Source organism: Bradyrhizobium sp. NC92 (genome assembly GCF_025200865.1).
GTDB lineage: Bacteria > Pseudomonadota > Alphaproteobacteria > Rhizobiales > Xanthobacteraceae > Bradyrhizobium.
Window position 1 is genome coordinate 679,528 of the sequence record NZ_CP104171.1, and the last position, 226,129, is coordinate 905,656.

At 65.1% G+C, this 226,129-nt stretch carries 212 protein-coding genes, 2 tRNA genes, 1 other RNA gene and 1 pseudogene (2 of these 216 running past the window's edge); 103 read left to right on the top strand and 113 right to left on the bottom strand.

Annotated features, from left to right (window positions below; all coding sequences use genetic code 11):
* Positions 1–18, bottom strand: partial view of a DedA family protein gene (locus N2602_RS03170; RefSeq protein WP_260381733.1) — the beginning only. 639 nt of this gene lie to the left of the window's left edge; the window shows 18 of its 657 coding nt (coding positions 1–18); its start codon is at positions 16–18; its stop codon lies beyond the left edge, outside the window.
* Positions 19–312: 294 nt separating this feature from the next.
* Between N2602_RS03170 and cobS the strand changes: the two genes are divergently transcribed.
* The 9 genes from cobS (at position 313) to N2602_RS03215 (ending at position 12,786) form a co-directional block, all read left to right on the top strand.
* The gene (cobS, locus tag N2602_RS03175; RefSeq protein ID WP_172786549.1) at positions 313–1,311 is read left to right on the top strand and encodes a cobaltochelatase subunit CobS; all 999 of its coding nucleotides are present in this window, start codon (positions 313–315) and stop codon (positions 1,309–1,311) included.
* A 4-nt stretch (positions 1,312–1,315) separates the two neighbouring features.
* The gene (locus N2602_RS03180) at positions 1,316–1,726 is read left to right on the top strand and encodes a GNAT family N-acetyltransferase (protein WP_260381734.1); all 411 of its coding nucleotides are present in this window, start codon (positions 1,316–1,318) and stop codon (positions 1,724–1,726) included.
* Complete coding sequence (cobT, locus tag N2602_RS03185) at positions 1,723–3,630, top strand: cobaltochelatase subunit CobT (protein WP_172786551.1); 1,908 nt, start codon at positions 1,723–1,725, stop codon at positions 3,628–3,630. The genes N2602_RS03180 and cobT overlap by 4 nt, the downstream gene beginning before the upstream one ends.
* The gene (locus N2602_RS03190) at positions 3,627–4,712 is read left to right on the top strand and encodes an esterase-like activity of phytase family protein (RefSeq protein WP_260381735.1); all 1,086 of its coding nucleotides are present in this window, start codon (positions 3,627–3,629) and stop codon (positions 4,710–4,712) included. Before cobT ends, N2602_RS03190 begins: the two co-directional genes overlap by 4 nt.
* Before the next feature lie 233 nt (positions 4,713–4,945).
* Positions 4,946–6,058 (top strand): NADH:flavin oxidoreductase/NADH oxidase, encoded by a 1,113-nt coding sequence (locus tag N2602_RS03195; RefSeq protein WP_260381736.1) that lies wholly within the window; start codon positions 4,946–4,948, stop codon positions 6,056–6,058.
* 201 nt (positions 6,059–6,259) lie between these two features.
* The gene (locus N2602_RS03200) at positions 6,260–6,667 is read left to right on the top strand and encodes a hypothetical protein (RefSeq protein WP_260381737.1); all 408 of its coding nucleotides are present in this window, start codon (positions 6,260–6,262) and stop codon (positions 6,665–6,667) included.
* Between the two features lie 284 nt (positions 6,668–6,951).
* Positions 6,952–8,151, top strand: coding sequence for an efflux RND transporter periplasmic adaptor subunit (locus N2602_RS03205; RefSeq protein WP_172786555.1), 1,200 nt, complete (start codon positions 6,952–6,954; stop codon positions 8,149–8,151).
* Positions 8,148–11,315 carry an efflux RND transporter permease subunit gene (locus N2602_RS03210; RefSeq protein ID WP_260381738.1) on the top strand — a complete coding sequence of 1,056 codons (3,168 nt, stop codon included), beginning with the start codon at positions 8,148–8,150 and terminating at the stop codon, positions 11,313–11,315. The genes N2602_RS03205 and N2602_RS03210 overlap by 4 nt, the downstream gene beginning before the upstream one ends.
* 280 nt (positions 11,316–11,595) lie before the next feature.
* The gene (locus tag N2602_RS03215; RefSeq protein WP_172786557.1) at positions 11,596–12,786 is read left to right on the top strand and encodes an ABC transporter substrate-binding protein; all 1,191 of its coding nucleotides are present in this window, start codon (positions 11,596–11,598) and stop codon (positions 12,784–12,786) included.
* A gap of 63 nt (positions 12,787–12,849) precedes the next feature.
* Here N2602_RS03215 and N2602_RS03220 read toward each other — a convergent pair whose 3' ends face one another.
* The 4 genes from N2602_RS03220 to N2602_RS03235 are packed head-to-tail and all read right to left on the bottom strand — an operon-like array spanning position 12,850 to position 17,441.
* The gene (locus N2602_RS03220) at positions 12,850–13,239 is read right to left on the bottom strand and encodes an MAPEG family protein (protein WP_212258902.1); all 390 of its coding nucleotides are present in this window, start codon (positions 13,237–13,239) and stop codon (positions 12,850–12,852) included.
* Positions 13,240–13,268: 29 nt separating this feature from the next.
* On the bottom strand, positions 13,269–14,351 hold the full coding sequence (locus N2602_RS03225; RefSeq protein WP_260381739.1) for a lipocalin-like domain-containing protein: 1,083 nt from the start codon (positions 14,349–14,351) through the stop codon (positions 13,269–13,271).
* Positions 14,341–16,791, bottom strand: a complete 2,451-nt coding sequence (locus tag N2602_RS03230; protein WP_260381740.1) for an FtsX-like permease family protein — start codon at positions 16,789–16,791, stop codon at positions 14,341–14,343. The genes N2602_RS03225 and N2602_RS03230 overlap by 11 nt, the downstream gene beginning before the upstream one ends.
* Positions 16,788–17,441, bottom strand: coding sequence for an ABC transporter ATP-binding protein (locus tag N2602_RS03235; RefSeq protein ID WP_260381741.1), 654 nt, complete (start codon positions 17,439–17,441; stop codon positions 16,788–16,790). The genes N2602_RS03230 and N2602_RS03235 overlap by 4 nt, the downstream gene beginning before the upstream one ends.
* Positions 17,442–17,701: 260 nt before the next feature.
* Between N2602_RS03235 and N2602_RS03240 the strand changes: the two genes are divergently transcribed.
* Positions 17,702–19,027, top strand: a complete 1,326-nt coding sequence (locus N2602_RS03240; protein WP_212258895.1) for an MFS transporter — start codon at positions 17,702–17,704, stop codon at positions 19,025–19,027.
* 192 nt (positions 19,028–19,219) lie between these two features.
* Here N2602_RS03240 and N2602_RS03245 read toward each other — a convergent pair whose 3' ends face one another.
* From N2602_RS03245 to soxX, 10 genes are all read right to left on the bottom strand, one after another.
* Positions 19,220–20,938 carry an amidohydrolase family protein gene (locus N2602_RS03245; RefSeq protein WP_212258893.1) on the bottom strand — a complete coding sequence of 573 codons (1,719 nt, stop codon included), beginning with the start codon at positions 20,936–20,938 and terminating at the stop codon, positions 19,220–19,222.
* A gap of 103 nt (positions 20,939–21,041) precedes the next feature.
* Complete coding sequence (locus tag N2602_RS03250) at positions 21,042–22,247, bottom strand: MFS transporter (RefSeq protein WP_260381742.1); 1,206 nt, start codon at positions 22,245–22,247, stop codon at positions 21,042–21,044.
* 136 nt (positions 22,248–22,383) lie between these two features.
* On the bottom strand, positions 22,384–22,557 hold the full coding sequence (locus tag N2602_RS03255; protein WP_260381743.1) for a hypothetical protein: 174 nt from the start codon (positions 22,555–22,557) through the stop codon (positions 22,384–22,386).
* A gap of 85 nt (positions 22,558–22,642) precedes the next feature.
* Complete coding sequence (locus N2602_RS03260; protein ID WP_172786566.1) at positions 22,643–23,680, bottom strand: MBL fold metallo-hydrolase; 1,038 nt, start codon at positions 23,678–23,680, stop codon at positions 22,643–22,645.
* A gap of 127 nt (positions 23,681–23,807) precedes the next feature.
* Positions 23,808–25,559 (bottom strand): thiosulfohydrolase SoxB, encoded by a 1,752-nt coding sequence (soxB, locus tag N2602_RS03265; RefSeq protein WP_260381744.1) that lies wholly within the window; start codon positions 25,557–25,559, stop codon positions 23,808–23,810.
* 50 nt (positions 25,560–25,609) lie between these two features.
* The gene (locus tag N2602_RS03270; protein WP_212258888.1) at positions 25,610–25,915 is read right to left on the bottom strand and encodes a hypothetical protein; all 306 of its coding nucleotides are present in this window, start codon (positions 25,913–25,915) and stop codon (positions 25,610–25,612) included.
* Complete coding sequence (gene soxA / locus N2602_RS03275; RefSeq protein WP_172786569.1) at positions 25,912–26,775, bottom strand: sulfur oxidation c-type cytochrome SoxA; 864 nt, start codon at positions 26,773–26,775, stop codon at positions 25,912–25,914. The genes N2602_RS03270 and soxA overlap by 4 nt, the downstream gene beginning before the upstream one ends.
* Positions 26,775–27,086, bottom strand: coding sequence for a thiosulfate oxidation carrier complex protein SoxZ (soxZ, locus tag N2602_RS03280; RefSeq protein WP_172786570.1), 312 nt, complete (start codon positions 27,084–27,086; stop codon positions 26,775–26,777). Before soxZ ends, soxA begins: the two co-directional genes overlap by 1 nt.
* A gap of 15 nt (positions 27,087–27,101) precedes the next feature.
* Positions 27,102–27,587 carry a thiosulfate oxidation carrier protein SoxY gene (gene soxY / locus N2602_RS03285; RefSeq protein WP_260381745.1) on the bottom strand — a complete coding sequence of 162 codons (486 nt, stop codon included), beginning with the start codon at positions 27,585–27,587 and terminating at the stop codon, positions 27,102–27,104.
* 25 nt (positions 27,588–27,612) lie between these two features.
* Positions 27,613–27,969 (bottom strand): sulfur oxidation c-type cytochrome SoxX, encoded by a 357-nt coding sequence (gene soxX / locus N2602_RS03290; protein WP_172786752.1) that lies wholly within the window; start codon positions 27,967–27,969, stop codon positions 27,613–27,615.
* Between the two features lie 230 nt (positions 27,970–28,199).
* Here soxX and N2602_RS03295 point away from each other — a divergent pair, with 230 nt between their 5' ends.
* On the top strand, positions 28,200–28,871 hold the full coding sequence (locus N2602_RS03295) for a class I SAM-dependent methyltransferase (RefSeq protein ID WP_260381746.1): 672 nt from the start codon (positions 28,200–28,202) through the stop codon (positions 28,869–28,871).
* A 181-nt stretch (positions 28,872–29,052) separates the two neighbouring features.
* Here the strand turns inward: N2602_RS03295 and N2602_RS03300 are convergent, their stop codons facing one another.
* Positions 29,053–31,122: a prolyl oligopeptidase family protein gene (locus N2602_RS03300; RefSeq protein WP_260381747.1), complete on the bottom strand. Its 2,070-nt coding sequence runs from the start codon at positions 31,120–31,122 to the stop codon at positions 29,053–29,055.
* 186 nt (positions 31,123–31,308) lie between these two features.
* Between N2602_RS03300 and N2602_RS03305 the strand changes: the two genes are divergently transcribed.
* Both N2602_RS03305 and N2602_RS03310 read left to right on the top strand, forming a co-directional pair.
* The gene (locus tag N2602_RS03305) at positions 31,309–32,556 is read left to right on the top strand and encodes an MFS transporter (protein WP_260381748.1); all 1,248 of its coding nucleotides are present in this window, start codon (positions 31,309–31,311) and stop codon (positions 32,554–32,556) included.
* Between the two features lie 214 nt (positions 32,557–32,770).
* Positions 32,771–34,018, top strand: coding sequence for an MFS transporter (locus N2602_RS03310; protein WP_260381749.1), 1,248 nt, complete (start codon positions 32,771–32,773; stop codon positions 34,016–34,018).
* A gap of 7 nt (positions 34,019–34,025) precedes the next feature.
* On the opposite strand, the gene N2602_RS03315 is transcribed toward N2602_RS03310, so the two are convergent.
* Both N2602_RS03315 and N2602_RS03320 read right to left on the bottom strand, forming a co-directional pair.
* The gene (locus tag N2602_RS03315) at positions 34,026–35,417 is read right to left on the bottom strand and encodes a M48 family metalloprotease (RefSeq protein ID WP_246571735.1); all 1,392 of its coding nucleotides are present in this window, start codon (positions 35,415–35,417) and stop codon (positions 34,026–34,028) included.
* Between the two features lie 132 nt (positions 35,418–35,549).
* Entirely contained in the window at positions 35,550–36,401 is an 852-nt protein-coding gene (locus N2602_RS03320) for a thermonuclease family protein (RefSeq protein ID WP_260381750.1), read from the bottom strand.
* 271 nt (positions 36,402–36,672) lie between these two features.
* Here N2602_RS03320 and N2602_RS03325 point away from each other — a divergent pair, with 271 nt between their 5' ends.
* From N2602_RS03325 to N2602_RS03335, 3 genes are all read left to right on the top strand, one after another.
* Positions 36,673–37,878 carry an ABC transporter substrate-binding protein gene (locus N2602_RS03325; RefSeq protein ID WP_172786578.1) on the top strand — a complete coding sequence of 402 codons (1,206 nt, stop codon included), beginning with the start codon at positions 36,673–36,675 and terminating at the stop codon, positions 37,876–37,878.
* A gap of 150 nt (positions 37,879–38,028) precedes the next feature.
* Positions 38,029–38,817 carry an enoyl-CoA hydratase gene (locus N2602_RS03330; RefSeq protein WP_212258868.1) on the top strand — a complete coding sequence of 263 codons (789 nt, stop codon included), beginning with the start codon at positions 38,029–38,031 and terminating at the stop codon, positions 38,815–38,817.
* A gap of 2 nt (positions 38,818–38,819) precedes the next feature.
* Positions 38,820–39,566, top strand: a complete 747-nt coding sequence (locus tag N2602_RS03335; RefSeq protein ID WP_260381751.1) for a hypothetical protein — start codon at positions 38,820–38,822, stop codon at positions 39,564–39,566.
* Positions 39,567–39,678: 112 nt separating this feature from the next.
* Here N2602_RS03335 and N2602_RS03340 read toward each other — a convergent pair whose 3' ends face one another.
* Genes N2602_RS03340 through N2602_RS03350 form a run of 3 tightly spaced genes read right to left on the bottom strand, consistent with a single transcriptional unit; the run spans position 39,679 to position 42,749 of the window.
* A complete protein-coding gene (locus N2602_RS03340) occupies positions 39,679–40,491 on the bottom strand; it encodes an enoyl-CoA hydratase/isomerase family protein (protein WP_212258864.1) in 813 nt (270 codons plus the stop codon).
* A gap of 17 nt (positions 40,492–40,508) precedes the next feature.
* Positions 40,509–41,669, bottom strand: a complete 1,161-nt coding sequence (locus tag N2602_RS03345; RefSeq protein ID WP_260381752.1) for an acyl-CoA dehydrogenase family protein — start codon at positions 41,667–41,669, stop codon at positions 40,509–40,511.
* A gap of 15 nt (positions 41,670–41,684) precedes the next feature.
* Positions 41,685–42,749, bottom strand: coding sequence for an acyl-CoA dehydrogenase family protein (locus N2602_RS03350; RefSeq protein ID WP_212258860.1), 1,065 nt, complete (start codon positions 42,747–42,749; stop codon positions 41,685–41,687).
* Positions 42,750–42,995: 246 nt separating this feature from the next.
* Between N2602_RS03350 and N2602_RS03355 the strand changes: the two genes are divergently transcribed.
* Positions 42,996–43,781, top strand: coding sequence for an SDR family NAD(P)-dependent oxidoreductase (locus N2602_RS03355; RefSeq protein WP_260381753.1), 786 nt, complete (start codon positions 42,996–42,998; stop codon positions 43,779–43,781).
* Positions 43,782–43,909: 128 nt separating this feature from the next.
* On the opposite strand, the gene N2602_RS03360 is transcribed toward N2602_RS03355, so the two are convergent.
* The gene (locus N2602_RS03360; RefSeq protein ID WP_172786583.1) at positions 43,910–44,182 is read right to left on the bottom strand and encodes a GlsB/YeaQ/YmgE family stress response membrane protein; all 273 of its coding nucleotides are present in this window, start codon (positions 44,180–44,182) and stop codon (positions 43,910–43,912) included.
* 42 nt (positions 44,183–44,224) lie between these two features.
* On the bottom strand, positions 44,225–44,794 hold the full coding sequence (locus N2602_RS03365) for a YidB family protein (RefSeq protein WP_172786584.1): 570 nt from the start codon (positions 44,792–44,794) through the stop codon (positions 44,225–44,227).
* Between the two features lie 161 nt (positions 44,795–44,955).
* On the opposite strand from N2602_RS03365, the gene N2602_RS03370 reads away from it, so the two are divergent.
* A complete protein-coding gene (locus N2602_RS03370) occupies positions 44,956–45,963 on the top strand; it encodes a 2-dehydropantoate 2-reductase (protein WP_260381754.1) in 1,008 nt (335 codons plus the stop codon).
* A 16-nt stretch (positions 45,964–45,979) separates the two neighbouring features.
* Entirely contained in the window at positions 45,980–46,183 is a 204-nt protein-coding gene (locus N2602_RS03375) for a hypothetical protein (protein WP_260381755.1), read from the top strand.
* Between the two features lie 244 nt (positions 46,184–46,427).
* On the opposite strand, the gene N2602_RS03380 is transcribed toward N2602_RS03375, so the two are convergent.
* On the bottom strand, positions 46,428–47,051 hold the full coding sequence (locus N2602_RS03380; RefSeq protein WP_172786587.1) for a hypothetical protein: 624 nt from the start codon (positions 47,049–47,051) through the stop codon (positions 46,428–46,430).
* Between the two features lie 294 nt (positions 47,052–47,345).
* Between N2602_RS03380 and N2602_RS03385 the strand changes: the two genes are divergently transcribed.
* The 3 genes from N2602_RS03385 to N2602_RS03395 all read left to right on the top strand — a co-directional run bounded on the left by N2602_RS03385 (position 47,346) and on the right by N2602_RS03395 (position 49,464).
* On the top strand, positions 47,346–47,984 hold the full coding sequence (locus N2602_RS03385) for an RraA family protein (RefSeq protein ID WP_260381756.1): 639 nt from the start codon (positions 47,346–47,348) through the stop codon (positions 47,982–47,984).
* A gap of 28 nt (positions 47,985–48,012) precedes the next feature.
* Complete coding sequence (locus tag N2602_RS03390) at positions 48,013–48,384, top strand: cupin domain-containing protein (protein ID WP_260381757.1); 372 nt, start codon at positions 48,013–48,015, stop codon at positions 48,382–48,384.
* Between the two features lie 123 nt (positions 48,385–48,507).
* Entirely contained in the window at positions 48,508–49,464 is a 957-nt protein-coding gene (locus N2602_RS03395) for a tripartite tricarboxylate transporter substrate-binding protein (RefSeq protein ID WP_212258845.1), read from the top strand.
* Positions 49,465–49,522: 58 nt separating this feature from the next.
* Here the strand turns inward: N2602_RS03395 and N2602_RS03400 are convergent, their stop codons facing one another.
* A complete protein-coding gene (locus N2602_RS03400; RefSeq protein WP_172786591.1) occupies positions 49,523–49,816 on the bottom strand; it encodes a GYD domain-containing protein in 294 nt (97 codons plus the stop codon).
* Between the two features lie 106 nt (positions 49,817–49,922).
* Complete coding sequence (locus tag N2602_RS03405) at positions 49,923–50,276, bottom strand: glyoxalase/bleomycin resistance/extradiol dioxygenase family protein (protein ID WP_260381758.1); 354 nt, start codon at positions 50,274–50,276, stop codon at positions 49,923–49,925.
* Positions 50,277–50,418: 142 nt separating this feature from the next.
* On the opposite strand from N2602_RS03405, the gene N2602_RS03410 reads away from it, so the two are divergent.
* From N2602_RS03410 to N2602_RS03420, 3 genes are all read left to right on the top strand, one after another.
* Positions 50,419–50,495 (top strand) — tRNA-Arg (locus N2602_RS03410).
* Between the two features lie 208 nt (positions 50,496–50,703).
* Complete coding sequence (locus N2602_RS03415; RefSeq protein ID WP_260381759.1) at positions 50,704–51,786, top strand: DUF2252 domain-containing protein; 1,083 nt, start codon at positions 50,704–50,706, stop codon at positions 51,784–51,786.
* A 165-nt stretch (positions 51,787–51,951) separates the two neighbouring features.
* Positions 51,952–53,091 (top strand): amidohydrolase/deacetylase family metallohydrolase, encoded by a 1,140-nt coding sequence (locus tag N2602_RS03420; protein WP_260381760.1) that lies wholly within the window; start codon positions 51,952–51,954, stop codon positions 53,089–53,091.
* A gap of 6 nt (positions 53,092–53,097) precedes the next feature.
* Here the strand turns inward: N2602_RS03420 and N2602_RS03425 are convergent, their stop codons facing one another.
* Genes N2602_RS03425 through N2602_RS03435 form a run of 3 tightly spaced genes read right to left on the bottom strand, consistent with a single transcriptional unit; the run spans position 53,098 to position 54,585 of the window.
* Positions 53,098–53,691, bottom strand: coding sequence for a thioredoxin family protein (locus N2602_RS03425; protein ID WP_260381761.1), 594 nt, complete (start codon positions 53,689–53,691; stop codon positions 53,098–53,100).
* Positions 53,684–54,139, bottom strand: coding sequence for a hypothetical protein (locus tag N2602_RS03430; protein WP_260381762.1), 456 nt, complete (start codon positions 54,137–54,139; stop codon positions 53,684–53,686). Before N2602_RS03430 ends, N2602_RS03425 begins: the two co-directional genes overlap by 8 nt.
* A gap of 14 nt (positions 54,140–54,153) precedes the next feature.
* Positions 54,154–54,585, bottom strand: coding sequence for a DoxX family protein (locus N2602_RS03435; RefSeq protein WP_260381763.1), 432 nt, complete (start codon positions 54,583–54,585; stop codon positions 54,154–54,156).
* Positions 54,586–54,687: 102 nt separating this feature from the next.
* On the opposite strand from N2602_RS03435, the gene N2602_RS03440 reads away from it, so the two are divergent.
* Entirely contained in the window at positions 54,688–55,572 is an 885-nt protein-coding gene (locus N2602_RS03440; protein WP_260381764.1) for a LysR family transcriptional regulator, read from the top strand.
* A 20-nt stretch (positions 55,573–55,592) separates the two neighbouring features.
* Here the strand turns inward: N2602_RS03440 and N2602_RS03445 are convergent, their stop codons facing one another.
* A complete protein-coding gene (locus tag N2602_RS03445; protein ID WP_260381765.1) occupies positions 55,593–56,318 on the bottom strand; it encodes an alpha/beta fold hydrolase in 726 nt (241 codons plus the stop codon).
* A 157-nt stretch (positions 56,319–56,475) separates the two neighbouring features.
* Between N2602_RS03445 and N2602_RS03450 the strand changes: the two genes are divergently transcribed.
* Entirely contained in the window at positions 56,476–57,456 is a 981-nt protein-coding gene (locus N2602_RS03450; protein WP_260381766.1) for a helix-turn-helix domain-containing protein, read from the top strand.
* Between the two features lie 16 nt (positions 57,457–57,472).
* On the opposite strand, the gene N2602_RS03455 is transcribed toward N2602_RS03450, so the two are convergent.
* On the bottom strand, positions 57,473–58,618 hold the full coding sequence (locus N2602_RS03455) for an acyl-CoA dehydrogenase family protein (RefSeq protein WP_260381767.1): 1,146 nt from the start codon (positions 58,616–58,618) through the stop codon (positions 57,473–57,475).
* Positions 58,619–58,744: 126 nt separating this feature from the next.
* Here N2602_RS03455 and N2602_RS03460 point away from each other — a divergent pair, with 126 nt between their 5' ends.
* Positions 58,745–59,422 carry an alpha/beta family hydrolase gene (locus N2602_RS03460; RefSeq protein ID WP_260381768.1) on the top strand — a complete coding sequence of 226 codons (678 nt, stop codon included), beginning with the start codon at positions 58,745–58,747 and terminating at the stop codon, positions 59,420–59,422.
* 140 nt (positions 59,423–59,562) lie between these two features.
* Positions 59,563–60,288, top strand: a complete 726-nt coding sequence (locus N2602_RS03465) for a hypothetical protein (protein WP_260381769.1) — start codon at positions 59,563–59,565, stop codon at positions 60,286–60,288.
* Positions 60,289–60,291: 3 nt separating this feature from the next.
* On the opposite strand, the gene N2602_RS03470 is transcribed toward N2602_RS03465, so the two are convergent.
* Entirely contained in the window at positions 60,292–61,266 is a 975-nt protein-coding gene (locus tag N2602_RS03470; RefSeq protein WP_260381770.1) for a ketopantoate reductase family protein, read from the bottom strand.
* Positions 61,267–61,417: 151 nt separating this feature from the next.
* On the opposite strand from N2602_RS03470, the gene N2602_RS03475 reads away from it, so the two are divergent.
* Positions 61,418–62,221: an enoyl-CoA hydratase-related protein gene (locus tag N2602_RS03475; RefSeq protein WP_172786609.1), complete on the top strand. Its 804-nt coding sequence runs from the start codon at positions 61,418–61,420 to the stop codon at positions 62,219–62,221.
* 3 nt (positions 62,222–62,224) lie between these two features.
* On the opposite strand, the gene N2602_RS03480 is transcribed toward N2602_RS03475, so the two are convergent.
* On the bottom strand, positions 62,225–62,533 hold the full coding sequence (locus N2602_RS03480) for a hypothetical protein (RefSeq protein ID WP_260381771.1): 309 nt from the start codon (positions 62,531–62,533) through the stop codon (positions 62,225–62,227).
* A 76-nt stretch (positions 62,534–62,609) separates the two neighbouring features.
* Here N2602_RS03480 and N2602_RS03485 point away from each other — a divergent pair, with 76 nt between their 5' ends.
* The 4 genes from N2602_RS03485 to N2602_RS03500 all read left to right on the top strand — a co-directional run bounded on the left by N2602_RS03485 (position 62,610) and on the right by N2602_RS03500 (position 66,889).
* On the top strand, positions 62,610–63,977 hold the full coding sequence (locus tag N2602_RS03485; RefSeq protein ID WP_260381772.1) for an FAD-dependent oxidoreductase: 1,368 nt from the start codon (positions 62,610–62,612) through the stop codon (positions 63,975–63,977).
* A gap of 30 nt (positions 63,978–64,007) precedes the next feature.
* Positions 64,008–65,012 (top strand): ABC transporter substrate-binding protein, encoded by a 1,005-nt coding sequence (locus N2602_RS03490; RefSeq protein ID WP_260381773.1) that lies wholly within the window; start codon positions 64,008–64,010, stop codon positions 65,010–65,012.
* A 286-nt stretch (positions 65,013–65,298) separates the two neighbouring features.
* Positions 65,299–66,072 (top strand): ABC transporter ATP-binding protein, encoded by a 774-nt coding sequence (locus N2602_RS03495; RefSeq protein ID WP_260381774.1) that lies wholly within the window; start codon positions 65,299–65,301, stop codon positions 66,070–66,072.
* Positions 66,065–66,889: an ABC transporter permease gene (locus N2602_RS03500; protein ID WP_260381775.1), complete on the top strand. Its 825-nt coding sequence runs from the start codon at positions 66,065–66,067 to the stop codon at positions 66,887–66,889. The genes N2602_RS03495 and N2602_RS03500 overlap by 8 nt, the downstream gene beginning before the upstream one ends.
* A gap of 240 nt (positions 66,890–67,129) precedes the next feature.
* On the opposite strand, the gene gtdA is transcribed toward N2602_RS03500, so the two are convergent.
* Positions 67,130–68,170 carry a gentisate 1,2-dioxygenase gene (gtdA, locus tag N2602_RS03505; protein WP_260381776.1) on the bottom strand — a complete coding sequence of 347 codons (1,041 nt, stop codon included), beginning with the start codon at positions 68,168–68,170 and terminating at the stop codon, positions 67,130–67,132.
* Between the two features lie 206 nt (positions 68,171–68,376).
* On the opposite strand from gtdA, the gene maiA reads away from it, so the two are divergent.
* Together maiA and N2602_RS03515 are read left to right on the top strand one after the other, a co-directional pair.
* Entirely contained in the window at positions 68,377–69,009 is a 633-nt protein-coding gene (gene maiA / locus N2602_RS03510) for a maleylacetoacetate isomerase (protein WP_260381777.1), read from the top strand.
* Positions 68,999–69,511 (top strand): MarR family winged helix-turn-helix transcriptional regulator, encoded by a 513-nt coding sequence (locus N2602_RS03515; RefSeq protein WP_260381778.1) that lies wholly within the window; start codon positions 68,999–69,001, stop codon positions 69,509–69,511. The genes maiA and N2602_RS03515 overlap by 11 nt, the downstream gene beginning before the upstream one ends.
* Positions 69,512–69,663: 152 nt before the next feature.
* Here N2602_RS03515 and N2602_RS03520 read toward each other — a convergent pair whose 3' ends face one another.
* The 5 genes from N2602_RS03520 to N2602_RS03540 form a co-directional block, all read right to left on the bottom strand.
* Positions 69,664–71,277 carry a benzoate-CoA ligase family protein gene (locus N2602_RS03520; RefSeq protein ID WP_260381779.1) on the bottom strand — a complete coding sequence of 538 codons (1,614 nt, stop codon included), beginning with the start codon at positions 71,275–71,277 and terminating at the stop codon, positions 69,664–69,666.
* Positions 71,274–72,437: an FAD-dependent monooxygenase gene (locus tag N2602_RS03525; RefSeq protein ID WP_172786618.1), complete on the bottom strand. Its 1,164-nt coding sequence runs from the start codon at positions 72,435–72,437 to the stop codon at positions 71,274–71,276. The genes N2602_RS03520 and N2602_RS03525 overlap by 4 nt, the downstream gene beginning before the upstream one ends.
* Positions 72,438–72,627: 190 nt before the next feature.
* Positions 72,628–72,843, bottom strand: a complete 216-nt coding sequence (locus N2602_RS03530; protein WP_172786619.1) for a hypothetical protein — start codon at positions 72,841–72,843, stop codon at positions 72,628–72,630.
* Positions 72,844–72,956: 113 nt separating this feature from the next.
* Positions 72,957–73,754 carry a cysteine rich repeat-containing protein gene (locus tag N2602_RS03535; protein WP_260381780.1) on the bottom strand — a complete coding sequence of 266 codons (798 nt, stop codon included), beginning with the start codon at positions 73,752–73,754 and terminating at the stop codon, positions 72,957–72,959.
* Positions 73,755–73,902: 148 nt separating this feature from the next.
* A complete protein-coding gene (locus N2602_RS03540) occupies positions 73,903–74,910 on the bottom strand; it encodes an NADP-dependent oxidoreductase (protein ID WP_260381781.1) in 1,008 nt (335 codons plus the stop codon).
* Positions 74,911–75,121: 211 nt separating this feature from the next.
* Between N2602_RS03540 and N2602_RS03545 the strand changes: the two genes are divergently transcribed.
* Both N2602_RS03545 and N2602_RS03550 read left to right on the top strand, forming a co-directional pair.
* Positions 75,122–76,420, top strand: a complete 1,299-nt coding sequence (locus N2602_RS03545) for a dicarboxylate/amino acid:cation symporter (RefSeq protein ID WP_172786622.1) — start codon at positions 75,122–75,124, stop codon at positions 76,418–76,420.
* 9 nt (positions 76,421–76,429) lie between these two features.
* Positions 76,430–77,371 carry an amino acid ABC transporter substrate-binding protein gene (locus tag N2602_RS03550; RefSeq protein WP_260381782.1) on the top strand — a complete coding sequence of 314 codons (942 nt, stop codon included), beginning with the start codon at positions 76,430–76,432 and terminating at the stop codon, positions 77,369–77,371.
* 176 nt (positions 77,372–77,547) lie between these two features.
* On the opposite strand, the gene N2602_RS03555 is transcribed toward N2602_RS03550, so the two are convergent.
* A complete protein-coding gene (locus N2602_RS03555) occupies positions 77,548–78,348 on the bottom strand; it encodes a RimK family alpha-L-glutamate ligase (RefSeq protein WP_260381783.1) in 801 nt (266 codons plus the stop codon).
* Positions 78,349–78,721: 373 nt separating this feature from the next.
* Between N2602_RS03555 and N2602_RS03560 the strand changes: the two genes are divergently transcribed.
* The 3 genes from N2602_RS03560 (at position 78,722) to N2602_RS03570 (ending at position 81,834) form a co-directional block, all read left to right on the top strand.
* A complete protein-coding gene (locus N2602_RS03560) occupies positions 78,722–79,495 on the top strand; it encodes a ferredoxin--NADP reductase (protein WP_260381784.1) in 774 nt (257 codons plus the stop codon).
* Positions 79,496–79,871: 376 nt separating this feature from the next.
* Complete coding sequence (locus N2602_RS03565) at positions 79,872–81,497, top strand: FMN-binding glutamate synthase family protein (RefSeq protein ID WP_246571920.1); 1,626 nt, start codon at positions 79,872–79,874, stop codon at positions 81,495–81,497.
* A 97-nt stretch (positions 81,498–81,594) separates the two neighbouring features.
* Positions 81,595–81,834 carry a PilZ domain-containing protein gene (locus N2602_RS03570; RefSeq protein ID WP_172786626.1) on the top strand — a complete coding sequence of 80 codons (240 nt, stop codon included), beginning with the start codon at positions 81,595–81,597 and terminating at the stop codon, positions 81,832–81,834.
* Positions 81,835–81,841: 7 nt separating this feature from the next.
* Here N2602_RS03570 and N2602_RS03575 read toward each other — a convergent pair whose 3' ends face one another.
* Entirely contained in the window at positions 81,842–83,137 is a 1,296-nt protein-coding gene (locus tag N2602_RS03575; RefSeq protein WP_260381785.1) for a hemolysin family protein, read from the bottom strand.
* A 243-nt stretch (positions 83,138–83,380) separates the two neighbouring features.
* Here N2602_RS03575 and N2602_RS03580 point away from each other — a divergent pair, with 243 nt between their 5' ends.
* From N2602_RS03580 to N2602_RS03590, 3 genes are all read left to right on the top strand, one after another.
* Positions 83,381–85,456 carry a methyl-accepting chemotaxis protein gene (locus N2602_RS03580; RefSeq protein ID WP_260381786.1) on the top strand — a complete coding sequence of 692 codons (2,076 nt, stop codon included), beginning with the start codon at positions 83,381–83,383 and terminating at the stop codon, positions 85,454–85,456.
* A gap of 116 nt (positions 85,457–85,572) precedes the next feature.
* On the top strand, positions 85,573–85,971 hold the full coding sequence (locus tag N2602_RS03585; protein WP_260381787.1) for a sulfite exporter TauE/SafE family protein: 399 nt from the start codon (positions 85,573–85,575) through the stop codon (positions 85,969–85,971).
* Entirely contained in the window at positions 85,950–86,303 is a 354-nt protein-coding gene (locus N2602_RS03590; protein WP_260381788.1) for a TSUP family transporter, read from the top strand. Before N2602_RS03585 ends, N2602_RS03590 begins: the two co-directional genes overlap by 22 nt.
* An 8-nt stretch (positions 86,304–86,311) precedes the next feature.
* Here N2602_RS03590 and N2602_RS03595 read toward each other — a convergent pair whose 3' ends face one another.
* The 3 genes from N2602_RS03595 to N2602_RS03605 all read right to left on the bottom strand — a co-directional run bounded on the left by N2602_RS03595 (position 86,312) and on the right by N2602_RS03605 (position 89,891).
* Positions 86,312–88,282, bottom strand: a complete 1,971-nt coding sequence (locus N2602_RS03595) for a carbohydrate porin (RefSeq protein ID WP_172786630.1) — start codon at positions 88,280–88,282, stop codon at positions 86,312–86,314.
* Positions 88,283–88,681: 399 nt separating this feature from the next.
* Positions 88,682–88,945 carry a hypothetical protein gene (locus N2602_RS03600; RefSeq protein WP_036045494.1) on the bottom strand — a complete coding sequence of 88 codons (264 nt, stop codon included), beginning with the start codon at positions 88,943–88,945 and terminating at the stop codon, positions 88,682–88,684.
* A gap of 139 nt (positions 88,946–89,084) precedes the next feature.
* The gene (locus tag N2602_RS03605) at positions 89,085–89,891 is read right to left on the bottom strand and encodes a creatininase family protein (RefSeq protein WP_260381789.1); all 807 of its coding nucleotides are present in this window, start codon (positions 89,889–89,891) and stop codon (positions 89,085–89,087) included.
* Positions 89,892–90,044: 153 nt separating this feature from the next.
* Here N2602_RS03605 and N2602_RS03610 point away from each other — a divergent pair, with 153 nt between their 5' ends.
* The 5 genes from N2602_RS03610 to N2602_RS03630 all read left to right on the top strand — a co-directional run bounded on the left by N2602_RS03610 (position 90,045) and on the right by N2602_RS03630 (position 94,585).
* Positions 90,045–91,067, top strand: coding sequence for an ABC transporter substrate-binding protein (locus N2602_RS03610; RefSeq protein ID WP_172786632.1), 1,023 nt, complete (start codon positions 90,045–90,047; stop codon positions 91,065–91,067).
* A 206-nt stretch (positions 91,068–91,273) separates the two neighbouring features.
* Positions 91,274–92,089, top strand: coding sequence for an ABC transporter ATP-binding protein (locus tag N2602_RS03615; protein WP_260381790.1), 816 nt, complete (start codon positions 91,274–91,276; stop codon positions 92,087–92,089).
* Positions 92,086–92,904, top strand: coding sequence for an ABC transporter permease (locus N2602_RS03620; protein WP_212259415.1), 819 nt, complete (start codon positions 92,086–92,088; stop codon positions 92,902–92,904). The genes N2602_RS03615 and N2602_RS03620 overlap by 4 nt, the downstream gene beginning before the upstream one ends.
* Positions 92,904–93,893, top strand: a complete 990-nt coding sequence (locus N2602_RS03625) for a 2-hydroxyacid dehydrogenase (protein WP_260381791.1) — start codon at positions 92,904–92,906, stop codon at positions 93,891–93,893. Before N2602_RS03620 ends, N2602_RS03625 begins: the two co-directional genes overlap by 1 nt.
* Positions 93,893–94,585 (top strand): protease inhibitor Inh/omp19 family protein, encoded by a 693-nt coding sequence (locus N2602_RS03630; RefSeq protein WP_260381792.1) that lies wholly within the window; start codon positions 93,893–93,895, stop codon positions 94,583–94,585. The genes N2602_RS03625 and N2602_RS03630 overlap by 1 nt, the downstream gene beginning before the upstream one ends.
* 222 nt (positions 94,586–94,807) lie before the next feature.
* On the opposite strand, the gene N2602_RS03635 is transcribed toward N2602_RS03630, so the two are convergent.
* Positions 94,808–96,202 carry a peptidoglycan-binding protein gene (locus tag N2602_RS03635; protein WP_260381793.1) on the bottom strand — a complete coding sequence of 465 codons (1,395 nt, stop codon included), beginning with the start codon at positions 96,200–96,202 and terminating at the stop codon, positions 94,808–94,810.
* A gap of 252 nt (positions 96,203–96,454) precedes the next feature.
* On the opposite strand from N2602_RS03635, the gene N2602_RS03640 reads away from it, so the two are divergent.
* Positions 96,455–96,829 carry a hypothetical protein gene (locus N2602_RS03640; protein WP_260381794.1) on the top strand — a complete coding sequence of 125 codons (375 nt, stop codon included), beginning with the start codon at positions 96,455–96,457 and terminating at the stop codon, positions 96,827–96,829.
* A gap of 97 nt (positions 96,830–96,926) precedes the next feature.
* Positions 96,927–97,631 carry a tetratricopeptide repeat protein gene (locus N2602_RS03645; protein WP_260381795.1) on the top strand — a complete coding sequence of 235 codons (705 nt, stop codon included), beginning with the start codon at positions 96,927–96,929 and terminating at the stop codon, positions 97,629–97,631.
* A gap of 205 nt (positions 97,632–97,836) precedes the next feature.
* On the opposite strand, the gene N2602_RS03650 is transcribed toward N2602_RS03645, so the two are convergent.
* The 4 genes from N2602_RS03650 to N2602_RS03665 all read right to left on the bottom strand — a co-directional run bounded on the left by N2602_RS03650 (position 97,837) and on the right by N2602_RS03665 (position 101,709).
* A complete protein-coding gene (locus tag N2602_RS03650; RefSeq protein WP_260381796.1) occupies positions 97,837–98,625 on the bottom strand; it encodes a DUF4239 domain-containing protein in 789 nt (262 codons plus the stop codon).
* A 28-nt stretch (positions 98,626–98,653) separates the two neighbouring features.
* Positions 98,654–99,367, bottom strand: coding sequence for a RadC family protein (gene radC / locus N2602_RS03655; protein WP_260381797.1), 714 nt, complete (start codon positions 99,365–99,367; stop codon positions 98,654–98,656).
* An 86-nt stretch (positions 99,368–99,453) separates the two neighbouring features.
* A complete protein-coding gene (map, locus tag N2602_RS03660) occupies positions 99,454–100,272 on the bottom strand; it encodes a type I methionyl aminopeptidase (protein ID WP_260381798.1) in 819 nt (272 codons plus the stop codon).
* Positions 100,273–100,392: 120 nt separating this feature from the next.
* Entirely contained in the window at positions 100,393–101,709 is a 1,317-nt protein-coding gene (locus N2602_RS03665) for a mechanosensitive ion channel family protein (RefSeq protein ID WP_260381799.1), read from the bottom strand.
* Between the two features lie 190 nt (positions 101,710–101,899).
* Here N2602_RS03665 and N2602_RS03670 point away from each other — a divergent pair, with 190 nt between their 5' ends.
* Positions 101,900–103,693 carry a potassium/proton antiporter gene (locus N2602_RS03670; protein ID WP_212259422.1) on the top strand — a complete coding sequence of 598 codons (1,794 nt, stop codon included), beginning with the start codon at positions 101,900–101,902 and terminating at the stop codon, positions 103,691–103,693.
* A 236-nt stretch (positions 103,694–103,929) separates the two neighbouring features.
* Here N2602_RS03670 and modC read toward each other — a convergent pair whose 3' ends face one another.
* The 4 genes from modC to mepA all read right to left on the bottom strand — a co-directional run bounded on the left by modC (position 103,930) and on the right by mepA (position 107,302).
* On the bottom strand, positions 103,930–104,592 hold the full coding sequence (gene modC / locus N2602_RS03675; RefSeq protein WP_260381800.1) for a molybdenum ABC transporter ATP-binding protein: 663 nt from the start codon (positions 104,590–104,592) through the stop codon (positions 103,930–103,932).
* A 2-nt stretch (positions 104,593–104,594) separates the two neighbouring features.
* Positions 104,595–105,290, bottom strand: coding sequence for a molybdate ABC transporter permease subunit (gene modB, locus N2602_RS03680; protein ID WP_172786648.1), 696 nt, complete (start codon positions 105,288–105,290; stop codon positions 104,595–104,597).
* Between the two features lie 41 nt (positions 105,291–105,331).
* Positions 105,332–106,117 (bottom strand): molybdate ABC transporter substrate-binding protein, encoded by a 786-nt coding sequence (gene modA / locus N2602_RS03685; protein ID WP_260381801.1) that lies wholly within the window; start codon positions 106,115–106,117, stop codon positions 105,332–105,334.
* Positions 106,118–106,357: 240 nt separating this feature from the next.
* Positions 106,358–107,302 (bottom strand): penicillin-insensitive murein endopeptidase, encoded by a 945-nt coding sequence (gene mepA / locus N2602_RS03690; protein WP_260381802.1) that lies wholly within the window; start codon positions 107,300–107,302, stop codon positions 106,358–106,360.
* A gap of 465 nt (positions 107,303–107,767) precedes the next feature.
* Here mepA and N2602_RS03695 point away from each other — a divergent pair, with 465 nt between their 5' ends.
* Positions 107,768–109,933: an EAL domain-containing protein gene (locus tag N2602_RS03695; RefSeq protein WP_172786651.1), complete on the top strand. Its 2,166-nt coding sequence runs from the start codon at positions 107,768–107,770 to the stop codon at positions 109,931–109,933.
* 200 nt (positions 109,934–110,133) lie between these two features.
* On the opposite strand, the pseudogene N2602_RS03700 reads toward N2602_RS03695, so the two are convergent.
* From N2602_RS03700 to N2602_RS03710, 3 genes and pseudogenes are all read right to left on the bottom strand, one after another.
* Positions 110,134–110,481, bottom strand: a pseudogene (locus tag N2602_RS03700) (GNAT family N-acetyltransferase); the annotation flags it as partial.
* Positions 110,482–110,599: 118 nt separating this feature from the next.
* Positions 110,600–111,058 carry a GNAT family N-acetyltransferase gene (locus tag N2602_RS03705; protein WP_260381803.1) on the bottom strand — a complete coding sequence of 153 codons (459 nt, stop codon included), beginning with the start codon at positions 111,056–111,058 and terminating at the stop codon, positions 110,600–110,602.
* A gap of 47 nt (positions 111,059–111,105) precedes the next feature.
* Positions 111,106–112,323, bottom strand: a complete 1,218-nt coding sequence (locus N2602_RS03710; RefSeq protein WP_260381804.1) for an MFS transporter — start codon at positions 112,321–112,323, stop codon at positions 111,106–111,108.
* Positions 112,324–112,566: 243 nt separating this feature from the next.
* Between N2602_RS03710 and N2602_RS03715 the strand changes: the two genes are divergently transcribed.
* Positions 112,567–113,820, top strand: coding sequence for a serine hydrolase (locus N2602_RS03715; protein ID WP_260381805.1), 1,254 nt, complete (start codon positions 112,567–112,569; stop codon positions 113,818–113,820).
* Positions 113,821–113,901: 81 nt separating this feature from the next.
* Here N2602_RS03715 and N2602_RS03720 read toward each other — a convergent pair whose 3' ends face one another.
* Positions 113,902–114,870, bottom strand: a complete 969-nt coding sequence (locus N2602_RS03720) for an ABC transporter substrate-binding protein (RefSeq protein ID WP_260381806.1) — start codon at positions 114,868–114,870, stop codon at positions 113,902–113,904.
* 263 nt (positions 114,871–115,133) lie between these two features.
* Here N2602_RS03720 and N2602_RS03725 point away from each other — a divergent pair, with 263 nt between their 5' ends.
* The 3 genes from N2602_RS03725 to N2602_RS03735 all read left to right on the top strand — a co-directional run bounded on the left by N2602_RS03725 (position 115,134) and on the right by N2602_RS03735 (position 117,723).
* Entirely contained in the window at positions 115,134–116,087 is a 954-nt protein-coding gene (locus tag N2602_RS03725; protein WP_172786655.1) for a tetratricopeptide repeat protein, read from the top strand.
* Positions 116,088–116,120: 33 nt separating this feature from the next.
* Positions 116,121–117,083: a tetratricopeptide repeat protein gene (locus N2602_RS03730; RefSeq protein ID WP_260381807.1), complete on the top strand. Its 963-nt coding sequence runs from the start codon at positions 116,121–116,123 to the stop codon at positions 117,081–117,083.
* 223 nt (positions 117,084–117,306) lie between these two features.
* On the top strand, positions 117,307–117,723 hold the full coding sequence (locus N2602_RS03735; protein WP_260381808.1) for an SRPBCC family protein: 417 nt from the start codon (positions 117,307–117,309) through the stop codon (positions 117,721–117,723).
* Between the two features lie 229 nt (positions 117,724–117,952).
* Here the strand turns inward: N2602_RS03735 and N2602_RS03740 are convergent, their stop codons facing one another.
* Positions 117,953–119,011: an ABC transporter substrate-binding protein gene (locus N2602_RS03740; protein ID WP_260381809.1), complete on the bottom strand. Its 1,059-nt coding sequence runs from the start codon at positions 119,009–119,011 to the stop codon at positions 117,953–117,955.
* A 187-nt stretch (positions 119,012–119,198) separates the two neighbouring features.
* On the bottom strand, positions 119,199–121,010 hold the full coding sequence (gene lepA, locus N2602_RS03745) for a translation elongation factor 4 (protein ID WP_212259436.1): 1,812 nt from the start codon (positions 121,008–121,010) through the stop codon (positions 119,199–119,201).
* A gap of 113 nt (positions 121,011–121,123) precedes the next feature.
* Between lepA and N2602_RS03750 the strand changes: the two genes are divergently transcribed.
* Entirely contained in the window at positions 121,124–122,749 is a 1,626-nt protein-coding gene (locus tag N2602_RS03750) for a glycosyltransferase family 39 protein (RefSeq protein ID WP_260381810.1), read from the top strand.
* 114 nt (positions 122,750–122,863) lie between these two features.
* Here the strand turns inward: N2602_RS03750 and N2602_RS03755 are convergent, their stop codons facing one another.
* The 5 genes from N2602_RS03755 to N2602_RS03775 form a co-directional block, all read right to left on the bottom strand.
* Positions 122,864–123,181: an HPr family phosphocarrier protein gene (locus N2602_RS03755; protein WP_025032552.1), complete on the bottom strand. Its 318-nt coding sequence runs from the start codon at positions 123,179–123,181 to the stop codon at positions 122,864–122,866.
* Positions 123,178–123,579 carry a PTS sugar transporter subunit IIA gene (locus N2602_RS03760; RefSeq protein WP_007597752.1) on the bottom strand — a complete coding sequence of 134 codons (402 nt, stop codon included), beginning with the start codon at positions 123,577–123,579 and terminating at the stop codon, positions 123,178–123,180. The genes N2602_RS03755 and N2602_RS03760 overlap by 4 nt, the downstream gene beginning before the upstream one ends.
* A gap of 133 nt (positions 123,580–123,712) precedes the next feature.
* Positions 123,713–124,237, bottom strand: a complete 525-nt coding sequence (locus tag N2602_RS03765) for an HPr kinase/phosphorylase (RefSeq protein WP_172786661.1) — start codon at positions 124,235–124,237, stop codon at positions 123,713–123,715.
* The gene (locus N2602_RS03770; protein WP_172786662.1) at positions 124,234–126,030 is read right to left on the bottom strand and encodes a sensor histidine kinase; all 1,797 of its coding nucleotides are present in this window, start codon (positions 126,028–126,030) and stop codon (positions 124,234–124,236) included. The genes N2602_RS03765 and N2602_RS03770 overlap by 4 nt, the downstream gene beginning before the upstream one ends.
* A 112-nt stretch (positions 126,031–126,142) precedes the next feature.
* Positions 126,143–126,844, bottom strand: coding sequence for a response regulator transcription factor (locus N2602_RS03775; protein WP_008542552.1), 702 nt, complete (start codon positions 126,842–126,844; stop codon positions 126,143–126,145).
* Positions 126,845–127,086: 242 nt separating this feature from the next.
* On the opposite strand from N2602_RS03775, the gene N2602_RS03780 reads away from it, so the two are divergent.
* The 3 genes from N2602_RS03780 to N2602_RS03790 all read left to right on the top strand — a co-directional run bounded on the left by N2602_RS03780 (position 127,087) and on the right by N2602_RS03790 (position 132,397).
* Positions 127,087–127,836 carry a HugZ family protein gene (locus tag N2602_RS03780; RefSeq protein WP_260381811.1) on the top strand — a complete coding sequence of 250 codons (750 nt, stop codon included), beginning with the start codon at positions 127,087–127,089 and terminating at the stop codon, positions 127,834–127,836.
* 64 nt (positions 127,837–127,900) lie between these two features.
* A complete protein-coding gene (locus tag N2602_RS03785) occupies positions 127,901–130,495 on the top strand; it encodes a CHAT domain-containing tetratricopeptide repeat protein (RefSeq protein WP_260381812.1) in 2,595 nt (864 codons plus the stop codon).
* 285 nt (positions 130,496–130,780) lie between these two features.
* Positions 130,781–132,397, top strand: coding sequence for a phosphoenolpyruvate carboxykinase (locus N2602_RS03790; RefSeq protein ID WP_212259440.1), 1,617 nt, complete (start codon positions 130,781–130,783; stop codon positions 132,395–132,397).
* Between the two features lie 199 nt (positions 132,398–132,596).
* Here N2602_RS03790 and N2602_RS03795 read toward each other — a convergent pair whose 3' ends face one another.
* Positions 132,597–133,412: an acyl-CoA thioesterase II gene (locus tag N2602_RS03795; RefSeq protein ID WP_212259441.1), complete on the bottom strand. Its 816-nt coding sequence runs from the start codon at positions 133,410–133,412 to the stop codon at positions 132,597–132,599.
* 197 nt (positions 133,413–133,609) lie between these two features.
* Positions 133,610–136,126: a glycogen/starch/alpha-glucan phosphorylase gene (locus tag N2602_RS03800; protein ID WP_172786667.1), complete on the bottom strand. Its 2,517-nt coding sequence runs from the start codon at positions 136,124–136,126 to the stop codon at positions 133,610–133,612.
* A gap of 204 nt (positions 136,127–136,330) precedes the next feature.
* On the opposite strand from N2602_RS03800, the gene N2602_RS03805 reads away from it, so the two are divergent.
* Positions 136,331–136,564, top strand: a complete 234-nt coding sequence (locus tag N2602_RS03805; RefSeq protein ID WP_172786668.1) for a hypothetical protein — start codon at positions 136,331–136,333, stop codon at positions 136,562–136,564.
* 17 nt (positions 136,565–136,581) lie between these two features.
* Here N2602_RS03805 and N2602_RS03810 read toward each other — a convergent pair whose 3' ends face one another.
* A complete protein-coding gene (locus N2602_RS03810; protein WP_260381813.1) occupies positions 136,582–137,445 on the bottom strand; it encodes a LysR family transcriptional regulator in 864 nt (287 codons plus the stop codon).
* 109 nt (positions 137,446–137,554) lie between these two features.
* On the opposite strand from N2602_RS03810, the gene N2602_RS03815 reads away from it, so the two are divergent.
* Positions 137,555–138,466, top strand: coding sequence for a DMT family transporter (locus N2602_RS03815; RefSeq protein ID WP_172786670.1), 912 nt, complete (start codon positions 137,555–137,557; stop codon positions 138,464–138,466).
* Between the two features lie 153 nt (positions 138,467–138,619).
* Here the strand turns inward: N2602_RS03815 and N2602_RS03820 are convergent, their stop codons facing one another.
* From N2602_RS03820 to N2602_RS03850, 7 genes are all read right to left on the bottom strand, one after another.
* On the bottom strand, positions 138,620–139,180 hold the full coding sequence (locus N2602_RS03820; protein ID WP_260381814.1) for a group 1 truncated hemoglobin: 561 nt from the start codon (positions 139,178–139,180) through the stop codon (positions 138,620–138,622).
* A 287-nt stretch (positions 139,181–139,467) separates the two neighbouring features.
* Positions 139,468–140,238, bottom strand: a complete 771-nt coding sequence (locus tag N2602_RS03825; RefSeq protein ID WP_212259447.1) for a TIGR02186 family protein — start codon at positions 140,236–140,238, stop codon at positions 139,468–139,470.
* Positions 140,235–141,152 carry a sulfite exporter TauE/SafE family protein gene (locus tag N2602_RS03830; RefSeq protein WP_172786673.1) on the bottom strand — a complete coding sequence of 306 codons (918 nt, stop codon included), beginning with the start codon at positions 141,150–141,152 and terminating at the stop codon, positions 140,235–140,237. The genes N2602_RS03825 and N2602_RS03830 overlap by 4 nt, the downstream gene beginning before the upstream one ends.
* Before the next feature lie 199 nt (positions 141,153–141,351).
* Positions 141,352–142,299: a transporter substrate-binding domain-containing protein gene (locus tag N2602_RS03835; RefSeq protein ID WP_260381815.1), complete on the bottom strand. Its 948-nt coding sequence runs from the start codon at positions 142,297–142,299 to the stop codon at positions 141,352–141,354.
* Between the two features lie 89 nt (positions 142,300–142,388).
* Positions 142,389–142,979 (bottom strand): SCO family protein, encoded by a 591-nt coding sequence (locus tag N2602_RS03840; protein ID WP_260381816.1) that lies wholly within the window; start codon positions 142,977–142,979, stop codon positions 142,389–142,391.
* A 24-nt stretch (positions 142,980–143,003) separates the two neighbouring features.
* On the bottom strand, positions 143,004–143,198 hold the full coding sequence (locus N2602_RS03845; RefSeq protein WP_172786676.1) for a hypothetical protein: 195 nt from the start codon (positions 143,196–143,198) through the stop codon (positions 143,004–143,006).
* A 164-nt stretch (positions 143,199–143,362) separates the two neighbouring features.
* On the bottom strand, positions 143,363–143,884 hold the full coding sequence (locus tag N2602_RS03850) for a hypothetical protein (protein ID WP_172786677.1): 522 nt from the start codon (positions 143,882–143,884) through the stop codon (positions 143,363–143,365).
* Positions 143,885–144,151: 267 nt separating this feature from the next.
* On the opposite strand from N2602_RS03850, the gene N2602_RS03855 reads away from it, so the two are divergent.
* From N2602_RS03855 to N2602_RS03885, 7 genes are all read left to right on the top strand, one after another.
* Positions 144,152–145,810, top strand: a complete 1,659-nt coding sequence (locus N2602_RS03855) for an FAD-binding dehydrogenase (RefSeq protein ID WP_260381817.1) — start codon at positions 144,152–144,154, stop codon at positions 145,808–145,810.
* 15 nt (positions 145,811–145,825) lie between these two features.
* A complete protein-coding gene (locus N2602_RS03860) occupies positions 145,826–146,731 on the top strand; it encodes a PHB depolymerase family esterase (protein WP_260381818.1) in 906 nt (301 codons plus the stop codon).
* 135 nt (positions 146,732–146,866) lie between these two features.
* Positions 146,867–147,217 (top strand): RidA family protein, encoded by a 351-nt coding sequence (locus tag N2602_RS03865; RefSeq protein WP_130363611.1) that lies wholly within the window; start codon positions 146,867–146,869, stop codon positions 147,215–147,217.
* 113 nt (positions 147,218–147,330) lie between these two features.
* Complete coding sequence (locus N2602_RS03870) at positions 147,331–147,696, top strand: nuclear transport factor 2 family protein (protein ID WP_260381819.1); 366 nt, start codon at positions 147,331–147,333, stop codon at positions 147,694–147,696.
* A gap of 77 nt (positions 147,697–147,773) precedes the next feature.
* Positions 147,774–150,359, top strand: a complete 2,586-nt coding sequence (locus N2602_RS03875; RefSeq protein ID WP_260381820.1) for a ligase-associated DNA damage response DEXH box helicase — start codon at positions 147,774–147,776, stop codon at positions 150,357–150,359.
* A 42-nt stretch (positions 150,360–150,401) separates the two neighbouring features.
* The gene (gene pdeM / locus N2602_RS03880) at positions 150,402–151,073 is read left to right on the top strand and encodes a ligase-associated DNA damage response endonuclease PdeM (protein WP_172786682.1); all 672 of its coding nucleotides are present in this window, start codon (positions 150,402–150,404) and stop codon (positions 151,071–151,073) included.
* Between the two features lie 267 nt (positions 151,074–151,340).
* The gene (locus tag N2602_RS03885; RefSeq protein WP_036041807.1) at positions 151,341–151,772 is read left to right on the top strand and encodes a hypothetical protein; all 432 of its coding nucleotides are present in this window, start codon (positions 151,341–151,343) and stop codon (positions 151,770–151,772) included.
* Between the two features lie 116 nt (positions 151,773–151,888).
* Here N2602_RS03885 and N2602_RS03890 read toward each other — a convergent pair whose 3' ends face one another.
* Entirely contained in the window at positions 151,889–152,665 is a 777-nt protein-coding gene (locus N2602_RS03890) for a DUF2865 domain-containing protein (protein WP_260381821.1), read from the bottom strand.
* Between the two features lie 247 nt (positions 152,666–152,912).
* Complete coding sequence (gene pyrE, locus N2602_RS03895) at positions 152,913–153,476, bottom strand: orotate phosphoribosyltransferase (protein WP_036014130.1); 564 nt, start codon at positions 153,474–153,476, stop codon at positions 152,913–152,915.
* A 171-nt stretch (positions 153,477–153,647) separates the two neighbouring features.
* Here pyrE and N2602_RS03900 point away from each other — a divergent pair, with 171 nt between their 5' ends.
* On the top strand, positions 153,648–154,274 hold the full coding sequence (locus N2602_RS03900) for a glutathione S-transferase family protein (RefSeq protein WP_260381822.1): 627 nt from the start codon (positions 153,648–153,650) through the stop codon (positions 154,272–154,274).
* A gap of 49 nt (positions 154,275–154,323) precedes the next feature.
* Here the strand turns inward: N2602_RS03900 and N2602_RS03905 are convergent, their stop codons facing one another.
* From N2602_RS03905 to N2602_RS03915, 3 genes are all read right to left on the bottom strand, one after another.
* Positions 154,324–154,959 carry a LysE family translocator gene (locus tag N2602_RS03905; RefSeq protein ID WP_260381823.1) on the bottom strand — a complete coding sequence of 212 codons (636 nt, stop codon included), beginning with the start codon at positions 154,957–154,959 and terminating at the stop codon, positions 154,324–154,326.
* 252 nt (positions 154,960–155,211) lie between these two features.
* Positions 155,212–158,304 (bottom strand): DNA polymerase I, encoded by a 3,093-nt coding sequence (polA, locus tag N2602_RS03910; RefSeq protein ID WP_260381824.1) that lies wholly within the window; start codon positions 158,302–158,304, stop codon positions 155,212–155,214.
* A 261-nt stretch (positions 158,305–158,565) separates the two neighbouring features.
* Complete coding sequence (locus tag N2602_RS03915; RefSeq protein WP_260381825.1) at positions 158,566–159,633, bottom strand: acyltransferase family protein; 1,068 nt, start codon at positions 159,631–159,633, stop codon at positions 158,566–158,568.
* 193 nt (positions 159,634–159,826) lie between these two features.
* Here N2602_RS03915 and N2602_RS03920 point away from each other — a divergent pair, with 193 nt between their 5' ends.
* From N2602_RS03920 to N2602_RS03945, 6 genes are all read left to right on the top strand, one after another.
* Complete coding sequence (locus N2602_RS03920) at positions 159,827–161,143, top strand: UDP-glucose/GDP-mannose dehydrogenase family protein (RefSeq protein ID WP_172786688.1); 1,317 nt, start codon at positions 159,827–159,829, stop codon at positions 161,141–161,143.
* 129 nt (positions 161,144–161,272) lie between these two features.
* Complete coding sequence (gene hrpB / locus N2602_RS03925; protein WP_260381826.1) at positions 161,273–163,747, top strand: ATP-dependent helicase HrpB; 2,475 nt, start codon at positions 161,273–161,275, stop codon at positions 163,745–163,747.
* Between the two features lie 127 nt (positions 163,748–163,874).
* On the top strand, positions 163,875–164,387 hold the full coding sequence (locus N2602_RS03930) for a TIGR02281 family clan AA aspartic protease (RefSeq protein WP_260381827.1): 513 nt from the start codon (positions 163,875–163,877) through the stop codon (positions 164,385–164,387).
* Between the two features lie 62 nt (positions 164,388–164,449).
* On the top strand, positions 164,450–164,800 hold the full coding sequence (locus N2602_RS03935) for a nucleotidyltransferase family protein (protein ID WP_260381828.1): 351 nt from the start codon (positions 164,450–164,452) through the stop codon (positions 164,798–164,800).
* A gap of 38 nt (positions 164,801–164,838) precedes the next feature.
* Positions 164,839–165,060: a DUF86 domain-containing protein gene (locus tag N2602_RS03940; protein ID WP_260381829.1), complete on the top strand. Its 222-nt coding sequence runs from the start codon at positions 164,839–164,841 to the stop codon at positions 165,058–165,060.
* 174 nt (positions 165,061–165,234) lie between these two features.
* Entirely contained in the window at positions 165,235–166,734 is a 1,500-nt protein-coding gene (locus N2602_RS03945) for a phosphomannomutase/phosphoglucomutase (protein ID WP_260381830.1), read from the top strand.
* 163 nt (positions 166,735–166,897) lie between these two features.
* On the opposite strand, the gene N2602_RS03950 is transcribed toward N2602_RS03945, so the two are convergent.
* The 9 genes from N2602_RS03950 to N2602_RS03990 all read right to left on the bottom strand — a co-directional run bounded on the left by N2602_RS03950 (position 166,898) and on the right by N2602_RS03990 (position 174,427).
* Complete coding sequence (locus N2602_RS03950) at positions 166,898–167,407, bottom strand: Lrp/AsnC family transcriptional regulator (RefSeq protein ID WP_025032510.1); 510 nt, start codon at positions 167,405–167,407, stop codon at positions 166,898–166,900.
* A gap of 97 nt (positions 167,408–167,504) precedes the next feature.
* Entirely contained in the window at positions 167,505–168,422 is a 918-nt protein-coding gene (locus N2602_RS03955) for a sugar kinase (protein WP_260381831.1), read from the bottom strand.
* Positions 168,423–168,433: 11 nt separating this feature from the next.
* Positions 168,434–169,375 (bottom strand): NAD(+) diphosphatase, encoded by a 942-nt coding sequence (gene nudC, locus N2602_RS03960; protein ID WP_260381832.1) that lies wholly within the window; start codon positions 169,373–169,375, stop codon positions 168,434–168,436.
* Between the two features lie 10 nt (positions 169,376–169,385).
* On the bottom strand, positions 169,386–169,805 hold the full coding sequence (locus N2602_RS03965) for an HIT domain-containing protein (RefSeq protein WP_260381833.1): 420 nt from the start codon (positions 169,803–169,805) through the stop codon (positions 169,386–169,388).
* 256 nt (positions 169,806–170,061) lie between these two features.
* On the bottom strand, positions 170,062–171,189 hold the full coding sequence (locus N2602_RS03970) for a muconate cycloisomerase family protein (protein ID WP_260381834.1): 1,128 nt from the start codon (positions 171,187–171,189) through the stop codon (positions 170,062–170,064).
* Positions 171,186–171,941, bottom strand: coding sequence for an SDR family NAD(P)-dependent oxidoreductase (locus N2602_RS03975; protein ID WP_260381835.1), 756 nt, complete (start codon positions 171,939–171,941; stop codon positions 171,186–171,188). The genes N2602_RS03970 and N2602_RS03975 overlap by 4 nt, the downstream gene beginning before the upstream one ends.
* Positions 171,941–172,735, bottom strand: a complete 795-nt coding sequence (locus tag N2602_RS03980) for an amino acid ABC transporter ATP-binding protein (protein ID WP_260381836.1) — start codon at positions 172,733–172,735, stop codon at positions 171,941–171,943. The genes N2602_RS03975 and N2602_RS03980 overlap by 1 nt, the downstream gene beginning before the upstream one ends.
* On the bottom strand, positions 172,732–173,394 hold the full coding sequence (locus N2602_RS03985; RefSeq protein ID WP_172786700.1) for an amino acid ABC transporter permease: 663 nt from the start codon (positions 173,392–173,394) through the stop codon (positions 172,732–172,734). Before N2602_RS03985 ends, N2602_RS03980 begins: the two co-directional genes overlap by 4 nt.
* Before the next feature lie 187 nt (positions 173,395–173,581).
* A complete protein-coding gene (locus N2602_RS03990; protein WP_212259598.1) occupies positions 173,582–174,427 on the bottom strand; it encodes a transporter substrate-binding domain-containing protein in 846 nt (281 codons plus the stop codon).
* 183 nt (positions 174,428–174,610) lie between these two features.
* Between N2602_RS03990 and ffs the strand changes: the two genes are divergently transcribed.
* From ffs to N2602_RS04015, 5 genes are all read left to right on the top strand, one after another.
* An RNA gene (gene ffs / locus N2602_RS03995) (signal recognition particle sRNA small type) lies at positions 174,611–174,707 on the top strand.
* A gap of 96 nt (positions 174,708–174,803) precedes the next feature.
* Entirely contained in the window at positions 174,804–176,642 is a 1,839-nt protein-coding gene (locus tag N2602_RS04000; protein ID WP_260381837.1) for a DNA polymerase III subunit gamma/tau, read from the top strand.
* A 32-nt stretch (positions 176,643–176,674) separates the two neighbouring features.
* Positions 176,675–176,995, top strand: coding sequence for a YbaB/EbfC family nucleoid-associated protein (locus tag N2602_RS04005; RefSeq protein WP_172786703.1), 321 nt, complete (start codon positions 176,675–176,677; stop codon positions 176,993–176,995).
* A 1-nt stretch (position 176,996) separates the two neighbouring features.
* Positions 176,997–177,599 (top strand): recombination mediator RecR, encoded by a 603-nt coding sequence (gene recR, locus N2602_RS04010; RefSeq protein WP_025032504.1) that lies wholly within the window; start codon positions 176,997–176,999, stop codon positions 177,597–177,599.
* 29 nt (positions 177,600–177,628) lie between these two features.
* Positions 177,629–178,063, top strand: coding sequence for a hypothetical protein (locus N2602_RS04015; protein WP_172786704.1), 435 nt, complete (start codon positions 177,629–177,631; stop codon positions 178,061–178,063).
* Between the two features lie 118 nt (positions 178,064–178,181).
* Here the strand turns inward: N2602_RS04015 and N2602_RS04020 are convergent, their stop codons facing one another.
* The 3 genes from N2602_RS04020 to N2602_RS04030 all read right to left on the bottom strand — a co-directional run bounded on the left by N2602_RS04020 (position 178,182) and on the right by N2602_RS04030 (position 181,381).
* Positions 178,182–179,546 (bottom strand): AmpG family muropeptide MFS transporter, encoded by a 1,365-nt coding sequence (locus N2602_RS04020; RefSeq protein ID WP_172786705.1) that lies wholly within the window; start codon positions 179,544–179,546, stop codon positions 178,182–178,184.
* Positions 179,547–179,728: 182 nt separating this feature from the next.
* Positions 179,729–180,031 carry a GIY-YIG nuclease family protein gene (locus N2602_RS04025; RefSeq protein WP_260381838.1) on the bottom strand — a complete coding sequence of 101 codons (303 nt, stop codon included), beginning with the start codon at positions 180,029–180,031 and terminating at the stop codon, positions 179,729–179,731.
* 150 nt (positions 180,032–180,181) lie between these two features.
* On the bottom strand, positions 180,182–181,381 hold the full coding sequence (locus tag N2602_RS04030; protein ID WP_260381839.1) for a DNA recombination protein RmuC: 1,200 nt from the start codon (positions 181,379–181,381) through the stop codon (positions 180,182–180,184).
* A 169-nt stretch (positions 181,382–181,550) separates the two neighbouring features.
* Here N2602_RS04030 and def point away from each other — a divergent pair, with 169 nt between their 5' ends.
* The 3 genes from def (at position 181,551) to truA (ending at position 183,871) form a co-directional block, all read left to right on the top strand.
* Positions 181,551–182,078, top strand: a complete 528-nt coding sequence (gene def / locus N2602_RS04035; RefSeq protein ID WP_036041776.1) for a peptide deformylase — start codon at positions 181,551–181,553, stop codon at positions 182,076–182,078.
* Positions 182,079–182,090: 12 nt separating this feature from the next.
* The gene (gene fmt / locus N2602_RS04040) at positions 182,091–183,014 is read left to right on the top strand and encodes a methionyl-tRNA formyltransferase (protein ID WP_260381840.1); all 924 of its coding nucleotides are present in this window, start codon (positions 182,091–182,093) and stop codon (positions 183,012–183,014) included.
* A gap of 119 nt (positions 183,015–183,133) precedes the next feature.
* On the top strand, positions 183,134–183,871 hold the full coding sequence (gene truA / locus N2602_RS04045) for a tRNA pseudouridine(38-40) synthase TruA (RefSeq protein WP_260383606.1): 738 nt from the start codon (positions 183,134–183,136) through the stop codon (positions 183,869–183,871).
* 173 nt (positions 183,872–184,044) lie between these two features.
* Here the strand turns inward: truA and dapE are convergent, their stop codons facing one another.
* The 11 genes from dapE to rpmH form a co-directional block, all read right to left on the bottom strand.
* Positions 184,045–185,211: a succinyl-diaminopimelate desuccinylase gene (dapE, locus tag N2602_RS04050; protein WP_260381841.1), complete on the bottom strand. Its 1,167-nt coding sequence runs from the start codon at positions 185,209–185,211 to the stop codon at positions 184,045–184,047.
* Complete coding sequence (locus N2602_RS04055) at positions 185,208–185,834, bottom strand: DUF805 domain-containing protein (protein WP_260381842.1); 627 nt, start codon at positions 185,832–185,834, stop codon at positions 185,208–185,210. Before N2602_RS04055 ends, dapE begins: the two co-directional genes overlap by 4 nt.
* A 146-nt stretch (positions 185,835–185,980) precedes the next feature.
* The gene (dapD, locus tag N2602_RS04060) at positions 185,981–186,826 is read right to left on the bottom strand and encodes a 2,3,4,5-tetrahydropyridine-2,6-dicarboxylate N-succinyltransferase (protein WP_025032495.1); all 846 of its coding nucleotides are present in this window, start codon (positions 186,824–186,826) and stop codon (positions 185,981–185,983) included.
* 234 nt (positions 186,827–187,060) lie between these two features.
* Positions 187,061–187,753 carry a pyrimidine 5'-nucleotidase gene (locus tag N2602_RS04065; protein ID WP_172786713.1) on the bottom strand — a complete coding sequence of 231 codons (693 nt, stop codon included), beginning with the start codon at positions 187,751–187,753 and terminating at the stop codon, positions 187,061–187,063.
* A 14-nt stretch (positions 187,754–187,767) separates the two neighbouring features.
* Positions 187,768–188,754, bottom strand: a complete 987-nt coding sequence (locus N2602_RS04070; protein ID WP_172786714.1) for a DUF1036 domain-containing protein — start codon at positions 188,752–188,754, stop codon at positions 187,768–187,770.
* Positions 188,755–188,939: 185 nt separating this feature from the next.
* On the bottom strand, positions 188,940–189,827 hold the full coding sequence (gene argB, locus N2602_RS04075; RefSeq protein ID WP_130363552.1) for an acetylglutamate kinase: 888 nt from the start codon (positions 189,825–189,827) through the stop codon (positions 188,940–188,942).
* A 241-nt stretch (positions 189,828–190,068) separates the two neighbouring features.
* Entirely contained in the window at positions 190,069–190,434 is a 366-nt protein-coding gene (locus tag N2602_RS04080) for a DUF423 domain-containing protein (RefSeq protein WP_260383607.1), read from the bottom strand.
* The gene (gene yihA, locus N2602_RS04085; protein WP_260381843.1) at positions 190,434–191,087 is read right to left on the bottom strand and encodes a ribosome biogenesis GTP-binding protein YihA/YsxC; all 654 of its coding nucleotides are present in this window, start codon (positions 191,085–191,087) and stop codon (positions 190,434–190,436) included. The genes N2602_RS04080 and yihA overlap by 1 nt, the downstream gene beginning before the upstream one ends.
* 140 nt (positions 191,088–191,227) lie before the next feature.
* Positions 191,228–193,099: a membrane protein insertase YidC gene (gene yidC / locus N2602_RS04090; protein ID WP_260381844.1), complete on the bottom strand. Its 1,872-nt coding sequence runs from the start codon at positions 193,097–193,099 to the stop codon at positions 191,228–191,230.
* A gap of 16 nt (positions 193,100–193,115) precedes the next feature.
* Entirely contained in the window at positions 193,116–193,502 is a 387-nt protein-coding gene (rnpA, locus tag N2602_RS04095) for a ribonuclease P protein component (RefSeq protein ID WP_260381845.1), read from the bottom strand.
* Between the two features lie 27 nt (positions 193,503–193,529).
* Entirely contained in the window at positions 193,530–193,664 is a 135-nt protein-coding gene (gene rpmH / locus N2602_RS04100) for a 50S ribosomal protein L34 (RefSeq protein WP_008542748.1), read from the bottom strand.
* A gap of 349 nt (positions 193,665–194,013) precedes the next feature.
* Here rpmH and N2602_RS04105 point away from each other — a divergent pair, with 349 nt between their 5' ends.
* From N2602_RS04105 to queD, 3 genes are all read left to right on the top strand, one after another.
* Positions 194,014–195,513, top strand: a complete 1,500-nt coding sequence (locus N2602_RS04105) for a HAMP domain-containing sensor histidine kinase (protein WP_172786718.1) — start codon at positions 194,014–194,016, stop codon at positions 195,511–195,513.
* 268 nt (positions 195,514–195,781) lie between these two features.
* Positions 195,782–195,858 (top strand) — tRNA-Arg (locus tag N2602_RS04110).
* An 82-nt stretch (positions 195,859–195,940) separates the two neighbouring features.
* Positions 195,941–196,297: a 6-carboxytetrahydropterin synthase QueD gene (gene queD / locus N2602_RS04115; RefSeq protein WP_260381846.1), complete on the top strand. Its 357-nt coding sequence runs from the start codon at positions 195,941–195,943 to the stop codon at positions 196,295–196,297.
* A 36-nt stretch (positions 196,298–196,333) separates the two neighbouring features.
* Here the strand turns inward: queD and N2602_RS04120 are convergent, their stop codons facing one another.
* The 4 genes from N2602_RS04120 to N2602_RS04135 all read right to left on the bottom strand — a co-directional run bounded on the left by N2602_RS04120 (position 196,334) and on the right by N2602_RS04135 (position 202,134).
* Positions 196,334–196,678 (bottom strand): hypothetical protein, encoded by a 345-nt coding sequence (locus tag N2602_RS04120; RefSeq protein ID WP_260381847.1) that lies wholly within the window; start codon positions 196,676–196,678, stop codon positions 196,334–196,336.
* Positions 196,679–196,952: 274 nt separating this feature from the next.
* Positions 196,953–197,105 carry a hypothetical protein gene (locus N2602_RS04125; protein WP_260381848.1) on the bottom strand — a complete coding sequence of 51 codons (153 nt, stop codon included), beginning with the start codon at positions 197,103–197,105 and terminating at the stop codon, positions 196,953–196,955.
* A gap of 12 nt (positions 197,106–197,117) precedes the next feature.
* Positions 197,118–197,273, bottom strand: coding sequence for a hypothetical protein (locus N2602_RS04130; protein WP_260381849.1), 156 nt, complete (start codon positions 197,271–197,273; stop codon positions 197,118–197,120).
* A 37-nt stretch (positions 197,274–197,310) separates the two neighbouring features.
* Positions 197,311–202,134 (bottom strand): NAD-glutamate dehydrogenase, encoded by a 4,824-nt coding sequence (locus tag N2602_RS04135; RefSeq protein WP_260383608.1) that lies wholly within the window; start codon positions 202,132–202,134, stop codon positions 197,311–197,313.
* Positions 202,135–202,434: 300 nt separating this feature from the next.
* Between N2602_RS04135 and N2602_RS04140 the strand changes: the two genes are divergently transcribed.
* Entirely contained in the window at positions 202,435–203,334 is a 900-nt protein-coding gene (locus N2602_RS04140) for a hypothetical protein (protein ID WP_260381850.1), read from the top strand.
* Between the two features lie 33 nt (positions 203,335–203,367).
* Here the strand turns inward: N2602_RS04140 and N2602_RS04145 are convergent, their stop codons facing one another.
* Positions 203,368–203,694 (bottom strand): hypothetical protein, encoded by a 327-nt coding sequence (locus tag N2602_RS04145; RefSeq protein ID WP_260381851.1) that lies wholly within the window; start codon positions 203,692–203,694, stop codon positions 203,368–203,370.
* A gap of 276 nt (positions 203,695–203,970) precedes the next feature.
* Here N2602_RS04145 and N2602_RS04150 point away from each other — a divergent pair, with 276 nt between their 5' ends.
* Together N2602_RS04150 and N2602_RS04155 are read left to right on the top strand one after the other, a co-directional pair.
* The gene (locus N2602_RS04150; RefSeq protein WP_260381852.1) at positions 203,971–204,636 is read left to right on the top strand and encodes a class I SAM-dependent methyltransferase; all 666 of its coding nucleotides are present in this window, start codon (positions 203,971–203,973) and stop codon (positions 204,634–204,636) included.
* 15 nt (positions 204,637–204,651) lie between these two features.
* The gene (locus N2602_RS04155; RefSeq protein WP_260381853.1) at positions 204,652–205,695 is read left to right on the top strand and encodes a zinc-binding dehydrogenase; all 1,044 of its coding nucleotides are present in this window, start codon (positions 204,652–204,654) and stop codon (positions 205,693–205,695) included.
* 29 nt (positions 205,696–205,724) lie between these two features.
* On the opposite strand, the gene N2602_RS04160 is transcribed toward N2602_RS04155, so the two are convergent.
* The gene (locus tag N2602_RS04160) at positions 205,725–206,588 is read right to left on the bottom strand and encodes a LysR family transcriptional regulator (RefSeq protein ID WP_260383609.1); all 864 of its coding nucleotides are present in this window, start codon (positions 206,586–206,588) and stop codon (positions 205,725–205,727) included.
* Between the two features lie 98 nt (positions 206,589–206,686).
* Between N2602_RS04160 and N2602_RS04165 the strand changes: the two genes are divergently transcribed.
* From N2602_RS04165 to N2602_RS04195, 7 genes are all read left to right on the top strand, one after another.
* Entirely contained in the window at positions 206,687–207,997 is a 1,311-nt protein-coding gene (locus N2602_RS04165; protein ID WP_260381854.1) for an aspartate aminotransferase family protein, read from the top strand.
* 20 nt (positions 207,998–208,017) lie between these two features.
* Positions 208,018–209,628 (top strand): gamma-glutamyltransferase family protein, encoded by a 1,611-nt coding sequence (locus tag N2602_RS04170; RefSeq protein WP_260381855.1) that lies wholly within the window; start codon positions 208,018–208,020, stop codon positions 209,626–209,628.
* A gap of 166 nt (positions 209,629–209,794) precedes the next feature.
* Positions 209,795–211,939 carry a GumC family protein gene (locus N2602_RS04175; protein WP_260381856.1) on the top strand — a complete coding sequence of 715 codons (2,145 nt, stop codon included), beginning with the start codon at positions 209,795–209,797 and terminating at the stop codon, positions 211,937–211,939.
* Between the two features lie 2 nt (positions 211,940–211,941).
* Complete coding sequence (locus N2602_RS04180) at positions 211,942–213,105, top strand: glycoside hydrolase family 5 protein (protein ID WP_260381857.1); 1,164 nt, start codon at positions 211,942–211,944, stop codon at positions 213,103–213,105.
* 57 nt (positions 213,106–213,162) lie between these two features.
* The gene (locus N2602_RS04185; RefSeq protein ID WP_260381858.1) at positions 213,163–214,722 is read left to right on the top strand and encodes a hypothetical protein; all 1,560 of its coding nucleotides are present in this window, start codon (positions 213,163–213,165) and stop codon (positions 214,720–214,722) included.
* A gap of 113 nt (positions 214,723–214,835) precedes the next feature.
* A complete protein-coding gene (locus N2602_RS04190) occupies positions 214,836–215,054 on the top strand; it encodes a hypothetical protein (protein ID WP_025032458.1) in 219 nt (72 codons plus the stop codon).
* A gap of 10 nt (positions 215,055–215,064) precedes the next feature.
* Complete coding sequence (locus N2602_RS04195) at positions 215,065–215,523, top strand: hypothetical protein (RefSeq protein ID WP_172786733.1); 459 nt, start codon at positions 215,065–215,067, stop codon at positions 215,521–215,523.
* Between the two features lie 96 nt (positions 215,524–215,619).
* On the opposite strand, the gene N2602_RS04200 is transcribed toward N2602_RS04195, so the two are convergent.
* On the bottom strand, positions 215,620–216,048 hold the full coding sequence (locus tag N2602_RS04200; RefSeq protein WP_212259576.1) for a hypothetical protein: 429 nt from the start codon (positions 216,046–216,048) through the stop codon (positions 215,620–215,622).
* 26 nt (positions 216,049–216,074) lie between these two features.
* Here N2602_RS04200 and N2602_RS04205 point away from each other — a divergent pair, with 26 nt between their 5' ends.
* Positions 216,075–216,452, top strand: coding sequence for a hypothetical protein (locus N2602_RS04205; protein WP_172786735.1), 378 nt, complete (start codon positions 216,075–216,077; stop codon positions 216,450–216,452).
* 37 nt (positions 216,453–216,489) lie between these two features.
* Here N2602_RS04205 and N2602_RS04210 read toward each other — a convergent pair whose 3' ends face one another.
* Positions 216,490–216,993, bottom strand: coding sequence for a hypothetical protein (locus tag N2602_RS04210; protein WP_260381859.1), 504 nt, complete (start codon positions 216,991–216,993; stop codon positions 216,490–216,492).
* Between the two features lie 358 nt (positions 216,994–217,351).
* Here N2602_RS04210 and N2602_RS04215 point away from each other — a divergent pair, with 358 nt between their 5' ends.
* The 4 genes from N2602_RS04215 to N2602_RS04230 all read left to right on the top strand — a co-directional run bounded on the left by N2602_RS04215 (position 217,352) and on the right by N2602_RS04230 (position 221,779).
* Positions 217,352–218,605, top strand: coding sequence for a diguanylate cyclase (locus tag N2602_RS04215; RefSeq protein ID WP_260381860.1), 1,254 nt, complete (start codon positions 217,352–217,354; stop codon positions 218,603–218,605).
* 195 nt (positions 218,606–218,800) lie between these two features.
* On the top strand, positions 218,801–219,448 hold the full coding sequence (locus N2602_RS04220) for an aminotransferase class V-fold PLP-dependent enzyme (RefSeq protein ID WP_260381861.1): 648 nt from the start codon (positions 218,801–218,803) through the stop codon (positions 219,446–219,448).
* A gap of 50 nt (positions 219,449–219,498) precedes the next feature.
* Complete coding sequence (locus tag N2602_RS04225) at positions 219,499–220,944, top strand: IS1182 family transposase (protein ID WP_260379597.1); 1,446 nt, start codon at positions 219,499–219,501, stop codon at positions 220,942–220,944.
* A 118-nt stretch (positions 220,945–221,062) separates the two neighbouring features.
* A complete protein-coding gene (locus N2602_RS04230; RefSeq protein ID WP_260381862.1) occupies positions 221,063–221,779 on the top strand; it encodes an aminotransferase class V-fold PLP-dependent enzyme in 717 nt (238 codons plus the stop codon).
* Positions 221,780–222,002: 223 nt separating this feature from the next.
* Here N2602_RS04230 and N2602_RS04235 read toward each other — a convergent pair whose 3' ends face one another.
* The 3 genes from N2602_RS04235 to N2602_RS04245 form a co-directional block, all read right to left on the bottom strand.
* Positions 222,003–223,025 carry an LLM class flavin-dependent oxidoreductase gene (locus N2602_RS04235; protein WP_172786739.1) on the bottom strand — a complete coding sequence of 341 codons (1,023 nt, stop codon included), beginning with the start codon at positions 223,023–223,025 and terminating at the stop codon, positions 222,003–222,005.
* Between the two features lie 110 nt (positions 223,026–223,135).
* Positions 223,136–223,999 carry a L,D-transpeptidase gene (locus N2602_RS04240; protein ID WP_260381863.1) on the bottom strand — a complete coding sequence of 288 codons (864 nt, stop codon included), beginning with the start codon at positions 223,997–223,999 and terminating at the stop codon, positions 223,136–223,138.
* A gap of 746 nt (positions 224,000–224,745) precedes the next feature.
* Positions 224,746–226,129 carry the 3' portion of a LuxR C-terminal-related transcriptional regulator gene (locus N2602_RS04245; protein ID WP_260381864.1) on the bottom strand. The gene runs 566 nt beyond the window's last position, so 1,384 of the gene's 1,950 nt are visible here — the last part of the coding sequence; the start codon falls outside the window, past its right edge — the gene reads right to left on this strand; it ends in the stop codon at positions 224,746–224,748.

Sequence of the window (226,129 nt, forward strand, 5' to 3'; positions counted from 1 at the left end):
ATCGAGAAAGGACGTCACGTCGTCTCTTGAAGGGCTGGAGCATGGGAGCTTCGGACCCTACATAAGTAACCGCATACGGCCAAAGTAACCATTCGCACGGAACGGCGCGACCCGCCCGAATTTGGGCGTGATTCGCAAGGCAGCCCTCCAAAAACCGCGCTCCTTGCCTATCTAAATGAAAAGACAACGGAACTTTGATTGGTGGGCGGGCTTCTGCCGGCTCGTTGTCTCTGATAGGTTGATTTTCAGCACCCAGCCGCAGCCAACGTGCGAATAACCGGTTTCGGGACGGCCCGGGACCTCGGAGGATTGATGACGACCGCCGCCCTGTCCAAAGTTGAGGAAGTTTCCGGTCAGCCCGACATGAAGGTGTCGGTGCGCCAGGTGTTCGGGATCGACAGCGATCTCGAAGTGCCGGCCTATTCCGAAGTCGATCCTCACGTGCCCGAAGTCGATTCCGATTATCGCTTCGACCGCGCCACCACGCTCGCCATTCTCGCCGGCTTCGCCCGCAACCGCCGCGTGATGGTGACCGGCTATCACGGCACCGGCAAATCCACCCATATCGAGCAGGTCGCGGCACGCCTGAACTGGCCCTGCGTGCGCGTCAATCTCGACAGCCACATCAGCCGTATCGACCTCGTCGGCAAGGACTCCATCGTGGTCCGCGACGGCAAGCAGGTCACCGAATTCCGCGACGGCATCCTGCCCTGGGCGCTGCAGAACAACGTCGCGCTGGTGTTCGACGAATACGACGCCGGCCGCCCGGACGTGATGTTCGTGATCCAGCGCGTGCTGGAAGTCTCGGGACGCCTGACGCTCCTGGACCAGAACAAGGTGATCAAGCCGCACCCGGCGTTCCGCCTGTTCGCGACCGCCAACACGGTCGGCCTCGGCGACACCTCGGGCCTCTATCACGGCACCCAGCAGATCAACCAGGGCCAGATGGACCGCTGGTCGATCGTCACCACGCTGAACTATCTCAGTCACGACGAGGAAGTCGAGATCGTGCTGGCCAAGGCCAAGCATTATCGCACCCAGGAAGGCCGCGACATCGTCAACAAGATGGTGCGCCTTGCCGATCTCACCCGTAACGCCTTCGCCAATGGCGATCTGTCGACGGTGATGAGCCCGCGCACGGTGATCACTTGGGCGGAAAATTCCGACATCTTCGGCGATATCGGCTTCGCCTTCCGCGTCACCTTCCTCAACAAGTGCGACGAGCTCGAGCGTCCCCTGGTCGCCGAGTTCTATCAGCGCTGCTTCAATGCGGAGCTGCCGGAATCGGCGGTCAACGTGGCGCTCAGCTGACCCCATGCAAACCATCACCGTCGAGCGCACCATTGGTACCACCAAGAAGGCTGTGCTCGCCGGTCTCGGCGCTTACAACGACGAGAAGTTTGGGAAGCAGAAGGTCAAGAGCATCGCGGTTTCGCTGAAGGACGGCCGCAAGATCGTCGGCGGCATCGTCGGGCAACTCTGGTCCACGGTTCTGTTCATCCAGTATTTCTGGATCGACCAGAAGCAGCGCGGCAAGGGTCACGGCACGAAGCTGATCGCGGCGATCGAGGACGAGGCAAGACGGCTCGGCGCGATCCGGGCCCATGTCGATACGATGAGTTTCCAGGCGCCGGGCTTCTATCGTTCTTGCGGGTATCAGGAATTCGGCACCATCGACGGCTATCCCGGCGGCGTGACGCGCCATTCGTTTACGAAGTCGCTATGAGCACATCATCATCCAACTCCAAATTCCGCAACAACAAGGAAGCGCCGACCGAGCCGTTCAAGCGCTCGGTCGCTTCCTGTCTCAAGGCGATCGCGAAATCGCCCGAGCTCGATGTCTCCTTCGCCGCCGAGCGGCCGGGCCTGGCGCCCGGCAAGGCGCGGCTTCCGGAGCCGGCGCGCAAGATGACCAAGCGTGACGCCGCCATCGTGCGCGGCCACGCCGATTCCATCGCGCTCAAGATCGCCTGTCACGATCCCAAGGTTCATCGCAAGCTGATGCCCGGCAATCCGCAGGCGCGCGGCGTGTTCGAGGCGGTGGAACAGGCCCGCGTCGAGGCGATCGGCGCGCGCCGCATGGCGGGCGTTGCCAAGAACCTCACCGCGATGCTCGACGACCATTTCCACCGCGGCAAGTTCGACGAGATCACCGACCGCGCCGACGCGCCGCTGGCGGACGCGCTGGCGATGCTGGTGCGCGAGCGCCTCACCGGCATGGCGCCGCCGACGGCGGCCAAGAAGATGGTCGACCTCTGGCGGCCGATCCTCGAAGACAAGATCGGCAGGCGGCTCGACCGGCTCGACGGCGTGCTCGAGGATCAGACCAAGTTCGGCGATGCCGTGCATGATCTGTTGTCCGCGCTCGAGCTCGGCGACGAGCGCAACGCCGACAGCGAGGACAACGACGAGAACGAGGAGAACCAGGACGGCGACAATGACCAGTCCGGCGCCGAGGGCTCGCCCGATTCCGATGCCGCGCAGGAGATGAGCGCCGACCAGGCGCAGGCAACATCCGAGGAGATGAGCGAGAGCGCGATGGAAAGCGCGCAGGCCTCGACCTCCGACACCTTCGACGACGGCGAGCTCGGCGACGACGAGACGCCGGGCGAGGCGACGCGCCCGAACCAGCACGGCAGGAACGAGCCGCGCGGGCCGGAATATCACGCCTTCGCGCCGAAATTCGACGAGGTCATCGCCGCCGAAGATCTCTGCGACCATGACGAGCTGGAGCGGCTGCGCGCCTATCTCGACAAGCAGCTCGCACATCTGCAAGGCATCGTCGCCCGTCTCGCCAACCGGCTGCAGCGCCGCCTGATGGCGCAGCAGAACCGCGCCTGGGAGTTCGACCTCGAAGAGGGCATCCTCGACCCTGCGCGCCTGTCGCGCGTCGTCACCGATCCCTATCATCCGCTGTCCTTCATGCACGAGAAGGAGGCGACCTTCCGCGACACCGTGGTGACGCTGCTGCTCGACAATTCCGGCTCGATGCGCGGCCGCCCGATCACGGTCGCGGCGACCTGCGCCGACATCCTCGCGCGCACGCTGGAGCGTTGCGGCGTCAAGGTCGAGATTTTGGGCTTCACCACGCGGGCCTGGAAGGGCGGGCAATCGCGCGAGGCGTGGCTTGCCGCCGGCAAGCCGGCCAATCCCGGCCGCCTCAACGATCTCCGTCACATCATCTACAAGTCGGCCGATGCTCCCTGGCGTCGTGCGCGCAAAAACCTTGGCTTGATGATGCGCGAGGGGCTGCTGAAGGAGAACATCGACGGCGAGGCGCTGGACTGGGCGCACAAGCGCCTGCTCGGCCGGCCCGAGCAGCGCAAGATCCTGATGATGATCTCGGACGGCGCGCCGGTCGACGATTCCACGCTGTCGGTCAATCCCGGCAACTACCTCGAGCGGCATCTGCGCCATATCATCGAGGAGATCGAGACCCGCTCGCCGGTCGAGCTGATCGCGATCGGCATCGGCCATGACGTGACGCGCTATTATCGCCGCGCCGTGACGATCGTGGACGCCGAGGAGCTCGGCGGCGCGATCACCGAAAAGCTCGCCGAGCTCTTCAGCGAGACCAACACGGCGCCCACGCAAGCGGCCGGTCGCCCGCGACGCAAATTGCATTCGTGAGCACGATTGCATCCCGCCGCAGCTTTCTCAGGCACGCCGCGGCGGGATTCTCCACATTCGCAGTCTCCAGGTTCGCGCAGGCGCAAGCCGCGACCGAGCCGCCACCGCGCCCGCTTCAGGTCGAGCACGCCGTCGCGGCGCCCGTCAGCGTCGAGGTCAACGCGCGCAGCATTCCCAATTTCGAGCCGCGCGACCGCACGCGCACGCGCTTCGGCTCGCTGGACTATCGCAGCGGCCTGGTGCTGACCTCGCCCTATCGCGGCTTCGGCGGCCTGTCAGGCCTCCGCTTCCTCGACGGCAAGGGCGAGCGTTTCCTCGCGATCTCCGACCAGGGCGGCTGGTTCACCGGCAGCATCCGCTATTCCGGCCGCGACATGGTCGGCCTTGCCGACGTCGAGGCCGCGCCGCTGCTCGGCGCCGAAGGGTGGCCGATCACGGAAAAGCACCTCTGGTGGGATTCGGAATCGATCGCGCGCGACGGCAGCCTCGTCTATGTCGGGCTCGAGCGCGTCAACCAGATCCTGCGCTACGATTTTGCCAAGGGCGGCACCCGCGCCCGCGGCGAGATGATCGCCGTCCCACCGGCCTTGCGCAAGCTGCCCTCCAACAAGGGGCTGGAGGCGATGGTCGTCGTGCCCAAGGGCAAAGACCAGAACTTGCCGCTCGCCGGCACCCTGATCGCCTTCTCCGAGCGCGGGCTCGATGCCGATGGCAACCTCATCGCCTTCCTGATCGGCGGTCCCACGCCCGGCCAGTTCAGCGTGCGGCGCACCGAGAAATACGACATCAGCGATGCCGTGCTGCTGCCCTCCGGCGAACTGCTCATCCTCGAACGCAAATTCTCCTGGTTCACCGGCGTCAACATCCGCATCCGCGCGATCCCGCTGAAAGCAATCGCGCCCGGTGCGCTGGTCGATGGCCCCGCGCTGTTCGCCGCCGATCTCGGCCACGAGATCGACAACATGGAAGGCATCGACGCCCACGTCACGGCCGAGGGGGAGACGGTGCTGACCCTGATCTCCGACGACAATTTCTCGATGCTGCAGCGAACCCTGCTGCTGCAATTCACGCTGGCGGAGTAGGGTAGTCTCTCTCCCGTCATTGCGAGCGCAGCGAAGCAATCCAGAATCTTTCCGGGGCGGCAGACTGGATTGCTTCGCTGCGCTCGCAATGACGATGGGAAGTCCGGCTCGCGTCAAACCGGCATTGCGGAAATGCACGCTGTGGGTACCCGCCATTCCCGCCGCGCAACTAGCAATCCGCGCGTCCCTCACTACACTCCCATCATCATCCTCCATCCTCCGGAACTCCCCGCATGAGCGCCCTGTTTTCCCCGATCAAGCTGCGCGGCCTGACCTTGAAGAACCGCCTCGTGGTGTCGCCGATGTGCCAATATTCGGCCGAGGACGGCGTCGCCACGGACTGGCACTTCACCCACATCAACAATCTCAGCCTGTCGGGCGCGGCGATGTTCTGCATCGAGGCGACGCATGTCGAGGCGATCGGCCGCATCACACCGGGGTGCCTCGGGCTCTACAGCGATGCCTGCGAGGCCGCGCTGCATCAGATCCTCAATTCGGTGCGCAAGCATTCCTCCACCGCGATCGCGATGCAGCTCGCCCATGCCGGCCGCAAGGCTTCGAGCGCGCGCCCCTGGGACGGCGGCCAATTGATTCCGGAAGGGCAGGGCGGCTGGCGGACGGTGGCGCCGTCGGCGGTGCCGCACAAGGAGGGCGAGGCCGCCCCGCTGGCACTGGATGCGGTGGGCCTGAAGCGCATCCGCGAGGCCTTCGTCGATTCGACCAAGCGCGCCGCGCGGCTCGGCATCGACGCTATCGAGGTCCATGGCGCGCATGGCTATCTGATTCATCAATTCCTTTCGCCGATCTCCAACAAGCGCACCGATGAATATGGCGGCAGCCTCGAGAACCGCATGCGCTTTCCGCTGGAGGTGTTCGACGCGGTGCGCGCCGCGTTCCCCGCTGACAAGCCGGTCGGTATACGGGTGTCCTCGACCGACTGGGTCGAGGGCGGCTGGGATCTGGCGCAAACCATCGAATTCGCGAACGCGCTGAAGGCGCGCGGCGTCGACTGGATCGATGCGTCCTCCGGCGGCGTCTCGCCGCTGCAGAAAATCCCGCTCGGTCCCGGTTATCAGGTGCAGTTTGCAGAGGCGATCAAGCGCGAGACCGGCCTGCCCACCATCGCCGTCGGCCTCATCACCGAGCCGAAGCACGCGGAGGAGATCGTCGCATCGGGCAAGGCCGACATGGTCGCGATTGCCCGCGGCCTGCTCTACGATCCGCGCTGGGGCTGGCACGCCGCCGCCGAGCTCGGCGGAATGGTCGAGGCGCCGCCGCAATATTGGCGCTCGCAGCCCTCGACGCAGAAGGCGCTGTTCGGCAAGACCACGTTCGGGGCGCGGTGAGGGCGAGTGTGGTGCGATGACGGCGCTATAAGCTCCGCTGTCGTCCCGGATCTGCGCTCCGCTCCGCGCGCTTGTCCGGGACGATTGCTGAGTGTGTTGCGCTCGCTCTCACCCCCGTCACGCATCCGTAAAACTCCTCGCCTTCCACCCACCGCAAAACTGGCCTAACCTCTCACACTCAACGCCTCGCGGAGGCTGGCCATGCATTTTCGTGTTCGTAAAACCGCCCATGTGTTCGAGCGCGTCGGTCTTGCCATGGCGGGGGCCGCGTGCGGATTGTTCGTCGGCGCCTATGTCGGCTCGGCGATCCCCACTCTCACCACGCAGGGCTTCCTGCTGCTGATGATGCTGCTCGGCGGCATCGGCTTCTATCTCGGCATCGACACGCCGCAGATGCCTTTCGACGATGCGCACAGCCAGATCGATGCCGCCGAGCTCATGAGCGCAGCCGGCACGCTCTGCGCCACGCTCACCGCCTTTGCCTCGGTCGCCGTGATCGTGCTCCGGCTCGATCCGCACTTGGCCTGGACCTGGCTCGTCTTGGTCGGCTGGATTGCCGGCGTCGCCATGCAGATCGTCGCCGGCGCCAAGGCCAGGCTGCGGAAGTAGCTCTCTCTCATGACGCGCCCGCCTGAAGCGGGCATCTCGATGGATGGCCGCGGGAAAAGCTCGCAAGTCCGAGAGCCCGGTCCTTCACGGCAGGGTCTGGCCAGCCTCGACGGCCTTGCACGGCATCGTCTCTCTCCCTGTCAACCCGTCATCCGGTCAGGGCATCGTTCGAAGCATTGCACGCGCATCGGTCTTGAAGAGTTCATCTTTGCTGCCCATCTTGTGACGCCCGCAGGTAGAGGCGTACCCTGCATTTCCTGCGGCTTGGATGCGAGGACCTGGGGATGAGCGGACCGGACGGAAGCAGGCAGTTGATCAAAAAGCACGATTTCGTTCAGGTCAGCGCAATCGCCGGGCTTCTCGCCGCGGCATTCGCCCTGTCCGGCTGCGACAAGCCGGCATCGCAGGCTGCGGCCCCGCCACCGCCGCCGGTGACGGTCGCCCAGCCGGTCAAGCGCACGGTCACCGATTGGGACGAGTTCACCGGCCGCTTTGAGGCGGTGGAGGAGGTCCAGGTGCGACCGCGGGTCGGCGGTTTCGTCAACTCGGTCGAGTTTCAGGACGGCGCCATCGTGCGCCAGGGTGATCTGCTCTACGTGATCGATCCGCGCCCGTTCGAGGCGGTGGCCACTCAGGCGGAGGGCCAGCTGTCCGACGCACGGGCAAGAGTGGAGCTTGCCAAGCGCGAGCTCGATCGTGGTCTCAATCTGGTGCAGACCAGCGCCGTGTCCGAGCAGGTCGTCGACCAGCGCCGCCAGGCCCTGCAGGCCGCGCACGCCGCCGAGATGCAGGCCGAAGGCGCGCTGAAGGCTGCCAAGCTCAACATCGAGTTCACGCATGTGGCTGCGCCGCTGACCGGCCGCGTCAGCCGCCATCTCGTCAGCCCCGGCAATCTCGTGCAGGGCAGCGACACCGGCACCTCGACGCTGCTCACGTCGATCGTCGCGCTCGATCCGATCTACATCTATTTCGACATGGATGAGGCCACGTTCATCAAATACAGCAAGCTGTGGTTCGAGGGGCGGCGGCCAAGCTCGCGCGATACGGCGAACCCGGTGCAAGTGACTCTCGCCGGCGAGACCAAGCCGTCGCACGAGGGCACCGTCAATTTCCTCGACAATCGGCTGGACGTCTCGACCGGCACGCTGCGCAGCCGCGCGGTGGTCAAGAACACCGATCTGTCGATCCTGCCCGGCCAGTTCGGCCGCGTCCGCCTGATCGGCAGCGCGCCCTACGAGGCGCTGCTGATTCCGGACGTTGCGATCGCGACCGACCAGTCCCGCAAGATCATCTTCGTGGTCAAGCCTGACGACACGGTCGAGGCACGCCCCGTGGTGCTCGGACCACTCGACGACGGCCTGCGTGTGATCCGTGACGGGCTGAAGGCCGACGACCGCGTCATCGTCAACGGCATCCAGCGCGCCCGCGTCGGCGCCAAGGTCGCTCCCCAGACCGCGCAAGCCCCAGCCGGTGGCAAGCCATGAATCTCGGCCGTCTCTCCATCAACCAGCCCATCCTCGCGATGGTGCTGTCGATCGTGCTCCTGATCGTCGGCGCGCTCGCCTACACGACGCTGCCGGTCTCCGAATATCCGCAAGTGGTGCCGCCGACCGTCGTCGTCACCACGCAATATCCCGGCGCCTCGGCGCAGACCGTGTCCGACACGGTCGCAGCTCCCATCGAGCAGGAGATCAACGGCGTCGAGGACATGCTGTACCTCTACAGCCAGGCCACCTCGAACGGCCAGCTCACCATCACCGTCACCTTCAAGCTGGGCACCGATCTCGATAAGGCGCAAGTGCTGGTGCAGAACCGCGTCGCCATCGCGCAGCCGCGGCTCCCTGAAGAAGTCCAGCGCAACGGCGTCACCACGCGCAAGAACTCGCCCGACATCCTGATGGTCGTGTTCATGCTGTCGCCCGACGACACGTTCGACCAGCTCTACATCTCGAACTACGCCCTGCTGCAGGTCCGCGACCAGCTCTTGCGCATCGACGGCGTCGGCGACATCCAGATTTTCGGCGCGCGCGACTATTCGATGCGGCTGTGGCTCGACCCTGACCGGATCGCCAATCTCGGCCTGACGTCGGCCGAGGTGCTGGCGGCGATCCGCGCCCAGAACGTGCAGATCGCCGGTGGCCAGATTGCCGAGCCGCCGATCGTCGACCGCGCCTTCCAGCCCAACCTCACCTTCACCGGGCGGTTGAAGGACCAGAAGCAGTTCGAGGACATCCTGATCAAGGCAGGCTCCGACGGCCGCGTCGTTCGCTTGCGCGACGTCGCCCGCATCGAGCTCGGGGCGCTGGCCTATTCCACCAACAGCTTCCTGCTGCGCAAGTCGGCGGTGGCCATGCTGGTGACGCAGCGGCCGGGCTCGAACGCGCTCGCGACCGCAAAAAACATCTCAGACACCATGACGAGGCTCAAGGAGAGCTTTCCCAAGGGCCTCGACTACAATATCGGCTACAATCCGACCGAGTTCATCGCCCAGTCGGTCCACGAGCTGATCAAGACCATCTACGAGGCCATGCTGCTCGTGGTCGTGGTCGTGCTGGTGTTCCTGCAGGGCTGGCGGCCCGCGATCATTCCGATCATCGCGATCCCGGTGTCGCTGGTCGGCACCTTCGCGGTGATGGCGGCGCTCGGCTTCTCCATCAACAATCTCACGCTGTTCGGCCTCGTCCTCGCCGTCGGCATCGTGGTCGATGACGCCATCGTCGTGGTCGAGAATGTCGAGCGCCATCTCGAGCACGGCCTCAGTCGTCGCGATGCCGCGCTGAAGACGATGGAGGAGGTCGGCGGCGCGCTGGTCTCGATTGCGCTGGTGCTATGCGCGGTGTTCGTGCCGACCGCGTTCCTCGGCGGCATTTCCGGGCAATTCTTCCAGCAGTTCGCCGTCACCATCGCGGTCGCGACCGCGATCTCCTGCTTCTGCTCGCTGACGCTCTCGCCCGCGCTGGCCTCGCAGATCCTCACGCCGCATGAGGAGAAGCGGCCGCCGGCGAGCTGGAATGTCATTGCGCGCGGCTGGAATGCGTTCACAGGCGTGTTCAACCGTCTGTTCGACCGGCTCTCGCATGGCTATGCCGGCCTCGCCAATTTCGTGATCCGGCATTCGGTGGTGATGCTGCTGTTCTACGTCGTGCTGATCGGCAGCGCCGGCTGGCTGATCGCGACCACGCCGCAGGGCTTCATCCCGACGCAGGATCGCGGCTACGTCATCATATCGGTGCAATTGCCGGGCGCGGCGTCGCTGGCGCGCACCACCGAGGTCGTGCGCGAGATCGAGCGGATCTCGCTGGATACGCCGGGCATCGTTCGCGTCGCTGCCTTTGCCGGTTTCTCCGGCGCCACCCGCACGCAGGCCGGCAATGCGGCGGCGCTATTCCCTGTGTTCGACGAGCCGGAGGTGCGGCTGAAGAAGGGCCTGTCCGCCACCGCCATTACGGCCGAGCTGCGCAAGCGGCTGTCCGCGATCCAGGGCGCCTTCATCATCGTGATTCCGCCGCCGGCCGTGCCCGGCATCGGCACCGGCGGCGGCTTTGCCATCCGCATCCAGGACCGCCAGGGCCGCGGGCCTGAAATGCTCGCTGCGGCCACCGACGAGCTTGTCGCCGCCGCGCGCAAATCGCCCTTGCTGCTCGGCCCCGCAGTGTTCTCGCCGTTCACGGCCAACACGCCGCAGCTCTTCGTCGATATCGACCGCACCAAGGCGCAGAAGCTGGGCGTGCCGATCTCCAACATCAACGAGACGATTCAGACCTATTTCGGATCGACCTATGTCAACGACTTCAACCTGTTCGGCCGCACCTATCACGTCACCGCGCAGGCCGACTTCCCGTACCGAAAAGAGCCGAGCGACCTTGCGCGCCTGCGCACGCGCAATGCGTCCGGCGACATGGTGATGCTCGGCAGCGTCGTCGAGTTCAAGGACGTCTCGGGACCCGACCGCGTCGCGCGCTACAATCTCTACGCAGCCTCCGAGCTCCAGGGTGAGCCGGCGCCGGGCACCAGCTCGACCACCGCGCTCAACGCCATCAAGCAGCTCGCGAACGACACCTTGCCGAGCGGCTTCACCTTCGAATGGACCGACCTGTCCTATCAGCAGATTACCGGCGGCAATGCCGGTCTCTACGTGTTCCCGATTTGCGTGCTGTTCGTCTATCTCGTGCTCGCCGCGCAATATGGCAGCTGGACGCTGCCGTTCGCGGTGATTCTGATCGTGCCGATGTGCCTGCTAGCCGCCACCATCGGGGTGCGCATCATGGGCCAGGACGTCAACATCCTCACCCAGATCGGCTTCGTGGTGCTGGTGGGACTGGCGGCGAAGAACGCGATCCTGATCGTCGAGTTCGCGCGCGACATCGAGAACGAAGGCAAGCCGCGGCTGGAGGCCGTCATCGACGCCTGCCGCTTGCGCTTGCGGCCGATCCTGATGACCTCCTTCGCCTTCATCCTCGGCGTGCTGCCGCTGGTGATCTCGACCGGCTCCGGCTCGGAGATGCGCCAGGCCGTCGGCGTCGCCGTGTTCTTCGGCATGATCGGCGTCACCCTGTTCGGCCTTCTGTTCACGCCGATCTTCTACGTCGTGGTGCGGAACCTGGCGGAAGGACGGCGCGATAAGAAGCCGGAGGTGGTGGCCCCTTAAGTGCAAGTGGTGGCCAAAGGCTTATCCTCACTCTCCGCCGTCGTCCCCGCGAAGGCGGGGACCCATAACCCCAGGGAGAAAGCGTTGGGCGAAGCGGTAACTCCGAGTCTTCGTCCAACTCGATCCTGTGGTTATGGGTCCCGGGCTCGCGCTACGCGCGCCCCGGGACGACGGAGCGTGCAGAATCCCATACTAACGACCAATATGAAATGGATGGGCGCACGCGGGGTTCTTCACTATCATCCGCGCGATTTCACAGAAGAATGCTGGAGATAAACATATGAAATCAGCACTTTGGGCCGCAGCGGCCTCGGCCCTCTTGATTGCGGTTCCCGCATCCGCGCAAGGCGTCAAGATCGGCATCCTCAACGACCAGTCCGGCGTCTATGCCGATTACGGCGGCAAATGGTCGGTCGAAGCGGCCAAGATGGCGATCGAGGATTTCGGCGGCGAGGTGCTCGGCCAGAAGATCGAGCTCGTCACTGCCGACCACCAGAACAAGCCGGATCTGGCCAGCTCGATCGCGCGGCGCTGGTACGACGTCGAGAATGTCGACATGATCACGGAGCTGACGACCTCCTCGGTCGCGCTCGCGATCCATGAACTCTCCAAGGAAAAGAAGAAGATCGACATCGTCGTCGGCGCCGCGACCTCGCGGCTGACGGGCGATGCCTGCCAGCCCTATGGCTTTCACTGGGCCTACGACACCCGCGCGCTCGGCGTCGGCACCGGCGGTGCGCTGACCAAGGCCGGTGGCGACACCTGGTTCTTCCTCACCGCGGACTACGCCTTCGGCTACGCGCTGGAGAAGGACACCAGCGAGATCGTCACCGCCAATGGCGGCAAGGTGGTCGGCTCGGTGCGCGTGCCGCTCAACTCCTCGGACTTCTCCTCGTTTCTTCTGCAGGCGCAGAGCTCGAAGGCGAAGATCGTCGGCCTCGCCAATGCCGGCCTCGACACCACCAACTCGATCAAGCAGGCGTCCGAATTCGGCATCGTCGCCAGTGGCCAGAAGCTCGCCGGCCTCCTGATGACGCTCGCCGAAGTCAACGGCCTCGGCCTTCAGGCCGCGCAAGGTCTGGTGCTGACCGAGGGCTATTACTGGGATCTCAACGACAAGACGCGCCATCTCGGCGAGCGCTTCCTCAAGCGCACCGGCCGGATGCCGAGCATGATCCACGCCGGCACCTATTCGGCGACGCTGAGCTACCTGAAAGCCGTCAAGGCCGCCGGCACCAAGGATCCGGATGCCGTCGCCAAGAAGCTGAAGGAGCTGCCGGTCGACGACGACTTCGCGCAGGGCGGCAAGGTGCTCGAGAACGGCCGCATGGTCCACGACATGTATCTGTTCGAGGTCAAGAAGCCCTCGGAGTCGAAGAAGCCCTGGGACTATTACAAGCTGCTCGCCACCGTCCCCGGTGACAAGGCCTTCTTCACCGCCAAGGAAAGCGGCTGCCCGCTTACGAAGTGAGGCTCTCGTGTCCCGGACGCGCTGCAGCGCGCCCGGGACACGACGCTCGTATGATGCAAGGCTTCACTTCACCAACCGCAACACCACCGCCCCCAGCGCCCCGACCCACAGCGCCATGGCGGCGAGCGCCTGGATCGCGAAGCCCGTGCCGCGCTTGGCCGCTGCTTGCGAATAGCCGACGAAATAGACGATACGGCCGATGATCCAGATCGCGCCGATCCCCGCCGCGATGGCGTCGCTGATATAGATCGCGAACAGCCAGAGCGCGGGCAGGACAATCGGCATCCATTCCAGCGTGTTCATCTGGATGCGGAAGGCCCGCTCGAAATCCGGATGGCCCGCCATCGCAGGCACTTTGACGCCGGTCTTGGTGCGCGAGCGTGAGACGTTGATGGCGGTGAAGAAATAAAATGCGATCGCCAGCAGTGTGACGAGCGCGGTGAGATGATACATCGCGAAACCCCTTGAAGAGAAGCCGCGCTTCAATAGCCGGTCAGCTCGAGATAGCCAACGCCGTCATGCGTGCCGGCAAAGCTGATTGGCCCTTCCCAGTACGAGAAGCCGGTCCCCATCCAGGCTTTGGGATTGAGCGGCTTGCACAGGATCGCGAACGATCGCGACGGTATCGCGATCTCCCATTGCACCGGCAGCTTGCGTCCCGCGACTTCCGCCGTCGCCTTCGGCATCATCTGGATGTCGTTCCCTGCAATCATCTGCGTCTCGCCGCTGGCGCTGATCCAATTGCCGAACGGATAATCCTTACCGTCCTTCTGCCGCAGCCGGTACAGCATCAGCTTGTCGCCGGATGACAGATGCAGTGACAACCAGTCCCAGCCGGTCTGGTCGGCGTCGAGCGGCTGGCTGCTCCATTCCCGGTCCATCCAGGCCTGGCCCGAGACATCGACCGGCTTGTCGTCGATGCTGAGCGTGCCGCGGGCACGGTAGAACGGCTGGCTGTAGTAGTACGAAGCCTGCCCGCGCTCCGACTTGCGGCTGTAGCCGCCATCACCCTGCAATACGACCGGACGATCGGCCTCGAGCGTCAGTGCGTAGCTGAAATCGGTGCTGGACGCCTTCAGCGACAGCGGCGCCAAGGTGCGATCGTCGGTGCGCTCGAGGCCCTTCATCTCCCAATCGTCGATCCAGGCATCGAACGGTTTTGCCGTCACGCCGGCTTGCCCGACGCCACCGCGTGAAAACGTCTCAGAGAAGCGGTGGGTGTCGGCGCGCGTCACCGCCGCATGCGCCATCCACACCTGCTGATTGGCCCAGCCTTCGCCTTGCGGACCCGGCTGCGAAGCCTGGCGGAACAGCGTCCATTGCAGGCCGCAAGGAGCGCCGCTCGCGTCGACGAGGTTTGCCGTGAGATACCACCACTCGATACGAAACTCTGGATGCGGTCCGTGGTCGGCCGGAAAGGCGAACGTCCTTCCCGGCGTCACCTTCGCAAAGCCGTCCGCTGTCTCGCCGAGCCCGGCATAGCCCTGCGCGGCCGCGCGGCGTGCGAGCGCCAGCGCAGCGATACCGCCGGCGAAGGCGCGCCGTGTGATTGCTTCAGCGCTCATTGGCAAACACCTTGACGAGATTCGCCGGCTGCATCCGCGCCAGCCGGACCATCGGCAGCAGCGCCGCAAGCAGCGAGGCGAAGAGCGCCACCGCGACCAGCTCCACCAGCTGCAACGGGAAGACGTGGAACGGCAACCGCCAGCCGAATGCTTTCACGTTCACGATTGCAATCAGGCACCACGCGACCAGAAGGCCGAGCGGCACGGCCAGCAGCGCCGTGAACAGCGCGACCGAGAGCGTCTTGGTCAGCTCGATCGCGGCAAGCCGCGGCCGCGTCAGGCCGATCGCCCACAGCGGCGCAAGCTGCGGCAGTCGGGAGTTCGCCAGCGTCAGCAGGCTCGTGAGCAAGGCGATGCCGGCGACGCCGAGCGTGAAGGCGTTCAGCGCCGACGTCACCGCAAAGGTGCGGTTGAAGATGCGGATCGATTCCGCCTTCACCGTCGCCTGGTCGGCGACGCTGCGGTCGTCGAGCCCGAACTGCTTCTGCAAGGCCGCGATCAGGGCGGGGATATTCTCTCTCGCGACGATCAGGCCGATCCGCGTCTGCGGCGTCTGCGGAAACTGCCGGAGCAGTGCGGCGACGTTCACCGTGAGCTGCCCCTTGGGGTTGCCGTAATCGGCATAGATGCCGACGATGTCGAGCTCCCAGCTCCCGCCCGGCGCCGGCACCTCGACGACGTCGCCGATCTGCACGTTCAGCCGGCGGCTCAATTGCTCGCTGATGAAGGCGGCATTGCCCGGCACCAGCCGAGTCCAGGCGCGCGGCGCGGTCTCGAGCAGCGGCCAGCGCTCGCGATAGAGCGCGTGATCGGGCAGGCCGAGCAGCTCCACCGGCTGGCCCTGAACCTGCGCTTCGGCGCGTCCGCCCGAGAGGATCGCCTGAACATCGCTGCGATTCTTCAGCCAGTTGCGGATCGCGACACCCTGCGCATTGTCGGAGGCGCTGACGTAGACGTCGGCCGCAAGCCGCCCGTTGAGCCAGCCGATGAAGGTGCGGCTGAAGGTCTCGACCATGGTGGAGACCCCGACATTGACGGCAAGCGCGAGCAGCAGCGCCATCAGCGCCAGCGACAATCCGGAAAGCTGCTGCCGGCTGTCCGCCCAGAACCACAGCGCGAGCGGGCCGCGCGCGAGGCGCTGACCCACGAGCAGGATGATGTCGAGGAAGGCCGGCAGGATCAGTGCCGCACCGAACATCAGCGCGGCCAGCACGCCGAACCCTGCGATCAGCGATTGCCCGTAGTGGAGCAGCATCAGCGCGACGGCGAACACGGCGCAGGCCGCACAGCTCTGCAGGATCAGCCAGCGGCGTTGCCGCTGCTGCCAGGCGCCCGGCTGCGCCGTCGCCAGCACCGGCATCCTGATCGCCTTGATCAGGCTCACGAGCGCGCCCGCAACGCTGATGCCGATGCCGGCGAGCCACCATTCGCCTCGCAGGCTGAGCTGCCCCGGGATCTGCGCGCCATAGAGCCCGCGCAGCGAGGCCGCGACATCGGGCAGCAGGGCGGCTGCGATGAAATAGCCGCAAGCGAGCCCGATCAGGCCTGCGGCCAGCGCCAGTGCAACCAGCTCGATCACCAGCACCGTATTGACCAGTCGCGCCGAGGCGCCACAGGCGCGCAAGGTGCGCAGCATCGGCAGCCGCTGCTCGAAAGCAAGGCCCACGGCAGAATTGACGATGAACAGGCCGACGAAGAACGACAGCAGACCGAAGGCGGTGAGGTTGAGATGAAAACTGTCGGTGAGACGCTCCAGCTCCGTCTCCGCATTCGGCTCTATCAGCTGCAACTGCTCGCCGACGACGCTCGCGAGCGGTGCCGGCTTGCCCTTCGGCTTGCCGACCAGCAGCCGCGAGACCTGGTCGGGCTTGCTCAGCAGCCGCTGTGCCACGCCGATATCGACCACGAGCACACCGGGTGCGAGGTGCGGCATGACGCGCAACGGCGGCAGCTTTGCGCCGCTGCTGATCGCCGGGGCCGTGCCTTCTGCTTGCTGCAAGTCCCGCAGCGTCTCCCGGGCCACCAATGTCTGGCCGGGCGGAGCAACGAAGCTGCTGAGATCCGTGGCACCCAGGCGCGGCGCATTGCCGACGTCGACCGGCAGCGTGACCGGCTCGATGCCGAGCAGCCGCACCGAATGCCCGTTGATCTGGACACGTCCCTCCAGCACCGGCGACACCGGCCAGCCGGCGCGGCGGAGCTTTACGAACAGCTCCTGCGGGAAAGTCGCCGCATTGGGAGCGGCCAGCATCGCCGTGCGCACGCCGCCGAATGTCGCCGCGGCGCGGTCATAGGCATTGCGGGCCTGCTGATTGATGGCCTGCACCCCGCTCCACAGCGCGGTTGCAGCGATCAATCCGATGAGCAGCGTCGCGAATTGCATCTTGTGGCGCCGCCAATGGCTGAGCAGCACGGCAAGGACCCAGAGCGCGCGCCTCATGAAATGCGCCCTGCATGCAACGTGAGATGACGGTCGAGCGTGGCGGCGAGATGCAGGCTGTGCGTCACCATCAGGAAGCCGCAGCCGGTGCGCGAGACGAGATCGCGCGCCAATGCCAGCACCTCCTCGGCAGTGGCTTCGTCGAGATTGCCGGTCGGCTCGTCCGCCAGCAGCAGCGACGGCTTTGTCGCCAGCGCCCGGCCGATCGCGACCCGCTGCTGCTGGCCGCCGGATATTTGCTCTGGATAACGCTTGAGCAGGCTGCCGAGTCCGAGCCGCTCGACAAGCTCCTTGGTCCAGGCCGCATCATGCCGGCCGGCAATCCGGGCCTGGAAGGCGAGATTGTCCGCGACGGAGAGGCTCGGGATCAGGTTGAATTGCTGAAAAACCAGGCCAATGCGATCGCGCCGCAAGCCGGCCCGTCCCGCGTCCGAGAGCTTGGTGACCTCGATGTCGCTCAGACGGATCGAGCCGCCATCGGCGGCATCGAGGCCGGCGATCAGGTGCAGCAGCGTGCTCTTGCCGCTGCCGGATTCACCGGTCAGTGCGACGCGCTCGCCAGCCCCGAGGTCAAGGTCGACGCCGCGCAGAACGTGGACGGGCTCGCCCGCCGAGGAGAAGGTCTTTGAGAGGTTTCGGATGCTCAGCACGGGCCTGCCACTTCTCTTCCACCTCTCCCATAGGGAGAGGTCGCGCCGTAGGCGCGGGTGAGGGGTTTCGGTCTCTTGAGAGCCCAAGGCCCCTCACCCGATTTGCTACGCAAATCGACCTCTCCCCGACGGGGAGAGGTAAGAATGCTGCGTAGCACACCTGATGCGGAAATGCCGGGGTTGCGTTGGCCCTGAAGCCGCTGTTAGCTTCCAAGACGGCCAAATCAAAAAAGTGCCGAAAAAGACATGCGGGGAGAATGATGAGCGCTCAGGGAACGCCGAATGTGGCGGCTAGAACGACCAAGACGCCACAGGGCGCCTGGACCGTTACATTTCTCCTCTTTCTCTTCATGGTGGTGAACTTCGCGGACAAGATCGTCGTCGGTCTCGCCGGCGTGCCGATCATGACCGACATGAAGCTCAGCGCCGAGCAGTTCGGCCTGCTCGGGTCCTCGTTCTTCTTCCTGTTCTCGATCTCGGCCATCGTGGTTGGCTTCATCGTCAACAAGGTGCCGACGCGCTGGGTGCTGTTGACGCTGGCGGTGATCTGGGCGGTGGCGCAGTTCCCGATGGTCGGCACGGTATCCTTCACCACGCTTCTGATCTGCCGCATCGTGCTGGGGGCCGGCGAAGGCCCGGCCTTCTCGGTCGCCGCGCACGCGATCTACAAATGGTTCCCCGACGAGAAGCGCACGCTGCCGACCGCGATCCTGTCGCAGGGCTCGGCCTTCGGCGTCATCCTCGCGGTGCCGGCGCTGAACTGGATCATCGTCAACCATTCCTGGCACTACGCCTTCGGCGCGCTCGGAATCGTCGGCCTGATCTGGGTCGCGGCCTGGCTCGCGCTCGGCAAGGAAGGCCCGCTGGAGGATACCGAGGTCCTGGCCGCCACCGAGCCGAAGATTCCGTACGTGCAGCTGCTGACCTCGCGCACCTTCCTCGGCTGCGTGATCGCGACCTTCGGCGCCTATTGGGCGCTGTCGCTCGGCCTCACCTGGTTCACGCCCTTCATCGTCAAGGGGCTCGGCTTCTCGCAGAGCCAGGCCGGCTTCATCTCGATCCTGCCCTGGGTGTTCGGCGCCACCATCGTCATCCTCACCGGCTGGATCTCGCAGGTGATGATGGCGCGCGGCTACACCACGCGCATCTCGCGCGGCGTGCTCGGCTCGGTGCCGCTGATCATTGGCGGCCTGATCCTCACCGCGATGGCGCATGTCGAGGGCGCCGGCCTGCAGATCGCGCTGCTCGTCGTCGGCTCCGGCCTGTGCGGTGCGATCTACGTGGTCTGCCCGCCGATGCTCGGCGAGTTCACCCCGGCCTCGCAGCGCGGCGCGGTGATCGCGATCTACGGCGCGCTTTACACGCTCTCAGGGATCATCGCGCCGAGCGTGATGGGCACCGTGATCCAGCGCGCCGGCACCATGCTCGACGGCTACCTGACCGGCTTCACCATCAACGCGGCGGTCATGATTGGCTCCGGCGTCATCGGCCTGCTGCTGCTGTGGCCGAACACGGAGAAGGCCAGGCTGACGCGTGGTGCGGCGCCGCAGGGCACAGCGCTGAAGGGCGCGGTGTCGCCGACGTAAGGGGAGGCGCGCTCTTTCTTACCCTCCCCTGGAGGGGGAGGGTCGATCGCGCAAAGCGCGCGCGGGGTGGGGTGATCTCTCCGCTCGGGCACCGTATCGGTGGAGAGACTGTCACCCCACCCCGTCTCACATGTCGCTGCGCTCCATATGAGCCGACCCTCCCCCTCCAGGGGAGGGTAAGCGGTCGCCTCGCTAGCTCGCCATCTCCTGCGCGCCACGAATCAGCTTGCCCGGCCGCCGCCCGGTGGCTTCGCCGTGCCGCCGCGTCACCACGCCCGAGACGATCGTCGCCTCATAGCCGTCGACATCCTGCAACAGCCGCCGACCGCCGACCGGCAGGTCGTAATGCACCTTCGGCGGATGCAGATGCAGCCGGTCGTAGTCGATCACGTTGACGTCGGCTTTATAGCCGGGAGCAATGAGCCCGCGGTCGGTGAGGCCGACCGAGAGCGCGGTCTTGCGCGACTGCGCGGCGACCACGAACGGGATCGACAGCTTCTCGCCGCGCGTGCGGTCACGCGTCCAGTGCGTCAAGAGATAGGTCGGAAAGCTGGCATCGCAGATGATGCCGCAATGCGCGCCGCCGTCGGAGAGGCCCGGCACCGATTGCGGATCGAGCAGCATCTCGCGCGTCGCATCGAGATTGCCATCGGAATAGTTCAGGAACGGCACGTAGAGCATGCCGCGCCCGTCGTCCGACAGCATGGCCTCGTACGCGAGCTCCTCCGGCTGCCTTCCCTGCTGGCGCGCCCGCGGCCCCAGCGCGTTCTCCGGCGGCTGCTCGTAGTCGGGGGGATCGCCGAGCAAAAACATCTTGTCGTAGTTGGGCCGGAAGAACAGCGGATCGTCGGTCGCAGTCGCCGTCTCGCTCAGGATCGCCTTGCGCATGTCGGCTTGACGCAGCTGCATCAGCCGCTCCTTCAACGGCAGGTGCGCGATCGCCTTGTAGCTCGGATGGGTCTGGAACGGATTGCGCGAAAGCTCGAGCCCGAGCAGGAGGCCGACGGGCCGGGCCGCGATCTGCGCGGTGATGGAGAGGCCGCGTCTGGCCGCTGCATTGATCTCGTCCAGCGTCTGGCGCCAGCGGTTTGGCGCCTTGTCGTTCTGCGTGATCGAGAACGAGATCGGGCATTTTGTGCTGTCCGCCACCCGCAGCATCATCGGCAGGTCTTCGTGGATGGTGGAGAGGTCGAGCACGAATTGCAGCACGCTGCGCCCCTGCCGGTGCATCGCGCCGGCAATCGCGGTGAGCTCGTCCTCGCCGGCCTTCAGGGTCGGCGTGAAATCGCCGGTCGAGGTGCGGTGGTTGAGCGTGCGCGAGGTCGAGAAGCCGAGCGCGCCCGCGCGCACGGCCTCGCCCGCGAGCTTCGCCATCGCCGCGTTGTCCTCAGGCGTCGAGGGATCGCGGCGTGCGCCGCGCTCGCCCATGACATAGACGCGCAGCGCGGCATGCGGCAGCTGCGCGCCGACGTCGATGTCGAAATCGCGCTTGCCGAGCCAGTTCATGTAGTCCGGAAAGCTCTCCCAGGCCCAGGGAATGCCGGCACTCAGCACCGGCTCAGGAATGTCCTCGACGCCCTCCATCAGCTGGATCAGGCGGGTGTGGTCGGCAGGCTTGCACGGCGCAAAGCCGACGCCGCAATTGCCCATGATCGCAGTGGTGACGCCGTTCTGCGACGACGGCGTGATGTCCTGGCTCCAGGTGACCTGCCCGTCGTAATGGGTGTGCACATCGACAAAGCCCGGCGTCACCAGCTTGCCGCGCGCGTCGATCTCTTCGCGGCCTTTCGCGGAGACCTTCCCGACTTCGCTGATCCTGCCACCGGTGATGGCGACGTCGGCCTCGAACAGCTCGCCGCCGCTTCCGTCCGCGACATTGCCGCCGCGGATCACGAGATCAGGATTGCTCATGGTGTTTCTTCCCGTTTTTTGTTGCTTGTTTTCGTCGTCCCGGACAAGCGCGCTTTCAGCGCGGCCGATCCGGGCCTTCGCCGCGACGACAGATGAACCTTGGCTACGCCTTCGCCGCCCGCCGTTCGGTGAACGGCGACAGCACCACTGTCGCCAACATGAAGATCACGGACGCGCCGAACACCCAATGCGGAGCGCTCTGGTCCATGATCCAGCCGAACAGCAGCGGTGAGACGATGCCACCGAGGTTGAAGCCGGTGGAGACGATGCCGAAGGCGCGCCCCGCGGCACCCGCAGGCGCGGCATTGCGCACCAGCATGTCCCGCGACGGCGCGATCACGCCGGAGAGGAAGCCTGCGGTCGCCATCGTCGCCGTGAGGGCCCAGCCCGGCAGCGTCACCAGCGCGATCAGCAGCACGATGACCGCATTCGCGGCGAAGCAGGCCGCGGCGACATAGCCGTGACGCTCGGTGCGGTCGGCGAGGAAGCCGCCGGCGAGCACGCCCGCGGCGCTGGCTGCGAGGAACGCAGTCAGCGCGACATTGGCGATCGAATAGGACGTGCCGTAGCCGCTCATCAGCGCCACCACGCCGAAATTGTTGATGCCGGCGACTGACAGGCTGAGCAGCATGAACAGCGCGGTCAGCGTGATCAGCGCCGGGGTGATGACGGCCTGCTTCGGCGCGCTCTCGCTGCCCGGCTTCTTCTTGTGCGCGCCGGCCTCGGGGATGCCCATGGCCACCAGCAACACCGCCACCAGAATGGCGATCGCGCCGGAGGCGATCAGCGCGCCGACGCCGCCCCACACCGTGACCAGTGCCGCCACGATCGCCGGCGTCACCGCGCCGCCGAGATAGCCGGCAAAGGTGTGGACCGAGAAGGCGCGGCCCATCCGCGCCTCGTCCATGTGCTCGGCCAGGATCGCGTAGTCGGCAGGATGATAGACGCTGTTGGCGAGCCCGAGCAGCACGGCGCAGGCGATCAGCGCAGCGTAGCTGAGGTGCAGGCCGAGCAGGATCAGTGCGCAGCCGCCGAGCGTCAGCCCTACAAGCAGGATCTTGCGCGCGCCAAAATGGTCGACGAGATAGCCGGTCGGCGCCTGCGTCAGGCCGGAGACGACGGCAAGCGTGGTCAGCGAGAAGCCGAGCTCGACATAGCCGACGCCGAGCTTCTCCTTCAGGAACGGGAACAGCATCGGCAGGACCAGCAGATGGAAATGGCTGACCCAATGCGCGATCGAGATGCCGGTGAGCGTGCGCAGCGCACTGTCCGCCTTGCCTTGCTGCGGTGCGGCGAGAACGTCGACCATTGCAGTTCCGTTTCACTCCCGATGGACCGGCAAACTATCGGGGAGGGCGGTTATTTGTCCATGAACGCAGGCGCATGGCAGGTAGTGCGGGCGGGGCGCCATCCCGCTAGCGCGCGATCAAAATCGGCGTTCCCACTCAGAACGGCTCGTCGTCAGGGCCATAGCGGTCGCGTTTCGGCGTCGCGATGTCGCCGTCTTCGTAATCGTCGTCATCGTTCGCACGGCGGGAGGAGGGCTTCTTCGCCTTCTTATCCGCGGCCTTGTTCTCGGCGATCTTGGGTGGTTCGCTCGGCTTTGCGGTCTTGGTCATGGCGGGTCCCGGATGGTGATGCTGCATCCGAATGTACCGCCAAATATGTGCGGCGCCTGATTTATCTCAAGGGGCGACGAGGTCGTCAGTGCACCACCGGCCCGCCTGCCTTCTTCCAGGCATCGAGGCCGCCGGCGATATGTGCGCTGTTGAGAAGCCCCGCTTCCTTTGCAGCCGCAACGGCCATCGCCGAGCGTTCGCCGAAGGCGCAGAAGAACACGACGCGGCGCCCCGTTGCGGCCGCGACCTCGCGCAGCATGCCGCCGGGCTTGAGGCTTTCCTCCACAGAGGGATAGGGCGTGTGCAGCGCGCCTTCGAGCATGCCGTGCTTCATCCGCTCATTGGTCTCGCGCAAGTCCACGAGCAGGATGTCGGGCCGGCCGAGGCTGCGGATCGCCTCGGTCGCGCTGAGCGCACGGCCTTCCTTCTCCAGCTCCTCCTGATGCAGGCCGACATGCATGTTGGCGGGGATCGCCACGTCCATCATCTTCGGATTGGGCAGCTTCAGGTTGGCCATCAGCTCGACATATTCGTCGACCGAGCGCACCTGAAGCCGCGGATTGTAGCGCTTTTCCTCGCCGATGGTGGAAACGGTATCGCCCTTGTAGTCGTGGGCCGGAAACACCATCGTTTCGTCCGGCAGCTTCAAGAGACGGTTGAAGATCGAATCGTATTGCGCGCGTGCCGAGCCGTTCTGGAAATCGGTGCGGCCGGTGCCGCGGATCAGCAGCGTGTCGCCGGTGAAGACGCGGTCGCCCATCAAATAGGAATAGGAATCGTCGGTGTGGCCCGGCGTGTACATCACGTCGAGCGACAGGCCCTCGATCGTCACCTTGTCGCCGTCCGCCACCCGCATGGCGACGACGTCGGCCTTGGTCTGGTCGCCCATCACGGTCATGCAATGGGTGCGGTCGCGCAGCTCGCCGAGGCCGGTAACGTGGTCGGCATGCAGATGCGTGTCGACCGCCTTGACCAGCTTGAGGTCGAGCTCGCGCAGCAATTGGCAGTAGCGGTCGACCTTCTCCAGCACAGGGTCGAGAATCAGCGCCTCGCCGCCGGGGCGGCTGGCGAGGACGTAGCTGTAGGTGCCCGAAACGCTGTCGAAGAGCTGGCGGAAGATCATGGCAGGACCCGGCTTGGAACTGACTTCCAAGATTCTACTACGGTATGGGTCCAAAAGAGAAGCAATTCACTGCGTGAACAGCGAAATCTAGAAGATTCTTATTGCGGGTGCGAGAGCGGCGACGGCATCATCCCAATCCGGCAATGCCTGGATTGCCCTCGACCCCCTTCAGCGTCACGCCGGAGCCCAGTCGCTCCTGAAGCATCCGGCCCGAGCGCAGATATTTGCCGACGACGTCCCATACCGGCGCGCCCTGCTGGCCGTTGACCGAGGCCCAGCCCGCGACCTTGTAGCGGTGGCTGGCGCTGAGCGCCTTGCCGCTACCGAGCTTCAGCTCCGAGATGCGGCTGCCGATCGCAGCGTCCGGCGTGCAGGTGTAGCTGAGCCCGCCGGCGCGCACCATGTCGCCGCCCTGCTGGTAGTAGGGATCGGCATTGAAGAGGTTGTCGCAGACGTCCTCGAGCAGGTCCTTGATCTGGGCCCCCGTCATCTCCTGCACATAGGTTTCGGGATAGGTGATCGCGGTTTCCGCCAGCAGATCCTCCATGGTCATAGCCTGGCCTGACAGTGCGGTGACGCCCCAGCGGAAGCCCGGCGACAGCGCGATCTCGGCATCGAGCTCGGTGCGCAGCGCGGTGCAGATCAATTCGTCCATGGGCCCGGAGAAATTGCCGCGGCGATAGAGCAGACGGTCGGGTGTCGCGATCTTCTCCGACCAGTCGGCCACATGCGGTGCACGGACCCGGCCGATCAGCTCGGCCATCGCCGGATCGGGCTTCAGCAGCTCCGAATAGACCGGCAGCAGATGGTACCTGACATCGCTGACCTTGCCGCTGTCGAGTGCGAGATCGAGCACACCCAGAAATTTCCCGTTGGAGCCGGCATTGGTGACGAGCGTCGTGCCACCTGCGTTCTTCACTGGCATAGGCTGCGGTACGGCATCATGGGTGTGGCCGCCGAGAATGACGTCGATGCCGGTGACCCGGCTCGCGAGCTTGAGGTCCACGTCCATGCCGTTGTGCGACAGCAGCACGACGGCATCGACCTTGTCGGTGCCGCGCAAGGCATCGACATGCTTCTGCAGCTCCTCCTCGCGGATGCCGAAGCTCCAGTCCGGCGTGAACCTCTTGGGATGCGCGATCGGAGTGTAGGGGAAGGCCTGGCCGACGATCGCGACGCGATGCCCGCCGAGTTCCTTGATGACAGAAGGCTTGAACACGCGTCCGGTGGCCTTGTCGAAGGCGGGGGCGTCGTTGAACGCGGCCTCCTCGGTCAGGAACACGTTCTGCGCCAGGAACTCGCCCTTGAAGCGCTCGAGATTGTCGCGCAGCGCCTGCTCGCCATAGGTGAATTCCCAATGCCCCGTCATCGCCTCGATGCCGAGCAGATTTGCGACCTCGACCATGTCGCGGCCCTGCATCAGGTTGGCCAGCCCCGTGCCCTGCCAGAGATCGCCGCCGTCGACGAGCAGCGAACGCCGCTCGCCGACATCGGCGCGCAAGCGATCGACCAGCGTCTTCAGATGGGCAAAGCCCCCGAGCTTGCCGAAGCGGCCTGCTGACTTCTCGAACTCGAAGCAGGTGAAGGCATAGGCATCGGCGCTGTCGGGCCGGATGCCGAAGCGTTCGAGAAAGGCGCGGCCGACCAGATGCGGCGGCCGTCCCGCCATTTCGCCGATGCCGATATTGACACTGGGCTCGCGGAAATAGACCGGATTGAGCTGCGCATGCGTGTCGGTGATGTGCAGGATTCGCGCAGTGCCGAACCGTTCGAGGTCGTAGATGCTGGCAGCCTCAGCGCCGCGGGCCAGCCGCGGCAGGGCGATCGTTGCCGCGGCAAGGCCCGCACCTTTCAGGAAATCGCGGCGGCGGATCGCCATTCAAGAATTCTCCGCGCCTCTCGTATGGACTGCGTTCACCGCGCGGCAGTCTAGCGGATTTCCATCGCCTTCCAGGCTTCTTTTTCGGAACTAGCCTGGAAGATCGACGCCTTCGCCAGCGCTTCGGCCTCCCTGGCCGCGGCCACCGCACGGTCGAAATCGCCGCCGTCGGCAGCCTTCTTCGCAGCCGCCAGCGCAGATACGGTCACCGTCCACTGGTTGCGCATGCCGGCCGCCTCCTTGGAGGCGGCTTCGGCGGCGGCATAGGCCGCCTTGTAGTCCGCCTCATTCGCCGCGCGCGCGGATGGCGCAAGGCTTAAGGCGAGCAGCATGGCGAGCGCAAGTGACCGCTTCATGGCCGTGCTCCTGGCCCTGAGATCGGCAGGCCGTTGGCGACGTAGGACAGGAAATATTCGACGTCGCGATATTCATCCGCCTGCGGCTCCAGCGGAACCGCGCGGGTCTGGCTGTTGCAGGTGACGAAGCGGCGGCTGGTCGTGCCCATGCCGCTCCATTCCGAGCGGTAGATCGGCATCGCGTTGACGATGCCGAGCGCCGGGGCCAGGGTCTCGGCGCGGATGCGCTCGCCCGGGCTCTGCACATGGCAGCTCGCGCAGGAGAAGTTCATCTGGCCGCGGCGGGTGTAGAAATAGCGCTTGCCGTTCTCGTACGCCGCGAGCGCGCGAGGGTCATCGGGAATCTTGATGTCCATCAGCTTGCCGCGCGAGGTGTAGGCCATGTAGGCGGTGAGCGAGGCCATCTCGTCCTTGACGTAGGAATAGGGCGCCTCGCCATTGGCCTCGCGGCAGCGGTTGAGCGCGAGCTCCAGCGTGATGACCTTGCCTTCCTTGCTGTCGAAGTACGGATAGTTCTGGCGGATGGCGATGCCGCCGTTCGGGAAGCAGTCGGCATAGGTCTTGCCGTTCTTGAACGGGGTCGAGAACATCTCCTTGCCGGCATCGAGCGCGAACTCGTAAGGCGGGAATTCCTCTTTCTCCTGCCACTGCCGCTTCATGTCCTCGTTCATGGAATACGGACCGTTGACGAAATCCTCGTGCTTCACGTTCGGAAACTTCTGGAAGAAGAAGTTCTGGAACGCCTTGGCATCAGCAACGGGATCCACCTTGTCGGCAGCGATCACGCGGGGCGAAGCGAGGGCGAGCGCGACGAGCGCGGCGCCGAGCGAGCCCAGCAGGAGGTGGATGCGGGCCTTCATCACGCGATCTTCGCGGTGGTCGTGTCCGAGCCGCCCTTGTTGTCGGTCCATGAGATCTTGAGCTCGTCGCCCTTCTTGGCGCCCTTGAAGCTGAACTTGACATAGGGGTCCTTGGAAACGGCGGTGCCCCAATCGGCGACGAACACGTCCTTGCCGTTACATTCGAACTTCAGCTGCTGGATGAAATGCGCCGGGATCAACTCGCCCTTGGAATCCTTGACGAGGCCGGTGTCCATGGGGTGCTGGATCAGCGCCTGCACCTCGGTGATGTCGCCGCTCGATGTTGCGCGCACGCGAATGCTGGATGCCATGTCGATCTGCCTCGCTTAGCCGCCGCAACCGCCGACGGTGACCTTGACCTCCTTGGTCGCGCTATAGAGCTTGCCGTCGGCCTCCACGATCGCGGTCAGTTTGGTGGTCCTCGCCATCTTCAGCCGGTTGGCGACGGCAGGGATGGTGCCATCGGGAATCCTGTAGCTGGCGGCCAGCGCGCTCGGGTTCTCCGCCACGAAGAACGAGATCGAGGTGACCTTCTCCAGCGTCGTCGTCACCGAGATCGGCACGACGCCGCCGTTCTCGGCGATCTCCGGCGCATCCAGCTTGACCTTGTCCGACGGTTCGGCGGTCTTGCCGTAGAGCGCCTTGATCGCATCGGCTTCGATCTTCTGCCTGAAGGCCTCTTCCGGATATTTGTCGTTCGCCGCGGCGCGCGCGGGCGCGAACGGCAGATTGCCGAGGCCGAGCAGCGCCACGGAGGCTGCGCCCTGAAGGATCAGGCGCCGCGTCGGGTGGGGCCTCGGGGTCGTGGTCATCTCAAGTCTCCTGGGCCGCCGGCGGTTAGAGGGTCTGCAGGAAATCAACGATCGCGTCGATCTCCTGTTCGGTCAAAATCCGGTTCCGGCCGAACGGCGGCATCATGGTTTGCGGATTGCGCTTGGTCTCGTCGAAGATGATCGCGGTGAGCTCGTTGCGATCAGGGTATTTTGACTTGATGTCCTTCAATTCCGGTCCGATCGTCCCCGGCAGGTCGCCGCCTTTGATGACATGGCAAGTCAGGCAATTGCCCTTGCCGCGGTCGAAGGCGAGCTTCTGGCCCACCGTCACGGCGGATTGCGCCCCCGCCGGGGCCATGGCCATGCCGGCGAGGAGGGCCAGGGCAACAAGCAAAGCGGGCTTGCGAGGAAAGGCGGTCAAGGCATCGTCCCGGAGCGTTATCTCGATGATCTCATTTACGGAATTGTTCAAAAGCACAAAGGACATCGCCTGACAATCAAGACTATGCATGCGGCAAAATGGGGTTAATATCCTCCGCATTGCAACCGACAAGATAGTTCGTTCATGCGGATGGGCGCGGACTAGCAAATTATTCTCGGACCTTTGGCCTTCTGGCGTTCTTTTTTGGTACGCATTTTTGGGGACGTCACTTGGCTGAATATGTCGTCGAATTTGGCAGGGATGGCGGACGGGTCGAGCCGGATGGCCGGCTCGATGCGCCGGCCTTTCATCGCAATCACGAACCGATCTGGTCCGCCCTGGAAAGGCACCTCGCGGATGCGACCGGCAACGTCGTGGAACTCGGCAGTGGAACCGGGCAGCACGTGGTGCATTTCGCCCGCCACACGCCCGGCCTGGTCTGGTGGCCGAGCGATCTCAACCAGCGCCACCTCAAGAGCATCGAAGCCTGGCGCGTGCATGCGGGCCTGCCGAACATCCGCCCGCCCCTGCGCATCGACCTCACCGATCCCGATTGGTGCCCGGAAATGAAAAGTGGGCAGGGGCCGACCAGCCTCGCGGCCGTGTTCTGCGCCAATGTCATTCACATCGCGCCCTGGGCCGTGGCCGAAGGCCTGTTCGCCGGCGCCGGCCGTTATCTGCGCCGCGACGGCAAGCTGTTCCTCTATGGCCCGTTCAAGCGCGACGGCAAGCACACCGCGCTCAGCAACGCGGTGTTCGACACCTCCTTGCGCGAGGGCAATCCCGAATGGGGCGTGCGCGACGTCGTCGACGTCGAGACGCTGGCGAAGGCGGCAGGCCTCGGTCTCGTCGATACGATCGAGATGCCCGCGAACAATCTGACGTTGGTGTTTGCGCGGTAGCTACGCCGGAGGTGCGCTCCCTCTCCCGCTTGCGGGAGAGGGTCGGGGAGAGGGTGCTTCCGCAACGGGATACTCCCCTAGGGGAGAAAGCCCTCACCCGCCGCGCTCTTCGAGCGCGTCGGCCTCTCCCGCAAGCGGGAGAGGCAAGAACTGTCCGTGGCCAGCACCTTGTCAAGACGTCTCAGTCTTCGTCATCCCGCCACCCGATCTTCTCCTTCAAGAACCGATAGCCCAGCACCTCGAAGCCCGCGCGCTCCTTGTTGTCCTTGCCGTAGCCGTGGCCGCCTGCGGCCGGCTCGTAGAACCAGGCCTCATAGCCCATGGCCTGCAGCTTGGCCGCCATCTTGCGCGCGTGGCCGGGATGGACGCGGTCGTCGCGCCGCGTCGTCGCGATCAGGATCGGCGGATAGGCTTGGCCGGCCTTCACGTTGTGATAGGCCGAGTAGGTCTTCAGCCATTCCCATTCGTCGGGCTTGTCGGGATCGCCATATTCCGCGATCCAGCTCGCGCCCGCGAGCAGCTTTGTGTAGCGGCGCATGTCGATCAGCGGGATGGTGCAGAACAGCGCGCCGAAACGCTCGGGGTAGCGCACCAGCATGTTGGTGATGAGGATGCCGCCGTTCGAGCCGCCCTGCGCGGCGATACGCTTTGCGCTCGTCACACCGCGGCGGACGAGATCGGCGGCCACGGCGGCGAAATCGTCGTGAGAGAGCTTCTTGCCGGCAAGGCGTCCGGCATCGTGCCAGCGCGTGCCGAACTCGCCGCCGCCGCGCAAATTCGCCTGCACCGTGGTGCCGCCGCGCTCCAGCCACAGCTTGCCGAGCGACGCGTTGTAATACGGCTTCACCGAAACCGCGAAGCCGCCATAGGCGCTCATATAGACCGCCGCATCGCCGGTCTCGCCGGCGGGGCCGGTCTGCACATAGGGAATTCGCTCGCCGTCAACGGAGATCGCCTCGTGCTGCGTCACCATGAGCCCGTCGGCGGTGAACGTCTTCGGCGCCTGCTTCAGCACGATCGGGCTTGCGACGCCGCGTTCGATCAGCAGCAACGAGGGCGGCGTCAGCGGATCCTGCACATTGGCGAGCAGGGCGCCGTTGCTCTCGGAGGCATGGCGATCGAGCGTCCAGACGTCGACGACGCCGATTCCCGGCAGGCCGGAAAGCGTCTCGCGGCTCCATGTCGCGGCGGAAGGCGTGCAGATCTCGAAACGCGGCCTCAGCTCGTCGAGGATCGAAAGGACCAGCCTGCCTGCCACCCAGAAGAAGCCCTGGATCGCCCGACGCGGCGCCGGCTCGAACAGCATGGCGAACTCGCGGCCGCCTTTGAGGAATGCGGAGAGCGAGATGCCGAGCACCGCGTCCGCCTCGTACGTCCGTCCGGCCACGGACCAGTTCGAGCGCGGTTTGATCGCGAGCCAGTCGCCATGGGCCTGCAATTCTATGTCGGTCGGCAGATCCAGCCTTGCGAGCGGTCCGGTCTGATCTCCGATCGAGACGCTGAAGTTGAAGAAATCCAGCATGCGGCCGAACCATATCGTTCGATTCGACGTGATGCGATCGACGTAGCAATATGCCGCCATGTCGTCCGCCGAGGCCTCGAACAGCACCGAAGCCTGTTCGACCCTTTGGCCGCGCCGCCAAAGCCGCACGGTGCGCGCATAGCCCGATGTCGTCGCCATGCCCTCGCCATGCGCGCTCGAAAGCAGCAGCGTGTCGGCATCGAGCCAGTCGACGCCGCCCTTGGCTTCCGGCAGTGCGAAGCCGCCGCCAACGAAGCTTCTCGTGTCGAGGTCGAACTCGCGCAAAGTGACGGCGTCGCTGCCGCCGCGCGACAGGCTGAGGATCGCGCGCGAACTGCCGGGCATCGTGGTGATCTGGCTCAGCAGCCAGTCCTCGCCTTCGCTCGCCGCAAGCTGATCAATATCAAGTATGGTTTCCCATGCCGGATGCGGCTTTCGAAACTCTTCCAACGTGGTCCGCCGCCACAGGCCGCGGGGATTGCTGGCGTCCTTCCAGAGATTGTGCAGATCGGAGCCGCGCCGGCTGACATAGGGAATGTTGTCGGGACGATCGTAGATGCCAGCGAGTATGTCGCGGCCGCGTTCGAAGGCCGCTCCGCCGAAGGCCTGCAGCGTCAGGCTGTTCTGCCGCTCGACGAAATCGAGCGCCTGCCGGCGCTCGATCTCCTCCAGCCACAGCCAGGGATCGTCGTCGGGAGCTTGCAGCGTGGGCCTGTCGTCGACGGACATAACGTAACTCCTGGAGAAGCGCGGCGGATAGGATTTGATCGAGCGCAAGCCGTCAAGGGCGCGCATCGCTATCATCGCAGCGATTGCGTCAGGGGCATGGCCCGCGCCCGTTTGCGCCGGTTGCCGGCCCTCTCTCACCCCTCCATAGTGCCGCGAATCAACAGAGCCCTTTGGGCGGAAATGCCGATGCTGGACGTGACTGCAGCCAATGAGATCGCCGACGATGCCCGCGTGCGCGCCAACGTGGTGCGCCTTGCCGCCGCGCAGGCGCTGACCGGCGCCAACTCGGCGGTGATCTTCGCCACCGGCGCGATCGTCGGTGCCACGCTCGCGCCGGACATGTCGTTCGCGACCGTGCCGATCTCGATGTATGTGGTCGGGCTCGCTGCCGGCACGCTGCCGACCGGCGCGATCTCGCGCCGCTTCGGCCGCCGTGCCGCCTTCGTCATCGGCACCGGCCTCGGCGCGCTCACCGGCCTGCTCGGCTCGTTCGCGATCCTGCACGGCTCGTTCGCGCTGTTTTGTCTGGCGACCTTTCTCGGCGGCCTCTACGGCGCGGTGGCGCAATCCTATCGCTTTGCGGCTGCCGACGGCGCCAGTGCGGCCTACCGGCCCAAGGCCGTGTCCTGGGTGATGGCGGGCGGCGTGTTCGCGGGCGTGCTTGGTCCGCAGCTCGTGCAGTGGACCATGGATGTCTGGCAGCCTTATCTGTTCGCCTTCAGCTTCCTGGTGCAGACGGCCGTCGCGCTGGTTGCCATGGGCATCGTCGCCGGCGTCGACATGCCCAGGCCCGCCCCGGCCGATCTGCATGGCGGCCGGCCACTGCTCACCATCGTGACCCAGCCGCGCTTCGTCGCGGCCGCTTTGTGCGGCGTCATCGCCTATCCCATGATGAACCTGGTGATGACCTCTGCGCCGCTCGCCATGAAGATGTGCGGCCTCAGCGTCTCCGATTCCAATTTCGGCATTCAATGGCACATCGTCGCGATGTATGGGCCGAGCTTCTTCACGGGTGCGCTGATCGCGCGCTTCGGAGCGCCGAAGATCGTGGCTGCCGGCCTGCTGCTGGAAGCAGGCGCCGCCACCATCGGTCTCTCCGGGCTCACGGCGATGCACTTCTGGGCCACGCTGATCGTGCTCGGCGTGGGCTGGAATTTCGCCTTCATCGGCGCCTCCGCGCTGGTGCTGGAGACGCATCGCCCGCAGGAGCGCAACAAGGTGCAGGCCTTCAACGATTTCCTGGTGTTCGGCATGATGGCGATCGGCTCGTTCTCGTCGGGCCAGCTGCTCGCCAATTTCGGCTGGTCCGCGGTGAACCTCGTGGTGTTCCCGCCGGTGCTGCTGGGTCTTGCCGTGCTCTCGCTGGTCTCCTGGGCGAGGCGCCGCCAGGCGCGGCTGGAGGCAGCCATGGGCGAGTTCCCCGACGCCGTGTGACGCATGATCCGGACCCGAAGGGCCGCGTTAGCGCAAAGTGTGCAGCGGTTTTCCGAAAGGATCATGCGAAAAGATGGCGGGAGGTTGTCAGCAGCGTTGACACTTCGATCCAGGTCGAAGTGATTTTCGAGAGCCGCGTTGTTACATGATGCTCGTCATCAACAGGCGAGCGTTCAGCCCAAGCGCTCGCGGGGGGAACGAAGGACCAGCGCAAATGCTCGACAATCCCCGCCACATTCCGCCAATCGACGAATCCTCGCTCCGTTACGAAGGCTGGCGCATCGTCGCGGTCTGCTTCCTGCTCGCGACCTTCGGCTGGGGGCTCGGCTTCTACGGCCAGAGCGTCTATGTCGCCGAGCTGCAGCGGGCGCGGGGCTGGCCGGCCTCGCTGATCTCCTCCGGCACCACGTTCTTCTACCTGTTCGGCGCGCTGCTCGTCGTCTTCGTCGGCGAGGCCGTGCGGAAATACGGTCCGCGCCTCAGCCTGCTGGCCGGCACGCTGGCGATGGCGGCGGCCGCAGTCGCGATCGGCGCGGTAAGCGAGCCCTGGCAGCTCTATCTCGCCGATGCCGTGCTCGCCTTCGGCTGGGCCGGCACCAGTCTCGCCATGATCACCAACACGATCAGCCTGTGGTTCGACGAGAGGCGTGGCATGGCGATCAGTCTCGCACTCAACGGCGCCAGCTTCGGCGGCATCGCCGGCGTGCCGCTGCTGGTGGCGTTGATCGGCCATGTCGGCTTTGCCGGTGCGATGTACGCCGCCGCCGGCGCCATGCTGGTGCTGCTCGTGCCGGTCATCCTCCTTCTCGTCGACCGCCCTCCCGATCGCCACGGCTGGCACGCGACGGCGAAGGCAAGACCGCAATCATCGACGGAGATCCGCGCCTGGGCGCTGCGTGACGTCGGCTTCCTCACGGTGACGATCGCCTTTGCCCTCGTGCTGTTCGCCCAGGTCGGCTTCATCGTGCATCTGATCTCGTTCCTCGATCCCGTGATCGGGCGCGAGCGCGCCGCCGTGGCCGTCGCGGTGCTGACCGCGATGGCGGTGGTCGGTCGCGTGCTGTTCTCGCTGGTGATCGACCGCCTCAATCAGCGTCTCGCGTCCGCGCTGTCGTTCCTCAGCCAGGCCGCCGCGCTTCTCGCCGTCATCAACCTGCACAACGACTATGTACTGATCGCGGCCTGCGCCGTGTTCGGCTTTTCGGTCGGCAACCTCATCACGCTGCCCTCGCTCATCGTGCAGCAGGAGTTCGACTCCGCCGCCTTCGGCGTGCTGATCAGCCTCAATACCGCGATCAACCAGGTGACCTATGCGTTCGGCCCCGGCGTCGTCGGTTTCCTGCGCGATCTCTCAGGCGGCTATACGCTGCCGTTCTATCTCTGCATCGCGCTGGAGGTGATGGCGGCGGCGCTGATCATAGTGCGCGGGAAGCCGCGTTTCTCCGGGACGACGCGCGCTTAGCGAGGCGTTAGTCCGCCACGATCTTGACGCGATCGCGCACCTTGACCTGCGCGGTGCGATCGAGGCCGTTCAGCACGCGGAAGCGCTCGGCGGGATGGTCGACGCCGGCCATGCGGTGCGAGAGCGATTCCACGGTGTCGCCGGGCTGCACCGTGATGACCTTGATGCGCAACGGGCGCGCGGCCTGGATTTCCTCCAGCGTCAGGCGGCGGAACGAGTTGACGGTCTCGCGCGCGTTGCGCTCGCTCTCGGTCGATTTCTGCCGTGCCGCGAAGATGAAGCGATAGACGTCGCTGCCGAAGCGCAGCGCATAGACCTTGAACTGCCACTGGTCGCCCTTGGCGGTGGCGGACGCCGCCGGAAAACCGTTGATGGTGAGGTCCTCGGTCGAGGCCTTCTCGACGCCTTCCATCCAGCCGGAGTTGAGATAGTCGCCGAGCGACTGCTCCCCAGGCACGCGCACGACGTCGAAGCGCATCGCCTGTGCGCCGCCCTCGCGCACGCCGATCACGGCTTGTGCGGTGTTGTCGAGCGTGAAATTGTCCGGCGCCTGGAAGGTGAAGCCGAGCTTCGGATGCAGGAAACGCCGGCCGCGGACAAAGCCTTCGCTGGGGTCTTCGCCATAGACGAGGTTGTCGATCGCGGCGAGATAGCTTTCGCGATCGCGCTCGGCGCCTTCAGGCGCCGTGTATTGACGGGCAATGTTCTGCGCGTTCTGCACGCGTTCCGGCGTTGCCGGATGCGACGAGGTGAAATCCTGCGCGCGCGGATCGAGCGAGCTCTTGCCGGCCTTCAGCTCGGCATTGCGCTCCATCGCGGACAGGAAGCGCGCGGCGCCGTATGGGTCGAAATGCGCCTTGGCGGAGATGCCGACGCCGATGCCGTCGGCCTCGAACTCCTGCTTGCGCGAGAAGCTCGCCATGGTGAGCTTGGTCTTGGCCAGCGCCAGCGCGGTGAGGTCGGGATCGTTGCTCATGTCGGTGACGACGCGGGTGACGATCGCGGCTTGGCGCGCCTGGTCCTCGCGCATTGCGGCGTGCTTGGACAGCACATGCGCCATCTCGTGGCTGAGCACGGAGGACAATTCGGAGGTGTCGCTGGCGAGCGCAAGCAGGCCGCGCGTGACATAGAGCTGGCCGTTCGGCAGCGCAAAGGCGTTCACCGCGCCGGAATTGAGGATCGTGACCTTGTAGCCCTGGTCGGGCCGGTCGGAGGCCGCGACCAGCCGGTCGACGGTCTTGCTGACGAGCGCCTCGAGCTTGGGATCGTCATAGGTCCCGCCATAGCTCGCCAGGATGCGCTCGTGCTCCTTTTCGGTGGCCGGGGTTTGTGCGACGGCGGGCTTTGGCTTCGGCATCGCGACGGCCGTCGGGGTCGCCGCAGTCTGGAACCGGCCCATATCGCCGCAGCCGGCGAGAAGCCCGCCCAGCACAAGGCAAAGCGCGGCCGGCGCAGCCCGCAGGCGGCGGCAATCACCCAGTCCGTGCCGTTCTAGCACCCCATTCACGTCGATTAACCCGTGCCCGGCCGTTTAAGGCCTTACCCCAGTAGGCTCGTTTGCGCCCAGCAATTCAACCTGTCCCAAGAGACGCACATCGATACGCGGCCCCGTCGTCCCCTCAACCCAGCCCCGAACGCGAATACGCCGATTCTCCAGGGACTTAAGGGCCGTGCCGGCGTTTTCGAACGCCGCTAGCGTGCGCTTTGAAATAGTCACGGCAAAGCCACGTGTCCAGTTCCGTCCGAAGTTGAGGTAGGTCGTTGCCCCAGCTTGCCGGACTGACAGGACTTTGCCCTCGATTACCGCAAAGCGCCCGATCTCCGCCAAAATATCGTCCGGACTTTCCGCGTTTTTTATGGCCGACGGGTCAGCCCAGCTGCCCATTTTTTGACGCCGCGCTGCGGCTTCGGACGCCATCAGGGCGGCCGCGCAGTCTTTGTCTACGATCTCGGCGGAGACCACGGCCTCGCCCCGGGCGAGCAGCATGGCCTGCACCGAGATGTCGCTTTCGCCGATGAAGACCAGTGCGCTCTGGCGGCCGTAGCGATCGGGCGTGTCGTCAGCGCTCCGCAGCATCACGTCGCGGCCGGCGAGCAGCGAGGTCAGCGCCTGCTTCGTGGTCGCGGTCGGCGCGATGCCGCTGAGGCGGATCTCGCGGCCGTCGTCGAGACGCACGCTGCGCGCATCGACGATGCCAGCGACGCGGCCTTCGCCCTGGGACTCGAACTGGCAGGGTGCGGCGAAGGCGGTGTTAGCCGCAACGAGAAGAAAGAGGACGATGAGGCGAAGCCGTTGCGTCACGTGACCCGGAGAGGTTGCGCTGCGCGGCAACCATACCTCATGCGTGGTGGGGTGCGAAGAGGTTTCGCCATACTCCGTCATTGCGAGGAGCTCTTCGCGACGAAGCAATCCAGACTGTTTCCGCGGATGCATTTCTGGATTGCTTCGCTGCGCTCGCACTGACGACGCGGAAACATTTCGTCGTACCTCACCATTCCGCTTTGCGGAAAACACGCGCGGCAATCACGCATTCGCCTCGCCCCTCCGCTTGCTGCGCTCTTGCGCATGCGGCATGATTGCGGCAACAGCGAATAGCCAAGAGCAATAACCAAGCCGCCATCAGAGCACGGCGCGATAAGGGAGGTCGTTTTCGATGAAGAGTATTTTGTCCGGCATTTTTGCCGCCGCGTTTGCCCTCAATGCGAGCGCCGCACAGGCCCAGGACAAGCCGCCGCTGAAGATCGGCGGCATTCTCGACATGTCGAGCCTTTATGCGGACATCACCGGCCCCGGCAGCGAGACTGCGGCGAAGATGGCGGTCGAGGATTTCGGCGGCGAGGTGCTGGGACGCAAGATCCAGGTGCTGGCGGCCGATCATCTCAACAAGGCCGATCTCTCCGCCAACATCGCCCGCGACATGCTCGACAACCAGGGCGTCGAGATGATCTACGACGTCGCGGCCTCCGCGACCGCGCTTGCCGCCGGCGAGATCGCGAAAGCGCGCAACAAGATCGTCATGTTCAACGGGCCGGGCTCGATCCGTCTCACCAACGAGGCCTGCGGCCCCTACACCATCCACTACGTGTTCGACACCTACGGCCAGGCCAATGTGACCGGTCTTGCGGCGGTGAAGTCGGGTCTCGACAGCTGGTTCTTCCTCACCGCCGACTACGCCTTCGGCCAGGATCTGGAGAAGGACACCAGCGCCGTCGTGACCAAGACCGGCGGCAAGGTGCTCGGTGCCGTCCGCCATCCGCTCAACACGTCGGATTTCTCGTCCTTCCTGCTCCAGGCCCAGGCCTCCAAGGCCAAGGTGATCGGGCTCGCGAATGCCGGCGGCGACACCATCAACGCCATCAAGCAGGCGGCGGAGTTCGGCATCACCAAGGGCGGCCAGAAGGTCTCGCCGCTGCTCGCCTTCGTCACCGATATCGACTCGATCGGGCTCGAGACCGCGCAGGGTCTGCTGCTCGCGGAAGCGTTCTACTGGGATCTCAACGACGACACGCGTGCCTTCTCGAAGCGCTTCATGGAGCGCACCAAGCGGGTGCCGACCTCGGCGCAGGCCGGCGTCTATTCCTCCGTCACGCATTACCTGAAAGCCGTGAAGGCGGCCGGCACCACCGACGCCGCGGCGGTGATCAAACTGATGAAGGAGACGCCGATCAACGACTTCTTCGCCAAGGGTGGCAAGATCCGCGAGGACGGCCGCATGGTCCACGACATGTACCTGTTCGAGGTGAAGAAGCCGTCGGAGTCCAAGGGCCGCTGGGACGATTACAAGCTGCTCGCCACCGTCCCCGGCAACGAGGCATTCCAGTCGCTGGAGCAGTCGCGCTGCCCGCTGGTGAAGAAGTGACGGCGTGACTTCTTCACGCCGTCATTGCGAGGAGCTCTTGCGACGAAGCAATCCAGACTGCATCTGCGGAAACATTCCTGGATTGCTTCGCTTCGCTCGCAATGACGATGTGGTGATAGGTCGGCTAGACAATAACAAGGAGACGTCCGCATGAACGACATGGTCCTGCAAAAGCTCGAAGGCGGGCTGCTCACCATCACCATGAATCGCCCGGAGCGGAAGAATGCGCTCAACCCCGACATGGTCGCCGGGCTGGTCGAGGCGGCACGGCGCGCGGCTGATGATCCCGAGGTGCGGGCGGTGCTGTTCAAGGGCGCCGGCGGCTCGTTCTGCGTCGGCGGCGACGTCAAATCGATGGCTCAGGGGCGCGCACCGCTGCCGTTCGAGCAGAAGCTCGCAAACTTGCGCCGCGGCATGGAGGTTTCGCGCATCCTGCATCAGATGCCGAAGCCCGTGGTGGCGCAGCTCGATGGCGCGGCGGCCGGCGCCGGCCTGTCGATGGCGCTGTCCTGTGACCTGCGGATCGCCTCCGAATCCTGCAAGATCACGACGGCCTTTGCCAAGGTCGGCTTCTCCGGCGACTACGGCGGCACCTACTTCCTGACCCAGTTGCTCGGCAGCGCGCGGGCGCGCGAGCTCTATTTGATGTCGCCGGTGCTCACGGCGAGGGAAGCGCACGCGATCGGCATGGTGACGAAGGTCGTGCCCGACGCCGAGATCGACGCCGCCGCGCACGAGCTCGCACTGTCGCTGGCGCAGGGCCCGTCGATCGCGCTCGGCTTCATCAAGCGCAACATCAACAATGCCGAGCACCTGGCGCTGGAGGATTGCTTCGACGGCGAGGCGATCCATCACACCCGCTGCGGCGACACCGAGGACCACAAGGAGGCCGCCAAGGCCTTCGTCGAGAAGCGCAAGCCGAGCTTCAGGGGCGCATGACCATGGCGCCCTATATCCGGCTGCGTCAGATCTGCCTGGTCGCGCCGCAGCTCGAGCCCGTCATCACGGATATCGGCCGGATCATGGGCCTCGCCGTCTGCTATCGCGACGGCAATGTCGCTAAATACGGCCTGGAGAACGCACTGCTCCCGGTCGACACGATCCTGCTGGAGGTGGTCGCGCCGTTCAAGGAAGGCACCACGGCCGGCCGCTTCATCGAGAAGACCGGCGGCCGCGGCGGCTACATGGCGATCTTCTGCTGCGACGATCCGGACGAGCGCGGCCGCAATGCCAACGCGCTCGGTGTGCGCACCGCCAACGTCATCGACCACGCGCCCTATCACGGCGTGCAGCTCCACCCCCGCGACTGCCGCGCCGCCTTCATCGAGTTCAATCACACCGACGGCAGCGACGATATCCTCGGGCCGTATCCGCCGGCCGGACCGGACTGGCAAAAGTTCATCCGCAAGGATGTCACCGAGGCGCTGACGGTGGTGGAGATGCAGAGCCCGGATCCGCAAGGGTTGGCCGAGCATTGGGGCAGGATCATCGGCGTTGCGCCTGAGGGCACCGAACTGAAGCTGCCCAACGCGACCTTTCGCTTCGTCAAGGGCGCCAGCGAGATCATGAGCGCGCTGGAGTTTCGGGTGACAGACGTGGCGCAGGTGCTGCATACCGCCAAGGCGAAGGGACTCGCGGTCGCGGGCAATGAGTTCTTGCTGGGCGGAGTGACGTTCCGCGTGAGCTGAGCGACTCATGCGCAGGGTTGGGCAAAGCGAAGCGTGCCCACCAATTCCACCACACAAATGAAGCGATGGTGGGCACGGCGCTTTGCGCCTTTGCCCACGCTACTGCTCCGGCCTACCGCCCCTTGAAATTCGCCGCGCGGCGTTCTTCAGTCGCCTTCACCCCTTCCTTGAAGTCCTCCGTCGCGCGCAATCTTGTCTGCTCGGCGAGCTCGTGATTGGTCGCGGCCATCACGCGGTCGGCGAGGCCATTGCGCATCGTGGCGCGGGTGGAGAGCAGGCCGAGCGGAGAGCATTCGGCGATCTCGCCGGCCAGCTTCATCGCCGCCGCCTTGACCTGGTCCTGCGGGACCAGCTCGTTGGCGAGGCCCCATCTGTAGGCTTCCTCGCCGGTGACGCGGCGGCTGGTGTAGAACATCAGCTCGGCGTTGTTCTTGCCGATGAGTTCGGGCAGCGTCACGGTCAGGCCGAAGCCGGGATGGAAGCCGAGCTTGGTGAAATTGGCGGAGAAGCGCGCCTCGGGACAGGTGACGCGGAAGTCGGCCGACACTGCAAGCCCGAGTCCGCCACCGATGGCCGCGCCCTGCACGGCGGCGACGATCGGCTTCTTGGCGCGGAAGATGCGCACGGCCTGGATGTAGAGATGGTTGATCGGGCCGAGACTGTCGGCGGGATCGCCCTTCTTCTCGGCTTCGCGTGCCTCCTGGGCCTGCCGCGCAGGATCGCCGAAATTGGCGCCGGCGCAGAACGCCTTGCCTTGCGCGGAGAGCACGGACGCACGGATCTCGATGTCGCGGTCGAACTCGTCGAGCGCGTCCGCGATCTGGTTGATCAGCGAGATGTCGAAGAAGTTGAGCGGCGGGCGGCGGATCTCGATAGTGCCGACATGCCCCACCTTCTCGACGCCGATATCTTTATACGTGCTCATGATGATCCTCGATTGAATTAGCGCAGACCCAATCCGCGGGCGATGATGCCGCGCAGCACCTCGGTGGTGCCGCCCTGGATGGTGAGTTTCGGCGCGGTCTTGATCGCGAAGTCGAGCTGCCGCTCCAGGGTCTCGCGATTGGTCGCGGTCTCCTCGACGAAGGCGGCGAGATCGCGAACCCGATGCGGCAGCTGCTGCTCCCAGACCGTGCCGATGTCCTTGACGATGGACGCCTCCACCACCGGCTCCTTGCCGGCTTCGAGCATGCCGGCCACCGAGACCGACATGCGCCGCATGGTGTGGAGCTGCGCGACCAGGCGGCCGATGCCCTCGGCGCTGCGCGTGTCCGGATTGGGGCCGACCGCACGCACGAGCTCGGTGAGCACGTAATAGGTCTCGAGGAAGCGCTCGGGGCCCGAGCGCTCATAGGCGAGCTCGCTCGTCGCCTGCTTCCAGGCCCCGTCGACTTCGCCGAGCACATGGTCATCGGGGATGAAGTGATCGGTGAAGACGACCTCGTTGAACTCGTACTGGCCGGTGATCTGGCCGATCGGGTTCACCTTGATGCCCGGCTGCTTCATCTTGACCAGGAACTGGGTCAGGCCATGACGGCGGTTTTCCTTGGTCGGAGGCGAGGTCCGGAAGATCGCGATCATGTAGTCGGCGATATGCGCCGACGAGGTCCAGATCTTGGTGCCGTTGATCAGATAGCCGCCGTCGGTCCTGGTCGCGCGCGTCTTCGCCGCGAACAGGTCGGAGCCCGAATTCGGCTCGCTCATGCCGATGGCAAAGCAGATCTCGCCGCGGCAGATCCGCGGCAGGATGTCCATCTTGATGTGCTCGGGTGCGTATTTCAAAAGCACCGGCCCGCTCTGGCGGTCGGCGACGAAGAAGCGCCGCGTCGGCGCGTTGGCCACGCGCATCTCCTCGGTCACCACGTAGCGCTCGAGGAAGGAGCGTTCCTGGCCGCCATACTTTTTCGGCCAGGTCATGCCGAGCCAGCCCTTGGCGCCGACCCGGCGGGAAAATTCCGGCGCGTCGGTGTCTTCGCGGTTGGGCTTGTGCGGATCGAAGGTGCCGGCGGCGATCTCCTCGGCGAGGAAGGCGCGCACTTCCTTGCGCAATTGCTCGCATTTCTCGGGCAGGCGGATCGGGTCGAAACGCAGGGCAGCGGTCATGTCTTCTCTCTCCGATCAGCGCGATGCCACGAGCGGCCACAATTCGTCGGCGCCGCGGTTTGCGACGAGCTTGCCGAGCTCGACCGCCCAGTAGCTCTCCGAGCCGAAATCGTCGCGCCAGGCCAGCGCCCGCAGCGAATAGCGGTGCAGGATGTGCTCCATGGTGAAGCCGATCGCGCCATGGACCTGATGCGCGATGCCGCCGCCTTTTTCGGCAGCTTCCGCGCAGCGGATTTTTGCGGAGGCGGCTTCGAGATAGATCTCGTCGTTGAACGATTTTGCATTGGCGATGGCGTCGGCGGCGGACGTCGCCGCCGCCAGGGCCGCGGCGGATTCGCCGGCAAGGCGGGCGAGATTGTGCTGCACCGCCTGGAATTTCGAGATCTTCTTCTCGAAGGCGACGCGCTCGTTGGAATAGCGCACGGAAATGTCGAGCATCGATTCCAGCGCGCCGGCGATTTGCAGGCTGCGCGCGACGCCGCCCATCAGCATCAGATGAGTCTGCTCGAAGCCCTTCGGCGCCGGCTTGATGGTGATCGGCTGGACCTTGTCGAGGGTGACGGTGTCGCTGTGGTCGTAGCCGACATTGAGCCCGGCCTCGATCCGCGCCTTGGCCGCGTCGATCAGCGCAATGGAAACACCGTCCTTGCCGTGCGCCAGCACCGCGAAATGCTTCGCCGTCTTGGCAAAGGGCACGCCGCGGGCACGGCCGGAGAGCGCGCCGTCGGCATCCAGGCTGATGCGGTCCTTTGGCGTGGCCGGCAGCACCGTCATCTCGCCCTCGGGCGAAGCGATCTTCGCCTGCGCCAGCAGCCATCCCGCCAGCATGGTCTCGGCCAGCGGCACCGCGACCGCGAAACGGCCGGCGGCGCCCATCAGCGCAAAGCCGTCGGCGAGGCTCGCGCCCGAGCCGCCGAGATCATCAGCCACCCAGGACAGCGGCAGGCCGGCTTCGCTCAGCGCCTGCCACAGCGGCGCCTGCCACGCATTCGTCTTGTCGTTGTTGATGGTCTGCGGATCGGCGAGATCGGCGAAGATTTTCTCCGCGGTCTCGACGACGATATTGTCACTCTCCGCCACAGCGTTCCCCGTATTTTGCCATTGGCGCGTCCGGTCTGATCGGCCAGTGCGCAGTCTCTTCTTGCGCCCGATGATCGGAAAAAGCCATGGCCCTGACAAGCGTTGATCGCAGGTCCATCTGCGGCGCCGGCATGGGGCCAGGCTCCAGGAAATGCTAATTCCGCTTAGCGGAGTTTGCTCGATTTGCAGGGCGCGGCAAACTCGCTAAACAGGACGCCACACCAGATACAGGGGAAGGAAATCCGGATGGCAAAAGACGGCTTGTGCGCAATCGTGACGGGGTCCGCATCCGGGCTGGGTGCAGCGACTGCGGAAATTCTCGCCCGCAGCGGGGCGCGGCTCGTCATCAACTATTCGTCGAGCCAGAAGGAAGCCGAGGCGACGGCCGAGACCTGCCGCAAGGCGGGAGCCGCTGAGGTGCTGGTCGCACAGGGCGACGTCTCCAAGGATGAGGATTGCCGCAAGATCGTCGCGGCGGCGAGCGGCTGGGGCCGGCTCGATATCCTCGTCAACAATGCGGGCACCACCAAGCATGTGGCTCATGCCGATCTCGACGGCTTGTCGGCTGAAGATTTCCAGCGGGTCTACGGCGTCAACACGATCGGCCCGTTCCAGATGGTGCGCGCGGCGCGCAGCCTGCTCGAGGCCGGTGCGAAGGCTTCGGGGCGGCCCTCGGCGGTGGTGAATGTGTCGTCGGTCGCCGGCATCAGCGGCGTCGGCTCGTCGATTGCGTACGCCGCGAGCAAGGGCGCGCTCAACACCATGACGCTGTCGCTGTCGCGTGCCCTGGCGCCGCTGATCCGCGTCAACACCGTGTGTCCGGGCTATATCGACACGCCCTGGTTCACCAAGGGCCGCGGCGAGGCGCAGGCCAAGCAGGTACGCGACAGCGTCGTGGCGAAGGTGCCGCTGAAGGTCGCATCATCCGCGGAGGACATCGCCCAGCTCGTCTGCTTCCTGGCGATGCCGGCCTCCAGCAACATGACCGGCGAGGTCGTGCGCATGGATGCGGGAATGCATTTGGTGACGTGAACTCGTCATTGCGAGCGCAGCGAAGCAATCCAGAAGTCCCTCCGCGGAAATAGTCTGGATTGCTTCGTCGCTGCGCTCCCCGCAATGACGATGTGGAGGCGGTGTGCCGCCCCTCCCGATTGAGGTTGCTACCCCTTTATCACGCCACTCGCCACCAGCCGGTGCCAGATGAACAGCACCACCACCGCGCCGATCGTCGCTGTGATGAAGCCGGCGCCCTGGTCGGGGCTGTAATGGCCGATGGCCTGGCCGACGAAGGTCGCTAGAAACGCGCCGGCGATGCCGAGGATGGTGGTGAGGATGAAGCCGCTCGGATTGTTCGGCCCCGGCGCCAGCCAGCGTGCGATGAGGCCGGCAATGAAGCCGACGACGATGATCCACAACAGGCCGCCCATGCTCATGACTTTGCTCCCCTTCCCGAAAGCGTATCGATCGAGGTCCGACTAGATTCTGCCCGAGAGCTCGTTCTCGGTCGGTAGCCGTCCATCCGGCGTCAGATGGTCGACCACTTGCGGCAGATACTGGCTGAGGCCGTTGAGCAGTTCCTCGCGCGACAGGCCGCTCTGGGCGGACAGGCTCTCGATCTGGTCGGCACCGAGTGCGCTGGCAAGATCGCCCGGCGCGATCGGCTTGTTCTCGCCCTTGCCGACCCAGGAATTCGCGGCATCGCCGTGGCCGCCCTGCTGCAGCTGGTTGAGGAGATCGCCGAGACCGCCGCTGAGCACGGTGCCGGCCGCGCCGCCCGCGAGCAGGCCGCCGAGGCCGCCCTTGAGAATGTCGCTTAGCCCGCCGCCGCCTGCACCCGCGTTCACCGGCGGCGGTGCCGGCGATGGTGACGGTTGCGGCGCCGAGCCTGACTGGCTGGTCGTGAAATGCTTGAACGCCTTCCAGGCGAGCAGGCCGAGCAGCGCCATCGTCATCGGCGACATGCCGCCGGAGGATTTCTCTGAGCTCGGCGTAGAGGGGCCGCGCGGGCCGTTCTGCATGCCGTTGAGGACGTCGAGTAGACCCATGGTGCTCTCCTTTGGCGTCTCGTTCGGCGAGCGCTCGCCGCTGGCTGCCCCCGGGGCGAAAACATATGGGGCAGTCATGACCGTTACAAGTCGGATGCGCCGCGATTGGTTGCCGGCCTCGCCTCTGCTATCGAAGGCCGGTCATTCAGGGAGTAAGCCCAGTGGTTGCGGATCGATCGATCGTGGTGGCTGGCGCCGGCGCCATCGGCTGTTTCGTCGGCGGCAAGCTGGCCGCCGCCGGCCGGCGCGTCGCGCTCTTGGTGCGGCCGCGGGTGAAGACCGAGATCGAGCGGTTCGGCCTGCTGCTGACCGATTTCGACGGCTCCGAGACGAAGCTCGGCGCCGGCCAGCTTGCGCTGTCGGAAGACCCTTCGATCTTGCACAGCGCCGGCATCGTGCTGGTCACGGTGAAGAGCGCCGACACCGCCGCTGTCGCTGACCAGATCGCGCAGCATGCGCCTGAGGATGCCGTCATCGTCTCGCTCCAGAACGGCATCGGCAATGTCGCGGTGCTGCGCGAGCGGCTCGGCGACCGGTCCGTGCTCGCCGGCATGGTGCCGTTCAACGTGATCGCGATGGGCGATGGCCGTTTCCACCGCTCGACCTCCGGCGACATTCACGTCGGAGAGGATTCGGTGAACACGGCCGTGGCGCTCTCGGTCTCCGGCCTCAGTGTGCGCGCGAGCCGTGACATCACCGGCGTGCAATGGGGCAAGCTGATCATCAACCTCAACAATGCGCTGAGCGCGCTGTCCGAAATGCCGCTCGCCGCGCAATTGGCGAACCGTGACTGGCGAAGATTGTTCGCTGACCAGATGGCGGAAGGGCTGGCCGCACTGAAGGCCGCCGGCATCGTGCCGGTATCGTCGACGCCGATCCCGATGAGCTGGTCTCCGGCCTTGCTGCGGCTGCCCGATGCGATCTTCGGCGCGATCCTCGGGCGAACCATGAAGATCGATCCCGAGGCGCGCTCCTCGATGTGGCAGGATCTGAAGCAGGGCCGCAAGACCGAGATCGACTATCTGCAAGGCGCGGTCATTGCGCTCGCCGAGCAGAACCATGTCGCCGTGCCGCTGATGCGCCGCATTGTTGCGCTGATCAAGGAAGCCGAGGCGGCCGGCAACGGTCCGCCGCGGCTGACGCCGCAGCAGATCCGGGGCGTGAATTGAGGACGAGGAGGGCGTGATGAAGCGTTGTCTGATGATCGGCCTGGCGCTGGCCGCGCTCTGCGGCATGTCGACGCTCGCCTACGCCAGGCCGCCGACGGTCTTGAACTCCCCCGGCTATGACAGGCGTTTGCAGGAGAGCCGGTCGCAGTTGGGTGCTTCGCCGACGGTCGCAGCGCCGGTGGCCCATCCGAAGCGCGGCAAGAAGAAGCAGCCGAACTGAGGATTGCAAGCCGGTGCTCCATCCACGCGTCATTGCGAGCGCAGCGAAGCAATCCAGTATCTTTCTGTGCAGAGACTCTGGATTGCTTCGCTGCGCTCGCAATGACGCCTGTCGTGAGCTCAGCTCTCGTAGGATGGGCAAAGCGAAGCGTGCCCACCGACTCTCTCGATCATAAACAAATGGTGGGCACGGCGCTTTGCGCCTTTGCCCACCCTACGACCATCTCGCAATGACGGCTGCTGCTTCAGCCCTTCTTCGCGGGCTTGCTCGGTGTCGGGTTGAACAGCTTCTTCAGGTCGTTCAAGCTTTCCGACAGACGCGGCCATTCGCAGGAGAATGAGCTCTTGGTGCAAGGCGCGGCCTTCGGCCTTGCGCCTGCGGCCTGCTGCACCTTCGGCCGCTCGACCGGCACCGGCACGCGCTCGACTTCGGTCCGCAGCGCGACCTGCTGGAGCTGCTGCACCTGTTGCTCTTGCTGCTCGCGCTGCTGCCGCGCGGTGGCCTGGGCCGCTTCGTTGCTGCGGCGCTGCTTGGCGAGATAGGCGGTATAGGCTTCGTCGATCTTCTTCTGCTCCTCCGGCGTCGGATTGGGGCCGGCGATGTCGAAGGTGCGATCCTGGAGGAAATCGTAATAGGAATAGCCGCCGCCCAGCTTGCGGCGGCCGGCAAACTTGGCGTTGCAATCGGCAAGGGCCGCGGTCTTCTCAGCCTTGGTTGCGGCTTTCTCGGCGGCGTCGGCGCATTCCTCGAAATCAACAGGTGCGCGTTTCCACCATTGCGCCTCGGCATGCCCCGGCGTCAGCAGAATAAATCCTGCTGCGGCAACGAGAAGCAGCGCCGCGCGATGCGATGTAACTACGGCCGACATTCTAAGAGGGTATTCCTTGCAAGACGCAACCCGAACTGAGTCGAGCCAGATTTTTGCCTCTTTATGGCCGGCTTGTCACCCATGGAACCCGGGAAATTCAGGGCTGGGATGCTGACATTTTGTGCTTGACGTGGCGCGGGAGTCACAGCGCCCCGCCGGCAGGCTGTTACACTCGTATTGCGAGCGCCTCACTCCCGGCTGGCGACGCCAGGAAGACGAAGTGGCGCGCCTTCCGGATCTGGCCCTTCGAAGGCGCGGGCGCATGCTGAATGAGACAAACACGGAAGGACTGATATGACGATCACCATCGCAGCGAGCAGCGTGCCGAAGCCGCCGGCTGATATCATTAAAGGTTTCAGGGACGCGCCGACCTCGGTGATCTCGGACAACCTCGGCCGGCTGCCCGGCGCGGTCGGGCTGAGGCCGTATCATCGCGGCGGCAAGCTGGTGGGAACGGCCTTCACCGTGCGCACCCGGCCCGGCGACAATCTCGCCATCCACCGCGCGCTCGACCTGGTCGGGCCCGGGGACGTCATCGTGGTCGACGGCGGCGGCGACGAGACGCGCGCGCTGATCGGCGAGATCATGAAGAACATCGCGCAATGGCGCAAAGCCGAAGGCTATGTGATCGACGGCGCGATCCGCGACGTCGCGGCCTTCGCGGCCGACTACTTTCCCTGCTACGCCCGCGCGGTGATCCATCGCGGTCCGTACAAGAACGGCCCCGGCGAGATCAACGTGCCGGTGACGATCGGCGGCAGCGTGATCGCGCCCGGCGACATCGTCGTCGGCGACGAGGACGGCGTGGTTTCGTTTCCCGCGACTGGTGCGGCCGCGCTGCTGGAAGCAGTGCGCGTCCAGGTCGCGCGCGAGGAGGAGACGCTGAAGGCGATCCGCGAGGGCCGTTACCAGGGTGCTTACGGCAAGGCCTGAGCTGGCGGAGTGTAAAGGGGAGGATGACGTGAGCCAGAAGGACGAATTCCACAATCTCGACGACGCCAGCGACGGCCTCTTCCGCGAGCTCGCCGCCGGCGTGACCACGCGCATCTTCTCCGGCGAGCAGGCGATGCTGTCGGTGGTGACACTGGCGCCGCATGCGCAAGGCACGCTGCATCATCATCCCGAGGAGCAATGGGGCGTGCTGCTCGACGGCTCCGCCATCCGCGTCCAGGGCGATGAGGAAATCCCGGTCAAGAAGGGCGATTTCTGGCGCACGCCAGGGTACGTGCCGCACACCATGCGTGCCGGCCCCGACGGCGCCCGCGTGCTGGACATCTTCAGTCCGCCTCGGCCAGAATACAGAAAAGCAGGGTCAGGCTTCGGCACGACCTAAAGCGCCTTGCGCTTTAGCCTATTTTCTTGAGCATGATCTTTCGGAAAACCGCTGCACACTTTTCCGGATCATGCTCGAGCGCCACAGAGCAAAAAGCCGGGCGCAACAACAAGGGAGGGGACCATGACGATCACACGACGCACGCTCTTGGCCGCACCGGCCATCCTCGCGATGGCACCGGCAGCAGCGCAGGCCGGCAAGATAACGCTGGTGGTGCCGTTTCCGCCTGGCGGATCGACCGACGCGATGGCGCGGCTGCTGCAGACGAACCTGCAGACCAAGCTGGGTCGCATCGTCGTGGTCGAGAACAAATCGGGCGCGGCCGGTGCGCTCGGCGCGGCGCAGGTCGCCAAGAGCCCGGCCGACGGCTCGACCTTCCTGGTGACGTTCGATTCCCATGCGGTGATCCCGTCGATCCTCGACAAGCCGCCGGTCGATGTCGAGCGCGAGCTGATGCCGGTGCTGCTGATCGGCACCGCGCCCTACGTAATCGCGGCCGGCGCCGGACGCCCCTACAAGAGCTTTGCCGACGTGGTCGCCGCCTGCAAGGCGAGCCCCGGTGCGGTGAAATACGCCTCGGTCGGCATCGGCACGCTCGGCCATCTCGCCATGACCGTGCTCGGTAGCAAGGCCGGCGTCGAGATCATGCACGTGCCCTATCGCGGCGGCGGGCCGGCCATGAACGACGTGCTCGGCGGCCATGTCGATCTCATCGCGGGATCGGCGGCGCTGGTCGCGGCCCAGCTCGGGACCAACATGCTGCGCCCGATCCTGCAGCTCGGCCGCGAGCGGCTGCCGGCCCTGCCGGACACGCCCACCGCGATCGAGGCCGGCTTCCCCGATTTCGAGACGCTGGCATGGTGGGGCATCTTCGCCCCCGCAGGTACGCCTGCCGACGTCGTTGCGGCCATGGCGACGGCATCCAAGGAGATCCTGAGCGAGCCCGCGACCGCCGCCCAGCTCAAGGACACCCAGCACATGACGCTGCTGCTCCAGGACGGCGCCACCTTCAAGACCTTCTTCGACAAGCAGGTCGCCTATTGGGGCAAGGTCGTGAAGGACAACAATATCAAGGCGTGAGATCCGCCCATGCCCGGGATGCCATCCCGGGTCCAGTGCGCTCGCGCGGGCTTGCGCGTCAGAGCATCTTGCCGACGATCTTCGTCATATCTGCCGCCGAAAACGCGCGCAGCGTTTCGGTGCGGACATTGCCGAGTGCGCTGAGACTAAGGCTGAGTGACATCGCGGCAGCCTCATCCGGAGCCTCGAGAACAGTCACAACGTCATATCGTCCCTGCGTCCAGACGATCTCTTTCACAGTCACGCCGAACGTTTTGGCCATCTCCTTGAAGGCTTCGGCCCGCTTCGGCGAGTCCTTGACGTTTCGGACTCCCTGATCAGTGAAGTTTCCCAGCACGACATAAGCTACCATGGTCGTCCTCCCTGGTTAGAACTTGAGGAAACCGCGCCGAGCTTGCCACGGTGGCTGAGACAGCGCTAGTTGCGCGTTGGAACGTCAGCAGATGCGACTTATTCGGTCAGGACAACGGCCGTGCGAAACTGAGCTCATGGCCGTCGCGGTCGGTGAGATGGAAGTAGCGCTCACCCCATTCGGCATCGCGCGGCGTGGTCGACGGCTGCCACCCTGCCGCGAGCGCCTGCTCATAGGTGGCGTCGACATCGGCGACATAGAAGATGACGCGGCCCCACCAGGACCAGCGCTTGTCGTCCGGCTGCGCAGTCAGGTTGAGATAGCCGCTGCCGGCGCGAAAGCTCGTGAACGCAGCGGCTTCGCCGCCATAGAGAAGCTCGAACCCGAGCGAACGGTAGAAGTGCACGGCGCGTGCCATGTCGTGGGTGCCGAGCGTGATGGCGCTGATGCTCTCGATCATGTGGGCTGCTCCGTCGAAGGGGTCCGGGCGCGATTGTATAGCCGCCCTGTTCAGGTTGACGAATGGTCTGGCCCGCCTGACGGCTGGCGAACCGCATTTTGCTCTGCTATGACGGGATCGAACCCGTAGCCACGGGTTCCGCGGTCCCGTAGCTCAGCCGGATAGAGCGACGGTTTCCTAAACCGTAGGTCGGAAGTTCGAGTCTTCCCGGGATCGCCATTTCCTTGTCCGGCTTTGCTTCGTCTGCCGCCCTGCCGAGGGCTGCGCGACGGTCGATGTCAGTCCAGATGCCGACAATTGCGCCGCTGCCCATTTGATTGTAGCATTTCGCGTTAGAGCATCAGCTTATTGTCGATGCAGCCGAAGATTGATTGATGGCGCGCCGCGGATCAGCGCCGGCCCGCCCGATATTCGTGGTTTGCAGCGGATGACTTTTCAGCGCGACAATGCGGCTTTCGAGCACTGGCTGCGCAAGCAATGCGACGTTGTGGAGGCGGACCTCGTCCACAAACACGAGCGGATGCAGAAGGATGCGTTCACGTTCCTGCGTGCGACGTTCTTTCGCTGGGCGCGGCGCATCGAGAAGCTCTGTCCCAAGCTGAGGGACGCGCCCGCCGTGCTGTCGGTCGGCGACACCCACATCGAAAATTATGGGACCTGGCGCGATGCCGAAGGCCGTCTGGTCTGGGGCATCAACGATTTCGACGAAGCCGCGGTCATTCCCTATCCGTTCGATCTCGTCCGCCTTGCGACCAGCGCGCGGCTCGCACCGAAGGCGCGGAGCTCTAATCGCAATGCGGCGGCGGCCATTCTCGATGGCTATCGCGAGGGGCTCGCGAACCCGCGCCCGTCGCTGCTGGACGAGGAGGAGAGCTGGATGCGGCCCTTCGTGGCCTGCTCCGACGAGGAACGGCGCGACTTCTGGCACGAGCTGAAGGACTATCCGGATGCGGAGCCGCCTTCGCAGGTTGCTTCGGCGCTCAGGAAGAACCTGCCCGACCATGCCGAGCTGGAGCGGTTCGCTTCGCGCAGGAAAGGCGGCGGCGGCCTTGGCCGGCCGCGCTACGTTGCGATCGCCACCTGGGATGGCGGCAAGATCGTGAGGGAAGCCAAGGCGCTGGTGCCCTCCGCCTGGAATTGGGCGCACGGCATGAACGGCAAGCCGCGCTTTCTGGACGTCGCCCGAGGAGAGTTTCGGGCGCCCGATCCGCATCTCAAGTTGAAAGGCGGCTACATCATTCGTCGCATTGCTCCCGATCAGCGCAAGCTCGAGCTCAGCAATCGCAGTCATCCGCGGCTGAGACTCGATCTGCTCTGGGCCAAGGGATTCGATCTCGGCGCGATTCATGCGGGAACGGGCGGCGCCAGACCCAAGATCGAGCACGATCTCGATGGACGCAAGGACGACTGGCTTCACAGCGCCGCAAAAGTCGCCGCCGCGGACGTCCAGGTGGACTTCGAGGAATGGCAGAAGGTCCGGCTGCCGTGGACACCTGATACCCAGGATTGACGTGCGAGGCGCCGGCAGGCGGCTTGCAAGCGCTGGGAGCGTAACCGGCATGCGCGCCGATTTGCTCAGCGGGCGCGAAAATTGCTAACAGGGACAATTGCAGGGACCTGCCCGGGTCTCCTGCCTGTAATCCTGCCATACCCCGCCACATCCCGGAGACCATTGATGCCTTTCGACCTGATCCTGCGCGGGGGGCGGGTGATCGACCCGTCCCAGAAGCTCGACGCCGTGACCGATGTCGCCTTTGCCGGCGGCAAGGTCGCCGCGATCGGCAGCGCCCTCAAGGCGGATCCGGGCACCGAGGTGCGCGACGTCTCGCAATTCATTGTGTCGCCGGGGCTGATCGATCTGCACACCCATGTCTATTGGGGCGGCACCTCGCTCGGCATCGATGCCGAGGAGTTCTGCCGCCTCTCCGGCGTCACCACGGCGGTCGATACCGGCAGCGCCGGACCCGGCAATTTCGCCGGCTTCCGCAAGCATGTGATCGAGCCGAGCCAGGTCCGCATCCTCGCTTATTTGCACGTCTCGCATGCCGGCATCTTCGGCTTCTCGCACCGGATCATGGTCGGCGAGAGCGAGGAGCTGCGATTGATGAATCCGGTCGAGGCGGCCGAGGTGGCCGATGCCAACCGCGATCTCATCGTCGGCATCAAGGTGCGCGTGGGCCTGCATTCCTCGGGCACCTCGGGTGCGGTGCCGCTCGACATCGCGCTCGAGGTCGCGAACGAGGTCGGCATGCCGCTGATGGCGCATATCGACCATCCGCCGCCGAGCTATGAGGACGTGTTGGTGCGACTGCGTCCCGGCGACGTGCTGACCCATGCGTTCCGCCCTTTCCCCAACACCCCGGCGACGGCGCAAGGCACCGTGAAGAAGGCGGTGCTGGAGGCGCGCGAGCGCGGCGTGCTGTTCGATATCGGCCACGGCAAGGGCTCGTTCGCGTTCAAGACCGCGCGTGCCATGCTCGCCAATGGTTTCTATCCCGACACCATCTCCTCCGACATCCATCAGCTCTGCATCGACGGCCCGGCCTATGACCAGGTCACGACCATGTCGAAGTTCCTGTGCATGGGCATGGAGCTGCCGGATGTGATCGCGGCATCGACGGTGAATGCGGCGATGGCGCTGCGACGTCCCGAGCTCGGCAGCCTCAAGCCCGGCAGCGTCGGCGACGCCACGCTGATTTCGGTGAAGCAAGGCCAGTTCGACTACGAAGACGTCGTCGGCGAGCACCTGATTGGCGATCGCAAGATCGTCTCAGAGGGTGTCGTCATCGGCGGGCGCTGGTGGCATCCGAATTGACGATCGCTAGCCCCGCTCGCGATAGAATTGCAGCAGCCGCGCGCCCGCCGGCGAGAGCCAGTCGGGTGCGCCGGTGATGTAGCCTTCGACGCGGCTGCTCGCTCCGACTAGATAGGTGACGGGCATGCCGACGAGCGGGAACATCGCCCTGGAAGCTTCGGCTGCCGCGCCGTAGGCATCGGCGTAACACGCGAGGTTCTGCACGGCGAGGCCGCCGAGAAATGCGCGGATCTTGCGCAGGTCTTTGGTGTCCGTGCAGATCGCGACCACGTCGAGCGGCTCGGGCCGCGAGGCTGCAAGGCTTGCGAGCATCGGCAGATCGAGCTTGCAGGCCGCGCACCAGGTCGCCCAGAAATTCACCAACGTGATGCGGCCGGGCTTCGCCGTCACGATGGCATCCCGGCCGTGCAGGTCCTGAAGCCTGAGCTGTGGCATCGGGGCGCGCGGCCGAACCAGTGTGAACTGGCTGCGTCCGGCCTCGAACATTGGCGGCCAGCTGTCCTGCGCGCCGCTTGCGCGCGGGACGGCGAGAGAGGCTGCCGCGGCCATCAGGATCGACCGACGCGAGAGCGTAATGCCTTCGCGCGCCGCCTCACGCATGGATATAGGCCCAGCCCTTCAGTTGCAGATCGACGACGCGCCCGATCCCGAACGGCACCAGGCTTGCGCCAGGGATCAGCGGGATGGAGATCTGCTCCTTGGCTTCCGCGATCGTCTTGGACGAGGCGCACATGCTGTAAGTGAGATTGGGCAGCGACTGGCGCAGCGTCGCGAGCGGCTCGACCAGCGGCGTCTTGTCCGCCCGGAAGACGTCGATGCCTTTGCCGTTGGCCACGACCTCGATCAGCAATCGCGCGCCCCTCTCGGCAAAATGCTTGGAGAGATTTGCCGAATAGCTGATCGCGTGGCCCATGACGTAGGACTCGTTGCTGTCGATCAGGATCGCGACGCCCTCAGCGAGACGATCCTCCTTGGCCGCGGCGGTGCCGCCGGTTGTGAGGACCGCGGTGCCAGCGAGCAGGCTTCTGCGGGACCATGCAGAGATCATGGCGTTCCTGCCGCTCAGAACTGACGCGGCGCGATCGGCGCCTTGCTGCGGCGTCCCCACAGCACGAACAGGCTGAGCGCGAGCAGGACAATGTTGAGCGGCGCTACCTCGGCTTCGCCGCGCGAGAGGTGGAAGAGAAGCGCAATCACCTGCAGCACCGCGCAGCCGAGCGCGGCCAGCACCGTCAGCCGCGGCAGGATCCGCGTCAGCGCCGGCAGCAGGATGCCGATCCCGCCGGCGAGATCGACCAGCGCAATCGTCCGGACGAACGTTTCGGAATACTGACCGGCCCACGGCATCATCGCGGCCAGCTGGGGAATGGGCGTGGTCAGCTTCACGAAGCCTGCCGAGACAAACACGGCGGAGAGGGCGACCTGCGCGGCCCAGAGTCCGATGCGAAGGGACCGGCCGGGAGCGGCGGTTTCGATGGTGGTGGCGGCGGACATGGGGTTCTCCGGAATGTGAAGGTTGCCACCATCTGATAGTTTCGCCGCATTTGATCATTCTGCGCTAAAGGAATTGTTCATTTCCTGGATGTTGATGATCTCATGGATACTCTGGTCAGCATGAAGGTGTTTTGCCTGGTCGCGGAGCTGAAGAGCTTTGTGACCGCGGCGCAGCGCCTGCGCATCTCGCCTGCCATGGCAAGCAAGCACGTGATGCAGCTCGAGAAGCGGCTCGGCACGCGACTACTCAACCGGACCAGCCGGCGCGTCAGCCTGAGCGAAAGCGGCACGCTCTATTTCGAGCAGGCGCGGCAGATGCTGGACTCGCTCGACGAGGTCGAGGCCGCCGTCAGCAAGGCGACGGTGGTGCCGCGCGGCACGCTGCGGCTGACCGCGCCGGTGTGGATGGCGAACACGATCTTCGCGGGCGTGCTGGCGGACTATCAGGCCCGTTATCCGGACGTGCGCCTCGACGTCGATCTCAGCGGGCGCCTCGTCAATCTGGTCGAGGAGGGGTTCGATCTCGCCCTGCGCGCGACGGCCGCGCCGGACGAGGCGCTGATCGCGCGGCCCATCACCGGAGTTCCGTTCTACCTGGTGGCCGCTCCCGCCTTCCTCAAACGCGCGGGCCGCCCAAGGACCTTCGCCGATCTCTCCGGCCAGGCGTTGCTGCACTATGCGCTTTATCCGGGCGAGAGCTTCTCCTTCCAGGGCGAGCACGGCCCCGAGACCGTCAAGCTCAATCCGGTCCTGCGCAGCGGCAACGAGACGCTGCTGCACATGGCGGCGCTGGAAAGCATGGGCTTCGCCTTCCTGCCAAAATGGCTGGTCACCGAGGACATCGCCAGCGGACGTCTCGTCCACGTCCTGCCCGACGAAGTCATCTTCGAGGGTCGCCTGCTCGCGGTCTATCCCAGCCGCAAATATCTGTCCGCGAAGGTGAGGACCTTCATCGACTTCGTCGCCGCCGACAAGCGGATGAGGTGACCGGATAGTGCGACCACTCGTCAGTCGCGTCCCGCCTCGATGATTGCCTTGGCGAGCCGCGCCGGATCGGAGAAGCACAGCTCGTGGCTTCCCGCAACCTGCACCAGGCGGAACAGGCCGAGCTTCTCCGACAGGCGCGGATGCCAGCCATGGCTGTGCGGCAGCGCGGTATCCTCGGTGCAGTTGATGTAGGATTTGGCCAGCGGCATCTCGGCCGGATTGCTCTTGAGCGCGATCTTGTCGGTGAAGGTCGCGAGCTGATGCGGATTGAGCACGTCATAGGCGCGCTGCGCCGTCTCCAGATCGGCATCGTTGATGAAGGCCTCGCGCCAGATCGGGAAGGGCAACACCACCGAGCCGTCGCCGCGCTCGGCCGCAATGGCGTCGAACAGACCAACATAGCGCGGCGGCACCATGTCGTTGAGGCACTCGCCATTGTTGGGCACGAAAGCGTTCCAATAGACCAGGCGGCGGATGCGCTCCGGCGCGAGGTCGGCGACCCCCGTGATGACCATGCCGCCATAGGAATGGCCGAGCAGGATGACGTCCTGCAGATTATTCTCCGCAAGGTAGTCGGCGATCGACTGGATCGCTTCCTTCAGCCCGGTCGTCTTGGCATCGCCCGGACGGTTGCCCTTGATGGTGGGGGTATGGACCTGATGGCCGGCTGCGCGGATCGGCGCGGCGACCGGCTCGAGCTCGGCACCGGTATGCCAGGCGCCATGGACGAGAACGAAGGTCGACATGTTGTGGCTCCCTCGGAAGACTGCTTAGATCGGTGCGGCGATGACCTTGCCTGGATTTGCCGGCTGAACGCCGGTCGACGTTGTTGCCGCCATACTGAACCGCTGGCGCGTTGCGCGCTTGTCCGACGGTGAACCGGATTGGTCCTGGAGCGAACTGATGGAGCAGCTCAATTCCGAAAGCCGGCCCCGCCGTTTGGTCTGGGACACCGGCGAGACGCGGCCGGAGGAGCAGTTCTCCTACTATCGCGAAGCGATCTGCCAGGCATTCATGAACCTGACGCCGGAATCGGCAACCACCTCACGCTTCCCGGCCAAGGTCGAGGCGATCAAGATCGGCAGCGGTGCCATCAACCGCGTGGTCTTTCCCGAGCACACCGTGCATCGCTCGCGCGCCGATATCGCTGCGTCGACCGAAAGCTGCTTCTATCTGAACTTCAAGCTAGCCGGCCGCTGCCGCGTGGTCCAGGGCGGCTGCGACGTCAGCCTGTCGCGCGGTCAGGTCGGCATCTGCGACAGCGACCGGGAAGTGACCTTGTTGCATGATCGCGGGCCGACGCTGCAGGTTGCATCTTTCTGGGTGCCTTCGCGCGAGCTGCGTGATCGGCTGCCGCCATCCTTCGACTTCAGGGTGGAGCGTGTGTCCGACGATCCCTTCGTCGGTCATCTCATCGTCGAGACCGCGCGATCGCTGAATGCCGGCGCGCTGCGGATGACGGAAGGCGAAGCCGTCAGGCTGTTCGGCGTGCTGCTCGATCTTGTCGCGCTGAGCCTGTCGCGCCGCGCGCGTGCGCAGACGGCCGAGGCCGCCAGCTTTGCCGACGCGACCGCGCTCGCGCTCCGCCGCGCCGTGCATGAGCGGCTCTCCGAGCAGCGCCTTGCGGTTGCGGACGTCGCGCGTGCCATCGGCATCAGCGAGCGCTACGTGCACAAATTGTTCGAGCGCGCAGGCACCACATTCTCGGACTACGTCATGGATCGTAGGTTGGACGGCGCGGCACGTGACCTCAGCGATGCTGCGAAGGCGGACCAGGCGATCGGCGCCATCGCGTTCGACTGGGGCTTCTCGGACCTCTCCCACTTCACCCGCCGCTTCAAGCAGCGCTTCGGCTGCCGGCCGCGCGACTGGCGCGCGCGGTGATCTACATCGACCTGACCTATAAGGATCTGGCGATCAGCAGCTTCATGATCTCGTTGGTGCCGCCATAGATCTTCTGGATGCGGGAATCGATGAAGATGCGCGAGATCGGGTATTCCTGCATGTAGCCGTAGCCGCCGAACAGCTGCAGGCATTCGTCGGCGGTCTCGACCTGCTTCTCCGAGCACCAATATTTCGCCATCGAGGCCGTCACGGTGTCGAGGTCTTTTGCGACCAGGCGCTCGATGCACCAATCGACGAAGACGCGCGCGATCATCGCCTCGGTCTTGCGCTCGGCCAGCGTGAAGGCGGTGTTCTGGAAATCCATCAGCGGCTTGCCGAACGCCTTCCGCTCCTTGGTGTAGTCGGTGGTGAGCTTGACCGCGCGCTCCATCGAGGCCACGGCGCCGACCGCGAGCGCAAGCCGCTCCTGCGGCAATTGCTGCATCAGCTGGACGAAACCCTGGCCCTCCTCCTTGCCGAGCAGGTTTTCCGGCGGCACCGTCACGTTGTCGAAGAACAGCTCCGAGGTGTCGGAGGCGTGCAGGCCGATCTTGTCGAGGTTGCGCCCGCGCTTGTAGCCGTCCGCGCCCGCAGTCTCGACCACGATCAGCGAGATGCCCTTGGCACCTTGCTCGCCGGTGCGCGCGACCACGATGACGAGGTCGGCGGCCTGGCCGTTGGTGATGAAGGTCTTCTGCCCGTTGATAACGTAGGAATTGCCCTGTTTCTTGGCCGTGGTCTTGACGGCTTGCAGATCCGAGCCGGTGCCGGGCTCGGTCATGGCGATGGCGCCGACCATCTCGCCGGACGCCATCTTCGGCAGCCAGCGTTTCTTCTGCTCCTCCGAGCCGTAATTGAGGATGTAATGCGCGACGATGGCGCTGTGCACGGAGACGCCGGTGGTCAGCTCCGGCACCGTGCTCTCGAGATCGTCGAGCACGGCGGCGTCATAGGCGAAGGTGGCGCCGAGGCCACCATATTCCTCCGGCACGCTCGCGAGCAGCGCGCCCATCTCGCCGAGCCCGCGCCAGGCGAAGCGGTCGACCATCTTCTGCTCGCGCCATTTCTCTGCATGCGGGGCCAGGTCCTTGGCAAGATATTTGCGGAACTGGTCGCGGAAGACGTCGAGCTCTTCGGTCATCCAGGAGGAGCGGTAGGGCATGATTACCTCGGTTGATGCGGCGTTCCGGCTTGGTAAGCCAGCGAACCGCGGCAATTATTGTGTTTTCAGGCTGCGCCGGTGACGCTACCAAGGCGCCGGTAACAGCGTCTATCGGGATGTCTGATTGTGGCGATCAAAACCCAGGAGCTCAAGCTCGACATCGAGCGCATCGGCACGGTCTCGGCGATCCTGACGCAGCCGACCCATGCACGCGCCTGCTACGTCCTGGCGCACGGCGCCGGCGCAGACATGCGGCATTCCTTCATGGAGAAGGTTGCAGCCGGCCTTGCCGAACGCGGCATCGCGACGTTCCGCTTCAATTTTCCCTACATGGAAGAGAAGAAGGGGCGTCCCGACCAGCCGGCGGTCGCGCATGCCGCCATCCGCGCAGCGGTCGCGGAGGCGACGCGGCTCTGCCCCGGGCTGAAGCTCGTTGCCGGCGGGAAATCCTTCGGCGGCCGCATGACCTCGCAGGCGCAGTCGAAGTCGCCGCTGCCCGATGTCAAAGGGCTCGCTTTTCTCGGCTTTCCCCTCCATGCCGCCAAGAAGCCGTCATCCGAGCGCGCCGAACACCTTGCCGCCATCGCGATCCCCATGCTGTTTCTGCAAGGCACGCGCGATGAGCTTGCCGATCTGAGCTACCTCAAGCCTGTCGTCGAGAAGCTCGGCCCGAAGGCGACGCTGCATGAGGTCGCAGGCGGCGACCATTCGTTCGCGGTGCTGAAGAAATCCGGCCGTACCAATGACGAGGCGCTCACCGAGGTGCTGGACACGCTCGCGGCCTGGATCGAAGAGAACGTCTAGGTTTTGGCGCAAACGGCTGCAGGGAAGCACTTCATCTCAATAGCCGGGTGTTTTCGTATTTCTAAAGTTGCATGGAACCTACGTTGACGGCAATATGCCACCTCTAATTGTATCGAGGCGGCCTTTTTGGGGATGCTGCTGTGGCAACTTTTTCAGGTGAATTTTCTATTCTTGAAGCTGCGCAAGATCTGTCGTTGTTTGGTCTAGATTTTCCGGATGCTAACGAGCTGTACGATGCAAGAGTGCGAATGATTGAGAAGTTCTGTCATCCCACTCTACCGGAGTCCCTCGTAAACAAGGCTAAAGAATCGCTTGAGCTAACTAAAGATGCTCACGCTGCCTGTGAGCAATTCCGACTTACAGCAAAGACTGTTTCTGAGCAGAAACTCGATGCCGAAACTCTCTTCTTGATCGCGTCGTCAATCCTTGAGAGGCGGGAGCAAGTTCAAGGGGAAACTGGCACAACGAATTTAAGAGCTAGCGAGCAAATGGCTCAGGCGCGAAGAGTCTTTTTGCGCGCGGTAATACTGAACTTGAGGGACGTAAACAGCAACAAGAATCTAAAGGAGATATTGGAGGAGTGCCTGGCCGGCGTTGACGGCCTCGATCGAATTACGCTGACCATGCAAGCCAATCTGCTAGCTGCTCAACAGAAGCAATTGCGTATGACCGCGGAAATGTTGGCGGCGGTAACCTACCGACCGCAGCCCAGTCGCATTGCTCCGAACGAACAATTCGTGATTTTCCCATCCCGTATTGTTGGGTGTGGGGCGAACTCGCGACCCTGTGCACCTTCATTTGCGTTACTGCAGTGCTCGGTATGGCCATCACTTCTTCTCCTCTGCTTCTCCTCTGCGCTCGCCTGAGCCTCACGCGGAATAAAGCCCCCTGTCGCGCGCCTTCTGGATGGCGAGCGCGGCGATCAGGTCGAGCGTCGGCGTCGACAGGCCGGCGGTGCGCGCGAAGGCCTGGGGCGCCTTCACCAGCACGTCGATCTCCATGGCGCGGCCGAGCTCGTAATCCTGCAGCAGCGATGGTTTGTGGTTGGGGGCAGGGCCGCTGCGGCTGGCGCGCTTGACCTCGGGAATGAAGTATTGGGCGATCTCGTTGGCCTCGTTCAGCATGCGCGGAATCACCTCCGTGAAGGCGGGGTCGTCGCGCACGCCGCGCGCGGTCTGGCCGGTGAGCAGGCACAGCACCGACAGCGACATGTTGGTCAGCAGCTTTGACCAGATCGCCTCGCGGATCTCGGCGACCGGCGGCGATTCCAGCCGCGCGTCGTTGAAGACACCGCGCAGCCTGGTGATGCGCTCGCAATTGCGGTCGTCGCACTCGCCGATCAGGAGACGGTTGCGGTCCGGCGTCAGGTTCTGCACCACGCCGGGCGCGATCACCTCGTTGGATGAGAAGACCACGCCGCCGACGATCCGTTCCTTCGGGATGCAGGCGCGCAGGCGCCCGCCGGGATCGAGGAATGAAATGTCCGGCGGCGCCGGGTGCCGCGGCGGCAGGCCGATGCCGTACCACCAGGGAATGCCGTTCTGCGCAAACACGATCGCAGTGTCGTCCTGGAGCAGCGGCTTGATGCTGGAAACCAGCCCCTGAAGCGCGGTCGCCTTCAAGGTCGAGATCACGACGTCCTGCGGGCCGAGCTGGGCCGGATCGCCTGACGCGTTCACCTTGGCACCGACCTCGGAATCGCCGACGCGCAGCTTGAGGCCATTGGCGCGGGCCGCCTCCAGATGCGCCCCCCGCATCACGCAACTGACCTCATGGCCGGCGCGCGCCAGCCGTACCGCAATGTGGCTGCCGACGGCGCCTGCGCCGAAAATGCAGATGCGCATATTGATATCCCGTATCCATCCCGTGGTGTCGTCCGCAGCCAGCATGACACAAGCCGCCATGCGATGGACGCGGCCGCCCTACGCCGGAAAGATATGGATCAGGGCACGCGCCCTCAGCCATAGTGCGCGGCAAACAACCGGAGGACCGCCGATGACTGCCAGCCCCGTCCTGTGGAGCCTCGATGAACGCGGGGTTGCGACCGTCACGTTGAACCGGCCGGAGGTCAACAATGCCTATGACGCCGCGCTGATCTCAGGCGTGCTCGCGGCCATGGACGACCTCGGCAGCAAGCCCAATCTGCGCGTCGTCGTGCTCCGGGGCAACGGCAAGCACTTCCAGGCCGGCGCCGACCTCAAATGGATCAACAGCGTGCGGCCGCAATCGAGCGAGGCGAACGAGGCGGCCTCGCGGGCGACGTTCGAAGCCGTGCAGCGGCTCAACACGTTGCCGATTCCCACCGTCGCGCTGGTGCAGGGCGGCTGCTTCGGGGGCGGTACCGGCGTCATCGCGGCCTGCGACGTCGTGATTGCCGCCGACAACGCCCTGTTCTCGATCACCGAGGTGCGCTGGGGCCTGACCGCAGCGATCATCATCCCGCAGCTCTGCGATGCCATCGGCGTCCGCCAGGTCCGTCGCTACGCGCTGACCGGCGAACGCTTCGGCGCCGAAGATGCCCGCCGCATCGGCCTCGTCCACGAGGTGGTGCCGCTCGCCGATCTCGAGGCCGCAGGCGTCAAGGTGGTCGAGCAGCTGCTCGCCAACGGACCCGAGGCGATGGCCGAGACCAAGCGACTCGCGCTGGAGAGCTCGTTCGGCGGCATGGCGGTGGACGATGCGGCGTATACGCGGCTCGTGCAATTGCACTCGCTCAAGCGCCAGAGCGCCGAGGCGGCGGAAGGGCTTGCGTCGTTCGCAGAGAAACGGGCGGCGAACTGGGGCGGTGGCAAAGGTTAGGCGTCAGCAGCCGCGGCAGATATTGTTGATGCTGCGGTAGACGGCGTCGTCGTCCTGGCGCAATTGGCGCAGCGTTTCGAGCGTCGTGCTCTCAGCCGCCGGCGCGGCCGGCTTGCGCTTCGCCGCAAGTTCTTCCTCCTGCCTCTTGTAGCAGGCTTCGCGATCGGCCTTGGCCGGGACGAAGCGGCAGTTTTGCTCCACGGCTGCGGCGGGAAGGGCCGTGAGCGCGAGGGCAATAGAAGCGGCGAAGCAGTACCTGACGATGATCGAATTCATGGCCGCACTTGTCTCAGGTTCACCGATGGCGAGCAACCGCGATCTTGCGGGCATGAGGACCGCCGGCTAAGTCGTGATCCAGTTCGAACCAGATTCCGGGAAGGAACGCGCCATGCCGGCCATGACGATCGATGAACCAGCGCGCAAAGTACCGCTCTACGGCGAATATGAAGTCGTCGTGCTCGGCGGCGGCCCGGCCGGCATCGTGGCGGCGGCCGCAGCGGCGCGCGCGGGACGGAAAACGCTGCTGATCGAGCGCTACGGCTTTCTCGGCGGCATGGGCACCGCGGCCGGCGTCACCAACTTCTGCGGCCTGCACGGCAACGTCCATGGCGAGCACCGGCGGCTGGTGCAGGGTCTGGCCTCGGAGCTGCTGGCGCGGATCGATCGCTTGAACGGTCTCAACGCGCCGCATCTGATCCTGGGCAAGGTGTTTGCCCAGGCCTACGACACCGCCGCCTACAAGATCGCGGCCGACGAGCTGCTGGCTAGCCACAAGGTGAATATCCTGTTCCATGCCCTCGGCGCCGGCGTCGTCATGGCTGGTGAGCGTCGCATCAACGCGATGCTGGTGGAGACCAGGGCCGGCCGCCAGGCGGTGCGCGCGGAGATCTTCATCGACTGTTCCGGCGACGGCGATCTCGCCGTGTGGGCCGGCGCGCCGTTCGAGGTCGGCGACGAGAATGGCCATCCCCTGTATCCTTCGATGATGCTGCGGCTCAACGGCATCGATCCCGCCAAGGCCGGCGAGGCCTGGCGCACCATTCCGCAATTGATGGAGAAGGCGATCGCCGCCGGCACGCACAGATTTCCGCGGAAAAGCGCGATCGTGCGGCCACAGAAATCCGGCATCGAATGGCGGGTGAATTTCACCCAGGTGGCGCGCGAGGATGGTCACGCCATCAACGGAATCGAGCCCGACGATCTCACCCGCGGCGAGATCGAGGGGCGCAAGCAGGCGCTCGCCGCGTACGAATTCCTGCGCAGCGCGGTGCCGGGGTTTGAGAAGTCCTACATCGTCGACCTGCCGCCACAGCTCGGCATCCGCGAGACCCGCCGCATCAAAGGCGGCTACCAGCTCAGCGGTGAGGACGTGCTCGGCTGTGCCTCGTTCGCCGATTGCATCGGCGTCAACGGCTGGCCGATCGAGGCCCATGTGCCCGGTGACGTCGTCTTCACCTTCCCGCCGATCCCGGAATCGCGCGGCTACAACGAGCTGCCTTACCGGATGCTGGTCCCTGAAGGCGTCGACAATCTCCTGGTCGCCGGCCGCTGTGCCTCGATGACCCATGAGGGACAGTCGGCGGCGCGGGTCTCCGGGGCCTGCTTCGCGATGGGTGAGGCCGCCGGTTCCGCCGCCGCGCTGGCGCTGTCCGGAAACCGAATTCCACGCGAAATCCCCATTGAAAAGTTGCAGGAAACGTTGAAACAACAGGGCGCCTTCATCGGAGGGGACCAGGCGGTGCCCGAAGGCCTGTGACGCACTGCAAGACAAAGCGGAGGAAACGGGATGATCGGGATTGCGCGGCTCGCGGTAGCGGGCCTGATGGCGATCATGGCAATGGGCACGGCGCGGGCCGAGGATGCGCTGAAAGCCAAGATCGGCGTGCTCCGCCTGTCTTCGTCGGCGCCGGTCTTCATCGCGCTGGACAAGGGCTATTTCCGTGAGGCCGGCCTGGATATCGAGCTGAAGTTCTTCGACGCAGCGCAGCCGATTGCGGTCGCCACCACCTCGGGCGACGTCGATTTCGGCGTCACCGCCTTCACCGCCGGGCTCTACAATCTCGCCGGCAAGGGAGTGCTGAAGGTGATCGGCGGCATGAGCCGCGAGAAGCCCGGCTACCCCTTGATCGGCTATTTCGCCAGCAACAACGCCTATGCGAGCGGCCTGAAGACACCGAAGGACCTCGCCGGCAAGCGCGTGGCGATGACGCAGGTCGGATCGAGCTTCCACTATTCGCTCGGCCTGCTCGCCGACAAATACGGCTTCAAGCTGGCGGACGTGAAGATCGTGCCGCTGCAATCGCTGTCGAATGCCGCCGCCGCGCTCAAGGGCGAGACCGTCGATGCCGCCTTGCTCCCGATCTCGACCGCGCGAAAGCTGATGGACGAGGGTGGCGCGAAATTTTTGGGGTGGGTCGGCGACGAGACGCCGTGGCAGCTGGGTGCGGTATTCGCTTCGCCAAAGACGCTGGCCAACAAGGCGCTGGTGACGAAATTCCTCGGCGTGCTCGCGAAAGCCGACCGCGAATATCACGACGTCATCCTCACCGCGATGAAGGACGGTGTCGCCCCGATCAACGAACAGACCAGGCCGCTGCTGGAGATCATCGCAAAGTACACCAACCTGCCGGTCGAACAGGTGGTCGGCAACTGCGCCTATATCGATCCCGAGGGCAAGCTCGACGTGAAGAACGTCGACAACCAGATCAAATGGCTGCAGGAGCAGGGCTTTGCCGACAAGGGCTTTGATGCGGATGCGATCATTGTGAAGGAATTCGTGAAGGCGGATTGATGCTGATGATGCAGTCTCTCGCCGCCGGCTATCTGCCACCCTCCCCTGGAGGGGGAGGGTCGATCGCGCCGGCGATGCGCAGCATCGTCCGGAGCGAGCGGGGTGGGGTGAGCCACGGCTGCGGTCTGTCCGTCGTTTGCTCCGCCCACGCGCGGAGAGTTCAAGAGCGGGCATCATCAGCGCTGTCGCGGATAGACCGTCACCCCACCCCGGTTTGCATTTCGCTTCGCTGCATGCAAACCGACCCTCCCCCTCCAGGGGAGGGTGAAGAGCCCGGGCTCATCGCATGGAGCTGATCGCCAACCACATCACCCATCGCTTCGGCGATCTCGCCGTGCTCGACGACGTCTCTTTCACCGTCGGTGCCGGCGAGGTGGTGGCGATCGTGGGGCCCTCCGGCTGCGGCAAGAGCACGCTGCTGTCGATCCTCGGCGGGCTGTTGCAGCCGACCTCCGGCGCGCCGGAGCTGCGCGGCGCGCCGCCGGCGGATAGTCTCAATCCGCTGACCTTCGTGTTCCAGGACTTTGCGCTGCTGCCCTGGGCCACGGTCGAGGAAAACGTCGAATTCCCGCTGCTGCACACCCAGCTCTCGGCCGCGCAGCGCCGCGCCCTGGTGGAGGATGCGCTGCGCCGCACCGGCCTCACCGATTTTCGTCAGACCTATCCCAAGCAGCTCTCCGGCGGCATGCGCCAGCGCGTCGGCATCTCGCGCGCGCTCGCGGTGAGGCCCGCGATCCTCTTGATGGACGAGCCGCTCTCGGCGCTGGATTCGCAGACCCGCGAGCTCTTGATGGAGGATTTCATCCGCCTGCTCGCCGATGGCGGCATGGGCGCGGTCTACGTCACCCACAATCTCGAAGAGGCGGCGCGGCTCGCCGACCGCATCGTGGTGCTGTCGCGGCGGCCCGGCCGCATCCGCGAGGTCGTCACCGTGCCGATGACGCGCGCGGCGCGCGGCGAAGCGGCGGCGCGCGAAAAACTGCTGGCGCTGCAGAATCAGATCTGGTCGCTGATCCGCAACGAGGCGATCGATGCCGAGCGCGAGGTCCAGCATGCTTGACCGCGCGGCAACGGACACGACGGCCAGGAACGAACCGACGCGGCGCGTCCGCTTTCGTGGTGCGGGCTTCGTGCCTGCGTCGAGCCGGTTTGGCGGCTGGATCGCGCTCGGCCTCGTCATCGCGATCTGGCAAGCCGCCGGCAGCGCCGGCCTCGTCAATGCGCTGTTTCTGCCGACCCCCGCTGCGATTGTCCGCGCGATCTATCAGCTCGCGGTCTCCGGCGCACTGTGGCAGCATGTTTCGGCCTCGCTGCTGCGGATCGGCGTCGGCTGGCTCGTGGGAACGGCGGCCGGCGTCGCCGTCGGCTTTGCCATCGGCCTGTCGCGCCTCGCGCGCAGCGTCGGCATCACCTTCATATCGGCGCTGTTTCCGATCCCGAAGATTGCGCTGCTGCCGCTGCTCATTCTCTGGCTCGGCATCGGAGAAGAGCCGAAGATCGCGACGATTGCACTCGGGGTGTTCTTCTCGACCGCGATCTCGGTCTATAGCGGCGTCGATGCCGTGCCACGCAACCTGATCCGCATGGCGCAGAGCTTCAACGTCCCCTTCGCCACCATCGTGCGCAAGGTGATCTGGCCGGGCGCGCTGCCGGCGATCCTCGCCGGCTTCCGCATCACCGCCTCCGTCGCGTTGCTGCTGGTCGTCAGCGCCGAGATGATCGGCGCCCAATACGGCATCGGCGCCTTCGTGCTGCAGGCCGGCAACCTGATGCAGACCGATCAGCTGCTCGCGGGCGTCGGGATCCTGTCGGTGTTCGGCCTCGCAGTGGGCAAGGTGATCGGCTGGCTGGAGACGCGGCTGTTGCACTGGCGGTAGCGGCATTCACCGCTGCAGTAGGGTGGGCAAAGTGAAGCGTGCCCACGATTCCTTCACGCGTCGCGAAGACGTGGGCACGGCGCGTTGCGCCTTTGCCCACCCTACGAGACTGTTGCACTGGAGGTAGCCAACCGTCATTGCGAGGAGCTTTTGCGACGAAGCAATCCAGACTGTCCCCGCGGAAAGATTCTGGATTGCTTCGCTACGCTCGCAATGACGATGTGGTTGGCAGTGCGACCGTCACGCGTTCCCACGATCTTCCCTGAACAGATCCAGCTTCTGCTGTACCGGCCGGTCCGAGAAGCTGAACAGCACGGCGTCCTCATCCGCCTCGTGCGTGACCCAGTGCCAGCTCGGCACCACGAACAGATCGCGCGGCCCCCATTCGAACACGGTATCGCCGATGCGGCTGCGGCCGCGGCCCTCGATCGGGCAGAACACCGTTGCGTCCGTCGAACGATAGCGCGCGGTGCCAAAACCCTTCGGCAGCAGCTGGATGAAGGTGCCGATGGTCGGCATGGCGAAATCGCCGGTCTCGGGGTTGCTGAATTTCAGCTTGAGGCCGTGGCAGGCGTCCCATTCCTGGCTCGTCCTGGCCTTCTCCAGCGCCTCGCGCGTGTAGGCATAGGGATAGCTGAAGATGGGTGAGGTCTTCGAGCTCCGCTTCACATCGACGGGCAAGAGGTTGTGGCCATAGCGGGCAAAGCTGTCGCCCGCGGGCTTCGTGATCTTCTGCTGATCTTCCTTCGAGCCTTCGGCAAAGGAGCAGTCGAAGAACTGCACCAGCGGGATGTCGAGGCCGTCGAGCCAGAACATCGGCTGATCGGTCTCGTTGGAATGATCGTGCCAGGTCATCGAAGGCGTGATGATGAAGTCGCCCGGCTCCATCGCGGTGCGCTCGCCGTCGACCGCGGTGTGGGCGCCCTTTCCTTCGAGCACGAAGCGCAGCGCCGATTGGCTGTGGCGATGCGCGGGCGCGACGTCGCCGGGCACCACCATCTGCACGCCGGCATAGAGCGAGGTCGTGATCTTGGATTGCCCGCGCAGTCCCGGGTTCTCCAGCACCAGCACGCGCCGCTCGGCCTCTTTGGCGGTGATGAGCTTGCCGGCCTCGGTCATGTAGTCGCGGATGACGTCGAACTTCCAGAGGTGCGGCCGGCAGGCGCTCTTCGGCTCTGGCGTGATCAGGTCACTCATCACCGTCCACAGCGCGGTGAGGTTTTCGCCGTCGATCTTCTTGTAGAACGCCTCGCGTTCCGGCGTCTTGGTCACGGCTTCCATGGTTGCGGCTCCCGATCGTTTTGTTGATTGACAGTATACTGAGGATCTAGGTAGCGTCAACTTGACGAACGACACACAAGATCGTGTCATTCCGGGGCGCGCCGCAAGGCGCGAGCCCGGTATCCATACTCCCGATCGTGGTTATGGATTCCGGGCTCGACGCTGGCGCGTCGCCCCGGAATGACAGAAAATGAGGGAGGCTCTCCATGAAGCTGCACGGCTATTTCCGCTCCAGCGCCGCTTACCGCGTGCGGATCGCGCTGAACCTCAAGGGGCTCGGCGCCGAGCATCTGCCGCATCATTTGCGCAAGGGCGAGCAATGCGCACCCTCTTATCTCGCCATCAATCCGCAGGGCCTGGTGCCGGCGCTGGAGGACGATGCAGGTGGCGTGCTGACGCAATCGGTGGCGATCATCGAATGGCTCGACGAGACCCATCCCAATCCGCCACTGCTGCCGAAGGATCCGCTGCGCCGCGCCAAGGTGCGCGCCTTCGCGCTGGCGATCGCCTGCGACACCCATCCGGTGCAGAACCTGAAAGTGCTGGCGCGGCTGCGCGAGCTCGGCCTGCCCGAGGAGAAGGTCCAGGACTGGGCCGCCTGGGTCAATCGCGAGGGCCTGTCGGCCTGCGAGACGCTGATCAAGGCCGAGCCGGGTCCGTTCTGCTTCGGCGATGCGCCGTCGCTGGCCGATCTCTGCCTCGTGCCGCAGCTCGGCAATGCGCGCCGCTTCGGCGTCGACGTCTCCGCCTATCCGCGCCTGCTCCAGGCCGAGGCTGCCGCCAAGGCGCTGGCGGCGTTTGCCGATGCCGCACCGGAGAAGCAGCCCGATGCCGAGTAAGCCGCCCCCTCCGATCACGATCGACGCGGTCTATGCCGCGCCGGGCTATCTGTTCCGGCGCATGCAGCAGATCGCGGTCTCGATCTTCATGGAGGAGTGCAAGGCGTTCGACCTCACTCCGGTGCAATATGCCGCGCTGGTCGCGATCCACACCCATCCCGGCATCGATGCGACGCGGCTGTCGGCGGTGATCGCCTTCGACCGCTCGACGCTCGGCAGCGTGATCGAACGTCTCCAGGCCAAGGCCTATATCGAGCGTAAGCCGGCACCCGAGGACAAGCGGATCAAGCTGCTCTATCTGACCAAGTCGGGCGCTGCGATCCTGCGCGAGATCATTCCCGCCGTCGAGCGTGCGCAGGAGCGGATGCTGGAGCCGCTCAAGCCCGCGGACCGCAAGGCCTTGATGGGCCTGCTGGCGCAGCTGGTCGATCTCAACAACGAGGCGTCACGGGTGCCGCTGCGCGCGGAGGACGCGCTGGAGCATCTTGGGAAGGCGGGGTGAGGGGGCGCCCCGGCCCAGCCCAGCGCGCGATCTCGTAGGGTGGGCAAAGGCGCGCTTGCGCCGTGCCCACGATTTCTCTCCTATTTTGCAATGGTGGGCACGCTCCGCTTTGCCCACCCTACGATTGCGGTGAGTGTGGCAACGCCGTCGCCTCACATCCGCAGCAACGCCTGCCGATCGATCTTGCCCGTACCCGTCTTCGGCAGCTCGTCGATGAAGATCACCTCGCGCGGATATTTGTAGGGCAGCAGCTTGCCCTTCACATAGTCCTGCAGCCTGCGCGTCGCCTCACTCCGGTTCACCGCGCGGTTGTTCATCACCACCACCGCCTTCAGCGTCATGCGACGGTCCGGCAGCTCGGCGGCGAACACGGCGCATTCGCGGATGTCGGGGTGATCGGCGAGGCACAGCTCGACCTCGAGCGGATAGACCCACTGTCCCGAGATCTTGATGAGATCGTCGGCGCGGCCGCGGAAGAAGTGGAAGCCGTCGACATCCCGCACGAAGCGGTCGCCGGTGTAGATCCAGCCGCCCTCGCGAATGGTCTCCGCGGACTTGTCAGGCCGGTTCCAGTACAGCGGCGTGTTGGAATCGCCGCGGACCCAGAGAATCCCTTCCTCGTTGTCGCCGACGTCGCGGCCGTCCTTGTCGCGCAGCGCGACCTCGTAGCCGGGGACGCGCAGGCCCGCGGCGCCGAGCTTCTTCTGCTCGGGCTGGTTGGAGAGATAGATGTGCAGCACCTCGGTCGAACCGAGGCCTTCGACGATTTCGAGCCCCGTGAGCGTCTTCCAGCCGTTGAAGACCTCGGCCGAGAGCACCTCGGCGGCGGAGAGCGCCATGCGCAGCGACGAGAAATCCGTCTTGTCCGCCCCTTCGGCCTTGGTCAGCGCGGTGTACAGCGTCGGCAGGCCGAAGAAGACCGTGGGCTTGTATTGCTCGATCGCCGCGAAGATCGACGCCGGCTTCGGCTGCCCCGGCAGCAGCAGCGTTGCGGCGCCGGCCGAGAACGGGAAGGTGACGGAATTGCCGAAGCCGTAGGCGAAGAAGATCTTCGGCACCGAGAAGCAGATGTCATCAGGCGTCAGCTTCAGCACGTTCCGCGCAAAGGCGGCTTCGCTATAGGCCATGTCGTGCTGCAGGTGCACGATGCCCTTGGGCCGTCCGGTCGAACCGGAGGAGTACATCCAGAACGCCATTTCGTCGCGCTGCGTTGCCGCTTCCGCCAGCTCAGCAGGGAATTGCGCGAGCAAGCTCGCCGCCGCGAGCGCCCGCCGCGCCGCGTGCTCGCCGGCCGCGCCATTGGCGACGATCAGCGTATGCAGCTTCGTCTCCTTGCAAGCCTCCGCATCGAAGCGCGCCGCGAACTCGGCATCCACCACCGCGACAGTCGCGCCGGAATCGGCGAGATAGAATTGCAGGAGGTCCGGCGGCGTCAGCGTGTTGATCAGCAGCGGCACGAAGCCGGCGCGCACCGCGCCGAAGAAGGCGGCGGGGTAGGCCGGCGTGTCGTCGAGAAACAACAGCACGCGGTCGCCGCGCGCAAGGCCAAGCGAGGCGAGACCGTTGCCCCAGCGGCAGGCCTCCGCGCAGAGCTCGGCGTAAGTGCGCGTGCCTGCAGGGCCCAGGAGCGCGAGCTTTTCGCCGCGGCCCTTGCCGAGATTGTCGAACAGCACACGGCTGGCATTGTAAATTTCAGGAACGGCAAAGCCGATCTCGCGCGCCCCCTCGCTGTCCGCCGGCACCTGGTCACGGATGTCATGGCTCATGCCGCATCTCCGCCGTTGTCTCCGCCGCGGTCTCCGCCGTTCTTGGCCGCCTCGTAGCGGGTCATGAAGGCCGGCGACATTGCGCGCAGCCGGGAATCGTCGATGCGGCCGGAGCGGGTGATATAGCTGTAGGCGAAGTCCATCAGGGGAAGCTTCATGTGCTCGGCGAAATGTTCGTACCAGAAAGCACTGGTGCGCGCGGCGTTGACGAGCTTCTGCACGATGGGCTTGCGCGCGGCCTGATAGCGATGCAGCGCGGTCGCAAGATGCGCATCCGATTCCAGCGCCTTGACGAGGGCGATGGCGTCCTCGATCGCGAGCCGCGTGCCCGAGCCGATCGAGAAATGCGCGGAATGCAGGGCATCGCCGAGCAGCACCATGTTCTTGAACGACCAGTGCTCGTTCCAGACCCAGGGAAAATTGCGCCAGACCGATTTGTTGGAGACGAGGCAATGGCCGCCGAGCGTGTCGGCGAACACCTCCTCGCAGACGCCCTTGGACTGCTCGACGTCCTTGTAGGCGAAACCATAGGCCTGCCAGGTGGCGTGATCGCATTCGACCAGGAAGGTGCTCATGGTCGGCGAATAGCGGTAGTGATGGGCGTTGAAGGCGCCGCGCTCGGTCTTCACGAAGGTCTGCGACAGCGTGTCGAAGCGTTTCGAGGTGCCGTACCAGACGAACTTGTTGGATGAGTAGGACAGCGAGGTGCCAAAATCGCCCTCATAGGCGCGCCGCACCAGCGAGTTCAGCCCGTCGGCGGCGACGATCAGATCGTGGCCGTTGAGCTGGTCGATCGCCTGGATCTGCGTGTCGAAGCGCGGGGTGACGCCGACATCGAACGCGCGCTGCTGCAGGAACTTGAGCAGCTCCAGCCGGCCGATCGAGGAGAAGCCGACGCCGTCGATGGCGACGCTGTCGCCATGCAGGTTCAGCGTGATGTTCTCCCAGCTCTCCATGTGCGGGGCGATCGCATCGACCGTCTCGGGGTCGTCGGTGCGCAGGAACTCCAGCGCCTGTTCGGAGAACACGACGCCAAAGCCCCAGGTCGCGTCGGCCGGGTTCTGTTCGAACAGGTCGACCTGATCCTCGGGGTGACGCTTCTTCCAGAGATAGGCGAAGTAGAGCCCACCGGGCCCCCCGCCAATCACGGCGATCCGCAACGCCTGCCTCCCTAATTGACAGTATACTTACTATCTAGGGGTAGACTAATGTGCTCCGGCGTCCAGCGCCAGCGGAATTATCGCCAGCGCGTGGCACGCCAAAGCCCGTTATCCGGACGCGCGTTTTGCGGATCCGAAACCGTCAGGCGCGAATCATAGCCAACCCGGGGCGGATTGGCCACCGGGGGGGTCAGACGCAGCGCTTCACATAGACCCCGTTCACCAGAACCCTGGTACAGCGGACCACCGGCACGGGCTTGCGGACGACCACGGCCGCATTCGGGCCGGCGCAGCCGGCGCGAACCACGCCGCGGGCGCACACCACCGCATTGGCGTCAGTGGCCTCGAAGGTCATGGTGGCGGCGAACGCGAAGAGCGCAGAAGCAACGAGCAGCAATGAACGCATGTTGTCCTCCCGGGGCTTGTCGTGATCGAAGCTGCGTCTGAAGAAAGTATCTGTGTCAGCGTGCGCGCATCCGGTCGCGTACGCCGCAATTCATCTTTCGTGCTGCGTCCGCCTTATCTGGCGGCGAATGGCGCGAGCACCTCCTTGCAGGCCGGCGAGAGCGATGCCGCCCGGGTGGAAATGCACTGGATGATCCGGCCGCCGCCGGGCGCCACGCCGGCGCAGAGGGTGCGGATGTCGGCGCCGCAGGCCGACCGCGCGATGAACAGCTCTTCGCGCGGCAGCAAGGGCCGCAGCACGATGACGGCAGGTGCCGCGGCAGGCGCTGCCGCTGCGGCCGGTGCAGCACCGGACGCAGGCGGGGTCGCTCCGCCACCGAAAGCCGCATTGATGGCCTTGGCGCAGCCCGCCGACACCTTCGCCTTGTTCTTCTCCAGGCATTCGACCGCGGGCGCGCCGCCCGGCGGCACGCTGGCGCAGACCTTGGGGTAATCGCCGCGGCAGGCGCCCTTGATCGCGGACACCTGCGCGGGGCTCGGCTGCTTTGCTGCCGCTGCCGGCTTGGCTGCGGGCTCGGCGGCGGGCGCCGCTTCCGTCTTTGCGGGCTCAGACTTGGCCGGTTCAGATTTGGCGGGCGCCGCTTCGGTCTTCGGCGCGGCGGCCTGCTCGACCGCGCGAACGGCAGCCTGGCACCCCGACGACAGGCTCGACATGTTCTTGGCGAGGCATTGAACCGCCTCCACTCCGCCGGGCGTCACGCTCGAGCAATGCGCCATGTAGTCGGAGCGGCATGCGGACCGGATGGCGTTCTTCTCGGCCTCGGTCTGCGCGAACGCTCCTGTTGCACTTGCGAAGAGTACCGTCGCCAGCAACGCGGTGCGCGTCGATGCATGTTTCAACGTGTTGAACATTTGCATGAATTCCTGCCCGGTCGGGAATGCCGACTATTTTTGAAAAGATATGCAAGCGCAATCGTCGCGAGGGTCAGCTCGCGAGCGGCATCTTTGGCCGCTTTGGCCTCTACCGCAAGTGGATAATGTCGCCGCAATCGCGACGCGACTAGGTCGTCAGTCTCACCATGCGCTTGCCGCGGTTCTCGCCTGCAAGCAATCCGATCAGCGCTTTCGGCGTGTTCTGAAGTCCGTCGAGAATGTCCTCCTGCACCTTGAGCTTGCCGGATTTCACCCAGGCCTGGAGATCGGCCAGCGCGCGCTCGCTGTCCTTCATGTAGTCCATCACGATGAAGCCCTGCATGGTCAGCCGCTTCACCACGATCAGGCCGGGCACGCCGCGCGGCCCATGTGCAGACGGCGCGCCGTCATATTGCGAGATCGCGCCACAGCAGGCGATGCGGCCGTAATTGTTCATCTGGGGCAGGCAGGCTTCGAGAATGTCGCCGCCGACATTGTCGAAATAGACGTCGATGCCTTTCGGCGCCGCTGCGCGCAGCGCCTTGAACAATGCGCCGTCCTTGTAATCCACGGCGGCATCGAAGCCGAGCTCGGAGGTCAGCCAATGGCACTTGTCGGCGCCGCCGGCGATGCCGACGACGCGGCATCCCTTGATCCTGGCGATCTGTCCGACGATCGAGCCGACCGAGCCCGCGGCCGCGGAGACCACGACGGTTTCCCCTTCTTTGGGCTTGCCGATCTCCAGAAGTCCGAAATAGGCGGTGAGGCCGGCGACGCCGAACACGCTGAGCAAATGCGTCATCGGCTCGAGCTTCGGCATTTTGGTCAGCTGCTTCGCCGGCACGGCGGCGAATTCCTGCCAGCCGGTGTCGCCGAACACGATATCGCCGGGCGCAAGTCCCGCCGCCTTCGAGCTGACCACCTCGGCGATGGCGCCGCCGGCCATGACGCTGTTGGCCTCGACGGCGGAACGATAGGTTGCGCCATGCATCCAGGCGCGGTTGGCCGCATCGAGCGAGATGTAGCGCACACGCAGCAAGGCCTCGCCGTCCTTCGGTCCCGGCATCGCGCCCTCGATCATCTTGAAATGCTCGGGGCCGAGCTTGCCGCTGGGCTTTTCCACCAGCAGAATCTGGCGATTGATGTTGCCGCTCATGGCGTTTCCCTCTTCATTTGTTTGACGATTATTGGTGCAGCCGCCGCAAGGAAAACGTGCAAGCCGCATGTGTTGTGCGCTGCACGAAGGCTAGATCGCGCGCTGGCGTTGCGCAACGGGAACATCGCGCCATGGCGCGTGCACGCAAAGCGTGTTGCGTCGCTGTCATATCTGCGACACTATGAAGCGCCGGTGTACGTGGGGGTAAGCGATGTCCAACAGGTTCACGCAATACATTCTGGCCGCGATGGTGCTGGGCATCGTCATGGGCTCGGCGATCTACAACTTCCTGCCGGACACGCGCGCCGACTGGGCCTCCTCCATCAACCTGATCGCCATGATGTTCCTGCGCCTGATCAAGATGATCATCGCGCCCCTGGTGTTCGCGACCCTGGTCGGCGGCATCGCCCATATGGGCTCGGGCTCCAAGCTCGGCCGCATCTTCGCCAAGACCATGGGCTGGTTCGTCAGCGCATCCTTCGTCTCGCTGTTGCTCGGCCTGATCATGGTCAATCTGCTGCAGCCCGGCGCCAACTTCCCCGGCACGCTGCCGCAGGCGGGTCAATCGACCGGCCTGCCGGTCTCGGCCTTCTCCATCGAGAAATTCCTCACCCATCTGATCCCGACCTCGATCGCCGATGCGATGGCGCAGAACGAGATTCTGCAGATCGTGATCTTCGCCGTGTTCTTTTCGGTGGCGATGGGCTCCATGCCCGAACGCTCAAAGCCGATCCTCGCCATGATCGACGACGTCGGCCACATCATGCTGAAGGTGACCGCCTACGTCATGCTGTTCGCGCCGCTCGCGGTGTGGGCGGCGATCACCGCAACGGTGGCCAAGAACGGTCTCGCCGTGTTGTGGAAGCTCATTGTGTTCATGGGCGGCTTCTATCTCTCGCTGGCGATCCTGTGGACCATCCTGGTCATCGTCGGCTTCATCGTGATCGGTCCGCGCTACAGCCATCTCTTGAAGCTGGTCCGCGAGCCGTTGATGATCGCGTTCTCGACCGCGAGCTCGGAGGCGGCCTATCCGAAGACGCTCGAGGCGCTCAACCGCTTCGGCGCCTCGTCGCGGATCTCGAGCTTCGTGCTGCCGCTCGGATATTCCTTCAATCTCGACGGCACGATGATGTACTGCACTTTCGCGGCCGTCTTCATCGCGCAGAGCTATCATATCGACATGCCGCTCGGCACCCAGCTCGCGATGCTGGCGACACTGATGATCACCTCGAAGGGCGTCGCCGGCGTGCCGCGCGCCTCTCTCGTCGTGATCGCCTCGACCTTGGCGCAGTTCAACATTCCCGAGGCGGGCCTCCTGATGATCATGGGCATCGACACCTTCCTCGACATGGGCCGCAGCGCCACCAACGTGATCGGCAACACGCTTGCGACCTCGGTCGTGGCCAAATGGGAGGGCGAGCTCGGCCCCGAGCACGAGCTTGGCCCCGGCGACGTCGTGCCCGACGACGTGGTCCCGGGCGAGGTGCCCGCGATGGCCGGCCATGGATAGGAGCGCGCCATGGGCAGGATATTGGCGAGGCCGCTGACCTCAGGCGCCCTCTTGCTCGCCGCGTCGTTGCTCGCGGCCTCCTCGTGCGCGACGTCGGCACACGCCCAGACCGCCGGCGAGGGGCTCAGCCCGACACTGTCGGCCATCAAGTCGGCCCACACCGTGCGGCTCGGCTATCGCGAGAGCTCACCGCCGTTCTCGTTCCTCGACCAGTCGGGACGGCCGATCGGCTACAGCCTCGAACTGTGCGAAGCCATCGTCGAGGAAATCGGCGTCGAGGTCGACGATTCCAATCTCAGGATTGACTACGTCAAGGTCACCTCGGACGACCGCATCGACGCCGTGCTCCAGAACAAGATCGATCTCGAATGCGGCTCGACCACGGCCAATGCCGAGCGTGGCAAGCGCGTCGCCTTCTCGCCGCTGATGTTCGTCGCCGGCACCAAGCTGATGGTGCCGAAGGCCTCGACCGTCGCTTCGGTCACCGATCTCAAGGGCAAGACCGTGGTGGTGACCAAGGGCACCACCAACGAGCAGGCGATGCATGCGGCCGACAAGAAGTTCTCGCTCGGCCTCAACATCGTCACCTCGCCCGACCACGAGCAATCGTACCAGATGCTCGCCGACGGCAAGGCGGATGCGTTCGCGACCGACGACATCCTGCTGTTCGGCCTGATCGCGCGCCACAAGGCGCAGGACAAGTTCCGCGTCACCGGCGACTATCTGTCCTACGATCCCTACGGCATCATGTTCAGGAAGGGCGAGCCGCAACTCGCCGCCGTGGTCGAGCGCGCCTTCCGCAAGCTCGGCTCCAACCGCGACCTCGTCCCGCTCTACAACAAATGGTTCACCGCAAGGCTGCCCACAGGCGAGCGCCTGAACGTGCCGATCTCGCTGCAGCTGGAAGAGGCGTTCAAGGCCATGGACGATTCGGCGAGCGCGAATAATTAGCGCTTACTTCCCTTCTCCCCTTGTGGGAGAAGGTGGCGCGAAGCGCCGGATGAGGGGTTGCATCCGCGAGTCCTGTTGCAAGAGGCTCGCGCGCGGAAAGAGACCCCTCACCCGTCTCACCGCTACGCGGTGAGCCACCCTCTCCCACAAGGGGAGAGGGTGCAGCGTGCTTGCAGCTAAGTTTTATCAAACACCCGGTCCAGCGCCGCGTCATAGGTCGCCTGCACCAGAGCCGGATGCAGCTTGGCCAGCGTCTCCATCATCACGCCGGAATTGATCTCGAGCAGCTTCCATTCGCCGTCGACACGAACCACGTCGATCGAGGCAAAGACGATGCCGATGGCGCGCGCGGCATCGATCGCGAGCTTCACGCAGGCCGCGCGGACCTCGCCGTCCTGCAGCAGCACCGGCTTTGCGCCGGCATCGAGATTGTGCCGCCAATCCGAGCCGCGCTGCTTGCTGTAGACGACGCGGGGCGCATCATCGAGCAGCACCACGCGGACCTCCTGCTCGATCGCGACATAGGGCGAGATCACGAGCCCCGTGCTCATCGAAAAGACCTCGCTGGCCGCGTGGTCGAGCTCCGCCTCGGTCGTGACCTTGAACACCGATCGCCCTGATGTCCCCTCGTTCGGCTTCACCACCACGCCCTGCGGATTTTCGGCGAGCAGCGCCAGCATCCCCTCGCGCCAATCGGCGCCGGCGACATGCACGCCCAGCTTCGGGCTGAGGAAGAGCCGATGCGGAATGCAGGGCACCTCCGCCAGCGTCAGCGCCTCGGCGGTGGCTGATTTGTCGTTGGCGAGGCGATGGGCGATGGCGCTGTTGAGGCCGATGTCGTAGCCGAAGGCGAAGTGCCGCCGCGGTCCCCGGCGCATCGCGATGAGCCAGCCGGCGGAGCGGACATCGACCGCGATGCCCCGCGCCGCGCAATAGCGCCTGATCGCCTGAACGAAGATCCGCTCGCCGCTTGCCATGGTGTTTCGTCGTCCCTGGCGCCAAAAGCCGCAAAAATGCGGGCACCGGCGCCAAACCGGGTGAAAATCAGAGCTATTCTTAATGAAATTCCCGCGAGCGCGGCGGAAATTAAGTGCTGCAATGAAGCCCGCGAGGGAAAAGAAATTATCCTCCGCGCGCGCCAGGCAGCAGATTCCTTAATCATGTGACCAGTTCTGCCGCAAATGCCGGTTTGACCGGCATCAATTGCATCCGAAACGAGGTTGATTATTGGTCTCAATGGCGTAGATCACACACGCGAAATCCTCCGCCATGGCAAATGGTGACCGCCCCGTTTCAGGGCCGGGCAACGCTTTTGCCCTAAAACCGCAGCTATTCGGAATATCGAAAATCATGAGCGCGTTTTACCGAGAGAAGGTTCTTTCCGTCCACCACTGGACCGACACGTTGTTCAGCTTCCGCGCCACCCGCGACACCGGCTTCCGGTTCCAGAACGGCCAGTTCGCCATGATCGGCCTCGAGGTCGATGGCCGGCCGCTGCTGCGCGCCTACAGCATGGCGAGCGCCAACCACGAGGAAGAGCTCGAGTTCTTCTCGATCAAGGTGCAGGACGGTCCGCTGACCTCGCGCCTGCAGAAGATCAAGGAAGGCGACACCATCCTGGTCGGCCGCAAGGCGACCGGCACACTGATCACCGACAATTTGCTTCCCGGCAAGCGGCTGATGCTGCTCTCGACCGGCACCGGCCTTGCGCCGTTCGCCAGCCTGATCAAGGACCCCGAGGTCTACGAGCAGTTCGAAACGATCGTGCTGGTGCATGGCTGCCGCCAGGTCTCCGAGCTCGCCTATGGCGAGAAGCTGGTTGCGACCCTGCGCGAGGATGAGCTGTTCGGCGAGCTGCTCGCGGACAAGCTCATCTACTACCCGACCGTGACCCGCGAGCCGTTCCGGAACCGCGGCCGCATCACCGATCTGATCAGCTCCGAGCAGATCTTCAACGACATCGGCCAAGGTCCGCTGGACATCGCAACCGACCGCATCATGATGTGCGGCAGCCCGGCGATGCTCGAAGAGCTGAAGGCGATGTTCGAGAGCCGCGACTTCATCGAAGGCAGCGGCAACAAGCCCGGCCATTTCGTGATCGAGAAGGCCTTCGTCGAGCGCTAAGCGCCACGCCATCGTGCCCCGGACACAGCGCAGCGCCCCTTCGGCGATGCGCTGCAGAGCCGGGGCCCATCTCTCCGCATCGCTTGGCGTTGCATTCTGGGTCCGGGGGTCTGCGCTTGCCCGGGACACTGCTTGGTTGCGGCCGCTGCAGCCTGCTCGATTCGGCCGCCTCTGCTGCACTGCAAAAGCCTATCCTCTCGGCGGATTGATCTGCGCCAGCCGAATTCGCTAGCCTGAAACAAGGGCGGCGTCATATCCGTATGACAAGCGCGGGCGTATCGTGACGCCTTCTGCTGGCGAGAGGATCGGAAACGTGGCCGACGACACCAAGACGCATGCATCCCCGAAACGCCTGCCGCTGGCGGAGGAGGGGATCATGGAAACCCTGCTGCTGCCCTTCTCGCCGCGCTTCATCGTGTTGACGATCTGCGCGGTGGTCACCGCGCTCCTGATCGGCATCGGCATCGCCGACCGCAAGATCTTCGACATCCTGCTGATCCCGATCCTGATCTTCGGCGCGCTGACCCTGCTCGGCGTCCGCGATCTCCTGCAGAAGAGCCACGCGGTGCTGCGCAATTATCCGATTTCCGCGCATATCCGCTTTCTGCTCGAAGAGATCCGCCCGGAGATGCGGCAATATTTCTTCGAGAGCGAGAAGGACGGCATGCCGTTCTCGCGCGACACCCGCGCGGTGGTCTATCAGCGCGCCAAGATGGAGCTCGACAAGCGCCCATTCGGCACACAGGAGGACGTCTATCGCGAGGGCTACGAGTGGATGCATCACTCGGTCTCGCCGAAGGCGCATGCCACGGAGAAATTCCGTGTCGTGATCGGTGGACCGGATTGCGCAAGGCCCTATTCGGCCTCGGTATTCAACATCTCGGCGATGAGCTTCGGCGCGCTCAGCCCGAATGCGGTGCGGGCATTGAACGCCGGTGCCAGGCAGGGCGGCTTCGCGCACGACACCGGCGAGGGCGGCGTCAGCCCCTATCACCGCGAGATGGGCGGCGACATCATCTGGGAGATCGGCTCCGGCTATTTCGGCTGCCGCCATCTCGACGGCAGCTTCGATCCCGAAGCGTTCGCGCGCGTCGCCGGCGACGACCAGATCAAGATGGTCGAGCTCAAGATCAGCCAGGGTGCCAAGCCCGGCCATGGCGGCGTGCTGCCGGCCGCCAAGGTCTCCGAGGAGATCTCCAAGATCCGCGGCGTCGCGATGGGCGAGGATTGCATCTCGCCGGCCTCGCATCGCGCCTTCTCGACGCCTGTGGGCATGATGCAGTTCATCGCCGAGATGCGCCGCCTCTCAGGCGGCAAGCCGGCCGGCTTCAAGCTGTGCATCGGCCATCCCTGGGAATTCCTGGCGATCTGCAAGGCGATGCTTCAGACCGGGATCTATCCGGATTTCATCGTCGTCGACGGCAATGAGGGCGGCACCGGCGCGGCGCCGCTGGAGTTCATGGATCATCTGGGCATGCCGATGCGCGAGGGCGTCAGTTTCGTCCACAATGCGCTGGTCGGCATCAATGCGCGCGACCGCATCAAGATCGGCGCCTCCGGCAAGATCGCCACCGCCTTCGACATGGCGCGGGCGATGGCGATCGGCGCCGACTATTGCAACTCGGCGCGCGGCTTCATGTTCTCGCTCGGCTGCATCCAGTCGTTGAGCTGCCACACCGATCGCTGCCCGACCGGGGTGGCGACGCAGGACCCGACGCGGGCGCGCGCGCTCTACGTGCCGCTCAAGATCGATCGCGTGCACAATTATCACCACGCCACGCTGCACTCGCTGACCGAATTGATCGCTGCGGCCGGCCTCGAACATCCGCAGCAGCTGCGGCCGATCCATTTCAGCCAACGGACGTCGACGACCCAGGTGAAGTCCTTCGCGCAGCTCTATCCGGCGCTGCGTCCGGGCGAGCTGCTCGAAGGCACGGAAGACCCGCGGTTCCGCGACGCCTGGCAGATGGCGCGCGCCGAGACGTTCCAGCCCGCGCTGTGACATTCCGGCCGCCGCTGCCGCAGGCCAGAGGCGTCAAATTGCCGAGAGCGGAGGGTGGGTTTAACCTCTGGTTCAACTTTGGGTGTAGATTTGCCCCATGGACGAGCGACGCGACAAAGCCCGACATCGCGTGCTGAAGGCCGGAACGATCGAGTTCGGCGGCGGCGCGATCGACTGCACCGTCCGCAATCTCTCCGACACCGGCGCCGCACTCGACGTCACCAGCCCCGTCGGCATTCCAGATCATTTCACCCTGTTCGTTCAGGCCGACGGCAGGCATCTGCGCTGCACCGTGGTCTGGCGCAAGGAAAAGCGGATCGGGGTGCGGTTCGGGTGAGGCGCGCTCACGCCGCCGCCTGCTCGCCCAGCCGGCTGGCCAAGATCTTGTCGATCCGCCGCCCGTCGAGATCGACCACCTCGATGTGCCAGCCGCCGAAATCGAAGGCGTCGCCGACATTGGGCAGCATGCTGAACTGTTGCAGCACGAGGCCTGCGACCGTGTTGTAGCGATGCGGCGGCAGCTCGATGCCGAGCAGCTCGCCGAACTCGTCGACCGGCATCCAGCCGGAGATCAGCAGCGAATCGTCGTCGCGCCGGATGAAGGCCGGCTCGGGCGGTCCTTCCTCGGAATGAAAGGCGCCGACGATCGACTCGAGGATGTCGGCGGCCGTCACCATGCCTTCGAACGCGCCGTATTCGTCGTAGACGAGCCCGACGTGAACGGGCGCCGCTTTCAGGATGGTCAGCACGTCGCGCGCATCTGCCGACACCGGGATGCCGGGCGCCTCGCGCACGAGCGCGCGCAGGTCCGGGTTGCGTTCGTTCATGTAGGCGACCAGCAGGTCCTTGGCCTGGAGCACGCCGATCGGCTTGTCGCGGTCGCCGTCGGAGACGGGAAAGCGCGAATGCGGGCTCTTGGCGATGATCTCCTGGACGGCGGCGGGATCGTCGTTCAGGTCGATCTCGTCGACCTCGGTGCGCGGCGTCATGACCGCGCCGACCGGCCGGTCGCCGAGCCGCATCACGCCGGCGATCATCTCCTTCTCGCCGGGCTCGAGCACGCCGGCGCTCTCGGCCTCGCTGACGAGGTGATGGATCTCGTCCTCCGAGACCTTCTCCTCGGCCTTGCCGCCGCGGCCGAGCAGCGCGAGGATCAGCTTGCCGGAGATGTCGAGCAGAAAGACCAGCGGCAGGGATATTTTCGCAAGCGCGTGCATCGCCGGCGCGACCCGCACCGCGATGCTTTCGGGGTCGCGCAGCGCCACCTGCTTCGGCACCAGCTCGCCGACGATCAGGGTGGCGTAGGTGATGAGCGTGACCACGATGCCGACGCCGACGATGTCGGCAATGCCGGGGGACAGACCAAGCTCGAGCAGCCATTGCGTCAGCCGCTGCCCGAGCGTGGCGCCGGAGAACGCGCCGGAGAGCACGCCGACCAGCGTGATGCCGATCTGGACCGTGGACAGGAACTTGCCGGGATCGGCCGCCAGCGTCAGCGCCCGTTCGGCGCCGCGCACGCCCTTGGCCGCGAGCAGCGACAGCCGTGCCGGACGGGACGAGACCACGGCCAGCTCGGACATGGACAGCAGGCCGTTGATGACGATCAGGACGACGACGATGACGAGTTCGAGCGAGAGCATTGACGTTCCGGAGGTAGGCAAGTGTGACCGGGGGCCGGCGCAAGCCATTGATATAGGTATTCGGTGCGGAAGTGCTGGCGATTCTGCGCATTCGTCGGGCAAAGGGAACCGGTACGCGACAGCGTGCCAAGGGGTCCCGCGACGACCTGACACCCCGCGGAACTACGGATCGGTGCTTAACGAGCCCTTAGTGGCCGGCGGCTAGTTTTCGCGCTTGCAGAAATAATATTCGGGGACCTGAGGATGCGGATCGGGAAGCTTTTCGCGCTGTCGATGCTGACGGTGACGGTGTTTGCAGTCATTCTCGGCGCCGAGGTGCTTATACCGCAGACGCGCATCTTCACGAACCGCTCCGACGCGATCAAGACGGTGGAAGCGTTCGGTGCGATGCTAACGGTGAGCCAGCACGTCGCTGGCCTTCGTGCGCCCTACATCACCCCCATCTTCCAGGAAGGCGCGGCAACGCAGGCGCAGACCGAAGCTGCCGGGAAGGCGGCGAAAGCGGCCGATGCCGGATGCGAGGCCGCAAGACGCGCGCTCATGGCGGTCGATGACGGCGCCGCGATGATCGAAATCCTGGATCGCGCCGCCCGTCGGCTCAAGGACGTTTACACGGCGGCCGATCGCGCAATGAGCGTTCCCCTTGCGGCGCGCGACAGCGCTGTGGTCAAGGGCTTCCTGCCTGCCGTTGCCGAGGTTATCAGCAACATCGAGCCCATCATGAACCGGCTCGAAGGACAGGTCGTCAATGCCGATTCCTCGCTCGCCGCGCTCTTGAGCCTGGCGCGAACGGCGCAGGATCTGCGCGTTTCGGCCGGCAGCCGCGCCGCCACATTGTCGCCGGCGCTGTCCGCACGCCGCCCCCTGGCGGCGGCCGAATTCGCGCTGATGGATCGCATGCAGGGACGCGTCGAAGCCGACCGCGAGCGCATCGAAGCCGGCATGGAGCAGCTCGGCAATCCGCCCCGGATCGCCACGACGCTGAAGGCCGCGACGGAATCCTATTTTGGAAAAGCAGCCTCGGTCGTGGAGAGGGAGATGCCTGCGGCGAAGAGCGACGGCAAGTACGGCATCACCGCCGACGAGCTGGCGAAGGTCATCGTCCCGGCCATCCAGATGTTCTACGGCGTGCGCGACGCTGCGCTGGCGGAAGCCGCCGAGCGTGCCTCGGCCGCGCGCGACGGCGCGCTGGCGATGCTCGCGCTCGCCGGAATCGCCGTGCTGGCCCTGCTCGGTACGCTCGGTGGCGTGACCATCATGCTGCGCAGGCGCGTGGTGACGCCGCTCGGGCGGATCGCCGACGTGATCGGAGCGCTCGCCGTAGGGCAGCATGAGGTCGAGATTCCCGCGACGGGCCGCAGCGACGAGATCGGCCAGGTCGCCGGCTCGCTCCAGCATTTCAAGGATTCGCTGCTCGCCAAGAAGTCCGCCGACGAGGCGGCCGCGACCGAAGCGGAAGCGAAGCTGAAGCGCAGCCAGCGCATGGATCAGGTCGCGCGTGAGTTCGAAGCCATGATCGGCGACGTCATCAACACCGTCTCGTCGGCATCCTCCGAGCTGGAAGCCTCCGCGGGAACGCTGACGAGCTCGGCTGAGCAATCGGAAAAGGTCACGGCGACCGTCGCTGCCGCCTCCGAGCAGGCCTCCACCAACGTGCAGACCGTTGCCGCCGCGGCCGAGGAGATGGCCTCGTCGGTCGACGAGATCAGCCGCCAGGTTCAGGACTCCGCGCGCATCGCCGGCGAGGCCGTGCAGCAGGCGGGGCGGACCAACGAGCATGTCGGCGAGCTCGCCAGGGCCGCAGGCCGGATCGGCGACGTCGTCGAGCTCATCAGCCAGATCGCGGGCCAGACCAATCTTCTGGCGCTCAATGCCACCATCGAGGCGGCGCGCGCCGGCGAGGCCGGTCGCGGCTTCGCCGTCGTCGCCTCCGAGGTCAAGGCGCTGGCCGAGCAGACCGCCAAGGCCACCGGCGAGATCAGCCAGCAGATCGCAGGGATCCAGGCCGCCACCGAAGACTCCGTCGGCGCCATCAAGTCGATCGGCGACACCATCTCCCGCATGTCCGAGATCGCGTCCGCAATCGCCGCAGCGGTCGAGGAGCAGGGCGCGGCGACGCGCGAGATCTCACGCAACGTGCAGCAGGCCGCGCGCGGCACCCAGCAGGTCTCGGCCAGCATCGTCGACGTGCAGCGCGGCGCGAGCCAAACCGGATCGGCCTCCTCCAACGTGCTCGCATCGGCGAGGTCGCTCTCGGGCGAAAGCAGCCGGCTCAAGACCGAGGTCGGAAAATTCCTGGACGCGATCCGCGCGGCATAACGAGGTCATTGTGCAAAGAGGCCGCTTCACCTAGACTTGCATCCTGGGGATGTCGCAGCCTCCCCGTGAAGTGGTGATCCCACGCAAGCGCTGCTCGCTGATCTATGGAGCGAGCAATGGACGGGATCGCAATCGAGCTTCCGCTTTTTCTGTTGGCCACCTTCGCCGGCGCGTTCGTCGCCGGCCTCTCCGGCTTCGCCTTCGGCCTGGTCGCGGCATGGTTGTGGCTTTACGTGCTGACGCCACTTCAGAGTGCCAGCCTGATCGTCGGCTTCGGCCTTCTGGTGCAGGGCTATTCGGTCTGGAAGTTGCGCAGCGCGCTCGACTGGCACCGGCTGTGGCCCTTCATCGTCGGTGCAGTCATCGGTGTGCCGACCGGGGTGTCACTCCTGACCTGGGCCGATCCGAAGAGTGTTCGCATCGCGGTCGGAGCTGTCCTGATCGCCTACAGCCTCTATGCATTCTTCCGGCCGCAGCTCAAATCGCGGTCGTCGTGCCGCCGGCCGCTGACATGACGGTCGGCTTCGTCAACGGCCTGCTTGGCGGGCTGACGGGCCTTGCCGGCATCGTCGTCACCATCTGGTGTAATTTGCGCGGCCTGCCCAAGGACGCGCAGCGTGCCACGTTCCAGCCGGTCGCCGTCGTGGTATTCGCCATGGCGGCGTTCTGGCTCGGTGCCAACGGATCGCTCACATCAGACACGGCGAAGCTGTTCGCGCTCGGCCTGCCGTTTCTGTTCGCCGGCACCTGGCTCGGGCTGAAACTGTTCGGCCGGATCGACGAGGCCGCGTTCCGCAAGATCGTGCTGGCGTTGCTGTTCGTCTCGGGTGTCGCGCTCCTGTTCTGAGCCGCAGCTCAGAACTCCCCGTGCAGCCGGCCCGAAAACACCGACACCGGTCCGCGGTCCGCGTTGTAGGCCGGGTTGACGATGAGCTGATAGTCGGCGGTGAGGGTGATGTTCTTGTTCACCGCATAGGCGTAGTAGGTTTCGAGGATGCGTTCCTTGCGGTAGTTCAGCGCGCCGTCGCCGACGAGGACACCGAGGCCGCCGGCGGCAAGGAAGTCGCGATAATCCTGCGAGATCGCGTTGATCGCGCCGCCGACGCCGATCACGTCGTCCGGCCGGCCCCATCTCGTGCCCTTGATCGACAAGCCCGCGGACAGGCTGCGATGAATGTCGGTGAAGGCCAGCGTTTCGAACCGGCCGTCGTTCCAGCTCCAGCGGCCGAACAGCCCGACATCGTCGGTGATCGCCTGCTCGAGATTGAGCACATAGCCGTACTTCAGGCGTCCGCGCCGGGTCTGCGCGATGTCGAGATTGAGCGCGGGATTGTTCAGCGTCTCGCGGAAGCTGCCCATATTGGCGCTGTCGAGCCAGCCGATGGTCCTGAGCTTGCCGGGCTGGCCGAGCAGCGAGAAGCGCGTCTCGAGCTCAAGCACGTACTGGCCGCGCTCGCCGACCCTGGTGTCGAAATGATTCGAATTGGATTCCGACACCATCAGGAAATAGCCGCCGCGCAGCGCCCATTGCTTCTGGTTGAGTTCGGCCGTGACGCCGTAGGTGAGACCGACCTTGTCGGCGGAATAGTCGAAGGCGCCGGGCGCCCAGAGCGACCAGTTCATGAAATCCCTGCGGGTGTCCTTGGCATAGGCATTGCCGTCGAACACGTCGACCACGGGGAACTTGCCGGCCTGCAAGGTGAGGCGCGACACGTCGACCTTCTGTCCCAGCTGCAGCTGGCTGCTCGCCAGCTCTTCCTGCTCGCCGCCGAAGCCGAAGGTTTGGCGCACGAACAGGCGCGAGGTGTTGTAGTGCGGGTAGGGGAAGTTCGATTTCTGCGCTTCGCCGTTCGGGAAGCCGGCCGCACCGACCGTGTCGTTGAGCCCAAATCCCTGCAGCAGCTCGGGATTGTAATAGACCTCGCCGCCGTCCCACAGCCGCGCGTTCAGGAACAGGCTGTTGCTCCACGTCGCCTTGGCCTGTCGCGACGGCGACAGCGAGTTCGGTCCGGTATAGAGCGCGGGGAACGATGGATAGCCTTGCGGCAGATAGGTGCTCTGGCCGTGGATCTCCCAGCGATCCGATTCCGTGTCGATCAGCGAGCTCTTCGGGTTATAGCCCGGCATGCCGGGCCAATCGACCTTGCGGTTGAGGCCGAGCCTGACCTGCTGGAAGTCGAGCGACGAGGACGTGTATTGCGCGCCCGTGGAGAAGGCGACGTTGGCACTATCGAAGCGGCTGTAGAGATATTCGAGCCGCGCGCTCCAATGCGGCGCGAAACCGTATTCGACGCCGGCGCCTGCGACCCAGCCAGGACGTGTGTTCAGGATCTTCGGGATTTCGGCGCCGGAGGCCGGCGCGTCGAAATAGCGTTCGCCCATCCAGGCAAAGCCGCCGGTGGCATAGACGAGCCACGGACCGCTGGTGTAGCCGACGCGCCCGCGCAGGCTCGCGGTGTAGTCCCATTGCTGCGTGACGGTGTTGGCGGGCGTCGCCAGGAACGAGACGATCGAATTCGACGTGATGTAGTTGGGAAACGTAAAATCGCCTTCCACGCCGACCAGCCAGCCGGAGTTGAGGCGGTAATTGTAGCCCGCCTGCACGCCGCCAATCATGCCGCTGAAGACGCCGCTGTCGCTGAGTGCGGTGCCGTCGTTCAGCGCAAAATGCGACGAGCCGCGACCGTAGCCGGCATGCGCGCCGATATAGAGGCCGGTCCAGTCATAGACCGCTCTCAAGGCCGGCGCCTTCAGCGGCAGATCGGCCGCGCGGCCGGCAGTCGGAAAAGCCAGCACGCCCGTGGCAATCGCCGCGGCCGTTCGCAAGCACCGATGTCTGTGACCTCTCAACGCCAAAACGCACGCCCCCAAACGCGAATCTGTTCCACCCGCCGCAATATCCCTGACGGGTCGCGACGATTCTGTCACCAAGCCTCGGCGATTGAGGCGACCGGCCGAGATGATCTCGATTCGTCGCGACTTCGTCCCAAGTTCCTGAACCTGCGACAAACCTTATTGCGATTAATTCGCAATAGCAACTGATGCGCATCGCCGCAGAGAAGAGTTCGCACCGCTGTGTGACGCGGCTGCAACAAATTCGCCGGGCTCAAAACGAATGACCCCGCCCGGGGGGACGCCGGGCGGGGTCGGGGGCACGACACGGGGTGGATGAGGCGCCCGTGTCGGACGCAGGATCCACGTGGAGATCGGCCTCAGGTACTCAGATCAGTAGCAGGTGCGAACGCGGCCGACGTACTGGCCGAAGGCGTTGTACTGCGCGACCCAGCCGCAGCGGTGATAGCCGTGGTAATAGGGATCGTTGCTGGCGGCGATCGCGGAGCCGACGACGGCGGCGGTGGCGATGCCGGCACCGACACCCCAGACCCAGCCGGGCTGCTTGGCTTCGGCCGAGGTGGTGGTGGACGCGATGCTGCCGGTGACGGCGAGAGCAGCGAGAGCTGCGGCGGCAATCTTGGTCTTGATCGACATGTGAAACTCCATCCGGGTTGAGGCGGTCCGTTGTGGCCCGCGTGCCCAGTTGGACGGAGGCATGCCGTGTCCGGTTCGAAAGCGCATCTGGCGCTGCCGGAATCCCGTCATTTCTCGAATGGTTTCAGGTAGATGCGGGCTAGCCGAGGGGCCCCTTGGCGAGCCTGTTCACGTCGAAGTTATCGACCTCTCCCAGCAGCTCGCAAAAGGCGCGCGCGCCTTGATCGAGCAACTGCTCGCCCTTCGTTGGCTCAGCCAGCGTCGCGTTGCCGACTGCGCCGCTGGCGTTGAGATCCTGCGCCTGCCAGGCGAACGGCGCCGGCCGCTGCGTCGACAGCCAGCGATATTGCTGCTCCATCGCGATGCTGCTCGCCGGAAAATCAGCGATCGCATCCTTGCGCACCTGATCAGGATAGCGCGCCAGCATGATCGAGGTCTCGACCGCGCCGCCGTGAATGCCGTGGCGCACTTCATCGGCCGGGAACAATGTGTCCGCGCCCGAGAGCCGCGACCACGACGTCGTCACCACGAACAGCTTTTGATGCGCGCGAAGGTCCTGCGCAACCAGCATCATCCCTGCACTGTTGCCGCCATGGCTGGTGACGATGACGAGCTTCCTCACGCCGCGGCGTGCAACCTCCTCGCCGATCCCAGTCCATTTCTTCAGCGCCATTTCGGTCGGCAGCGTCTGCGTGCCCGGATAGTCGATATGCTCGGTGGAAATCCCGACCCGTTCGACCGGGAGGAAGCTCGCCGCAACGCTCGCGGACAACAGCTCGCGCACACGTGCCAGATAGGCGTCCGCGATCAGCACGTCCGTCGTCAGTGGCAGATGCGGGCCGTGCTGCTCGGTTGCCGCCAGCGGCAGCACCGCGATCCAGCGCGACACCTCGCCCGGGCTCGCATGAGCCCAGTCGATGTCGATCCAGTCGCGAGAGGGCGTCATCGAGGTTTCCTTGCCCGAATTTGTCACGTAATTTGCGCTATGAGGGGATGCGGGCCCGGCCGGCTCGCATCCCCTGATGTCATGCGGTTTTATCGCGTTGCATTCACTTGAACCAGAGACGATTGGACCAGCCAGGGTCGACGGAGTGCCATCATGCCCCCCTTTCATCTGCGGCGAGCGTTAATTGCAGGCTTGTTGGCCGCTGTCGCCTCCTTTGCGCCGGCGCGCGCCCAAACGCTCGACAAGGTCACCTTCGGCACCAACTGGGTCGCCGAGGCCGAGCATGGCGGCTTCTTCCAGGCGGTCGCCGACGGCACCTACAAGAAATACGGTCTCGACGTCACCATCGTCCCCGGCGGTCCCAACGAGAACAACCGGATGCTGCTGATTGCCGGCAAGATCGATTTCTTCATGGCCGCGAACACGCTGATGTCGTTCGACGCGGTCGCCAACAACGTTCCCGTCGTCAGCATCGCCGCGGTGTTCCAGAAGGATCCGCAGGTGATGCTGACGCAGCCCGACGCCAAGGTCGCCAAGATCGAGGATCTCAAGCCGCTGACGCTGTTCGTCTCCAAGGAAGGCATGACCAGCTATTTCCAGTGGCTGAAGTCCGAATACGGCTTCAGCGAGAAGAACGTCCGGCCCTATAATTTCAATCCGCAGCCCTTCATCGCCAATCCCAAGAGCGCCATGCAGGGTTACGTCACCTCCGAGCCCTTCGCGGTGGAGAAGGCCGCCGGCTTCAAGCCCAACGTGCTGCTGCTCGCCGATTACGGCTTCAACACCTATTCGACCCTGATCGAAACCCGCCGTGAGATCGTCGAGAAGAAGCCCGACTTGGTGCAGCGCTTCGTCGATGCCTCCATGATCGGCTGGTACAATTACATCTACCGCGACAATTCCGCCGGCAATGCCCTGATCAAGCAGCTCAACCCGGAGATGACCGACGATCTCTTGGCCTATTCCGTCGCCAAGATGAAAGAGCACGGCATCGTCGATTCCGGCGACAGCTTGAAGAACGGCATCGGTGCGATGAGCGACGAGCGCTATGCCTCCTTCTTCAACAAGATGGTCAAGGCCGGCGTCGTGAAGGCGGATCTCGACTTCCGCAAATCCTACACGCTGCGCTTCGTCAACAAGGGCGTCGGCGTCGAGCTGCGCCCGAACAAGCCGTAGATGCTGAGATCAGGCACGGCGGTGCGGCTGGGGCCCACCTCTCCCGAAGGCAGAGATCGCATCGCATCGTCAGATGCGGTGCGGGTGAGGGATTACGCTCTCTCGTGGGACCTGAGGCCCCTCACCCGGCGCTGCGCGCCGACCTCTCCCCGTTGGGGAGAGGTGAAAGACGCGGCGCGACCGAGCCTCACAAAGACCAGCGATCGATGGTAGCGAGCTCAACGCCACCCGCCGTCGAGCCCAGTCTGACCGCTCTCGCCGTCAGCCTGCGCGGCGTGACCAAAACTTACGACAACGGCGTGATGGCGCTCGGCCCGCTCGATCTTGCTGTTCGCAAGGGCGAGTTCATCTCGCTGCTGGGCCCGTCCGGCTGCGGCAAATCGACGGTGTTGCGGCTGATCGCCGAGCTCAGCGCGCCGTCGTCGGGCACGGTGCGGGTGGCACGGCACGAGGGCGTGCCGCAGCCGGGTCACGGCATCGGCTTCGTGTTCCAGGAGCCCACCCTGATGCCCTGGGCCAACGTCCGTGAGAACGTGCGGCTGCCGCTGAAGCTCGGCGGCGTGCCGAAGGCGGAGGGGCGCGCGCGTGCCGACGCGGCACTGGCGAGTGTCGGCCTTGCCGATTTCGCCGATGCCTTTCCGCGCGAGCTCTCCGGCGGCATGAAGATGCGGGTGTCGCTGGCGCGCGCGCTCGTCACCGATCCCGATATCCTCCTGATGGACGAGCCGTTCGCCGCGCTCGACGAGATCACGCGCTTCCGCCTCAACAACGATCTGCTGGCGCTGTGGCGGTCCCTGCGCAAGACCGTCATCTTCGTCACCCATTCGGTGTTCGAATCCGTCTATCTGTCGCAGCGCGTCGTGGTCATGACGGCGCGGCCCGGCCGCATCCAGGCCGACATCCGTATCGAGACGGTCGAGCCGAGGGCTGAGGAGTTTCGCACCTCGGCGGCCTATTCCGACTATTGCCGACGCGTGTCCGCCGCGTTGGCGCCGTCCTATTCGGAGCAGTCGACGCTATGAGCGCGCAAGCTCCCGTGCCGGCAAAATCCTCTGGCGCGCAACGCGCGATGCGCTTCGTGCTGCCGGTCATCGTCTTCGCGGCCGGCCTCCTTGCCTGGGAACTCGTGGTCCGCATCAAGGAGATCCCGCCTTACGTGCTGCCGGCGCCCTCGGTCATCGTGCTGACACTAATCAAGGACTGGGCGGTGCTGTCACAATCGCTGGCGACCACGCTTGCAACCACGCTCGAAGGTTTTGTCGCCGCCAGCATCGGCGGCATCGCGCTGGCGCTGCTGTTCAACCAGTCGAAATGGGTGGAATATTCGCTGTTCCCCTATGCCATCGTGCTCCAGGTGACGCCCGTCATCGCGATCGCGCCGCTCTTGCTGATCTATCTGGAGCAGCAGACCGCGGTGGTCGTCTGCGCCTTCATTGTCGCTTTCTTCCCGGTGCTGTCGAATACCACGCTCGGGCTGAACTCGGTGGACCGCAATTTGGCCGGGTTGTTCCAGCTCTATGGCGCATCGAAGCCGCAAACCCTGCGCTTCCTCAAGCTGCCGGCGGCGCTGCCCTATATCCTCGGCGGCCTGCGCATCGCCGGCGGCCTGTCGCTGATCGGCGCCGTCGTGGCCGAGATCGCGGCCGGAACGGCCGGCGCCGGCTCCGGGCTCGCCTACAGGATCGCCGAATCGGGCTATCGCTTGAACATACCCCGCATGTTTGCAGCGCTGCTTCTGTTGTCGCTGGCCGGGATTGTCATCTATGGGGTGCTGGCGCTAGTTTCCCACCTCGTTTTACGGCGCTGGCATGAAAGCGCGCTTGGAAAGGAAAACTGATGGCTGCCGGTTCGATTTCGTCCGAAAAGATCGACCTTCTGATCTATGGGCCGGTGCGGCCGATTCTCGAGAACGGCTTTTCCGATCATTTCGTCGTGCACAAGGCGGAGACGCGCGGCGATCTCGAGCGGCTGACGCCGGCGGTCCGCGACAGGATCCGCGGCGTCGCGGTGACCTACCATACCGTGCGCGCGGACAAGGATTCGCTGTCGCAGCTGCCGAAGCTGGAAATGGTGGCGAGCTTCGGTGTCGGCTACGACCACATCGACGCCAAATATGCCGCCGAGCACAACATCGTCGTCACCAACACGCCCGACGTCTTGACCGAGGAGGTCGCCGACGTCGCGATGGGCCTTCTGATCTCGACCTTGCGCGAGTTCATCAAGGCCGACCGCTATGTCCGCTCCGGGCTGTGGCAGACCCAGAACTATCCGCTCAGCGTCGGTTCGCTGCGCGACCGCAAGGTCGGCATCGTCGGCATGGGCCGGATCGGTCAGGCCATCGCGCGCCGGCTCGATGCCTCGCTGGTGCCGGTGGTCTACCACTCGCGCAACCCCTCCAAGGACGTCGCCTACAAGCACTACCCTGATCTGATCGAGATGGCGAAAGCTGTGGACACGCTTGTTGTGATCGTGCCGGGCGGTGCCTCGACCGAAAAGATGATCAATGCCGAGGTGCTCAAGGCGCTCGGCCCGCGCGGCGTGCTGGTCAACGTCGCGCGCGGCTCGGTGGTCGACGAGCCGGCGCTGATCCAGGCGCTGAAATCAGGCACCATTCTCGCCGCCGGCCTCGACGTGTTCGCGGCCGAGCCGAACGTGCCCGACGAGCTCAAGACCATGCAGAACGTCGTGCTGCTGCCGCATATCGGCTCGGCCTCGGTGGTGACGCGCAACGCCATGGACCAACTCGTGGTCGACAATCTCAAGTCCTGGTTCGCCGGCAAGGCGCCGCTGACGCCGGTTGCGGAAACGCCATTCAAGGGGCGCTGATGATCGCACGTTGCCTTCTCGCATTTGCCATCGCGGCCTTTCTGGCCGCGACCGGCATCGCGCGTGCGCAGGATGCGACGAGCCTGAAGAAGCAGATGCCCGGACAGTGGGAGCTCTCGACCACCGAGCGCAGCAAGACCTGCGTCGTCACGCTGAGGGGTGACGCCGCTGGCCAGGGCTTCAAGCTGGAACTGGAGCCGGCCTGCAAGACCGCGCTGCCCTTCACCAAGGACATCGTCGCCTGGAGCGTGAAGGGCCTCGACATCGTGCGCCTGCAGGATGCGACCGGCGAAGCCGTGATCGATTTCACCGAGGTCGAGGCCGGCATCTTCGAAGGCCTGCGCCAGGGCGAGGGCGTCTACATCCTGCAGGACCTCGCCGCCGCGCGCTCGATGGCGAAGTCGATGGACCAGATGATCGGCGACTGGTCGATGGTGCGCGGCAACGGCCAGCCGATCTGCGGGCTGACGCTGACCAACACCGAAGCGGGCCCGGACAATTTCCAGGTCTTCCTCAAGCCGAGATGCGACGCCGCGATCGCGCAGTTCAATCCGACGCAATGGCGGCTCGAGCGCGGCCAGATCATCCTGATGTCCAAATCAGGCGACGCCTGGCAGTTCGAGGCCGACGACAACGCGCAGTGGCGCCGTGTCCCCGACACCGCCGATCCCCTGATCATGCTGCGCCAGTAGGCGGGGCCAAGCCGCGGGCTCGACAACCTCTCGCGCTTGCAAGCGGGAGAGGTCGGCGCGTTCCGGGCGATGCGAAGCATCGTCCCGCGCGCCGGGTGAGGGCTTTCTCCTCTTGGGGGTTCTCGATTGTGGAGACACCCTCTCCCCAACCCTCCCCCGCAAGCAGGGGAGGGAGCGCACCTGCTCCTGGAGAAGCATCCCAAGTCCGATCTCCCTGGGTCCTCACGTCGTCACCTTCGGCGGCGGCGCGGTGCCTTGCGCCCATTTCTCCATCTTGCCGAGCACGCCCCAGACGGCGAGCGCGAGCGAGATCGGCATTGCGAACTGGCCAAGGCCGGGCACGGCCGACACGATGGTTCCGAGCAGCCCGGCAAGGCCTCCCGCATTCGGGCTTGCCGTCACCGAGGAGAGCAGGGCGGTGATCAGCGAGCCGCCGATGCCGAGCGCGGTCTTCTTGCCGTCGAGCAGCTTGCCGATGGTCTCGCCGAGCGCGCCATTGACCTGGCCGAGCATCGGCTTGCCGCCGCCGTTGTTGAGCAGGGTGCTGAGCAAATCGACGACCTGTTTCAGCTGATCGACGGGGGCGGGGCTCATCGGGGCGACGGGTCCGGGCATGGGCGCTGTCTTGTTGATGAGGGAGAACAGCCGTTCGAACAGGCTGACGGGATCGTTGGTGGCAGGCAATGTGTTGCTCGGCACGATCGCCGGCAGCGTCCCGCCGCTTGCCGGCGGTCGCAGCACTTGTGTGAGATCTTCCAGCCGCTTCAGGATCTGCGAGAGGTCGCCGTTCTGCCCGGCCGGGCCCGGCTGCTGCATCCCGCGCGTGATGGCGGCGACCGTGGCGGCGTCCAGCAACCCGGTATCCCTCAGGCCGTTCTGCTGCTGAAACAGCGAGACGGCGGCCCTGGTCTTCGGTCCGCTGATGCCGTCCTCGACGAGCGGCGGATTGGCGCCGAGCTTGTTCAGCGCCTGCTGCATCAGCATGACCGTCGAAGCCACCTCATCCTCGGGCTCGGTGCGACCGGCGAATTGCGGGCCGTCGTCGAGCGCGATCGACGAATCCAGCGCCATCATCGCATGCAGGATCACCGCCGTGCCGAGCTGGGCATCGACATGACCGGGATCGAACACATGGTCGCGGACGAATTTTCCGGCTCTTGCTTCCGGCGGGCCGTACAGGGTCGAGCCGCCATAGAGATAGGGCGAATTGACGCCCTTGGAATGATAGCCGAAGCCGTTGAACGCCTCGAGCCGGAACAGCATCCGCGCGATGCCCCAATCCCGCGCACCGATGAAGTTCTCGATTCTGAACGCGTCCACGGCGCCGTCCACGAAGGTGGCGAACGGGCCGCGCCCCTTCGGAACGATCGTCGTCGTGCGATGAAGCGTTTCGCCGTTGCCCAGATAGGTGTCGAAATCGAAGTTGGATTCGCGGTAATGGCAGAGCGCGGTGAAGTACCAGGGCACGCCGGTCAGCCGCTCGATCTGCTGATAGGTCGCCTTGCCGTTGAGCGCCTTGCGGGCGATGGCATTCGCCTCGGCGAGGCGTCCGGGCCGGATTTCGAGACCGGCCCAATTCCGCTCGTATTCGTTCTTGAAACTCTCGAATGAAATCATCTTCCGCTCCCGCAAATTGATTGAACGATCGACTTGCCGTGCAAACCAAGGTGAGCCAGGTGTCGTGATCGGCGCCTGGCTCCAGCGTGATCTGCCGAAAGTCTGGCAGGTCGCCGGCGCGGCGCATGTGAAATGGCTTACAGCTTGGGCGGGAAATCTCGGTAGAACCAGGGCGAGGCCTCCACCGCTCCGGGAACCGGCCGGCCATCCCTCCGTTAGCAAGACGAGACGGTCCGGCAAGGAGTGTCCTTCATGGCCAAGCGCGTCCTCGCGATCGGCATCGAACCCGGCAATGCCGACTACAGCGCATTCCCGCATCTGACGCCGGAGCTCGTGCGCGACTACATCGAGGCGCAGCTGTTGCGCCTGCGCGATCTCGGCTTCGAGGTCACGAGCTGCCTGATCGATCTCGATGTCACAGCCGAAGCCGGCGTGGTGGCGGCGCTGCGCGATGAGCGCTTCGACTGCATCGTCATCGGCGCCGGCCTGCGCGAGCCGAAGGAGCGCCTGCTGCTGTTCGAGAAGGTGCTCAACCTCGTCCACCGCCTGGCGCCGGATGCCGCGATCTGCTTCAACACCACGCCTGCCGACACCGCCGAGGCGGTGCAGCGCTGGGTGGAGCCCTGACGGGACCGCCCGGGCAGGCCAAGGATCGCTGATTTCGAACTTTTTCTCCGTCTCGAGCGACCAAGACGGAATGGTTCAAACTCGATCGGGCTTTGATATGAAATTCGTTGCCCTGGCCTTTTCGTGCCTTCTGCTATTCGCGATGCCCGCCAGCGCGAATGACACCCGTACCTTCAATGCGATGGTGGCGTTGGCCAATCGCGGAGATGCGGAGGCGCAATATCATGTCGGCATGATGCACAATAACGGCATCGGCACACCGCAGGATCGCAGCCAGGCATTCGAGTGGTTTCAAAAATCGGCCGCGGCCAACGATCCGCTCGGAGCCTATAAGCTCGGCTGTTATTATGACGGGCAGGGCGTGGGCGTCGTCGCAACGGATCCGGATCAGGCATTGAAATACAAGCTTGTGTCCGCCAAGGCCGGTTACGCGCGTGCTCAGCACGATGTCGCTCTCATGTACGACCGGCAAGGGAATTCGGAAGAAGCGCTGAAATGGTGGAAGATGGCAGGCGACCAGGGCCTCCCTAGCGCCCTCTTCAGCCTGTCCCGCGCATATTCTGCAGGAAAGGGCACGCCGAGGGACGTGTCCCTGTCGTATGCCTATTTCAAGCTCTCGAAGGTGGCGCCGGCCAGGAATGTCAACGAGATGGCTTCCATGTTGTCCAAGCCGGAGCTCGAGAAGGCCGAGAAAATGGTTGCCGAATGGAAGCCGCAACCGACCGCCCTGACGCTCAAGGCATTCGCCGGCATCACGGCCGCAGAAGACCACTTGAAGGCCGCCAAAAGCCAGATGTTCTGATCTGGCCTCAAGCGCAATGGCTTTAGGTTGATCAATGCCGCGGTCTCGGTTCACCTCTCCCGCTTGCGGGAGAGGTCGGCGCGTCCGGGCGATGCGAAGCATCGTCCGCGCGCCGGGTGAGGTTTTCCTCTTGGGGATTATCCCATTGCGGAAACATCCTCTCCCCGACCCTCTCCGGCAAGCGGGACAGGGAGTGCGCCTCCGTCTAGGTCTTCGCTGCTGCCTCCGGCATGATCTGCAGCAGCGGCTCCGGCTTGATCGAGACCTGACCGGCGAATGGCCGGTCGTGTGCGGCAATCAGCAGGACGGAGGTGGCCACCCCCGTCGCGAACAGGCCCATCGCGATCGCCGATCCCAGCCGGTTGTCGCAATGAACGAGGCCGATCACCAGCAATGCGCAGGCGGCTTGGAGGTACAGGCACCACCATTTGACTGGATTGACTGCGGCGAGGCTGACGATGATCCTCTGCCGCCGCGCATCCAGCGCCTGCTCCAGCGCGGCGATGAGCTCGCGTTGCACATTCGCCTGCCCCGTGCCTTGCGGCGTCATCGTGATGACGAGCTGCAGGGCATCGGCGAGCGCCGGCGGCGTCACTTTCAGCGATGCCTCCTGATGCGCCATCATCGGCCATTCCACCGCGACAGCCTGCCCGACATAGTCGCGCACCAGGCCGCGCAGCTTCGTCTCCTGCTCCGCCGGCAGGCCGCCGGCCAGCAGCACGGCGCTGCGCAGCGCGCTGGCCTCGCGGCTCACCGCGGCACTGGCGCGATCGCTGTCGCCCCACACCTGCGCTGCGGTGAAGGCGACGAACAGGCCAAAGATGATGCCGAGCACGGGCAGCATGCCCGGCGAGATCACTTTGAGCGATTTGGCACGCTCCTCCGTTGCGACAAGCGCGATGCCTGCGAAGATCGCCGCGGCCATAAAATAGGTGAATCCGAAGATCACCAGCGCCATGACGGGCACCGGCAGATTGTGCAGCCAGTCGCTCATCGTTCCCTTGTCATCTGATTTTGAGACTCTAGATCAGCCGCAGCCCGCGCAAACTCGCATGCCCGCTCTTGCCGACGATGATGTGATCATGCACGGCAATCCCCAGCGGTTTTGCAATGTCGATGATCGCCTTCGTCATCTGGATGTCGGCCTGCGAGGGCGAGGGATCGCCGCTGGGGTGGTTGTGCACCAGGATCAGCGCGGTCGCCGATAGTTCCAGCGCGCGCTTGATCACCTCGCGCGGATAGACCGGAGTGTGGTCGACCGTGCCGGTCTGCTGCACCTCGTCGGCGATCAGCTGGTTGCGCTTGTCGAGGAAAAGCAGGCGAAATTGCTCCTTGTCGGCAAACGCCATGCTGGTGCGGCAATAGGCGATCACCTCGTTCCAGGACGACAGCGCATTGCGGCTGTTGACCTCGCCCTTGGCGACCCGATGCGCCGCCGCGGCAATCAGCTTGAGCTGGTTGATCGCGGACTCGCCGATCCCGTCGACCTCGCGCAGGCGCGCCACCGGCGCATGCACGACCTCGGGGAACGAGCCGAAGGTCTTGATCAGCAGCTTGGCGAGCGGCTTGGTGTCGCGCCGCGGCAGCGCCGGAAACAGCGCCATCTCCAGCAATTCGTAATCGCTCAGCGCATCCGCGCCCGCGCTGTAGAAGCGCTCGCGCAGCCGCTCGCGATGGCCGAGATAGTGCGGCGTGTCCTCGGGCTTGCTGTTGTCGTGGTCAGGCTTGGCGGGCATCGGCCGCCAGCATTGCCGGGGACCGGCGTTTTTGCAACCGTCAATTGCGCCAGCAGTCGCGCGTCACACGAGGGCGGTGCCGCAGATCACCCGATCTGCTTCTCGCCGTGCCGCTCCGACAGCGTGAAGATCTCGACACCCGTCGCGGTCACGCCGACCGAGTGCTCGAACTGCGCCGACAGCGAGCGGTCGCGGGTGACGGCGGTCCAGCCGTCGGAGAGGATCTTCACATGCGGCTTGCCGAGATTGATCATCGGCTCGATAGTGAAGAACATGCCGGGCTTGAGCTGCACGCCCTCGCCGGGCCGGCCGATATGGATGATGTTCGGCTCGTCGTGGAACATGCGGCCCAGGCCATGGCCGCAGAAGTCGCGCACCACGCTCATGCCCTGCGGCTCGACGAAGCTCTGGATGGCATGGCCGATGTCGCCGGTGGTGGCGCCGGGCTTCACCGCAGCGATGCCGCGCATCATCGCTTCATAGGTCACCTCGATCAGCCGCTCCGCCTTGCGGGCGATTGGGCCGATCGCATACATCCGGCTGGAATCGCCATACCAGCCGTCGACGATTAAGGTGACGTCGATGTTGACGATGTCGCCCTCCTTCAGCGGACGATCGCCGGGCATGCCGTGGCAGACCACGTGGTTGAGCGAGGTGCAGGTCGAGTAGCGGTAGCCGCGATACATCAGCGTCGCCGGATAGGCGCTATGGCTGAAGGCGAAGTCGCGGACGAATTCGTCGATTCTGGAGGTCGGCACGCCGGGCCCGACGATGTCGGTGAGCTCGTCCAGGCACCTGGCCACCAGCGCGCCCGCCTTGCGCATGCCGGCAAAGGCGGCGGGCCCGTGCAGCTTGATCTGTCCGGTCTTGCGCAGGGAGGTTTCGGTGGCGTCGACGTAGCTCATGCGTGTCAGGTCTTCTCGGGCTGATCTCGATGTCGATGGAAAGGCTTGATTTCAGGCCCCAATTTAATGATTGGCAGGCTTCATGCAAGCCGAGGGGCCAGCCTCGGGGGCGAAAGTGACCTAATTCGGGACTTCTACGGTGGTTTCCACCGGCAGGGCGCCGCCGCGGATGCGGATTTCGCGGACGGGGTAGGGAACCCGGATGCCCTCGCGCTTGAAGGCGTCCCACAGCTCCAGCATCACGTCGCTCTTGACCTTGTCCATGCCGTCGGGGTCGGCGATCCAGAAGGTCAGCGAGAACTTCATCCCGGCCTCCGCGAACTCGGTCAGGAGGCAGGTCGGCGGCTTGCCTTTCTGCGCGCGTGGGTGGGCTTCCGCGGTCTCGGCGGCAAGCTTGCAGACTAATTTCGGGTCAGCGTCGTAATTGGTGCCGAAGGCGATCTTCACCAGCGTGTTCTTGTCGGTATAGGTCCAGTTGACGACCTTCTGCGTCACCAGATCCTCGTTCGGCACCAGGAATTCGCGGCCGTCGCCGGCGGCGACGGAAATATAGCGCGTCTTCATCGCGCTGATCCGCCCGGTATTGTCCCCGATGGTGACGAGGTCGCCCGGCTTCACCGATTTGTCGGCGAGCAGGATGATCCCCGAGATGAAGTTGGCCACGATCTTCTGCAGGCCGATACCGATACCGACGCCGACCGCGCCGGAGAACACCGCGAGTGCCGACAGGTCGATCCCGACCGCGCCGAGCGCGATCACGATCGCGACCGTGAGCAGCCCGATGCGGATGATCTTGACCAGCAGCACCTGCACCGACGGCGTCAGGTCGGTGGTCGAATTGATCCGGCTCTCGGCGAAATTGCTGGCGATGTTGGTGAGCCAGAGCGCGATCAGGAGCAGCGCGCCGGCCTTGAGCACCAGAAGCGGGGTCAGCCTGAGGCCGCCGAGCACGATCGCGAAGGAATCCAACAGGTCGACCGTCGCATCGAGCTGGCCGACGATCGAGAGCGCGGCGACGAACCAGGCCGTGATCGACACCAGCTTGACGATGAAGGCGTTGCGCAGCACCGAGGTCACGAGCCGGATCACCAGCCAGGCGAAACCCAGCTTGGCTGCGACCATCAGGAGATAGGAGCGGCTCGGCCAGGTCGCGTGATACATCACCACGCGCGAGACGATCACGAGCAGCGTGAACACCGCCGTCGAGGCGCTGGCGACCATGACCCGAACGAAGTGTCGCAGCGGCAGCGGCCAGCGCATCGCCAGCGAGGTCAGGTCGACACGGCTGCGAATGCCGGCTTCCGCGGCATAGGCGATGCCGGCGGCGGCCAGGATGAGACCGAATTGCAGGTAGAACCAGGGTGAGGAGATTTCCGCCCCGACGCTGCGTGCGGTGGTCTGCACGAACTCCATGAAGTCTTTGAGGTCCATGTCCATCGGTCTCGTCGGCAAGCGGGCAGGAATTGATTCGAGGGCAGGGCGCGGCCGGGCCATCGATACACCGTGAAGTGATGCGCGTTAAGGCCGTAAAATACGGGCAGATTGCCGCGAAGCGCGAAAATGGGTTGGCGCGCGAGTCCGCCGACGATAAGGATGAAATTCCAGCGATTTTTTACCCGGAAGGTGGATGGCTTCCCTCGACTCCGTCAGTCTCGCCATATTGCTCGGCGCCGTCCTCGTCATGGCCGGCATCCTCTCGAGCCTGCTTGCGCTTCGCTTCGGCGCGCCCTTGCTGCTCGTCTTCCTGGTCATCGGCATGCTCGCCGGCGATTCCGGCCCCGGTCAGCTCCAGTTCGACGACGTCCGCACCACCTATCTGGTCGGCTCCGTCGCGCTTGCCCTGATCCTGTTCGACGGCGGCCTGCGCACGCGCTTTGCCAGCATCCGCACCGTGCTCGCCCCGTCCCTCGTGCTCGCGACCGTCGGCGTGCTGCTGACCGCGCTGGTCACGGCGCCGTTCGCCAAATACACGCTCGACCTCAACTGGGCGGAGTCGCTGCTGGTGGGCGCCGTGGTGGCCTCGACCGACGCGGCCGCCGTGTTCCTCCTGGTGCACACCCAGGGCCTGCGTCTGCGCCCGCGCGTCGGCGCGACGCTGGAGGCGGAATCCGGCACCAACGATCCCTTCGCGATCTTCCTCACTTTGATGCTGGTGGAATACATCTCGGTCGGCTCGAGCTCGGCCGGCCACGTGCTGATGGAGTTCGTGCTGGAGGCGGCACTGGGCGCCGTCGTCGGCGTGTTCGGCGGCCGGCTCGTCGTCATCGCGCTCAACAAGGTCGCCCTGCCGCAGGGCCTGCATGCGCCCTTCGTGACCACGGGCGCGCTCGTGATCTTCGGCGGCTCGCAGATCATGCACGCTTCCGGCTTCCTCGCCGTCTATCTCGCAGGCATCATCATCGGCAACCGGCCGACCCGCGCCCATAATTCGGTGGTGACCTTCCTCGATGCCGCGACCTGGCTGGCGCAGATCGTGATGTTCGTGCTGCTCGGCCTTCTGGTCTCGCCGAGCCGGCTGGGGGCCAGCGTGCTGCCGGCGGTCGCCGTCGCGCTCGTCCTGATGCTGGTGGCACGGCCGCTCGCGGTGTTCGTGTGCCTGTCGCCGTTCCGCTTCAACTGGCGCGAGAAGATCTTCATCGCCTGGACTGGTCTGCGCGGCGCCGTCGCGATCTTCCTGGCCTCGATCCCGATGCTGGTCGGCCTGTCCAAGGCCTATCTCTATTTCGACGTCGCCTTCGTCGTCGTCATCATCTCGCTCCTGCTGCAGGGCTGGACGCTGGCGCCGGCTGCCCGCAAGCTGCACGTGGCGCTGCCGCGCGCCGAACGCGGCCCGCGCCGCGTCGAGCTCGATCTGCCCGGCCAGCTCGAGCAGCAGCTGGTCGGTTATCCGGTGCGGCCCAAGAGCCTGTATTTCCGCCGCGGTCTGATCCCGTCCTGGTCCAAGCCGACGCTCGTCATCCGCAACGAGAACATCCTGACGCCAACGGAAGCCGACCCGATCGCGCCGGGCGACTACATCTATCTGCTGGCGCCGCCGGAAAAGGCCGAGTCGCTCGACCGCTTCTTCGTCGACATGCAGCCGAGCACCGCGCCGGATCCGCATCTGCTCGGCGACTTCATGGTCTCCGGCGAGCACACGCTCGCCGAGCTCGCCGAGATCTACGGCGTCAAGGTGAGCGAGGACGAGAGCAAGCTCACGCTCGCCGATTACTTCGACGTCCATCTCGATCGCGCGCCGAAGGAGGGCGCCGAGCTCGCGCTGGACGAGATCGTGCTGGTCGCCCGCAGCATCTCCGGTGGCCGCGTCAACGTCGTCGGCCTGCGCCTGCCGGAGGATGACGAGACGCCGCCGCCGCCGACACGCACCCAGGCGCTGCGGAAGAAGCTCGCCGAGCTGTGGTCCTCGGTGGCGGGGGTCTGACGCTGCCGTAGGGTGGGCAAAGGCGCCCTTGCGCCGTGCCCACCAGCAGGAACGACGTGGGCACGGCGCGCGAAGAGCGCGCTTTTCCCCACCCTACGAAGTCTGGTGGTTGGCAGGACAAAGCCAGCGAAGCACTCGTCATTGCGAGGAGCTCTTGCGACGAAGCAATCCAGACTGCCGCCCCGGATAGTCTCTGGATTGCTTCGCTACGCTCGCAAGGGATGGGCCACGGGCCCTCACGTCAGCACCTTCACCCCGCCCAATGACGTGACCCGCCCCTGCTTCAGCATCACGATCTGCGTCGCGAGCTGGCGCAGCTCGGCGACGTCATGGCTGACATAGACCATCGGCACATTGGCCTCGTCGCGCAGTCGCACGAGATAGGGCAGGATCTCGAGCTTGCGGCCCTCGTCGAGCGCGCCGAGCGGCTCGTCGAGCAGCAGGAGGCGGGGCTTCGACAGCAGCGCGCGGCCGAGCGCGACGCGCTGGCGCTCGCCGCCGGACAGCTTCCCGGGACGGCGATCCCTGAGCGCGCCGATGTCGAGCAACTCGATGATGCGCTTGTGCTGCGCCGGATCGGGCGCAAGTCCGTTCATGCGCCGCCCATAGTCGAGGTTCTGCGCCACGCTCAGATGCGGAAACAGCCGCGCATCCTGGAACACGTAGCCGATGCGGCGGCGGTAAGTGGGCACGTGAATGCCCGCCGCGGTGTCGTCGACGATCTCGCCGTCGATCGTGATGGTGCCGCGATCGGGCCGCAGCAGCCCGGCGATCATGTTGACCAGCGAGCTCTTACCGGCACCCGAGGCGCCGAACAGCCCGATGACACGCCCCTCGCTGCTGAAGGACGCGTGAAGCGAGAATTCGCCGAGCTGTTTTTCGACGTCGACGCGCAGCATGGTCAATTCCCGTGCAGCCGCTGCGTGGCGCGGCGGGCGAACCACTCGGCCGCGATCAGCGCGCCGATCGCGAGCACGATCGAGACGATCACGAGCCTTCCCGCAGCGGCATCGCCGTCCGGCGTCTGGATCAGCGAATAGATCGCCGACGAAATCGTCTGGGTCTCGCCGGGAATGTTGGAGACGAAGGTAATGGTGGCGCCGAACTCGCCGATCGCCTTGGCAAAGCCCAGCACCATGCCGGCGAGCACGCCCGGCAGCGCCAGCGGCAGCGTCACCGTGAAAAACACTTTCCACGGGGCTGCGCCGAGCGTCTCGGCGGCCTGCTCGAGCCGGCGATCGATCGCCTCGATCGACAGCCGCATCGGGCGGACGAGAAGCGGAAACGCCATCACGCCGCAGGCGAGCGCAGCACCGGTCCAGCGGAACGCGAAGACGATGCCGAGATGGTCGGCAAGAAAGCCGCCAATGAGACCTTTGCGGCCGAAGCTGAGCAGCAGCAGATAGCCGGTGACCACAGGCGGCAGCACCAGCGGCAGGTGCACCAAGGCGTCCAGTATCGACTTGCCCCAGAAGTCACGTCGCGCGAGCAGCCACGCCAGCGCGATGCCGAACGGCGTCGCGACCAGCGTGGCGATGACGGCGACCCTGAGCGAAAGCAGGATCGCCGTCCATTCGGCGGCAGAGATCTCGAACATCAAGTCGTCATATCGGGTCGCAGAAATCAGGTTTGCAAGAATCAGGTCGTTGGGCTGATCAGGAACTTGAAGCCGTATTTTTCCAAAATGGTCTTGGCCGCCGTCGAGCGCAGAAAGGCGAGATAGTCGTTCGTCTCCGGCTTGGCGGTGGTGGTTGCCGCGACCGGATAGATGATCGCAGGATGCGAATCCGCCGGAAAGGTGCCGACGATCTTCACGCCCGGCTCGACCTTGGCGTCGGTGGAATAGACGATGCCGAGATTGGCCTCGCCGCGGGCGACCAGCGTCAGCGCCGCGCGCACGCTCTCGCCCATGGCGAATTTCGACTCTACGGCCTGCCAGGCCCCGAGCTTTTCCAGCGCCGCCTTGGCATATTTCCCTGCCGGTACCGACTTGACGTCGCCCGTCGCGATCCTGCCGTCGCCGGCGAGCTTGGCCAGATCGAAGCCTTGCGCGATCGTCACGTTGTCGATCTTGGAATCCTTCGGCGCGATCAGCACGATGCTGTTGCCCAGCAGGTTGACGCGTGTCGGCTCGTTGATGGTCTTCTTGGAGATCGCGTAGTCCATCCAGTCGGTGTCCGCGGAAACGAACACGTCGGCCGGCGCGCCCTGCTCGATCTGCTTGGCCAGCACCGAGCTTGCGGCGTAGCTGACGCTGAACTTGACGCCGGTCTTGGCGGTGTAGGCAGCGTCGATCTCGTCCAGCGCGTTCTTCATCGAGGCGGCAGCGAACACCGTGATGGTCTTGTCCTCGGCCGCGGCGGGCGCGAGGGCCGTGCCGGCGAGAATGACCAAGGCGGCGAAAAGTCCTGAGAGACGAAACATGGGATGCGCTCCGTGCGAGCTCGCGCGCGCAAGGTGCACGCGCAAAATCTGGCGTTGGGTCGGGCAGATGCGACGGGCGGAAGCGCTGTTCCACGGTCCCTTGCGACGGCTTACGGCCGGCGGGGATATCGCAGTGCAAACATAGCAGGCCGCGGCCCCACGTCAAAGGCAACTGAGTTCGTCATCCCGGGCTCGCTTCGCGCCCCGGGACGACGACGGTGCATTCCGCGGCAGCTTCCCTTATGGCTTCGCGTCGCCTGCATGCAGCACCGCCTTGCAGGCGGCCGGCATCTGCGCGAGCGTCATCGGCGGTTTCGGCTTGGGCGGCTCGGGCGGCGGCTTGGGGTGCAGCACCGCGTCGGAGAACCAGTAGGCGAGATCGGCGGGCTTGCAGCCTTCGTCCTCGGCCTGTGACGGCTGGCCCTCGCATTCGCCGGCTCCCGCCGGGCAGCGCATGCGAATGTGGAAGTGGTAGTCGTGGCCCCACCAGGGGCGGATCTTCGACAGCCATGCGCGATCGCCCTTGGCCTCGCGGCACAGCGCCTTCTTGATCGCGGCGTTGACGAAGATGCGCTGCACGCCGGGCTCCCGCGCCGCGTCGCGCAGCACCAGCACGTGGCCTGGTGTGAACACCTTGGGGTCGATGTCGAGCCGGTCCGGGCGCACCATCATCACCGCCGACATTTCCTCGCGCTCCTCGCGCGAGAGCCGGCGGTCCGGCATCGGCGTCAGCCAGATGTCGGCGTCGAGACCGATCTGGTGGCTGGCATGGCCCGACAGCGCCGGCCCGCCGCGCGGCTGCGCGATGTCGCCGACCAGGATGCCGGGCCAGCCCGCGTCCTTGTGCGCTTTGGCGGCGAGCCGCCTGATCAGCGCGATCATGTCGGGATGACCGTAGCTGCGATTCCGCGACAGCCGCATCACCTGCCAATGATCGCCGTTGACCGGCATCTGCTCGGCGCCGCCGATGCAGCCCTTGGTGTAGGAGCCGATGACATGGGTCGGCCCCTTCGACGGCAGCAGCTTGCGCGCGAACAGTTCCTTCGCGGCGAGATCGGGGTCGTTCGGATTGGCGAGCGGCGGCAGCGGCTTCGGGGTGATGCTGCCCTTGTCCTGGGCCAGCGCGCTACCGGCGCCCAGGCAGACGAACGAGAGCAGGAGGAGGGTGATGCCGCGGCGACTCATGCTGACGCTCTTATAGCCCAATGCTGCACCAGGGTTAAGAACGAGGCGCTGAGCCCGCCGCCGGCTCACCGCAGCTCGCCCGAATCGCGTCTCGACCCGCCGCTTCTTAACGGTGCAATAACCGTATCCTGCATTGACCAAAATTCGTGCGTTGAGCGGGGAATACTTGCGGCTGGCATGCAATCGCGCGCGGTTTCGGAACGGATTCAGGCGCGCGCGCAATTTTGCACCGGATCGCTCATTGATTGCGACGCCACACTCAGTCTGATGGCGCCTGCAGCCGCTCGCCGCGCCGCGCAAACAGGCAGCAAGCGCCGCCGCGTGCGGACCGCGTCCGGGCAAGATTACTTTTTTTTCAGACACTTGCCCCAAGACTTCCCGACCAAGACTTGCGGCCGCTGGGCGCGACTGGGACGAGTGAAGTTGAGTTTGGGGTCTCGAAAAGCAAGAAAGCGAAAGCAAAGCGTGCTTGCCCGTGCCGGCCAGAAGGCGCGCAAGTCGCGTTTCGCGCGTGCCTCGCGTGCCCTTTCCGAACGCGACGAAGTCCTGCGCAGCCGTGCCGAGGCGGAAGCCGCGATCGCGGACGCGCGCAAATCCCATGAGCGCCTGCGCCAGGCCATCGATATCCTGCCGCAGGGCATCGTGTTTCTCGATGCCGAAGGCCGCTACGTCCTCTGGAACAAGAAATACGCCGAGATCTACAGCAAGACCGCCGATCTGTTCGAGGAAGGCGCGCGCCTCGAGGACACGCTGCGCATCGGCGTCGCACGCGGCGACTATCCCGAGGCCGTCGGCAACGAGGACGCCTGGATCGCCGAGCGCCTGCAAAAGCTCTACAAGCCCGGCGCGCGCCACGAGCAGAAGCTGTCCGACGGCCGCGTCATCCTGATCGACGAGCGCTTGACCGATGACGGTGGCGTCGTCGGCCTGCGCGTCGACATCACCGAGCTCAAGCAGCGCGAGGCCTCGTTCCGCCTGCTGTTCGACGGCAATCCCGTGCCCATGATCGTCTGCGCGCTGGACGACGAGCGCATCCTCGGCGTCAACGATGCCGCGGTCGCGCATTATGGCTATAGCCGGGCCGAGTTCGAGCGATTGAAGATCCGCTCCCTGCAGGCCTTCGATAGCGAGCCGCCCTGGACCGTCGATGAGACCGGCGAGGAGCAGGCCGGCCGCACCTGGAAGCATGTCAAGGCCGACGGCGCGCTGATCGACCTTGCGATCTATTCCCGCGAGCTGACCTATGCCGAGCGGCCCGCGGTGCTGCTCGCGCTGATGGACATCACCGAGCGCAAGCGCGCCGAGGCGCGGCTCGCCTTCATGGCCCAGCATGACGGGCTGACCGGCCTGCCCAATCGCAGCCTGCTGCGGCAGCAGGTCGACGAGATGTTGCTGCACACGCGGCGCAGCGCCGAGAAGGTCGCGCTGCTGATGCTGGGGCTCGACAATTTCAAGGCGGTCAACGACACGTTGGGGCACGCGGTCGGCGACAAGCTCCTGCGCGGCGTCGCCAAGCGGCTGCGCTCCACCTTGCGGGAAGAGGATGCGCTGGCGCGGCTCAATTCCGACGAGTTCGCGATCGTGCAAAGCGGGCTGGCGCGTCCCGAGGACGCGGTGATGCTGGCCAAGCGCCTCCTGGCGGCGATTGCCGATCCCTATCTGCTCGACGGCCATTCCGTGGTGATCGGCGCCTCGATCGGCATTGCGATGGCGCCGGGCGACGGCGAGGATTCCGAAAAGCTGCTCAAGAGCGCCGACATGGCGCTGTCGCGCGCCAAACTGGACGCGCGCGGCAGCTTCGCCTTCTTCGAGGCCGCGCTCGATGCGAAGGCGCAGAGCCGCCGCAAGATCGAGGTCGAGCTGCGCGACGCGATCCAGAACGACGTGCTGCGTCCGTACTACCAGCCGCTGATCGACCTCACGAGCGGCCGCATCACCGGCTTCGAGGCGCTGGTGCGCTGGCCGCATGCCGAGCGCGGCATGGTGTCGCCGGCCGAGTTCATTCCGGTTGCCGAAGACACCGGCCTGATCAATCCGCTCGGCGGGCTGATGCTGCGCCGGGCATGCCTCGATGCCGCGACCTGGCCCGACGACGTCCGCGTCGCCGTCAACCTGTCGCCGCTCCAGTTCCGCAGCGGCAATCTGCTCTCGATGGTGACCGACGCACTGAAGCATTCCGGCCTGCCGCCGCGGCGGCTCGAGCTCGAGATCACCGAGACGCTGCTCCTTGAGAAGAGCGCGCAGGTGCTGGCGACGCTGCATGCGCTGCGCGCGCTCGGCGTGCGCATCTCCATGGACGATTTCGGCACCGGCTATTCCAGCCTCAGCTATCTGCGCAGCTTCCCGTTCGACAAGATCAAGATCGACCAGTCCTTCGTGCGCGATCTCGCCGCCAACCGCGAGGCCCAGGCGATCATTCGCTCCATCGTCAGCCTCGGCAAAGGTCTTGGCGTCACCATCACCGCCGAGGGCGTCGAGACCGAGGCCGAGCTCAGCTGCCTCCGCGCCGAAGGCTGCCATGAGGGCCAGGGTTTCCTGTTCAGCAAGGCCCGGCCGAATGCGGAGATCATCAGCCTGCTGGCCGCACAGCGCGGCATCGACGGTGAAGAGGACGCCGCGCTGGTGGCGTGATCACTCCGTCTCAGTGCAAGCTTGAGAAACGCGCCAAACAAGACGCGTCGCACTCTGCGCAGCGATTGCCATCGGCGTCCACCAGCCCTAGGACCGCGCAGTGAGCACTCGCTCCATGATGTCGTGCGTTCCTCCCCATAATAGCTGTCGCGCACCGTGTTGAACCCCAGTCGCGCATAGAAGGTCGCTGCAGTGACCGATGACGGGACCGTCAAGGACGGAATGTTTCGCTCGCGCGCCGTGCGCTCGATCTCGGCCATCAGCAGCTTGCCGATCCCGCGAGCCTGAACGTCCGGAGCAACGAAGACGGTGCGGACGACGCTTCCGTCGAGGCTTGCCGTTCCGACCACGCGGCTGCCGATCGTGGCGACGAAAACGGTGCGCTGCCCGATCAGCCGGCGCACGGCGTCCGGGCCGAAGCTGCGCTCGACCCGCGCGATGATCTCCGCCGTATAGTCCTTCGCATTCGTCTCGCGCAGCGCACGCAAGATGACCGCGCTGATGGCTGCGGCGTCATCGTCGAGCGCGCGCCGTATGCTGCATTCCATGTCGCCTCATTTGGCCTCTCGCGATGCCGGAACGATCAGATCACAACGGAATGCTACACCAATCTGACCGCCGTCAGAAAGTGCATCCGGCCCTCGAAGCAAGGCTTTGCAGAGCCGCTCACGAGCCGCCGGCAGGCTCCGGGATCGGCAGATGTGCTTGGTGGGACCAGGGTTGGCCGTCGACCGCGGAGAATCCCATCGCTTCCCAAAACCGCGCAGCGCGGGCATTCCCTGCGTGGACGGTGACCATTGCGACCTTCCCAGCAGCGTCTTGCAGCAAGGCGTTCGCGATGGCCCTGGCGATGTTGCGTCTCCTGTAGTCCTGGTGCACGTAAAACCGCCGCATCCGCCACATGGGCACCGGCGCCGGTGCAGGCTCGTTGGTGATCGCGCCGATACCCGCCAATCTGCCATCGAGATGGCAGGTGAATATCGTGTGAAACATGGCGCGATCAGTTGCGAATTCCGCCGCCAGACGGGTCAAGTGCGCATGTCCATCGGCCTTGGCGTCGGCCTCCAGCGCGGGAAAATCCGCGGGAAGAGTGTCGGCGCTGCGCTCAAGAGAAATGATGGTCATGACGTTCGGCTGGGAAAATCAAATCCGGCAATCGCCACAGGTCGGTGTCACGCCGTCGCGCGGCCAAGATCGAGCGATGGCCGTCGGGTCGGGAAGCTCAGTGCGACTGCGACCGCCGCAAGCCCGATCGCGAAGGAGCCGGCGTGCAGCCAGGTGTATTGCTGGAACGTGTCGAACACGATCCCGCCGGCCCAGGGTCCGAGCGCCATGCCGAGGCTGGCGAAGGCCGAGACCGCACCGAACACCGTGCCCATGATGCGCGCGCCGAAGAATTCGCGGACCAGCACCGCATAGAGCGGCATCACCCCGCCATAGGCGAGGCCGAACACGACTGACAACGCGTAGAACTCGCCGAGCTGCGCCACCGCCAGATAGGTCGCGATGCACATCGCCTGCACGAACAGCCCGCCGACAAGGACCGGTTTCGCGCCGATGCGATCGGCCAGCGCGCCCAGCAGCAGGCGTCCCCCGAGGCCTGAGACGCCGGCGACGCTATAGACCGTCACCGCCGTGAGTGGAGCGATGCCGCAGACCATCGCATAGGACACCATGTGGAAGATCGGGCCGGAATGCGCCGCGCAGCAGGCGAAATGCGCCGCTGCGAGCGCGATGAATTGCGGCGTGCGCAGTGCCTGCGCCGCGTTCATCTCGACCTCCGGCGTCACGTCCGTCGTTGCGGAGCCCGCGGCTGACGGCGCCGGACGCACCAGGAAGCATGCGGGGATCAACAGCGCCCAGGCAGCACAGCCGATCATCAGCATCGCGGTGCGCCAATCATAGGCCGTGATCAGCCAGCTCGCGGCCGGCGCGACCGTCACTGGCGACACGCCCATGCCGGCGGAGACCAGCGCCACGGCGAGGCTGCGGTTCTTCTCGATCCAGGCGCTCGCCAGCGCCATCATCGGCGCGTAGAAGCTGCCCACGGCGATCCCGATCAGCACGCCGAAGCAGAGCTGGAATTGCCACAGGCTTGCGGCCTGGCTCGCGGTGACGAGACCTAGTCCCAGCAGAACGCTTCCCGAGAGCACCACGATGCGGGTGCCGAACCGGTCCGACAGCGTGCCCCATAGGAATGCGGCGAATCCCATGCAGAGGAAATCCAGCGTCGCGGCCGCCGACACGCCGGCGCGCGACCAGCCCATCGCCTCGGAGATCGGCTGCAAGAACACCGCCAGCGACAGCATCGTACCGAACCCGATGCAGGTCATCAGCGCACCTGCGGCGACAACGACCCAGCCATAGTCGAAGCTTGACGGCTTGCTCATGCGTTTCCTCAGCGCTTTTGCTCTTGTTGATGGTGCGCGGGAGGGATGGTGACTTATCTGCGGGGCGAGAGCAAGGCGGGTGGCCACCGCCGGCTGACACCGTCTGCTCGTAGTGATAGCATGCCGCGTGTCACTGGCCTGCGATGTTGTTCTCATAAGCGCACACACACACGAACGTGCGAGGAGGCAAGTGCAATGATCCGGGGAGCGCTGTGCAGGCCACGCGGGTGCCGCAGGCTTTTCTTGTCCGTCATTTTCGCCTCCGCCGTCTGGACGGCCCCGGCCTGCGCGCAGGACGTCCGAAGCGCGCCCGCCAAGCCGGGGCCGGTCTTTTCGGACAGCGGCCCCGATGCCGAGCTCTACGGCGCGGCGGAAGGCTATCCGGTCGGCACGCGGGGAGCCGCCCCGGAGCTCGACAGGCTCGTCGGCAGCTACAGCCATTTCGGCGAGATCTATCCCTCGCGCCGGGTCGCTCGCGCGACGACGGCCTGGCAATTCAAGCGCGCGCCGGAGCCGTCGATCACCTACAGTTTTGGTACCGAAAAGCTCGGCATCGCGGACTACCTCAAGCGCAACCCGGCGACGGGACTCCTGATCGCCAGGGACGACACCATCCTGTACGAGCACTATCAATATGCGCGGACCGACCACCACCGCTTTGTCTCGCAGTCCATGGCGAAGACGCTGGTGGCCATGCTGGTCGGGATCGCGGTCTCGGAGGGACGGATCAAGTCGATCGATGACGTCGTCGTGACCTACGTTCCCGGCCTTGCAGGCACGGAATTTGGCAACACGTCCATACGCGCCTTGTTGAACATGTCGTCGGGCGTCGAATTCTCGGAAGTCTACGACGGGAACGACGACATCGCCCGGCTTGGGCGGGCCCTGTTCGCCGGCCCGCCGAAAGATCCCGCCGCCATCGTCGCGCAGTTCAACACCCGAACTGCACCGCCAGGCACCAAATTCCACTATGCCAGCGTTGAAACCGAGATCCTCGGCCTGGTCCTGCGCGCCGCCACCGGCACGCCGGTTGCCGATTATCTCCACGACCGGATCTGGGACCGCATCGGCACCGAGGCGGATGCTTCCTGGGTGATCGACGGCAGCGGGCAGGAGATCGCCTTTTGCTGCTTCAACGCAACCTTGCGCGATTATGCGCGCCTCGCCCGGTTGCTCGCCCATGACGGCGCCTGGGAAGGCCGGCAGCTGATCCCCCGGCAGTGGCTGCTGGATGCCACGACCGTGCGGCCGGCCGACGGCCATCTCGCCCCGCACGTGGCCACGCGCTATTTCGGCTATGGCTATCAGGTGTGGCTCCTCCCCGGCGAGCAGCGCCGATTTGCCCTGCTCGGCATTCGCGGTCAGCTCATCCTGGTCGATCCCGCCTCCAAGCTCGTCATGGTGCACACCGCCGTTCGCCAAAAGCCGAACGAACCCGGAGCGCTCAGGGAGCCGCTCGCGTTGTGGTCTGCTGTGCTCCAACAGCTCGGGCAATGATCGATCAGGGATCGGCGTGCAGACGCACGCCTGCATACCGGGCGAGGGGCAGGGCGGTTGAGCCCGGGTAGAATCCTGCGGTTACTCAATCACTTCGTCGGCGCGGGCGACAACGGTTGCGGGCAGGTCGAGACCCAGCGCCCTGGCGATGCGGAGATTGATCCTGAGGTCGAACTTGGTGGGTCGTTCGAAAGGCAGGTCGCCCGGCTTTGCGCCCCGCAGAACGCGATCAACCTGCGCAATCAGGCGGCGCCCTGCGTCTGCAAAGTCGGGGCCGAACGACATGAAGGCGCCGTTCGCGACCCAATCGGGTGAAGCAAAGATCGCAGGCTTCCCGCTCAGGTTCACCAGCCTGATGACTTCGGCCTGGTGGCCGCCGAGCACGACGTCCGGAACGAAAACAAGACCGTCAAATTGGGCAAGGTTGTCCGCGCTCAGCATCGTCCCGATGCTTGCGGGATCATCGATGTTGATGGTTTCAACCTGAAAGCCGAGCTTGCGGCCGGCCTCCAGAACAGGCGTGAGACTCTGTGCACCGCTCGACACCTTTGTCGTGACAGTTCCGAGGCGCACGGCCTGGGGCAGGATTTCCCGCATGAGCTCGATCCGCTTTGCAGTGGTTTCCTCCGAGAAGACCGCGATGCCGGTCACGTTGCGGCCGGGGCGGGCGAGGCTGTCGGCCAGTCCGGATGCGACGGGATCGACGGCAGCAAGGGTCACGATCGGGATGGTTCGCGTTGCCTTGTAGGCCGCGAGAGCGGCAGGAGTGCTGATTGCGATGATCACGTCCACCCGGCCTTCCCGCACGATCTCCTGCGCGAGCGCCGGTAGTGCATCGGCATCTCCGGCTGCGTGACGAAACTCGAGTCGAATCCGCCCCTCGACGTAACCAAGCTCTGCAAGCAGCCTTTTGGTTGCTGCGATCTGCGCGGGAACTTCGACCGGTCCCAACTGGACGACGCGCGGCGTTGCGGAAGACTGCTGGGCGCGTGCGATGAGCGGCCAGCCGATTGCTCCCGTCATCAGCCCGATGAATGCGCGCCGTCGCATGTGACCTCGCTCGAAGCTGCCGTGCGATAGCAAGACTATAGCATGCTCCAAATGCTCGTAAGCCGTCCCACCCGGATCACGGGCCAGATACCGAGCGAGGCGTCGCCGGCAGCACGCCTGGATCAGAGGTTGGCGGGAGGCAACACCTCGATCTTTCTTGTGCCCCTGGCCGGGGGCGCCCAGGCGAGGACTTTGAACCATTCCGCCTTCCGGCTGCACCAAAGTCGCGTATGTCGGTGAGAACCGCGACCAAGGAACGCGTGATGAAGGCTCTGAAAGCATCGATCTGCGTTGCAGTTACTGCGCTTGCCTTGAGCCTGTCGTTCGGCGTGCCATCCTATGCCGAAGAGGACGAGGCGGGCACGCTGACCCGGCAGATGAAGGAGCTTTATCGGGCCGGGAAGTACATGGAAGCACTGCCGTTGGCCCAGAAGTCGCTGGCCCTCCGCGAGAAGGAGTTCGGCCCCGATGGTGCGCTCGTCGCGATGCCGCTGAACGACCTCGGTACGATTCATTACAATCTCGGCCAATATGCCGTTGCTGAACCGCTGTACAAGCGGGCGCTGGCCATCCGGGAGAAGACACTCGGTCCGAATCATGTTGAGGTCGCAATGGTGCTGAACAATCTCGGCGATCTCTATCGCGCGGAAGAGCGTTACGCGGAAGCGGAGCCGCTACTCAAGCGCTCGATCGCCATCAACGAGAGGAGCGACAATCCGTCGATCGTGCCGGCGTTGAGCAATCTCGGCGCGGTCTACAGCCATCAGGGCCGGTACGATCAGGCTATACCGCTGTTCAAGCGAGGCCTTGCCGTGCTGCAGAAAGCGCTTGGCCCCGACGATCCCGAAGCGACGGTGCTGATGAACAATTTGGCCGACGCCTATATCAATCGGCATCGCTATGCCGATGCCGAGCGGCTGCTGAAGCGGTCGATGGCGGTGACCGAGAAGGCGTTCGGCCCCGATCATCCCGACATCGCGCAGGCGCAGAACAATCTGGCTGCACTCTATGGGCGTCAGGGCCGTAACGCGGAGGCCGAGCAGCTGTTCAAGCGGTCGGTGGCCACCTTCGAGAAAACCCTCGGCCCCAACCATCCGGATCTCGCCGGCGTTCTGGATAACCTCGCCGGTCTCTACAAGTATCAAGGCCGCTATGCCGATGCCCAGCAGGTCCTGAAACGGTCGATGGCCATCCGGGGCAAGACAAGGCCGATCTGAGGAGCAGCGCAGGATGCGACGAGGGAAGGCGCGATGAAGGCGCTGAAAGCATCGATCCGTGTTGCAGTCACGGCGCTTGCCTTGATCCTTCCGTTCGGCGTGCCATCACATGCCGAAGAGGACGAGACGGACGCGCTGACGCGGCAGATGAAGGAATTTTATCGGGCCGGGAAATACATGGAAGCCTTGCCGTTGGCTCAGAAGTCTCTCTCCCTTCACGAGAAGGAGTTCGGCCCTGACGATGCGCGCGTCGCGATGCCGCTGAGCGACCTCGGTACGATCCATCACAATCTCGGCGAATACGCCGTTGCCGAGCCGCTGTACAAGCGCGCGCTGGCCATCCGCGAGAAGACGCTCGGTCCGGATCACGCGGAAGTCGCAATGGTGCTGAACAATCTCGGCGATCTCTACCGCGCGGAAAGACGCTACGCGGAAGCGGAGCCGCTCCTGAAGCGATCGATCGCCATCGGCGAGAAAGTGCTCGATTCCGACGATCCGTCGATCGTGTTGCCGCTGTGCAATCTCGGCGCCGTCTACAGCAGCCAGGGCCGATACGATCAGGCCGAGCCGCTGTTCGAGCGGGGCCTCGCCGTGCTGCAGAAAGCGCTCGGCCCCGACGACCCCGAAGCGACGGTGCTGATGAACAATTTGGCCGACACCTACACCCAGCAGCATCGCTACGCCGATGCCGAGCGGCTGCTGCAGCGGGCGATGGCCGTGACCGAGAAGGCGTACGGCCCTGATCATCCCGACATCGCGCAAGCGCTGAACAATCTCGGTGCGCTCTACGGGCGTCAGGGACGCAACGCCGAGGCCGAGCGGCTGTTCAAGCAGTCGGTGGCCATTTTCGAGAAAACCTTCGGCCCTGATCATCCGGATCTTGCTGGCGTCCTCGACAACCTCGCCAGCCTCTACGACAATCAAGGTCGCCACGCCGATGCCGAGCAGGCCCTGAAACGGGCGATGGCCATTCGAGGGAAGACAAGGCCGATCTGAAGAGCGCGCAGGGTGGTCGAGCGACGCGTCTGCCATCTTCCCCACAGCACACAATTTGGTTGGTTCTAACTTTCTTAGCGAATTGACGGCCGGACCATGTCGGCATGGGCTGGTCTCGATCGTCCTTGGGTGGACACGCCCCGGACATGCCGGAGATGACCCGGCACACGCGACGTGATTTCGTCAACTCGAGCCGTCAAAGTCGAAAACTGGAGCAATACCCATGAGGATCACCGTCGAAACCAGCGTCGCAGCCCCCATTGATCAGGTCTGGCAGGCCTATACGACGCCTGCCGACATCGTGAAATGGAATTCGCCGTCCGACGACTGGCATACGACAAAGGCGACGGTCGACCTGCGGGAGGGCGGCGACTTCTCGTCGCGGATGGAAGCCAAGGACGGCAGCATGGGCTTCGACTTCGCCGGCACCTACACCAGGATTGTCGAGCACAAGCGGATCGAATACGCGTTCGGTGATCGCAAGGCCGAGGTTGAGTTCGTGCCCGGCGCAAAAGGCGTTGTCGTCCGCGTCGTCTTCGACGCCGAGACCACGCACTCGGAGGAGCAGCAGCGGAGTGGCTGGCAGGCGATCCTCGACAATTTTGCACGCTACGTCGAGGCGAAGAAGAAGATGCCGTGAGGTGAGCCTACGCGAGCACGGCTTTCGTAGGGTGGGCAAAGGCGCGGAGCGCCGTGCCCACCATCTCTTCGTGATCCCCGACAGGTGGTGGGCACGCTTCGCTTTGCCCACCCTACGAACCGATCGCGCTTGACGAAACCGACCTCACGCGGCCTTGGTCAACACGTCGGGAACGGGACGAAAAGACCGGCCGTCCGCGGGCTTGCATGCATCGACTTGCATCAGTCGATCATTCTATCACCCCGTCCGCGCGGGCCAGCAATGTAGCAGGAACTTCGATCCCGAGTGTCTTTGCAGTCTTGAGGTTGATGAACAGTTCATACTTGGTCGGTTGCTCGACCGGCAGATCCCCGGGCTTGGCACCCTTGAGGATCTTATCGACGTATTCAGTGCATAGCCGGTTCAAGTCGATGATATCCGCTCCGTAGGACAGTAGCGCACCGAGTTGAACAAATTCCTTGCCAATGGCAAAAAGCGGCAGCCGATGTTCTGCGGCGAGCTCGACGATGCGCTTGCGTGCAATGAAGAACAGCGGGCTGGGAAATAGGAAGAATGCATCGGCGCGCGCGCCCGCATGCGCGGAAAACGCCTCGCCCAGCCCGTCAGGATCTTGGACAGCAATGAGTTGCAAATGAACGCCTACGGTTTTTGATGCTGACTCCGCACCGCTGATCATGCCTTGAATTGTAGACTTGCCGTATGCAGCCGGGTGCCAAATCGCTGCTATCCGAGACGCCTTGGGCAAAGCTTCCTTCAATTGCGCAAGCCGCTTGGGAACAAGCTGCGGGCCGATGAAGGTCAGTCCGGTGATGTTACCTCCTGGTCGGGCGATGCTGGCAACGAGTCCGTCTTCGATTGGGTCGCCCATAACTGGCACAACAACAGGAATCGATTTGGTGGCTTGCTGCACGGCCCGCGCAGCAAGCGAATTCGCTGCAACTATAAGAGCAGGATTCAGACGGACGAGGTCACTCGCCAATGCCGGGAGTTGTTCGACCTTTGAATCGGCTGCTCGAAGCTCTACCATGATATTCTCGCCGTCGATATAACCGCGTTCGCGTAGTCCTTGCTGAAAGGCAGCCACCGAAGTGCGGGTTTGCTCGATCGAGCCGGTGGTCAAGAAGACAATATGGGGGACTTTCTTTGGCTGTTGCGCGCGAGCAAGGGGTGACCAGGCCGCCGCGGCACCGATCAGTGCGAGAAGCTCGCGTCGCTGCATGACAGCTCCGTTCATGAATGCAATGATCGGTACTTTAAAAAATGCAGATGGACGATCGTGCTGGCTCATCCGGCCTGCTGCGATGATGCCACCATACCCCTGTTTTGCCCGACGGAGCAAGCCGACTTCGTAAAATCGAAAAAAGCACAGTGCCGCCAAGGGGGCGGCTACTGTGCATGGGGTTGTTTTCGCGCTTTTTTGTTTGCCGCCTGTTTGCCGGCCTCGGCGACCGCGCCGGCCCGTCCCGAGCGTCGCCTCAGCTGTCCACCTTCAGCGCGGCGATGAAGGCCTCCTGCGGGATGTCGACCTTGCCGAACTGCCGCATCTTCTTCTTGCCTTCCTTCTGCTTCTCCAGAAGCTTGCGCTTACGCGTGATGTCGCCGCCGTAGCATTTTGCGGTGACGTCCTTGCGCAGCGCGCGCACCGTCTCGCGCGCGATCACCTTGCCGCCGATCGCCGCCTGGATCGGGATCTGGAACATGTGCGGCGGGATCAGCTCCTTCATCTTCTCGACCATGGCGCGGCCGCGCCCTTCGGCGCGAGTGCGGTGGACCAGCATCGAGAGCGCATCGACCGGCTCGGCATTGACCAGGATCTGCATCTTGACGAGGTCGGCCGGCTTGTAGTCGGTCAGGTGATAGTCGAACGAGGCGTAGCCTTTCGACACCGACTTCAGGCGGTCGTAGAAGTCGAACACGACTTCGTTGAGCGGCAGGTCGTATTTCACCATGGCGCGGGAGCCGACGTAAGTGAGCTCCTTCTGCGCGCCGCGGCGGTCCTGGCACAGCTTCAGGACGCTGCCGAGATATTCGTCGGGCGTCAGGATCGTCGCCTCGATCCAGGGCTCGTCGATCTCGGCGATCTTGACCACGTCGGGCATGTCGACGGGATTGTGGATCTCGATCTCCTGGCCGTCGGTGAGCTTCATCTTGTAGATGACGCTCGGCGCGGTCGCGATCAGGTTGAGATCGAATTCGCGCGACAGCCGCTCCTGGATGATCTCGAGGTGAAGAAGCCCCAGGAAGCCGCAGCGGAAGCCGAAGCCGAGCGCAGCTGACGTCTCCATCTCGAAGGAAAAGCTGGCGTCGTTGAGGCGCAGTTTGCCCATCGCGGCGCGCAGCGTCTCGAAGTCGTCGGCGTCGACCGGGAACAGGCCGCAGAACACCACGGGGATCGCCGGCTTGAAGCCCGGCAGCATCTCGGCGACCGGCTTCCTGTCGTCGGTGATGGTGTCGCCGACGCGGGTGTCGGCGACTTCCTTGATCGCGGCGGTGATGAAGCCGATCTCGCCGGGGCCGAGCTCCTCGACCTGCTGCATCTTCGGCGTGAAGAAGCCGACGCGCTCGACGTCATAGGCGGCGCCGGTGCCCATCATGCGCACGCGCTGGCCCTTCTTCATGCTGCCGTCGACGATGCGCACCAGCACGACGACGCCGAGATAGACGTCGTACCAGCTGTCGACCAGCAGCGCCTTCAGCGTGGCGTCGCGGTCGCCCTTCGGCGGCGGCAGGCGGGTGACGATGGCTTCCAGCACGTCGGGGACGCCGAGGCCGGTCTTGGCCGAGATCATCACCGCATCCGAGGCGTCGATGCCGATGACGTCCTCGATCTGCTGCTTGACCTTCTCGGGCTCGGCGGCAGGCAGGTCGACCTTGTTCAGGACCGGGACGATCTCGTGATTGTTGTCGAGCGCCTGATAGACGTTGGCGAGCGTCTGCGCCTCGACGCCCTGGCTGGCGTCGACCACGAGGAGGGAACCTTCGCAGGCCGCCAGCGACCGCGAGACCTCGTAGGCGAAGTCGACATGGCCGGGCGTGTCCATCAGGTTGAAGATGTAATCCTTGCCGTCCTTGGCGCGGTAGGCGAGGCGCACCGTCTGCGCCTTGATGGTGATGCCGCGCTCGCGCTCGATGTCCATGGAATCGAGCACCTGCTCCTTGCCCGCCATTTCGCGGTCGGAAAGGCCGCCGGTCATCTGGATCAGGCGGTCGGCCAGCGTCGATTTTCCATGGTCGATATGGGCGACGATGGAGAAATTGCGGATGTTGGAAATGGGGACGGTCGTCATGGGCGCGGGATACCACTCACATCCCCGTGCGGCAACCATATTGCTGTATTTTCAGGGCCTTTGTTCACGCCAAGCTGATTCCATGAGCGGCCAAAACGCGCTACGCACGGCCCATGTCCACGACCTCTCTTCCCTCCTCCAGAACGCGGGCAAAGACCCGCTTGAGTTACAACCGCTTCCGGGCCTTCCTGGTTGCCTGCGCGGTCCGCCCCGAGGCGCGCCTGTGGCTGGTGATCCAATTCGCCCTCCTGCATGCGGTGCTCTGGACCTTCATCCTGATCAATCTGAAGGCGGCGCAGGACGTTCACATGGACGTCGCAGAAGCCTGGGGCTGGGGCCAGAAATTCCTCTGGGGCTATGGCAAGCACCCGCCGCTGTCGGGCTGGGTGGCCGGCCTCTGGTTCGCGGTGTTCCCGGCGGCGGATTGGGCGACCTATGCGCTGGCGATGGCAACGGTGAGCATCGGCATGGTGCTCTGCTGGCTGATCGCCTTGCGCGTGGTCGATGCGCGCCGCGCGTTCCTGGTCGCGGTGATGATCGCGCTCTACCCGATCTTCAATTTCAAGGGCTTCAAGTACAACCCGGACCTGCTCCAGCTCGTCACGCTGCCGCTCCTGGTGCTCGCTTATCTCAACGCATTCGAGAAGCGGAGCTGGCAATCCGGAATCCTGCTCGGGCTTGCCGGCGCGCTGGCGCTGATGACCAAATATTGGGTGCTGACCATGATCGGCGCGATCGGGCTCGCCGCGCTGATCCATCCCAACCGGTTGCGCTTCCTGTCGTCGCCCGCGCCGTGGGTCGCGATCGCCACGATGGTGGCGGCGATGATCCCGCACATCGTCTGGCTGGCGGATGCGCATTTCGTGCCGCTGACCTATGCCGGCGACACCTACAGCCTGCAGGACAAGAGCCAGGTGCATCAGCTCGTCGCGGGCTATGTGCTGCACAATTTCGCGCTGCTGGCCTTGCCGGTGGCGCTCGCGGCACTCGCCATGGCGCTGGTGCCGCCTTGGGTCAAATTGCTGCTGGGGGCGCCCTTGCGCATCGTCACGCGCGCCTGGTCGCGCGGCGCCAATGCGGGCGTCAATGTCTCGCAGGCGCTGAACGTCTGGATCATCCAGCTCATCGTCGCCTTCGGCCCGCCGCTCGGCGCGCGGGTGTTCAGCATCTACATGAAGACCGATTGGGGCATCTCGCTGTTCTTCCTGGTCCCGCTCGCGCTGGTCGCGATCCCGACGCTGCGCGTGCAGAGCGCCGCACTGTTCAACATCGCAGCGATCTGGCTCGTGCTCAGCGCTGCGACGCTTGCGGCCTCGCCCCTCATCGCCGCGCGCGAGATGGAGGCGAATGCCGGCAACACCGCAACCTACGGCGCGCGCTCGGAACTGGCGCGCAAGCTGACTCAGGAATGGCACATGCGCTTTGCCTCGCGCTGGGCGGTCGTTGCCGGCACCATGGAGTCGATCCAGCCGATGGTGTTCTACAGCCCGGATCACCCTGCAGCGTTCACGCCGAACGAGCCGTGGAGCTCGGGTCTGACGTCGCTCGACGACGTCAAGCGATACGGCTTCATCGGCGTGTTCGATCCGACCGATGGCCGCCTGCCTGGATTCGAGAAATGGGTGTCGGAGGTTGCGCCGAATGCCGAGCGCATGGTGATGAGCACGCGCCGCTTCACGAGCGGCAAGGCCGGCCCATCGATGAGCTGGAATGTCTACATCGCCCCGCCGGGGAAGTAGCCGAGCTGCGGTAGGGTGGGCAAAGGCGCGAAGCGCCGTGCCCACGAACTTTCGATCATCATGAGTGTGGTGGGCACGCTTCGCTTTGCCCACCCTTCGGTGCCGAGCGCGTGCTCAGACCCCTTCCTCGTTGAACTTGCTCTCCACGAGCTCCGTGATCGCCGCGAGCGCGGCTTCGGCGTCAGTCCCTGCCGCCGCCACCGTGATGGTCGTGCCGGGACCCGCGGCGAGCATCATCAGGCCCATGATCGAGGTGCCGCCGACGGTCTCGCCGCCGCGCGTCACCCACACTTGCGCGTCGAAGCGCTCGACCGCCTGGACGAACTTCGCCGAGGCGCGCGCATGCAGGCCGCGCTTGTTGATGATCAGGAGATCCTTGGAGATCGCGCCCGCGGGCACGCCAGTCCCGGCTTGTGGCGCCTCCTCGCTCATTTGCCGGCGAGCACGCGGCTGGCGATGGTGACGTATTTGCGGCCGGCTTCCTGCGCCATCGCGATCGCGTCGGGCAGCGGTCGTTCCTCGCGCACCTTGGCGAGCTTCACCAGCATGGGCAGGTTGATGCCCGCGAGCACTTCGACCTTGGGCCGGCTCATGCAGGATATTGCCAGGTTCGACGGCGTGCCGCCGAACATGTCGGTGAGGATCGCAACGCCGTCGCCGGAATCGACGCGGTTGACCGCCTCGATGATGTCGCTTCGGCAGAGATCGGAATCATCCTCGGCGCCGATCGTGATCGCTTCGATTTGCTTTTGTGGGCCCATGACATGCTCAAGCGCCGCCTTGAATTCGTCGGCAAGGCGCCCGTGGGTCACAAGTACTAGACCAATCATCGGAAAACTCCTCGCGGGCGCTTTTGGTGCACCGCACGAACGCGCCACTTTGACCATCCAGAGCCCCCGCGCAAGAGGGGATGTTGCGTATCTCCCTGAATCTATACGGATGTATGAGGGGAGCTGCGCCGGTCTATTCGGTCGCGATAGTGGGGTTCATATGGTTACCATTTCCCTTCAAACAATCGCCTGAAGGGTTAACGGAAGATGAACTCTTGGTAGTGGTCAAGGCCGCAACAACCAGAGGAAGGGGCGAATAGTCGCGGGCAACGGGGATCCGCGGTATTTCGACACCAAAAATGCTGGTTTTCAGGGCTTCGGCCGGCGGCAGCCGCTCGGCGTCCGCGGCGGCCAGATCGACCACGAGACCGACGGTCGCATGCTCCACGAAGTCGCAGCGGCGGATTCCGAGGCCCCGGATCTCGATCAGGCCGGCCAGGCGAGGCGCGGGGCGGACCTCAATTTCGTGGCCGAGTGTCGCCAGATGGACACGGTCATCGCCGACCAGAACGGCGCTTTCCACAACGCCCGAGCGTCCGGCCATGATCAGATCGAAGGCAAGCCGCGACTTGCCGGACCCCGAGGGCCCGCGGATCAGCACGGCGAGTGTCCCGACCTTGACGGCGGAGGCGTGAACGCTGGGTCCGCCGTCACTCATAGCGCCGGCAGCCTCACCACGAAGCGCGCGCCGGCAATTGTCGGAGTGCCGTCGGCGTCCGGCGGGCCAGGCCGGTTCTCCGCCCAGATTCGTCCGCCATGAGCGTCGACGATCTGCTTCGAGATCGACAGGCCGAGGCCGGAATTCTGGCCGAAGCCCTGATGCGGACGGTCGGTATAGAAGCGCTCGAAGATGCGCTCCAGCGCGTCCTCGCGAATGCCGGGGCCGTCGTCGTCGACCACGATCTCGATCTCGGAGCGCACGCGCCGGCAGGTGAGGCGCACCTTGCTGCCGCGTTCGGAGAAGGATTGCGCGTTGGAGAGCAGGTTGGAGACGACCTGCCCGAGCCGGGAATCGTGGCCGCTCACGGCAAAGGTGTCGGTCGGGCTGCGGCCCTCGAAGCGTGTCTCGACCGCGACGTCGTGGCCGAGCTTGGTTTCATTGGCGACGGACACCAGCGTGGTCAGCAGGCGGCGCAAATCGACCGGGATCGCATCCTGGCGCTGCAGCTCGGCATCGAGGCGGCTGGCGTCGGAGATGTCCGAGATCAGCCGGTCGAGCCGCTTGACGTCGTGCTCGATCACCTCGAGCAGGCGCGCGCGGCTGTTCTCGTTGCGCGCCAGCGGCAGCGTCTCGACCGCCGAGCGCAGCGAGGTCAGCGGGTTCTTCAATTCATGGGCAACGTCGGCGGCGAACATCTCGATCGCCTCGATGCGGCTGTAGAGCGCGCTGGTCATGTCGCGCAGCGCGCCGGAGAGGTGGCCGATCTCGTCGCGGCGGCGGGTGAAATCGGGGATTTCGATGCGGGCCTTGATGCGGCGGCGGACGCGCTCGGCGCTGTCGGCGAGCCGGCGCACGGGACCCGCGATCGTGCTCGCCAGCAGGAGCGACAGCATGATCATGACGGCGGCGGCGACACCGCCGACCTTCAGGATGGCGAGGCGCTCGGCGGTGACCATCTGGTCGATGTCGTCGCCTTGCGTCGACAGCATCAAGGCGCCGTGGATGGCGCGCGAGCGCAGCACGGGGACCGCGACCGAGACGATCACCTCGCCGCGTGCATTGACCCGCACCATCGAGCGCTTCTGGCCCTGCAGGGCGTCGCCCACTTCGGCATAGCCATTGCCGTTCTCGGGCCCGAGCTCGCGATAGAGCGGCAGGTCGCCGCGGTTCAGCCAGGTGCGCACCGCGACCTTGCCGCGCTCGATAATGCCGGGTTGCTCGGCCGGTGGCGGCAGCGGAAAGCGCAGCACGTTTTCGAGGTTGCGGCTGTCGAGCAGCAGGCTGCCGTTGGGATCGTAGATGCGGGCGCGCGTCTTGGTCGGCGAGATCAGGGTGCGCAGCACCGGCGCGACGCGCTCCGGATTGATCGGGAAGTCCAGCGGCGAATACTCGTCCGAGCCGCCATAGGTCTCGCCCGGCTTGAGGTCGAGCAGCCGGTCGGGATCGATGGTGATGGCGTTGGTCTGCACCGTGGCGGAGGCCGCGATCGCGCCGGCGATGATCTCGGCCTGGACCAGGAGGCTCTGGGCGCGCGCGTCGATCAGGCCGGCACGGAATTGCGACAGGTACAGGATGCTCGCCACCAGCGCGACGAGGCCGGCGAGGTTGAGCGAAACGATGCGGCGGGTGAGGCTCGAGAAGGACAGCGCGAAAAAGAACTGCCCGGCGCGTTTCAGCCAGTTCAGCGGCCGGAAGCCTTGCGGCTTGTCGTCGGCAACGTGCTCCTGAACGCCGTCGGATGCGAGATCCCCGGCGCTCTGGTTAGGCTCAGGCTGCGTTCGGTCAAGCAATGCTTACGCCCGCGTTAGGACGGCCCGTGCGAAGGTCCCCGCATCCTAGAGCGATCCTCGTCCCGATGGAACGAGAACCGGAGATGCTCTCGATCGCGCTGGAGGGTGCGCCTCAGGCTTCCTTGAAACGGTAGCCGACGCCGTAGAGCGTCTCGATCATCTCGAACTCGTTGTCGACCACCTTGAACTTCTTGCGCAGCCGCTTGATGTGGCTGTCGATGGTGCGGTCGTCGACATAGACCTGGTCGTCGTAGGCGGCGTCCATCAGCGCGTTGCGGCTCTTCACCACGCCGGGCCGGGTCGCGAGCGCCTGCAGGATCAGGAATTCGGTGACGGTGAGCGTCACCGGCTCGTTCTTCCAGGTGCAGGTATGGCGTTCCGGATCCATGCGCAGAAGGCCGCGGTCGAGCGCCTTGGCGTCGTTCTCCTTCGGCGCGACGGTCGGGTCCTTCGGCGCCGAGCGGCGCAGCACCGCCTTGACGCGCTCGACCAGCAGACGCTGCGAAAACGGTTTGCGGATGAAATCGTCGGCGCCCATCTTGAGGCCGAACAGCTCGTCGATCTCCTCGTCCTTGGAGGTGAGGAAGATCACCGGCAGGTCGGACTTCTGCCTGAGACGGCGGAGCGTCTCCATGCCGTCCATGCGCGGCATCTTGATGTCGAGGATGGCGAGATCGGGCTGGGTGGTCCGGAAACCGTCGAGTGCGGAGGCACCGTCGGTGTAGGTCATGATACGGTAGCCTTCGGCTTCCAGCGCGATCGAGACGGATGTGAGAATGTTGCGGTCGTCGTCGACCAAAGCGATTGTGGGCATGAGCCTCTCTGCTTTCTGCTTTCCGTTTGGGTCGTGGCTTGAAACGGCGAGCGATCCAGTGATGCGCCGCATACATGGGTGCCGAAGTGGCGTTCGAACCTTGTCACCGAGCAATGCAAGCTGGGCTGAAGTGTGACCAAGTTCCACGAGACACGGCAGATTCGCCGCGTCTCGACCCATAACCGGGCCCCCGTTTACCCGAAAAAAGGCCCACCTTGCAACCACCTGAGCTGAGAAAGCCGATGCAACCGACCCCCGATTTCGACCCCGCAAGGCTCGCCAGATCGCTGCTGAGGCGGTCCCGGCAGGGGGCCTTGGCGACGCTGATGACCGGCAGCGGCGATCCCTATTGTTCCCTGGTCAATCTCGCCAGTCATCCCGACGGCTCGCCGATCCTGTTGATCTCGCGCCTTGCCGTGCATACCAGGAACATCCTCGCGGACTGCAGGGTCTCGCTGATGCTGGACGAGCGCGTGGCCGGCGATCCCCTGGAAGGCGCCCGGATCATGCTGTCGGGCCGGGCCGAGGAGGCCGATTCCGACAAGGATCTGCTCCAGCGACGGTATCTCAGTGCCCACCCCTCGGCAGAAGGCTTTGTTTCCTTTAAGGATTTCTCCTTCTTCCGGATCCGGCCCACGGGAACCCATCTGGTCGCCGGCTTCGGCCGGATCGTCGACCTCAAGCCCGAGCAATTCCTGACCGACCTTACCGGCGCCGAGGACCTGCTGGCGGCGGAGGCGAGCGCCGTCGAGCACATGAACGCAGACCATCGCGATGCCCTGAATCTCTACGCAACGAAGCTGCTCGGCGCCGCCGAGGGCGACTGGCGCTGTACTGGCTGTGACCCTGAAGGCCTCGACATGCAAGACGGGCAAGCCGCGCTGCGGCTGGACTTCCCGGAGCGGGTGACGGATGGCACGGGCCTGCGCAAGATGCTGGTCCGCCTCGCTGGCGAGGCGCGCACGAGGATGGACCAGGGCGCAACCGCTTGAACGCCGCTACCGATCGCCGCGACCCATGACCGTGACGGTTGTCGGGTACGCAGCGAGAGGGCTCATGACGCGTCGACGTTTGGCATGGACTGCGGGTCTGGCGCTCGCCATCACCACCCTGCTGGCTACCCCGGCCCTCGCCCAAAAGGGCGACCTCGCCGCACAGGGGGCGCGGATCAACGCGCTCAACCAGGCCGGCAAATATGCGGAAGCGCTGCCCCTGGCGCAGGCCATGGTCGCGAGCCTGGAGAAGGGCAATGACGGGCGCGAGCTCTCTGCGGCGCTCAACAATCTCGGCCAGGTCTATGCCGGGCAGGGCCGCGACGATCTGGCCGAGCCGGTCTACAAGCGCGCGATCGCGCTGATGGAAAAGTCGCTCGGCCTCGACACCGCCTTGATCTCGCCCGAACTGACCAATCTCGCCGCGCTGTATCAGAGGCAGGGCCGCTTCACTGAAGCCGAGCCGCTGTTCAAGCGCGCGCTCGCCGTCAGCGAAAAGAGCCTGTCGCGCGAGCATCCAGATGTCGGCCGGGCCCTCAACAATCTCGCCACGCTCTATGTGAAGCAGGAGCGCTTTGCCGATGCCGAGCCGCTGTTCCGGCGTGCGCTCGCGATCTATCAGAAGGCCGCAGGTCCCGAGCATCCCGCGGTCGCCACGGTCCTGAACAACATCGGACAGGTCGAGCGCGACCTCGACCGCGACGCCGATGCCGAAGCGCCGATCAATCGCTCGCTCGCAATCCGTGAAAAGGTGCTGGGGCCGGACCACCCCGACGTCGCGCGCTCGCTCAACAATCTCGCCGGGCTCTACCAGCACCAGCAGCGTTATGCCGATGCCGAGCCGCTGTATCGCCGCGCGCTGGCGATCCGCGAGCGTGCGCTCGGGCCCGATCACCCCGACGTCGCGACCTCGACGAGCAATCTCGCCGATTTCCTGCAGGCGACGGGACGGACGGCGGACGCCTTGCCGTTGGCGCAGAAGACGCTCGCGGCCAACCGTGCGCAGCTGCGTGTCGTGTTGCCGATCCTGTTCGCGGCGAGGCAGCAATCGCTGCTCGCGAGCGAGAAGGCGCTCGACGACGCCCTCGGTGTGATCCAGCGCGGCTCGCAATCCTCTGCTGCTTCCGCCGTGAACAAGCTCGCGGTGCGGCTCGCCGCCGGCAGCGACCGGCTCGCCGAGCTCGTGCGCAAGGATCAGGATCTCGCGGCCGAGTCCGAAGCGCTCGACAAGGCGATCATCGCTGCGGTGTCGAAGCCATCGGCCCAGCGTGACGTCGCGGCCGAGCAGCGCAGCCGCGCGCGGATCGCGGCGATCGCGAGCGCGCGCAACGGATTGCAGAAGACGCTCGCGGTCGAGTTTCCCGACTATTCCTTGCTTTCCAACCCGCTGCCGCTGACCGTGAAGGACATCCAGCCGCTGCTGGCCTCCGACGAGGCGATGGTGGTCTATTCCGTCGTCGACAGAAGGAGCTATGTCGTCGCGATCACGCGCGAGAGCGTCGACTGGAAGGAGATTCCGCTCGAAGCGGACGCGATCACGCAGAAAGTCACCGCCTTTCGCAGGGGGCTCGATGTCGGCAAGGCGCGCGATGCCTCCGGCAAATCGGGATTGTTCGACCTCGCCCTCGCCAACGAGCTCTATGTCGCGCTGCTCGGCCCGGTCGAGGCGCTGACCAAGGACAAGCGCAACCTGCTGGTGGTGCCGTCGGCGGCACTGACCGCATTGCCGTTTCATCTGCTGGTCACGGAGAAGCCGCAGGCTGCGATCCCGGACCGGCTCGAGGGCTACCGCAGTGCTGCCTGGCTGCTGCGGCGCCAGGCCGTCTCGGTGCTGCCGTCGGTGATCAGCCTGAAATCGCTGCGCGCTTTTGCCCGCAGGGATCAGAGCATCAAGCCGATGACCGGTTTCGGCGATCCCGTGTTCAACCCTGCGGCCGAAGGGCCTGCCGACCGGCGCGCCGCGAGCGGCAAGGTCGCCGCACGCAGCATTGCGACGATCGCTTATGCCGACTTCTGGCGCGGCGCAGGCGTGGATCGTGCGCGGCTGGCCCAGGCACTGCCGCAACTGCCCGATACGGCCGACGAATTGAGCGCGGTGGCGAGGGACGTCGGCGCGGCAGAGGCCGATATCCATCTCGGCCGCGACGCCAGCGAAACGACGCTCAAGCGTGCAGCGCTTGCCCAATACGGCATCATCTACTTTGCCACCCACGGCCTCGTTGCCGGCGACGTCAAGGGATTGGGGGAGCCCTCGCTTGCGCTCTCCATCCCCGACCAGCCGACGGAGCTCGACGATGGTCTTCTCACCGCGAGCGAAGTGGCCCAGCTCAAACTCAATGCCGATTGGGTTGTGCTATCCGCCTGCAACACCATCGCGGGCGACAAGCCCGGTGCCGAAGCGTTGTCGGGATTGGCGCGCTCGTTCTTCTACGCAGGCGCCCGCGCGCTCTTGGTGTCGCATTGGGCCGTGGATTCGGAGGCTGCGACCCGCTTGACCACATCGACCTTCGAGCTGCTCAAGAACGAACCGAAGCTCGGTCGTGCCGAAGCTTTGCGCCGCGCGATGTTAGCCTATCTCGATGATGCCTCGTCGCCACGCAACGCTTATCCCGCGATGTGGGGGCCGTTCGCGCTGATCGGCGAGGGTGAGGTAAGATAGGGCGTCGGCGCCGCGATTGTGCGTCGCAATAACCGGGCATAACGCGCAAACGTGCATTTGGTTGCGCGATCATCAGCACTTTCTCGATGCAGCCATTCAGAGCTGACATGCGCGACGTTTGGCGCGGTCCTTGAATAAACCAAATCCTGCGGGATCAGCTTGGCAACGCCAGCGTTCATCAGTATTACGTCGTTCAGCCGAGGCCGAACGGCCCATATTCACGGTGATCGCGACGGCGCCAGACTTGGCCGCGCTGAGTGTCGCGAGTTCTAGGAGGATTTTTTCGTGCAAGAGACGGGCGTGCGCAACGGTGCCTTCGGCGCCGACAAATTCGGCTTAAAGAATCTCAAGCAGGTTCACTGGAACCTGGGTGCGCCGCAACTCTATCAATACTCGCTCGCAGCGGGCGAGGCGGTGCTCTCCGCCGATGGCGCACTCTGCGCTGACACCGGCGAGTTCACCGGGCGCAGCCCGAAGGACAAGTTCACGGTGCGCGACGCCGCCACCGACAAGAAGATGTGGTGGGCCGGCAACCAGTCGATCACCGCAGAGCAGTTCGAGACGCTCTATCAGGACTTCCTCAAGCACGCCGAAGGCCAGCGCCTGTTCGCGCAGGACCTCTATGGCGGCGCCGACCCGGCCTACCGGATCAAGACGCGCGTCTTCACCGAGCTTGCCTGGCACTCGCTCTTCATCCGCACGCTGCTGATCCGCCCCGAGGCGATCGAGCTGTCGACCTTCGTGCCGGAGCTCACCATCATCGACATGCCGAGCTTCCGCGCCGATCCCAAACGCCACGGCTGCCGCTCGGAGAACGTCGTCGCGATCGATTTCACCCGCAAGATCGTCCTGATCGGCGGGTCTTATTATGCCGGCGAGATGAAGAAGTCGGTGTTCACGACGCTGAACTATTATCTGCCCGAGCGCGGCGTGATGCCGATGCACTGCTCGGCCAATGTCGGCGCCAAGGGCGATACCGCGATTTTCTTCGGCCTGTCGGGCACCGGCAAGACGACGCTGTCGGCCGATCCCAACCGCACGCTGATCGGCGACGACGAGCACGGCTGGGGCCCGAACGGCGTCTTCAATTTCGAAGGCGGCTGCTATGCCAAGTGCATCAAGCTCTCGAAGGAAGCCGAGCCCGAGATCTATGCCGCCTCGACTCGCTTCGGCGCGGTGCTCGAGAACTGCGTGCTCGACGACGACACCCGCGTCGTCGATTTCGACGACGGCTCCAAGACCGAGAATACGCGTTCGGCCTATCCGCTCGACTTCATCCCGAACGCGTCGCGCACCGGCCGCGCGCCGCAGCCGAAGAACGTGGTGATGCTGGCTGCCGACGCTTTCGGCGTGCTGCCGCCGATCGCCAAGCTCTCGCCGGCGCAGGCGATGTATCACTTCCTGTCCGGCTACACCGCCAAGGTCGCCGGCACCGAGCGCGGTCTCGGCAACGAGCCGCAGCCGGAATTCTCGACCTGCTTCGGCTCGCCCTTCCTGCCGCTCGATCCATCCGTCTATGGCAACATGCTGCGCGACCTCATTGCCCAGCACAATGTCGATTGCTGGTTGGTCAATACGGGGTGGACCGGCGGCAAGTACGGTGTCGGCTCGCGCATGCCGATCAAGGTGACGCGCGCGCTGCTCACCGCCGCGCTCGATGGCTCGCTGCGCAACGTCGAATTTCGCACCGACAAATATTTCGGCTTCGCGGTCCCGACCGCGCTGCCGGGCGTGCCGGCCGAGATCCTCAACCCGGTCAACACCTGGAAGGACAAGGACGAGTTCGACAAGACCGCCCGCGCGCTGGTCGGCATGTTCCAGAAGAATTTTGCCAAGTTCGAAGCCCAGGTCGACGCCGAGGTCCGCGCCGCCGCGCCGGATGTGAAGCTCGCGGCGGAGTAAGCGCTCGGTCTTCAATGCAAAAGGGCGGCCGAAAGGCCGCCCTTTTTGTTTGCCCCATATCTTTCCACCGTCATTGCGAGCGCAGCGAAGCAATCCAGAAATCCCTCCGCGGAGACAGTCTGGGCTGCTTCGTCGCCAGCGCAAAATTGCTCCGCAATTTTGTCGCGGGCTCCTCGCAATGACGAGTCCGTGGAAGCAGCTAGGCCTTGAAATACGCGATCTGCGTCGTGGTCGCGAGCAGCCGGCCGTTCGGCGACCACAGCTCGGCGTTCTGGTCGGCGTAGCTCTTGTGCATGATCTTGGAATCGGCCGTCGCCAGCACGCGCGTGATGTCTTCAGCCGCGAGCTCCTCGGCGTCGGTGTGGAAATACGTCGTCAGCGACACCGTGCCGAACGGCACCAGCTCGCGCCGGGCGTGGAAGATGCGGCCGAAGAAGGCGTCGGACATCGACATCAGCGACAGCATGTCGAGCTTGCGCGGCGTGCGGTCGCTGATCCAGATTTTCGAATAGGTGCTGGCGGGCTCGGCCTGCGGCGGGCCCATCCGCATCTCGCCCTCGACGAAGCGGAATTCGTATTGGTTGGCCCAGGATGCCGAGATTTTTGGGAACGGCAGCGTCTGTTCGAACGGCTTTGTTTCAGGATATTGCGCCACCCGGTGCTCCCAGGACGGGCGCCGCTCGGCGAACACCGCGGTGGCGAGCGTTGCGACCTCGCCGCCGCCCTGGCTGAGCTCGACGCTCCAATGCTGGCTGGAGCGGTTGGCTTTGACCAGCCGCACGTCGAGGTCGAACGGGCCCTTGGCGATCGGCGCGCAATAATTGACGGTGACGGCGAGCGGATCGCCGGCGCGTTCGGGATGGTCGATCAGCGCGCGCAAAATGGTCGCGGCCGTGGCGCCGCCGAACGGGCCGACAAAGGCCCAGTAATCGTCGCTGGTGTGTCCCTGCCAGCTGCTGTCACCGGCGGTGACGCGCGTGGCCTCGTCGAAGGGGTGCGGGAGCTTGGCGTGCATTGTGGGTCCTCGATGCCTCCACAGCCGTCATTGCGAGCGCAGCGAAGCAATCCAGACTGTCTCTATGGATGCAGTCTGGATTGCTTCGTCGCTGCGCTCCTCGCAATGACAAGCGGTGCGCTGACGGTCATCATATGACAGTCGGCGCCGCCATGTTCAATAACGTCGCTGGTAATGGAAATCCACGCCGCGGAAAATCAGCCCGCGGCGTCGCGCAAATTCGGCAGCAGCGGCGTGGTCGGATTGACCGGCACGTTCCAGATCTCCTCGGCATATTCGCGGATGGTCCGGTCCGAGGAGAACCAGGCCATGCGCGCCACGTTGAGGATGGAGGCGCGTGTCCAGGCCGGCGCCACCTGCCAGCGCGCATCGACCGCGCGCTGCGTCTCGTAATAGGAATCGAAATCGGCGCTGACCATGTAATGGTCGAGATAGCGCAGCGCATGCGCGATGGATTCGAAGCGGCCGGGATCGCCGGGCGAGAACTCGCCGGCGCCGATCGCGTTGATGGCGCGCTGCAGCTTTGGTGACCTGCGGATCACGTCGGAGGCATCCAGCCCCTGCTTGCGCCGGATCATGACATCGCCTGCCTCCATGCCGAAGATCGCGATGTTCTCCGCGCCGACATGGTCGCGGATCTCGATGTTGGCGCCGTCGAGCGTGCCGATGGTGATGGCGCCGTTCAGCGCCAGCTTCATGTTGCCGGTGCCGGAAGCTTCCATGCCGGCGGTGGAGATCTGCTCGGACAGATCGGCGGCGGGAATGATTACTTCGGCGAGGCTGACATTGTAGTCGGGCAGGAACACGACCTTGAGCTTGCCGCCGATCGCGGGATCGTTGTTGACGATGTCGGCGACGTCGTTGATCAGCTTGATTATCAGCTTGGCATAGCGATAGCTCGCCGCCGCCTTGCCGGCGAAGATCTTCACCCGCGGCACCCAATTGCCGTTGGGCTCGTCCTTGATCGCCTGGTACAGCGCGACCGTCTCGATGACGTTGAGCAGCTGGCGCTTGTATTCGTGGATGCGCTTGATCTGCACGTCGAACAATGCGCCCGGGTCGACCCTGATGCCGAGCCGTTCGCCGATCAGGCGGGCGAGCTGGGCCTTGTTGTGGTGCTTGACGCTGCGGAATTTCTTCTGGAACTCGACATCGCTGGCGCGCGCCTCGATCAGCGAGAGCTGGGTCGGATCGTCGAGCACGGCCTCGCCGCAGGTCTCGCGCAACAAATCGGTCAGCTTCGGGTTCGCCAGCATCAGCCAGCGGCGGAAGGTGATGCCGTTGGTCTTGTTGGTGATGCGGCCGGGATAGAGATGGTTGAGGTCGTGGAACACGGTCTCGCGCATCAGGTCCGAATGCATCGCCGAGACGCCGTTGATGCGGTGCGAGCCGACGAAGGCGAGCTGGCCCATGCGCACGCGGCGGCCGCTCTTCTCGTCGATCAGCGAGACCGAGGCACGGAAGTCGATGTCGCCGGGGCAGCGCGCTTCCGCGAGCGCCAGATGCTGCACGTTGATGCGGTAGATGATTTCCAGATGCCGCGGCAACAGTCGCTCGAACAGCTCGACCGGCCAGGTCTCCAGCGCCTCCGGCAGCAGCGTGTGGTTGGTGTAGGAGAGGGTGGCGACGGTGATCTTCCAGGCCTCGTCCCAGCGGAAATTGTGGAGGTCGACGAGGATGCGCATCAGCTCGGTGACGGCAAGGCTCGGATGGGTGTCGTTGAGCTGCACCGCGACCTTGTTCGACAGGCTGCGCAGCTGGCCGTCGGACGACAGATGCCGCTTGACCAGATCCTGCAGCGAGGCCGAGACGAAGAAATATTCCTGGCGCAGCCGCAGCTCGCGGCCCGCCGGGCTTTCGTCGTTCGGATAGAGGAATTTGCAGATCGCCTCCGCGCGCGCCTGCTCGGCGCTGGCGCTGACGTAATCGCCCTTGTTGAAGGCATCGAGCTTCAGCGGATCGGGCGAGCGCGCCGACCACAGCCGCAGCGCGTTGACGTGCTGGCCGCGCCAGCCGACGATCGGCGTGTCATAGGCGATCGCCTGCACGGTCTCGCTCGCGTGCCAGATCGCGCGGTCGCGGCCCTTGTCATCGACATGCTCGACGCCGCCGCCGAAATTGATGTCGTAGATCACCTCGGGCCGCTGCAATTCCCAGGGATTGCCGAAGCTCAGCCATTCGTCGGGATATTCCTGCTGCCAGCCCTGATTGATGATCTGGCGGAACAGGCCGTAATCGTAGCGGATGCCGTAGCCGATCGCGGGGATCGACAGGGTCGCCATGCTCTCCATGAAGCAGGCGGCGAGCCGGCCGAGGCCGCCATTGCCGAGCGCTGCATCCGGCTCGCATTTGCGCAGCTCCGGCAGCGAGACGCCGAGATCGCCGAGTGCGACCTCGAAGATCTGCAGGAGGCCCATGTTGTTGAGCGCATCGGTGAAGAGCCGGCCGATCAGGAATTCGAGCGAGAGATAATAGACGCGCTTGCGGCCCGCGTCGTAGCTGTGCTTCTCGGCCGTGAGCCAGCGATGCACGATGCGGTCGCGCAGTGCGAGCGCCGCGGCCTGATACCAATCGTGCCTGGTCGCCATGCCAGCGTCCTTGCCGATGGCAAGGCGCAGCTTTGCCAGGATTGCGCCCTTGATCTCGGCCAGCGCGAGTTCGTCGATGGGCTGCCCGGGGGCCGGAAAACTGGGCTGGAACGATGAATCCTGCAAAGCCGTCACTTCCTAGGTCGAAGTACTCTCACCAATCTACGCGTCCTGCCCCTTGCACCGGAACTGACGCCCGGCGGTCGTGCACGCCGCTGGCGCAAAATTATGCAAGGAACGGGCCGAGTTGGGAACCCGGAGGAGCACGGAGAAAGCCGGATTCGGTGCTAGATTACGAAAGATTCAGCCATCAGTGTGGAGGAGACGACCATGAGACTGCTGATCGAAATCGCCACTGCAGCCCTGCTCGTCGTCTGCATCAGCGCCACCAGCGCGGCGTTTGCCGCCGGCAAAACCGGTCGCAGCGCCGACGGCCTCAGCTGCGGCTTCACGGTGCCGCAGAATGCGTCGCCCGCAGCCCGCTGCACTGCGATCAAGCGCCAATGCGGCGGCAAGTTCTACGCAAGCGCGTGCGGTGACAAATTGATGTCCGCTGCGAATTGAGCGGAGGTCCGGCGAGCTCAAGCCGCCTTGCTCTGCACCGCATCGCAAAACTCCGCGAGACGATCCGCAAGCCGCAGCGTTGCCGGGCTCGCATCCGGTGAAGCCATCAGCGCCACCTCGGTCTTGTTGATCGGCGCAAAGCCATCCTTTGCCGTCAGCACGCGGTGATCGGACTGGATCGCCATCTCCGACAGGATGCTCAAGCCCATGCCGGCGGCGACCGCGGCCTGGATGCCGGCGAGGCTCGACGAGGTGTAGGCGGTGTGCCAGGCGCGGCCCGCGCTTTCCAGCGCGTGGATGGCGCCGGCGCGATAGATGCAGCCGAGCGGAAAGCCGATCAGCGGCACCGAGGGCACATCGACCTCGACCGGATGGCTCTTGCTGGTGACCCAGTGCACCCGCTCCGGCCAGACCGCGATCGCGTCCTTTGCCCCGGCCTCGCGCTTGTAGAGCGCAAGGTCGAGCTCACCGCGCGCGAGATCGCGGGCGAGATGCTTGCTCTGGTCGGCGCGCACGTCGAGCCGCAACCCCGGATGCGATCGCGAGAACGCGCCGAGCAGTTTTGCCAAGCGGTAGGCCGCAAAGTCCTCGGGGATGCCGAGCCGGATCGCGCCTTCGCCGCCCGGCTGGCGCAATACGTCGCGCGCCTCCTCGTCGAGCGACAGCAACCGCCGCGCATAGGAGAGCAGCCGCTCGCCGGCCTCGGTCGGGCGCACGTCCTTGCCGTCGCGGTGCAGCAGCACCTGACCGACATCCTCCTCCAGCCGCTTGATCTGCTGGCTGACGGTCGATTGCGTGCGGTGGACCCGTTCGCCGGCGCGGGTGAAGCCGCCGGCCTCGACCACCGAGACGAAGCTGCGCAGCAGCTCCAGATCCAGCATCGCCGCCTCCATTGAAAAATCCACTGGACTGCAGTTAATCATTTAATTTCCAAATGACAAGCGGCCTCCCTAGATCGAGGGCAGAAGAAAAACATCCGAGAATGCCCTCATGTCGCTCGCCACCTCGCTTCCCGCCCCGCGCAGCCGCTTCAACACATTGCCGCTCGCGATCGGCCTGTTCTGCCTGCTCTGGAGCTACGCCTTCGTCGCCGGCAAGATCGGCGTCACCCATTGCCCGCCGCTGATCCTGCTCGCCGCGCGCTTCTCGCTCGCGGGCATCCTGATCCTGGGCGCCACGCTCGCCCGCGGCGACGGCTGGTCATTGACCTGGCGTGACGCCGCGGTCTTCGCAGTGCTGGGCATCGCCAACAACGCTCTCTATCTCGGGCTCGGCTACACCGGCCTGCAATCGGTCTCCGCAGGCCTTGGCGGCCTGATCGTGTCGGCCAATCCGGTGTTCACGGCGGCGCTCGCCGCGCTGCTGCTCGGCGAAGGCATGACCTGGCGCAAGGCGAGCGGCCTCTTGCTCGGGATCATCGGTGTGACGGCAATCGTCTGGCATCGCCTGTCGGTCGGCGCCGACAGCCTGGACGGGATCGTCTTCACGCTGGCCTCGCTCGCCTCCATCGTCGCCGGGACCATCCTGTTCAAGCTACTCGCGCCGAAGGGGTCGTTGTGGATCGGCAACGGCGTGCAGAACCTCGCTGCCGGCATCGCGCTGACGCCAGTCGCGCTGATTTTCGCCGATGTCCACGCCATCGACTATACGCCGGGCCTGATCGGCGCCTTCGCCTTCCTCGTGCTCGGCGGCTCGATCCTCGCCTCCTGGCTCTGGTTTCATCTCCTGAAGACGTGTGGCGCCACCGCCGCCAGCGCCTATCATTTTCTGATGCCGCCGCTCGGCATGCTGTTCGCGTTCCTCGTGCTCGGCGAGCACATCGAGGCGCGCGACCTGCTCGGCATCATTCCGGTCGCGCTCGGCATCTACCTGGTGACGCGGCCGGCGAAGGCGAAGTCGTGAGCGAGATAGAGGCCCCGCTATCTCAACATCGTCGTTGCGAGCGCAGCGAAGCAACCCAGAATCTTTCCGCGGAGGGACTCTGGATTGCTTCGCTGCGCTCGCCGTCTCGGCCTTGCCGATGAACGCCGTTGATCACGACCTCATAGCGATGCTTCAACCGCGCTTGGCTTTCGATACGTAACCGGCGGTGACCTCATCTTTGTGGCTGGCGAACGCAGCCAGTACTTCGGTCTTCTCGCGCTTCGGGACCTTGGCGAAGTCAAGTGTCCGTCCGAGTTCAGCTGCGACCTCGTCGAATTCCGCCGGAGAGATCAGCAAGGCCCGGTGCGCCTCCTCAAGGCCAAGGGGCGTCGTCCCCGGCCTGGTGGCCTTGAACTGGAACGGCCCGCCCGAAACGTCACAGACCCAAAGTGTTCGCATGAACTTGAGGCCAGGCAAGCGTTTCAGATTCTTGGTGTGCCATTCCCTCAACTGCGGATTTTTGGACTTCTGGCCGACGATGGGGTTCTTTACGACCGCGTCGCTGAAGTGATCCACGACCGCTGCAATGGCGAAAACGCCGCCAAGTCGTTCATACAGACTTTGATCCGGAGCGGTTTGCTGGGCCTGCGCATGCGCCTGATTGGCTCCAGCCAAGGCCACGGGGGCGGCTGTCAGCGCCAGGCCTGCGACCACGCTTCGTCTGCTGATGGAAGTCGAACGAGCCCTTGCCATTTGTACCTCCTTACCGGGTTTCGTGAGGCATTGCGGCACCAGCATCGTCCCGTCGAAACCGCGGCCGTGCGCACACTGCGTGCCGGGCGGCCTTGTCGGTATTTGCCGTGCTCCCCATCGGATGGTTCGGAATGGAAATGGTTCCGGAGAAATTTTGCGCGGGATGCAAACCCATGCGCCGGCAGGTGACTCCGAAAATGTCCGCTCCGGGGTCACAAGCAGTAATGCGCTGGCGGTTCAAGAATTTCCGTTCGGCCCTCGGGACATTCCTCTTACGAGCACACGGCCTAGTCCTTCCTGAACACGATCGAGGCCATCCACCCCGTCATCAGCGCCATCGCCACGGTGGCGAGGCCGTAGATCAGGCCGTTCTGCCGTGCGGTGGTGGCGACGAACTGCTCGAAGCCGACCTTGACGATCTCGAACGCGGTCTCGGTCTTGCCGATGAACGCACCGTTCGCGAACAGCTTGATCTCGACCTCATAGGTGCCGATCGGCACCTCCGCGGGCAGCGGAATGCCGGTACGGAACAGCGTCGGGGTCAGGAACGTCACCGCGCTTCCGTCTTCGCGATAAAGCCCGCGCTGGGTGCGCAGGCGAATGAAAGCCGAGCGGAACGCATCGTTCGGCACCACGTCGGCAAAGTCGCCGCTGACCCGCTGGGTCAGCAGCACGTTGTTGAGCCCGATCTGCTGCCGCCGCGCGATCTCGGGCGAGGTGATGGCGTCGAACGGGCGGTTGGCGAACAGCGCGAGATAGCTCGGCACCTGCAGGAACTGCCGGTAGTCGGTGTTGATCCAGATGCCGAAGGTGCGCTCCTTCCGCCGCGTCACCATCTCGGCGCGCGGGCCCATCACGGTGACGACGAGATCGTAGGCCGTGCGGTCCGCCGGCGTCGTCGCATCCTTCTCCACCGAGCCGAACAGCACCAGCTCCTCGCCGGAATAGTTCGGCGTCACCGTGACGCGGTGGTTCGAGACTGACACGATCAGCCGCTCGGCCCGTGCAGCGCCGCCGAGCAGCAGGACAAGGACCATGGCGAGAAGTGTGCGCTTCATCCGCTCACTCCGAGCTCACGGATGGTGAAAAGATCCGAGGGCTGGATCACCAGCTCGATCGCGAAGCGGACGCCGACCGAGAGGATGAGCAAGCCCAGCAGCAGCCGCAGCTGCTCGCCGCGGATCTTCTGACCGGCACGGGCGCCGAACTGCGCGCCTGTGACGCCGCCGACCATCAGGATCAGCGCCAGCACGGCATCGACCAGGTGATTGGTCGCCGCGTGCAGCATGGTCGCGAACAGCATGGTGACGAGGGTGAGGACCATCGATGTCCCGATCACCGTCGAGGTCGGCACCCTCAAGAGATAGATCATGATCGGCACCAGGATGAAGCCGCCGCCGATGCCCATGATGGCGCCGATGAAGCCGATCATGGTGCCGACGATCAGCACGGGGATCACCGAGAGGTAGATTTTCGAGCGCTTGAACCGCATCTTCAGCGGCAAGCCGTGGATCCAGTTGTGCGTGCGCCGCGGCGGCACCGCGCCGCGCCGGGTCCGCATCAAGGCGCGCAATCCTTCCGAGAACATCAGGCTGCCGACCGTGGTGAGCAGCACGACGTAGGAGAGCGCGATCATCAGGTCGAGCTGGCCGTGCGCGCGCAGCTGGGTGAAGGTCCATACGCCGAGCGTCGTGCCGGTCACGCCGCCGCACAACAAGACGCTCGCCAGCGCCGGATCGATCGCGCGCCGCCGCCAATAGGAGAGGGCGCCGGAAAACGAGGAGGCCGCGATGTGGCTTGCCACGGAGGCCACCGCGACCGCCGGCGTGATGCCGATGAAGATCAGGAGCGGCGTCATCAGGAAGCCGCCGCCGATGCCGAACATGCCGGAGACGAAGCCGACCGCCGCGCCCATGGCGAGCACCAGGAAGACGTTGACCGGAAGATCGGCGATCGGGAGGTAGAGCTGCATTGAACCTGCGCACCGGCGAGACGGGTCGACGAACGCGCCAATGCTCGCGGAAAGGACGGAACGATTGCCGCGTCCCTCAATAGCGGAATTCGCTGGCGGGCGGGACCGGAATTTCAGGCGTGGTGAACGGGCGTGAGAAGCGCGTGCGGATATCCGCGATCGTCCCCACTCCATGCCGCAGGCGCGGAGAGGCGAAAGATCAGAACGGACTGACCGAGAAATAGCGCAGCCAGAGATCGGTATAGCGGCCTTTTTCCCAGATCCGGAACATCGCCCAGTTCAGGGCCTGGCGCAGCACGTCGTTGCCCTTGCGCACGGCGATGCCGATGCCCTCGCCGAAGAAACGGCTCTCGACGAAGGGACCGCCGGAGAAGGCGCAGCAATCGGCCGAATCCGTGCCGTTGATCCAAAACGCCAGCGAGATGGCGTCGCCGAAGATGAAGTCGACCTCGCCCTTGCGCAGAGCTGCGCGCATCGCATCGTCACTGGAATAGGCACGAAGCTCGGCGTCGGTGAACATCGCCTTCAGATACGCCTCGTGCGCAGAGCCGGCGATGACGCCGACCTTCTTGCCTTCGAGATATTCGGGGCGGATCTCCGGCATCACCGCATCCTTGCGCGAGACGAAGCGCGCCGGCACGCGGTAATAGGGATCGGTGAAGTCGACGCGGGCGCGCAGCTGCGGGCTCACCGCCATGGAGGCGATGATGGCATCGCCCCGGTTGGAGGTGAGCGCGTCCACCAACGTCTCGAACCGCCGCATCTGCACCGTGCAGGTGACCTTGATCTCCTCGCAGAGCGCGCGGGCAAAGTCGACGTTGAAGCCGGCCGGATTGCCGTCGGCGCCGGTAAAGTTGAACGGCGGATAGTCGGTCTCGGTCAGGAAGCGGATCACGGTCAGGCGCGACAGGTCCGGCCGCTCCGGCCGCCGGCGCGGGTCCCAGAACCCGGGCACGGCCTGCGGGGCGGCTTGGGGTGCGGCTTGGGGTGCGGTTTGCGGCGTGGCCTGAGGTGCCGCGGGCGGTCGCTTGGCGGGGGCTTGCGCGCTCGCCTCGGTGAGACCGCCGAGCAGACAAAGGCCGGCCGCCAGCCCTGTTAGCAAGCCACGGACAGATTTGAACGATTTCGCCTGTTGCGATGGAGCCATCGGCCGAAGGAATGATTTTCGTCGGGATCGGTGGGCCTTATAGACCATCCGTCCGGGAACGCGAGCGCCGATTGTGGCCAGGGTGAGGCTCAGAGATAGCGCTTCAAATCAACCGCCGCCTCTTCCGGCGTCCGCTTCAAATTGAACGGCGAGACGAACCTGCCGTCGCGGTCCATCAGGTAGATCAGCGCGGTGTGGTCCATGGTGTAGTCGCCGTCCTTGGTCGGGACCTTCTTGGCATAGACCCGGTAGGAGGTGATCACCTTGGCGGTCTCGGCGGGGTCGCCGGACAGGCCCTGGAGATGCGGATCGAAGCTCGACAGGTAATCCTTCATCGTTGCCGGCGTGTCGCGCTCGGGATCGACCGAGATGAAGATGGCATTGACCTTGTCGGCGTCCTTGCCGAGCGCGCGCAGCACTTCCGAGATCTCGAACAGCGAGGTCGGGCAGACGTCGGGGCAATGGGTGTAGCCAAAGAAGATCAGGGTCGGCTTGCCCTTCAGGCCCTTGTCGGTGACCGCCTTGCCGTTCTGGTCGGTCAGCTGAAACGGGCCGCCGATCGCGGCCGGCTGCGCCACCTTGCTGACCCCGCCCATGGCCCAGAACATGATCAGGAGCCCGACGACGAGGCTTGCGGCGAAGGCGGTCGCGATCACCAGCGGGCGGGTGGCGGAGCTCATGGGCGGAAAACTTCCTGTCGCAGGTCAGAAGCAGGCGGCGAAGCCGGTCCTGATCATTTCGAAGAACACCTGGCTGCCATAATGGAACCAGAGCGCCAGCGCACCGATCACGGCGAGACCGCCGATAGCCGCGCCAGCCCACAGCAGCACGGATGGCATCCGCCCGGCAGTGGGCGAATTGTCCGATAGCCGATGTGATGGGTGCAGCGGTTGAGCCATGACAACGATCGGGACGAAGGCCCCGGTTCCCTGGCTTTCAGATAGGCTTTACGCCCCCTGCGGGCAAGACGCCGCCAGCAGGCAAGGCGCCGCCAGCAGGCAAGGCGCCGCCAGCAGGCAAGACGCCGCCGCCAGCGCCACAGGGGGCCGTCAGGCTGCGGAGGTCAGTGAAGGAGCTGGCCCCGAGCAGACTCAAGTTGCTCCGCCTGCGGAAGCGACCGGCGCGACGGCTTGGCCGTCGAAGCCTGCGCGTCCAGGTAGCAGGGTTTGTACATGGCCTCGAGCTGCTTGCCCCTCAGGAACAGCATCCGCGGGGTCAGGCCGCCCCGCTGGCCGATCCAGCGCCTCACCTGCGAGGGATACATCGCATAGAGCATCTGGGTTGCTTCGGGATTGGTGACGGCGCGGCCGTTGGCGCCGAAATCCCAGGCGGCGTGGAAGCCGAGCGTTGCGTGCGAGGTCACGCAGATCCGGTCGTGCGGGATGGCACCGAGAACGATCGTGCAGGCCGAGGCGCAGAGGCCGTCGATGATGACCGTCTCGCCCGATTGCCTGAGGTCCTGGTATTTGTCGACGTAGGTTCCAATCCGGCCGCCGCGGTCATCCGCGATCCGAACCACCGCGTGAGAAGCCCCCATGCCCGCGATCAAGAGAACCGCCGCAAGCAACCCCGTCAGAAACTTCATTGTCCCCCGCCCCAGTCGAATTCGAATCTGCGTGTCCGGTGGTGATGCACGGCTAGCGTCTGTCGTAACCAAGGTTTTGTCTAGGCAGGCCTGCTGGCCCAAAACAAATTCAAATCCAGTGTTGCGTTCGCGCTGCACCCCGCCGGTCTCTATCCCAAAGTGGAACAAGTTAACGAGGTCTTACGCGCCATACCCTTGATCTCAGTTGCAACCGCTGGCTTCAATCCGGGCAATTACCGGGAGAGACTCATGGAGGGGGAGAAGCGCATGGCTGAGGAAACCGACGTCATCGTCGTCGGCGCGGGACTGTCGGGGCTCGTTGCCGCCACCGAGATCGCCGATGCGGGCAAGCGCGTGATGGTCGTCGACCAGGAAGGCGAGCAGTCGCTCGGCGGCCAGGCGTTCTGGTCGTTCGGCGGATTGTTCCTGGTCGATTCGCCGGAGCAGCGCCGGCTCGGCATCAAGGACTCCTACGAGCTCGCCATGCAGGACTGGCTCGGCACCGCCGGCTTCGACCGCGACGAGGATTTCTGGCCGCGCCAATGGGCCGAAGCCTATGTTGCCTTCGCGGCCGGCGAGAAGCGCGGCTGGCTGCGTGCGATGGGCCATCGCTTCTTTCCCGTGGTCGGCTGGGCCGAGCGCGGCGGCTATGACGCGATGGGACACGGCAATTCGGTGCCGCGCTTCCACGTCACCTGGGGCACCGGCCCGGGGATCGTCGAGCCGTTCGAGCGCCGCGCGCGCGAGGCGATGAAGTCTGGCCGATTGATCTTCAGATTCCGCCATCGCGTCGATGCGCTCTCTATCACCAATGGCACGGTGGACGGCGTCAGCGGTGTCGTTCTTGCGCCTGATAATGCAGAGCGCGGCAAGAGCTCCTCGCGCAACGTGGTCGGCGACTTCGCGCTGAAGGCGCAGGCCGTGATCGTCGCCTCCGGCGGCATCGGCGGCAACCACGAGCTGGTGCGGCAGAACTGGCCGGAGCGGCTGGGCGAGCCCCCGAAATTCATGATCTCCGGCGTGCCCGAGCATGTCGACGGCCGCATGATCGGTATCACGGAAAAGGCCGGCGCGCGGCTGATCAACCGCGACCGCATGTGGCATTACGTCGAGGGCATCCAGAACTGGAACCCGATCTGGCCGCGCCACGGCATCCGCATCCTGCCGGGTCCCTCCTCGACGTGGTTCGACGCTACAGGCACGCGGCTGCCGGCGCCGCTGTTCCCGGGCTCCGACACGCTCGGCCAGCTCAAATACATCATGTCGACCGGCTACGATTATTCCTGGTTCATCCTGACCCAGAGCATCATCAAGAAGGAGTTTGCGCTGTCGGGCTCGGAGCAGAACCCCGATCTGACCGGCAAGAGCTGGCGTATGACACTTCGCCGCGCCACCAACAAGGGAGCGCCGGCGCCGGTGGAGGCGTTCAAGAGCCATGGTGTCGACTTCATTGTCCGCGACAAGCTCGATGAGCTCGTTGCGGCCATGAACAAGCTCGCCGGCAGCGATCTCCTCAAGCTCGAGCACATCAGGATGCAGATCGAGGCGCGCGACCGCGAGATCGCCAATCCCTACGTCAAGGACGCGCAGGTCATGAACATCCACAATGCGCGCCGCTATATCGGCGACAAGCTGATCCGCACCGCTTCCCCGCACCGCATCCTCGATCCCGCGCATGGGCCGCTGATCGCCGTGAAGCTCAACATCCTCACCCGCAAGACACTGGGCGGCTTCGAGACCGATCTCGACTCCCGTGTGTTCGGTGACGAGGGACGCGTCATTCCCGGTCTCTACGCCGTCGGCGAAGCCGCCGGCTTTGGCGGCGGAGGCGTGCATGGTTATCGATCGCTGGAGGGGACTTTCCTGGGCGGCTGCCTGTTCTCAGGCCGCAATGCAGGCCGGGCCGCCGCCAAGGCGGTGGGCTAGGTGGTGCGGCGGTGGATGTGCATCGGGACGCTGATCGCTGCATTGGCGGCAGCTTCAGCTGCATCCGCCGATACGATCGACGTCAACGGGGTGAAACGCTCCTACACCGCGCAGCTGCCGGCCAAGCGGCCCGCACCGCTCGTGATCGTGCTGCACGGCAAGACCCAGCGCGGTGCCGACATGGTGACGCGGACGGCCTGGCCGCAGGTTGCCAGGCGCGAGGGCCTGGCCGTGGTGTTTCCGGACGGGCTCAACAACGCATGGGCGGACGCGCGCACGAAGGCGGGGCCTGCCCTGCGCGGACCACCGGCGGGCACCGATGACGTCGCCTTCATCGCAAAGCTCGTCGAGAAGCTAGTGGCCGACGGCACGGCCGATGCAAAGCGCGTCTTCGTCGCCGGCGTCTCCAATGGCGGCGCCATGGCGATGACCTTGGCCTGCGCGCGTGCCGATCTGTTTGCGGCAGCTGCGAGTGTGATCATGAATCTCACCGATGAAGCTGCCGTCACCTGTCATCCGTCGCGGCCGCTGCCGATGCTGCTCATGAACGGGACCGCCGACCCGCTGGTCCCTTATGAAGGCGGGCGCGGATCGAGCTATTTTGCTGCAGACGGATTCTGGTCGACGGACGAAACGCTGGCGTTCTGGCGCAGGCTGAATGGCTGCGAGACCGACGACGCCGGGATGTCCGACATGCCCGACACGGCGCCGGCAGACCAGTCCACAGTGACGCGGATCGGCTCGCGCTGTCCGGCGGGGCACGACGTCGTCCTCTATCGCATCAACCATGGCGGCCACCGCATGCCAGGCTTCGCTCCGGATGCCCGCTTCCCAAAAGTGGCCAGGAGCCTGCTCGGATCGCAAAATGGCGACATCGACGGTGCCGAAACGATCTGGACCTTCTTCAGTCGGTTTCCGTGAACGACACACATGCATGTTGGCCAACGCATGCATGCAGGGCTGCGCATGAGTGCCGGGCAACGCATGCGTGCTAGGGCTGGCACAGTGCAAATCGCTGGGCTAGACAGGGCCGCCATTCCAGTCAGGAGATCCCCAATGAGCATTCAGCGTTTTGAAACCGGCCCGCGCATGAGCCAGGTTGTCGTGCACGGCAACACCGTCTACCTCGCCGGCGTTGTCGCCAATAACGCGGCCGGTGAAAGCGTGACCAAGCAGACCCAGGACATCCTGAAGACGATCGACGGCCACCTTGCCAAGGCCGGCACCGACAAATCGAAGCTGCTCTCGGCCACGATCTACATCACCGACATGAAGACCTTCGGCGAGATGAACGCGGTGTGGGACGCCTGGGTCTCGCCCGGCAATACGCCTGCGCGCGCCACCGTCGAAGCCAAGCTGGCGGCCCCGCAATACACCGTCGAGATCATGGTGACGGCAGCGAAGTAATTTTTGCGAAAACTTCACGCGCGTTGATGACCTCCGAGGTAATCGATCAACGCGCGTGAACCTTCGATAGTCACGGTCAGCCGGACAACACGGCGCCATCGAAGGAGAGCACCATGACCGATCCCGTCACCATCGCCCGCCGCTACATCGAGCTCTGGAACGAGCGCACTGCTGGCCGCCGCCGCGAGCTGCTCAGCGAAAGCTGGACGACGGATGCGAGCTATGTCGATCCCCTCATGAAGGGCGACGGCCAGGACGGCATCGAGGCGCTGATATCAGGCGTGCAGCAGCGCTTTCCCGATTTCAAATTCAAGCTGATCGGCGAGCCCAATGGCTACGGCGACCACATCCGCTTCTCGTGGGGACTTGGTCCTGACGGCGTCGACAGCCCGATCAAGGGCACGGATTTCGCCCTGCTCAAGGACGGCCGGATCAGGAGCGTGACCGGATTTCTCGATCAGGTGCCGGCCGGGGCGTAGACCTCGGGCCCTCCTCGTGCAGGCGGGGAGGGCGGCCCCCCTCGACGAAGCCATCCCTACGCCTTACCTGTCATGCCGTGCCGCCCCGTATCCTCCAAACATCGGCCGAGCCGGCCGCGCTGCTGCCGGATCGCTTCCAGGCCTGGTTCGCAGCCCGCGGCTGGTCGCCGCGCGTGCATCAATTGGCACTGCTGGAGAAGGCGCGCGAGGACCGCTCGGCCCTGCTGATCGCACCGACCGGTGCCGGCAAGACGCTGGCCGGATTTCTGCCGACGCTGGTGGAGCTGTCGGCGCAGCCGGTGACGCGAGACGCGGGCGCGAAGAAGAGCCTCGTCTCCACCGGCCGCAGCGTTCAGCGCAGCGGCGGCCTGCATACCCTTTATATTTCGCCACTCAAGGCGCTCGCCGTCGACATCGCGCGCAACCTCGAGCGTCCCGTCGCCGAGATGGGCCTGCCGATCAAGGTCGAGACCCGCACCGGCGATACGCCGGTCTCGCGCCGCCAGCGGCAGCGGCGCTATCCGCCTGACGTGTTGCTGACGACGCCCGAGCAGCTCGCGCTGCTGCTCTCCTCCGATGACGCGCCGTTTCTGTTTTCCGCCCTGAAGCGCATCGTGCTCGATGAGCTGCACGCGCTCGTCACGTCCAAGCGCGGCGATCTGCTCTCGCTCGGGCTCGCGCGATTGTGGCGCCTCGCCCCGCAGATGCGCGCGATCGGCCTGTCGGCAACCGTGGCCGAGCCGGAGCAGCTCGCGCGCTTCCTGGTGCCGCAGCCCGACGGCAAGGAGCGAGCAGCCGACATCGTCCTCGCCGGCGGTGCCGCGCCGCCCGTGGTCGAGATGCTCGACACGCGCGAGCGGCTGCCCTGGGCCGGCCACAGCGCGCGACACGCGCTTCCTGAAATCTACGAGCTGATCAAGGCCAACAAGACCACGCTGGTCTTCGTCAACACCCGCAGCCAGGCCGAGATGCTGTTCCAGAATCTCTGGAGCATGAACGATGACGGTCTTGCCATTGCGCTGCATCACGGCTCGCTCGACGTCGCCCAGCGCCGCAAGGTCGAGGACGCCATGTCGGCGGGCCGGCTGCGCGGCGTGGTCTGCACCTCCTCGCTCGACCTCGGCGTCGACTGGGGCGACGTCGATCTCGTCGTCAATATCGGCGCGCCAAAAGGCTCTTCGCGCCTGATGCAGCGCATCGGCCGCGCCAACCACCGCCTCGACGAAGCTTCCCGCGCGGTGCTGGTGCCGGCCAACCGTTTCGAAGTGCTGGAATGTCGCGTCGCGATCGATGCCATCGCCGAGAATGCGCAGGACACGCCGCCCTTGCGCAACGGCGCCCTCGACGTGCTGGCCCAGCATGTGCTCGGCTGCGCCTGCGGCGAGCCGTTTTTCAGCGACGAGCTCTATGGCGAGGTCCGCACCGCAGCGCCCTACGCAAGTCTGTCGCGGCAGGATTTCGACGATGTCGTCGATTTCGTTGCCTCCGGCGGTTACGCGCTGAAGACCTATGAGCGCTTCGCCCGCATCAAGCAGGACAAGGAGGGACGCTGGCGCGTCGCCAATCCAAAAGTGCGGCAGAGCTACCGCATGAATGTCGGCACCATCGTCGAGGACGACATGCTGAAGGTGCGGCTGGTGCGCTCGCGCGGCGGCGGGACAGGATCCACGGGCGTGATCGCGCGCGGCGGCCGGCTGCTCGGCGAGATCGAGGAGGCCTTCATCGAGGGCCTCTCGCCAGGCGATACCTTCGTGTTCTCGGGCGAGGTGGTGCGCTACGAGACCCTGGTCGAGGACCAGGTCTATGTCTCGCGCGCGCACGACAAGGACCCCAAGGTGCCGTCTTACATGGGCGGCAAGTTTCCGCTCTCGACCTATCTCGCCGAGCGCGTCCGCCGCCTGCTCGACGACGGGCGCGCCTGGGGCGGCTTGCCGGAGCAGGTGCGCGACTGGCTGTCGCTGCAGAAGGATGTCAGCAGAGTGCCGGCGGTCCGCGAGCTGCTGGTCGAGAGCTTTCCGCGTGCCAACAAGCATTATCTCGTGTGTTATCCCTTCGAGGGCCGCCTCGCGCATCAGACCCTCGGCATGCTGCTGACGCGGCGGCTGGAGCGCGTCCGCGCGCGGCCGCTCGGCTTCGTCGCCAACGAATATGCCGTGGCGATCTGGGGGCTCGGCGATCTCTCTTTCATGATCCGTCAGGGCCGGATCGACCTCAACGCGCTGTTCGACCCTGACATGCTCGGCGATGATCTCGAAGCCTGGCTCGCCGAATCGGCGCTGATGAAGCGCACCTTCCGCAACTGCGCGATCATCTCCGGCCTGATCGCGCGGCGCCACACCGGCGAAGAGAAGAGCCGCCGCCAGGTGCTGTTCTCGACCGATCTCGTCTACGACGTGCTGCGCAAGCACCAGGCCGATCACGTCCTGCTCCGCGCCGCGCGCGCCGATGCCGCCACCGGCCTACTCGATTTGCGCCGCCTCAGCGACATGCTGATGCGCATCCAGGGCCGTATCACGCTCCGGGAACTCGACCGCGTCTCCCCGCTCGCGGTGCCCGTGATGCTGGAAATCGGCCGCGAGTCAGTTTATGGCGAAGCTGCAGACGAGCTTTTGGCCGAGGCCGCCGACGAGCTTGTCAAAGAGGCGATGGATAGAAGCGGGTAAGACGTGACGGCAGGCGCGCAGGTATCGGGAGATGTCGAGGACATGCGCGTTTCCAGAGTCACGATCAGCGATGTAACCTTCGCGGCCGATCTTTCCGGCGCGTTGTTCTGGGACGAGCAGCGCCTGCTCGTCGTCTCCGACCTGCATCTGGAGAAAGGCTCGAGCTTCGCGATGCGCGGCGTGCTGCTGCCGCCTTACGATACCATCGCGACGCTTGGCCGGCTCGCTGCTGTCATCTCCCGCCATGATCCGCGAGTAGTCATCGCGCTCGGCGACAGTTTTCACGACCGCAGCGCGCATGAGCGCTTGTCGGCCGAGGACCGCGACGCGGTGGCCGCACTCCAGACCGGCCGCGACTGGATCTGGATCTCGGGCAATCATGATCCCATGCTGCCGCGCGATCTCGGCGGCACCATCGCGGATGAAGTGGCGATCGGCCCGATCACCTTCCGCCACGAGCCGACCGGCGCATGCGGCGAGATCGCCGGCCATCTGCATCCGAAGGCGCGTGTCTCGGCGCGCGGTCGCTCGATGGAGCGCCGCTGCTTCGCCAGCGACGGGTTGCGCGCGGTCATGCCTGCGTTCGGCGCCTATGCCGGCGGCCTCAGCATCCGCGACGCTGCCTTCGCCAGGATCTTTCCGAAGAACGGCTTTGTCGCCCATCTCCTCGGCGACCGCCGTGTCCACGCCATTGCGGCGTCGCGTTGCTATTGAGGCGCCCGCCGAATTAGGACAGCAGTACGACCGGTATTTTTCCGGAATCGCGAAAGCCCGTTGTCGGTTTTAACGTCACGCTTGCCGGGGCTGGATTTCATCCCGAACAAGATTGCAACCGGCAAGGGGTCGCCTCGGGCGGCCCCTTTCGATTCCGCATACACCTGGAACAAATTAAGAACACTTTAGCAAGTCTTTGATATATCATTGTGATTCGGTATCTAGCCGACACAATATCTAGCGTTTGTCAGACTCCGCGAGGACTACATGTCCACCATTGCCTTCGACCAGTTTGCCCTCACCCGGATCGCCGATTTCGCGCGCTCGCTGTCGCGGCTGCATCAGGCCGCGCGGCGCCAGAGGGTCGACGATGACCAGTTCGATCGCGAGTTCAACGCGGTGTGTCAGTCGATCTGGGGCTACACCATCGACGATGTCAGCGACGATCTGTTCTCGCCCGAAGATCATCTGTTTCTCGACACGCTGGACGAAGCGCATGCGCGCATCTTCGCGGCCGAGCAGGGCTATGACCTCGTCGGCGATCAGGGCATGCTGACGGACTGGTGGGGTTTCTGCTGGATGATCCTGGCCGAGAAGCGCGGCCTCCTGACGCCGGAAAACCGCGCCGCCGCGCGCGCGGCGATCGAGGAGAAATATCTGGCGGCGCCGAACGTGATCGGGGTGATCATCGGGAGGTAGTGCCGCAAACTCCGTCATTGCGCGTAGCGAAGCAATCCAGAATCTTTCCGCGGAGGGATTCTGGATTGCTTCGTCGCAAGGACTCCTCGCAATGACGGCTCAGATGCAGGTGAGGCTTAATCCAACCCCGCCCGCTTCGCCGGCTTCGCGGTCGTCTTCGGCACCGTCACATCCGGCAGTGCCTCGCGCACGATCTCGTTTGACGCCGGCGCATCCGCCGACACCGTCTCTGCCCGCACCGGCGCCACCTTCATCTCGCCGAGCCGCGCGCGGACCTGGGCAGTGAGGCCGGGGTAGGAGGCGACCGGGGTGAATTCCGCAGCCTGGTCGTTGCCGACGCGGATGCCCGTATAGGCGACGAGGCCGTCGGTGGTGGCGATCACGTCACCGGCTTTCAGCGAGGAATCCAGGGCAAGATCGACCGGAGCGAGGCCGACCGGCTCACGGCCGTTGCAGGTGCAGTCGGCGCGCAGCGCCTTGCGATAGGCGAACGCATTCTCGCTTTCGGCGTAACGCTCGCCGGTCTGGGAATATGCGCCCTCGATGCTGGAGCCGAAATAGACTTTTGTCGCGGTGGCAGGACAGAATGCCTGACACATCTGCGCCGGCGAAACGAGGCCTCGCATCAGCGGGAAATATTTGCCGTCGCAGCTGCGCACGCAGAAGGCAGGTCCCGAGCCGCCGGCCGCGGCCGAGCGGGTCGGCGGGACATATTGCGGAGAGGCATTCTGCTGGCTGCCGAAGGGATCTACGTAGGAGTTCGCCTGCTGCGGCACCTCGCGCTGCGGCCGCTGCTGCTGCAGACCGCCGAAGAGGAAGTCGAACAGGCCTTCGGCCGAAACCGGAGCCGGAGTTGCGAGCAGCGGCGCTGCCAGCGTGGCGGCCACAAGCATCGCGCGACGCCGCCGGCGCGCATGGGACATGACTGTACGCAATGCTTACTCCACCCGACGCTACTGAACCGGCTGGGACCGAGAGGTCTCAGCACACGATTCACCATAAAGCGGGATGGTAAATGAGCAGTTGAGCGGAGGCGGTTTCAAGACGAGGCGGTGGCCTCTTTAAGGCCGGGCCCAGCTTTGGACGGATGGTGGCTTCCGGGGCACACTGAGGCATGACGGCGGAGAAATTTCCGCCACTTCACCCCTTCAAAAATTCCGACGCCTTGTACAGCGAGCGGAACGGCAGGCCGGCCGCACCGAACGTGTCGGTGGCGCCCTCTTCGCGGTCGACCATGGTCAGCACCAGCACGACATTGGCGCCGGCCTCGCGCACGGATTCCACCGCCTTCATCGCCGAGCCGCCGGTCGTGGTGACGTCCTCGACGATCACGACGCGCTTGCCGGCCAGCGTCTCGCCCTTGGGCAGGCCCTCGATCGCGAGCTTGGCGCCGTGCTCCTTCGGCTTCTTGCGCACGAAGAAGGCTGCGATCGGATGGCCCTTGATCCAGGAGATCTGCGCCAGCGCGCCGGCGAGCGGCACCGCGCCCATCTCGAGCCCGCCGATGAAATCGAGCTGGTCGTCCTTGAGCGCCTCGTAAGTCAGCTCGGCGAGCAGCGTCGCTCCCTCGGGGTCGAGCATGGTCGGCTTGAGGTTGAAGTAGAAATCGCTCTTGCGGCCCGACGCGAGCGTCACCTCGCCGCGGCCAAATGAGCGCCGGCGGATGATTTCGAACAGGCGGGCGCGGGAGGCGGATTTCGACACGGCGGTCCCTCGAACAGCGTTTTTGGAGGAGGCGGAATTTATCCGCGACCGGCGCGACATTCCAGAGGGGGCGTCTCCCGTCAACAGGGATCGGCCATCCCGGTCCGCCGGTTGTGAGGGTGCAACCTTCTGGAGTAGTTCAGGGGGCACGCCTCTTGGGAAGGACACGGAATGACCATCGAGCTCTACACCTGGAACACGCCGAACGGCCGCAAGATTTCGGTCGCGCTGGAGGAGATGAGGCTGCCCTACAAGGTGATCCCGGTGAACATCACCAAGGGCGAGCAGATGGCGCCCGAGTTCCTCAAGCTCTCCCCAAACAACAAGATCCCCGCGATCGTCGACCCCGAGGGCCCCGACGGCAAGCCCGTCAGCATCTTCGAATCCGGTGCGATCCTGCTCTATCTCGGTGAAAAGACCGGCAAATTCCTGCCGAAATCGCTTATCCAGCGCATCCCGGTCTACGAATGGCTGATGTGGCAGATGGGCGGCTTCGGGCCGATGCCCGGCCAGGTGCACCATTTCATCGCGCTCGAGAACGAGCAGGACCGGGCCTACGGCTTGAGGCGCTTCATGGCCGAGACGCGCCGGCTCTATGGCGTGCTCGATCGTCGCCTGGAGGGGCGCGACTTCGTCGCCGGCGATCTCTCGGTTGCCGATTTTGCCATCCTGGGCTGGGCCTGGCGCCATCCTCGCCACAAGGTTGATCTGGCCGACTTCCCCAACGTCAAGCGCTGGTACGAGGCCCTGATGGCCCGGCCGGGAGTGAAGCGCGGCATGGAGGCGAAGCTGGATTGATCTCTCTTCTCCCTCTCCCCGCAACCGGGGAGAGGTGAAGCAAGTGCCCTCACACCCTCTTCGCTTCCACCGCCATCCGCACCGCCAGCCCGGCCAGCACGGTGCCCATCAGCCAGCGCTGCACCAGCATCCAGCTCGGCCGGTTCGCCAGGAACAGCGCGATCGAGCCGGCGGCGAGCGCGATCATCGCGTTGACGCTGACGCTGATCGCGATCTGGATCGCGCCCAGCACCACCGACTGCGTCAGCACGCTGCCGGCGGCGGGCTCGATGAATTGCGGCAGCAGCGCCAGATACAGCATCGCGATCTTCGGGTTGAGCAGGTTGGTGACGAAGCCCATCGCGAACAATTTGCGCGGGCTGTCGATGGCGAGCTTCCTCACCTGGAACGGCGAGCGCCCGCCGGGCTTCACCGCCTGCCAGGCGAGCCACAGCAAGTAGCCGGCGCCGGCAAAGCGCAGCGCGTCGTAGGCGAAGGGAATGGCGAGCAACAGCGCCGTGATGCCGAACGCCGCGCACAGCATGTAGAACACGAAACCGAGCGCCACGCCGCCGAGCGAGACGATGCCGGCCGCGGGCCCCTGCGTGATCGAGCGCGAGATCAGATAGATCATGTTCGGCCCCGGCGTGAGCACGAGGCCAAGGCAGACGAGGGCAAAGCCGAGCAGCGCGGAGGTGTGGGGCATGGGTGAACCGGTGCGGGAGATGCAAAGGTTCTAATATACGCGGGATCGTGAAGCCATCGCGCAATTGCACGGAGGACAATCAGGTGCTCGCTGCGCGTTCGGTGCGCCCCCTCGCCCCGTTCTTACGGGGAGAGGGTTGGGGTGAGGGGCTTCTCTCCGCGAATGAGATAGTCGATAGACCTGTACCCCCTCACCCGGATCGCAAGGGCGATCCGACCTCCCCGCAGGCGGGGAGAGGTGAAGAGGAGGCCATCAATGCGCCTCGTCCCAATTGTTCGCAGCGCGTGCGTCGACATGCAGCGGCACCGAGAGCAGCACGGCCGGGAACGGCGCGTCCTGCATCACCTTCTGCACGACGGGAAGCGTGGCCTCGACCTCGTCGTTCGGCACCTCGAAGATCAACTCGTCGTGCACCTGGAGCAGCATCTGCGCCGAGAGCTTCTTCTCGGCCAGCGCATCCTCGACGCGCGTCATGGCGCGGCGGATGATGTCGGCGGCAGTGCCCTGAAGCCGCGCGTTGATCGCGGCGCGCTCGTTGAAGGCGCGTACCGAGGCGTTGGACGCCTTGATGTCGGGGTAGTGGCACTTGCGGCCGAACAGCGTGGTGACGTAGCCGTGGTTGCGGCAGAAGTCGCGCGTCTCGTCCATATAGGCGCGGATGCCGGGAAAGCGCTCGAAATATTTCTTGATGTAGGCGGAGGCTTCCTCGCGCGCGATGCCGAGCTGGTTGGCGAGGCCGAACGCGGAGATGCCGTAGATGATGCCGAAATTGATCGCTTTCGCGCGGCGGCGGATCTCGCTCGGCATGCCCTTGATCGGCACGCCGAACATTTCCGATGCGGTCATGGCGTGAATGTCGAGACCGTCGCGGAACGCCTGCTTCAGCACGGGAATGTCGGCGATCTCCGCGAGCAGCCGCAGCTCGATCTGCGAATAATCGGCGGAGACCAGCCTGTGCCCGGGCGTGGCGATGAAGGCGCGCCGGATCTTGCGGCCATCCTCGGTGCGCACCGGAATGTTCTGCAGGTTCGGCTCGTTCGATGACAAGCGCCCCGTCGTGGTCGCAGCCAGCGCGTAGGTGGTGTGCACGCGGTGGGTCTGCGGGTTGACGTAGGTCGGCAGCGCGTCGGTGTAGGTCGATTTCAGCTTGGAGACCTGGCGCCACTCCAGAATCTTCTTCGGGAAGTCGTGGCCCTGCTCGGCGAGCTCGTCCAGCACCTGCGCGGTGGTCGACCACGCGCCGGTCTTGGTCTTGGTGCCGCCGGGCAATCCCATCTTGCCGAACAGGATATCGCCGATCTGCTTGGGGCTGCCGACATTGACCGGCTCGCCCGCGATCTGCTGGATCTCGGCCTCGACGCGCGCTGCGGTCTGGGCGAAGTCGCCGGACAGACGCGACAGCACCTGGCGGTCGATCGAGATGCCGCGCCGCTCCATGCGCGCAAGCACCGATACCAGCGGCCGCTCCAGCGTCTCGTAGACCGCACTCATGTGCTCGGAAACGAGACGCGGCTTCAGCACGCGCCAGACCCGCAAGGCGATGTCGACGCCTTCGGCCGATAGCGGTGCGGCCTTGTCGATCGGCACCTGGTCGAAGGTGATCTTGCCCTTGCCACTGCCGAGCAGCTCGCTTTCCTTCAGCATGGCATGACCGAACCAGCGCTCCGACAGCTGCTCCAGCGCATGCGAGCCGCGGCCGGCATCGAGCACGTAGGAGATCAGGAGCGCATCGTCGATGTTGCGCAAGGTGATGCCGTGCTGCGCCAGCATCACGGCAGTGAACTTGAGGTCGAAGCCGATCTTGAGGATGCCCGCCGATTCCAGCACCGGCCGCAGCGCTTGCAGCGCGTCGTCATGCTTGACCTGGTCCGGCGCGAGGCCGGCATCGAACAGGCCGGCGCCACCGCCGGATTGCTTGTGCGCCAGCGGCACGTAGCAGGCTTCGTTCGGCGCCAGCGCCAGCGCGATGCCGCAGAGATCGGCCTGCATCGGATCGATCGAGTTCGCTCTCGTCTCGATCGCGACATGGCCGGCATCATGGATGCGCGCGATGAAGGCGTCGAGCTCCCCAGGGGTCTTGATAATCTGGTATTTGCCGCGATCGACCGGAAGCTTGCGCAGCGCCTCTTCGCGTGCGGCGGCGAGCGAGATCGGCGCGCCCTTCGGGCTCGCGGCCTTGTCCTCCTTGCCTGCCGACTTGTTGGGCTGGTTCGGCCGGGCTTGGGCCGGGGTTGCCGTGCCTGGCGTGGGCACGACGTCCGAGGGCGGCAGCGTCGTGAACACGCTGGCGCCGCTGGCATAGCCGGGATCGGCATCGACATTGGCGGGATCGATCTGCGCATATTCGGCGACGCGCCGCGTCAGCGTCGTGAATTCCATGGCCTTGAGGAAGGCGACCAGCTTGCGCGCGTCGGGCTCGTGGACGGCGAGGTCGTCCAGCGGCACATCCAGCTCGACCTTGTCATCGAGCAGCACAAGCTGCCGCGAGATGCGCGCCTTCTCGGCGTTCTCGAGCAGCGCCTCGCGCCGCTTCGGCTGCTTGATCTCGCCGGCACGGAACAGCAACTGGTCGAGATCGCCATACTCCGTGATCAGCTGCGCCGCGGTCTTGATGCCGATGCCGGGCACGCCGGGCACGTTGTCGGTGGAATCGCCCGCGAGCGCCTGCACCTCGACCACCTTGTTCGGCGGCACGCCGAACTTCTCGATCACCTCTGATATGCCGATGCGGCGGTCCTTCATGGTGTCGTACATGGTGACGCAATCGGTGACGAGCTGCATCAGGTCCTTGTCGGAGGACACGATGGTGGCGCTGGCGCCGCGCTCGCAGGCCTGTCGCACATAGGTCGCGATGAGATCGTCGGCCTCGAAGCCGGTCTGTTCCAGGCAGGGCAGGTCGAAGGCGCGCACCGCCTCGCGGATCAGCGCGAATTGCGGAATGAGATCGTCGGGGGCAGGCGGGCGGTGCGCCTTGTAGTCCGGATAGATCTTGTTGCGGAAGGTGATCTCCGACTTGTCGAACACGATCGCCAGATGCGTCGGCCGGTTGTCCTCGGGCATCTCGCGGAGCAGCTTCCACAGCATGTTGCAGAAGCCGAGCACGGCGTTGACCTGGAGCCCGTCGGACTTGCGGTTCAGCGGCGGCAACGCGTGATAGGCGCGGAAGATGTAGGAGGAACCGTCGACCAAGAAGACATGGTCGCCCTTGCCGGCCGCCTTCGCCGCGACCGGTTTGGCAGCAGCTGTCGCGGGTATCGTCTTGGCAGCAGCGGGCTTGGTCTCGGCAGCTTTCGGCGCGGCCTTGGTGTCAGCTTTGGCGGTGGTCTTCGGAGATGTCTTGGGCATGGCCGCAATGTATGAATTTTTGCGGGCTTTGACAGCCTTGGAAGGGGGATTTTTGCGCTGGTAGCGCGACTATCCCCCGCTGTCATTCCCCGCGAAAGCGGGGAATCCAGTACGCCGCGGCTTCTCGGTTCAATGACTGGCGTCTCGGCGTACTGGGTCGCCCGGTCCCGTCCCCGCGAGGCTACGCCGGGCCCACAGCGGTGCTCGGCCGGCGAAGCTTTAGCGAAGACGGCAAGCCGGGCGACGACACCGTGGGCGCGGCTACTCCGCCGCCTGCAACACCGCACCCGTTTTCCTCGGCGCGATCCAAAAGGCATCGGGCCGCTCGAACAGGAAGTGCGCACCAAGCCGCAATGCGCCTTGCCATATCGCCAGCGCACCCAGCACGCCGGCGACGGTGACGAGCAGCGACACCGTGCCGATATCGGCAATGACACCCGTGCGCAGCAGCAGCGTCCGCGTCGCCGCCATCGGCAGGAAGAAGGCGAGATAGATCACGATCGAATGCTCGCCGCAGAAGCGGAGGAAATTGAGCCAGTGCGCCCGCGCGAGCAGCGTGCCCGCCACGATGATGGCGCAGGCGCCGGCGAAGCCGAGCGCGAGCGAGACGATCGCCCACTCGCTGGCGCCCGATGCGACGAGGCCGGCATTGACCAGCGCCCAGCTGGCGAGCGCTGCAAGCGCCAGCGCCGGATGCTTCCGCGCGCGATTCGACAGGGCGAACACGTAAGGCGCGAGCAAATAGCCCGAATAGAAATAGACGAAGCGTGCGCAGAACTCGTCGATGACGGTCCAGCCGGTCGTGATGCGCGCGGTCTCCAGCGCGGCGGCGATTAGCCAGAGCGCGAGCGGCGGGACCTTGCGTGTCAGTTTCGTGACGATGAAGAAGATCGGCAGCAGATAGATGAACCACAGCGTGCCGAACGGCTCGACGAAGGATTCGAGATACAACAGGCCAACCTGATGCCAGCCGGTCTCGGCCGCGAAGGCCGGCGCCTTGAAGCCGAATTGGATTGTCACCCAGACGACATAAAAATAGGCGAAATGCACCACCTTGCGGTCGAGATAGGTTCGCCAGTCCCGATCGATGACCAGAGACAGGAACAAGCCCGAAATCAGGAAGAAATCCGGCATCCGGAACGGCTTTGCGAAGGCCACGACGGCATGCATGAAGCCGATCTGCCCGGCGGCAAGCTCGACCCCCAGCACCGAATGCATCATCACGACCATGACGATGCAGATGCCCTTGGCATAGTCGACCCAGTCGATACGCGCGGCCGAAGGCGCCTTGGAAGGGCTGGCCGCCGCGATTGTGCCTGATCGTGCCATGGTGTCCCTTTTCGAGGCGCGTTCCGCCCGTCGCTGTGTGGGCGTGGGGCAGTTTGGAGCCCAGTGGTTTCCGACTTCTTTACCGGTTCAAATCGCGGGCCGGTTTTTGCATGCGGACTGTTCCATGACCTCGGGAAAATGCTAAACCGCCCCCAATTGGGCTTCCGTTAACCAAGCTGGAACAGGATTTTTCATGCGAATTGCGATGATCGGCACGGGCTATGTGGGATTGGTGTCCGGCGCCTGCTTTGCGGATTTCGGCCACGACGTCACCTGCGTCGACAAGGACGAGAGGAAGATCGCGGCCCTGCATCGCGGCGAGATCCCGATCTACGAGCCTGGCCTCGACGAGCTGGTCGCGAACAACGTCAAAGCCAAGCGGCTCGACTTCACTACCGACCTGAAGAAGCCGGTTGCCGATGCCGACGCCGTGTTCATCGCGGTCGGCACGCCCTCGCGCCGCGGCGACGGTCATGCCGACCTGTCTTACGTCTATGCCGCCGCGAAAGAGATCGCGCAGTCGCTGCAAGGCTTCACCGTGGTGGTGACGAAATCGACCGTGCCGGTCGGCACCGGCGACGAGGTCGAGCGCATCATCCGCGAGGCCAATCCGTCGGCGGACGTGGTGGTCGCCTCCAATCCCGAGTTCCTGCGCGAGGGCGCGGCAATCCGCGATTTCAAATTCCCCGACCGCATCGTGGTCGGCACTTCCGACGAGCGCGGCCGCAAGGTGATGGGCGACATCTATCGCCCGCTGTCGCTGAACCAGGCGCCGCTGATGTTCACCGAGCGCCGCACCGCCGAGATGATCAAATACGCCGCCAACGCGTTCCTGGCGACCAAGATCACCTTCATCAACGAGATCGCCGATCTGTCCGAAAAAGCCGGCGCCAACGTGCAGGAGGTCGCGCGCGGCATCGGCCTCGACAACCGCATCGGCACAAAATTCCTGCATGCCGGTCCCGGTTTCGGCGGCTCGTGCTTCCCGAAGGACACCAAGGCCCTGATCAAGATCGCGCAGGATTACGACGTGAACCTGCGCATTGTCGAATCGGTGCTGGCGGTCAACGAGAACCGCAAGCGCGCGATGGCGCGCAAGGTGAGCCAGGCGCTCGGCGGCAATTTGCGCGGCAAGACCGTCGCCGTGCTCGGCCTCACCTTCAAGCCCGACACCGACGACATGCGCGATGCACCGTCGATTCCGCTGGTGACCGGCCTGATCGACATGGGCGCGAAGGTGAAGGCGTTCGATCCCGTCGGCATGGAGCAGGCCAAGGGCGAATTGCCCGATATCACCTATTGCGAGGACGCCTATGTCTGCGCGCAAGGCGCCGACGCGCTCGTCATCGTCACCGAATGGGTGCAGTTCCGCGCGCTCGATCTCGACCGGCTGAAGGCGACCATGGCGCAGCCGGTCGTCGTCGACCTCCGCAACATCTACCGCCCCGAGGACATGGAAGCCGCCGGCTTCACCTATGAGAGCGTCGGGCGGCCGGCGGTGCAGGGTTGATAGCTGCACATTCTCGTTGAACGAAACCGTCATGGCCGGGCTTGTCCCGGCCATCCACGTCTTGTTCACTCTCGCCCGAAAGAACGTGGATGCCCGGCACAAGGCTGGGCATGAAGAGTGGATAGGTTCTTGCCCCGCAGCTTCGACACGCCCCTCCCGATCGACGCCGTGCTCGACGATTTGTCGCGCACGCTGGAGGGCAATAACGCCGCCGTGCTGGTGGCGCCGCCGGGCGCCGGCAAGACCACACGCGTGCCGCTGGCCTTGCTCGATGCGCCCTGGGCTAAAGGCAAAAAGATCATCGTGCTGGAGCCGCGCCGCATCGCCGCGCGCGCCAGTGCCGACCGCATGGCCAAATCGCTCGGCGAGCGCGCCGGCGAAACCGTCGGCTATCGTGTCCGCTTCGGCTCGAAGATCTCGCGCGCCACACGCATCGAGGTGGTGACCGAGGGCATCTTCACCCGCCAGATCCTCGACGATCCCGAACTCTCCGGCGTTGCCGCGATCCTGTTCGACGAATTCCATGAACGCTCGCTCGACGCCGACATGGGCCTCGCGCTGGCGCGTGACGCGCAAACCGGCTTGCGCGAAGACCTGCGCATCCTGGTGATGTCGGCAACGCTCGACGGTGCGCGGGTGGCAAGGCTGCTCGGCGATGCCCCCGTCGTCGAAAGCGAGGGCCGTGCGTTTCCGGTCGAGACGCGCTATCTCGGCCGTAAGGCCGACGCGCCGATCGAACGGCAGATGGCGGATGCGATCGCGTCCGCGCTGCGCGCCGACAGCGGCTCGGTGCTGGCGTTCCTGCCGGGTGCCGCCGAGATCCGCCGCACGCAGAATTTCCTCTCCGAGCGCGTGCAGGACGCCTCCGTCGAGATCGTGCCGCTGTTCGGCGCGCTCGATGCCGCCGTGCAGGACCGTGCCATCGCGCCGGCCCCCAAGGGCACGCGCAAGGTGGTGCTGGCGACCTCGATCGCCGAGACGTCGCTCACCATCGAAGGCGTGCGCATCGTGGTCGACTCCGGTCTCGCCCGCGTTCCGCGCTACGAGCCCGATATCGGCCTGACGCGGCTCGAGACCGTGCGCGCCTCGCGCGCGGCGGTGGACCAGCGCCGCGGCCGCGCCGGCCGCACCGAGGCCGGCGTCTGCTACCGGCTCTGGGACGAGCCGCAGACCGCCTCGCTCGCGCCCTACACCCAGCCGGAAATCCTCAGCGCCGATCTGTCCTCGCTGGTGCTCGATCTCGCGCAATGGGGCGTCAGCGATCCCGCCGCATTGTCGTTCCTCGATCCGCCGCCGCAGCCGGCCTGGAAGGAAGCCAAGAGCCTGCTGACCGAGCTCAACGCGCTCGACGGCGATGGCCGCATCACCGCGGAAGGTAAGAGCCTGCGCGCGCTGGCGCTACCGCCGCGGCTGGCGCGCATGATCGTGGATTCGCATCGCGCCGGCAGCGGCGAGGCCGCCGCCGAAATCGCAGCCGTCATCACCGAGCGCGGCCTTGGCGGCGACAGCGTCGATCTCGAGCACCGCCGCGACCAGTTCCGCCGGGACCGCTCGCCGCGCGCGGCAAGCGCGCGCGATCTGGCCCGCCGCTGGGCCTCGCAGGTCGCGGCTGCGGAGAAGGTGGCGCAGCAGGAGGATCTCTCGACCGGCCTGATGCTCGCTTACGCGTTTCCGGACCGCGTCGCGCGCAATCGCGGCAATGGCAGCTTCGTGCTGGCCAACGGGCGCGGCGCGTCCGTCGAGCAGACCTCCTCGCTCGCCCGCGCGCCCTACATCGCCATCGGCGAGATGACGGGGACGGCCGCGAGTGGACGCATCCTGCTCGCCGCGCAAATCACCGAGGACGAGATCGAGCGGCATTTCGCCGAGCACATCGAGACCACCGACGAGATCTCGTTCGATCGTGGCGCGATGGCGCTGCGGGCGCGCCGCAAGCGCGCGCTGCACGCGATCACGCTGTCCGAGGCGACGCTTTCAGTGTCGCCCTCGGAGGACACCGCACGCATCTTTGCAGATGGCCTGATCGCCGCGGGCCTCGACCGGCTGCCCTGGTCGAAGGCCGCCAAGCAGTGGCGTGATCGCGTGATGTTCCTGCGCAAGGCCGAAGGCGACAGCTGGCCCGATTTGTCGGACGACGGCCTGATCGCACGGCGCGACGACTGGCTGGTGCCGGCGCTCTACGACAAGATCGCGCTGAAGGACATCTCCGCGGGCGATCTCTCCGATGCCCTGATGGCGCTATTGCCGTGGCAGATGCGCGCGCGGCTCGATCGCGAGGCGCCGACCCATTTCGAGGCGCCGACCGGAAGCGTGCTTGCGATCGACTACGAGGCCGAGCAGGGGCCGACCATTGCGGTGCGGCTGCAGGAATTGTTCGGCCTCAACACCCATCCCTCGATCGCCGCCGGCAAGGTGCCCTTGGTGCTGGAATTGCTGTCGCCGGCCCAGCGCCCGGTGCAGGTGACGCGCGATCTCCCAGGCTTCTGGCGCGGCAGCTACGCCGCCGTCCGCTCCGACCTGCGCGGCCGCTATCCGCGTCACCCCTGGCCCGACGATCCCGCGAGCGCAGTGCCGACCAGGCGGGCGAAGCCGCGCGGGACGTGAGAACTCGCAACCGGCATTAACCCTCCGCTCATCCTTTTCGTCAAAATGACAGGAGCCCCGGCGTGCCTTCGCTCGCGGTTGGCCTTGTCGCGTGGTGAAATCGAGCTTTCGGCTCGGAAGTGGTGTGATGCGTAACATTATGATCATCGCGGCCGTCATGATCGGCCTCGGCACCTTCATGGCGCAGATGGCGGACAAGATGAGCTCGGCTTCCGCCACGTCGGTGCCGCGCACGACGGTCGCAGTCGCGGCCACCGCGCCGGCCGGCGGCCGCAGCCTGGCCATCTCCCGGGATGGCCGCGGTCATTTCCAGACCGAGGGCCGGATCGACGGCCAGCGCGTCGGCTTCATGATCGATACCGGCGCGTCCGTCGTTGCGCTCAACGAGACCTCGGCCGCCCGCTTCGGTCTGCGTCCTTCGCGCAGCGAGTACAACGCCACCGTCTCCACCGCCAACGGCACCATCAAGGCCGCGCGCACCCGCATCGCCATGCTCGATATCGGCGGCCTCATCGTGCGCGACGTCGATGCCATGGTGCTGCCGGACGAAGCGCTGTCGGAGAACCTGCTCGGCCTCTCCTTCCTGTCCCGCCTGAAGCGTTTCGAATACGCGAACGGGCAGATGGTGCTGGAGCAGTAGGTCTGCTCCAATTGGCCTTGTGGGGCCTCCCTTAAGGCCGGACGGGGTGCTATATTCCGTCCATGAACAGCCCCGACGCGATTGCCATCCTGCGACGGTCCGAGCGCGCCCTGCGCGAACGGGGCGTTTTGCATGCCGCATTGTTCGGTTCGGTCGCAAGGGGCGAAAATCACTCCGGCAGCGACGTCGATATCATGGTCGAGATCGATCCGGAGGCGCGGATCACGGTCTTCGACTACGTCGAGCTCAAGGAATACCTTTCCAACCTTTTTGACGGGCCGGTTGATGTCGTCAATCGCGACGGTCTGAAATCATACGTTGCACCTGCGGCGACGGCTGACGCCATCTATGCCTTCGGATCGCATCGACGGGACGCTGCGGGACATCCTGCATCACATCGATTTGGCGACTGAGTTCCGGAGGTCTCGACCGCGAAGCATTCGCGGCGGACTTGCGGGCGGTCTATGCCGTTACGCGCTGTCTGGAGATAATTTCAGAGGCGTCTCGCCGTTTGCCAGAGGAGCTGAAGGCCAGGCATCCAGCGATCGCATGGAGGCAGATGGCGGCCGCAGGCAATGTCTATCGCGACAATTATGAGGACGTTGCAGCCAATCTTGTGTGGGAGACCGTTCAACAGGCCCTCCCCCCCTCTCAGGGTGGTCGTCGAAGATGAGATGGCGCGCCCATAGCCGATCTGACCGGACATGGAAGTCTCTGCCGGCGCACTATTTCGCGTTACCAAACTGCCGCAATTATCGGCCATAAGCCTCCATTCCCGCCTTTCGCTGCGGTCCGGCATTCGCTAAGCCTGCAGCAAATCCCGCCCCCTTTCCACGAGACCGCCTCAATGTTCCCGAAGCCGAAATCCGTATTGTTGCCCAACACCTACGCCTTCGAATCCGAGCCGATGGTGAAGCCGACGGGCTTTCGCGAATACGACGCGCGCTGGTTGTTCCAGAAGGAAATCAACCTGATGGGTGTGCAGGCGCTCGGCATGGGGCTGGGCGCGCTGTTCGCCGAGCTCGGCGTCAAGCAGGAAATCGTTACCGGCCACGATTTCCGTGGCTATTCCGCCTCGATCAAATACGCCCTGATCTCCGGTCTGATGGCGGCGGGCTGCAAGGTCCACGACATCGGCCTTGCGGTGACGCCGATGGCCTATTTCGCGCAGTTCGACCTCGACGTGCCCTGCGTCGCCATGGTCACGGCCTCGCACAACGACAATGGTTGGACCGGCGTGAAGATGGGCGCCAACCGCCCGCTGACCTTCGGTCCCGACGAGATGACGCGGCTGAAGGAGATCGTTCTCAATGCCGAGTTCAAGAACAAGGCGGGCGGCTCCTACCAGTTCCACGAGAATTATCCGGCGCGCTACATCGCCGATCTCACCTCCCGTCCGAAGCTGACGCGCAAGCTCAAGGTGGTCGCGGCCTGCGGCAACGGCACCGCCGGCGCGTTCGCGCCGCAGGTGCTGGAGGCGATCGGCTGCGAGGTGATCCCGCTCGACACCGAGCTCGACCACACCTTCCCGAAATACAATCCGAACCCGGAAGACATGGAGATGCTGCACGCGATCCGCGATGCGGTGCTGCATCACAAGGCCGATGTCGGCCTCGGCTTCGATGGTGACGGCGACCGCTGCGGCGTCGTCGACAACACCGGCGAGGAGATCTTCGCCGACAAGGTCGGCGTGATGCTGGCGCGCGACATGTCGGCGATCCACAAGGATGCGCAGTTCGTCGTCGACGTGAAGTCGACCGGCCTGTTCGTCACCGATCCCGTGCTGCAGAAGCAGGGCGCCAAGGTCGCCTATTGGAAGACCGGCCATTCCTACATGAAGCGCCGCACCAACGAGATGGGCGCGCTCGCCGGCTTCGAGAAGTCGGGCCACTTCTTCTTCAACAAGCCGTTCGGCCGCGGCTATGACGACGGCCTGGTCTCGGCGATCGCGATCTGCGACATGCTCGATCGCGCGCCCGGCAAGTCGATGGCCGATTTGAAGAATGCGCTGCCGAAGACCTGGTCGTCGCCGACCATGTCGCCGCATTGCGCCGACGAGGTCAAATACGGCGTCATCGACAAGGTGGTGAAGCACTTCGAAGGTTTGCAAGCGAAGGGCGCCAAGATCGGCGGCCAGTCGATCCGCGATCTCGTCACCGTCAACGGCGTGCGCGTCACGGTCGAGGACGGCAGCTGGGGCCTGGTGCGCGCCTCTTCCAACAAGCCCGAGCTCGTCGTCGTGGTCGAGAGCCCGGTCTCCGAGCAGCGCATGCACGACATGTTCGAGATGGTGAACAGCGTGCTGCGCACGCATCCCGAGGTCGGCGAGTACAACCAGAAGATTTGAGGTGAGGCGTCAGGGAAACACAGCCCGCGCCACAATCTCGCTGTCATGCCCCGGCTTGACCGGGGCATCCAGTACGCCGCGGCCTCTCGGTTCGATCACAGCCGCCTCGGAGTACTGGATCGCCCGGTCAAGCCGGGCGATGACAGTTTTCGTGTAATGAATCCTAAGCCGCCACCACCGCCGGGATCGGCAGCGCGGTGACCGACTTGATCTTCTCCATCGCGAAGCGCGAGGTGACGTTCTTCAGCGGCACGGCGCTGATCAGCTTCTTGTAGAACACGTCATAGGCCTGCATGTCCGCGACCACGACGCGCAGCATGTAGTCGACGTCGCCGGCCATGCGATAGAACTCCATCACTTCCGGCATGGCGCTGACGGCTTCGGCGAACCGCTTCAGCCAGGCATCCGAATGGTCGGAGCTCTCGACCGACACGAACACGGAGATGCCGAGCCCGATCTTGTTCTGGTCGACGAGGGCGACGCGCTTGATGATCACGCCGTCGGCCTCCAGGCGCTGGATGCGCTTCCAGCAGGGGGTCGAGGACAGGCCGACCCGGTCGCCGATCTCGGCGACGGAGAGGGAGGCGTCTTCCTGGAGGACCATCAGGATCTTGCGGTCGATGGCGTCGAGGCGGCGGCTGGTCTCAGGGATCTGGACGGCGACATCAGTCATTTGAAGAACTTTGTTCCATTTCAGGGGCAGATTTCCCTGATATAGAGAAAATCATTCCACGGCAAGCCTATAATCTCGGCGTGACAGTGGAATCGCTCTACCGGCGATTGCGCAAAAGCTCTTCAACTTCAACGCGTTGCGGGGCAGCCGGGCCGCCGCCATGGCGGGTGCATTTCAGCGCCGCGGCGGCCGCGGCGAATCGCATCGCCCCCCTTGCGTCCTTACCCTCGGCGAAGCCGAGCGCGAACGCGCCATGGAAGACGTCGCCGGCGCCCAGCGTATCGACCGCCTGGACCGGGAAGGCCGGCGTCTCCTCCAGCGCGCCCGCCTCATTTAGCCAGATCGTGCCGCGCGGGCCCCTTGTGGTCGCCAGGAAGGCGGGCGTCAGCTCCGCCAGGCGCCTCAAGGCCGCGCCGTCGTCAGCGATGCCAGCCGTCTCCTGCAGCTCGGCACTGGCGAACAGCAGATGCGAGGAGGCCGTGAGCAGACCGTCCTGCAACGCCATCGCGCGGTCGACGCCGACGATGACGGGGATGTCGCGCCGGCGTGCCTCTGCGCCAAGCGAGGTCGCGAAGGCCGCGCAGCGGCTTTCGACGAGCACCGCCTGACAATCAGCGAGCAACGCGTCGGCCTCGGGCAGCTTCACCGTCCACAAGGCGGGATCGCGATAGATCGTGAGCGTCCGCTCGCCCGAGGGCTCGATCATGATCGCCGAGACCGGCGTGCTCAGGCCCGGCATGCGCACGATATGCGTGCTATCGATGCCCTCCTGCGCCATCTGCGCGAGAATGAAATAGCTGGACGTCTCCCGCGCATCGCCCATCGGCCCTGCGAACGCGACGCGGCCGCCGAGCCGTGCGATCGTGATCGCGGCATTGAGCGCGTTGCCGCCGCAGATCTCGGCGAGATGGCTGGCGTTCGCCTTGCTGCCACGTTCGGGCAGGGCCTCGACGCGCAGGATGAGGTCGCGCACCGGCATGCCGATGCAGAGGATGCGCGGCGCGATCCCGGCCATCGTCGTTCGGCTCAGCTGCTCTTCTCGTGTACCCAACGGCCGAGCAGATGATGGGCGATCGCGAACGGATGCGGGCCGGCGAGCCCGTCGGGATGCGTCCGTGTCAGCATCAGGGCCGCCTCCTCGCGCGTGAACCAGCGCGCGTCCTCGAGCTCGGCGTGATCGACCACGATGTCCTCGCTCACGGCCCGCGCGCTGCAGCCGATCATCAGCGACGACGGATAGGGCCAGGGCTGGGTCATGTAATATTGCACGTCGGTGCAGCGAATGCCGGACTCTTCCAGGATCTCGCGGCGCACCGCGTCCTCGATGGTCTCGGCGGCCTCGACGAAGCCGGCGAGGCACGAATACATCCCTGCCGGAAACTGCTTCTGCCGGCCGAGCAGGCACTTGTCGCCGGAGGCGACCAGCATGATCACGACCGGGTCGGTGCGCGGAAAATGCTCGGCCTTGCAACTCGGACAGTCGCGCTTCCAGCCGCCTTCCTTCATCGCGGTACGCGTGCCGCAATTGGCGCAATAGCCGTGGCGCTGGTGCCAACCCACCATCGACTTCGCCATCGCCACGGCCGAGAGCTCCTCGGGCGGGATCGCGCCCTGCATTGCCATGCCGCGCAGCTCGGTGACGGCGTAGTCGCCGCCGCCGACCAGCTTCTCCGCGGCCGCCTGCGACAGGCCCATGCCGAACACGGCCGCACCGCCGCGAAGCCCGAGGAACACCGTGCCGGGATTGGCACCGCATTTCAGCGCTTCGTCGATTCCGAGCAGCGCGCGCACCTTGTCGCCCTCGCGCTTCACCAGCAGCGAGTCGCGATACACCACATAGGCGCGCGAAGACGGCTTCTGCTCCAGCACAAACAGCTTCTCGTCGTCGCGGCGCAGATGCGCGGCGCGGTCGAGGACGTTGGTGACGAAGGCCGGCTGCCCCAGCGGAAATGCGTCGAATGCTGACATTATTGTTCTTTCAACCCAACCAGATCTTGCGGCGAAGCGCGCTGATGAAATTCTGAACCTCCGCGGCGTCATGTGCCAATGGCGGCATCACGCCCCACACCGGCCGCGGCCAGGCGGCGTCACTGGTCCGGCGCGCGATGATGTGGACGTGCAGCTGCGGCACGAGGTTGCCGAGCGCGGCGATGTTGAGCTTGTCGCATTTGGTGGTCTCCTTCAGCGCGCGCGAGACGCGGGAGATCTCCGTCATCAGCTGCGCCTGCTGCACCTCGTCGAGATCGATGATCTCGATCGCATCCACCCGCCGCGGCACCAGCAGCAGCCAGGGATAATGCGCGTCCTTGATGACCAGCACCTTCGACAGCGGCAGATCGCCGATATCGATGGTGTCCTCTTTCAGGCGGGAGTGCAGTGACCAGGCGGGTTCGGGCATATGCGTTTCCGGATGGCCCGATGGGGAACGGGCTTGTTGGGTGCGACCATACGATAGGGATTCCCGGAGGGGAAGGATGGCGCCCCGCTGTCACCGCATACGCGCTCGTCGTCCCGGACAAGCGAAGCGCACATCCGGGACCCATAACCACAGGGAGTAGCGTGGCGAAGACTCTTGGTTGCCAGCGCGTGCGGCAGCCCCCGCCTGTGGTTATGGATTCCGGGCTCGCGCTGCGCGCGCCCCGGAATGACAGAAACTACGCCTCCGCCAGCACCCTTGCATTGGCGCGGACCGATGTTTCGCTGACGCGGATGCCGAGGCCCGGGCCGTCGGGCACCACGACATGGCCGGCGCGGTTCGCAACGCGCTCTTCCAGCACGTCCTCGGTCAGCACGTGATGCGGCGTGTAGAATTCGCAGCCGAGCGAGATGCCCGGGGTGGCCGCGATCAGCTGCGTGCCGGCGGCAAGGCCGATGCCGCCCTCCCACAGCGTGCCGCCATAGCCGGGCAGGCCGGCGATGTCGGCGATCGCCATGATCGCCTGGGCCTCGAACAGGCCGCCGGCCTTCATCAGCTTGATCGAGACGGCGTCGGCCGCTTCACGCCGCACCACCTCCATCATGTCGCGGCGGTCGAAGCAGCTTTCGTCGGCCAGCACCGGCGTTTCCAATGCCGCGGTCAGCTGCGCCATCACGTCGAGATATTTGCGCGGCACCGGCTGCTCGATGAAGGTCGGCGCGAATTCCTCGACGTCGCGCAGGATCTTGATGGCGCCGAACGGCGCCAGCGCCTGGTTGTAGTCGACGCGCAGGTCGACCTTGTCGCCGAATTCCTTGCGGATCGCTTCGAGATGATCGAGGTCCTCGCGATGCGGCTTCACGCCGGTCTTGACCTTGTAGATGACATTGCCGTCCGGAACCATTTTCCGCATGCGCTCGAGATCGGCCGCGAAATCCGGATCGGCGATCGAGAAGGAGAGGGGGATGGTGTCGCGCACGCGGCCGCCGAGCAGGTCGGCAACCGAGAGCCCAGACGACTTGCCGACGATGTCCAGCAGCGCCATCTCGATGCCGACTTTGGCTTCGGCGTGACCGACCAGCGCACGGTCGAGCTCGGCCATCAGCGCGCGTATGCGCCGAACGGATTTGCCGAGCACGATCGGACGCAAATAGATATCGAGCGCGGCGAACGCGGCTTCCGGCGTTCCCGTGAACACTTCCCACGGTGCCGCCTCGCCCCAGCCGATCACGCCGTCGCTCGACGTCAGCTCGATCAGCACGCGCTTCACGGTGCCCTTGATGTTGCCGACGCCCTGCAGGCGCGCCATCTTGATCGGGCTTTCGATCAGGAACAGCCTGATGCGCTCGATGATTGCTTCGGTCATGTCAGGCCTCCATTGACGTGCCAGACCTGGCCGGTGACGTAGGACGCCTTCGGTGATGCCAGGAAGGCGATGATCTCGGCGACTTCCTCCGGCCGCCCGCGGCGGCGCATCGGGATCAGCGCTTCGGTTGCGGCGATCTGTTCGGGCGACAGCCGACTCTCGCTCGGTCTGTCCTTGACGATGAGGCCGGGTGATACCGCATTGACGGTGATGCCGTCCTTCGCGAGCTCGATCGCGGCCAGCCGCACCAGCGCCTCCAGCGCGGAACGGCTCGCGGCGGTCGCAGCAAAGGGCGCGAATTCGGGACGGATCGCGTGCGCGACGAAGGACGACATCGCGACGATGCGCGCATCGCGTCCGGCGCGCAGCAGCGGCAGCGCGGCATCGACCAGCCGCGTGAACGCCAGCGCCGATTCGTCCATCGCCTTGCGGAATTCATCCGCCGGCGTGCCAATGGCGCTGCCGCGGCGGGCGTGGCCGCCGACCAGGATCAATCCGTCGAGCCGGCCGAAGGCAGCGTTCGCGGTAGCGACGGCATCAGTAATGGCGGCTTTCTCGGCAAGATCGCCGAGACACTTTGCGACGATGGCGCCTTTCGCTTCGGCCTCGGCCGCGCTCGCGTCGAGGCCTTCTGTGTTCGCGCGCGTGTGGAGCAGCAGCGCAGTGCCCGGCGCCGCAAGGAGCTTTGCGGTGGCGCGGCCGATGCCGCTGGCGGCACCAGTGACGAGATAGACGCGATTGATGTCGGACATCACGATATCGCATTTGCCGGCGGCAGCGCGCCGGTGCGGTGGAAATGGCTGAGGAAGGCGCGCGTCGCAGCCTCCCGCGGGCTGTCGATCACCTGCCGCGCCGAACCCTCCTCGACCACGATTCCGTCGCGCATGAACACGACACGCTCGGCCACCTCGCGGGCGAACGCGATCTCGTGCGTCACGATCACCATGGTCATGCCCTCCGACGCGAGTTGCTGGATCACGTTCAGCACCTCACCGACCAATTCGGGATCGAGCGCGGAGGTGGCCTCGTCGAACAGCATGACATCGGGCTCCATCGCGAGCGCCCGCGCGATCGCGACGCGCTGCTTCTGGCCGCCGGAGAGCGTCGCCGGATATTGGTCCGCTTTCTCCGCAAGTCCCACCTTGGCGAGCTGCGCACGCGCGAGCGTTTCGGCCTCCGCCTTGGCCATGCGCCGCACCGTGACAGGCCCCTCCATCACGTTCTGCAGCGTCGTCATGTGCGGGAACAGGTTGAAGTGCTGAAACACCATGCCGGTGGTGGCGCGGAATCTCGCCAGCGTTTTGACATCGGGCAATTTGGCGCCATCTCCGAACGCAAAGCGGGTGTCGCCGACGCGGACGCTGCCGCCGTCGGGCACGACCAGGAGATTGATGCAGCGGAGCAGCGTTGATTTACCCGAGCCTGATGGCCCGATCAGCGCGACCACGCCGCCCTTGGTGACGTCGAGATTGATGTTCTTGAGGACCTCGTTGCTGCCAAAACTCTTGCGAAGGCTGCGGATCTCGATTTTCGGCGTCTCGCTCATTCGCTCACCGCCAGTTGCTTCTCGCCGCGGCGGACGAGGATGGTGAGCGGAATCAGGATTGCCGCATAGGCGAGCGCGACCGCGGTGTAGGTCTCCAGCGGCCGGTAGCTGTCATGGGCGGCGACCTGACTCTGATAGACCAGATCAGGCACGGCCAGCACCGAGACCAGCGAGGTGTTCTTGAACTGGATGATCGACTGGTTCATCAGCGCCGGGATCATGCGCTTGATCGCCTGCGGCAGCACGATGCGGCGCATGCTCTGGCTCGGCGTCATGCCGAGCGCCGCGCCGGCTTCGGACTGACCCTTGTCGATCGAGACGATGCCGCCGCGGATGATCTCCGAATAGAACGAGCCGCCATAGAGCGAGAGCGCCAGCGCGGAAGCCGTGATCGGGGTCATCTCGACACCGGCGAGGATCGGCAGCGCGTAATAGAACCAGATCAGCTGCACCAGGATCGGCGTGCAGCGGAACGCCTCGATGAAGGCGAGCGCGGTCAGCCGCAATGCCTTGATCCGCGACAGGCTGCCGAACGCCCCGAGCAGGCCGAACAGCAGTCCGCACACGACGATGACGATCGTGAAGCCGACCGTGACGCCGAGCCCGTTGAGAAAGAGCCAGCGATAGCTCCAGAGGATTCCGAAGTCCCACTGATACATGCGTGCTCTCTTCTTCACCTCTCCCGCTTGCGGGAGAGGTCGCATCGCATCGAAGATGCGATGCGGGTGAGGGCTCTTTCCTCTGGGGGAGTCTCTCCGTGGAGGCACCCTCTCCCCGACCCTCCCCCGCAAGCGGTGGAGGGGGCGGAGTGGAGTGTGCGGAGCGAGCCGACCTCGAACATTACTCTTACAGCGACACGCCCGGCGGAATGTCCGCTTCCGTCACGCCCACCAGCTCCATATTGGTGATGATGGCGTTGCGGATGAAGCCGAGGCCCTTGTTGAAGTCTATCCAGGTGTTGACGTAGTCGCGCCATGTTTTGTCGGCCTCGCGGCGGAAGCCGGCATTCGAGGTGGTGGCGAAGATCGGCGTCGGCAGCACGAGCTGGCCGAGCGCGGGGTTCTTCTTCAGCACGGTCAGCGACAGCATGGTGATCAGGCACTGCGCGTCGACGCGGCCGGTCTGCAGCGCGGCGGTGGCATCGTCGGCGGTCTTCAGCCGCGTGATCTGCGCCTTCGGCGTCAGGCGGCTGACGACCTGGTCATGCGAGGAGCCCTGGTCGACCGCGATCTTGATGTCGGGCGAGTTCAATTCGGCCCAGCTCTTCGGCTTGAAATCCTTCTTGCAGAGGATGGCGAAGGCGTTGTTGAAGACCGGCACCGAGAAGTCGATCACCAGCGCGCGCTTCGGGGTCGGGTTGAGGCCGAAGAAGATGTCGATCTTGTTGGCCTGCAGGTCGAGAACCGAATTGCCCCAGGTGGTCTCGGTGATCTCGAGCTCGGCCTCCATGTCGTCTGCGAGGCCCTTGGCGATGTCGATGTAGAAGCCCTTCCACTGGCCGCTGGACAGATCCTTCATGTAATAGGGCGCGCCGCCGCCGACGGCGCCGATCCGCATCTTCTTGGTCCGGCGGATGCGGGCGAAGGTCGATTCGTTCGGATCGGCGGTCTGGGCTACCGCCGGCGCAGCCAGCGCGGCCGCGGCCACGGCGCCAAGTCCGACAATCGATGCAACATCACGACGTGTAACCATTGGGATCAATCGCTTTTCTGGTTGGGTGGAGTTCCGGCAGCGTTCTTAGCAAGGTGGTCCCGGCAGCGAAAGCACAGCCTATCGGCTGGGCAGGCCGAAATTTGCCCGGATGCTGGGCAAACTCAAGCTGTTCAAGCGGATACCCGCTTGCTTTCCGCTCCCTTTGGCCCCAAATAGGGGCCGGGAGATTGGCGGTGGACGAGCCACTCGCCAACCGGGTCAGGTCCGGAAGGAAGCAGCCCTAACGAGGTCCGGATCGGGTCGCTCGTCAGTCTCCTACCTGTTTTTCCGAGCGAACCAGCGCCGGCGGCACCAGCCGCCAGCGCGCTCCTTTCCGCAAAAGCCGGCCAAGAGACATTTCATTGCGGATCGACCGATGACCGACGCTGGCGCCCCTCCCGATCCCGACAGCGCCGGCCAGGCCGGCAACGCGCCCTACCGAGTGCTGGCGCGCAAATACCGCCCCTCCTCATTTGACGACCTGATCGGCCAGGAGGCCGTGGTCCGCACCGTCTCCAACGCGTTCGAGACCGGGCGCATCCCGCAGGCCTGGATTCTCACCGGCGTCCGCGGCGTCGGCAAGACCACCACTGCGCGAATCCTCGCCCGTGCCCTCAACTATGAGATGCCGGACGGATCGGTGAAGGGGCCGACCATCCACATGCCGACGCTGGGCGTGCATTGCCAGGCGATCATGGAAAGCCGGCACATGGACGTGCTGGAGATGGACGCCGCCTCCCATACCGGCGTCGACGATGTCCGCCAGATCAATGACAGCGTCCGCTATGCCCCCGCCAGCGCCCGCTACAAGGTCTACATCATCGACGAAGTCCATATGCTGTCGACGGCGGCGTTCAACGCCTTCCTGAAGACGCTGGAGGAGCCGCCGGAGCACGCCAAGTTCGTGTTCGCGACCACCGAGATCCGCAAGGTTCCGGTCACCGTGCTGTCGCGCTGCCAGCGCTTCGACCTGCGCCGCGTCGAGGCCGACGTGCTGATGAAGCACCTCGCCAGTATTGCGGCCAAGGAGAACGTCGAGATCGAGCCGGAGGCGCTCGGCATCATCGCGAGGGCCGCGGAAGGCTCCGTGCGCGATTCGCTGTCGCTGCTCGACCAGGCGATCGCGCATGCAGCGGGGCAGGTGAAGGCCGATGCCGTCAGGCAGATGCTGGGCCTCGCCGACCGCACCCGCGTCATCGACCTCTTCGAGTCGCTGGCGCGCGGCGACATCGCGGCCGCCTTCAAGGAGTTCCGTGACCAGTACGATGTCGGCGCCGACCCGATCGTCGTGCTCTCGGACCTCGCCGAGTTCGTCAATTTCGTCACCCGTGTGAAGGTCATTCCGGCGACTGCCGACAACGTCGCCTATGGCGAGACCGAGCGCGTGCGCGCCAAGGAGTTCGCCTCGAAGATCTCGATGCGCGTGCTGTCGCGGATGTGGCAGATGCTGCTCAAGGGCATCACCGAGGTGCAGGCCGCAACGCGCCCCGCGGCCGCGGCGGAAATGGTTCTGGTGCGCATCGCCTATGTCGCCGACCTGCCGACGCCCGACGAAGCGATCAAGATGCTCGAGCAGAACGGCGGCGGCTCGCCGGTCGTGAGCGGTGGAAGTAGCGCGCGCAGCGGCGCCCCCGCCGCGCCGGTTGCCTCCGCTGCGCCGATTTCGCCAGCACCTGTGCGGATGCCGACATCGTCTCCGACTGCGTTTGGCGGTGGCGCCCGACCTCAGATGGCGGCGCCCGCGCCGGATCCGCAAGGGGCGGCACCCCAGCTGCGGATCACGAGCTTCACCCAGCTGGTTGCGCTCGCCGGGCAGAAGCGCGACCTCATGACCAAGGGCGCGCTCGAAGGCGACATGCGTCTCGTTCGTTTCGAGGAGGGCCGGCTCGAGGTCGCGCTTGAGCCCAACGCCTCCAAGACCATGATCTCGGAGCTTGCGAAGAAGTTCGAGCTGTGGACCGGCCGCCGCTGGACCGTGATCGTCTCGAACGAACAGGGACAGCCGACGCTGCGCTCGGTGAACCAGGCGGCCAAGCAGGAGCATGCCCGTACCGCGGAAGCCGATCCCCGCGTGCAGGAGGTGCTGTCGCGTTTCCCCGGCGCCAAGGTCGTCGAGGTCCGCAGGCTTGCCCCCGAGGCGCCGGAGACCAATATTAACGCCGACTATGGCAGCGACGATCCGCCTGACGGTTCCGACGGCGACGACGATCTCTAGCGCCAATTCTTTGTTTTCAAGGACACGCACCCATGGCTGATTTTCTCGGCATGATGAAGCAGGCGGCGCAGCTGCAATCCAAGATGCAGGCGATGCAGGACGAGCTCGCCAACGTCGAGGTCGAGGGCATCTCCGGCGGCGGCCTCGTCGCCGTGCGCATGACGGCGAAGATGGACGTCAAGGGAGTCAGGATCGATCCTTCGCTGATGAAGGCCGAAGAGCGCGAGGTGCTGGAAGACCTGCTCGTCACCGCCCTCAGTGATGCGCGCCGCAAGGCCGAGACCGCCATGCAGGAGAAGATGCAGGCCCTCACCGGCGGGCTCGGCCTGCCGCCGGGGCTGTTCGGCCAATAAGATGGGCGCTGTTGCAGGTCCTGAGATCGAGCGGCTGGTCCAGCTGCTCGCGCGGCTGCCGGGCCTCGGTCCGCGCTCGGCGCGGCGCGCGGCGCTGCATCTGATCAAGAAGCGCGAAGCGCTGATGATGCCGCTGTCGAGCGCCTTGCAGGTGGCGCTGGACAAGGTCCAGGTCTGCAAGACCTGCGGCAACATCGACACGCAAAATCCCTGCACGGTCTGTACCGATCCGAAGCGCGACCCCTCCATCATCGTCGTTGTCGCCGACGTCGCCGACCTCTGGGCGCTGGAGCGGGCCAATGCGACCCAGGGTCGCTATCATGTGCTCGGCGCGACATTGTCGCCGCTCGACGGCGTCGGCCCGCAGGACCTCACCATCGACGCACTGGTGGCGCGTGCCCACGCAGCCGAGGTGCATGAAATCATCCTGGCGCTGAATGCGACGGTGGACGGCCAGACCACGGCGCATTACATCACCGACCTGCTTCAGGACGCCAATGTGAAGGTGACGCGGCTCGCCCACGGAGTTCCCGTCGGCGGCGAGCTTGATTATCTCGACGAAGGTACGCTATCGGCTGCGATGCGGCAGCGCACCCTGTTCTAGCCATCCAGACTTTCCACGGAACGGACGACATGACGAAACTTTTCGCCACACGCTTCGCTTTGGTCGCGACGATGCTGATGCTGGTGACCCCGGCCATCTCCGCGCAGCAACGCGACGAGGCGCCGCCGCCGTCCAAGCCCGGCAAGCCGATCAACAATGGCGACGTGCTCTCGGGCGAGCTCAACGCGATGAAGGTGCGTGACGTCAAGAACGGCAAGCGCGTCGCGACCTACCAGATCACGTCGGAACCGCGCCGCCTGCCGCCGCCGAACGGGCTGTGCAATCTCGAAACCGGCCCCGAGACGTTCCAGCTCGTCACCTCCAGCGACGCGCAGGCCGCGCAGCTGAAATCCTTCGTCGGCAAGGAGATCTCCGTGAAGGTGGACGAGGTCGCCTGCGCCAGCGATCCCGGCCAGATGAGCGAAGCCGTGATCACGAAGTGGAGCTTGATCAAGAAGCAGTAGGGGCGCTCCACTCCCTCGGCCGGCATTGTGAGCGAAGCGAAGCAATCCAGAAATCGTTCCGCGGGGGCAGTCTGGATTGCTTCGCTTCGCTCGCAATGACGGTGGTGAGAGCGTCAGCTTAAACCCTCACCGGCCCCAGCGCCTCGAAATGCCCGCGCTTCTGCAAATACGCCAGCAGCATCAGGCTCGGGATCGCCACCAGCACGCAGATCACGAAGAACATCGCCCAGCCCGTGGTATCCGCCACGAAGCCTGCACCTGATGAGAGATAGGTCCGCCCCACCGCCGCGAGCGCGGTGAGCAGCGCATATTGGGTCGCCGTGTGCAGCGGGTTCTGGCACAGCGCAGAGAGGTAGGCGACGAAGATCACGGTGCCGATGGCGCTGGTGAAATTCTCGGCGCAGATGGCGAGCGCCAGCGCCCATTGGTTGGTGCCGACGATGGCCAGCCAGGAGAAGGAGAGGTTGGCGAGCGCCTGCACCACGCCGCCGATCCACAGACTCGTCGCCAGCGGATAGCGCCGCGCGACAAAACCGCCGGCAAAGCCGCCGATCAGCGTCGCCGCGAGGCCGACGCCCTTCACGATCGCCGCATAGTCGTTGCGGGTGAAGCCGAGGTCGATCACGAACGGCGCCGTCATCGTGCCGGAGAAGGCGTCGGTGAACTTGAACAGCACCACGAAGGCGAGTGCAGCGAGCGCATCCTTGCGCGACAGGAACTCCGAGAAGGCGCCGATGGCCGCATGCAGAACCCGCGCGAAAGCCGTATCGGCCTGTGTCGCGGCCTCGGCCCGCGCCGATTGCTCGGGCTCGGTCGCGAGCAGCGCCGTGATCGTCCCGATGAGCACCATCGCCGCCATCACCACATAGCCCCACATCCAGGCTGATTGGCGCGGAATGCCGGTGCCCTCGAAGCCCGAGACGATGAACAGCGCGCCCGCCGTCGAGACCAGCATGCCGATGCGGTAGGCCGCGACGTAAGCGGCCATGCCCGCGGCCTGCTCGCTCTCCGGCAGGCTCTCGACCCGGAACGCGTCGACCACGATGTCCTGGGTCGAGGACATGGTTGCGACCAGCAGCGCGCCGAGCGCGACATAGAACGGCGAGCGTGCGGGGTCGGTCATCGCCAGCAGCAGGATCGCGATGATCAAGAGCAACTGCGAGAACACCAGCCAGCCGCGCCGCCGGCCGAAGGCGCGGGTGAACAGCGGCACATGCATCGCATCCACCAGCGGCGCCCACAGGAACTTCAGCGTATAGGGCGTGCCGACCAGCGCGAACAGCCCGATGGTCTTGAGATCGACCCCAGCCTCCCGCATCCACACCAGCAGCGTCGACCCTGATAGCGCCAGCGGCAGCCCCGAGGAGAAGCCGAGAAACAGCACGATCAGCACCCGCGGCTGCAGGTAAACGGCAAGGCTCTCGCGCCAGGAGGGCGCAGGGGCGGCGGTCACGGCGGAGGAGGTCGCGTCGGGTGCGGTCATGGGGAGGTGTTAGCAGATTCTGGGGGAAAAGACTCTCGCGGTAGCTGGTCAGACGGGAGAGCTTTCAACACGCTCGGTGTCATCGTCCGCGAAGGCGGACGATCCAGTAATCACCAGCGGCTCGGTTCAATCACAACTGCTGCGGCGGACTGGAGACCCCGTCTTCGCGGGGTATGACGGCGCTATGGTGGTCCGGCTATACCAGGATAGAGATCATCCCAGTTTGGGTTATGCTGCTCGATCAACCGAACCTTCCACGCCCTGTTCCACTTCTTCAGCCGCTTCTCCCGCTTGATCGCATTCTCGGGATCGTCAAACTGCTCGAAGTAGACAAGTCGGGCGACGTCGTACTTCTCCGTGAAGCTTTCGATGGGCTTCAACTTGTGCTGCGCCACTCGGCGGATGAGATCGTTCGTCACGCCGATATAGAGCGTGCCGCCAATTCGGCTGGCGAGAATGAAGACGTAGTAATGGCGTGCACCCATGTGACTATCTCACCACCGTCATCGTCCGCCTTGTGCGCAATTGCGCACTGGGGCGGACGATCCAGTAACCACCAGCGTCTCGGTTCCATCACAACCGCCGCGGCGTACTGGATGCCCCGCCTTCGCGGGGCATGACAGTGTGCCCCAATCTCACTCCCCCGCCTGGAGCTTCCGCGGGAACAACTCGCCCGCGCCAGTCGCCACCAGCCGCGGTCCCTCCACCGCATCGCTCTTGCTGAAATCGAGCTCCTCGATCCGCCCGGCGCGCTTCTCGATCTTGTCGGCGGAGATCAGCACCTGGCGCACGTCCTCGTTCACGTCGGCAAAATGCTTCTGCAGCTTGAGGACGCGGTCGCGCAGGCGGCCGAGATCGTCGCCGAGCTTGATCACCTCGGTGCGGATCTGGTCGGCGGCATCGCGCATGCGCGCGTCCTTCATGATCTGCTGCATCACCTGGATCGCGAGCATCAGCAGCGACGGCGACACCAGCACGACGCGGGCGCGATAGGCCTTCTGGATCACGTCGTCGAAGCCGTCGTGGATCTCGGCGTAGACCGATTCCGACGGCACGAACATCAGCGCCATCTCCTGGGTCTCGCCGGTGACGAGATATTTTTCGGCGATGTCGCTGACATGCTTCATGACGTCGCTGCGCAGCCGCTGCGTGGCCACGCGCCGCTCCTCGTCGGTGCGGGCGTCGTGCAGCGCCGTCATCGCCTCCAGCGGGAATTTTGCATCGATGCAGAGCGGGCGCTGGTCGGGCAGGAACACGACGCAGTCCGGCCGCTTGCCGGTCGAGAGCGTGAACTGGAACTCGTAGGATCCCTTGGGGAGACCGTCCTGGACAATCGCCTCCATCCGCGCCTGGCCGAACGCGCCGCGCGACTGTTTGTTGGCGAGCACGTCGCGCAACGTCGTCACCTGTGTCGTGAGATCAGTGAGATTCTTGTGCGCGTTGTCGATGATGCCGAGCCGCTCATGCAGCGCGCGCAGGCTCTCCATGGTGTTGCGGGTCGAATGTTCCATGGACTGGCCGACGCGATGCGTCACCGAATCCAGCCGCTCGTTGACCGCCCGCGCCATCTCGGCCTGACGTCCCGCCAGCGCCTGGGTCATGGCGTCGACCCGGCCCGAGGCCTCGCTCTGGGCGTGCAGCACTTGGGCGAGGCGCTCCTCGAGCTCGTCGGCCCGGATCGCATGCGCCATGGCGAGTTCCGCGCCACGCCGCCCCGAGCGCGCGATCACGACCGTAATCACAACCAGCAGGATGAGGACGAGCGCACCGAAGCCGATCAGCGCATCGATTGTGCGCACCGGCCAGTCGCCCAGCATGAAAATGATCTCGTTCATGGGCCCTTCTAACGCGATTCGCCGATATTCGCGAACGAAGAGGGAACGATCGGGGTTAACCACCCCCTAATTTTTATGGTTAACGAAAGGCGAAGTTTTATGGTTAGCGAGGGGTTAACGGGTTCCTGGCCGCATTGACCGCATCCGGCGCGCGGCTTAAATCGCGGCCATGGCCCTCAGAGAAATCATTATCCTGCCCGACAAGCAGCTGCGTCTGGTCTCCAAGCCGATCGAGAAGGTCACGGCCGAGATCCGCAAGCTTGCCGACGACATGTTCGAGACCATGTACGACGCGCCCGGCATTGGCCTGGCGGCGATCCAGGTCGCGCAGCCCTTGCGTCTCATCACCATGGACCTCGCCAAGCGCGACGAGAACGGCGAGACCAAGCCGCTGCCGCGGGTCTTCATCAACCCCGAGATCATCGCCTCGTCCGAGGAGCTGTCGGTGTACGAGGAAGGCTGCCTCTCGATCCCCGAATATTACGAGGAGGTCGAGCGGCCCGCGAAGGTGCGCGTGCGCTTCACCGATCTCGACGGCAAGGTGCATGAGGAGGATGCCGAAGGCCTCTACGCCACCTGCATCCAGCACGAGATCGACCATCTCAACGGCGTCTTGTTCGTCGACTATCTATCGAAGCTCAAGCGCGACCGCGTCATGAAGAAGTTCGAGAAAGCCGCCAAGCGCGCGGCGGAGTAGGGGTCTCCGTCGATGCCCCTCCGCCTCATCTTCATGGGCACGCCCGATTTCTCCGTGCCGACGCTGCTCGAGCTGGTCGCGCATGGTCATGACATCGCGGCGGTCTACACCCGCGCGCCGAAGCCGGGCGGCCGGCGGGGCCTGCAATTGCAGCCGACGCCGGTCGAGGAAGCCGCGCGAAAGCTCGGCATTCCCGTGCTGACGCCGAAGACGCTGAAGACCGAGGAGGCGTTGGCGGAGTTACGTGCCTTCGAGGCCGATGCCGCCGTCGTGGTCGCCTACGGCATGATCCTGCCGCAGGCGATCCTCGATGCGCCAAAGCTCGGCTGCTACAATCTGCACGCTTCGCTGCTGCCGCGCTGGCGCGGCGCCGCGCCGATCAACCGCGCCATCATGGCCGGCGATGCCGAGAGCGGCGTGATGGTGATGAAGATGGATGTCGGTCTCGACACCGGCGACGTCGCCATGGCCGAGCGCATCGCAATCACCGACAGCATGACCGCGCTCGATCTGCACGATCGCCTCTCGCGCCTCGGTGCCGACCTGATGGTGCGCGCCATGGCCGCGCTCGAACGCGGTGGCCTCCAGCTCAAGGCACAGAGCGAGGACGGCGTCACTTACGCCGCCAAGATCGAGAAGGCCGAGGCGCGGATCGACTGGAGCAAGCCCGCGCGCGCGGTGCTGCGCCACATCCACGGTTTGTCGCCGTTCCCCGGCGCCTGGGCCGAGCTCGAGAATGCGCGCGTAAAAATCCTGCGCTGCGAATTGGCGAAAGGCGTCGGCGCCCCTGGCGAGGTGCTCGACGATCTCCTCACCGTCGCCTGCGGCGACGGCGCCATCCGCATCATCGAGCTGCAGCGCGAGGGCAAGGCCCGCATGCAGGCCGCAGACTTCCTGCGCGGCGTGCCGTTGAGGTCGGGATCCAAATTCACCTGACACTGTCATACCCCGCGAAGGCGGGGTATCCAGTACGCCGAGGCTTCTCGGTCAATCGGATAGGCTACGGAGTACTGGATTGCCCGCCTTCGCGGGCAATGACGGCGAAACTGGACACGATGCCCCGCTACAAGCTCACCATCGAATATGACGGCGCGCCGTTCTTCGGCTGGCAGGTGCAGGACACGCTGCCGTCGGTGCAGGGCGCGCTCGAGGCGGCCGTGAAGGCGATGACCGGAGCGGATTTGCGCGTGCACGGCGCTGGCCGCACCGATGCCGGCGTGCATGCGCGCGGTCAGGTCGCCCATGTCGACGTCGACAAGCAGTTTCCGCCGGGCCGTTTTCGCGATGGGCTCAACGCGCATCTGCGTCCGCATCCGATCGCGGTGCTCGAGGCCGAGATCGTGCCTGACACCTTCGAAGCACGCTTCTCGGCGGTCAAGCGCCACTACCGCTATCGCATCGTCAACACCCGCGCCAATCTCGCGCTCGATGTCGGCCACGCCTGGCGCGTGCCGCGCAAGCTCGATGCTGACGCGATGCATGCGGCGGCGCAACGCCTGCTCGGCAAGCACGATTTCACCACCTTCCGCGACACCGAGTGCCAGGCCAAATCGCCGGAGAAGACGCTCGACCAGCTCGACGTGCTGCGCGATGGCCGCGAGATCACGATCATCACCTCGGCACGCTCGTTCCTGCACAGCCAGGTGCGCTCGATGGTGGGATCGCTGGTCTGGGTCGGCGAAGGGCGCTGGACCGCCGACGATCTCTCCGCCGCACTCGCAGCCCGCAACCGCGCCGCCTGCGGCATCGTCGCGCCGCCGGAGGGACTGTATCTGATGAAGGTGGATTATTAGGCGCGCGGCGCAGAGAGCGGGCACGCTCTTACTAAACCCTCGGTGTCATGCCCCGCGAAGGCGGGGCATCCAGTACGCCGCGGCCTCTCGGCTCAATCGCTGCTGTCTCTGGAATACTGGATCTCCCGGTCAAGCCGGGCGATGACACTTGTGTTTATGGAGGCAACAGTGCCTCAAGCAAAATACCTTGCCAAAATCCCGCGATACACCTTCGTCAGCTTTTCCAGATCCGCCACCGGGACGCGCTCGTCGACCTGGTGCATGGTCTGCCCGACCAGGCCGAACTCGATCACGGGGCAATAGCTGGAAATGAACCGCGCATCCGACGTGCCGCCCGAGGTCGACAGCTCGGGCTTGCGGCCCGTCACCTCCTCGATTGCGGACACTGCGAGATCGGTGAACGGACCCGGCTTGGTCACGAACACGTTCGAGTTCGAGGGCTCCCAGACGATGCGCGCCTTGATGCGGTTGCCGCAGGCCTTGGCGAGGCGCGTCTCGACCAATTCGCGCAAGCTCGCCTGGGTGTGGTTGTCGTTGTAGCGGATGTTGAATTTCGCGCGGGCCTCGCCGGGAATGACGTTGAAGGCCTTGTTGCCGACATCCACCGAGACGAATTCGAGATTGGAGGCCTGGAATTGCGCGCTGCCATGGTCGAGCGGCTCGTCGGCGATCGCCACGATCAGCCGCGAAATATCCGGCACCGGATTGGAGGCGCGGTGCGGATAGGCGACATGGCCTTGCACGCCGTCGACGACGAGCGTGCCGGATTGCGAGCCGCGCCGGCCGACCTTGATGGTGTCGCCGAGCGTCTCGACGTTGGAAGGCTCGCCGAGCACGCAATGATCGAATTTTTCGCCGCGCGCGGCGGCCCAATTGAGCAGCTTGATGGTGCCGTTGATGGAGACGTCTTCCTCGTCGCCGGTGATCAGGAACGAGATCGAGCCTGTCCCATCCGCGCGCGGCTTGCCGCCGTTGGCGGCCAGATGCTCCAGCACCGCTGCGACCGAGCAGGCGATGCCGCCCTTCATGTCGACCGCGCCGCGGCCGTGCAGCACGCCGTCCTTCACCTCTCCGGAGAAGGCGCCGACGCTCCAGGCACTCTCATCGCCCGGCGGCACCACGTCGGTGTGGCCTGCAAAGGTGATGTGCGGGCCTTCAGTGCCGATCCGCGCATAGAGATTGTCGACGTCAGGCGTGCCGGGCTCGCTGAAGGTCACGCGGTGGCAGGTGAAGCCGGCTTCGTTCAGGGCTTTTTCGAGCACCCCGAGCGCGCCGGCATCGGCCGGAGTGACTGAGGGGCAACGGATCAGATCGCGGGCAATGGAGAGAGCATCGGTCATGCGCCCCGCTTAACATGCATGCCGCCGGGTGGGCTAGCGCTGGGCGGGACAAATTCGATCTCGCGGCTCTGGTCCCAGCGTTTCGCAGAAGGCGCGGCGGATGTGGAATCGCCCTCGGCTGCCGGATCAGGACCGAACCGATTGGGCCCTACGGTGCCGCGAAGGAAGCCGGTCTCGATGAAAGCGGCGAGGGGGAGGATGACGCTCGCCAACGCGAGCGGCAGCATCCAATAGCTGTCCGGAAGGCGGTCCTCGAACTGCTTGTAGAGGCCCGGCAGCACGAAATAGGCAAGTAGCCACCATGCGCTCTTGTTGCGGTCATGCAGGCGCTTCACCATGATCGCGAGATCGATCCAGAGCATCAATCCGGTTGCGGCCAGCTTGAGCAGCAGCAGCGGCAAATTGTCCAGCAGCGACCATCGATAGGCCGCGGGATCGACGATCTTGAAGACGTCCTCAGCATTCAGATTGAAGGATTTGACCTCGCTGCCGAGCGCGGACATGACGCTCAGGCAGAGCAAGAGCAGCAGGATCATGCCGGACAGGACAAAGATCAGGCTGCACCAGAATCCGGCGCGACCCATGCGGCCGTCGAAGCGGAAGAGGTACCAGGTCCAGTTCATGCGAACGGCTCCGGGCGGAACGGGACCGCCCGGAAATTGGTCGCGATGGAGGGAGGGTGGGTTCGATCCTGGCAGCGGATGGTGAATAGCCAATCGCGTAGGGCGCGCGCCCTATTCGCCACTGGCCATTCGCTACTCGCCTTGCATCAATCCCGCAGCAGCTCGTTGATGCTGGTCTTGGAGCGCGTGCGCTCGTCGACGCGCTTGACGATGACGGCGCAGGCGGTGCTCGGGCCGATCTGGCCGTTCTTCATCGGCTTGCCGGGCAATGCGCCGGGCACCACCACGGAGTACTCGGGCACTTCGCCCATGAAGACCTCGCCGGTCTCGCGGTCGACGATCTTGGTCGAGGCACCCAGGAACACACCCATCGCCAGCACCGCGCCCTTGCGCACGATCACGCCTTCGGCGACCTCCGAGCGCGCGCCGATGAAGCAATCGTCCTCGATGATGACGGGCTCGGCCTGCAGCGGCTCGAGCACGCCGCCGATCCCGGCGCCGCCGGAGATGTGCACGCGCTTGCCGATCTGGGCGCAGGAGCCGACAGTGGCCCAGGTGTCGACCATCGTGCTCTCATCGACATAGGCGCCGAGATTGACGAAGGACGGCATCAAGACGACGTTCTTGGCGATGAAGGCCGAGCGGCGCACCACCGCGCCCGGCACCGCGCGAAAACCGGCATCGCGAAAGCGGTTCGGGCCCCAGCCTTCGAACTTCGAGGGCACCTTGTCCCACCAGCTTGCCTTGCCGGGGCCGCCGCCAATGACGTCCATGTCGTTGAGGCGGAACGACAGCAGCACGGCCTTCTTCAGCCATTGATTGACCTTCCACTTGCCGTCAGCCCCGCGCTCGGCGACACGCGCCTCGCCCTTGTCCAGGGTCTCCAGCGCCTGGTCCACGGCCTCGCGCACCTCGCCCTTGGTCGAGGTCGAGATGCCGTCACGCGCCTCGAAGGCGCTGTTGATGGTGGATTCGAGGGCTGCAAGGGACATCGTGATTTCCTCTGGGGAGCGCGTGGTTTCGCGGGAATTGGAGCGCTTTTTCGGGATTTGAAGGGGCAGAGTCAAGGCATACTCCACCGTCGTCCCGGGGCGCGCGAAGCGCGAGCCCGGGACCCATAACCACAGGAATTCGTTTGGCGAGGACTCGGAGTTATCGATCTCGGGCCACAATCACTCCTGTGGCTATGGGTCCCGGGCTCGCTTCGCGCCCCGGGACGACAGCGGTTATTGTGGTGACAGCCCCGCCAAAAACCCCGCCAGATCATCCGTGACGTGGTCGACATGGGCGGCGTCGCGGCCTTCCAGCTCCCAATCCTCGCGCACCACCTCCTTGGTCCCGTCAGGGACGACCAGCACGGTGGTCATGCCGAGCCGGTAGGGGACGGTGAGGTTGCGGGCGAGATCCTCGAACATGGCGGCGCGGGTCGGATCGACCGCATGATCCCTCAGGAACTTGCGGTAGGTCTGCTCCGCCGGTTTCGGCTCGAACTCGGCGGCGATGATGTCGAACACGCCGTCGAAATGGCCGGCGAAGCCGAGCCGCGCCAGCACGGCATCGACATGGTCGACCGATCCGTTGGTCAGGATCAGTTTTCGCCCCGGCAGCTTTGCGATGGCCGTACCGAGCGCGGGGTTCGGCTCCAGCGGCGAGTGGTCGATCTTGTGGACATAGGCGAGATAGTCGTCGGCGCGAACGCCATGCAGAGTCATCATGCCGCGCATCGTGGTGCCGAAGCGCCGGTAATAGTCTTTCTGGATCGCCCGCGCTTGCTCCGGCCCGACATTCAGCCAATTGCAGACGAACTCCCCGATCCGCGCATCGACCTGCTGCCACAGATTGACGTGATGCGGATAGAGCGTGTTGTCGAGGTCGAACACCCAGGTGTCGACATGGCTGAAGCTGCGGGGTGGGCTCATCACAAGTCTCTCGCTCACGGGACGGCAAAGCGCAGCGTCTTGCCGCCGCTTGACATGTCCACGGCGCCGAAGCCGGTCGGCGCAAAGCCGCGCGCGCCGCAATCAGTCTGCTCGCTGGTTTCGAACTTGGTCTCGCGCGTGCAGAGCTGCCTGTCGCCGCCCCAGTTCAGCGGCTTGTCCTTCAGCTTCACGACGCGGTTGTCGGCGTCGACCGCTTCGGCGAAGCTGAAGATCTGCTTCGGCTGGCCGCTCACATCGGGGTGCAGGCAGGTCTTGGGATCGATGCGATACCAGCCGCGGCTCGTCACGGCCTTGCCGTCGTCGGTCGCGATCGCCGCCATCACCTTGTGCGGCGTGTCGTTGCACCAGGTCAGGCCGGTCGCGGACGGCGTCTGCACCGCATCGACCATGGTCTTGAAGAAGTTTTGCGAGCCCACGATGTCGGCCGACAATCCGCGGCTCTTCAGGAAGGCGGCCAGCGCGCTCTGCGTCTTCGGCCCGTCGACGCCGTCGATCGGCGCGGCGTCGTAACCGGCGATCACCAGGAGCCGCTGGATGCCGGCGAGGCGCGCCTGCTCGTCGTCATATTCGGAATCCTCGGCGAGATAAGCGACCAGGTTGCCGTCCGCACCTTGCGTCGGCGTCACCTGCGTGAAGGGAACCTGCGTCTGGCCGCTGCGGCACTGCCGCGCCGCCGCGATGACGAAATTGTCCTGCGCGACGCAGAGCATGTCGTTGCCGCTTTGCGGGATCGGGGACGCGCCGTAGACGCCGAGCGCGCGGGCGTTGAGCAGGATGCGGTCGGCGGTCAGCGTGCCCTGCACCACGACGCGGCAGGCGGCGGGATCGATCCTGAACCAGCCGCGCGTCGCGGTGGCGGCCTTGTCGTCGATGCCGATCGCGGCCTCGACGACATAGGACATGCGGTTGCAGATCTTGAGGTCGGCGATCGCCGGCGCGGAGGAGAAGAAGAAGGAGACGACGGCCGCGGGCAGCGTCATCAGGAAGCGGGTGAGGGGGGAGCGGGGCGGGCGACGCTCTGTCGGTTCGTCATGGCCGGGCTTGACCCGGCCATCCACGTCTTTGCCACGAGAAGAAAGGTCGTGGATGCCCGGGACATCTGTGCGAAGACGCGCTTCGCGCTTTGGCCCGGGCATCACGGCTCTCGTGCGTGGCGTCTCTCGTATCACTTGTGGATCAGCGTGCCCGTGCCCTGGTTGGTGAAGAGCTCGAGCAGCACCGCGTGCTGCATCTTGCCGTCGATGATGACGACGCCCTCGACGCCCTGCTCCAGGGCGTAGATGCAGGTCTCGACCTTCGGGATCATGCCGCCGGAGATGGTGCCGTCGGCGATCAGTTTTCGCGCGTCCTTCACCGACAATTGCGGGATCAGCTTCTTCGACTTGTCGAGCACGCCGGGCACGTCGGTGAGCAGCAGCAGGCGTTTTGCCTTGAGCGCGCCTGCGACGGCACCGGCAAAGGTGTCGGCGTTGATGTTGAGCGTCTGGCCCTCCTTGGAGGTCGCGAGCGGGGCCAGCACCGGGATCAGCTCGTAGCCGATCAGCTGGTTGAGCAAAGTGAGGTCGACCTTCTCGGGGTCGCCGACGAAGCCGAGGTCGACCGCCTTCTCGATATGCGAGTCCGGATCGACGATGGTGCGCGTCGTCTTGGTCGCCTTCACCATGTTGCCGTCCTTGCCGGATAGCCCCACCGCCTTGCCGCCGGCCTCGTTGATGTAGCCGACGATCTGCTTGTTGACCGAGCCGGCCAGCACCATCTCGACGATCTCGATGGTCGCGGCATCGGTGATGCGCAGGCCCGCTGCGAATTCCGAGACGATGCCGAGGCGCTTGAGCATGGTCGCGATCTGCGGCCCGCCGCCATGCACCACCACCGGGTTGATCGCGGTCTGCTCGAGCAGCACGATGTCGCGGGCAAAGTTCTTCGCGGTCTCCTCGTCGCCCATGGCATGGCCGCCATATTTGATGACGATGGTTTCCTCGTCATACTGCTGCATGTGCGGCAGCGCTTCGGACAGGATGCGGGCCTGGTCGAGCGGAGAGATGTCGGTCATGTCGCGGGTCTCGCTGGCGGGTCGAATGCTGCGCGTTCTATCCGATTGGCGGGGACAGCGCAAAGTGGTCTTACCCTCCCCTGGAGGGGGAGGGTCGATCGCGCGTAGCGCGAGCGGGGTGGGGTGATCTCTCCACACGGGCACTACTCCTATGGAGAGACTGTCACCCCACCCCGCTACGTATTTCGCTTTGCTTCATGCGTAGCGACCCTTCCCCTCCAGGGGAGGGTAAGAAAGAGCGTCACTTCCTTGCCGCCACCGCCGCCGCGCTCAGCGCCAGCCAGCCCAAAATCATCACCGTTCCGCCCGTCGGCGCCGCCATCGGAAACAACGTGTGCCCGGCATATTGCCGCAAGGTGAGGTCGCCTGCGAACAGCGCGGTACCGATCGCGAAGCCGAACGCCGCCACGAGCCCAATTCCGCCGTGCAGAAGGCCGCGCGTGAGCAAGGCGATCGTCGCGAGTATGGCCGTTGCATGAAACAGCAGCATGGTGCTGGCGGAGGCAAGACGATTAGCGTCCGCGCCATGGGCGGCGGCGGCGGCCAGCGCGACGCCGGCGGCGCCCATCAAGCCGGCAAGCCCGATCAGCAGGCGCTGCGCCAGCATCACGCGGCCCGCTCTTCCAGGAGCTTCGCCATCGCGGCGCGCAAGCTCTCCATGCCGGTCGAGCTGCGTGACGAGGTCGCGAGCACGGTCGGGAACGCGGCCGGATGCTTGGCGAGTGCGGCCTCGGTCTCGACGATGCGCGCCTGCAGCTCGGCGGCCTTCACCTGGTCGGCCTTGGTCAGCACGATCTGGTAGCTGACGGCGGAGCGATCGAGCGTCTTGAGCACTTCGAGATCGACGTCCTTGATCCCACGCCGCGCGTCGATCAGCACGTAGACGCGCGCGAGGCTGGCGCGGCCCAGCAGGAATTTGTGGATCAGCTCGGTCCAGGACGCGACCTGGCTCTTCGGCGCCTTGGCATAGCCGTAGCCGGGCATGTCGACGAGGCGCAGGTCGTTCTTGCCGGGGACCTCGAAGAAGATCAGCTCCTGGGTGCGGCCCGGCGTATGCGAGGTGCGCGCCAGCGCGTTTCGCCCCGTGAGCGCGTTGATCAGGCTCGACTTGCCGACATTGGAGCGTCCGGCAAAGGCGATCTCCAGCCCCGCCATCGGCGGCAGCGATTGGATCGAAGGCGAGGCCCAGATGAACTGCCAGTCGCGAGCGAACAGTTTTCGCCCGGCCTCGATCAGTCGCTCGTCGGTCTTGTCGTTCATGCGAGCGGTCTATCCTCTCGTCATGGCCGGGCTTGTCCCGGCCATCCACGTCTGGCTGTCCAGCACCCTCCTAAACGTGGATGCCCGGGACGAGCCCGGGCATGACGGTGTGGAGGCATTTGCGCCCGCAATGACGGCGCTTACGTCGCCTTCCTCGCGAACGTCGCCTTGAGATTGTCGAATAACTCCACCTTCACGCCGTTGCGGCGCATGATGTAGCTCTGCTGGACCACCGAGAGCAGGTTGTTCCAGGCCCAGTAGATCACGAGACCTGCCGGGAAGCCCGCCAGCATGAAGGTGAAGATCAGCGGCATCCAGTTGAAGATGATCTGCTGCGTCGGATCCGGCGGCGTCGGATTCAGCTTCATCTGGAACCACATCGTGATGCCCATGATGATCGGCCAGATGCCGAGCGCGAGGTAATAGCCGAACACCGGAATCGTGGTCGGGTCGAACGGGATCAGCCCGAACAGGTTGAACAGGTTGGTCGGGTCCGGCGCCGAGAGGTCCTTGATCCAGCCGTAGAACGGCGCGTGCCGCATCTCGATGGTGACGAACAGCACCTTGTAGAGCGAGAAGAACACCGGGATCTGGATCAGCACGGGAAGACAGCCGGCGACCGGATTGATCTTCTCCTTGCGGTAGATCTCCATCATCTCCTGCTGCTGCTTCACCTTGTCGTCGGGATAGCGCTCCTTGAGCGCCTGCAGCTGCGGCTGGATCGACTTCATCTTCGCCATCGAGGCGTAGGACTTGTTCGCCAGCGGGAAGAACAACAGCTTCACGATCACCGTCACCAGCAGGATCGAGATGCCGAAATTGCCGAAGAAGCGGTAGAAGAAGTCGAGGCCGAGGAACATCGGCTTGGTGAGGAAGTAAAACCAGCCCCAGTCGATCAGCAGGTCGAACTGGTTGAGGCCGAGCGCCTTGTTGTAGCCGCCGAGGCCGGCGAGCGGGAAGTTGATGCCGACCACGCCGGCTTCCTTGGCGCCTGCGAACAGCCGCGCGTTGGCCGTCGCGGTGCCGCCGATCGCGACGGTGACGGGGTCGAGCAGATAGTCGGTCTGGTAGGTATGGACCTTGCCGACCGGGTTCGACGAGAAACGTGCCTGGAGCTGGGCGTTGGTGTCGGGCAGCAGCGCGGAGGCCCAGTATTTGTCGGTGATGCCGAGCCAGCCATTGGTGGCCTTGAAGTTCACCTGCTTGGCTTCGTCGATCTTGCTGTAGGCATATTCCTGCAGCCTGTGTTCGCCGAGATAGCCGATCAGGCCCTCATGCAGGATATAGTAGCCGGAGACATGCGGCGCGCCGTGGCGCGAGATCAGCGCGAACGGATAGAGCGTGACGGGGGCGTTGCCGACATTGCTCACCTCGTCCTTGATGGTGAAGAGATAATGGTCGTCGACGGTGATGGTGCGGCGGAAGGTCAGGCCGTCGCCGTTCTCCCATTTCAGCACCACCGGTGTCGACGGCGTCAGGCTGCCGCCGCCCTCCTGCTGCCAGACGGTCTGGGCATCCGGCATCTTTGCCGTCACGCCCGTCGCCGCAACCCAGCCGAACTCGGCGTAATAGGGCTCCGCCGTGCCCGACGGCGAATAGAGGACGATCGGCGGCGATTTCGGATCGACCGTCTCGCGATATTGCACCAGCGCGATGTCGTCGATACGGCCGCCCTTCAATGAGATGCTGCCGGCGATCCGCGGCGTCTCGATCTTGACGCGCGGGCTCGCTGCAATAGCGGTCTCGCGCGGAACGACCGCTTGGGGCTGGCTCGCGGCCGGCGTTGCCGGCTGGGCCGTACCGCCCGGCTGCGGCGCGGAGCCCGGCGTCGCCGGCGCGCCGCCTGGCGTCGCCGAGGCGGTCGGCTGCGGCGTCGTCTTCTGGAGCTCGGTCTGCGCCTGCTGCTGGGCGCGCTGCTTCTCCATCTGCGGCACGTTGTAGAAATACTGCCAGGCGATCAGCACCAGGCCGGACAGAATGACGGCGAGGATGGTATTGCGATTGTCGGTCATCTCGTTTGTCTCGTCATCAATCCGGTTTGCGGCTGGTCGCTGCGGCGTGACCCGGCCTCTGGCCGCGCGCCTTGGCCGTATGCCGCGCGGGCTTCGTGAACGCTATGCGCAGATCGTCGAGCATGGTGACGAAGTCGCGCGAGAGCGCGTCTCTTCGTCCGACCAGGACATAATCGTGGTGGGGCTGCATCGATGTCGGATCGAGCCGCTTCACCAATTCGCGCAGCCGGCGCCGGATGCGATTGCGCTCGGGGGCGTTGCCGTTCTTTTTGGTGACGGTGAAGCCGATCCTGACAGGGCCGGAATCATCGCGGCGGCGACTTTGCAGGACGAACGCGGGACTATTCACCCGCGCGCCATTGGCAACGGCGAGGAAATCCGCCCGCTGCCTCAGCCGATCCATGATGAAATCCCAAAAAGGGGGTCCGGCTCAGGCGCTCAGACGCTTGCGGCCGCGGGCGCGGCGGGCGGCGAGAACCTTGCGGCCGCCGGCAGTGGCGAGACGGGCGCGGAAGCCGTGACGGCGCTTGCGCACCAGTTTGCTGGGTTGATAAGTCCGCTTCACGGGTTTTTCTCCGCTGACCGGGCAATTTGCCTGTAGAATTGATGGTAAAGTCCGGAAGATGCGGCCCAAAACGGGCCCTTTTCGGCCCCAAGAGAGCCGCTCCCGGTGTCGCACCGGGTCATCGCGGACAATTCGCGCGGCTTATAAGGGAGCGCCTTGTTTTCGTCAACGCCGCACAAGCGCGCGATTTTGGTGAATATCGCTGTTTGTGCGAGGTTTTTAACCCTTGAGGTAGCGACTCGCGCTAACAGCGCTTACATCCCACCTTGGCAGATTAGCGATCCGTAATTTGACCGGACATCGGCCGGGTCGCATCCTCCATCAGCCAAGGTCAAGAGGGGCGAGTTTCGTGGCAGCCACAGATCGCCAGCAGATCCAGGATCTGGATCAGCCGGACCAGCCGGCGATGCGGCCCCGCGGCTCGCGCGGGCTGGGGCTGTCCGGCAAGCTGCTGCTGCTCACCGTGCCCTTGGTGATGATCGCCGCCAGCCTGCTTTACGTGCCCGCCATCGCCAATTTCTGGGTCAACCGGCTCAACGACCGCGTTGCGGCCGCCAACACCGCGGCGCTGGTGCTGGATGCGGCGCCGCTCGGCATGGTCCCCGATTCGCTGTCGCGCCAGATCCTGAAAAGCATCAACGCCCGTGCGGTCGCCATCAAGATGGGCCAGCAGCGCCGGCTGCTCGCGAGCGACAACATTCCCGCCGCCATCGAGCATGACATCGACCTGCGCGACGTGACCGCCTGGGAGGCGATCACCGGCTCGTTCCGCATGATGCTGGAGACCGGCAACCAGGCCATCCGCATCGTCGGCCCCGGCGTCGGCAATGCCCAGTTCATCGAGATCGTCACCGACGAGCTGCCGCTGCGGCAGCAGATGTACCGCTTCTCCCGCAACGTCGTCGTGGTCGCGCTGATCATCGCGGTGCTGACCGCGGGCCTCGTCTATCTCGCGCTCCATTATCTCTTCGTGCGGCCGATGCGGCGGCTGACCGCGAGCCTGGTCGGCTTCCACGAAAATCCCGAAAGCTCGGCCGGCATCATCGTGCCGAGCCAGCGCAGCGACGAGATCGGGGTCGCCGAGCGCGAATTGTCGGACATGCAGCGCGACCTGATGTCGATGCTGCACCAGAAGAGCCGGCTCGCCGCCCTCGGCCTTGCCGTCTCCAAGATCAACCACGATCTGCGCAATCTGCTCGCCTCGGCCCAGCTGCTGTCGGACCAGCTCGCCAGCGTGCCGGATCCACGCGTGCAGCGCTTTGCGCCCAAGCTCGTGCGCTCGCTCGAGCGCGCCATCGCCTTCTGCCAGTCGACATTGTCCTACGGCCGGGCCCAGGAGGCCGCGCCCGACCGCCGCATGATCCTGATCGAGCCTGTGGTGATGGAGGTGCGGGAGACCGCGGGGCTCGCCAACGAGGCCTCGATCGCCTGGGTCGCTGCGATCGAGCGCGGGCTCGCGGTCGATGCCGACCCCGACCAGCTGTTCCGCGTCTTGCTCAACCTCGTCCGCAACGCCGCCCAGGCGCTCGAAAGCCATGCGGCGGGCGAGGGGCGTGTGCAGCAGATCCGGATCACCGGGAAGCGCGAAGGCGCCGTCGCGATTCTCGAGGTTTCCGACACCGGGCCCGGCGTCCCCCCGAAGACCCGGGAGCGCCTGTTCGAGGCCTTCCAGACCTCGGGTCGCCCCGGCGGCAGCGGCCTTGGCCTTGCCATCGCCGCCGAGCTGGTCCGCGCCCATGGCGGCGACATCCACCTGGTCGAAGGCACCATCGGCGCCACCTTCCGCATCGTCATCCCCGACCGTCCCGTGGAACTGCTCTCCATCCGCAACGAGCGGCAGAGGGCTTAAGTCGGCCGGCGGCCGACTGAAGCCGTCATTCCGGGGCGCGACGAAGTCGCGAGCCCGGAATCCATAACGACCAGCTGGGGTTATGGATTCCGGGCCTGGCCCTCCGGGCCATCCCGGAATGACGACGGTGAAGTCGAGATGCGCAAAAATCTCCCCATCCCGGACCTTGCCAATCGGGACAAGAGCGGTTAGTCAGAGCGCTCTTTCGCACCCCCTCCGGCTTCGCCGGGGGCTGCTTGCGGGCCCCGCCCGCACTGTCGCGAAAAACGCGCCCGTAGCTCAGCTGGATAGAGCATCAGACTACGAATCTGAGGGTCGGACGTTCGAATCGTTCCGGGCGCGCCAGCTTCTTCCGATGCCGGCAAAAGCAATGCAGTGTCCGGTCGCTCGTCCGAGATCGCGGATGGGGCGCGCCCTTGGAAATCAGATGAAGATATCGCAGGCATTCAAATTCGAGGCGGCACATCGCCTGCCGAACGTGCCGGAAACGCACCGGTGCAGCCGGCTGCACGGTCATTCCTATCGGGTCGAGGTTCAGTTGGAGGGACCCGTGGACCCGCACACGGGTTTCGTCGCGGACTTCTTCGATATTGAAGAATGCTTTGCCGGCGTCCTGGAGGCCCTGGACCACAGATGCCTGAACGAGGTCGAAGGACTCGAGAACCCAACCGCTGAGAATATCGCGATCTGGATATGGGACCGGTTGGGCTCGCGTCTCCACCAGCTTTCCGCAATACGAGTTTACGAAACGGCGGACTGTTGGGCCGAATATCAAGGGCGGTGACGACAACCGCAAGCTGACCCGTTCAGCACGACCAGATCAAAAAGCGACCGCTGCCGGGGTGGCCCAATGGCTCCTGACGAAGTCCCGGATGTGCTCCGGCACGGGCGTGGTGTCGATGTCGCAACGCGTCTGGATTTCTTCCGCAAGCTCTCTCGACACGTCCTTCGACCAATGACCTAGCGGATCGAAGGCGACGATGCGGACGGGGTCGTTGAAACGGCCGGCGATCAGGTTCGAGATGACGGTTTCGATGTCAGTCCGCTCGACCTCGGTTTTCCGGCCGGCTCTGCCGGGCCGTCCGGCAATGTTGTCGAAGATCAGATAGACGATTCGATCTGCCGCATTCTGATGAGCCGCGCATGGGGCGGCCATCGACGTCAATCCATTTCCAGCCATACGCGTCTCCAATGCAATAGAGCCGGTAATTTGTCCGGACGGGACCCGCCTGAATTGATCAAGCGCAATGCTATGTACACGGGCCACTACGGTCCCGCATCAGGACCAAAGTACGATCAGGACCAAAGTATGATGACGCGCGGATCGCGCTTTGTAAGATCGGACACTGCCATTCGAGGGCGAGGAAGCCGCAATCGCGCTCGATCGAGCTCGTCCTTCAGGAGATGCTAATGGTGGCCTTTGCTGCGCTTCCTGTGGCTTACCGGATCCTTGCCGCGACTTTGGGCCGGTTCTGCTTGAGCCAGGCGACGGCCTCGGGTCCATCGACGACGCACTCGAAGGTTTCCCAGGTCGGGTCCTCCAGGGATTCCGCTTGCAGTCGCTTCGCCGCATACTCGACGAGGTCGTGCAAGCCTTCGTATCCTCATCGATGCTCGAGGGACTCTGCAATCGCCGTGCTGGTCCATCCTCGTTGGGCCAAATCGATGATGCTCGGAGCCTCAGCCTCGCTGAACCACGGCGTGGCATCGAACTCGACGCAGCGGACATTGTCGGCGGTATGGCAAGTGGCGTGGATCATTGGATTCCTCCGCTAGCATTGCATGTCTTGCACGCCCTCAGACTTTGACCAGGTCTCCCAGCAAGTTCGCCGCCACCATCAGCTTCGCGAGCGTCAGGCCGCCGGCGGCAATCTCCTCGACCGTACGGCGGATGCGCGTCGCCTCGGGATGAGCTGCAAGCCAGGTCTCCGCGGCCTGCTGACCTGATTGGCCGATGGTCAGCATGTCCGCGGCCAGGCGTCTTTCGGCAGCTGCGATCAGGTCGACGGCGCGGTCGATGGCGAGGCGCTCGAAATGATCGCTGGCCGGCACGTTGCGCGCAGCGGCGGTGATGCGGTCGAGACGGAAATTGGCCTCGGCGGCAAAGAACGTCGCGGCCGCATCACCGATGCTGCGGCCGGTGCGCTCGGCGACCGTCACGATATCAGGCGCCGAGACCAGGGCGTCGAGGTCGGCCAGATCGCCGGCGAGTCCTGTCGGGACGCCGGCATCGATCAGGTCCTGCCGGCGCTTGCTGCGCGCGGCTTGCAAGTCCGGTGGCAGGGCGCTGTCGAGCGAGGCTGCGACCTCACGGACGGCAGGACCAAACCGGGCGATCACTGCACTGAGACCGTCCTTGAAATCGACATTGCGGACATACCAGACCATGCGGGAGAGCAGGAGATCCTGGATCGCAGCGTAGAGGCCGAGCTGCAACTGTCCGTCGATGAGGGTGTCGAGCGCGTCGATCCCGTCATTGAGCCGCCTGAGCTCATAGATCGCGTCCACCGCCACCTGGGCCATGACGATGGTCGAGATATCGGCGTCGGTCTCGTCGGTCAGGCGTACGATGCAGGCCGGACCCCCGCGGTTGATCACGGCATTGACGAGACTGGTCGCGATGATCTCGCGTCGGAGGCGATGGTGCTCGACCGCGGCCGGGAATTTGTCGAGAATCTCGTGCGGAAAATACAGGGACAGTCTGCGGGCGAGATATGGATCGTCAGGCACGCCGGTTTCGAGCAGGTCACTGTAAAGCGTCAGCTTGGCATAGGCGAGCAGCACGGCAAGCTCCGGCCGTGTCAGGGCTTGGCCGCGTCGTGTGCGCTCGGCGATCGCAGCATCGTCAGGCAGGAATTCGACGGCGCGGCTGAGCAGGCTGCGTTGCTCGAGCGACTGCATCAGGCGGGTGAGGAAGCCGGTCTCGGCCATGCCCTTGCGTTCGGCGAGCGAGAGCGCCAGCGTCTGCAGATAGTTGTTGCGCAGCACGAGCGTGCCGACCTCGCCGGTCATCGCGGCAAGCAGGGTGTTGCGGTCAGCCGGGCTGAGGCGTCCCTCGCGCTCGGGGCGCGCCAATGCGATCTTGATGTTGACCTCGAGGTCTGACGTATTCACGCCGGCCGAATTGTCGATCGCGTCGGTGTTGAGCTTGACGCCCTTCTGCGCCGCTTCGATGCGCCCGCGTTGAGTTACGCCGAGATTAGCGCCTTCGCCGATCACCCTGGCGCGAACGTCGGCACCGGTGATGCGGATCGCATCGTTGGCGCGGTCGCCGGCTTGATCGTCGCTCTCCGCCGACGACCGCACATAGGTGCCGATGCCGCCGAACCACAGGAGGTCCGCGCGCGCCTTCAGGATCGCCGTCATCACCTCGAACGGCGTTGCCTGCTCCTTGTCGAGATCGAGCAGGGTGCGCACTTCCGGTGCGAGCGGGATCGCCTTGAGCGAGCGCGAGAACACGCCGCCGCCCTGCGAGATCAGCGATTTGTCATAATCCTGCCAGCTCGATCGCGGCAGGTCGAACAGGCGCTTGCGCTCAGTGAAGCTGATCGCCGGGTCGGGGGAGGGATCGATGAAGATGTCGCGGTGATCGAACGCCGCAACGAGCTTCGTCGCCGGCGAGAGCAGCATTCCGTTGCCGAAGACGTCGCCGGACATGTCGCCGACGCCGACCACGGTGAAAGGCACGGTCTGAATGTCGGTGCCGAGCTCGCGGAAGTGGCGCTTGACCACCTCCCAGGCGCCGCGCGCCGTGATCCCCATCTTCTTGTGGTCGTAGCCCTGGCTGCCGCCGGAGGCGAAGGCGTCGCCGAGCCAATGGTTCTTCTCGGCCGAGATCGCGTTGGCGACGTCGGAGAAGGTGGCGGTGCCCTTGTCGGCGGCGACGACTAGATAAGGATCGTCGCCGTCATTCCGCACGGTCAAGTCGGGCGGCACCACGATGTCGCCGTCGAGATTGTCGGTGAGTTCGAGCAGCGAGCGCACGAAGATGCGATAGGCTTCGGTGCCCTCCGCGAGCCACGCCTCGCGATCGGAAGGCGGCGGCAAGCGCTTGGGCACGAAGCCGCCCTTGGCGCCGACCGGCACGATCACGGCGTTCTTGACTTGCTGCGCTTTCACGAGGCCGAGGATCTCGGTGCGGAAATCCTGTGGCCGATCGGACCAGCGCAAGCCACCGCGCGCAACCTTGCCGAAGCGCAGGTGAATGCCTTCGACACGCGGTGAATAGACGAAGATCTCGTAGAGCGGTCGGGGAGGGGGCAGATCCTCGATCTTGCGCGCGTCGAACTTGAAGGAGATTACCGGACGCGGATGTCCGTCCGGGCCGAGCTGCCACAAATTGGTGCGGATGGTCGACTGCACCAGATTGGTGAAACGGCGCAGGATGCGGTCTTCATCGAGCGAGGCGACGGATTTGAGCTGCTCCTCGATCTCGGCAAGGAGAGTTATCTCGCGCGCCGAACGCTCGCGATCGGTCAGGACGAGGCGTGGATCGCGGCGGGCCTGGAACAGCGCGACGAGGTTGGCTGTGATCGCGGCGTTCTTGCGCAAGGTCTCCCACATATAGTCCTGGGTGAACGGTGCGCGGATCTGGTGCAAATAGCGCGACAGCGCCCGGATGGTCGAGACTTCCCGCCAGCCCAGGGCCGTGCGCAAGATCAAGGCATTGTACCCGTCGGATTCGGCGCGATCGGTGACCACCGCCATGATCGAGGCCTCCAGGCGATGGCTGAAGTCCCGGCTGATCTCGATCGGCTGGCCGTCGCTGGTCTCGATCGTCATGTCGTGCAGCCAGACCGGCTCGGGCCTGTTGCCGGGCACGATCTGATAGGTGCGTTCGTTGACCACGCGCAGGCCGTGATTTTCGATCACCGGCACGCGGTAGGACAGCGACAGCGGCGCGGCATCCGAAAACACCCTAAGGCCGAAGCGCCTGGGATCATCGTCCTCGAAGCGGTGAACCGAAATCGTCACCGGGCGGGCCGGTGTGAGCTTCTCGATGGTGGCGATATCGGCGACCGCCTGTTCTACCGTGGAAGCCTCGGTATAGCCGCCGCTAAAGGCCTGGACGTAGCGATTTGCGAGCATGCGCGCCCGCATGCCGTCGGTCGACGCAGCCAGCGCGGCCTTCAGCTTGTCGGCCCAGGTCGCGGCAATGGCGCTGATCCCGGCTTCCAGCGTGGCGCGCTCGACGGCGGGAGTCTTACCTTCATAGCGTCCGATGATGTAGTGCACGCGCGCCAATGCGCCTTCGGGGAAGGACACGTAGGAGGCCGACAGTGTCCCCTTGTAGCTCTGCGACAGGAAGGCGCCGACGCGCATGCGCACGTCGGTGTCGTATTTGTCGCGCGGAATGAAAACGAGGATGGAAACGAAGCGATCGAACTTGTCGACCCGCGCCAGCGCCCGGACGCGGGGGCGCTCATAGAGGATCAGGATCTCCATGACGAAATCGAAGAGGGTATCGATGTCGATCTGGAATAGTTCGTCGCGCGGATAGTCTTCGAGAATGTGCTGGAGAGCCTTGCCAGAATGGCTGTTCGGGTCGAAGCCGGCGCGCTGGAGCACCCGCGATACCTTGTGGCGAACATAGGGGATCTGTCGTGCCGAGCGCGTGTAGGCGCCCGAGGTGAACAGGCCGACGACTCGCAATTCACCCTCGAGCCGGCCGTCGGGCGTATAGAGCTTGATGCCGACATAATCCATCCGGATGCGGCGATGGACGCGGCTGCTCACGTTGGCCTTGATGACGATGAGCAGGGTCGGCTCGCGCATGAACTCGCGAATCTCCGGCGTCATCACCACCATTTCGCTGCCGCGGCGCAGGACCTTCACATCGGGATCTCGGAGGATGCCGAGGCCCTCGGCGGTCGTGATGTCGTCCGACGCGTCGCGGCCGGGCGAGAAGCGATATTCGCGCACGCCGAGAAAGGTGAAATTGTCGGCGCACAGCCATTGCAGGAACTGGTTGGCCTCGGCGACGTCGTCGATCGGAAGCGGCGGCGGATTGGACGAGAACGTCTTGACCGCGTCCTCGACGCGGTCGCGCATGGCGCGCCAGTCCGCGACGCAAGCGCGCACGTCGTTCAACGTCCTGGTGAGGCCGTCAATCAGCCTCTCGCGGTCCGCATCGGCGTCCAGGCGGGTGATGTGGAGGTGAATCAGGCTCTCTCGCGCGCCCTTTGCCCCTTCCGGCAGTGCTTCGCCATAGAAGCGCAGGAGCTTGCCCCCATCATCGCGCTCCACCGCGATGATGGGGTGAGCGACGAGAGTGACTTCGATGCCCTGCTCGGTGAGCTCCGCCATGGTGGAATCGAAAAGGAAGGGCATGTTGTCGTTGAGGATTTCGAGCACGGAGATCTCGCGCCCGTCCGGCATCAGCGGATTGACGACGCGGATATCGGCACGCCCCGCCGTGCGCCGCTGCACATGCTCCCAGGCTTGCTCCGCGAGGAAGGCAAGCGAGGAGGCATCGCAACTGGCGAGGTCCTCGACATTGGTGAAGGCGAACAGAAGCTCGGCAAAGGCCCGGGGGGCCTTGCCCGGCTGCACGCTTCCTGCTGCCTCGTGGATCAGAGTTGCCCGGGCCTTGTCGTCACGCCAAGCCATAGCGTCCTCCATCTCCCAGCCGACGAGCCGCAATGACGGTCGGGCATTGTTCTTGGAGTGCGCCTCTTCGAGCGCATCTTCTTGACCGCGTTTCAATCGCTTCGGCGAAATCTTCGGTCTTGCGGCTTCGACGATATTAGCATTCCGCAGCCGTCATGGCGCGGGGAGTTGTGAGGCGCGATTTAGGGCGGAAAACCGGTGCCGATGACCATCGCGTCATTTGGTGTTCTGCAAAATGACGAGGAATTTCAATTGTGTATGAGTTCGTGATTTTATTCTGAATGGCACGCATTTGCGATAATAAGGAGGCCCATGCGCACGATCGTTCGTCTGTCCTCCTGCCTCGCTCTGTTTCTTGCTGTCGCCGCGCCGGTGCTTCCCGCGCGCGCGGCTGAGACCTGCCCGTTCATCAGCGCAAAGGAGCTCGCTGCCGCGATGCCAGCGCTGAAATGGTCTCTGATCTCGAATCAGGACGGCCGCGGCTGCATCTACCAGGCCGGGCGCGGCGACACGATGATGCTGAGCGTGTTCCGCAATCCCGACAAGGACCGTGCCAGGGAATTGTACGCAACCTTCGTCAAGACGCTCAGTGAGCGAATGCCGCTGAGCGCTGTGGCCGGGATCGGCGACGAAGGCCAGGGCGGAACGAGCGCCGCCGGCGCCGAGCGGCAGGAGGCCTCGGTCGTCGCTCTGTCCGGCGACTACATTCTGCAGATCAGCGTCTATCCGATCGGCCGGCGCGCCGACGATGCGCTGCTCGGACCGATCACCGAAGCCGCACGCATTGCCATCGCCAGCGTGAGCAAGAGCAGCGAGCGTTTTGGCACTTGCGAGTGGCTCACGGCCGCCGATGCCGACGGCTTTCTCGACAACGGCACGCTGACGGTGCAGCGCACCGGCGCGGGCAGCTGCATGATGTTCGATCGCGAGGCCAACACCATGACGGTCGCGGTGATCGCGATGTCGCGCGACACCGTCGTCGGCATGATGAAGCGCGCGGGCCCTTGCACGCATGTGGCGATTCCCGAGCTCGGCCGCGAAGCCTTCGGCGAGCATTCCTGCACCAAGGGCAACGGCAACGCCGTCACCATCTATGTCTGGAAGAACGGCCGGCAGGCGTCGATCGTGTTCGCACCAGTCAAGCCGCATCCGGAGTCCGGCTCGGTCGAGCGCCTCAAGGCGGTCGCCGCGCGGGTGTACGGGAAAATGTGACGGGGCTGGGTGACCGCCCAGCGGCCCCGGCTTTCACCGCAGGCCCTGCTCGTCGATCAGGATGCGATGGATCTCGATGCGCTCGGGTAGCTCGATCAGGAACTCCGCGTCGCGGGCGAGATGATGGACCTTGGTCGGCTCGCCCTTGGTGAAGGCTGTCATGGCCGCGATGTCGGCCCAGTAGGAGATCGTCGTGAACCACGTCTCCTCGTCGCGGTCCTCGCGCAATTGCTGCACGCCGAGCGCGGTCTTGAGCAGCGGCGGGATGCCTTCGGCTTGCAGATAGGCCTGGTAGGCGTCGGCGATGTCGCGGCGGGTACGGCCGCGCCAGATGCGGGCGATGGTCGGCTTGGTCGGCATGGCAGGACTCTCCTTGCTGCCGAACGCCGCGCGCCGCTTTCTCGTTCCAGCGTCTCCATGTCACGGCCAGCGGCGGCCGCAGCTGGAACCTGGCGCTGGCCGGTCTGGCGAATCGGCGGCCGGTTCTTGACCGGCGCCGCCGCAGCATTTCCACATCATTGATCTGAAACAATGATGGTCTTCGCCACAAATGCTAGGGCGAGTCGCGAGGTCGCGTGCGAGGCTCCCCAGGCCGGTCAAGATACTCTCCGTGCGTGATGCAAATCCGAGGGCTCAATGGGACGACTGCTGAATATCGTGACGCCGCTGCACACTGCGACCAAGCGCGACTACATGGGCCGCATGAACGACGACAAGATCGGCTGCTCGCTGAAGGCGCGGGAATACGAGGCCGATTATTGGGACGGCGACCGCCGCTTCGGCTATGGCGGCTACCGCTTCATCGAGGGGCGCTGGGCCCCGGTCGCCAAGGCGCTGATCGAGACCTACGGCCTGAAGGATGGATCGAGCGTGCTCGACGTCGGCTGCGGCAAGGGTTTTCTGCTCTACGAGATGCAGAAGATCCTGCCGGGCCTGAAGGTCACCGGCTTCGATATCTCCAAGCATGGTCTTGCCAATGCGCACGAGCAGGTGAAGCCGTATCTGTTCAACTATCGCGCCCAGGACGTCTATCCCTATGGTGACGACAGTTTCGACCTCGTCATCTCGCTCGGCACCCTGCACAATCTCAGGCTCTACGAGCTCGATGCCGCGCTCAAGGAGATCGAGCGGGCCGGCAAGAACAAATACGTCATGGTCGAGGGCTACCGGAACGTCGCCGAGCTGCACAATCTCGAATGCTGGGCGCTGACGGCGGAATCCATCCTGCACACCTCGGAATGGATCTGGCTTTACGGCAAGCTCGGCTACACCGGCGATTACGAATTCATCTATTTCGAGTGACCGGGCGCGCGATCCATGGACATCAAGACCGCAAAGGCCGCGATCCTCGTCGAATCCGGCAAGCCGCTGATCGTCGACGAGTTCGATCTGCCTGACAGGCTCGAGCACGGTCAGGTGCTCGCCCATGTGCACACGTCGAGCATTTGCGGCGCACAGATCAACGAGATCGACGCCGTCAAAGGCGTCGACAAATTCCTGCCGCACCTGTTGGGGCACGAGGCGCTGGCGACCATCGTCGAAACCGGGCCTGGCGTCGTCTCCTGCCAGCAGGGCGACACCGTCGTCATGCATTGGCGCCCGGGCAAGGGCATCCAGTCCAACACGCCGGTCTATGCCTGGCGCGGCAAGCGCCTCAACGCCGGCTGGGTCACCACCTTCAACGAATACGCCGTGGTGTCGGAAAACCGCGTCACCCCCGTTCCTGATACGATCGATCGCACCAGCGCGCCGCTGCTCGGCTGCGCGGTGACGACCGCGCTCGGCGTCGTCAACAACGATGCGCAGATCGCGATCGGCGAAGCCGTCGTCGTGTTCGGCGTCGGCGGGGTCGGCTTGAACATCGTGCAATTCGCCGCGATGGTCGGCGCCTGGCCGGTCATTGCGATCGACCGCCTCGACAACAAGCTGGCCATGGCGAAGGATTTCGGCGCCACCCACCTCATCAATTCCGAGACCGTGAAGGATGTGGCCGCCGAGGTCCGGTCCATCACGGGGGCCGACGGACCCGACAAGGTCGTCGAGACCACCGGCGTCAAGACTCTGATCGAGCTCGCCTACGAGATCACGGCCAAGAAAGGCCGCTGCATCCTCGTCGGCGTGCCCCGCGAGAAGGCCGAGATCTATACCCTGCCGTTGCACTTCGAGAAGGTGCTGAAGGGCTCGGAAGGCGGGCAATGCCAGCCTGCGCGCGATATCCCGCGCCTGGTGCGTCTCGGCGATGCCGGCAAGGTGAGCTACCGCGGCATCGTGACCCACGAGTTCGCGCTCGACGACATCAATGCCGCCCTGGATCTGATGCGCAGCGGCACGTCGGGACGGATCCTCCTGAACATCAGCTGAGCGCTGCGCTCGCGCGCACGCGCGGGTCACTAATCGATCTCCGCCTTCGTCTTCAGTCCGGGCAACACGGTGCGGACGTGCTCGGCCAGCGTCGTCGCCAGCAGCGAGGGCCTCGCCTCCGAGAATTCGAGCGCGATGCCGATGGTCGGAAGCAGGGGCAGTCCGGCCGAAACGACGTGAAGATCGAACGGAACGGCGGTTCGTGTCAGGACGCTGATCGCATGACCGGACCGCGCGATCGCGATCAGGCCGGCGAGGCTGTTGCTCGCGTAGGCGACCCTGTAGCGCCGATTGACCGCGTCCATCGCGGCGCAGGCGGCCCGGTAGTCCAGGCTCATCGGCGCCGCCAGCGCCAGCGGCAGCACATCCTGCGTCAGTATTTTCGGTTCGGCCTCGTTCGCGACCCAGACGAAGCGCTCCTCGCGGATCACCTCGCGCGCTCCGGCATCGGACAGCGAGACCAGCGCCATGTCGATCTGGCGCCGCACCAGCATCGGGCGCAGCTCGGAGGTCGGTGCGCAGACCATGCGCAGCTCGACATGGGGATGCAGCGCGCAGAACCCCTTCAGCAGCGCCGGCAGGAAAGCGATCGAATAGTCCTCCGGGCAGCCGAGGCTCAGCGTCCCCTTGAGACTCTCGCCGCTCATGTCGGCGAGAATCTCGTCGTGCTGCGCCAGCAGCGTCTCGGCGTGGGCGAGCAGTTTCTCGCCGGCCGCGGTCAGCCTCATGCCGGATCCGCTGCGGTGAAACAGCGGCTGCGTGATCGTCTGTTCCAGCCGTTGCATCTGCATGCTGAGCGCGGACTGTGTCCGGCCAATCTGCAAGGCCGCCAGGCTGATCGAGCCGGTGCGGGCCACGACGACGAAATTCCTCAGAAGCGTGAGATCCAGCATCGACATCAGGAAGATTGATATCCAGATTGAGTTATATCAATTAGCCTGAAGTCAAATTCTTGACTAGAGGTCAGACATCGCAAGCGCAGGTGGCTGTCATGACCTTGAATGCCGATCCCGATTTCTGGGCGTCCGCCAACACGCATCTGACCCGCTACGGGCCGAGTTTCGAACCCGTCATCATCGAGCGTGCGGCCGGCAGTTTCGTCTACGACGCCGACGGACGCGCCATCCTCGACTTCACCTCGGGTCAGATGAGCGCCGTGCTGGGGCACACGCATCCCGACATCGTCGCCACGGTCGCACGGCAAATGGGGGCGGTCGCTCATCTCTTCAGCGGCATGCTCTCGCGTCCGGTGGTGACGCTGGCCGAGCGTCTCGCTGCGCTTGCGCCCGGTCTCGACCGCGTGCAGCTGCTGACGACAGGCGCGGAAGCCAATGAAGCGGCGATCCGGATGGCCAAGCTCGTCACCGGCAGGCACGAAATCGTCGCCTTCGCGCAAAGCTGGCACGGCATGACCGGCGCGGCGGCGTCGGCGACCTACAGCGCGGGCCGGCGCGGTTATGGGCCGGCCGCGGTCGGGTCGTTCGTAATTCCCGCGCCGAACGCCTATCGGCCGCGCTTCAGGAACCTCGACGGCAGCAACGACTGGCAGACCGAGCTGGACGATGCGTTCGCACTGATCGACAGCCAGTCGACCGGTAATCTGGCGGCCTTCATCGCCGAGCCGATCCTCTCCAGCGGCGGCATTCTGGAACTGCCGCTCGGCTATCTCGCGGCCTTGAAGCAAAAATGCCAGCAGCGCGGCATGCTGCTGATCCTCGACGAAGCTCAGACCGGAATCGGCCGCACCGGGCACATGTTTGCCTTCGAGCGTGACGGCGTGGTGCCTGATATTCTCACGCTGTCGAAGACGCTCGGCGCCGGTCTGCCGCTCGCCGCCGTCATGACGCCAAAGGCCATCGAGCAGACCGCGTTCGAGCGCGGCTTCCTGTTCTACACCACGCATGTCTCCGATCCCTTGCCCGCCGCGATCGGCGTCACGGTGCTCGACGTGGTCGCGCGCGACGGGTTGGTGGCGCAGGCAACCGCCAGGGGCAACAGGCTCCGGGATGGATTGCTGTCGCTGCAGCAAAAGTTCGAATGCATCGGTGACGTCAGGGGCCGCGGGCTTCTGCTCGGTCTCGAAATCGTCGTCGACCGGCAGTCTAAGACGCCGGGGTTTGAACTCGGCGCGCGGATCATGGAGGAGACCATGCGTCGCGGTCTCAGCATGAACATCGTCAAGTTGCCCAGCATGGGCGGCGTATTCCGCATCGCGCCGCCGCTCACGGTGTCCGAGGCCGAAATCGATCGCGGTCTCGAGATCATGTCGGAGGCGATCCAGGCTGCTGCGACGACGCACTGATCGGCGAAAGGCCTGACCGGATGCAAATCGCCAGGACATATGGGCGTCCGACGCTGTTCTCGCGGCACGGCATGGTCGCCGCCGCGCATCCGCTCGCGGCACAGGCCGGTGCACGAATCCTGATGCAGGGCGGCAATGCGTTCGATGCGGCCGTCGCCACGGCGGCCGCCCTCAACGTGGTCGAGCCGTTCATGTCGGGGCTTGCCGGGTTTGGACTGGCCACGATCTGGGTGGCGATCGAGCAGCGCATTCGCGTGCTCGACTTCGCTCCGCCGGTGCCGGCAAGCTTCCCGGTCGGCAGATACACCAGCAGATTCGAGCTCGAGCGCGGTCCGCAGGCGGCCTCGACGCCCGGCAACCTCGCGGGCTGGTGCGAGCTGCTCTCGCGCTATGGACGCAAATCGCTTCCAGACGTCTTTGCGCCGGCGATCACGCTGGCGCGCGACGGCTTTGCGCTCTCGGACTTCGGTGTTGATGAGATCAACGAGCAGGTGCCGCTGCTCGAACCCTGGCCGGAGCTGCACGCCGCACTGGTCAGGAACTATCTCCCGGATGGAATGCCGGTGAAGCTTGGCAGCATCGTCGCGCAGCCTGATCTCGCGCAGACTCTTGCCGAGATCTCCGAATTGGGGCCCGAGTATCTGTATGGCGGCAAGCTCGGCCGGCGGATCGTGGACTATCTCGCCACGCTCGGCGGCAGCCTGACGCTGGACGATGTCATCGCCGTCAAGCCGCATTGGTTCGATCCCCTGACCGTGTCCTATCGCGGGCTCGAGCTTCACGTCCCGGCGCAGCAATGCGGCGGCTTCCAGTTCGCCCTGACCCTCAAGATCCTTGAAGGCTTTGACCTCGGGCGTCTGCCGAAGGACGGCGCCGATCATCTCGATACGGTCTATCGCGCGATCCGTCTCGCCGCCGGCGAGCGCATCGCCCACGGCGATCTGGGACCGGATCAAGCCGCTGCAGCAATGTCCGACGCGACGATCGCGCGGCTTCGCCAGCGTGTGAGCGACGGCCGGCCGATCACGGGCCCGACAGAGCAATGGATGCCGCAGGATCGTGCCGATCCCGGCCACACCACCTCGTTCTCGATCGCCGACGCCGACGGCAATCTGGTCTGCATGACGCAAAGTCTCGGCAGCCCGTTCGGCAGCGGCGTCGTGGTGCCGCGGACCGGCGTTTGCCTCAACAATCATCTGCATTGGGCCGACGTGCAGCCGGGAAGCCCGAACCTCGCTAGGCCGGGCGACGCGTTGCCGGTGACGGTGGCACCGTCGATTGCGACGCGCGGCGGCCGTCCGGTGCTCGCGCTGGGGACGCCCGGCAGCTACGGCATCCCGCAAACCCAGGCCCAGGCTTATGTGCAGCACATCGAGTTCGGCCTTCCGCTGCAGCAGGCGATCGAGGCGCCGCGTTCACGGCTGTGGGACGGCCGCTTCATTCAGGCAGAGAACCGCATCGCGCCGGAGACCATCGCCGAGCTGAAGCGCCGCGGCCACGAGATCGAGATTTTGGACACCGGATGGACCATGCTCTGCGGAGGCATGCAGGCCGTCGCGCTCGATCCGGTGACCGGCGTGATGACGGGTGCCGCCGATCCGAGGCGGGACGGGTATGTCATCGGCTTGTGAGCGGTCGCACATCGCGGCGAGCGCAGACAGCGCGTGGCTGGCCGCGTCTGTTAACGAATCGTTCACCGCCCAAGGCCAGCCCAGCCGTAACCGCCGGTTAACCATGGATATTTACGGTGTAGCAAGCCTCTGAGCTATGACTGTCAGTTGATTTCGAGTCCAACCCATGGCGTTCGGTAGCCGGCCATCTCCGCGAAGCATCGCCCCGACGGAGCAAGCGGCTTCGTGGGAAGCGCCGCGGGCTGCGAAGGCGAAGCCTGACGGCGCCGCGCCGGACCTGACCAAGGGATCGCTGACCGTCTCCGGCACGCTGTCCTTCCTGCGCGAGAATGGCCGGCGCATTCTGACGCTGGCCCTGGCGCTGTTCGCCCTCGGCGTCGTCGCTCTGATGATCCTTCCGGTCCGCTATGCCGCGACGGCGCTGGTCGTGCTCGATCCGCGCGAGCTGCGCGTGACCTCGGATCAGGACGTGCTGCCCGGCATCGGCCAGGATGCCGCGGCGCTGCAGAGCCAGATCGAGATCGCCAAGTCCGACGGCTTCCTCCGTCCATTGATCGAGCAGCTCAAGATCGCGGACGACGAGGACGTCGCGGGCGGCTATACCGACATGACGCGCCTGCTCGAGAAATTCCGCAACCGCCTCGAGATCACCCGGCGCGGGCTCACCTACGTCATTGCGATTTCCTTCACCTCGAACCGGCCGGATCGCGCGGCTTACTATGCCAATGCCATCGCCGAGGCCTTCGTCGCCAGCCAGGGCCGCGTCCGCACCGAGGCGACGGACGAGGCGGCCGGCTGGCTCCAGGACCGGCTGAAGACGCTGAGCGAGCGCCTGCGCGCCTCGGAAGACGCCGTCGCCGCCTTCCGGCTCGAGCACAACATCGTCAATGCCGGCAAGGAATCCACCACGCAGCAATTGCGGGTGACCGACCTGACCCAGCAGGTCTCCGCCGCCCGCGCCCGCACCGAGGAGGCCAAGGCGCGCTACGAGCAGGTGCAACGCGACGTCAAGGCCAATGTCGACGGGCCGGTGAAGCAGGATCTGCTCAGCATGCTGCGCGCGCAGCGCTCGGCCCTGAACGACCAGATCGCGCAGAAGAAGGCGGTCTATGGCGACCGCCATCCCGACCTTGCGATCTCCTACAGCCAGCTGGCGGACATCAACCGGCAGATCGAGATCGAGCGGAAGAAGAACATCGACACCGCCAAGTCCGAATACGAGGCCCAGCTCGAGCAGCAGAACGCGCTGGAAAAGCAGCTCAAGGCGGTCGAGACCAAGATGCTGCGCGACGGCCAGGCGCTGGTGAAGCTGCAGGAGCTGCAGCGCGACGCCGATGCCAATCGCAACATCTACGAGCAGTTCCTGTCGCGGTTCAAGACCACCAATGAACAGCGTCAGCTGCAGGCCTCACAGACCAAGATCGCCTCGGTTGCCATTCCGCCGTTGCGCTCGACGCGTCCGCCGCTCGCCTTGCTGCTTGCGGCACTGGCGATCGGCTCGCTGCTGACCTCGACCGCCGCCGTTGCGGTGACGACGAGCCTGTCCGCCGACAAGCCCGAATCCGTTCAGGCCTCTGCCTCACGTGAAGCGGAGGAGGCGCCCGGCCCGCAAGTTTCCCCTTCGGCCGCCGCTGCGCGCCCAGCCGAGGCGATGCCCCGCCTTCCTGTCTGGGCGCGCATCCCCGAGCTGGCGCCAGGCGCCGGAATCAACACGGTCTGGCAGAGACCGGTCAGCGCGTCGGCCGAGCTCGATCTCGGCCCTCATCTGCGGCCACTGCTCGAACGCATCGACCGCCTGCCGGTGCGCGGCTGCAAGGTCGCGCTGGTCTTGTCGGTCGGCAAGAGCGCCGGTGGCAACACCGTGGCGCGCGCCCTCAATCGCGCCGCCGTGAACCTGGGCATGATGAGCGTGCTGATCCGCCTCCAGGCGGAATTTGCAGGCGCCCAGCCGCCCGTGACCGAGTGGCAGGACGGCTCGACCACGGCGGGACTTCAGTCGATCGACGAGCTGCTCAGTGCCGGGCGGAAGGGCGATGCGCGGCCCGAGGACGATATCCGCTCGGAGTTCGACCTGATCGTCGTCCACGCCGGCAATCTCGCCTTGCAGCCCGACGCCATTGCCCTGGCCGCCCACGCCGACCTGATCGTCCTGGTGGCGCGCGCCGGCGAGCTTGGTTCGTCCGCGATGCGCAGGGTGACCGGGGCGCTGTCGAGATACGCGGCCGTGCCAACCGGCCTCGTCGTCAATCACGTGCCCGCCGGTTCAATGGCGCCTCAGCCCGACGGTGGCGCTCTGGGCCTTGCGGTGTGACGATGACAGTCTTGCGCCGCCGTCTGCTGGCTGCGGCGATGCTGTTGTCGATCGCGGCCGGCCGGCCGGTGTTCGCCGAGGATTGCGTGCCCCTGCCGTCGACGGTTTCCCCCGAGCGGCTTGCCGCGCTCTCGCGCGGCTTCAACGCCGACGGCTGGATCAACACTGCGCCGCCGAGCCGCGCGCTGCTGCAGCAGCTGCGCAAGGCCGGCATGAGCCACGTCCGCCTGCCGGTGCCGGCGGAGCGCGTGATGCCGCGCTTTGCCGCAACGGACGAGCGCGCGGCGACCCTGCGCGTGCTCGACAGCGCGTTGAAGCAGCTGACCTCGCTCGGCTATGCCAGCTCTGTCGATCTTCATCCGGGCGAGCGCTTCAATCGCCTGCACAAGGATGATCCGGATGCGGCGATGGGTGAGATGCAGGAGGCCTGGCGCGCGCTTGCAGAGGTCATCCGAACCCATCCTGCCGATCGCATCTTCGCCGAGCTGCTCAACGAGCCCGATATCGAAGCGGACAGATGGCAAAAGGAGGTCGAGACGCTCGCCGTCTTCGTTCGCGGGTTGCTGCCCGCGACCACGCTCATCGTCGGTCCGGTCAACTGGCAGCGTGCGGACTCGCTGCCGCGGTTTCGTCCGCTGGCGGACCCTGACGTCGTCTACGCCATCCATTTCTACGATCCGATGGTGTTCACCCATCAGGGCCATTGGGACGCGCGCGATCCGCTGCACGACATCATGGATCTGCCTTACCCGATCAATGCGGGCGATCCCAAGGTTCAGGCGCTTCGGCAGGATTTGCAGGCGAGGGGCGCGGTCAAGGCGCTCGCCATGCTCGATACCGCGATTGCCGCCGCCAAGGACAAGCCGGGGGCCGATCGCTGGCTCGCGCCCGCGCTCGCATGGCAGCAGCAATTTTCGCGGCCGATCATCGTCAACGAGTTCGGCGTGTTGAAAGCCGGCGCCCCCAGGCAGAGCCGGTTGCGCTGGCTGGCGGAGGTCACCGCCTATGCCCGCGCACATTGCTGGGGCTGGGCGCATTGGGAACTGGCGCAGGGCTTTGGTCTCGTCGATGCCAGAACCGGCAAGCCCGATCCCGACGTGACGCGGGCGCTGCTCGGAGCGCCCGGCCGGCTTGAAAGGTCTCCCGCCGCGCGCGGTGATCGTTAACGGATCCTTACCCCTCGCGCGGCTATCGTGTCCCGGCGCGATGCCAAAGGACCATTGATGAGCGCCGGGTACTCACCGCAAGGCCACAGCGTGCAGGCCGCGCCGTCGCCTCCGGCCTGGCGCGAGCTGGCCGTGACCTTCTGCGTCGCCATCGCGACGATCGGCTCTGCGCCGGTTCTGCACCTCGCCAATCCGGCTCTGGCCATCACCGTCGAGGTCCTGATCGGCATCGCCATCGTCGTTGCGGTCCCGACCTCCGCGCCGGCCGTCGCGATCTTCGTCCTGTTCTTCCAGAACCTGTTCGTCTCCGTGCTGTCGCCGCTGGTCCCGCTTCCGTCCGATCTCGACTTCATCAAGGGCTACAATTTCCTGGTCTGCTCCGTGATGTGGCTGGCGACGTTCGGGCTTTACGTGCTCGGCCGGAGGAGTCAGTCGAGGGAGATCAATCAGATCATGCGCTGGGGCGTCGTCACCCTTGCCATCGTCTCGCTCTATTTCGCGATCGGCTTCGTCCAGGACGGACAGCCGGCGGCGGTCTATTTGCGCAACATCGTTCTGCCGCTGTTTCTGTTTCAGCTGTCGCTCCTGACCGCGGCAACCTTCGAGGTGCGCATCACGCCGTTCCTGGTCGCGCTCGCGGTCATCCTCATGCTGTGCGGCTATGTCGAGCTCGTCTTGCGCGATGTCTGGCTGGCCGTCACCAACGGCCATACGTTCTGGGGCTTCGACGAGCTCAAGGCGACCCATTCCGGCGTCTGGGAGGCCCAGATGCGGCAGACCGGCAACGTGCCGGTCACGCTCAAGGATCGCTTCAGCTTCGACTTCCTGAACACGCCTTTGCTCGAAGGCTTCGGCCTGTCGAAGATGCTGCGCATCAACGGTCCGAATATGCACCCGATCAGCTTCGCCTACGGGATCGGCTTTCTCGCCCTGTTCCTGTTCTCGGTCGGACGCCCGCTGCTCGCCCTGGCAGCCCTGCCGCTGCTGGTCTTTTGCAGCGTGAAGGGAGCGCTCATCACCGTCGTCTTCGTGGCTGCGGGCTGGATCGGGACTCGCCTCATCGGTGCCGTAGCGACGTTGTTGCTGGGGTTCGCCGGCATGATCGCCTTTGCGATCCTGGCGATTCGCCTCGGGCTGCAGATCGGCGACTATCACGTCATCGGCTTGATGGGCGGTCTCGACGGATTCGTGCAGAGACCTTACGGCCGTGGCCTCGGCATCGGCGGCAATCTGTCGGAGAGCTATTTTTCCATCGACTGGAGCGCTGCGCAGGCTGCCGGCACGATCGACGGCGCGGTCGAAAGCGCGATCGGCGTTCTCTTGTACCAGATGGGAATCGCGGCTTTCGTGCCGCTGGCCTTCTATTTCGCGATCGCCCTCAAGGCCTGGCGCCTGTACGCCTCGTCCGGATATCTGACGCAGGGCCTTGCCGGTTTCGGCGTCCTGGTCGTTGTACTCAACGGATTGTTTCAGGAAGAGGCCCTGTTCGCGCCGCTCGCGCTGGGCCTGATGCTCTCGCTCGCCGGCCTCGTCATCGGCAGCCATGTGAGGGTGCAGACAGTTGCAAACGAGGATGCCGAGCCCGTTCGGCTCACCGGCTTCCAGCCCGTCACGTAGGCTGCCGGCGCGCCAACGGTTCTGCTCGCCCCGGTGCCTGGACCGCGGTTATCCAGGAACTTCCATTTTTTCCCGGCGTTGAACAGGACCCGCACAAGCGGCCGAAGCACGCGATGAAGAATTTTTCCAACGCCGAATTTTCTCCCGAGGTGATCGAGATCATGACGACCGCGCTGGAAGCTGCCGTTGCGACCCTGCCGGACCCCGTGCATTCCTCGCACGTCAACGCGCTCGCCGAATCCATCCTGCGCACCGCCAGCGCAGGCGAGCGGAACGTCGCCGACCTGCAAAGGATCGCCCTGATGGAGCTGCAGCTGGCGCCGCGCAAGTGACGAGGCGAACATGAAGACACTGATTGCCGCAATCATCGCGCTTTGTGCGACATCATCATTTGCCTCGGCAAACGGCTGGAGGGCGTACCGCATCCCGGAATCCGCAACCTCGGTCGACATTCCCACCTCGATCTTTACCGAGCCGGCTGGGAAGCCCGACGGATATGGGCAGCAGTTTCGCAGCCACGACGGCAGTGCGGACCTCACCGTTCAGGCCGTCGAGAACCAGCAAGGCCTGTCGCCGGCCGAATTCCTGGCGCGGAAGAATCCGCCGACAGGGATCATTTACAAGCGGATCACGTCGAACTTCTTCGTGGTCTCGAGCATCAAGCGCGACAAGATTTGGTACGACCGGTGCAATTTCTCGCGGGGCTATGTGCACTGCGTGCTGATCAATTATCCAGCCGCCCAGAAGCAGCGATGGGATGCCGTCGTGACCCGCATCAGCCGCAGCCTGCGTGCTGGTTGAGCCGGCTCACAAGACGGAAAAGTCACAAGACGAAAAAGAGCTGCCCGGGCACGCCGGGCAGCAGGTCGTGAGGAATAGAGCCGCGCGTATTTGCGTCTAGCGCGCGGTCGTCGATGTGGTCGACATGGTCGGCTTCGAACCCGGCGTATGCGACATCGTCTTGGTGGTCGAGCCGACTTGCTCGCCGGCCTTGACCTTGGTGCGGGTGTGCGAGCGGCTGAACGTGCCGCCGTCATGAGCCTGGGCGCGGGCGTTGGAGTTGAGCACCGGGCCGTTGCCCTTGTTCATGCTGACGCCGGTCTGCGTCTTGCCGCTGGCGGCAGCCGCGCTTCCGCCGGCGGCGATCGAGGAGCCGGTGCGGCCCGTCGCCGAGGTGGACGTGCCGCCGGTGCCGACGGTGGAGGCGGAGGTGCCGCCCGCTGCGGCCGAGCCGCCGCTGCCGCCGGTGATGCTGGTCTGCGCCAGCACTGGTGAAGTGGCGGCAAGCAGAAGCGCGACCGCCGAGGTCGTAACGAGTGTTCTCATGTTTCAATCCTCTGTTCGATGGCAACTTGTCTCAAGGCGACGAGGTCGAGATCGTGCAGCCGTTGACGGTGATGGTGCTGGCGCTGGTGGAGCCAGGTCCTCCCGCCGTCGACGAGGAGCTCGAGACGTGGCCGCCGCCCGCTTGCACATGGACCGACGATCCGCCGGCCGAGCTCGAGCTCGACAGTGAACCGCTCGATGCGGTCGAGCCCGTCGTGCCCGAGCTCGATGCGCCGGCGGCGGTGATGCTGCCGTCTGCGTGCTTCTCCACTTTGACCTTGCAGGTCTCGCCAGAGCTCGTCTTTCCGGTCTTTTCCATGGTCTCTGCCGATGCAGCGCTCGCCGTCAGGGCGAGCACCGTGATCGCAACGATTGCCTTGTTCATTGCGGCTCCTCCTCCATAGACGAAAGGGAGCGGCGCGTGCCGCTCCCCGGGTCGGACTAGTTCTTGTCCTTCTTCCATTCGTCCTTGTTGTGGCCCTTGCCCTTCTCGAGGCCCGTGTCGCTGGCGTGGCTGCCGGACTTGCCGTCGCTCATGCCGGGCGATTTCGATGCGCCCGACTGGCCAACGGTGGAGCCGCTGCCCGCCGCAGAACCGCCGGTGCCGACGCTGGACGAGCTCTTGCCGCCGCCGGCCGATGAGCCACCGGTGCCGAGCGTCGAGGCCGAGCCGCTGCCCGAGCCACTGCCGGCCGCCGAACCACCGGTGCCAACGGTCGAAGAGCTGGTGCCGCCGCCCGCGGACGAGCCGCCGGTGCCGAGCGTCGATGCAGAGCCCGACCCGCTGCCGCCAGCCGAAGAGCCACCGGTGCCCACCGTCGAAGAGCTGGTGCCGCCGCCGGCCGATGAGCCGCCGGTGCCGATCGTCGAGCTCGATTGCGCAACAGCGAGCGCCGTGCCGGCCAGCAGCGCGGCCGCAGCCGCAGAGAGCTTCAGGATCCTCATGTCCATTTTCCTCCAGGGTTTCCAAAATCAAATCGCCAATCAGGCACGGGATAAATTGGCAATCGCGCAAACGTTCCTTGTGCCAGACACGTTGACGTGTTGGTGCGGCCTTGAGTCAGTTCCGCGACACGCAAAGCCATCGCGTTCATTCATCCGCCGTTCATCTGCCTGGAGAGGACGTCGTCGTCTGTCTGTTCGCCGCGAGCGTCAGACTCAATGGATTGCGGAATGCTCGGCGCGTCCGCCTCCCTGGCCTGCTCGAAGACCTGATTCCTCGGCCGTTACGACCACGTTTACCAATCATCGCAAGCAAATCGTAGCGGCGGCTTGGTATAGCCACCGGTGACAGGTGAGAATCATGCCGCTGCTCCATGTCCCGACGATCTACGTGCTGCTGCTGGCAGTCATGGTGCTGCTCGGCGCGCTGACGCTTTTCGCGTGGCTGCAAAATCGCGCGGTTCGCGCTCTTGCCTGGTGGGGCGGCGCCGTGCTGGTCATGGCAGCCGCGCTCGGCCTGCTCTGCCTGCGCGGCGTGATCCCGGACGTCTGTTCGCTCGATCTCGCCTACGCCGTCCTGTTCACGGCCTGCGCTCTGATGCTGGAGGGGGCGCGCTGCTTCGAAGGCCGGCGGACGAGCCCGCTTCTCCTGCTCGCGGGCGCGGCGATGTGGATTGTGACCTGTCAGATCCCGGCACTGTACGAGTCCGCCACGGCGCGCTTGATCATCGTCTCGGTCGCCATGGGCTCTTATTCGCTCGGCTGCGCCTACGTGCTGTGGACCGGCCGCGCCGAGCCGCTGCTGTCGCGGTGGCCGCTGATCGTGCTGACCGCGCTCGGCGGCGCCCTGTTTCTCGTGCGTATTCCGCTCCACGTGGCGCATCCCCTCGCCGCGGCGCCGGTCACGCGCTTCGAGACGCTGCAATCGTTCTGGTTCGCGATCGTAAGCGCGTTCACCCTGCTCTACTTCATCGCCATCAACTATCTGTTTCTTGCGCTCACCAAGGAGCGGAGCGAGCTCGCGCACAAGCGCGCCTCGATGACGGACGCGCTGACCGGTCTCGCCAACCGCCGCGCCTTCCTGGAATCCGGCGAGCAGAGCCTGAAGTCACCTGCAAACGGGACGATCGCGTTCCTGCTGTTCGATCTCGACCTGTTCAAAGCGATCAACGACACCCATGGGCATGCGACGGGCGACCGCGTGCTGCGCTTGTTCGCACAGACGCTGTCCGCCAATCTGCCGCGAGGCGGCGTTGCGGGCCGGCTCGGCGGCGAGGAGTTCGCCGCGATCGTCAGCGGGCCCGACCGGCAGGCGGCGATCGCGGTCGCCGAGCGCGTCCGCGAGAGCTTCGCGGCGGTCGCGCGCGTCGTCGACGATGTCGTGATCGCAGCCACGGTCAGCGTCGGCCTCGCACATGCGGACAGCGCGCCCGGCGGCATCGAGGCGCTGTGCGAGCGCGCCGACAAGGCGCTCTACACGGCGAAGTCGCTCGGCCGTAATCGGGTCGAGAGCGCGGTGGACGAGCTCGTTCCGCTCGTGCCCGGCGTTTCTGCAGACCGTCCGATCCCGTCCGCGGAGCACGCGCGAGCGGCAACAAAGCGGGCAGCAGCCTGATCCTGCAATCTCCTTTGCGCGATCATCGCATTGTCATGCTCCGGTCATCTTAGCTGCATCGTCCGTTGCTCTTTTCCCGGCGCGCCAGGGCTCCGTTCCGATGACATCGGGACCGAGCTCCGGATTGTTGTTGATGCGTTTTCTTGACGCGAGCCCGACGCCGCTTCGCCCGAAGACGCTCTGGGGAGAGCTGACATGCAACTGATCAAGACGATTTCGGCGGACCGCCGCGCGATGCTCAAGGGCCTTGCGGCCGCGGCAATGGCGCCGCTTGCGGCGCCGGCCTTTGCCGCCGCGAGCCTTCCGCCGCAGCCGACCGGCTCGGCGGCCGCGATCGCCACCGACAAGTCCTATTGGGCGGCCGTGAAGGGGCTCTATGCCGTCACGCCTGAAATTGTCAATTTCGAGAACGGCTATTGGGGCATCATGGCCGAGCCCGTCAGGCGCGAGTTCATCCGCCAGTCCGACATGGTCAATTATCAGAACACCTATTACGCGCGGCTGCGTGCGGGCACGGATTTCGAGTCGGTGCGCACCAAGGTGGCGGAGGCGGTCGGCGCGCTCCCGGAGGAGATCGCGCTCACACGCGGCGCGACCGAAGCGCTTCAGCTCCTCATCGGCGGCTACAACAGGTTGAAGCCGGGCGACGGCGTGCTCTATGCCGACCTCGACTATGATTCGATGCAATACGCGATGAACGCGCTGAAGGCGCGCCGCGGCGTCGACGTGGTCAAGTTCGACGTGCCGGAGCCCGCCACCCGCCAGGCGGTGCTCGACGCCTATGCCCGCGCCATCGAGGCGAACCCGAGGACGCGGCTTCTGCTCCTGACCCTGGCTGTGTGAAAAGCCGCGAGTCGGTTACGATTCCTCCGTTTCCTAATGGGGGGATACGGATGGGACGCTTCGTTGAAGGCGCGGACAGATCCCAGCTGACGCTCTTGCCGGAATGTCTGGAGGATTGGGTAGACGAGGGCAACGCGGTCCATGTGATCGACGTGTTTGTCGAGGCGCTCGACCTGCATGGAATGGGATTTGAGCGTGTGATCGCCAAGGAGACGGGCCGGCCTTCCTATCATCCGGCAGTCCTTCTGAAGCTTTACATCTACGGTTATCTCAATCGGGTGCAATCCAGTCGCCGCCTGGAACGTGAGGCGTGCCGCAATATCGAGGTGATGTGGCTGATCGGCCGCCTGGCTCCCGATCATAAGACGATCGCCGATTTCCGGAAGGACAATGGTGCGGCGCTTCGGAAGGTTTGTGCGAAGTTCGTTGCGCTATGCCGGCAAATGGGCCTGTTGCAGACCCCAAGCGTCGCAATCGATGGCAGCAAGTTCAAGGCAGTGAACAACCGCGATCGCAACTTCACACATGCCAAGATGGCGAGGCGGATGGCGCAGATCGAGGAAAGCGTCGGGCGATATCTGCGTCAACTGGATAGCGCCGATCGGCAGGAGCCATCGGAAGCGATCAGCATCAAGACAACGAGGATTAAGGAAAAGATCGCTCGACTGAAGCAGGAGATGGGCCGCCTGGAAGTGCTCGATGCGCAGATGCGCAAGACGCCGGATCAACAGATATCGCTGACCGATCCGGATGCCCGTTCGATGGCCACCAGTGGACGCGGATCGGGTGTCGTCGGCTACAATGTCCAGGTCGCGGTGGACACCGAACACCATCTGATTGTTACGCATGAGGTCATAAACGTCGGCAATGACCGTGGGCAGCTTGCTCGGATGTCGAAGCAAGCCAAAGAAGTGCTCGAAGTGGACAAACTCGAGGCGGTCGCCGACCGTGGCTACTTCGACGGAGAGGAGATATTGGCCTGCAAAGAGGCTGGCGTTGCAGTCACGCTGCCCAAGCCCATGACGTCGAACGCCAAGGCGGAGGGTCGGTTCGGCAAACAGGACTTCGCCTATCTACCTGACGAGGACGTCTACCGCTGCCCGTCCGGCCAGGTGCTGCCCTATCGCTATACCAACATCGAGCATGGAATGACGCTGCGCCGTTACTGGTCGACAGCAGCGTGCCAAGGCTGCGCAATCAAGAGCCAATGTACGCCGTCCAAGGAGCGCCGCATCACACGCTGGGAGCATGAGCATGTGGTCGAGGAGGTCCAGAGACGGCTCGATTCCGACCCCGACGCCATGCGGAGGCGGCGCGAGACGGTCGAGCATCCCTTCGGCACGATCAAGGCCCGTATGGGGGCGACCCACTTCCTGATGAAGCGCCTACGGAACGTCGCCGCCGAAATGGCGCTGCATGTTCTCGCCTATAACCTCACACGGGTGATGAACATCGTCGGCAAACCGCGCCTGATTGCAGCCATCCGCGCCGCCTGAAGCCCGGAAAGTGCGTCCAAAAGCGCAATACCGCGTCGCGATACCTACTTTGGCCGGTCATTGGACGATCCGACGCGAGAACATCGGCCGCCTGCAATGATTGGCGACCCACGGCCGCGTGCCGACCATCCGTTTGCACACAGCCAAGACCCATGTCAGCCATCGTACCGGCTTCGTCATGCCGGTCGCCGAGATCGCCCGCATGGCCAGGGCCAAGGGCATCGACGCCATCGTCGATGCCGCCCATTCCTGGGGGCAGCTCGATGTCCGGGTGAGCGAGCTCGAGACCGATTTCGTCGGCTTCAATCTGCACAAATGGATCGGCGCGCCGCTCGGCGTCGGCTTCCTCTACATCAGGAAGGACCGCCTTTCGGCCATCGATCGCGACATGGGTGACGAGGATTTTCCGGAAAGCGACATCCGCTCGCGGGTGCATACCGGCACGGTCAATTTCGCCACGGTGCTGACCGTGCCGACGGCGCTGGCGCTGCATCAAGAGATCGGCCCGGCGGCCAAGCAGGCGCGCCTGCGCCACTTGCGCGATTATTGGGTGAGCCGCGTCCGCGGCTTCAAGGACATCGAGATCCTGACGCCGGATGAAGCCGGCTCATATGGCGCGATCACGTCCTTCCGCCTCGCCGGCAAGACCGGCAAGACCGACAACGAGGCCATCGTTGCGAAGCTTCGGGACAGCTACAAGATCATGACGGTGCGCCGCGCCGGCGTCGCCAAAGGCCAGTGCATCCGTGTGACGCCGGCGCTCTTCACCGACGAGGCCGATCTCGACCGCCTCGTCGAGGCACTGGCCGTCATCACGGGGACGAAGACGGGGTGAGGCGGGCGGACGATTGGCAATCTTTCTCGGCCATCCTTCGAGACGCCCGCTGATGCGGGCTCCTCAGGATGAGGACTGAGTACGTGGCAACACTTTCAATGGACGCCGATGCTGCTTAGCCTCATCCTGAGGAGACCGCTGAAAGCGGTCGTCTCGAAGGACGAGGCGCGCGCTTAGGCCGCTCAACGATGTTATGTGCGACTGCCTGGCTCGCCGACCGCAGTCACCGCCATCCCAGCGCCGGCGCGACATGCTTCAGGATCGCCTCGATCGCATGCGCGCAATAGTCCACGCCGAGCTGGTTCGGGATCGTCAGCAGCAGCGTATCGGCTTCGGTGATCGCCTCGTCCTGCCGCAGCTGTTCGATCAGCATGTCCGGCTCGGCCGCATAGCTGCGGCCGAAGATCGCGCGGGTGTGCGGGTCGATGAAGCCGATCTGGTCCTCGCTGCCGCGCTCGCCGCCGAAATAGGCGCGGTCGCGATCGTCGATCAGCGCGAAGATGCTGCGGCTGACGGAGACGCGGGGCTCGCGGTTGTGACCGGCTTCCTTCCACGCCGCGCGGTAGGCTCGGATCTGCGCCGCCTGCTGCACGTGAAAGGCCTCGCCGGTCTCGTCGTTCTTCAGCGTCGAGCTTTGCAGGTTCATGCCGAGCTTCGCCGCCCACATTGCGGTCGCGTTCGAGCCGGCGCCCCACCAGATCCGCTCGCGCAAGCCCTGCGCATGCGGCTCCAGGCGCAGCAGCCCCGGCGGATTGGGAAACATCGGCTGCGGGTTGGGCTCGGCAAAACCTTCGCCGCGCAGGAGGTCGAGGAAGACCTCGGCATGGCGCCGCCCCATGTCGGCATCGCTCTGGCCCTCGGCCGGCCGATAGCCGAAATAGCGCCAGCCGTCGATCACCTGCTCGGGCGAGCCGCGGCTGATGCCGAGCTGCAGCCGCCCGCCGGCGATGAGATCGGCGCTGCCGGCGTCCTCCACCATGTAGAGCGGGTTCTCGTAGCGCATGTCGATCACGGCCGTGCCGATCTCGATTTGGCTCGTCCGGGCGCCGACCGCCGCAAGCAGCGGAAACGGCGAGGCCAGCTGCCGCGCGAAATGGTGGACGCGGAAATAGGCGCCGTCGGCCCCGAGCTGTTCGGCCGCGACCGCCAGCTCGATCGATTGCAGCAGCGTATCCGCCGCCGAGCGCGTCCGGGATTGCGGCGAGGGCGTCCAGTGCCCGAAGGAGAGGAATCCGATTTTTTTCATGGCTTCACCCTAGCGCATGTAGCGCCGGACTGGTGCCCTGCGTGTTGACGAAGCCGTGACTCCTCAAGCGCAGGCCACCCAGCTCCGGTCAAGAGCGCGGCGATCGCGAACTACTGCACCTCGGCGATCTTCGGTCCAGGTGACGGCATCTGCGCGTTGGTTGCCGACGGCCGGTTCGACGGCGATGCCGCGTCCGGCGGTCGGGATGCTGCGTCGGGCGGCGCTCCTTGCGATGGTCGACGGGCCGCATTCGTCGGAAGCACGATCACCTTCGCGCCGACTTTCACCCGCTCATAGAGGTCGCTGACGTCCTCGTTGGTCAGCCGGATACAGCCGGACGACACCCGCTTGCCGATCGTATCGGGCTTGTTGGTGCCGTGAATGCGATATTCGGTCTCGCCGAGATACATCGCCCGGGCGCCGAGCGGATTCCCGGGCCCGCCCGCCATGAACCGCGGCAGATAAGGCTGACGCGAGACCATCTCCGCAGGCGGGCGCCAATCCGGCCATTCTGCCTTGCGCGCCACGGTCTGCTCGCCGGACCACGCGAAACCTTCGCGGCCCACACCGATGCCGTAGCGCATCGCCTGCGTGTCGTTCAGGACGAGATAGAGGAACGTGTTCTTAGTATCGATGATCACCGTGCCCGGTGCCTGGTGGCTGGAATAGTCGACCACCTGCCGGACCAAGGCGCCGGGAACGTCGGCGTCGGCCTTGGGCGGCTCGACCAGCGGCGCCGGAGCCGGAATCGCAGCCGGCGCGGGCGCTGCTGCAGGAGCCGGAGGTGCCACGTAGACCGGACTTGACGATGCCATCGCCTGCGGCGCGGACGGCTTCCGCACCGGTTGCACGCTTCCGGGGCGAGCCAGCAGGCCGTACCCCAACGCGGCGACGGCCACGGCGCCAATTCCAACGCGCGCGGCCATCGGCAGTGCGATCGTCTCGACCTTCCGGCGTTTGGCCCGCTTGCTCATGTCTCTTCCCAGGTCACCATGCCCCAGGAGAGGTACCCGGCAAGATTTAAGAAACTTCGAAGCACCCGTTGACGATGGTTAACGCCATCATCGGGAATTAGCACAACTCCAAGCCGATGTAGCGGCCGGAGAAATTGAAGAAGGCGCGTGCCGCGATGGCGCCCGCGCTCGGACCGGAGCGATTTCGGTCGTGGTGGTACGCTCCGCCGCAAGCACGCGGGCGCGAAGACTTTCCAATTCGGACAACAGAGACGTGAGCTGTTCCACACGCTCATGCAGCAGCACAGCGGCGTCAGCCGCTAGGTCACGATCTTCATGCATGTCGTGTAACCCCCAAACCAAGCTTTCGAACGGGCTTGGATCATGGCCCGGCGGTGGACCAATCGGGAAAATGATGCAATCGCGACTGAAATCCGCCGACGTTGTTCCAGCATCAACATATGTGAATCGTATGTTGTTTTAGCCCAAAGTTTGCTTCGGATTGCATCAGGCGCGTGCACGGAAATGCAGCCGAGGTCCGGGTCAAGCGCCGTCCCTCGGCGAGGCACAGTACGCACGTCGGGTGGGTTGAGCCCTTACGAAACCCATCAAGCCTCGCGACAGGCGGAGGAATTGACAGGTTTCGCTGGCGCTCTACCCATCCTCCGGGCTCGCGCTGCGCGCGCGGGGCCGGAATTTCGTGAATGGAACTTCGAGGCTTCTGTTGAATGTCCGCACCGATGCCGGTGCGCGAGGCGTCGAACCAGCTACACAAAGAAGTCATGCGTCGGATGGTGCTCGACGCCTCGTGTGTGATCAACTGCGCTTTGCTCCGCGCGCGACGGGCCAATCAGGTCTGCATCCGGGATCAGCGCCAGATCAGCATATCCGCCTCGGTGCGGACCATGGTCAGCCGTGTCGGTGCCGTAGCCATTCGCACGATGATCCGAATCCTTGGCCCATGGCATATCGTTCTTGAAATGGAAGGAATCTCCGGCCCTGGGCGAGGCAGCCGCTTGTGCCGGACCGGCGTCATGCTCCGCTTGATCGTTGCCGCGAGCCTTTTGGCTCGGCTCGGCATGCAGCTTCGTGGAAGCGTCTGAATGGGTCTGTTGCGAGTCACGTTGCGACTGGCCGGGATTGGCGTGGCTTCCCGGTCCATCATTCTTGACATGCTGCTCGGCAGCTGCGGAACCGTCCTTCGAAGCGTGACGCAGTTGCCCAGGATTGGAGTCGTGTCCGGTTGGATCCTGCTTGTCGGCTGCTGCGCCGTTCTCCGAAGCATGCAAGTCACGCTGCGATTGCCTGTGACTTGGATCGTGACCCGGTGGCTCGTGCTCGGCATGCGGCTTGCCTGCTGCTGCGCCGTCTTCCGAAACGTGCAACTCGCGTTGCGATTGTTCATGATCGCGTGAGTCTGCTGCGGCCGCCTGCTCGACGCCGCCATGATCACTCAGTGCGTCGACGGCACCGGATCCGATGTGAGGGTTATCGCTGCCGCGGAAGCTGTCCTCGCGCGCGGCCGCATCGATGGTCTGAACTTCGTCGGCTCTGGCCATGGCATCGCCTGAGGCAGCCTCGAAGGCGAATGATTCATGGTGTCTGTCGGAATCGAACCAGGGCAGGCTGTCGAAGCCGTTGAAGTCGGGCCTGCCGGGACTATTGAGGGCGACCAACTCGCTGGGGGCGTTCGCGTCAGCCCACGCAAAGACATCGCTCGGGCTGTCCCAAACGGTGGACGCCTGGGCGTGACGGCTGAGGAGCTCGTAGATCGAGAGGCCGACCGCCGTCATCATGAACGCGCCGGCGCTGCTCAAGCCCGGCCTTGAAGGGTTGAGTGTCGGCACTGTGATCGTGCTGCCAGCAATATCGGCTCGGGATTCGATGAGCTTGCTCGCCCGCATCGGCATCTCAGCCAGCGAATTCTCGACCCGGACGGCTTTGGCCGTTTTGCCCGAAGCAGCGTTCGCCTTGTGGGGAGCAATCTTGATGGTCACGACCGCGCCGGTGCCGTCGGCGGTCATGATCGTGACGTTATCGGCATCCGCATGGTCGACTGCGGTCGCGTTTGCGGATTGAATGTCGTCGAGCACGGCCCAAATCAGAGCTGCAAGCACGCCGACGCCGCCGTAAAGGCGCGACAGGGCGAAC

Bases quoted from the DNA above. Each gene is read 5' to 3' on its own strand.
- N2602_RS03750 (WP_260381810.1), top strand. From the start codon at position 121,124: ATGTCCACGACCTCTCTTCCCTCCTCCAGAACGCGGGCAAAGACCCGC.
- N2602_RS04225 (WP_260379597.1), top strand. From the start codon at position 219,499: ATGGGACGCTTCGTTGAAGGCGCGGACAGATCCCAGCTGACGCTCTTG.
- N2602_RS04185 (WP_260381858.1), top strand. From the start codon at position 213,163: ATGAGCGCCGGGTACTCACCGCAAGGCCACAGCGTGCAGGCCGCGCCG.
- N2602_RS03865 (WP_130363611.1), top strand. From the start codon at position 146,867: ATGAGCATTCAGCGTTTTGAAACCGGCCCGCGCATGAGCCAGGTTGTC.
- N2602_RS03855 (WP_260381817.1), top strand. From the start codon at position 144,152: ATGGCTGAGGAAACCGACGTCATCGTCGTCGGCGCGGGACTGTCGGGG.
- N2602_RS03535 (WP_260381780.1), bottom strand. From the start codon at position 73,754: ATGTTCAACACGTTGAAACATGCATCGACGCGCACCGCGTTGCTGGCG.
- N2602_RS03605 (WP_260381789.1), bottom strand. From the start codon at position 89,891: ATGACGCCCTCTCGCGACTGGATCGACATCGACTGGGCTCATGCGAGC.
- soxY (WP_260381745.1), bottom strand. From the start codon at position 27,587: ATGACCACGACCCCGAGGCCCCACCCGACGCGGCGCCTGATCCTTCAG.
- N2602_RS03565 (WP_246571920.1), top strand. From the start codon at position 79,872: ATGGAAACCCTGCTGCTGCCCTTCTCGCCGCGCTTCATCGTGTTGACG.
- N2602_RS03815 (WP_172786670.1), top strand. From the start codon at position 137,555: ATGTCGCTCGCCACCTCGCTTCCCGCCCCGCGCAGCCGCTTCAACACA.
- N2602_RS04055 (WP_260381842.1), bottom strand. From the start codon at position 185,834: ATGAACTGGACCTGGTACCTCTTCCGCTTCGACGGCCGCATGGGTCGC.
- N2602_RS03645 (WP_260381795.1), top strand. From the start codon at position 96,927: ATGAAATTCGTTGCCCTGGCCTTTTCGTGCCTTCTGCTATTCGCGATG.
- N2602_RS04190 (WP_025032458.1), top strand. From the start codon at position 214,836: ATGAAGAATTTTTCCAACGCCGAATTTTCTCCCGAGGTGATCGAGATC.
- N2602_RS03825 (WP_212259447.1), bottom strand. From the start codon at position 140,238: ATGAAGCGCACACTTCTCGCCATGGTCCTTGTCCTGCTGCTCGGCGGC.
- N2602_RS04220 (WP_260381861.1), top strand. From the start codon at position 218,801: ATGCAACTGATCAAGACGATTTCGGCGGACCGCCGCGCGATGCTCAAG.
- N2602_RS03555 (WP_260381783.1), bottom strand. From the start codon at position 78,348: ATGGCAAGCGGCGAGCGGATCTTCGTTCAGGCGATCAGGCGCTATTGC.
- modB (WP_172786648.1), bottom strand. From the start codon at position 105,290: ATGTTCGAGATCTCTGCCGCCGAATGGACGGCGATCCTGCTTTCGCTC.
- N2602_RS03615 (WP_260381790.1), top strand. From the start codon at position 91,274: ATGGTAGCGAGCTCAACGCCACCCGCCGTCGAGCCCAGTCTGACCGCT.
- N2602_RS03425 (WP_260381761.1), bottom strand. From the start codon at position 53,691: ATGCGTGAGGCGGCGCGCGAAGGCATTACGCTCTCGCGTCGGTCGATC.
- N2602_RS04240 (WP_260381863.1), bottom strand. From the start codon at position 223,999: ATGAGCAAGCGGGCCAAACGCCGGAAGGTCGAGACGATCGCACTGCCG.
- N2602_RS03550 (WP_260381782.1), top strand. From the start codon at position 76,430: ATGGGCAGGATATTGGCGAGGCCGCTGACCTCAGGCGCCCTCTTGCTC.
- N2602_RS03310 (WP_260381749.1), top strand. From the start codon at position 32,771: ATGCTCGACAATCCCCGCCACATTCCGCCAATCGACGAATCCTCGCTC.
- N2602_RS03640 (WP_260381794.1), top strand. From the start codon at position 96,455: ATGGCCAAGCGCGTCCTCGCGATCGGCATCGAACCCGGCAATGCCGAC.
- soxB (WP_260381744.1), bottom strand. From the start codon at position 25,559: ATGGCGATCCGCCGCCGCGATTTCCTGAAAGGTGCGGGCCTTGCCGCG.
- N2602_RS03600 (WP_036045494.1), bottom strand. From the start codon at position 88,945: ATGTCGATCAAGACCAAGATTGCCGCCGCAGCTCTCGCTGCTCTCGCC.
- N2602_RS03415 (WP_260381759.1), top strand. From the start codon at position 50,704: ATGACTTTTCAGCGCGACAATGCGGCTTTCGAGCACTGGCTGCGCAAG.
- N2602_RS03365 (WP_172786584.1), bottom strand. From the start codon at position 44,794: ATGGGTCTACTCGACGTCCTCAACGGCATGCAGAACGGCCCGCGCGGC.
- N2602_RS03240 (WP_212258895.1), top strand. From the start codon at position 17,702: ATGAGCGCTCAGGGAACGCCGAATGTGGCGGCTAGAACGACCAAGACG.
- N2602_RS04215 (WP_260381860.1), top strand. From the start codon at position 217,352: ATGCCGCTGCTCCATGTCCCGACGATCTACGTGCTGCTGCTGGCAGTC.
- N2602_RS03320 (WP_260381750.1), bottom strand. From the start codon at position 36,401: ATGACGGAGTATGGCGAAACCTCTTCGCACCCCACCACGCATGAGGTA.
- N2602_RS03890 (WP_260381821.1), bottom strand. From the start codon at position 152,665: ATGCTTGTGGCCGCCACGCTGGCAGCGCCGCTGCTCGCAACTCCGGCT.
- N2602_RS03360 (WP_172786583.1), bottom strand. From the start codon at position 44,182: ATGAGCATGGGCGGCCTGTTGTGGATCATCGTCGTCGGCTTCATTGCC.
- soxA (WP_172786569.1), bottom strand. From the start codon at position 26,775: ATGAAGGCCCGCATCCACCTCCTGCTGGGCTCGCTCGGCGCCGCGCTC.
- N2602_RS03635 (WP_260381793.1), bottom strand. From the start codon at position 96,202: ATGATTTCATTCGAGAGTTTCAAGAACGAATACGAGCGGAATTGGGCC.
- N2602_RS03755 (WP_025032552.1), bottom strand. From the start codon at position 123,181: ATGAGCGAGGAGGCGCCACAAGCCGGGACTGGCGTGCCCGCGGGCGCG.
- N2602_RS03440 (WP_260381764.1), top strand. From the start codon at position 54,688: ATGGATACTCTGGTCAGCATGAAGGTGTTTTGCCTGGTCGCGGAGCTG.
- N2602_RS03920 (WP_172786688.1), top strand. From the start codon at position 159,827: ATGCGAATTGCGATGATCGGCACGGGCTATGTGGGATTGGTGTCCGGC.
- N2602_RS03420 (WP_260381760.1), top strand. From the start codon at position 51,952: ATGCCTTTCGACCTGATCCTGCGCGGGGGGCGGGTGATCGACCCGTCC.
- def (WP_036041776.1), top strand. From the start codon at position 181,551: ATGGCCCTCAGAGAAATCATTATCCTGCCCGACAAGCAGCTGCGTCTG.
- N2602_RS04145 (WP_260381851.1), bottom strand. From the start codon at position 203,694: ATGCCGACCAAGCCGACCATCGCCCGCATCTGGCGCGGCCGTACCCGC.
- N2602_RS03980 (WP_260381836.1), bottom strand. From the start codon at position 172,735: ATGAGCGAGACGCCGAAAATCGAGATCCGCAGCCTTCGCAAGAGTTTT.
- N2602_RS03315 (WP_246571735.1), bottom strand. From the start codon at position 35,417: ATGGGCCGGTTCCAGACTGCGGCGACCCCGACGGCCGTCGCGATGCCG.
- N2602_RS03990 (WP_212259598.1), bottom strand. From the start codon at position 174,427: ATGGTTACACGTCGTGATGTTGCATCGATTGTCGGACTTGGCGCCGTG.
- N2602_RS03395 (WP_212258845.1), top strand. From the start codon at position 48,508: ATGACGATCACACGACGCACGCTCTTGGCCGCACCGGCCATCCTCGCG.
- N2602_RS03305 (WP_260381748.1), top strand. From the start codon at position 31,309: ATGCTGGACGTGACTGCAGCCAATGAGATCGCCGACGATGCCCGCGTG.
- N2602_RS03965 (WP_260381833.1), bottom strand. From the start codon at position 169,805: ATGCCCGAACCCGCCTGGTCACTGCACTCCCGCCTGAAAGAGGACACC.
- N2602_RS03710 (WP_260381804.1), bottom strand. From the start codon at position 112,323: ATGAGCAAGCCGTCAAGCTTCGACTATGGCTGGGTCGTTGTCGCCGCA.
- N2602_RS03730 (WP_260381807.1), top strand. From the start codon at position 116,121: ATGAAGGCGCTGAAAGCATCGATCCGTGTTGCAGTCACGGCGCTTGCC.
- N2602_RS03375 (WP_260381755.1), top strand. From the start codon at position 45,980: ATGAAGCGTTGTCTGATGATCGGCCTGGCGCTGGCCGCGCTCTGCGGC.
- N2602_RS03945 (WP_260381830.1), top strand. From the start codon at position 165,235: ATGTTCCCGAAGCCGAAATCCGTATTGTTGCCCAACACCTACGCCTTC.
- truA (WP_260383606.1), top strand. From the start codon at position 183,134: ATGCCCCGCTACAAGCTCACCATCGAATATGACGGCGCGCCGTTCTTC.
- N2602_RS03650 (WP_260381796.1), bottom strand. From the start codon at position 98,625: ATGAGCGACTGGCTGCACAATCTGCCGGTGCCCGTCATGGCGCTGGTG.
- N2602_RS03845 (WP_172786676.1), bottom strand. From the start codon at position 143,198: ATGGCTCAACCGCTGCACCCATCACATCGGCTATCGGACAATTCGCCC.
- N2602_RS04020 (WP_172786705.1), bottom strand. From the start codon at position 179,546: ATGACCGCACCCGACGCGACCTCCTCCGCCGTGACCGCCGCCCCTGCG.
- rnpA (WP_260381845.1), bottom strand. From the start codon at position 193,502: ATGGATCGGCTGAGGCAGCGGGCGGATTTCCTCGCCGTTGCCAATGGC.
- N2602_RS03955 (WP_260381831.1), bottom strand. From the start codon at position 168,422: ATGGCCGGGATCGCGCCGCGCATCCTCTGCATCGGCATGCCGGTGCGC.
- N2602_RS03385 (WP_260381756.1), top strand. From the start codon at position 47,346: ATGACGATCACCATCGCAGCGAGCAGCGTGCCGAAGCCGCCGGCTGAT.
- mepA (WP_260381802.1), bottom strand. From the start codon at position 107,302: ATGAGTCGCCGCGGCATCACCCTCCTCCTGCTCTCGTTCGTCTGCCTG.
- N2602_RS04175 (WP_260381856.1), top strand. From the start codon at position 209,795: ATGGCGTTCGGTAGCCGGCCATCTCCGCGAAGCATCGCCCCGACGGAG.
- N2602_RS04170 (WP_260381855.1), top strand. From the start codon at position 208,018: ATGCAAATCGCCAGGACATATGGGCGTCCGACGCTGTTCTCGCGGCAC.
- N2602_RS03705 (WP_260381803.1), bottom strand. From the start codon at position 111,058: ATGACCATCATTTCTCTTGAGCGCAGCGCCGACACTCTTCCCGCGGAT.
- N2602_RS03625 (WP_260381791.1), top strand. From the start codon at position 92,904: ATGGCTGCCGGTTCGATTTCGTCCGAAAAGATCGACCTTCTGATCTAT.
- N2602_RS03445 (WP_260381765.1), bottom strand. From the start codon at position 56,318: ATGTCGACCTTCGTTCTCGTCCATGGCGCCTGGCATACCGGTGCCGAG.
- N2602_RS03665 (WP_260381799.1), bottom strand. From the start codon at position 101,709: ATGGACATGGACCTCAAAGACTTCATGGAGTTCGTGCAGACCACCGCA.
- N2602_RS03490 (WP_260381773.1), top strand. From the start codon at position 64,008: ATGATCGGGATTGCGCGGCTCGCGGTAGCGGGCCTGATGGCGATCATG.
- N2602_RS03220 (WP_212258902.1), bottom strand. From the start codon at position 13,239: ATGTATCATCTCACCGCGCTCGTCACACTGCTGGCGATCGCATTTTAT.
- N2602_RS03540 (WP_260381781.1), bottom strand. From the start codon at position 74,910: ATGAGCGGCAACATCAATCGCCAGATTCTGCTGGTGGAAAAGCCCAGC.
- N2602_RS03820 (WP_260381814.1), bottom strand. From the start codon at position 139,180: ATGGCAAGGGCTCGTTCGACTTCCATCAGCAGACGAAGCGTGGTCGCA.
- N2602_RS03570 (WP_172786626.1), top strand. From the start codon at position 81,595: ATGGACGAGCGACGCGACAAAGCCCGACATCGCGTGCTGAAGGCCGGA.
- N2602_RS03785 (WP_260381812.1), top strand. From the start codon at position 127,901: ATGACGCGTCGACGTTTGGCATGGACTGCGGGTCTGGCGCTCGCCATC.
- radC (WP_260381797.1), bottom strand. From the start codon at position 99,367: ATGCCCGCCAAGCCTGACCACGACAACAGCAAGCCCGAGGACACGCCG.
- N2602_RS03830 (WP_172786673.1), bottom strand. From the start codon at position 141,152: ATGCAGCTCTACCTCCCGATCGCCGATCTTCCGGTCAACGTCTTCCTG.
- N2602_RS03915 (WP_260381825.1), bottom strand. From the start codon at position 159,633: ATGGCACGATCAGGCACAATCGCGGCGGCCAGCCCTTCCAAGGCGCCT.
- cobS (WP_172786549.1), top strand. From the start codon at position 313: ATGACGACCGCCGCCCTGTCCAAAGTTGAGGAAGTTTCCGGTCAGCCC.
- N2602_RS03885 (WP_036041807.1), top strand. From the start codon at position 151,341: ATGTCCACCATTGCCTTCGACCAGTTTGCCCTCACCCGGATCGCCGAT.
- N2602_RS03325 (WP_172786578.1), top strand. From the start codon at position 36,673: ATGAAGAGTATTTTGTCCGGCATTTTTGCCGCCGCGTTTGCCCTCAAT.
- N2602_RS03670 (WP_212259422.1), top strand. From the start codon at position 101,900: ATGGCTTCCCTCGACTCCGTCAGTCTCGCCATATTGCTCGGCGCCGTC.
- N2602_RS03985 (WP_172786700.1), bottom strand. From the start codon at position 173,394: ATGTATCAGTGGGACTTCGGAATCCTCTGGAGCTATCGCTGGCTCTTT.
- N2602_RS03805 (WP_172786668.1), top strand. From the start codon at position 136,331: ATGAGACTGCTGATCGAAATCGCCACTGCAGCCCTGCTCGTCGTCTGC.
- fmt (WP_260381840.1), top strand. From the start codon at position 182,091: ATGCCCCTCCGCCTCATCTTCATGGGCACGCCCGATTTCTCCGTGCCG.
- N2602_RS03765 (WP_172786661.1), bottom strand. From the start codon at position 124,237: ATGAGTGACGGCGGACCCAGCGTTCACGCCTCCGCCGTCAAGGTCGGG.
- N2602_RS03435 (WP_260381763.1), bottom strand. From the start codon at position 54,585: ATGTCCGCCGCCACCACCATCGAAACCGCCGCTCCCGGCCGGTCCCTT.
- N2602_RS03520 (WP_260381779.1), bottom strand. From the start codon at position 71,277: ATGAGCCATGACATCCGTGACCAGGTGCCGGCGGACAGCGAGGGGGCG.
- N2602_RS03930 (WP_260381827.1), top strand. From the start codon at position 163,875: ATGCGTAACATTATGATCATCGCGGCCGTCATGATCGGCCTCGGCACC.
- N2602_RS04165 (WP_260381854.1), top strand. From the start codon at position 206,687: ATGACCTTGAATGCCGATCCCGATTTCTGGGCGTCCGCCAACACGCAT.
- N2602_RS03475 (WP_172786609.1), top strand. From the start codon at position 61,418: ATGACTGCCAGCCCCGTCCTGTGGAGCCTCGATGAACGCGGGGTTGCG.
- recR (WP_025032504.1), top strand. From the start codon at position 176,997: ATGGGCGCTGTTGCAGGTCCTGAGATCGAGCGGCTGGTCCAGCTGCTC.
- N2602_RS04005 (WP_172786703.1), top strand. From the start codon at position 176,675: ATGGCTGATTTTCTCGGCATGATGAAGCAGGCGGCGCAGCTGCAATCC.
- N2602_RS03300 (WP_260381747.1), bottom strand. From the start codon at position 31,122: ATGTCCGTCGACGACAGGCCCACGCTGCAAGCTCCCGACGACGATCCC.
- N2602_RS03630 (WP_260381792.1), top strand. From the start codon at position 93,893: ATGATCGCACGTTGCCTTCTCGCATTTGCCATCGCGGCCTTTCTGGCC.
- N2602_RS03215 (WP_172786557.1), top strand. From the start codon at position 11,596: ATGAAATCAGCACTTTGGGCCGCAGCGGCCTCGGCCCTCTTGATTGCG.
- N2602_RS03270 (WP_212258888.1), bottom strand. From the start codon at position 25,915: ATGAAGCGGTCACTTGCGCTCGCCATGCTGCTCGCCTTAAGCCTTGCG.
- lepA (WP_212259436.1), bottom strand. From the start codon at position 121,010: ATGACGACCGTCCCCATTTCCAACATCCGCAATTTCTCCATCGTCGCC.
- N2602_RS03725 (WP_172786655.1), top strand. From the start codon at position 115,134: ATGAAGGCTCTGAAAGCATCGATCTGCGTTGCAGTTACTGCGCTTGCC.
- N2602_RS03180 (WP_260381734.1), top strand. From the start codon at position 1,316: ATGCAAACCATCACCGTCGAGCGCACCATTGGTACCACCAAGAAGGCT.
- N2602_RS03610 (WP_172786632.1), top strand. From the start codon at position 90,045: ATGCCCCCCTTTCATCTGCGGCGAGCGTTAATTGCAGGCTTGTTGGCC.
- N2602_RS03530 (WP_172786619.1), bottom strand. From the start codon at position 72,843: ATGCGTTCATTGCTGCTCGTTGCTTCTGCGCTCTTCGCGTTCGCCGCC.
- N2602_RS03355 (WP_260381753.1), top strand. From the start codon at position 42,996: ATGGCAAAAGACGGCTTGTGCGCAATCGTGACGGGGTCCGCATCCGGG.
- N2602_RS03335 (WP_260381751.1), top strand. From the start codon at position 38,820: ATGGCGCCCTATATCCGGCTGCGTCAGATCTGCCTGGTCGCGCCGCAG.
- N2602_RS03400 (WP_172786591.1), bottom strand. From the start codon at position 49,816: ATGGTAGCTTATGTCGTGCTGGGAAACTTCACTGATCAGGGAGTCCGA.
- N2602_RS03835 (WP_260381815.1), bottom strand. From the start codon at position 142,299: ATGGCTCCATCGCAACAGGCGAAATCGTTCAAATCTGTCCGTGGCTTG.
- N2602_RS04070 (WP_172786714.1), bottom strand. From the start codon at position 188,754: ATGACGCTGCCCGCGGCCGTCGTCTCCTTCTTCTTCTCCTCCGCGCCG.
- argB (WP_130363552.1), bottom strand. From the start codon at position 189,827: ATGACCGACATCTCTCCGCTCGACCAGGCCCGCATCCTGTCCGAAGCG.
- N2602_RS03810 (WP_260381813.1), bottom strand. From the start codon at position 137,445: ATGCTGGATCTGGAGCTGCTGCGCAGCTTCGTCTCGGTGGTCGAGGCC.
- N2602_RS03515 (WP_260381778.1), top strand. From the start codon at position 68,999: ATGCCGAGTAAGCCGCCCCCTCCGATCACGATCGACGCGGTCTATGCC.
- N2602_RS03250 (WP_260381742.1), bottom strand. From the start codon at position 22,247: ATGGTCGACGTTCTCGCCGCACCGCAGCAAGGCAAGGCGGACAGTGCG.
- N2602_RS03620 (WP_212259415.1), top strand. From the start codon at position 92,086: ATGAGCGCGCAAGCTCCCGTGCCGGCAAAATCCTCTGGCGCGCAACGC.
- pdeM (WP_172786682.1), top strand. From the start codon at position 150,402: ATGCGCGTTTCCAGAGTCACGATCAGCGATGTAACCTTCGCGGCCGAT.
- N2602_RS04030 (WP_260381839.1), bottom strand. From the start codon at position 181,381: ATGAACGAGATCATTTTCATGCTGGGCGACTGGCCGGTGCGCACAATC.
- N2602_RS04140 (WP_260381850.1), top strand. From the start codon at position 202,435: ATGCGCACGATCGTTCGTCTGTCCTCCTGCCTCGCTCTGTTTCTTGCT.
- soxZ (WP_172786570.1), bottom strand. From the start codon at position 27,086: ATGGCATCCAGCATTCGCGTGCGCGCAACATCGAGCGGCGACATCACC.
- N2602_RS03260 (WP_172786566.1), bottom strand. From the start codon at position 23,680: ATGATCTTCCGCCAGCTCTTCGACAGCGTTTCGGGCACCTACAGCTAC.
- N2602_RS03740 (WP_260381809.1), bottom strand. From the start codon at position 119,011: ATGAGCCAGCACGATCGTCCATCTGCATTTTTTAAAGTACCGATCATT.
- N2602_RS04130 (WP_260381849.1), bottom strand. From the start codon at position 197,273: ATGATCCACGCCACTTGCCATACCGCCGACAATGTCCGCTGCGTCGAG.
- N2602_RS03905 (WP_260381823.1), bottom strand. From the start codon at position 154,959: ATGCCCCACACCTCCGCGCTGCTCGGCTTTGCCCTCGTCTGCCTTGGC.
- cobT (WP_172786551.1), top strand. From the start codon at position 1,723: ATGAGCACATCATCATCCAACTCCAAATTCCGCAACAACAAGGAAGCG.
- N2602_RS04080 (WP_260383607.1), bottom strand. From the start codon at position 190,434: ATGCTGGCGCAGCGCCTGCTGATCGGGCTTGCCGGCTTGATGGGCGCC.
- N2602_RS03230 (WP_260381740.1), bottom strand. From the start codon at position 16,791: ATGAGGCGCGCGCTCTGGGTCCTTGCCGTGCTGCTCAGCCATTGGCGG.
- gtdA (WP_260381776.1), bottom strand. From the start codon at position 68,170: ATGGAAGCCGTGACCAAGACGCCGGAACGCGAGGCGTTCTACAAGAAG.
- N2602_RS04000 (WP_260381837.1), top strand. From the start codon at position 174,804: ATGACCGACGCTGGCGCCCCTCCCGATCCCGACAGCGCCGGCCAGGCC.
- N2602_RS03560 (WP_260381784.1), top strand. From the start codon at position 78,722: ATGAGCGCGTTTTACCGAGAGAAGGTTCTTTCCGTCCACCACTGGACC.
- N2602_RS04195 (WP_172786733.1), top strand. From the start codon at position 215,065: ATGAAGACACTGATTGCCGCAATCATCGCGCTTTGTGCGACATCATCA.
- nudC (WP_260381832.1), bottom strand. From the start codon at position 169,375: ATGTCAGCATTCGACGCATTTCCGCTGGGGCAGCCGGCCTTCGTCACC.
- map (WP_260381798.1), bottom strand. From the start codon at position 100,272: ATGAGCTACGTCGACGCCACCGAAACCTCCCTGCGCAAGACCGGACAG.
- N2602_RS03900 (WP_260381822.1), top strand. From the start codon at position 153,648: ATGACCATCGAGCTCTACACCTGGAACACGCCGAACGGCCGCAAGATT.
- N2602_RS03200 (WP_260381737.1), top strand. From the start codon at position 6,260: ATGCATTTTCGTGTTCGTAAAACCGCCCATGTGTTCGAGCGCGTCGGT.
- N2602_RS04015 (WP_172786704.1), top strand. From the start codon at position 177,629: ATGACGAAACTTTTCGCCACACGCTTCGCTTTGGTCGCGACGATGCTG.
- N2602_RS03195 (WP_260381736.1), top strand. From the start codon at position 4,946: ATGAGCGCCCTGTTTTCCCCGATCAAGCTGCGCGGCCTGACCTTGAAG.
- N2602_RS04180 (WP_260381857.1), top strand. From the start codon at position 211,942: ATGACAGTCTTGCGCCGCCGTCTGCTGGCTGCGGCGATGCTGTTGTCG.
- N2602_RS03405 (WP_260381758.1), bottom strand. From the start codon at position 50,276: ATGATCGAGAGCATCAGCGCCATCACGCTCGGCACCCACGACATGGCA.
- N2602_RS03970 (WP_260381834.1), bottom strand. From the start codon at position 171,189: ATGACCGAAGCAATCATCGAGCGCATCAGGCTGTTCCTGATCGAAAGC.
- modA (WP_260381801.1), bottom strand. From the start codon at position 106,117: ATGTTTCGTCTCTCAGGACTTTTCGCCGCCTTGGTCATTCTCGCCGGC.
- N2602_RS03840 (WP_260381816.1), bottom strand. From the start codon at position 142,979: ATGAGCTCCGCCACCCGCCCGCTGGTGATCGCGACCGCCTTCGCCGCA.
- dapE (WP_260381841.1), bottom strand. From the start codon at position 185,211: ATGACCGATGCTCTCTCCATTGCCCGCGATCTGATCCGTTGCCCCTCA.
- N2602_RS03545 (WP_172786622.1), top strand. From the start codon at position 75,122: ATGTCCAACAGGTTCACGCAATACATTCTGGCCGCGATGGTGCTGGGC.
- modC (WP_260381800.1), bottom strand. From the start codon at position 104,592: ATGCTGCGCGTCGACGTCGAAAAACAGCTCGGCGAATTCTCGCTTCAC.
- maiA (WP_260381777.1), top strand. From the start codon at position 68,377: ATGAAGCTGCACGGCTATTTCCGCTCCAGCGCCGCTTACCGCGTGCGG.
- N2602_RS03485 (WP_260381772.1), top strand. From the start codon at position 62,610: ATGCCGGCCATGACGATCGATGAACCAGCGCGCAAAGTACCGCTCTAC.
- N2602_RS03975 (WP_260381835.1), bottom strand. From the start codon at position 171,941: ATGTCCGACATCAATCGCGTCTATCTCGTCACTGGTGCCGCCAGCGGC.
- N2602_RS03255 (WP_260381743.1), bottom strand. From the start codon at position 22,557: ATGACCAAGACCGCAAAGCCGAGCGAACCACCCAAGATCGCCGAGAAC.
- N2602_RS03580 (WP_260381786.1), top strand. From the start codon at position 83,381: ATGCGGATCGGGAAGCTTTTCGCGCTGTCGATGCTGACGGTGACGGTG.
- N2602_RS03870 (WP_260381819.1), top strand. From the start codon at position 147,331: ATGACCGATCCCGTCACCATCGCCCGCCGCTACATCGAGCTCTGGAAC.
- N2602_RS04135 (WP_260383608.1), bottom strand. From the start codon at position 202,134: ATGGAGGACGCTATGGCTTGGCGTGACGACAAGGCCCGGGCAACTCTG.
- dapD (WP_025032495.1), bottom strand. From the start codon at position 186,826: ATGTCCCTTGCAGCCCTCGAATCCACCATCAACAGCGCCTTCGAGGCG.
- N2602_RS04210 (WP_260381859.1), bottom strand. From the start codon at position 216,993: ATGAGGATCCTGAAGCTCTCTGCGGCTGCGGCCGCGCTGCTGGCCGGC.
- N2602_RS03495 (WP_260381774.1), top strand. From the start codon at position 65,299: ATGGAGCTGATCGCCAACCACATCACCCATCGCTTCGGCGATCTCGCC.
- yihA (WP_260381843.1), bottom strand. From the start codon at position 191,087: ATGAACGACAAGACCGACGAGCGACTGATCGAGGCCGGGCGAAAACTG.
- N2602_RS04025 (WP_260381838.1), bottom strand. From the start codon at position 180,031: ATGGGTGCACGCCATTACTACGTCTTCATTCTCGCCAGCCGAATTGGC.
- N2602_RS03205 (WP_172786555.1), top strand. From the start codon at position 6,952: ATGAGCGGACCGGACGGAAGCAGGCAGTTGATCAAAAAGCACGATTTC.
- N2602_RS03210 (WP_260381738.1), top strand. From the start codon at position 8,148: ATGAATCTCGGCCGTCTCTCCATCAACCAGCCCATCCTCGCGATGGTG.
- N2602_RS04160 (WP_260383609.1), bottom strand. From the start codon at position 206,588: ATGCTGGATCTCACGCTTCTGAGGAATTTCGTCGTCGTGGCCCGCACC.
- N2602_RS04065 (WP_172786713.1), bottom strand. From the start codon at position 187,753: ATGAGCCCACCCCGCAGCTTCAGCCATGTCGACACCTGGGTGTTCGAC.
- N2602_RS03430 (WP_260381762.1), bottom strand. From the start codon at position 54,139: ATGATCTCTGCATGGTCCCGCAGAAGCCTGCTCGCTGGCACCGCGGTC.
- N2602_RS03455 (WP_260381767.1), bottom strand. From the start codon at position 58,618: ATGCCCTACCGCTCCTCCTGGATGACCGAAGAGCTCGACGTCTTCCGC.
- N2602_RS03245 (WP_212258893.1), bottom strand. From the start codon at position 20,938: ATGAGCAATCCTGATCTCGTGATCCGCGGCGGCAATGTCGCGGACGGA.
- N2602_RS03775 (WP_008542552.1), bottom strand. From the start codon at position 126,844: ATGCCCACAATCGCTTTGGTCGACGACGACCGCAACATTCTCACATCC.
- N2602_RS03470 (WP_260381770.1), bottom strand. From the start codon at position 61,266: ATGCGCATCTGCATTTTCGGCGCAGGCGCCGTCGGCAGCCACATTGCG.
- N2602_RS03850 (WP_172786677.1), bottom strand. From the start codon at position 143,884: ATGAAGTTTCTGACGGGGTTGCTTGCGGCGGTTCTCTTGATCGCGGGC.
- N2602_RS03345 (WP_260381752.1), bottom strand. From the start codon at position 41,669: ATGACCGCTGCCCTGCGTTTCGACCCGATCCGCCTGCCCGAGAAATGC.
- N2602_RS03935 (WP_260381828.1), top strand. From the start codon at position 164,450: ATGAACAGCCCCGACGCGATTGCCATCCTGCGACGGTCCGAGCGCGCC.
- yidC (WP_260381844.1), bottom strand. From the start codon at position 193,099: ATGACCGACAATCGCAATACCATCCTCGCCGTCATTCTGTCCGGCCTG.
- N2602_RS04150 (WP_260381852.1), top strand. From the start codon at position 203,971: ATGGGACGACTGCTGAATATCGTGACGCCGCTGCACACTGCGACCAAG.
- N2602_RS03450 (WP_260381766.1), top strand. From the start codon at position 56,476: ATGGAGCAGCTCAATTCCGAAAGCCGGCCCCGCCGTTTGGTCTGGGAC.
- N2602_RS03380 (WP_172786587.1), bottom strand. From the start codon at position 47,051: ATGTCGGCCGTAGTTACATCGCATCGCGCGGCGCTGCTTCTCGTTGCC.
- N2602_RS03735 (WP_260381808.1), top strand. From the start codon at position 117,307: ATGAGGATCACCGTCGAAACCAGCGTCGCAGCCCCCATTGATCAGGTC.
- N2602_RS03225 (WP_260381739.1), bottom strand. From the start codon at position 14,351: ATGAGCGCTGAAGCAATCACACGGCGCGCCTTCGCCGGCGGTATCGCT.
- N2602_RS04200 (WP_212259576.1), bottom strand. From the start codon at position 216,048: ATGAGAACACTCGTTACGACCTCGGCGGTCGCGCTTCTGCTTGCCGCC.
- queD (WP_260381846.1), top strand. From the start codon at position 195,941: ATGAAGATATCGCAGGCATTCAAATTCGAGGCGGCACATCGCCTGCCG.
- N2602_RS03760 (WP_007597752.1), bottom strand. From the start codon at position 123,579: ATGATTGGTCTAGTACTTGTGACCCACGGGCGCCTTGCCGACGAATTC.
- N2602_RS03340 (WP_212258864.1), bottom strand. From the start codon at position 40,491: ATGAGCACGTATAAAGATATCGGCGTCGAGAAGGTGGGGCATGTCGGC.
- N2602_RS03330 (WP_212258868.1), top strand. From the start codon at position 38,029: ATGAACGACATGGTCCTGCAAAAGCTCGAAGGCGGGCTGCTCACCATC.
- N2602_RS03860 (WP_260381818.1), top strand. From the start codon at position 145,826: ATGTGCATCGGGACGCTGATCGCTGCATTGGCGGCAGCTTCAGCTGCA.
- N2602_RS03720 (WP_260381806.1), bottom strand. From the start codon at position 114,870: ATGCGACGGCGCGCATTCATCGGGCTGATGACGGGAGCAATCGGCTGG.
- N2602_RS03585 (WP_260381787.1), top strand. From the start codon at position 85,573: ATGGACGGGATCGCAATCGAGCTTCCGCTTTTTCTGTTGGCCACCTTC.
- N2602_RS03950 (WP_025032510.1), bottom strand. From the start codon at position 167,407: ATGACTGATGTCGCCGTCCAGATCCCTGAGACCAGCCGCCGCCTCGAC.
- N2602_RS03500 (WP_260381775.1), top strand. From the start codon at position 66,065: ATGCTTGACCGCGCGGCAACGGACACGACGGCCAGGAACGAACCGACG.
- N2602_RS03780 (WP_260381811.1), top strand. From the start codon at position 127,087: ATGCAACCGACCCCCGATTTCGACCCCGCAAGGCTCGCCAGATCGCTG.
- N2602_RS04235 (WP_172786739.1), bottom strand. From the start codon at position 223,025: ATGAAAAAAATCGGATTCCTCTCCTTCGGGCACTGGACGCCCTCGCCG.
- N2602_RS04155 (WP_260381853.1), top strand. From the start codon at position 204,652: ATGGACATCAAGACCGCAAAGGCCGCGATCCTCGTCGAATCCGGCAAG.
- polA (WP_260381824.1), bottom strand. From the start codon at position 158,304: ATGCCCAAGACATCTCCGAAGACCACCGCCAAAGCTGACACCAAGGCC.
- N2602_RS03575 (WP_260381785.1), bottom strand. From the start codon at position 83,137: ATGCTCTCGCTCGAACTCGTCATCGTCGTCGTCCTGATCGTCATCAAC.
- N2602_RS03795 (WP_212259441.1), bottom strand. From the start codon at position 133,412: ATGCACGCCAAGCTCCCGCACCCCTTCGACGAGGCCACGCGCGTCACC.